This window comes from Neolewinella aquimaris (assembly GCF_014197245.1).
Lineage (GTDB): Bacteria > Bacteroidota > Bacteroidia > Chitinophagales > Saprospiraceae > Neolewinella > Neolewinella aquimaris.
Map to the genome: position 1 here is coordinate 173015 of NZ_JACIFF010000007.1, position 174901 is coordinate 347915.

Below are 174901 nucleotides of genomic sequence, written 5' to 3' on the forward strand. Positions count from 1 at the left end.
TAAGTGGAGACAGCTTTTCCGCACCGGCGGGTGGCACCCTGTTTGAATACGTAGCTTTCCTTCCCGGCGCTGCCCTGCTTACTCCGACGGCCATCGGTAGGGTAGAAAACCAAAACCTGCATGCGATCGACCGGGCCGATATGATCATCGTTGCGCACAAAGACTTTTTACCCCAGGCCGAAGTACTGGCGGAACACCGCCGGACGCACAATGGCTATACTACTCACCTGGTTACGACCCAACAGATTTACAATGAGTTCAGCAGCGGCCGTGATGATGCGGCGGCTATCCGAAATTTCGTGCGCATGGTGTATGAGCGCGATCCCGGACTTAAACATCTGCTGCTATTCGGAGACGGCAGTTTCGACCACCGCAACATCTACAAACTCGGCAGCAACTTCATTCCGGTGTACGAACACCAGGGTGCCTTTACCGAAGTCAAAAGCTTTCCGGCCGATGATTTTTTCGGGATCATGCTGCCCGCTGCCAGCGATCAACCCCTCGGGCCCGACCTGAGTGTCGCGGTGGGCCGCTTGCCGGTAAAGTCCGCCGATGAGGCGGGCCCTGTAGTGGACAAACTTATTCGCTACGACCAGGACCCCTCCGCCCTGGGAGATTGGCGGACCCGCATGGTGTTTGTCGGTGACGATGAGGACGACGGTAAGCACACGATAGATGTCAACCGGGTAGCCAACGCCGTAAAGGAAAGAAAGCCCGATCTGAATTTCGACAAGCTGTACTTCGATCTGTTCCCCCAGCAAAGCCTTTCCGCGGGCGACCGCTTTCCGGACATCACCGAAGGGCTGGACCGCGCCGTCTTCCGTGGTGCCCTGGCAGTGACCTACCTCGGGCACGGTGGCCCCCGTGGCTGGGCTCAGGAACGCGTACTCACCATCCCCCAGATTCGCAACTGGACCCGCCCCGTCAATTCGGTCGACCCCATCCAACCGCCCGTGTTCATCACCGCGACCTGCACCTTTAGTGATTATGACGACGCCTCTTTTGTGAGTGCCGGCGAGGAAGCCTTCCTGACCCCCCGCGGCGGGGTTATTGCGCTCATGACCACCACCAGACCGGTGTTCGCCACCCGCAACTACGAGCTCACTAACAATACGGTGCAGGCAATGCTGGACCGTCCCGATGGTTCCTGGCGCAGCCTGGGCGACATCATCCGCATCGCGAAGAATGAAACCACGCCCGTCGATCGGGGCTTCCTGTCCGGGGATACCGAAAACGCCCGCAAGTTTACTTTGCTAGGGGACCCGGCAACGGTGATCGCCTTTCCGCGCCACGGCGTCCGGACTACGATGATTGATTCCATGTCCACCGATACGGTACGTCTGGACACCGTGCGGGCACTACAGAAGATGCGGATCAGTGGAGAGATCATCGATGTAAACGGTAACCTATTGAGTGATTTTAATGGTCAGGTTTACCCAACCATTTATGATAAGGCACAGACCATCCCGACGCTTCAGCAGGATCCCAGCAGCCCGCTGATCGAGGTAGAAGTCCAACGCAACATCGTTTTCCGGGGCCGTGCCACGGTCACCGCCGGGAAGTTCTCCTTCGAGTTCGTCGTACCGAACGACATCGACTATACGTTCGGGGCCGGCAAGATCAGCTACTACGCTGCCGACAAGGACCAATTTACCGACGCAGCCGGCTATTATGACCGACTCATCATCGGGGGTACCGACGGGGGAGCTACGGCAAATGACGAAGGTCCCACCGTCGAGGTATATCTCGACAACACGGATTTCGTGGCCGGCGGTCAGGTAGCGGAAGATCCCGTACTGCTCCTACACCTTAGTGACGATCTGGGCATTAACGTGACCGGCAACAGCATCGGCCACGATCTGGAGGCCGTGTTGGATGAAGATACCCGCAATGCGATCGTGCTCAACGACTACTACGAGGCCGACGTGGATAATTTCCGTAGTGGTAAAGTTCGCTACCCCCTCTTCGACCTAACTCCCGGATTGCACAAAGTAACCGTACGGGCCTGGGACGTCGCCAACAACAGCACGGTAGCTACAACGGAATTCTTGGTTGCTACGGACATCGGGGACGCGCTGACGCGTGTGTTCAACTACCCCAATCCCTTTACCACGAACACCTGTTTTCAGTTTGACCATACCCTGATCGGCCAAAATGTAGAAGCGATCGTGCAGATCTTTACCGTTAACGGCCGATTGGTGAAGACCATCGAGCGACCCTTCCAGTTCAGTGACGGTTCGATCCGGCAGGACGACTGCATCGAGTGGGACGGCCTGGATGACTACGGCGATCAATTGGCCCGGGGCGTGTACCTCTACCAGATTCGACTACGTGGCGATGGAACGAACGTTGTCAATGGGGAACTGGAGAAGTTAGTGATCCTGCGGTAACAGCTTTCCGCTTGCAGTCATTCTACAGGTGCAAAAAAAGAGGGGAAGCCACGTGTGCTCCGACTGGAACACTTGTGACTTCCCCCCTCGAGAGGCAGTATTACCGCGTGAGCAGAATTAACGGCTAGTTATATCCGGGATTCTGCGGAAGGACCGCCGATCCCTGAAGGTCAATCTGACTCTGAGGAATGGGGTAGAAAAGATCCTGTGGCGTAGTGAAATCCGCGCCGCCGTAGGGGCCGGGCAGGAACTGCTTCTCAAAAGCGATGATGCGGTCCAGTTCTGACTCAGCCTTACCCCAGCGACGAAGATCGAAGAAGCGGTGTCCTTCTCCACTCAGTTCGAGTTTACGTTCGAAGTGAAGAGCGGTACGCGCCTCGTCCGCACTGGCGAAACTGGAGTACTGGGCAATGTTGTAGTTAGCGGCCTCAGAACCGTCATCCTTCTTCAGGATGCTTGCGCTATTGCCAGCGCGGGCGCGAACCTGGTTGATGAGTTCCAATCCGCCGGCGAGGTCACCTGTTTCAATTTTAGCTTCGGCGAGCATGAGCAACAGGTCAGAAAAGCGGATGATGTTGTAATTCATCGAGCCGTAGCCGCGAGTCCACGAGGTACCATCGGTGAAACTTCCTTCCTGACTAGCGTAGTAAACAAACTTCTTCGGCGAGTAAGGACCTCCATTGCTCTGGAGACGAATCCAAAACTTACCGGGGTGTGGGCCCCAACCGAGGTATGGAATACCACGACGACCTACACTGTGATCGAGGCGGGGATCTACCTCCTCATTGCCAGGAGTATATGCATCGCCACCTTCTACCCCGAAGTCAGTCTTGAGGCGGTTGGCCTCACTGTTGTAGCTGTTATCCAGAAAAGGAAGACCGCTATTCGTACGGAACGAATTAGCAATGTCGAAAGTAGGCTGGAAGAAACCACAGCAGTTACCGGGTCCGCTGGATCCCGTATTGTGGGGGAAGTTCAGTACGAAGTCCGGATTAGCTACGTTGGTAGTACCGCTATTAGCCGCTGCCTGGACGGCAAAAACAGATTCCTGGCTATTGTCGAATTCAGCATTGAAAGCGTCGGCGTAGTTGTCCAGTAGGCCATACTCCTGACCATTGGCCGTTTGGCCGTTGTCAACCACATTCTGCAGCAGAGCCTTGGCGGGCTCCCACTTGCCCTGATACAGCAACGTTTTGCCGAGGTAAGCACCGGCAGCCCACTTGTTGGCACGGCCGGCGTCGGCCATTACCTCGGGTAGGTTGTCGTAGGCGTACTGAAAGTCTGCCTCAATTTTATCCCAGTTTGAAGAGGAAACGACTTGCTGCTGCTCTTCCACCGTTAGACCGGGTGTCAGAAAAGGAGCTTGGTCAAAAGAGATTTGCAGCTGAAAGTAGTAGTGGGCACGTAGAAAACGAGCTTCGCCTTCCAGGCGGGTGGCATCGGATTCTCGCAGCAGGGGATCATCGACGGCGGCAGCTAGCAGCGTTAGTGCCTGGTTAGACCGGGCAACACCTTCGAATAGCCCGTTCCAGCGGTCACTCGGGATCCGGGAAGTGGGGTTAAGGCTGTAACGGACCAGGTCATTGATGTCTGAAAAGTCACCATCTTCCGTTCCTTTATTCGCATCGCCGCCCTGGATGGAGCCGTTGGCCCAGTTGGAAGCACCACCGAAGTAGTTGCCCCGTCCTCCCAGTTGGGCGTAGGCACCCAGAACTACACCCTCTACACCTGCCTTGGTGGCGAGTACGGAGGGAGCAAGTGCGCCGCGGGGCGCAACTTCCAAAAATTCATCTTTACAGGTGAACAGGAGACCTCCGAGGAGGAGAGCACCCAGCGCGATGCTGGGAAGTCTTTTATATAATCGCATGATATATGTTTTACTAGTTGTGATTAGAAGTCCACGCTTACCTGAAAGTTGTAGCTGCGGCTAACTGGGTAGTTGCCTACGTCAACTCCAAAGTCGGTATCTGCAGAGCCACCTACCGCAGGGTCAAGTCCGTCGTACCCGGTAATTGTAAAGAGGTTATTGCCGGAAACGGCGAAGCGCAGGTTAGAGAAGGCCCCACCCAGCGCACCGGCTGGCAAGGTGTAACCCAGGGTCAGGTTGGTCAGGCGCAGGTAAGAACCATCCTCAACGTAGTAGCTGGTAGACTGCTGCGAGGTACTTAGGTTGGATGCCGATTCGTAGATCGGCACATCTGTGTCGGTATTCTGTGGCGTCCAGCTGTCAAGTACCCGGGTCGAAACGGCGGCTCCGTTGAAGGTGCCGTAGAAGTCGGTGAACCACTTAGAGTTGTTGTAGATCTCGTTACCGAGGCTGGTGTAAAAGAAGGTCGTGAGATCAAAGCTCTTGTACATGAGCTTGAGGTTCAGGCCACCGGTGAAATCGGGCACCGCGCTTCCGAGGAAAGTACGGTCGGCTTCGTCAATAATCCCGTCGGGAATACCCGTCAGGTCACCATTCTCATCACGGCTGTTGTTATCCTCGAAGCGGAAGCGGCCGGGAGCGGCTCCGTCCTGGGTCGGCGCACTGCTGACTTCGGAGTCGGACTGGAACAAGCCAAGCACTTTGTAACCGAAGAAGGAAGAAAGCGGGCGACCTACTTCGTTCCGAACGATGGTACCGTTAATGCGGGTACCGCTACGATCGAAGAAGTCGGTATCGTCCGTGAACTTGGTAATTTCATTTTGGAGCAAGGCCCCGTTGAGGGTAAGCTCGAAACTGAAATCCTGGGCAAGTTTATCGCGGTAGATGATCTGAGCGTCAATACCCTGGTTGCGCATGCTGCCAATGTTAACGAATGGAGCCGTAGCTACGGGTCCGGTAACGGCGGGCAGGGGCAGACGGACCAGAAGGTCATTCGTGGTCTTGCGCCAGAAATCGACGACAAAGTCAATTTTGCCCCCGATAAAGGTAGCGTCGAAACCAATATTGGTCGTTTCACTGGATTCCCACTTTGCACGCTCGGTTCCGATACGGCTGAGGTAGAACCCGTTGCTGGCGTTAGAATTCGAACCAGTGATGGGGTAGCTGCCCTGGCCTACGCCCTGGGCAAACAAGTTGAAGCGGTTGTCCGCGTCTACGTTATTAGAGTTACCCATCTGTCCCCAACCACCACGGATTTTGAGGTCCGCCAGTAGGTTCTGGTTCTGCATGAAGGATTCTCCCGTTACGCGCCAGGCACCCGACACGGCCGGAAATACGCCGTAGCGGTTGTCGGAACCAAACTTGCTGGAGCCGTCGCGACGTAGTACACCCGTCAGGTAATAGCGATCGTTCCAGTTGTAGTTCAACTGTCCGAAGATGGAGAAAAACTTCTGAGGTACGTTGAAATTACTCGAGGGTGGATTGGTCGTTATCGTGCTCAGGTTAATGAAGTCTACCGTACGGCTGAAGGGATTGATACCGCTGGCACCACTCTGACGACCGTTGTTGGCGGAAAGGGATTCGATACCCAGCAGCACGTCGAAGTTGTTTGCCCCGATGCTCGTCTTGTAGTTGGCGGTGTTGGTCCAGGTCCAGTCGTAACCGTATCCCTGGTACTCGCCGTAGCCGAAACTGCCGTTGTTCTCGGCATTCTCGTAGGTCTGGCGGTTGTAGAAATTGCCGTTGTAGGCGTAGTAGTTACCGCCGATGCTGGAACGAAGGGTCAGCGCCTCGATGGGCTCGACTTCCACGTAAAAGTTACCGAAGGCGCCGGTGTTGAAGTTCTGGTTATTCGCTACTCCGTCACGTTCTGCAACCGGGTTACGGGGGTTACCGAAGCCGCGGGCAGCGGTACCGGCATACCCACCAAACTCATCGTAAACGGGGATGAGGGGGTTCAGGCGGAAGGCGGAGAGAATAGCGTTCTCATCACGTGCCACGTTCTGTCCACCGCCGCCACCGATGAATCCGCGTTGGGTGCTGTAGGTAAATTGGAGGTTTTCTCCAATCCGTACCTTGCTGCCGAGGTTAAATTCGGTGTTGGCCCGGAAGCTGTAGCGATCGGCGCCGTTGTTCTTCAGGATACCATCGATGGTTTGGATACCCATACCTACGTAGTACCGGGCGTCTTCCGTCGAACCCTGAAGACCTAAAGTGTGACGTTGCAGCACGCCGGTGCTGGTGATGGCATCGTACCAGTCGGTGCCCTCCTTGTTGGCGCGCACGACCTGGTAGAGCCCTCCGGCGTTGGCGTCGATGTTGTACAGTGCACGCTCCGCCTCGAGGTCTACCGAACCGACCACACCGTTGCGGTCACCAACCAGGATATAGTCGGGCAGAACGGGCTGCGCTCCGCTTCCGTATTGCGGGTGGGTAAAATTGGCGTCACCGGGAACCAGGCCGTCGTTGTAAAATGCCTCCCAGGTTTTGTCGGCATCCTGCTGTGGCGTGAGGATGGGTTGGCCTTCGCCCGGATCGGAAAAGCCGACGAGTCCGTCGTAGCTGATCTTCAGGGGAGAAGGAGTTTTGCTACCCCGCTTGGTCTGAATAACAACTACGCCACCGGAAGCCCGCGCTCCGTAGATCGAAGCGGAAGAGGCATCCTTCAGTACGGAAGTAGCTTCAATGTCGTCCGGCGAGAGGAAGCCAATGCCACCCACGGGGACTCCATCCACTACGTAAAGTGGCTGGTTACCTCCAAAAGAGCCGAAACCGCGGATCCGGATGATGGAGTTGGTACCCGGCTGGCCGTTGGTAATAACGGTTACGCCCGCGGCACGTCCCTGAAGCTGTTGCTCGACGTTGCCCGAGGGAACGGCCGACAGCTCCTCGGTAGAAACCGTAGAAATAGCCGCGGTTGTCTGCCGCTTGGTCGTGGTTGCGTAGCCCGTTACGACAATCTCGTCAAGCGCGATTCCTTCGCTCATGACCACATCGACAACCGTCTGTCCGCTGAGGATGACCGTCTGGGTCTCGTAACCGGTAAAGGAATACTCGAGCTCTACGACGTCCGCGGGAACGGTGAGTGAATAGTTGCCGTCTAAATCAGCGACGGTACCTACGGTAGTCCCCTTAGCGAGGATCGTAGCTCCGATCAATGGAAAGCCGTCGGAATCCATTATAGTACCACTTACCGTGGTTTGCCCGTAAATGGCCGCCGAACAAAGCAGCGCCATCAACAGGCTCAAGAGATGTTTCATGATCGAAATTATATTAGTGAGTTGTTTATAAAAAAATTGGCTGCCACCCGGGCAGCCAGATTAGTTGGTGTAAATCGGACGCTAACTTAGACAATATTAAATATACCTGGCACCGACCATTGGGTTGTGTAGCAGGCAAACTGCAAAACATCAATCAAACTGACCGGTGTAAGACCTTAATTTTCTGTCACGTCGGGACATTGTTATCTTGCCCTCATTCTTTTTCCAGCATGAAGACATTTCTCCCCACTTTCGTAATTCTCCCATTGCTTCTCCTCGTGAGTTGCCAATCGGAGTCGCCTACCCTCTTCCAACGTATAGAAGCGGATAAAAGCGGCCTCACCTTCGCCAATCGCATTACGGAAAACGACACCTTTAACATTCTTGCCTTCGAATACGTCTACAACGGCGGCGGCGTCGGCACCGCTGACTTCAACGGCGACGGGCTTACTGATCTGTACTTCTCCGGCAACACGGCCGATAACCGGCTCTACCTCAACCTCGGTGATTTTAAGTTTCTCGACGTTACCGAGCAGGCAGGGGTAAGCGGGCGGGGACGCTGGTGCAGTGGAATTGCCATAAGCGATGTCAACGGGGACGGCCGGCCCGATCTGTACGTCAGCGCCACGGTGAGGGAGCCCGGCCGGCACCGGGCCAACCTGCTGTACATTAATCAGGGCAACGAAGCCGGAGAAAACGGAACCCAAATTCCCCGCTTTACGGAAGTTGCCGGCACCTGCGGCATCGCCGACACCTCCCATACCACCCAGTCGGTTTTCTTCGACTACGACCGCGACGGTGACCTAGACCTCTACGTGCTGGTCAACGAAATGGACGATCGCACGATCCCCAATCGCTACCTGCCCAAGCTGATCGACGGTTCCGGCCGCAAGAACGACAAGCTTTACCGCAATGAGGGCAATGGTCCCGACGGCCTCCCCCGTTTCGTCGACGCAACCCGGGAAACCGGTATCCTCAAGGAAGGGTACGGACTCGGCGTCAGCGTATGTGACCTGAACCAGGACGGCTGGCCCGATCTCTACGTCACCAACGACTACGTCACCAACGACCTGTTGTGGATCAACAACCAGGACGGCACCTTCACGGACCGGGCAGCCGAGTACCTCAAACATACCAGCTACTCCGCCATGGGCACCGACGTCGCTGACCTGAACAACGACGGCCTGGACGATATCATCACCGTGGATATGTACCCGGAAGGCAACCTCCGACGTAAGGCCATGATGCCCCCCAATAACTACAACGGGTACCTCAACAACGAACGATTCGGTTACCAGCCTCAATTCACCCGCAACTCCCTGCAGATCAACCGCCAACTGAACGACTCAACCTTTCGCTTTACCGAAGTGGGGATGCAGGCAGGCGTTGCGGCTACCGACTGGAGCTGGAGCCCCCTGGCCGCCGATGTCGACAACGACGGCGACCGCGACCTGCTCATAACCAACGGCTTCCCCCGCGACGTTACAGACCGCGACTTCATGGACTACAATGTGGTGATGAGCAGACTAGCCAGTCGGGAGGTGCGCCTGGCCCAGATTCCCTCGGTAAAAATCGCCAATTACGCCTTCGAAAACGATGGACACGATATTCCCTCCTTCCGTAAGCGCACCGCAGAGTGGGGCTTCGAATACCCCTCCTTCAGTAACGGTGCCGCCTATGCCGATCTGGACAACGACGGCGACCTGGACTACGTCGTAAACAACATCAACGACAGTTGCTTCCTGTTTCGCAACAACCTGATTACCCCCGACCACCGCCCGGATGCCACCCACTGGCTAACCATAACTCTCAAAGGCCAGGGACAGAACACCGGTGCCCTCGGCGCCCGGGTGACCGTCGATGCGGGCAGCCGGACCATGTCGGCCTACAACCACCCCGGTCGCGGGTTTCTCTCCAGCGTCAGCGATGTCTTGCACTTCGGCTTCGCACCCGGCGATTCCCTCGTTGCGGTGACCGTTGCCTGGCCCGACGGGAACCGACGTATATATAAGGACGTAAAGTGGGATCAACGGGTAACGCTTTCGGCAATGGAAGGAGAACCGGATGCACCACGGGCGCAACCCACAGCCGCCCCTCTCTTCGTTGAGACAAGCGATCTGGTGCGGCAACTGCCGATGCACCGCGACTGCCTCTTCATCGACTTCAACGTACAACCCCTGCTGCCCCATAAGCTGTCGGAATACGGTCCTGCCCTGGCCGTGGCAGACGTGAACGGCGACGGACTCGACGACCTGTACCGATCGGGATCTCATTTTTACCGGGGGGACCTCCTACTTCAGGGCAGGGACGAAAACGGACGACCCACGTTTTCACCGGGCGGACTACTCGGTACGGAACCGGGACCGGAAGAACTCGGAAGCCTGTTCTTTGACGCAGACGGAGACGGGGATCAGGACCTTTACCTGGTCAGTGGCGGAAGCGAATACAGCCTCGACCGACCGGAACTGAGGGACCAACTCCTGCTGAACGACGGGGCCGGAAACTTCACGCTGAATACCGGGGCACTGCCCGATATCCAATCGAGTGGATCCTGCGTTCGGGCTGCGGACGTTGACCGGGACGGCGATCTCGACTTGTTTGTGGGCGGCAGATTGAACCCGGGCCGCTTTCCTGAGCCCGTTGACAGTTACCTGCTGATCAATGATGGTCGCGGTAACTTTGCTCCCGCGTCCCCGCCCGAATTTTCCGCTCTTGGCCTGGTCTGCGACGCCTTGTGGACCGATTACGACAACGACGGTTGGGTCGATCTCCTGATCGCCGGTCAGGGCATGGGGTTGCAGCTCTTCTCCAACCGGGACGGCACGTTGAGTGCATCCGCTTCGTCTTCGCTTTCCGGGCACACCGGCTGGTGGAACGGACTGAACGGGGCGGACTTTGATCTGGATGGGGACATCGATTACGTAGCTACCAATTTCGGCACCAACAACCTCTACGGACAGAGCGGCAAGGACTACGTAGGGCTGTACGGGGCGGACTTCGACGGCAACGGCGGCTACGACCTAATCGTTGGCAACTACGCGCTTGCCGAAGACGGCAGTTACCAGGAATTCCCCCACCACCAGCGGACGGATACGGAAAAGCAGCTGATCAGCGTCAAACAACGCTACGAAAGACACGATCAGTTCGGGCGCGCTACCATTGCGGATGTCGTGGGTGGATACCCGGAGGCAGAAGTCACCATCCTTCGCACCGACTACCTGCGCTCGGCGTGGATCGAAAATTTGGGTGGGGGGGAATTTAAATTTCACGAACTGCCGCGGGAGGCCCAGTCTTCGCCCCTATACGGCGTGCAGACCCTCGACGTAAACGGGGACGGGCACCCCGATCTGATCGCCATCGGCAACGATTATGGGGCGGAAACCGGCATGGGCACCCTCGACGCGCTCAACGGACTGGTGATGCTGTACGATCCGGAGGCGGGAGACTTCCGAACCGTAACCGATGCCGAGGCCTCCTTTTACGTTCCGGGCGACGGAAGAAGCCTGACGGTGCTGGAGGTCGACGGTTCCGCCAGATTGATTGCCTCGGAAAACAGCGGCACGACGCGGGCCTTCCGCCCAACCACCGGAACCGGCCGTTACCTCCCCGTACCGCCAGATGTGCAACGGGTCACTTACCGGATGGGTGAGAAGCAAACCGCCGAAGAGGTGTATTACGGAAGCGGCTACCTGAGTCAGCGCAGCAGGGGCGTGTGGTTACCGGCGGGGGCGGAAGATCTGAAAATGATCGGGTTCGACGGCGCAGCGCGGCCGGTGCCGTCCAAGTAGGTTACTTCATCGGCACTTCCATAGCGAGAATGCGGACTCCGGCGGGTCCGGCGGTTAGTTTAATGGTGGTGGCATCGATGATGCCAAGGCCGTCACGGTGCCCGACGTCCTGACCTTCGACCGTGGCACTGCCCTCCAGAATAAAGAAATAGACGCCATGGCCCGGCCGGTTGAGGGAATAGGTCGTGGCGGTATCGGAAGCAAAGCGGCCGATGCTGAAGTAGGCGTCTTGGTGAATCCAGACTGCCCCCTCCCCGGGTTCGGGACCCAGTACCCGGTTCCAGGCGTTCGCTTCCCGTTGCGAATCCATCGTGATTTGCTCGTAGCGCGGCCTTACGTCTCGGCGATTGGGGATAACCCAGATTTGCAGAAACTTGACGTCGCGGTCGCGGTTTCGATTCTTTTCGGAGTGCACTACTCCGGTACCGGCGCTCATAACCTGAATGTCGCCCGCGCGAATGACCGTTGTATTGCCCATGTTATCCTGGTGCTCCAGATCTCCCTCTAGTGGAATGGATATAATTTCCATGTTGTCGTGGGAGTGGGCACCGAATCCCCGACCGGCCGCAACCTCGTCGTCGTTCAGCACGCGCAATGCGCCAAAGTTCGTCCGGTCCGGATCGTAGTAGCCTGCGAAGCTGAACGAATGGTGGGTATTGAGCCAGCCGTGGTTGGCGTGGCCCCTTGATGCGGCGGAATGATGAATGATCTTCATGACCTAATTATTGTATCTACATTAGATACACTTGGAAACATTTGCTGCTGGTGAAAGTTTCGATCGGGGATGGGGAGGAAAAACTATACGTACCTACCTTCGCGCAATGGATCAACTTATCGTTCACCACATCATCGTTCACGAACTCAAGAAACAACCGGAAATGGCGGAGGCTGACCTGCTGCTGAGTAGTCAGGCGCTGCCGATCACCGAATTGGCGACCGATCTGATCGGCCGACTGGATCAAACGTTCGAGCGGAAATCGGACCTCCTGCAGGGATTCTTGCTCGAGCCGGACGAGGGGCTGTTTCCGGCCTACTACCAGAACTGGCTGGAAGACGGCCGCCGCCGGGAGTCGTTTGTAGATTTTAGCCGAAATTCCATGACTGCCCTGAAGGATAACCTGCAGGGCGTGGTGGGCGCCAAGGGCGGGTACCTACTGTTTGCCGACTACAGCATCGAAGAGCAGCGTATGCTGGGCATCTACATGATTCGCAATACGGAGGGGATGGTCTTTACCGATGATGAGGTGGATGAGTCCCTGCGGCTCCAAACAACTGCCTATCTCGACATACAGAATATGGCTATGGCCGCCAGGTTGCTGGCCGGTCCGGGAAGGAATGTACAAATGATCCGTCATGCGCGGACCCAGAGCAGCATCAGCCAGTACTTTACCGACTGGGTGGGCATCGATCGGGCCGAAACCAGTTCGGAACTCACCCACTCCTTCCTGGAAATGGTGGAAGAACTGCCCGTGCCCAAAGACCGGGAAACGGGTTTTGCCATGAACGAGGGCGACTTTGAGAAGGCGCTGGTAAAGTATGCCGCCAAAGCTCCCCAGCAGACGATCCGGGTACAGGATTTCGACCAGCACTTCTACGGCAACGACAAGCCGCTCCAGGACATGCTGGCCGAGCAGGAAAGTCCGATCGACCAGGGCTTCCGCGTCGATCGAAAGGCCCTGCGCAACCAGTTTTACCTCAGGGCCGGGGTCGGTGGCATCAGTATCACGTGTACCAAAGACCACTTCCGTAACGGGCAAATCCACATCGATGAGGCCAGTGGTAAGATCACGATCAACAGCGAGGAACTGGCTTCCCTACTGCTGGATCAGAACGGCGAGTGAGCGGGCTATTGTAATTCCTTAGCGAACATTTACCGCGTAAAACTGGGTTGTAGGGGTACTAACCTATCAATACAACAACTATGGCATCGACCGAGCAAACTACCGAAACAAACACCCCCAAGACCAACGGCGAAAACCTTCCCGCGAAAACCGACCTGCAGAACAAAAACGACCAGGCCGATAGCATCATCCGGCGCTACGCCCTGTTCGGCACCGCAACCGGACTGATCCCTACTTTCGGACTCGACGTTGCTGCACTGACGGGCGTACAGGTCAAAATGATCAAGGAGCTGGCACGGGTATACGAATACGACATCGACGACCAGATGGTGCGTATGACCATTACCACCGGCGTTACCTCACTGATCGGTCGCCTCATCACCGGTGTGGCCGCTTCGATCACGAAGGCCTTCTCACCCCTTAAGTTCCTTATCGGCGGCGCAACGCAGGCAGCCCTTAGTGGTTTCATGACCGCCGAGACCGGCAAGATCTACCAGGCGCGCTTGGCTAACGGAGAAAATCCCGCCGACATTACCGTCAGTGAGATCGTCAATCACGTTATCGCCCAGGTACAGGAGGGAAAGTGGAACCCTACCAAGGTAGCCGGCTTCCGCAACAACTTCAGCTACCTGCTCGGTAGCGAGAAGTCCTAACCTCGATCCTACCCGAAAGAGAATGCCCCGATTCGCTGTGCGAATCGGGGCATTCTCTTTAGAAGTTGTAGTTGAATCCGGTACGCAGTTCGTACGGGGCGTCGTTCAGGCGATCCGGTTGCGTAAGGCGGAAAAGCAGCAGGAGTTCGAATCCGGTGCTGCCGGGACCACCCCCCTGGTTGAAACCCGCCCCCAGGAACGGTATGGCACGAGTCACGCGCGCCTGTCCGCCGGCCAGAAGATATTCCATATCGCTGATCAGGCTGTACTCCCCGTGGGCGAAAAGTCCCCGGTAGATTTTGGCCCGGGCGAACACTCCCGCTGACCAGCTGAAGTACTTATCCTTAATCCCGTACAGATCGTCGCGGTAGCTGTTGTACGTCACACTGACGCGCGGGCCGGCACTCAGGAAGTTGTTGAGCTTGTACCCCACCATGGGAGATACGCCGATCTGGAAGAAACTGAAGTTGTTTCCGCCGCGAAAGCCAAGCTGGGCACCGGCACCGTACCAGAGCCCTCCGCTTTCGTTTACCATAGCCTGTCGGCCCCGGGAAGAGTAGTCGAGGTCGTCCCGTGCGGCATCTTCACGGGTTTGTGCGAAAATGAGGGTGGTAAAAAAGAGAAGAAAACAGAGGAGGAGACAGGACTTTCGCTTCATTGGATGGATTATTGGGGGCGCGCAAAGATAATATGGTCGCACCGGCTTTGTTCGTAGATTTCCTACTTTGGCGCAATGACCGACCGTATGAAGACGGGCAGGCGCGGAGAAGCGTTGGCACGGACCTATCTGCTGGACAAGGGCTACCTCGTCGAGGCCGTAAACTACCGCTACCGGCGTACCGAGATCGATATCGTGGCGAAACACGGCGATGTACTGGTATTCGTAGAGGTCAAGACCCGTACTTCCCTGGCGTTCGGTCATCCGAGTATCTTCTTTAAGCGGGAGCAGCAGCGCAGGATCAGCAGGGCCGCCTCGATGTACATGGAGGAAACCGGCTACGACTGGGAAATTCGCTTTGACCTGATCGCGATCTACCTGAAATCACCCGAAGCGTACCAACTCGATCATTACGAGGACGTTTTTTTTCCCGGTCTGCACTGAACGTCAGATCTGTGCCCGTCCCTTTAACTCCAGGTACTTTTCGATCACCTGACCGGTAAGCGCCTCGGGTCGGGTGAAGATCACTTGTACACCGTTTTGCCGCAGCCGCGCCGCCATCAACTGTCGCTCCTGTAGGTAACGGCGCACCGTATGCTTCTGGTAAACTGTCTTTACGTCGCTCGTAGGTGTTCGGAGCAGTTGCGTCACTTCGGTGTTTTCAAAGAGCACTACCACCAGGGTATGATCGCGCCCGATGCGCCGCAGTGCGGGTAGTACCCGATCGAGCGCGTAGTTGCTTTCAAAATTCGTGAACAACAACAGCAGACTCCGCCCCGGCAAAAAACGCCGGCTGGCGTAGTACAGCAATTCATAATCACTTTCTCCCTCCCGCTCACGCTGACGGTAGAGCGTATCGAGCACGGTACGCAACTGGTCGGAGCGGTTATCCGCCGGAAGGATGTCCCCAAGCTTATCCGAAAAAGTAAGAAGCCCTGCCCGATCGCCGCGCTGAAGAATGACGTTGGTCAGAGCCAATGAGGCGTTGATGGCATAATCTAGCAGGCTAAGACCGTTGAACGGCATCAGCATGGTACGGCCCTTGTCGATCACGGAGTAAATGCGTTGTGCCCGCTCGGTTTCGTACTGGTTCACCATCACCTCCCCCTTTCTGGCCGTTGCCTTCCAGTTGACGCTGCGCAGGTCGTCGCCCCGAACATACTCCTTAATGCTGTCGAATGCGTAGCTCCGGGATACCGGGCGTGGCCGACGACGCCCCTCGCTGGGTACCGAGGCACGGTGCCCCAGGCTGAACCGCTTCATCTGGATGATACTCGGGTAAACGGCCACCGACTGCCCGTGGGAAATTTCTCTCCTCCGCTCTACCAGGCCTAGTTTGCTGCGTACGAAGAGGTTGAGGTTGCCGAAGTCATAGCGCCCCCGGGACAGTGGACGCACCCCATATCCGACCGTTCGTTTCTGCCCCGCGGGCAGCATCAGCTGGATCCTGTGGTCCCGTACCTGGAGTTCCGCAGGCAGTTCGTCCGTAATGGTTAGGTCAAGATTTGCCGTACCCTCATTGTGGATCAACAGCAGCACCTGCATCTCGTCACCGAGGGAAAACACCTCGGGAGGGCGGCGCACCGCCGACACCCGACCGGATCGTCCGTAAAGCATCACCGTATCGACAACGGTCAGGATCAGCAGCACGGCAAGCGTGGCTACCGCCAGCCAGAAGGCGAGCGGCTTCCAGAATCCGGCAGCGGATAGTACCACCACCAAACCGAGCCCCACGAAGAACCGGTTGCCCAGGTAGATAAAGCGTAGGTGTGTCGCAATGGCGCGCATTCGCTCGTACATGGAGAGCAAGCTAAACTAAATTGGTAGAATAGCGCGTTCTTACGCCACAAACCTACCGCTTGCGACACCCCCTTCTCATCCTTCTTTTCTTAGCTGCCCTGTTATCGGGCTGTAGCTCGTTTCGTCCGGTGTCAACGGTGAGAAACCCATCGCGCGCATCGGGCACCACGGAGACGGTCGAAGCCCGTCCGCACAGGGAGAAGCCGGCCGCTAAGCCAGTCGCCCGTAAAGCGACGCCACCGGTGCTTACGGGGTCCACGGCGGCGGTCAGGGGTAAATTGATCACCGAAGCCGAACGGTTCATCGGCGTCCGTTACAAGTACGGAGGCAACAACCCGCGGGAAGGCTTCGACTGCTCCGGTTTCGTTAAGTACCTTTACAACGACCAGGGACTGGACATTCACCGCGTGTCCCGTGATCAGGCCCGCCAGGGTACCCAGATCAATGCCTCCGCGGCAAAGCCCGGCGACCTGGTGTTCTACCGCAGGGGAGCCAACCAACCCGTCTTTCACGTTTCCATGGTGGTAGCTACCGGCCCCGGTGAGATCTGGGTGATCCATCCTACCAGCAGCCGCGGCGTCATTCGCGAAAATATCCTGGCCTCCTCCTACTGGAAACCGAAGATTTACACGATCCGCACCCTTATTCAGTAGGCCTATCCCCCACCCTTCCGGGGCGGAATGTTCTTTCCTTTCTTACTGATCCGGCTTTCGTTCCCGTACCCCTGTTTCAGTTCGCGCTGTCGCATGGGCATTCCATCGATTAGTTCCAGTAGCACCGATACCGGGGTGATGGTATTTCTGGCACGGTACTTTTCGGTGCCATCCAGTCCGACCAGCACGAGTTCCAGTTGGTAGGGTGCCGCGCTGAAGTAGTCGTAGTAATGGGCGGAGGCGCTTTCCCCCAGGAACATGCCGGAATTTTCCCGCTCCCCGTTCGGCGTTGCCATCACGATCTGCACCTGTCGCTCGTCCAGCTCTTCTACCCTGGCCCGCAGTAGCTCGTACTGCTCCACGAAGAGGGGGTCGTCCATCGCGGGGGTGAACAGTACGACCACCCGCGATTTCCACCGGAAGTCTTCCGGGCTCTGGGCACCCGCAAGTTCGGGAAGGACCGTCAATAATATAAGGGGGAGTAACAGTTTCATGTTACTGAAACACAGCGGATTAATTCGATGTTCCGGCAACAGCGACCAGGAGACCGCGGAAGCTTTCGGGTGCTCCGTAGAGGGCATCCTGGTAGGTCGTCGCCCGCAACCGCAGGTTCCACGGCAGATCGTCGCGCAGCTCCAATTCTACCGTAATGTTCCCGAACTTTTGATCGAGTCCCCCCCGCTCTATCGTGCCGGAATGGCGCTGGTGACGGGTGCGCGGTTTGAGGTAGTGGCGCTCCTGGGTCTCCACCCAATCCGGGCGACTGAACACCCGGCGGTCGCTGATCTGGGTGCGGTAGTTCAACTCCAGTATGCGCTCCTTGAGGTAGTGAAAGAAGTGATGGATCTCCGCTTTACTGTAGTGCGTCTGGTGAAAATGTATCACAAACCCCTTGCTGCTGGGCGTATCGAGGAAGCTTACCGAATTATCGGTCCGGCCGGTGGTCCGGAACTGTGCGTACTGGTCGATCAGCCAGTCGAACAACCGACGACGGGCCAGCGTCTTTTTCCAGCGTTCGTAGCTTTCCAACTCTTCGGGGTCCCGCTCGATGACCTCGTGCACCACCGGATCCGTAGGACCGCTTTGCTCGGCGGCGTCGAATAGGGCGCTTATTTTTTGCCAGAAATTGGACATTTGAATCTATTTGAAGCGAGTGAGTTCACCGCGGTACCGCAACTCCCGCTCTTCGGTATAACCGAACTCGGCGTGGGGCAGCAGGCGGTTCAGGGTTTTGGTCACGAGCAACAGTTGGTCGGGATGGAGGCTGAAGTCGTTCATTTCACCGTTCGCCTCCACCAGATAAAGCGTGGCGCTGCGCATCAGGTTCAGGCCGAAGGGCATTCGTTCGGTCACCAGCCCGTACACCCACACGATCCGTGTGGGCTCCTCGCGCAGCAATTCACGCCAGGCCGCGGCGGGTTGCTCGCCCAACAGTCGGTACATCCAGTAAACACCCAGCGTAGCCACCAGCGCGCCGAGAAAGGGAAAGACCGCGGAATGGGGCAGGGACAACGCACTTACGGCCAGCCCGGCTACCACGGCACCAACCGCCAGCAGTTGCTTGGTGCGGTGTTCCCGCTCCATGCTTTCCCATAGCGGGACCAGGCCGGGATGCCGTATGATTCTATCGTCCGATTGCACATTGTCTATATCTAGAAAACGTGATTGTGGTTTAGGTCACGGGCTCATTTTTACATTCGCCATATAAACAAGAGGTTGGCACAATGCGCTTAACTGATAAGCTACCTGCCTCAGACCAAATGCCCGCCGATAATTTAATTCAGCCATACGCCCGTGTCGTCGTTGTGCATGCAACGACCCTCCACATTTGCGCGCACAGCAACAACCTTCCCAATCGTTGGGGCGGGGACGCGGGTGCAACGAAAAAAAAGGCAGCAGCAAACCTGTGGGTTGACCTTCCCGTCACCTCCCTCTTTTCCCAGGCTACGGTCGATCGCATCCGCGCAGTAGCGGATCTGCCGTACCCCCCTCCGATCAACTTAGGCCCCGACGACCCCCTGGGTCTGAGCAACCAGCAAATCCTGGTGTTTCGCACGAACGAACACCTTGTCCTGGAAATAGAGCCACGCCTACCGCCAAAGGACTGGCAGATGAGCCTACTCGAAACCACGGAATTGCTCAGCAGAACTGAATCCGTGGTGGACGTGCTGGCAGTTGGAAGTCGGGCGATTTATAAGACACTCGGCGTCGATCGCGTGCTCGCGTATCAGTTTGAGGAGGGTTCCGAAGATGGAGTCGTCAGACACACCCACGGCAACGGCAGCCTGCCCTCGCTACTCGGCATACGCTTCCGGTCGGATGATTTTCCCGAAGAAGCCTTTCGCCTGCACGCCCGGGAAACCGTCATGGCCTATACCACTTCCGATCGTGCGCCGGTAGGTTTTTGTGGCGATCTGGGAGATGCCGCCCACTGCATCAACTACGTACTGGGTTGTCGTACAATCTACCCGCCTGCGGAGAGTTTCGTACGAGAATCCGGCCTCTCTACCCAGATTTCCGTCATGCTTACCATTCACGGAAAGCCCTGGGGAGTATTCTCCTGCCAGGCACGGGATGCCGTATACCTCGATTACCAGCACCGCACCTTCGTCCACCTGCTGGGCAACCAGGTCAGCCGGGAACTGACCAGCCAGATACACGATCAGGCTCGCCAGCGCGTCCTGGACGCGGACCATCTGCGCGCCCGGATTCGCGACAACATTAGCCGCGCTCCGAACCTGGTCCGGGGCTTAACTCATTCGGAACCGTCGCTGCTTGAATACGTCCCGGACACGGGGGGCATTGCAATACTCATCGAAGATCGGATCATTCAACTCGGTCAGACTCCGGGGGAGCCACGCATCCGGCTGCTGATGGACTGGGCGGCCAGCAACCTGAAGGACTACGATGTTTTTTACACCGACCACCTCGCAGCACACTACGCTCCGGGCGAAGACTTCCGTGACTCCGCCTCCGGAGTATTCCTGGCTCCCCTCAACCAACGCCGCACGGAGTGGATGGTCTGGTTCCGTCCCGAACGGGTCGGAAAAGTAACCTACGGTAGCCGTGATCAAAAAGGACCAAAAAAGAAAGGGCAGTGGTTCAAAACTACCGTGGAGACCCGGACCGGATTCAGTTTGCCGTGGACGGAGGAACAGGTTGCCGACATTCGTGAGCTCCACGCCTTCATACGGGATGTCGTCATCGAGCGGTATTCAGAGCTGATGCGCATCAACCGTCAGCTGCAGGTGGCTTACGATGAGTTGGAAGCCTTCAGCTACACGGTCAGCCACGATCTCCGGGCTCCCTTACGGGGCATCGACGGGTTTGCCGAGATCCTCATGGAGGATTACGGACCGAAGCTGAAGGACGATGCCAAGGACCTCATCCAGACCATACAGCTCAATGCGGCCAGAATGAACCAGTTCATCTCCGATATTCTGGAACTGAGTCGGGTAGGACGGGCAAATCTGGTCGTGAACGACTGCGACGTAGCTCAACTCGTCCGTACGGCAATGCAGGAACTGAACCGGGAGTCAGGAAAGTCTGTCGATATTAAGCTGCACGAGCCCCTCCCCCCCATGCGCGGAGACCGCCAGCAGTTGGCGTTGGTATTCAAGCACCTTCTCAGCAATGCCTTCAAGTACAGTTCAAAGCAGGCCACCAGTACGGTAGAGGTCGGGTACAGTGCCAGCAATTCATTCGGCGACGGGGAGTTCTATATTTCGGATAACGGAATTGGGATCAACGAGGACCACCACCAGCGCGTATTTGGCATGTTCAACCGACTGGTTAGTGCAGAGGATTACTCCGGGAGTGGAGTGGGATTGGCGGTGGTGCGCCGAATCATCCGTCGGCACAACGGCGAGGTTAGAATTGAGAGTAAACCGGGAAGTGGAGCTACCTTTTTCTTCTACACCAACTTGCCGGCAGACAAGTCCGATCAAACATTCTGACCAATTTTGTCGTTTCCTAGGAAATTCTTTTTTGCACTGTCAATTTGTTTCCCTTTCCTACATTTACCGTTCTAATCCCTAACTACCATCATGTACGCTAACAAAATCCTACTTGCCGAGGATGATACGACCGATGCGGAATTCTTCCAACGCGCGCTTAGCCGTCTAGAATCCCCTCCGGAACTCATTTGGTGCAAGAGTGGTACGGAGGCATACCAGGGTCTGACGCAACACAGTGATCCGGCAACGCTCCCGCGATTGGCTATCCTGGACATCAAAATGCCCGGAATGAACGGCCTTGAGCTGTTGGAAAAAATCAAGTCCGACGAACGGACCAAGAATATGCCCGTCATCATTATGTCGAGCAGCGACGAGCCACAGGATATTTCCCGGGCCTACGATTGCGGTGCCAACGGATACCTGGTCAAACCAAACCGTTTTCAGGATTTGCGCGATCTGGTAGGATCCATACACCATTTTTGGATCAAAACCAATCGGTTAAAGCCCGTTCACGACTGATCTAGCGGGACCTTCATCTTATGCTGTACCTTGTACAGCTTCACAAACTAGTAGATGCATCTTCAAAACGACCCTGTAGCGAACTCGGTCAGGGAAGTTTACCCCTACAGGGTCGACCTGGAAAATTGTGAAAACGAACCGCTCCGCCACATTCGGGTAGTGCAATCATTTGCCTGTCTCATTGCCGTCGATTCCGATACTTTGATTGTGCGGCACGTGAGCGAAAACACGGACCGCTTTCTTGGTTTGCACTGGGAAGAAATCATAGATCGCCCCCTATCTTCCATTTTCAACCGCGACCTGACCGAGCAATTGTCGATAGGGTTGGGCCGTGAGAATGGGTTCGAATCGCTTAATCCCATTCAGACCCTATTTACGGTCAACGGTCAGCAGTTGCTGAAGAACGTTATCGTGCACCGCGAAGGCAACCGTCTTCTCCTTGAAATAGAAAATTCGGCAGACGACTTCAGAACCTCCGGCTATCAGCAAATTCTTGCCCGGGCTGTAGCGCGCATTCAGAATATAAATAACCACAACCGGCTGTTCACCGAAACGGCGGCGATCCTACGGCAGCTTACGGGTTACGACCGGGTGATGGTCTACCGCTTTGACAAGAACTACAATGGTGAGGTAATCGCCGAATCGCTTAATAAGGATAAGAACCTGGAGCCCTTTCACGGGCTGTTCTATCCCCATACTGATATTCCTAAGCAGGCCCGTGAACTGTACCTTAAGAATCGGGTACGCCTGATCTCGGATATTACCGTTCCCCCCTCCAACATCCGATCCAGTCCCCAGGCCGAGGAGAAGTACCTAGACCTTAGTATGGCGGGAAGCAGGGGCGTGTCTCCCATTCACCTCGAATACTTAGGCTATATGGGAGTCAATAACTCCCTCAGCGTGGCCATCATTTTGGGTGACAAGTTATGGGGCCTCTTCGCACTGCATCATTATTCACCCAAGACGGTCGACTACGGCCTGCGCAACCTGCTGCTCTTTCTCGGGCAGATCTTCAGTGGGCACCTGTCTATGCAGGCTGCCGGAAGCTACCGTGAAAAAACGCTTACCCGCAATCTGGTTCGCCTTGCCCTGGGTGAGCACATCTCGAAGACGCGGGATATTTTTACCGGCCTCACCGAAGGGAGCTACACCCTCATGAACATCTTTGCGGAAACCAGTGGTGCCGCCATCAGTTTCGAAGGGCGGGTCGAAACTATGGGAGAAACTCCTCCAACGGACGCAATTCAAAAACTGACCAACTGGGTCACCAATAACGGAGTTGACCACGACAGTTTAATCTATACCAGCGACTCAATCGGTAAGGAATACAAACCCTTTCAGTCTTACTGCGACTACGCCGCCGGCGTACTGATCATTTACCTGAATCCCGATCATGCAGACTGGATCTGCTGGTTCCGCCCGGGGCTGTCCCGCAAGATCACCTGGGGTGGTAAGCCGGAGAAAGAACTCATCGTATCGGAACAGGGTACCCGCCGGCTCGGTCCGCGCCGCAGCTTTGAGCGCTACGTCGAGACGGTGGACGGCTGTAGTGCACCCTGGGACCAGGGGGAGATCGACACGGCCTACACCCTCCGCATTACGATCATCAACAGCATGATCCAGCACTACTCGGAGGTGAAGCAGACCAACGAACGGTTAAAGAAGGCCTACGAGGACTTGGAGACCTTCAGCTACACAGTATCCCACGATTTACGGGCGCCGCTGCGCGCCATCAATGGGTACGCCGAAATCCTGGAGGAGGAATACGGCCAGCGTATGGACGACGAGGCCCGTACCCTAATCGGAGGAATTCAGCGGGGTGTAGACCAGATGAACACCTTCATTACCGACATTCTCGAGTTGAGCCGGGTAGGTACCGGAGGCCTCAAGTTATCGCCCGTGGACGTATCTCCCCTGGCGAATGAAATCGTCGCCGAATTGCGCCCACTGTATGCGCGTACGCCTGATTTGGAGATTCGGGTGGTTAAAGACCTTCCTCCGGTAGTAGCCGATCGTCGCCTGCTGCGGCAGCTCTACACTAACCTGGTCTCTAATGCCCTAAAGTATATGGAACCTACGGAAGATGGACGATTTGCCGTCGAGATAGGTTGTCGGCCACCGACTGGTTCCGGACCGTTAGTCTATACGGTCAGCAATTCCGGCTCCGGCATTGAAGAAGAGTACCTCGAAACGATCTTTCAAATGTTCAGCCGCCTGTCGTCCAATTCCCAAACCGAGGGTACGGGGGTAGGGCTGGCCATTGTGGAAAGGATCACAAGTCGCCATAACGGCAAGGTCTGGGTAACCAACGACGGCCTGGGGGTGACCTTCAATTTCTACCTTAGTCCGGAAAATGCCAATGATTACGTCACTTCAGGTAAAGACTGGCCTTTTCTGAAACCGGCTTAGTCGTCTAACATTCTGATGTCCACATTGTAGGGCCGGTAGCGGCTGATCTCCCTATATTTCGGGATGAATTCTTTGCTTCGAAAATTGCGCGCCGCTACCCGTCCACTGCACACGGAACTGGAAAACGTATCGTGGGGGGGCAAGATTATGGACGGCACCCTCACTGAACCGGAGTACGCCAAGCTGATCGACTGGCAACGGCGGGTCCACGAATCTCTCGAGCATCAGGTGATGGGATTTTCAGCCGGAGACTACCGATACCGCCCCCGATTTACATTATCTACTCCGAAGAGTGAGTCCACACCGGACCGAGCCACCGCTATAGGTATCCTATACGTTCTGGAGGGCGCCAGTCTGGGCGGCAGCGTCATCTACCGAAAATTGATCTCAAACCCTCGCCTCACGGCGTGCGCCCCCTTTGACTTTTACCGGGAGCAATCCGAATGGGGGTTAGCACAATGGCGCAAGTATCTCGCCAGCCTGGACGGCCTTCACCTTTCGGAAGGAGAAATCGATCGGGCCGTGGAGGCTGCGGTTGCCACTTTCCGGAAGTTCCTGGTTGAATGGCGTGCACAGTCGGTATAGTATCCTACTTTTGCCCCATGCCAACCATCTACCAGCTTAACACCTGCAATACCTGCCAGCGGATCATCGCTGAGTTGGGGGAGCAGGCGGACCTTGAGGTCGTCAACATCAAGGAACAGGCTCTCACACCAGCACAGCTGGACCGCCTGGCCGAACTAGCCGGAAGCTACGAAGCGCTCTTCAGCCGACGGGCCATGAAATACCGCAATATGGGGCTCGCCGATCGAAAACTAACCGAAGCTGATTACCGCAACCTTATCCTCCAGGAATACACATTTCTGAAACGCCCCGTCACGGTTGTAGACGATCGCATCTTCGTCGGTAGTGCCAAAAAGACCGTCGCGGCAGCAAAAGCAGCCCTGAATGCGTGATCCCGACAGAGAGGAAATAACCCGGTACTTCCGCAGTCTTCAGGATTCCATCTGTCAGCGTTTAGCGGCGGCCGACGGTGGAACGTTCACGGAAGACAGTTGGGACCGCCCCGGTGGCGGTGGCGGCCGGGCCCGGGTGCTGCTGGGCAACCACATCGAAAAGGGAGGGGTCAACTTCAGTGCGGTACACGGCGAGCTTCCGCCCGCCGCCGCGGCCAGCTTGCACACCGACCCGGAAGAAACCTCCTTCTACGCGACCGGCGTGAGTATCGTACTCCACCCCCGCAACGTGCACGTTCCCATCATTCACATGAACGTCCGCTACTTCGAACTCGACGGAGGTAGGTACTGGTTCGGTGGAGGCATAGACCTCACTCCCCACTACGTGGACCGCGACCAAGCCGGTTGGTTTCACCGCGAATTACGCAGCACCTGCGACCGCGCCGATCCCCACTACTACAGCCGGTTCAAAAAGTGGGCGGACGACTACTTCTTTATTCCGCACCGAGACGAGACGCGGGGTGTCGGTGGCATATTTTTCGACCGCCTGGAACCGGTGGCGGAAAAAAAGACCAAGCGGGAGCTCTTCGACTTTACTGCGTCGGTGGGGGAAACCTTCGCGCCGACCTACCTGGAACTGCTGGACCGAAACAAGGATAAGCCCTACACCGAAGCGCAAAGGCGCTGGCAGGAACTTCGTCGGGGAAGGTATGTGGAATTTAACCTGGTCTGGGACCGGGGCACCAAATTCGGCCTCACCACCAACGGCCGTACCGAGAGCATCCTGATGAGCCTCCCTCCGCTGGCCGGTTGGACGTACGACTACCAACCGCAGGCGGGAAGCGCCGAGGCGGAAACCCTGGGCTTACTGCGCAAAGGAATCGACTGGTGAGCACCTTTGACCCCTTCCGTAACCGTCTGCGAAAGATGGCGCGTCACTACGACAAGTGGGCGCGCAGGCAGCAGTTGGAGGCTTACCGCATTTACGACGCCGACCTGGACGAGTTTCCCGTCACAATCGACCGGTACGCCGACAAGCTATACGTGGCCATATACGATCGTGGCGAGCAGGACCTAACGGAACAGTACCGCGCGCACATCACGGAGGTGCTGGCCGTACCTCAGGAAGCGGTCTACTTTAGGATCAGGCAGCGGCAGTCCGGCAGCAACCAGTACGAAAAGCTGGCTACGGAGCGGACGGAGTTTCCCGTCGTGGAATACGGCCGGAAGTTCCTCGTTAACCTTAGCGATTATCTCGATACCGGTCTCTTTCTCGATCACCGGGCGACCCGTCGGATGGTCGGGGAGCAATCCGCCGGCAAACGGGTCCTCAACCTCTTTGCCTATACCTGTTCGTTTGGGGTGTACGCGGCTACGGCCGGGGCCAGTCGGGTCGATAACCTCGACCTTAGCAACACCTACCTCGACTGGGGGCGGCGGAACTTCGTGCTAAATGGCGTCGATCCGGACCGTCACGGATTCGTTCGCGCCGATGCCCTACAGTGGCTAGATCGGCCAGTGGTGGACCGCTACGACCTTATTGTCCTGGATCCACCGACCTTTTCCAACTCGAAAATGATGGTCGACGTACTCGATACCCAGCGCGACCACGTGCAGCTCATCGAGGGATGTCTGGCCCGACTACTTCCCGGAGGTCAGCTTTACTTCAGTACCAACTACCGCAAGTTTAAACTGCAGGAAGGGGAAATTTCCGCTGATGCCCGAGAAGTTACCGCCCAGACGCTCCCCCCGGACTTCAGGAAAAAGAACCTGCACCGGTGCTGGCGCTTCAGTAAGTGATCCCCTACTGGTAGTGGCTAAGGAACCACTCCTCATACCCCTCGAAGGAGCGGGCCTTGAGAATTTCGCGGTAATTGGTTTGGGATACGGGAAAGATCCGGTACACTTCCTCACTATCGGCCAGAAATTCAGCGGCGTTTTTTCGTGATATCTCGTAGTAATCCTGTGCTTCCCGGCCGGTCTTGAAGCGCCGCATGACCAGGACCGGCGTCTCGTTGTCGCGACCGATAAATATCGGTGTTGAGCGGAGGCGGTCGAGTTTGTTGTACTTCTGGTTGTATTCTTCAAGTTCCACCTTGAGTTGATTCAGTGGTGCACTGGGATTATCGAAAACGACAAGGACGTAGTGGATTTCGTCCATACTTTCCTTAAAACTGGAGGCACCGGCCGTCGGTACCCGTCCGGGCAGGCGGGCTCCCCCTTCTCCCAGCAGCCGGAGAATCTCGCGGGCGCGAATCTGCTCCGGTGTACCCTCGTGTTGGGCCACTACCTGTTGTAAAGCGGTCACGTAGGCGGCGCGGCCCTGGAGTTTGCCACTGGCCATTGCGCGCAGCAGTTCGTATCGGGCCCGGAGGGGATGGCTATCGGGCAGGCCGGGGAGTGCGGCCGCGATGAGTTGCTCGGTTCTCTGGTAATCTTGACGCTCAAATGCAGCATAGGCCGCTTCGTATGCGCGGGTGCGACGTCCCTCTTCCCCGACGAGTTCGGCGGCGTAATTGGGATCGTTGGCCAGACGGGCAAACTTGCTGCCCTGGTACTTGCGATTCAGCTCGCCGGCGTAGCGCTGGGCCTCCGAACCATTACCCGCCTGCTTATGGAGCAGGTAGAGGTAATACCAGCTTTCGGCTTCGTGTTCCGAACCGGGGTAGCGGGCGTTGAGCTGGGTAAAGGCCTCGATCGCACGCGGGTTGTTTTCGAGGCGATCGCGGTACTCCCGTCCCAGGGTAAAGTAGGCCCTTGCGAGATCGGCCCGCGTAGTAGTTTGCGACGGTTCGTCGAGGGGAATTCCCTCAAGTATGGCGTTGATCTCATCTTCGGTAGCCAACTGGACGTCGCGGCGACTCGGATCTCCCGGAGCCAGATTATCTCCTTCGGCGGTGAAAAGACTGGCATCGGTACGGTTGCTGCGGCGCCAGTTGTCCTCCAGCGCCCGGTCTCCCCAGCGGCGGGAAAAGTCACGCCCTCCCCTCCGGATCGCCTGATTGTCGTAGCCCCAGAAGCTACTGCCGGACATGGAAGTGGCGGCGGTGGCCGCATTGGCAACCGGTAGGCTGCCCTGGGTGGCGGGTGTGCTGAAGTTGGCGGCTGAGTTGGTAGCGCGCCGGAGTTCGAAGACCTCCTCCGCCCAACTGCGCCGTTCGGCTTCCGGTAGGGTGCCGATGCGGAGCAGGCTATCCTTCAGCGTGATTTCCTGGAGGCTACCGGCAACACCCGTAAGACGGTCCCGGCGATCCGTTGTTTCGACGAAGCGGCTATCGGCCGGTCCCATTACTTGTAGGGTACTGTCGTAGTAGAGTTTCGATCCGAGGTAGTCGCCTTCCTCGTACGCCAGGTCGCCCAGCAGCTGGTAGGCTTCCACCCGGGTGGCACCACCGCCGCTGGGACTATCGAGCGCGCGGCGCAGGTACTCGGCTCCGGCGGGTTGATCTCCATCCCGAAGAGCAATGCTCGCCATTGAGTAAAGGATCTGACTTTCGTAGTCGCGGTTCTTTTCCTCCCTGACCATACGCTCGAGTTCGCTTAGGGCGTCGGCCGAGCTACCACTACCGCTCAGGTAGGCGTTCTGGGCCATACTGATGCGGGCGCCGAGTTCGAATTCGTAGGCGGGTTTGCTGGCAACTACCTCGCGGAAGGCATCGAGGGCTGAACCGGGTTGGTTGAGTTCCTGGTACAGCTGACCGGCGATGTAGTAGTACCGGGCTTTCTCGTTGCGCTCTACGGCTACGTCGGCGGCGGCTTCGAGGTAGGGAATGGCTTCCTCCAGGCGTTCCTGTTCGAGGTAGAGGTAAGCCTGGACCGCAATGGCCTTACGGCGGACATCGGCATACGTACCGCGGTCGTTGCGCAGGTCTTCGAGAATGATCTGGGCGCGGTCGAAATTGTCCCGCTTGACGAGCGTCCAGGCCAGCCACAGGCGACTTTCCTGGTAGGCCGGCCGGTGTTTGAGGAGGTAACTCCCCGATTTTTTGCCGTACTCCCCTCCCGCCGCATCGGCCTCGTTGCGGTTGCTGAAGATGGAAATCATGCCGACCGGACCTTCCTCCATTTCCGGATCTACCGCATCGGCGATTTCTTCCGGCTCATTGTCGAGGCCTTCGATGCGGGCGGTATCGACGGTGGTTTTGGTGGGGAGGCGGATGCCCTTCTTGCGGGCACGAATTTTGGCTTTGCGTTCGCGGTCGCGTTCCTTTTGGGCGGCCTTGGCTTCCTTCTGTCGTTGTTTGATGGTCCGCTCGCGTTCCCGTTGGGCGTCGCGGCGTGCCTTCAGGCGGTCGCGGCGACTCTGGGTCTGACTGGTAGCTATTTCGCGGCGACTCTCGAATTCTTCCTCCGTTTCGTCGGCCTTGCCCTTCTTCCCCTTTTTGCGTTCGGGCCGTGGTCGAAACTCGTTGACGGTAAAATTGAGGGTACGCTCGGCGCCTTCGTAGTCCTGTTTGAGCAGCTGCGCCTGTCCTACCAGCAGGTAGCTGTCGTCGGTCCAGTTGCTATAGGGGTGCTTCTTGACTACGATGGCCACTTTTTCGATCGCCCGATCGAGCTCTTCGGCAACGACGCTGGGATTGTCTACGGCCAGGAAGGGAAACATCTCCAGGCGCTGGTTGTAATTGTCGGTGTGCTGCTCGTCGAGGACGACGAGGCTCTCGTCCATGATCTCACGGGCGTTGAAGTAGCCGTTGAAGTGAGCGTTCATGTTGTGCCACGCCCGGGCTACGATGCCCTGGTCTTCGCGGCTCTTCGTGGACGAACAGCCGGCGAGCACCAACTGCAGGGCCAATAATAGCAGGAAAAGCTGCGTTGTCTTCTTCAAAATCCGTTTGTTCTTTATGTCTGCCGTGTCTTCCCCGGCGATTTCGGGCCATCCCCGCCCGGTGTATCATTGCTTAGCACGAACGCCCTCCGACCGTCGGAAAGTGCCCGTACGCCTTGCTTTATTGTACATTACCTTGCACCCGCGTACCCGCCCAAACGAAACACTACATGCAGGAAACGAAGGCAAAACGGAACCGCTGGCGGAAACTGAAGGACAAAAGCCGGGCCGAGTTTCAGGTAGTGGTACGCAATGTACAGAACTACGAGGAGCTGGGAAGCTATAAGCTGACGCCCCTGAACCTCTACTTGCTGGTTTCCACGCTGCTGCTCGTCATTGCCGGGTTGGTGTACCTGTTGATCGCCTTCACACCGCTACGCGAGTACATTCCCGGTTACGGCAACGTGGTGGAACGGAAGGACCTCGACGAACTGCAAGTGACGGTCGGGGAACTGAGCGAACTGGTCGAAGCCCAGGATCTGTACATCAACAACCTCAAGCGAACGGTGCTGGGGGAAGCCATTACGGCGGACAGCATCGACCAGCGTGATGAGGTGGTGATTCGGGGGGAAGTGGACGCCCTGCCCCCTTCCGAAGCCGAAATCCGGTTGCGCCGCGAAATGGAAAGCGAACGCAACGGACAGGCGGGACAGGCATCCGCTGCCCCACCCCCTCTGCCCGCTACCGAAGCCGTCTCCCTGGCCCAGGTTTACTTCGTAGCTCCCGTGAACGGCGAGGTCAGTGCCTCCTTCAATCTTGCTACGGAGCACATGGGCGTGGACATTCTAGCTCCGCAGAACACGGCCATCAAGGCAGCCCGGGCGGGTATCGTGTTCATGTCTGAATTCACGAACGCCAACGGCAACGTCATCGGCATCCAGCACGACAACAACCTCATCAGCTTTTACAAGCACAACTCGCAGCTGCTGAAGCAGGTCGGGGATCGCGTAAAGGCGGGAGAGGCCATTGCCATCATCGGTAATTCCGGAACCCAGAGTACGGGGCCACACCTCCACTTCGAGCTCTGGCACGAGGGGCGGGCGGTGGATCCGGGGGAGTTTATTAGTTTTTAGTGATTGGGTTGGTGGGTTGTTGAGTTGGTGAGTTGGTGAGTTGTTGAGTTTGGGGATTTCTGGTTCTCGTTTTTTGGGGTAGGGAACGGTTGTGTAGGCCGGCTCCACTCTTTCCTTGCAGTGCTTCGTATAGCGGACATTGTAACGCCTATCACGCCTGCGTTGCCCATCACGCCTGCAACGCCTGCAATTCAACAACTCCCCAATGTAACAACCCACCAATCAACCCCTCAACTTAACAAATTATACAACACCTGCACCGCCAGGATCTTACCGATCAGCACCACGGGCAGCATGCGGGTATAGCCGATGGTAGGATACTTGTTGCCGGCCTGCTCGACGGCGAACTCGAGGACCGCCGGTTGGCTTCCCACCATGCCGCCGAGAAAACTGAAGGGGATGCGTAGAAGTCGGTAACCCACGATGATGGTGGCGGCGGTCGTGATGAGGGCGATGATGCCGCCGGCGAAGAAGAGTTTGGGTCCGAGGTCGGTCTGGAGGGTCTGGTAGAAGGTCTGACCGGAACGGATGCCGATGCCGGCGAGGAGGAAGATGAGGCCGAGTTGGCGCAGGGTGAGGTTGGCGCCGTAGGGAAGGGTCCACAGGATCGGGCCGGTACGCCGGAGCTTACCGAGCAACAGTGCTACGATGAGGGGTCCGCCGGCAAAGCCGAGACTAAAAGAATAGCCACCGGGCAGAGCGAAAGTGACCATGCCGAGCAGTAAACCGAGGGTGATTCCGAGCCCGAAGGAGAGCAAATTGACGCGGGAGAGGGCCTCGTAGCTGTTGCCGAACACCCGAAAGACCTCCGGCAGGTCGTTGCGGTGGGCGACGAGGAGAATGCGGTCGCCGAGCTCGAGTACGGTATCGCCGCTGGCGAGCAGGTCCATATCGCCCCGCTGCACCCGGGTGATGAGCACATTAAATTTTTCCTGGAGATTGAGAGAGGCGATGCTCTTACCGGCGATCTCGTCGTTGGAGACGAAAATGCGGCGCACGTCGAAAATGGAGCGGTCGTGGTTCAGTTGGCCCTCTACCGCAGGTCCGACGAACGCTGCGGTTTCCTCAATGGCATCTTTGGAGCCTACGAGGACGATGAGGTCACCCCGCTCCGGTCGGCTGTCCCAGGTAGTCAGGGTCGTCTGCCCCTCATGCATCATCCTGCCGAAGGCCACCTCCACCGAGTGCTGGCGGCGAAATTCCCGCAGGGTACGGCCCACCAGATCGGGGTGCTCGACGCGAAAGGTGCGGCTCACCAGTTCCTCCCCCATCGGGTATTCCCGCTGCAGGCTGCGAAACTCGGCACCGTAATCGATGCGATAAATGCGTTGAAGGATGAAGAGACCAAGCATCACTCCGAGTACCCCGAGGGGGTAGGCCAGCGAGTAGCCCACCACGGCCTGCTGTCCCATCACGTCCCTGCCGTCAAGGGGTGCATTTTTTTGGATGGCGTCAAGCAATCCGGCCAGGGCGGGCGTGTTCGTACTGGCGCCGGCGTAGAGTCCGCTGGTCGTAGCCGCATCAAAATCGAACCATACGCCGATGCCGTAGGCCAGCAGGGCGGAAAGGGCTACCGTACCCGTCGCGAAGTAGATGTCCCGGAAGCCATTTCGCTGAAAACTGGCAAAGAAGGCCGGTGCCGAGCTGAGTCCGACGGTATACACGAAGATCGCCAGCCCGAGAAAAACGATAAACTGGGGTACTTCCAGGTCAGGACTCAGGGCACCGAAGGCGAGCCCTACAAACAGTACGGCCGCTACGCCGAGCTTGAATCCCCGGATGCGCAATTCGCCCAGGCCGTAGCCGATTGCCATCACGGCAAAGAGCAGCAGGAGGGGATTACTGGCGAGGAGTTCGATCATGCGCTAGGTGAACATCTTTCCGACCCCATTAGTCAACAACCGCCGCAGGGCCGGCACCCCGGAGGTGAACCTCAGGTAGCCATAAAACAGCGCGCAAATCACCGTTCCCCGTACGATCACCTGCACGGATGTACGGGCATCCAGGGGTAAAAACCAGCCGGCCACTCCACAGACGGCCAGGGCAATAGTGGTGTATAACAGGCTCGTAGTCAGGGGATGTAGGCGCATTTTCCAGTACACGAAGCCGACCTTTAGCACGTTGTAAAGGAACAGGGAAACAAAGGTGGAGAGGGCCGCCCCCGTCATGCCGTAGCCCAGCACGGCAATGAAGAAATAATTCAGAAAAACATTGAATACCCCCAGTACGAGGATAAGCAGTACGTTCCACCGGTAGTAGTCCGTCATCCCGATCAGGTTGCCGTTGATGCTGGTCATCAGATCGAACAGCTGAGCACCCCCCAGGAACAACACCGACGCATACCCGATGCGGTAAGCCTCCAGCCCGTCGGTGAGCCCGTACACATAGGGCATACACACCACGGCCCCGACGTAGATCAGGCCACCGACCGCATACAGCACCATGGCCGTTTCCTTGTACAGAAATCCCAGGTGCGACATATCCCGATCCCGCCAGGCCTTAGCCACGATGGGGGAGGTGATCGCGTTGATGGCCACGGTGGGAATCACGATCACGTTCATCACGTACTTGGCAATGGCGTAAATACCAGTATCGACGTCGCCGAGCAGGGTATTGATGCTCACCGTATCCAGCTGGGCCGCCAGTCGGCCGCCGATCGCCCCGAACACGCTGAAGAGTGCCAGTCCGTAGAGCGACCGTACGCGCACCTCCCCTAGCCCGAGTCTTCCCCAAACCAGCCTGACGACCTTAAGCCGCCAGGCGTAGAGGATCAGGCCGACCGCCGCCGCCGCGTAGAGTAGGATCAGCCAGACATCTACCCCGGTTTGCGACAGGTAACCGTACACGGCCGCCAGCACCAGTATTGGTGCGCCCACCTTGATGAGCAAGTTATTGAACACCACCGGCAGGGCGATGCGCTGAAAATTAAGCAGGTGGGAGGTAAAGATCGCCGCGTACACCAGTGCGGCGGCAACACCGATGATTGTCCACCGGCTCCGATCCAGCACCCCCTGACCGACGGCCAGCCGGTCGCCGAGCAGGAAATTGAGTCCCGTTACCACCAGCAGGGCGATCGTGGCAACGACGAGGCTGCGGGTGAGGAGTTGTCCGGCGCCCCGCACCTCGTCTTCACCGGTCAGGTACGGCAGATAGCGCACCATCACGGCCGGCATACCGAGCAAGAGGAAAGGAACCAGCAGGGTGGCAAAACTCACGACGCCGTCGATGTGCCCCTTCAGGCCTACATCCAGCGGATAGATCAGCAGTTGACTCACCGCACCGATCCCGACCCCCAACAGGGAAACCGCATTGTTCTTGATCGTCTGCCGCTGGATGACTCCCATCGATCAGGATTTTTCCCGTAGGTGAGAGTAAAGCTTACCAAGCTCGGAAAGGCGCAGTCCGCGACCCGTAATCGTACGGTGGGTGCGGAGCCAGCGGGGCAGCTGGGGGAGGTAGCGGAGGAGGTTGAGGAGGGCGCGGGGGGTCAGGCGACGAATCTGCCGGCCGTCGATGAAGGCGGTTTTGGTATCCACAATCCGTGCGAAGGTATAGGGAATGCCAAAGTGACTCACGAAGTACCCGTACCGAAGTACGTTTTCGCGGGACTTGGCGGGCAGGGCCGGAGTGGTGAGCAACTCAAGCAGCTCCGAATAGTTCCGCGGTTCGTAAACGGCATCCTCCCCTTCGTAAAATGCCCTTCCGTAAAGTACGCTGGCCGTCCCCCAAAACGTGGCTTCCACGCCTACCGATGAAGCGAACGAGAGGGCCACGTCCGCCACCTCCAAAACGGCATACGTATCGAAGGCTTCTCCGGGTCCGATAACGGTTAGGTTGGCTTGCTCCATGCCGTAGAGCTCGCGGGTCTGCTGATTGTCTACCGGCCGTAGGTTAGGGTGCATGCGAATGTAGAGGTGTATGTCCGTTCGGTCGCGAAGGTCCGCCAGCAGCCGAAGAATCACTTCATTTTGCTGGCGAAACAGCGGCGTCACCCACTCCTTGATCGCCTGCATCTCGTCTTCGGAAGATACGAATATGGCAATGTTGTGCTTATCCGCGTCCCACTGCGCCGGTAGGGTACCGGCTTGCTGGTGGTCCAGGTAGCTACGGTCGTCGCGGTTCTGTCCGCGGCGCTTGGCCTCGTACCAATCGGTGGCGGCGGCCCTGGCCCGCGCCTCATCCGTACTTTCCCACAGTTCCCGCATCAGCCGCTGGCGGGTGGCGATGCTATGGGGCAGGCTGTCTTCGAAGAGTTGGTACAGCTGGTCGCTGCCGCCGCGTTCGTGGGTGGCAAAGGGGATTTGTTGTTGTCGGCACAGGCCCAGTAGGGGCCAGAGTTCGGAGTGGCGGCCGTTGAATACGATGACCCGTTCGGGTTTGACGGCAGCAAATACCTGTTGGTAGTTTCGCAGTGCTCCGATAGCATTGCGTAGCTGCAGCTCGACCAGTTCCCGGTGTTTCCCTGTCGGTTCCACTGCGTAATCGCGCAGGATGGAGACCGTAGACGAAGCCGCTCCCCTACCGATGTTTACCCCCTCGTACTCCACCTCCATCAGCTCGTCAAAGTCGCTGGGCATCTGACCGGAATACCGTTCCGGAAACAGGGATGTATCCAGCTGAAGCGCGGTAGCTCCAACCCGTGAGGCCGAGTAAGTAGCGCGAGCGTCACAAACCGCGCAACCTAAAATATTGTGGGTAGAGTTCAGGCTGCAGGTGAGCAGACAGGCATTGCAGTGCAGCAAGTATAGGCGGTCGCCACGCTCGGCGTGTGCGTGCATCAGCTCGGCTTCCGTCGCCTGGTGCATCGGGCTGATGCCCTGTAGGGATACGAACAGCGTACTCATTTGGGCGGGGACGCGGGTGCAATGAAACGGGCGACAATCTCCTCCCGTATGACGCGGACATTGTGCGCTACCGGTAAGCCGAGCACGGAATTGTCGTGGTAATAGCTGTCACAATTGGCCGGCAAAGCCCGGTCAACCAGGTCTCGCGTAAATGTTTCTGCATCCTGTTTCCTGTGTACCCCCTCCTGGATTTCCGCTGCCGCCCTGCAAGCATCCGCTACCGACTGAATAAAATAGACCCCCGGACCTCCTAGATAATACGTGTGGCCGAACGCCAGTACCGGTATCCCCTTCCACATCGATTCGAAGCCAACGGTGCCGGTTACCGTTGCCACGGCCAGCGCGCTACCCTGAAGGTCAGCACTGCTTACCTGGGTTGCAATGAAGTGGACCCGGGGGGATTTAGCAAGCAGGTCGTAATACTGCTCACCCCTCCCGATCAGCCGTTGGGCGGGATGCTCCTTCACATAAATCCGTACTTCGGGGGGGAAGGCGGCCAGCAGGACATCGACCATCAGATACTGATCGACAAACACACCGCCGAGGGGGGAAGTCGTTGCTTCCGGCTGGTAGTGCAACGCTAGGTAAATGTAGGGGGCGGTAAGATCGGGATTGGCTTCCGCGATCGAAGCGTACCTATCGACGTAGGCACGATCCTGGCGCGGCCGGAGGAACTTTTTGTCTACCAACAGAAACTTGGCGTAGTTCATTCCGGAGCGCGAGAACATTCGGCGCCAGTTTGTCAACACCTTATTGACCGCCCTGGTAGACCAGTGACGCTCCAGCTGCTGGCGCTGACGGCTGATGTTACCCGACTCCATGTAGAAGGGCCGGGCTGCCTCTATTCCCCTTTGCTGCTTCGCAATGCGCTCGTTAATACTGTCCAGTAAAGACCGATCCGTGGCGGTAAGCCGGGCTGCCGGCCGGGTGCTCTGGTCGCCTAACGTGTTGTAGCTCGTAAACGGCAGCAGTAAATCCGGCGTCCACTGGTAGAAAAATAGGGTTCTGATTCCTAGAACCTCGCAGATTTCTGCGATAACGTAGTCGACAACTTCGTGGGGAACATTCGACCCAATAAAGGCATCGATCCGGTATTCACTCAGAAAATTGAGCCAGTAGACAAACTGTTTCCGGAAAGTAGCCTCCCGCTGAGTATAACTCACTGCCGGCCCGTACCGCTCCAGCCGATCCTGCATTTTTAGGACCGTGGGCTTGATGGATGCGTACCGCGCGAGCAGCTCATCCGTCCAGTTGGCACCGTCCGTGACCGATGGTAGCGCATCGAGATCCTGAACCAGGGCGGCCTGGTGGTCGATGATGGTCAGCTGTGCGGTGGATTGTTTTTGCTCGTGTCCGAGATTATCCCGGATCCAGAAAGTACGTTCCGAGGATAATTCGGCCGACACATCCCCGACAAGGGACGCCAATGCCGGGTTATTGAATCCATACACTAGTAGCCGCATCTAAATGTAATCCAGGGAGAAGGGAGTGCCACGGGGAAGGTCTACCCTGACGGTTTTGCCGAGTACCCGTTCGTATTCTCGGGGATCCATTCCGTCTCCCGGACGAATGATGCGTAGGTTCTCATCGTTAAGTACATCGCCCGCCTTCAGGTCGGTTACGACGTAGACGGACCTACGGTAATTCAGGCTTTTCTTTTCCGCTGGTTGCACGTGCAATTGTACTTCACCAAGGGCCTGAAAAGCCGACCTGGATTCCTCTACGAGGGCCTTCATTTCTTTAGGCTCCATGGAAAATGCGCTATCGACACCCCCATCCGCCCGGCGCAGGGTGAAGTGCTTTTCGATTACGCGCGCGCCAAGGGCGACGGCAGCTACGGACGCTCCTATTCCCATTGTATGATCGGATAGGCCGATGACGCAATCCGGAAAGACTGACTCGAAAGTAGGTATCGTCCTAAGGTTCGTATTTGCCGGGCTTGCGGGATAGGTACTGGTACACTTCAGCACGACAATATCCTCGGCTCCATGCTCCCTAAGGTACTGTACACTGGCAATGATGTCGTCGAGGTCAGCGGCTCCGGACGAGATGATGACCGGCTTTCCGGTCCTGGCGACGTGCCTCAGCAGAGGGTAGTTCGTACTATCGAAGGAGGCTATTTTATGGGCCGGAACATCAAGGTCCTCCAGGAAATCAACCGAGGTAGAATCGCAGGGGGAAGAAAAGGCCAGCATGCCCAGTGACCGCGCGTATTCAAAGATTTCGCCGTGCCATTCCCAAGGAGTGTATGCTTCTTGATAGAGTTCGTACAACGAATATCCGTTCCACAGTGATCGGGGATCCGAAATCTCGAACAGACCACCCCGTTGATTGATCGTGATCAGATCGGCGGTGTACGTCTGTAGCTTGAGGGCGTAGGCCCCGGCGTCAGCTGCTGCCTTGGTAATTTCCAGTGCCCGCTCGAGGGATTGATTGTGATTGCCGGACAGTTCAGCGATAACGAACGGTGGATGATCGGGGCCAACCCAGCGGTCTCCAATCTTAAAGTTTCTGGACATGAGCTCCTGTTTAACAAACTACACGGACGATCGCGAAGCACTCGGCCAATGGCGCCCCGACAATCATCCCAGAATGGGCGGCAAAGATACGTAACGCTTCGGGCGAGCGGGGATGAGGAAACGCTCGCCTCTCGTACACGTAACTTTCCATCGCGCTGATCTTTGCCTCTATGTTTGACTCGCTTACCCTTACAAATAGGTTAGGGATAAAGTGCCGGGGGTCGGTGGAAGCTCTCCATTCGGTTCCCGAGGCGGTGGGAAAAGTAACAATTTGCCGCACCACCTGGTCCTGCATGGGCCTACAGGCCGTCATCACCGCTTCAAAGGTGCGCTGATGGTCGATGTTGAGGTCGCCGCCGTGGTGGGTGAAGATGGCTAGCGGTAAAAATTCCGCTACCTCCCGCTCGACTACCTTCACGATGTCCAGCAGATCGATGCCGTCAAATCGATTGTCGGCAAAGTCATAAGTCCGGGTTTCCTCGAATCCTATCCACTTGCGGGCGGACTCAATATTGGCTCGGTGCTCGGCCAACTCACGTTCCCACCGCGCCGGCTCACGTTCAGCCGATCGACTGGTAATCCCCTCCCCGAGAATGACTACGCGAACCCGCGCACCGAACTCAGTAATCAGCCGGTGCATAGTCGCACCCGGGCCGAGAATTTCGTCATCGGGGTGGGCGACGATCAAAAGAATGCGTCCATTTCTGAATTGCTCGAGCATGTTATTGGTGAATTAACCGGTAAGGTGATACGCGGGGGATAACGGGACAACTGGTTATTTCGTCCGTAGGTAAGGCATAAACGGTGCCGGTGGACGTATAAAACCGGTCGTTCGTGGTACAATACGCCGTCAATGGCTGCCGCCGTAGATAGGCCGCCGCGGTATCTATACCGATCTTGTACTCATCCCGGTAGGGGGAATAGAAGCCCGTATGGCCGAATACGGATTGCTTACACCCGAAGTACCGCCGAGTGGATTGGATGAACGGATAGCGGTTAAACAGAAAGGCCTCTTCCGGTATTTCCTCCAGTGTTCGATTGGCGTACGTACCATCTATTCCGGCGTGGGAGATAAAACATCCCTCAACAATGGCATAGTTGACCAGGCGGCGGAATAGGTTCTCCCCCGCCGCGCGCACGCTTTTGGCCGCGGTGGATATACTCTTCATGCCAAAGTCTTCGGCGGTAGTAAGACCACCGTATTTCCGGAGGTAGTCCCGCGCCTCCGCATTTCCGGTCAGGGCCCTTTCCCACATGTACTCGTGGTTGCCCCGCAAGAAGGTATGAGCCGGCTGGTCACGGGCGATTCGATCGACCAACTCCAGCACGGCCTTGCTGTCTTCCCCTTTATCCACGTAGTCCCCGATGAAGATGAATCGGGGAATGGTGTCCTCCCTCTGCAAAAACTCTAGCAGGTGGTAGAGTTTGGTAACTTCGCCGTGTATGTCTCCGATTACAAAATTCATAAACCTTTCTTACGATGCAAGACCAGCTCGGCCGTTCTATAACGCTTAACGACGGACATGAATTTCCGGTTGTCGGGCTTGGTGTGTGGCAGGCCAAAGGCAGGGAATTGGCGGTGGCCATTGAAACCGCGGTAGAAGCGGGGTACCGTCATATCGATTGTGCCACCCTTTACGGTAACGAAGCCGAAGTGGTCGAAACCCTACGAAAAATGGGTAAAAAAGTCGTGGAAGAGGTAACCGTCACCACGAAGGTCTGGAACGAAGCGGTACGTCGGGGAGAAGTCCTCGAATCAGTACACCACAGTCTGCGGACCATGAAAAAAGACCGGCTCGACGTGGTGTTAATCCACTGGCCGGCCGATGGATTCCTGCAAGCATGGGAAATACTGGAAAAGGCCAGGGACCAGGGGCTGGTCCGAACGATCGGAGTCAGCAACTTCATGCCGCAACACCTGGAGCAGATATTGTCTCTAGGGGGGACGGTTCCGAGCATCAATCAGTTTGAGCACCACCCGTATCTACCCCAGGAGGCCGCACGCGAACTGTCTCGGAAACATTCTATCTTTCCTGTGGCTCACACTCCCCTCATGCAGGGTAAGTTTTTCAACGAAACGACATTCTTACGGATCGCCGACGCTCACGGGGTAACTCCCGCCCAGGTAGTTTTACGGTGGAATATTCAACGGGGCGTCGGCATCATCCCGAAGAGTGTCAACCCGCAAAGAATTACGGAAAACGTAGATGTGTTCCGTTTCGAACTTACTCTTGAGGATATGCAGCGGATCGATGCACTGGCGCGGAACCAACGCTTTAGCGGCGACCCGTACCGGGTGGATTTTTAGTACTGCCGGTGTGCAGTAACCGTGCCAAGCCCTACAAGAAATTATTCTGCCAACTACGACGCAGTCCTAACCCCGCTCGTGGGCGCTGAATCGGTCCGTCGTAGTGGTCTGGATGATCCGTGTACAACTTCAATTCATCGATTTCCCCGGCATAACTCATGACGAGCGTGGTGGAAAATCGGGGATTTATCTCGAAAATCTTTACCTCCCCGTCCGGTGTAACGTACAGTTGAATATTATATGGACCGCAGGGCTTTAGCTCGCATTGAATAGAAGCTATTGTCTCTTCGAGCGTAGGATTGTTCTCCGTGATGGCCCTGACAGTAACTCCCTTCTTGCTCAATACTTTGCGGACACTTATACACATCACATCGTTGCCACGGTTGGTGAGCACACCAACGGTATACTCCTGTCCGTCGATAAATTCTTGAACGATCAGTTCGTGGGGTTGGTAGTCGTATAGTTCCAAATAAGCCCGATACTGACCTGGGCGTTCCAACTTAAACACCCCCCGACTTCCCCGGCCGAAAATTGGCTTTACAAATAAGGGATATTCAGCCGAACTTGGTACTCGATCCCCTCTCCAAGATCGAATAGTAGATATACCAAATTCCTCAAGCTTTTGCATCAGGTCTAGCTTGTTTAGGCACAGACGGCTGAACTCAACAGCAGGGGACACTAATCGGCACTGGGTATCCCGTACAATTTCGTTGGCAATTAGAATCTCTTCATCGATTAGGGGTACGTACCACTCGACCCCCTTTTCCCGAATCAACCGTTTAATAAAGTCAGGGTATTCAGGCGCGAGCACTAACGGGGCGGGGTGAAATTCAAGGTCCGGATACAGCTCCCGGAGTGAGGCATCAGCATCTACGTACAGTGGATCAAATCCTCCTACAATCCGATCGTGGAGATAGGGAAATAGAGAACCTCCTAAGCCGGAAAGTAGAATGGACGGACGCTTCATGTTATCAATTGTTTTTCGTAGGTAAGCAAACCAACCCGCGGATCTCGGTCGTTCACGATCCGGTATTCGTTGGTTTCTAACGCGCGCTGTGAAGCAGGGTTATCCGTTTTGACGACGGCAACAATACGGGACACGTCGGGGAATCGGGCGCGCAACTGCTGTTCGCCCAAACCCAGTATCCGAGCTCCAAATCCCCGGCCCCGCATCTGGTGGTCGATGCTGTAGTCCAGCAGGGCCTCCCGGCGATCGTTAAGGTCAAACCGTACTTGTCCGCAGGATTGTGATCGGTACTCGTAATACAGTAAAAGACTGTTGTCGCTACGAAGTTTTCCACGGAACCATTCAATGTGTTGGTCAAGTACCACCGGTGTTTGATCGATGGAATTCTGGCGAACGGCTGCTTCATTGACCCAATCGAAGTAGGTCACAGCGTCCCCATCGGTGGCCGGGCGCCCTACAAGAAGGTCATCATCTCCCAACAACTGATCGAACAGCGCCCTTAGGTTAAGGTCACTAAACCCATCGATTGCCGTTGTACGGACACTAGCAGTTGCTGCCCGCGACACGGTCTCCCGAAGTTTTCCGGTGTCCAGACTCGCTATTTCCTTCCAATCCCCGAGACCATAGGTCAACTCCCCGTCGACGAACCCCCGGTACAGTTCATGCTGGTTATCGACGTAGAAACCGGTAAGTGTTCGGGCTCCCGCGGCCATAGCCTCCACTAAGGTGGTACTAGCGGGCAAGAAGGCGAGTGCACACGAACGGTAGAACTTGATCATTTCGTCGTCATCCAGGGATTGATGAATAACCACGTTTCCTGGATACTGCGCCGCCGCCCGGCGTACCGCCTCGGTATGTTCGTTCGCCGCTCCCAACACAACGATTATTGGCCTGGAATACCCAGCTTCCGCTAATTTGAGAATCAATTGACTGGATACGTTATACACATCGGCCCCACCGAAGGCTATGTAGAAGGGAGCCTTCGGATCCAGCGATGAAGCTGCTGATTCCCTCGCAGCCCGCAGGAAAGAAGTCCGCAACAGGCTAAACGCCAGTCCGAAAGCAGTGCTGGTTTTTTGCGAAAGGTCGTACTTGCTGATTAGATTGCCGATCGGGGCGTGATTGATCACCAGATCGCTTACGAAGCTATAGGCATGAATGTCGTCGATACAGACCAGTCGGCTCCCCCGCCCCCCAATCCCCCGTTGGTAATCCGTATCGAAGCTATACCCGTCCAGCACGATCACCCCGGGAAGCTCCGCGCTTCCGACCGTGTTCAGTCGCTCGAACTCCTCTTCCCGGCTCATACCGGATAAATCCCACCAATCGTCGAAGCCGGAGTGCAGAATAGCGCGGACGGTAGTGGGACATTCACGACTAGCGAGTGCGCAGGCGTACTGCGGGCGCAACATGGCAGCCAGGGCGGTGCAACGGAACAGGTGTCCCAGGCCGATAGTGCTGCTACCATCCGCCCGAAAGACCACTCTGACCTTATTCGATGCCATGTAGTAGTCGGTATTTGAACTCGGCTACCCGCCAGTCGTCGACTGTGTCGATATCCTGTGCTGCCATTTCGCTAAGTACTAGGCACCCTGAATTGTCGGTCCACAACTTACCGGCCGGGAGCACTTTATTGGGTTTGTACCAGTAAAACATACCACAATCGTGGTAAGCCGGTTCCAGATCCTGGGACCGGCTATTCAGATGACGGGGCTGAAACATCAACATTTTTCCGTCCGCAGTCATCTTCAGCGCACGCTGAATGGGAAAACTATAAGGCAAAACGGGAAATACGGAATCGCGGCCGGATTCAAGGACGGCAAGTGTCCGGTGGAGCAGGTCCACCGAGATGAAAGGGGCAGTAGCGTAGATGCAGCAGGCTTCGCTAAAGGTCGTACTCTCGTACCGACCGTGAACTTCGCGCAGTACGTCGATGGTGCCGGCAAAATCGCCCGCCGTTTCCGGGCTACGCAGGAAGGGCACTTTCGCTCCGTACCGCCGGGCTACTTCGGCGATCTCCCCATCGTCCGTTGAAACCATCACTTCATCAAAGAGGTCACTTTCCAGTGCCGCCGCGATGGAGTACGCGATGATTGGTTTACCCAGGAAGGGTCGGACGTTCTTACGGGGTATACGCTTGCTGCCCCCGCGTGCTGGTATGATGGCAAGCCTATTCACTTTCGAATGCCTTTAACCGGACGATCAAGAAGTCTTGTCCTTTCCCCATTCGGAATGGATGCACTCGCTGGTAAGGGTACAATTCACGCTTCGGCGGTGCCTTGTCGGGGGAACCGGTTCCATCGGTGGTAAAGATGGAATTGTCGCCGAGGTAGATTTGCTCCATGAGCCGGCAAGTTAGCAAAATCCCTAGAGGACTAAATGGACGAGTCCCGACCGTTGGATTTCCGTTCCGTCGGACAGGCGAATAGCCAAGTGATACACGAAGACTTCGTTGTTCATCATTTCACTCTCCTCGGCCCCCGCCGCCTGGCCCCGCCAACCTACCGCCGGGTCATTCGCCGGAAATTCTTCGTCGTGGAAGACGTGATCACCCCAGCGGTCGTAAATATCAATGGATTTCACGGTGGTATTAGCCTTTCTGGAAAATACGGTGAAGGCGTCGTTCACCCCGTCGCCGTTGGGTGAGAAGGCATTAGGAATATAAATTACTTGGCTTGAAGTAATCAGGATACTGGTGGAATCCGTACTGAGGCACCCGGTTTCCATATCTACTACTTGCAAGTAGACTGGGCCCGATTGAGCTACGAACACACTGGGGTTAGCGCAGTCTTCGCAAAGGTCGAAATCTCCCGTCCAGCTAAAGTCAAACCGGGTAGAATCACTTATGCCGGTATTCAATTGTACTACAGTACATTCCGCAACGCTGAACGATTCTGGCAAGTCGATTACCGGGCTTTCGGCTAGGATGACTACGAAGCTATCCGTGGTGGTGCAACCGTTATCCGAGGTAAGGGTGAAGGGGTAAGTTCCGCTTTCTTCAACAACTCTGGCCCCGGCAGTTGCTATGTCCGCCCAGACGAGAGATGCCTGGGGTAAAGTTTGGGGTAATATGACCTCCGTTCCGCACACCAGGGTGTCTCCGCCTATAACCTGAGGGGGACTTTCGGCCGTTACTTCAATGTCTGCCGTTTCGCTCTGACAATCCCCCCGGCTTATCCGAAGTGTGTACGTACCGAATGTCGTCGTAGAAACCGGAGTTATCGTAACCCTTGGCGAACTGCTCGTAAATTCAGCGGGGCCGGTCCAGTAGAATACGGCCTGGGTATCTGCCGCCGGAGCGGATAGCTCGAGGGTGCTTCCGATGCAACTGCTTCCCGATCTGACAATTTCGGGAACGGCCAGGGTGTTCCCTTCCCCGATTACGAAGCTGCCATCAATGTCTCCGGAGCACCCGGTGTCCGCAGAAACCGATAGAAACTCGTAGTCCCCTGCATCTAGTCCGTCGATCCGGAGGGCTCGGCTGTTATTGACTTCGGCTTGTCGGGACCTTACCTGACCGTCAACCTGGTAACTAAACTGGTAAGAGCGGCCGGCCAAGAATGAAGGGTGGGTGATTATGAGGGCTCCGTCACTTACGTTGGTGCAAGCGGATTCATCCTGAACGGAAACGGCGAAGGATTGTGGGTCGATTTCTTCCGTTTGCTCGACAACTACGGTCACTACCTGAGCACAGCCGGTAATGTCGGTTACGGTTACCTGATGATTGCCTCCTGAAAGGCTGTCCGCCCGCTGCGTCCGCTCGCCGTTATCCCAGGCGAATGTGTAGGTAGATGGATCTCCACTCACCTCTGCCACTCCCTGGCCGTTTTCATCGGAGCACGTAGCGGCCCGCGTCTGCTGCCCCGTAACCGATTCGGGGAAGCTCCCGAAGGTAGGTAGTGCACCTAGTAGACTTGGCCGGCTGTTGGTCGGAAAAGTGTAGGCTTCATATTGTACCTCGCACCTGTCCGCCGTTTCATTCGGGGCATTGATCCTGGCCAACCCCGTTATGGGGCTTCTATTGAAATTTACGAATACGTTTGCCCAGTATATCTTACCGTCGGGGCCCAGTAGCAGTCCGCCGCTACGGCCGTTGTGGGGGGAGGTGGACACGGTGGCCAATTTGCCGGTAACAAAGTCAAACTGCCGAAGCCGCTTTTGAAAATAGTCGCTGTAGTATAATTTCGATCCATCCGGAGAAAAGGCTAGTCCGTAGGTCCATTCCATATCGTTACCGATCAGGGTCGGCACGGGATCTAGAAATTCGCCCGTGGAAGGTTTAAATCGAATGTATCCCATGGGACACTCCGAGCCATCTTCTTTATTGGCAACCGCGATGACCAGTCTTCCTTCTTGATCGTTGTCTTTGTAATAAGCAAACCTGGTTTTTGAAATGGGATCACCAGCTCTAAGGTTACCCGGAAAAAACTCGGCCAAGTCGTGGGTCGCAAACAGACTAACCCCTGCGGCCGTCACTTCGAACTGCAGTATTTTATTGCCGATTCGCTGGCCAACGAACAGCCAGCTCTCCTTGCTGATGTCATCCTTTGGCATGGCAAATATTCCCTCCGTTAAGTTTACATCCGTACCTACTAATTCAATATTCTTTTGGCCGACCACTACATCTCCCAAAGGTTCGGCGGCAGACCCATTCCCCGGGAGATCCAAATCGATCTTTGTGTAAAAAAGGGTGCGGGGCGGAGCTATCGTCTCATCTTCACCGTAAAACAGATAGTAAGATCTACACCCGGCGGGATCGTACACTACGGAAGTGCCGTACATGTTGGACGGCGTACCTCCTAAACCACTACCATTAGGCATGATGCGGTGGCTACCGTCTATTACACGTTGCCCATCGGAATAGAAGATCACATCACCCGTCGAACCCTCGGAAATGATAATGTTGTTTTCCTGCAGCTGAAGGGGAAAACGCACGTTGCTATAGTCCGAAGGTGTGTTATCACGCAAGTCAAATTGAATGCCCGTGCGTGCTCCATTATCCCCACCGCCTAGGAACCACGTGTGTTTCGAAAATTGCGCATCAAGGGAGGTAAAACTTCCGACACAGAGTAGAAGAATGACAGCGTATGGTAATTTCATCTAGTAAGGGATGAGTGAATCTAAAAGGAGCTATTCTAAAGAGAACGCGTAAAAACCAAGAGGCTAATGAAAGTTACCTTAGGTCTAAAGTCACTTTAACGAAGGGGTTAATGATTATTATGAACGACAATCAAAATTTAGTAACGCCGGTCGCTAGATTTCTTGAACGCTACACTTTGGTCTACATCGCGGCGTATAAAGTCCGTTAGAGGATTGATCCCAGGAATTGCGAATAGACCATGTACCATAGGGGCTGCTTTATGCAATAGCAAGGACTACCCCGTTATACCCCAAATCCGTATTCTCGGTTCTTAATCATTCCCTTACAAACTCCTTTACTTTCGCAATGACGAAATCCTGCTCCTCCTCCGTAAGGGTCGGATACATGGGCAGACTCAACCCCCGGGCGTAGTAAGCTTCCGACTTGCTGAGATCAGCCTCCCCGTAGCCGATGTCCTGGTAATAGGGCATGGTATGAACCGGCACGTAATGGACCTGGGCATAGATCCCGTGTTCCCGGAGGTAGTCGTACAACCCGCGCCGATCAGCTACTTCGATAACGTATAGATGGAAGGCATGGCGCACGTCAGAGCTTGGCACTCCGTGTACTTTCATTGTCCCGATAGCAATCGGGACGGCCCCGCCCACAAAGGCCTTGTCGTACCGCCGGGCGATCTCCTGCCGGCGTTGCATACCTTCTTCCGCCCGGGAGAGCTGGCTTATGCCGAGGGCGCAGAGGATGTCGGGAATGCGATAATTGTAGCCGAGTTGCTGCATCTCCATGTACCAGCCGCCGTGGTCGGGGTAGCGAAGGTTGCCACGGTCGCGGGTGATGCCGTGGGTACGCAGCACCTTTAGTCGTTCGTAGAGGGCCTCATCGTTGGTGGTGATCATACCGCCCTCCCCGCTGGCAATGTGTTTGACTGGGTGAAAGCTGAAGATGGCCAGTTCGGCGTAGGCGCCGTTGCCGCACCACTGCTGTACTCCCTGGCTATCGGTAAACCAGCCCCCGGGGGCGTGGCAGGCATCCTCAATAATCCAGAGGCCGTGCTCGTCGGCCAGCGCGCGGTAGGATTCCAGATCGACCGGATATCCAGCAAAGTCAACGGGAACGATGCCGTGGAAGAATCCCTTTGGCCGGCTTTCAATCAGCTCGCGGACCTTATTGATATCGAGCGTTAGCGTTTTGGGGTCAATGTCTGCGAACCACACCTCACCGCCGCAGTAGCGCACGCAGTTGGCGCTGGCGGCAAACGTAATGGGAGTGGTAATGACGCGGGTGCCTTCGTTTACGTCCAGGGCTAGTGCACAGAGGTGAAGCGCGGCCGTACCGTTTGCAACGGCAACGGCGTATTTGGATCCGATGTAGGCGGCGAACTTTTCCTCGAATTCATCGACCCGGGGGCCGGTGGTGAGGTAGTCCGACCGGAGGGCTTCGGTGACGGCGGCAATATCGGCCTCCGTGATGTTCTGGCGGCCGTAGGGGATGGAGTGGGACGTCATACCGCGAAATTAGGATCTACGTGGGCGGTGATGAATCTACGCAATTCCTCGACCGTGACCCACTCGGTATTGGTCCCGGAGTTGTAGCTAAATCCGTTCTCGACGAGTGTGGCACCAAATTCCCGCTTGAATTTCTCTAGGTCCCAGTTGGGTACCGACGGGATGATCGCATAATACTTACCCATATCGTAGGTGTAGAAGCTATCGCTGGGCGTGATCATCTCCTCGTGGATCTTTTCTCCCGGCCGAATGCCGACCACCCGCTGTTCCATATCCGGCGCAACTGCCGTTGCGACATCGGTGATCCGGTAGCTAGGAATTTTCGGAATGAAGATCTCCCCACCCCAGGCACTGGCCAGCGCGTGAAAGACCATATCCACTCCCCCATCGAGGCTGATGTTGAAGCGCGTCATGCGCGGGTCGGTGATGGGCAGGAAGCCCTCCCCTTTTTTCTTGATGAAAAAGGGAATGACCGAGCCGTTGGAACCCATCACGTTCCCGTACCGTACTACGGAGAAGCGGATGGGGTTCGTGCCGCGGATATTGTTGGCGGCAATGAAGAGCTTGTCGCTCGTCAGTTTCGTGGCACCGTATAGATTGATGGGCGCGCAGGCCTTATCGGTGCTCAAGGCAACGGCCCGCTGTACGCCGGTTTCGAGGCAGGCGTAGATGACGTTCTCCGCCCCGCCGACGTTGGTCTTGATGCACTCCGAGGGGTTGTACTCGGCCAGGTGCACGTGCTTCATTGCCGCAGCGTGGATCACGTAATCCACGTCCTGCATCGCCCGGACGAGGCGCTCCCGGTCACGAACATCCCCAATAAAGAAACGGATCGCAGGATACTGGCTATGGGGATATTCCTGCGCCATGACAAACTGCTTCTGTTCGTCGCGACTAAAGATCACCAACCGCCGCACGTCGGGCCACCGGGCGAATATGCGCCGGGTGAGGGCTTTGCCGAGAGAGCCGGTACCACCAGTAATGAGGATGGATTTGCCGCTGAGGTTAAGTTGTTCCATGAGCCAGCAAAGTTAGCCAAAATCCCTTCAGGACTAGATGCCTATGTCCCGACCGTTTGGTTTCGGTTTCATCAAATACGCGAATACCCAAATTGTACAAGTCGACTTGCCAATTCATTTTTGCACCGTTTGCAGCCAGCATTCACAATCCTTACCAACTAGCGGTCGGATTATTTGTAGAGAAAGCTTTATCGTGAGATAACTCGATGATAAAACTGCTCACTATAGAGCTCTTACAACCAATGCTTGTTTCTACCAGGAACTGACTATAATTGCCTGCTGCCAACTCGTCAATACGCAAGCTTCCATTCGTACTGACAGCGGTTTGCAGGGCAGAAAGCCCTCCTTTCCAATGTCAACTTTGAGCAAAGCGCATATCCCTCGGTAAATTTACATCGATACCTGCTAATCTAATTTTTTTGGCCAACATTACATCTCTTTGTGGCTCGGTAAACAAATCTATTATTTATGAAGCTTTAATTCTATTTAATATGGTATAGGGGACGTAGCAGAGCTATGGTTAGCTCTCACCCACAAAAGATGTAGTGATTCGCGCCCAGCAGGATCAAATGCTATAGCTGTGCCATATATTTTGGGTGGGGTCCTCCCAATGTCAGTGCCACTGTGCATAATACGGTGGATGTCGCACGATACGTTGGCCTTCGGATTGGAAGATGATTTCACCCTTCGAACCTTCGGAAGTGATGATGTTGTGTTCCTGTAATTACAACTTACATTGCTGTAACCGGTAGGCTTTCTATCGCATAGACCGAATCAGATGCCGACATAAAATCCTTCGACATCGCCACCCAGAGACCAAGTGTGATCGGAAAATCGGGTGTAGTCAATAAAAGAATACTGTGGGAGTGGACAAAGTGTCGTTCTCTGGCCCGTGTAAATACACTCTGGTTCTCCGATATATCCGCTCCAGCTACTCTCTACTACTTCACCCGAAATTTATCCAATCCTTCCAGCCAGCCCACCGAATCGATCCGTACTCCGTAAAATTTGGATCCGGCCAGAGTATGGTGACCAGAATCGTACAGGTATTTTTCGAGCTGGTCGTTGATCATGAAACACCTTTCTGCCAAAGAATCGCACATATACTCAAGACGGTTGACGATAAGGAGTTCAGTGTGATTAGCCTGTAGATCTTGTAGGCGCCGGTCAATTTCACGCTGCTGGTGGCTGTCCTGAACAAGTTCTTGGTAGTAGATACTGTCTACACGGTCAACTAAATCGGGAACATCCAGATTATCAAGATGGTCTTCACCAAATAAGGCTTCCTGAACGATGCGATCGGCCGCAGTTCTGAAGCCTACGTTGGTGAACTTAAACTCCCCGGTCATCAACACTGCGTTTTTGTTGTCCTGTTCGAGTTTATCCAGTATGATGGGCAAAGCATCCAAGTCCGCATCGTAAAACCAAGTAGCGATTAGAATGATATCGGCCTCCTTGTAATTGGGCGAACGATATATTTTGGCGTTTGGGGCGGTCATGTTTTTTATTTGGACCCCATACCGTGCCAGTTGAAACTGCTGGGCGATCCGTTTACTATGGCTTATATCATTAAACATGTCCTTAGAATAAGAATTACCAACTACAAGGATTTTTGGTCGCTGGTCCTTTAAGTCAAACCACAGGGTGTTGTCAAACGCATTGCCATCAACTCCGTAATCATCGTCATTTGCCAAGTTGATCAATCCTGACCAGCTCTCCTTTCGCAAGGCAGTATTGTCTGGTTGGTAGTTCCTAACAACTAACTTTTTTATCGAATCTCTTTGCTCGTAACCATTAGTCAGCATCCCCACCGTCCCAATAGTGAGAAACACAAGTGATCCAATCAGAGAATAGACGAATACAGCTTTTCTGTCAAACTTTTTTTTATTTCGAAAAGGATTTTCTACAAATCTCCAACTTAGGTACGATATCGGAAAGACCGCCACTGACAACAGTAAAAGCGTATTTGCGTCGGGGACGGTTACACTCTGATAGCGAAAGAAAGCAAATATTGGCTGGTGCCATAGATATGCACTGTAGCTTATTAAACCAATAGTGACCAAAGGTTTGATCCCCAAAAGCTTTCCAACCCAGGTCTCAGTCGAAGTGAATACCACTATAAGCGCGGTCCCAACTGTAGGCATAAGGGCATATACTCCTGGAAAAGGTACGGATTCGTCGTAGTAGAATACGGAGTATCCGATCATTAGTAGCCCTATCACCCCCATACCCTCGTTCGCCGTCTTACTGGACAACACATTTTTCATCAGCCTCTTATGATAACAAAATAGGAACGCTACAATAGCACCGATCGCTAACTCCCACCCCCTAGTCGGTAAGAGGTAAAAAGCTGCATCGGGATGTGCTATGCTTCCCCACTGTGCAACGACTAGACTAACGACCGTCAATCCTAGCAATAGAATAAAGATCCACAGCTTTTTAAAGCTCCATACGGCCATAAGGAAAAGTGGAAAGAACACATAGTATTGTTCTTCGACCGCAAGTGTCCAGGTATGCAACAGTGGCTTGAGCTCACTTAAAGTATCCCAGTAATCAACTTCTTTCCAGAAGAGTATATTTGACCAGTACGTAGAAACCGCTACCAAGCTCTCGGAATAATCTTTCATATCACTGGGCAGTAGCCATGTCCAGGCAAAGGGCAAAGTACAAGTCAAAATCAAAAAGAGCGCAGGAAGGATTCTTCTCGCCCTTCTTTCATAAAAATTGATGATCGAAAAGGTTCCTTTATCTAGCTCGGTAGCAATAATTGTCGTTATCAGGTATCCGCTAATGACGAAGAACATGTCTACCCCCACAAAGCCCCCACTACACACCATAAACCCAGCATGAAACAATATCACCGGGACCACTGCCAAGGCCCGTAAGCCGTCAATTTCAGGTCTATACTTCATTTACCAAACGATTATTACCCACTAACACGTGTGATTTAATAGACATCGCAAAAACAGAGAATCTATTTTTCTAACACCTGCGCCTGAGTGATCAGGTGATGTCAAACTTCAAGATGGAATCCTAGCAAGGAATCATTTACAAATTATAGATTTCAAATGCGACCGCACCGCCAAAGGTATCAATCCTGACTGAAAATTCAGTTTATCGGCCTGACTGAGGTAGACCCCCATCAACACCCACAACCCCCGAAAATTCATCACGTCCTTAAAGATGCTCGCGATCAGGAAGAGGAGGAGGAGGACGGCAACCGGGGTGAGCGCAGCCGGGCGGTAGTACCAGAACACGGCTACCAACATTAGTAATCCGAGGAGTCCGAACAGGCCGGTTTCGGCGAATGCGCCGGTCCAGGCGGAGTGGGGGTCGAAGCGGCCGAAGTTTTCGGGCAACTCGCCGGGATGCATCGCTTCGGTAGAGTGCCGGTATAGTTGTCCGGGACCTACGCCCAACCAGAAGTGTTGCAACCCTACGCGGATGGCAACGCGCTTGATGGGGGTGTACACGCTCTCCACGATCGTCCAATCACCGTACTGCAGCAGCGCTTGCCCGTTCGTGTAATTGTCCGCTTGCTGCGTACTTCGCTCGGAAAGCAGCAAGTAATGGGTGCCCAGCACTAAAACGGCGGTGAGTGCGGTGGCCACGGTGTACCGTAAGACTGCGGGTAGGTCAGTAAGCAGTACCGCTCCGGTAACGGCCAAGATAACCTCCTTACTTAGGGTGGGTAGCATGGCCAGTAGAAGCAAACCGACCGGCCACAGCGCCCCCCTTTGGTTTCGGTAATCGTCAAAGGCGAAAATGAATCCGGGAAGCAGAAGCATGACCCACATGCCGTAAGTGACTGCCGTTCCGCGCAGCCGGTGCACCCCGCCGAAGTAGGGATAGTCCGGGAAGGTAGCCACCCAGTTGAGGCGATCGGGAACACCCGAATAGATCAATCCGAGGTACAGTAGTCCAATACCGGCAACCGCTACCGTTCCCCACTTCCACCAGCCAAGCAGGCGTTCGCGCCCGAATTGGCGGAGGTACGCCAGGGTAAGTGCACCCAGAACTATCAAGTACCCCCGCGCTCCTGCCTCAAGCATTGCACCCGCGTTCCCCGCCCAAATGGCAGACGAGAAATTTGCCAGTAGGTAGAGGGCAGCCGCACCGAAGAAATAAGGGTACGCCCTGATTGTTTCCCCAACCTCGCGACGGAACAACCAAATCATCCAGACGAAGAGCACCTCCGTAAGTTGAACTTGCTGAAGGGGTACGGGCAGGGAGAGTAATCGGGGAAAGAGGGTAGCCACCGAGTAAAGCGGCAAGCTGTATCGCTTCAATCCACCGGAATTTTGCCACGATTGTTACCCACTGGTTTAGACTCCAGGTAGTGGGCCATACGCTGTAGATTGACCGACCAGGGTACCCGCCCACCACCGTTTCGCCACTGCTGGTAACAGCCGAGGATCCAATCCGCGGGCGACTCTCCGACGGCATACGTATGCCCCGCCCTGGTCCCTTCAACTATTTCCGTCAACTCAGGGTCGGGCGGGCCATTGACCAGCGCGAGTATCGGTCGGCCGGCGGCCAGGTAATCGTACAGCTTGGCGGTGAGGACGCCGTAGTAATTGTCCGCGGACCAGTTCAGTAGCAGCAACAATTGCGCTTCCTGTTGCAATTTTTGCGCGGACGCAGGAGCAATGTAGGAGCGTGTATTGCAGTGTATTTGGGGATGCAGCGCTTTTGTCCACTCATTCCACAGCAGATCATCCTTGCCGCGGTAGATCAACTCGACGGCATCCGGATCCACGGAACCGGCAGTTACCAGCGCATTCAGGGCCCGGACCAGGGGTCGGATCGATTGCAGGTCCTCGTATAGGCTGCCCGTATAGACTATGGTGAAGCGATCCGTAGTCGGGGAGGTGATGGCCGGGGGAAGTGCGAAAAGCCGGTTGCGACGAATGCTTGCGCCGGGGTGGAGTTCCCGTAGGTACTGGACCTGTCCGGCGGAGACGCCCCATACTTCATCGGCGGTGGCAATGATCCGCCGCGCCCACCAGCGCTGCAGGGCGGGCCACCAGACGTCCTTGCGTACGGGATCGGCGTGCAAGTCCCGGAAATCCGCAATCCAGTGGAGGTGGGGAAATTTCTTCTTCAGTCGACGAGCCACCAAATGGTCGCTCCAGGGTCGGAAGGAGGAAAAAATGGTGCGTATCCCCTCCGCTTCGATCAAGCGGACGGCCTCGCGGTAGGCGTCCCGGCGGTAGAGGGGACCCCCGTCGTCGGTCAGGTAGAGAAAGGGAAAGGACTGGCGGAGGCGGAGCAGGGGGCCCGAGAACTTGCGGCGGTAGCTGTCGTAGGGCAGGGTTCCGGCCGGTCCGGAACCTCCGATCAGGGAGCGTAGGTCTTTTGAGGGCAGCGGCACGACCGTCATACCCGGAAGATCTTCACCGGTAAATTTTCTGTCCCCGCGTATTACGAAGACGCGCTGGTAGTGCTGTTGTGCCCAGGTAGCTAAATGACCGAGCCGGCGACCGGCGACGGCCGGCCGGGGCGGAAAGTAATTTGTGAGAAAGAGGATCTTTTCCGCCGGCACGGTATGTATTGTGATTCTTACAAAGGTAAACGCAACTTCTACCTTTCCTTTACGGAGTGGACGGTAAACACCGGCACCTCCGGAAACGCCCGGTAGACCATATCTGAGTCGGGCTGTAGGATCACCCAGGCGGTCAGAAACAAAATCTTTAGATCCACCCAAAACGACTGGTTGGCCTGGTACCACTCTTCCACCCGGCCCTTGTGCGGGTAGATAACGTCGCGGTAGTACGCCCAAGTGTCTTCCCCACGGTCCCGTACCTCGGTGATCAATTGTTCTTCGTCCCGGAAAACGATGCTTCCGATCCCGGTTATCCCCGGGTGAACGTTGTAGATCACCGCCTGAACCGACTCAGGATACTGGTCGAAGCTCTTTTGCATCACGGGCCGTGGGCCGACAAAACTCATATCGCCGAACAACACGTTCAGTAGTTGGGGCAATTCGTTGATTTTGGACTTGCGCAGGAAACCACCCATCGGGGTGATTCGGGGATCCTTGGCCGTAGTGATGATTCCACCCTTCATATTGGGGCTGTCCTTCAACATCGTAGCAAACTTGTAGATGTTGAACAGCCGGTTGCGGTACCCTACCCGCTCCTGAAGATAAAATACGTGCCCTTCTCCGGTCAGCTTTAACCCGATGACGATCGGAATCAGTAGCGGACTTAGGATAATAAGGGCTAAAAGCGCAAAGAGAATATCGAAAAATCGCTTAATAACTGGGTACATGCCTACATTTTCTGATCGAGGGAGCGACCGGTTTCGATGTGCTCAAAGTTAGGCACGAAGTCGGCAATCAATTTGACGATTGCCGACTTATCTATTTCCATATCCTGGAACAAGGCCGCCAGTTTAGCAAACATCACCTCGATGTCTCCGGCCGATTTGCGGGGCGCATTACAAATCACGCCAAGCTGCTCGAAGCGGTCGCGGTCGATCTCCTCACCCTCCGTAAAGAACTCCTCGAATTGTTTCTCACCGGAAGTATTACTGGAGAAAAAGTAGACGGGGTAGGTCGTGCTGTCGGCAGTCAATTCCGAAGCCCGGTGGCGCGCTTCCTCCTCGGTGGCACAGAGGGCCGGTGTGTAATTTCCGTATTCCCGCAAAAAATCTTCCGCGATACTGGAAAAGGTCCGCATCTGCTCCTCCCTCAGGTTAGGGAAAATGATCTCACCGCTCTTTCCCAGGATGCACGCCAGCAAACAAAGCTGGCCGGATTCTTCGGGAGAGACAAAGTACCTTCTAACGTCACTGGGAGAACTCAGCGGCTGCTCCTTCATCATACGCTCCATGAAACCAAACAGGAGACTGCCGTTGGAGAACGCAACGTTGGCAAAGCGGGCCGTGGTGATTTTCAGTCGGTCGGAGTACGCCAGGATGACTTCCTCCATCATCTTTTTGCTGGCCCCCATCACGTTTACCGGGTTGGCGGCCTTGTCCGTCGAGACGCAGAAAAAGTGCTTCGGCGGATAGGCTAACAGCAACTCCAGTAAATGACGTGCCTTGAGCACGTTGTTGTCGATCATGGCCTCGATAGAGTAATGATCCTTCTCACTGCGGACGTGCTTGTGGGCGGCAAAGTTGGCCACGATATCGAAAGGGCCTTCGTTCGCCATTATTTTGGCAAAGACCGGGTCACCGAAATTGATGGGGTAGGGTTTGTAGTCATCCGGTACGTTCAGGTCGGCGGCGGAGCGCAGGTCCCGGGTCAATTCCGTAAGGCCGTTTTCATTGGTGTCAACCACGTAGAGACGTGCCGGTTTGAACAGGAGCAGTGCCCGAATAAAGGAAGCGCCGATGGTGCCGGCTCCTCCTATCACGAGGGCGGATTTACCATCAATCTCCCGGGCGAGTTCCCGGTCGTACTTCGCCAGATCAGCCGCAAAAAGACTTTCCTCTCGCTCAGTGACGTACTGCTTAATAAATCTATTCAGGCTAAAATGCTTCATACTTGAATTGGGGTGAGACTTAAGTCCGGTAAAATTCGCGGATGGTGGCGACAACCTCCTCGAGTTCGGCATCCGTTAGCCCACTAGAGCTGGGAATGCTGATGGCCGTAGCGTGTACCCGGGCCGCGTGATCTTCTTCGGTGTAGTAAGAAAGCGACCGGTACATCGGTAACTGGTTCATGGGAGTCCAAAACGGACGGGACTGTACCCCCCGCTCGTTCAGGTAGGTCAGCAGTTCCCGCATCCGCTGGGTACGGAAAGTGAATAGCCAGCAGTTGGGGTCGACGCCCTCGGTTACCCGCTGGAACGTGATGTCCCCTACCCCGCCGAGCCGTTCGCGGTAAAAGGCATCCATGTGTTTCTTACGCCGGATTAGCCCGGGCAATTGTTCCATTTGGGCTAGCCCAATGGCGGCAAGGACGTTGACCAGCCGGTAATTGTACCCTACTTCGTCGTGAAAATAATCCAGGGGGTCCGTCTTTGCGGTCGTGGTGAGGTGCTTGGCGTGGACGGCCAGATCTTCCTTTTGGGTGAAGATCATCCCGCCGCCTCCGGTAGTGATGATCTTGTTGCCGTTGAAACTGCTGGTTCCGAAGATGCCGAAGGTGCCGGCGTGCCGACCCCGAAAGGTCGATCCAAGGGCCTCTGTGCTGTCTTCGATGACCGGCAGGTGGTGTCGTTCGGACAGTGCCGCTAACCTGTCCATGTCACACATATTACCCAGCACGTGCACGGGCATGATCGCGGCAATTCGACGGTCGTCCGCCTTAAGGTAGCACGCAGCCTCCTTCACGTAAGTGTCCTCTTCCAGGAAGCGTTGCAATAGGTCGAGGTCCAATTGCCAATTGTCCGGATCGATGTCCAGCAACAGGGCTTCGGCTTTGGTGTAGGAGATCGCGTTCAGGGTAGCAACGAACGTCAGATTTGGCGCTAGTACGTAGTCGCCGGCTCCGATGCCGAGTAGATTCATCGCCGTGTGTAGCCCGGCAGTACCGTTCATGCACGAAATGGCGTACCGGCTGTCGGTGAATTTGGCGATCGCTTCCTCAAATTTTCCCACGTACGCTCCGGCGGTGGACACCCAACCCGTATCAAGGCACTCCTTAACGTATTCCCATTCGTTGCCGGCCAGGTGAGGGATGGAGAGTGGTATCATAGTTTTTCTTTAGCGGGGTTACCATAAACGGTGGCATACGCGGGGACATCGCGCAAAACTACGGCTCCGGCACCGATAACCGCCCCCTCTCCAATACGGATTCCCGGCAGTACGGTAGCACAGGCACCTACGAAGGCACCCTTGCCCACCCGCACGTTACCGGTAATCACGGCCCCGGGTGCGATGTGCGCAAATTGCTCGACCGTACACTCGTGTTCTACGGTAGCCCCCGTGTTGATGATTGCTCCATCCCCGACCACCGCCAGGGCATTCACAGTTGCAAACGGAGCGAGCAAGACCCCCCTTCCCAGGGTAGCGGACGGGGAAACGCGGCAACTCGGATCTACGGCGGCAAGCGCGGGAGAAAACTTATTTCTCAAGAGCGCCGCAGTTACGCGGGCTCGAATTCGGTTGTCCCCGATCCCACAAAAGAAGGTCGCGGATGTCAGGAGTTCCTTTGCACGTACGGAATCCTCCGAACCGAAATAAGTGAGCTTATGGGGATTGATTGTCTTGGCCTCCCTGTCGCAATATCCGAGGAGTCTGTGGCCGGAGGCAAGCAGGGTATCGGCTACGACGAACCCGTGTCCGGAGTAACCAACAATGATGACTTCAGTGTCGTCACTCATTCGGCCAGTAAACTACGGTACCGTTGCAGGATCAATTGATGGATTACCCGGCGGTCGAAGTTCGCCTCTACTTTGTGGCGGAGGGCACGGGCCATTTTCCGACCCTTATCTTGCTCGGTAAGTACCTCACGCAGCACCGCTTCTAGGGCAGCGGCCTGGCCAACCGGGAATGTCCGCCCCGTCTCACCATCCGTCACGATATCGATATTTCCGGGGATGTCCGAGCATACGATCGGACACTCCATGGCACCGGCCTGTAGGGGTACGTTCGGGAACCCCTCCCGGTAGGAGGCGTGCACCAGCACGTCGGCTACCTTCAGGAACGCCGCCACATCATCGGTCCAGGGAACGTGTACGATATGCGGGTCCGAGTCGATCTGGCTAATTGCTCCGGGCGGCAGGGTTTCTTCCGGTCGTTCCCGTTCGAGGGGGCCGACTAGAACCAGGTGCAATTCCGCGAAGTCTGTTTTGAGTCGGACAAAGGTTTCCAACAATTCCGCTATTCCCTTATCCTGGACAATGCGACCGATCGCCATGATGTAGGTCGCACCCGCTTTATACCCGATTTCACGGTGAACCGCAGCGATGGATTCCTCCGTTATCCGATCGGGTGTGAATACGTTCAGGTCGATGCCATTCGTAGAGCCCTCTCCAATTAGGGATAGCTTCCGTTCCGGGCAAAGGTCGTTTTCCCGCATGAAGTTCAGTATCCCGTGGCTGTTGGGCCACACGTGTTGGGCCGCGCTGTAGGTCAGCTTTTCCATCGCGATCAGCAGCTTGCGGCGGTTGCCCATTGCGGTCATGAAGGGTAGTCCGGCAATGGTATGTATGCGCACGGGCACCCCGGCAATCTTGGCGGCCATCATGCCGAGCAGTCCGGCCTTAGGGGTATGGGTATGAACGATGTCCGGCTTGATTTCCCGCATGAGCCGCACCAGCTGCGCCAGACATTTCAGGTCTTGCAGTGGTGTGATGGCTCGGGTAAAGGGGATGATGATGTGCGGACACTCTTCGCGCGCAACGACGAGGTCACGTTCCGGTCCGTCGGCGCTGCCCATGGTAACCTCGAACCCGTTCTCCGATATAAATCGGGACTGTCCGGTCAGTAGAAGGCGCAGGCTGATGGGGACCGTGGTGAGGCGAAGCAACCTAGGCATTATTGGAAGATCGAGGGACACTAAAATAAGACTGGGAATAATTCCTGAGAATAGGGAATAGGGCAAGCGCGATCCAAAATACCGTGAACCTGAGTCCCATATGGGTTACTCCGTAAGCAAATATGGGCAGGGAGTAGACGATCACCGCTACCTTCAGGCCGCTGAGCAGACTCACTATCAGAAGACCGAAGAGCACCGTACCAGGTATTCCGTAGCAGAAGATGATCGTACCGATCGAGGAGTGCATCTCGTGATTGTCAATATATGTATCGAACCGGTTGTAGGCTCCCTCCCCCGCTCCGAGAATCAAATAACCGGGATGATTAAAGATTCGGTCATAGCCACGGTACTCAAACTCAGAAACTCCGGCTTCTTCTCTCACCGAGGTATCCAACCGATACTGGTACCGTTCAATGGTAGTTTGCCCGAACGAAGTTGTCAACATCAGCACGACCCCAATTACGACCGTACTCAAAATGCCGAGTAGGCGCCGCAGGCTAAACAGTCCGCTTTCGAAAAAGTATATCCCGAACAAAATGGTTATCGAAAGCAGGGCAGCGTTGGAAATACTAACTGCGGCCATGTAGAGGCAGCTTAACATCAGCATAAGGACCGTCCACCGGGGAAGGTCGACTACCTTTTGCAAGAGTAGAATTATTGTGGTGCAAATAAGACTGAAGTAACCTAATTGATTTGAAGTCTTAAAGGTTAGGGATCCTCGAATATCATTGAATTCCGTGAAGAATTGCCCCAGACCAACTGCAATCACCACACTTGCGATAACTCCGAGTAGCGTAGCTTTAATAAATTGGTGTCGATACCGGACGTAAAGGCCGATGGCCAACCTGAACACAAAATAATTGTAACCGTAAAACATGGTTATTACGAACCACGGCAATCCCTTCGTCTCCAGTCCGAAGTTCGCAACGAAGACCGAGAAGTTCGCAACCGTAACGTAGCCTAGAAATGCAAGGAAGATCCCATTTACTCGGGAGAACGAGTCCGTTAACTTAAAACTGCCCGTATAGTAACCTATGGGTAGTAGCAGGGCCATGAAGATGTCGGCAAACTGCGGAGACCCCGAAGGGAAGTAGTAGATCGGGAACATTCCAAGATAGACAATCCAGGCCTTGAGCATTCCAGGATAGGAGGACCAGGAGAACAATTGCGTAGCATTGTTCAGCCCCATGGGAGTCTCGATCCGGTTCATTTGCACTTAGCTAGCTGGTCGGCAATGTGTTCGGCCGAGGTTCCGATGTTACCTATGCTGTTTTTCAGATAGGCGTGGGCATCCGGGGAAAGTGCCGTTTGCCTAATGAACTGATGCAACTTTTCCGCGAACTCGTCATCGTCCAAAACAAGCCCGGTTGCGCCGCCGCTTTGCACGTAATTAAATACGAAGCCATAATTCGGGAGGCTGAGCACTCCCAGCGGCTTACCCATGAGTAATGATTCAAGCCCAACCGTTGAAGCTAGCACAATAGATACGTCAACCACCTTTAGGACGGCAAAAATGTTTCCTTGGACCAGACTGACGGTCTGTTGCCAATTCCCGTTATTGATAATTTGTTGGACCGAGGCTGCGTCTTCCCGGGGATGAAGCTTGATCCAAATCCTTCCGTTCACTCGCTCGACTACGGGAACGGCTTTAGTCAAGAAGCGCCGAAGCAAGTCTTCTTTCTCCTCCGAAGTGCAAAATCCTTGGTCATCGATGGGATTAGAGAACAGCCCGAGTGTTATGTTTCCCTGCGGGTATTTATCCTTCAGGTCGTCGATTTCTGTAGCGAAAGACTGACCACGGATGACGTCGAATCTGGGGCAACCCGTCACGACTACTTTAAAATCCTTTCCGGATAATGTTTTCTCAAAGTAGGTTCTGCTTTCGGCTCCCCAGGCGAAGAGATATTTGCTTCCCATGCTCCCGTAACCTTTTCCTTGCTCGGCAGGCTCATTGGGCAGTGGAAAACGAATCCCCTCCTGTAGTAGGCAAAAGGGAATATTTTTACGGTGCAGGCTTTTTGTAATGAAGTTGTTTGGGTACGCAAAATCATTTAGCAACATCAACACCTGTGTTTGCCCATCTGCAAACGCCCTGTTCCAGGCACCGCGTACATAAGTGTACCAGACCATACGCTGTACCGCTGTCCGCTTAAAACTTGTACTACTTCCCAAAGATTTTTTACCCGCCGAGGTCTCCAGTCCGAGTCGTTTAAACCCCGGTAGGACGATTAAGTCCACCCCCTCCTCTGCAATACTCGCGCGGGGGGTCTCCATCCGACGAAACTCACACAGTGAGATCACCCGTAAAGTGTGCTCTCCCCGCTGCTTTAGCACCCTAATGATGGGTTTCACCATTTGCCAATGATGGTTGGGATTAGAGATGAGAAAATCGATTCGCTTGGTGTTCATCCTACAGGAATTCGAAATATGACCGGATGGCTTGATCCGTCTGATACCGCCGAACTGCAGCCGGTGCTGCTTCACGAAATTTATTCCTAAGCGCGGGATTTTCGAGCAGCATCTCCATGCGTTGTGCCAGTGCAGTGTGGTCTCCGACAGGAACGAGAAATCCGTCAATGCCATCAGTGATCAATTCACTTGGCCCGGTTCGGCAGTTCGTGCTTACACAGGCCGCACCACAGGCCATAGCCTGTACAAGAACACCAGGCAGACCTTCATGAAGGGATGATAGCACAAAAATGTCCGCTCGAGCCATGTACTTATAAGGGTTCTTTTGATACCCCATCAGGATTACGCTGTCCTGTGTTTTAGTTACGCGGATTAGATTTTTTATATCGTTCAACAATGGCCCATCACCCAAAATTAGCAACCGCAGATCATTGTACTTACCATTCTGAATGAGTTCAGAAAATGCGCGAATTAGCGTTGGATAGTCTTTTTGGGGAACAAATCTTCCTACTGCAACAATTGTACGATAGCTATCAATTTGGAACAATTGATCTATCAATTCCTCTTTTTGTTTCATTAATTGGCCATCAATGAGCGGATTACGAACCACTTTTAGGCGGGTTCGTGGAAGCGAAAGCTCCACTTCCAATTGGTCCAGAATACCGTGTGAAACGGCGGTCACCCACTTTGCCTTTTGGTAAAAGGTGCCCTTCAGCACCTTTAGCGTGGCTTTCTTCACAGCGCCCTTATGTGGTGGGAATAGACTACTTCGCTCAGAAAGAACGACTGCTGGGAGCCCCTTGCCAATCAATTGCTTTACCACGCCCGCCACGATGTTCGTTCCTCCACTCGTTGAATAGAGATAATCGTAGGCATACGTCTTTAAGTGCCTATATAGCGGCAGTACCATCCAGTAAAGCGACTTCGCACGAAAATTTATTACATCAACATCTTCCGGAATACCATCCATAAAGTCCCCTTCTGCCCGCATGACACCCAACGAAACTATGAACCTTTCCCGATCAAAAAATTTAAGTAATTGCCAAGTAACCCGATCTGCTCCACCTTTACCCATTGTTGGACGGATAAATAAAATCTTGATTTTGTTTTTCATTTGGAATTAGCATTGACAGGAGACAAAGCTTCAACCATTACGTTAAGATCCTGTACAGCAAGGACGTTTCCTTGTTTCCAAAAATCGTGCATATCCGGTGTATCGACGGCAACAAAAAAGAGGCCCGTTTCTACGGCGGCTTGGTAGTCCGTGACCGCATCGCCAACGAACATCATCTCATCCGAAGAATACCCATACTCACGCTGTATGCTTTGAACAATGCTCGCTTTGGTTTTCGGGCTTCCCTCTACTCCAATGAAGAAATCTTGAATATCCCGCCGGTTGACGATAATTTGAAGTTCGTCTTCGGGAGTTCCGGAAGCGACGAAGCTCTGGATATCGTGGCGTTGCAACTTCTGCAGTAACTCCGGTGCCCCAGGAACGAATGGAGCCTGTACTACTCGATCGAAAACCAGTTTACTAAACTCGGCACCTAGTTCGAGACTTTTGGCCTCGCACAGGGATTCCTGAAACAGATGCTCATAAATCCACTCAAACTTCGTGTACCGGGATATCCCCTGATTCTCCAGATGATGCTGAAGTATCTGTTCGGCAAACTCCGGTCGGTGGGAAAACAGGGCCGGAAAGGCTTCCGATTTGATTCCTGCCGAATCGAGGATGACCCCGTCGAAATCGAAAACTACCGCCCGGATCTGGTTGAAGGATAAGTTATTCATTTCTCCACGGTTGAGAGTAGTTTTTTGTCAATCGCCTTACCTACTCTCTCACTAAACGTTACTACGAAGTCGATTTCTTCTAGCGGAGTCGGTGACGGAGCCAGTCCCTGCAAGTATTCGTCGAATTGTAGAATGATACGGGTGTGAGGTGATACTCCCCGTGATTTATTTCTAAAGTAATGCACCCGGTCCTTGACCCCGGCGAACACCCGCTTCAACGAATCCATCCAAATGATTCCGACGGCCCGACGCCGTTTGGAATCTATTGAATCATCGACGAACAACATATCCCCGAGTACGTCGATCGTGATCATTCCCTTTGAACCGATGATTTCTATGTACCGCTTATTCATTTCGCAGTTGCTCGAATAGTGATAGGTGGAGAGAACGCCCTCGTTCTGGAGCGTGAAGAGTACCTCTTCCGCGGGGGCACCGGGAAGTGCCGTTTCTCCGTGATGCACCACCACATTCGTCAGCTCAGACCACCCCGCAAAGAAGTGGGTGATGTAAAGTTCGTGGGGCATGGTTTCGTACCAACGTCCACCGGGAAGCTTATGGGACCAGTGCGAGTTCCCCACCAGCATCCGGTCACTATTGGGATGGGTGAGAAAATAGCGGTTGATACGGAGAAGCTTTCCAATCCGGCCGGAATCAACGACTGCTTTAGCTTGCTGTATAGCCAGCGAGTACTTAAGGTTATGTAGCACGGAAATCTTTGATGGGCTGTCCTTCAGCGCGGCCTTAATCTTTTCCCACTGATCGATATCCGTAACCAGGGGCTTTTCTACAATGAGATGCTTTCCCGATGCGATGATTTTCATCACGATATCGAAGTGAGTCTGTGGCGGAGTGCACACATCCAAAACATCACATGCCGTAATAATTTCCTCAATATCGGTATACACCTCAGGGATCCCGTACTTGGCCGCTTTCGCTTCGGCAGCTTCCCGTGAAATATCAAACACTGCGTAAGGGGTGCTGTGCTTGGCCTTCTGCCAGGATTTAATGTGGGTATCTGAAATATGGCCACAGCCAATAATTCCAACCTTGTTGTTAGTACTCATTTTCGTCGATTTACGTAGTTCTTAGTTTCGCGCTACCCTTAGGATGCGCATTATTTTTGTTGATTCTGTATGTCAGCGATTAGCTCAATCAGGCCCTGGCCCATGTCGACGTACTCATTCGTGACCATTTTTCGACCCAGCTTAGGGGTGTAGGAGTAGGGGGTTATGCTATAGTGCCCACTGGTTTGCTCCCGATCGCCGACAAAATCGAGGGTGACCTTACGGTCTAGTATTTCTCCGAACATTTTGAACAGGTCTGAGATTGCCAGGTGATCATTGCCCGTGATCACGTAGGTTTTATTGGTCGTTTCCTCCCGGCGATCGATCACTTGTGCGCTGAGCTTAGCGGCATCAAGCACGTGAATGTACTCCCGACGATCGCTCGAGGTGCCGGGGTAGGACATTTCGGTTTCGTTCATGTACCGATAAAGCAACCGGTAAACCCCATTAGCCATATCCGTCCGTGTACCGTACAGACTCCCGTAGCGCAAAATGGTATAGTCGAGACCGTAGCGATTCTGAAATTCCTCGACGTAGGATTCACAAGCCTGCTTGCTGCAGCGATAAAAGCCTCCCTCACGGCTGAACACGTACACACTGCTACCAAACATGAACTGTTTTACTCCGGCGTCCACACAGGCCTTGAGCAAATTCACCGTACCCAGTACATTGATTTCTACCGTATCGACGGGGCGGGTTTTTGCAGCATTAAGGTCGGCCAAGGCGGCAAGGTGATACACGTACTCCTGTCCGGCAACGGCTTTCTCTACCGAGGCCTTATCCGTTATGTCACCAAGTATCATTTGCTGATCATCCCGAAGATAGGGTGAAGGCACCCGGTCGAATAAACTGACCTGATGACCTTGCATAGAAAGTGCATCGGCGATGTGGCTACCGAGAAAACCGGAGGCACCGGTGACGAGTACGTGAGCCATAATTATTTTTTGTAACGATCAAGGGATTCCGGTAACACCGGCTTAGACTTACTCAGGCGATCGGCAACCTCCTCCGGGTGCTTGACCCACCATTCGGCGACTCCCATATCAAATAAGGTGTGAACGTCTCTCCCGGTAACCCAGGGTCGGATGATCGGTGCAGATTTTTTTCCCATCCACCACCAGGGATTAGGGCCGTCCTGCGCGTTCACCGTGTACTTTCGGTACACCCACACTCCCTGATCGTAGTAGTATGCTTTTTGGTAGGATTGTCTTTCCGTCGAAACCTTACGCTCCTTATCCCCGTATGGCTCCAATAGCCCATCCTGGGTGATTTCCATAGCCCGCAGTGGGTGGTCGTCGGCAGCTTCCCACACCGTCATGCACGAGTCCAATTCTGGATGGTCATCCAGCAACTGCAGTGCAGTGTCGATGGTGGGGCCGTCGATCATAACGGTATTTCCAAGAAGAAGAACGACGTTTTCCAGGTTTTCAACATTGGCATCGACCCATTGGGTGGCGTGCTTAATGACATCACCATGATTGATGTGATCTCCTCCCAGTTCATCAGGTCGTTCTATCACCGTTGCCCCCAACGCACGCGACGCTTCAGCAATCTCCTTGCCGTCCGTAGATACGAACACCGCATCGATTTTTATAGCATCCTGGGCTGCCTTGATGGGATAGTACACCATTGGCTTACCCAATACGTCGTACACATTCTTGTTCAATATAGATTTGGATCCCGCACGGGCGGTCACAATGGCAACATTCATAATAAAAACTTTATGTGAACAAATTGATAATGATTCATACTCTAATAAAGTCTTTGACAGAATAGACTATGTACATGCCTTAAAAGTTGGAGAGTGAATTATTGAGTAGTTTACTGGCACACACATACATTTTAATTAGGGGGTATATCAGATGTAAGGCTAAAAGCCCAAGTTAGCAGTGTATTAGAAGTAATGGTAGAGTTCTTTAAACTATGAGTATTTGCTAAGGGTTCAACGTCGGGCACCATTACTTGTGATACACCGCCGCCCAAGTTGAACTGCCAGAAGAAGTAGCCGATTGCGGCCTCGTGCTTCTCCCATTTCCTTGAAAATGATAGGGATCGTCGGACCAACCTACTGACCCTCGCCCGAAAGGTGGCGAAGATTCCTTCAATGTTCTGGGTATGAGCCTTACCTACCACATGCCGATCCGGCGGAATGATGGATCGGTAGGCTTCCCAGTAGTCGGTAGCAAAGGTGCAGTACTGGCGGTAGCGTGCCGGAATCTTGGTCCAGAGCGCCGCAGCAGCATCTTTGCCCCGGCCACCGATATGGAAGCAGATTACCTGCGGGTCCAACGGATCGTAACCCACCCAGATCCATGCCTTGGCCTGCTTCGTGCCCACAAACGACCACATTTCATCCGCCTGGAAGCCCAGTATCTTTAGCGTTTGCCCACCCTTGAGGTGGTACAGCTGGCGAGCGTCCAGGTCCTGCGATGTCTCGGCCCAGATGCTGACAGCGAAGTTGAGCATCCACACGATGCTAATACCTAACACCCGACAGATACCTCTCAGACTGATGCGTTCGCTCAGCAGTCGACGGGTAACTTCGCGAAGACCATCTCCAATCGTGTGCTGGTTGTCCAGCACAAACTGACGCCGACAGTCTTTGCACTTATGGTTTTGCTTACCGTAGTGGGTAAAGCCATTTTTCTTTACCTTCGAAGAGTGGCGGTTTGGGCAAATGATCATCTTTAACAGCTTGGTCGCTTTAAAAATAATCAAATCCTAAGCTGCCACTTTCTTATACCCCTGAACCTTACATTTTATACATTGCCTTTAATTAGTGTAATGGCAAGTGAAACATTAATGATATAGTGTGACACTAAATCATAGCTCCATATCTCAAAACAATTTAGCATAGTTACTTGCGAATTAAATGCCACGATTGAGGTGGCGTATATCCGAGACTAACTAAACCCTCAACTTCTTTCCGATACATATCTTGAAGATACTGCTTCACCTCACTAGATACATTGGGTGAATAAGGGGGAAGAATCATGTTGAGCTTTTTGTTCAAGGGCTTTAGTAAGGGGAAGTAGTAATTCAGCAGAAGAGTTAGCTTTGCGTTACTGTGATAGTTTTTCCGTTCATTCATTTTTGGAAATTCAACATCACCGTTTATATCAAGAAAATTACATACTTTCTTCAGTCCGTTAGTATAATTAAGTTTAACATCATCTTCATAAAAGAGACACAATAGCTGTTCTTTTGGAAAAACATCTAAGTATTTTAATATATTTGAATAATACTTTCCCCCATTGAAAACACCAAAAGACTCAGCTCGCCACACTGAATCGCCGAGGACAAGTTGGTCAATTGAAACACTAGGAGAGACTCTTCGAGATCTGTACATATGTTGAATTGCTGACAGTGCACGATCCACTGGATTCCGCATTATAAGAATCAATTTTATATCTGAATTGTATTGAAAAATTCTTTCGTGTGTAAGTTTCGATGTTTTAGAATTTTTATCACTAATTACGTCGAGATATTCAGGAGTTTTTTCTCCAATTATTCTCCCCCCCTCCTTGCAGCTTACGAGCTGATCGTGATACCACTCAACTCCCTTTGTGAAATTTTCATCAGAACTAAAAAAGTGTAGTTCTTTAGATGGTAAACACAATTCTGGGTGATTTTGCAGATTGTATAGCAACCAAGTTGTCCCGGCCTTTTGCGCTCCAATAATTAGAAATTCAGCTTTCATTGTGTAAGTTTGATTTGATTAGTAGAAGTTAGGTTAACGAAGGGTTGTTACAAATATATGTACCGCTTGAAATTCAAGTTTTTCCTAAAAATTTATTTTACTGCCTAACTAAAATTCACATTAATCGATGGGTTCAATATAACTAACTAGAGGCAGTGTTATATTTAGAAGACAGACACTTATAACAACACACCCCCTTTTGAACTTAATTGCACGCGTGTCATATGCTTCATTTCAATTGTTCGTCGAATAACCACTATATCTAATGTGGTACATGACTTACGAAAAAAACAGTGAAAATACTTTTTCAGCTCTTTTGTCCCATGTATATTTCTCGTTAAATGTCTTTAATGCGTTATCAGCTAGTTGTTTTCGATTGATAGGATACAATGCTAGTTGCTCAATTGCAGACTTCCATTGATCTATGTCATCAGGATTTATTAGTAGTCCATCAAATTCATGGGTTAGTATACAAGAAATTACCGGTAAATCAGAAGCTATAATTGCAGTCTGGCTCGACATATATTCAAATATTTTAATTGGGGACATGAAATCTACAATATTTTCTCCACTATTAACTGTTATTGTACGCTGGTAAGGCGCTAATAGAACATCACACTGTGCCCGAAGAGAATATGTATATCGATGTTCAATATGGCCGTAGGATATAAAGTTATCAGGGACTTCACCTAATGCTTCAATTGTTTTATCATTTCCGCCGGCGACATGAAAGGTATACTGTGGCAGTTGTTTCGCTAAGTTCAGTACGAAGTCACCTCCTTTTCCTTTATACAGCGAACCAATATATCCAATGTTTAAATTAGGGCCAGATTTAAACGGCGCAAAATTTGGGAATTCACAAGGAACTGAAGCTCCATTCTGCGCGCTTAAAAGCACACGATCAGCAAATCTTTCCTTTGCAAAATCATTCAGCAATTGTGTTTGCATTCCTGGGGAATTGAATGTTAAGACTTTTAAAGCTTTCCAGCGTAACAGCTTATCAAACATTATTCTCCCGGCAATTGACTTTTCCCAAATTTTACCATGAATATCAATTCCAGAATTGTTCTTAAGGTTGCTGAAAGACAGAAAACTAAAGCATCTTAGGGAACGGCCGTAAAATATGTCTTTAGGATTGGCAACCGCTATTAAATATAAAACGACCTTTAGTGCATATAGGTAGAGAGACCCTGCGGATGCTGGTACCTGAATCTGCTTAATAGCAAAATTACCAGCTACTGAGTAAAATTCAAATATTTCTTGAGAAGATGCAGCTACTCTTCCAAAAACGGGTACAATCAACTCGACATCAGATCCTAATCCTGCAAGTGCTTGACACATTTTCACAGTATTTACCGAGTTAGCTGCACTTGATGGTAAAGAAGTATCTGCCAAGTAGTAGATCTTTGAATTGAGAGTCATATTACTAGGATTTTACGATAGAGTATTGTCGAAGCCAATAACATCAACATTTGCGTAAAGCAATTAAGCACCAGAAAAAATAATTAGAATCACTCCTCTTGAAGTTATTGTAAACAATATTGATGCTCATGATGGCTTGCAAAGTTTGACACCAAAACTAAATTAAATACACTGTTATTTTACAAACATTCACGTACTATATTAGCACTACAAGCGTAGGTAGGTATAATTACTTTATTGAATTACAATAAAACTATCTAAATAAGCTAGATTAAACGAAACAATACCAAAAAGAGATGTAGATGTAAATGATAATTCCTCTTATAGTGAGGAAACTATAGTTTAAACTTTATAATTTATTTTTTAGAAATTATAGATATAGAGTATTTGGACAATATTTTCAATTCGTCCTTCACACTGGTAGTAATATTGAAAAACAAGAGCATGGTACCATGTGTACCCATACATCTATGTTTGCGAATTAATCGAAAAACTTTTTCATTTTTAGCCTAGCACTCTGTGAAGCAAAATTATACAGCTCCCCTCCATTTTTTCCTATGAAAAAGCTGGGGGCTATGTAAGCACTGACACTTACACATAAAACCACTAGCGCACTGGTTATTCCCATTACGACAATTGAATTGGAAAACATAGCATAAGCAATATTAGAAGATATGTAAGCAGTCAAAGCAACCAAAATAAAAATTGGAAGAGAAGAGATAGTTCTAAGACACACTTGATGAAAGGAGAAAACTTTTTCTTTAATGAGCCAACCTGTCATTATCAGAAAGTTTGTAATTATTGCAAACGTCGTTCCAACGGCGACTCCAGTTATTCCATATTTAGAGCCTATCACCGAACCGACGGTAACTAAAGAAAAATAAATTCCTTGAGTGATCGCTAAATATTTTGTTTTGCCAGTAGACTTCAAATATACGTCTCCTATTTTGTACCCAATACGAAACACCATGCTCAACAGTAGTATCCTCAAAGGATTGGTTGCCTCTAACCATTTATCTCCAAGGAGAACTGAAATAATTTCTGGCGCCATAACGAAACAGAAACCTGCGAGGGGTAGCACAGTAAGGAAAACCAGTTCATAGCTCTTATCTAGAGCTGTAGACATCCTATTTTCATCATTTTGTATGCTAGACAAACTTGCAAAAAGCACTTTATTCATAACTGTTCCTGCCACGTTATTGGGTGCATTCATTAAAGCATACGCTCTGCTATATAATCCTAAACTATCTCCTCCCAACATTCTTCCAACGATTACATAATCTATTTTTCTAGCACCGAAATTGAGTAAGGCAGCTAAAGTAAAACTACCTCCATAACTTAGTAATTGCCGTAATGCTAACAGATCGATTGACAATCTTCGTACTGGTGGTTTTATCGAAACTAAAAGCAAACAATAAATAGCTGCCTCAATTACTGTTGCCCAAACTAAAGCCCAAACGCCGAATCCTCCCACTGCTAGGGCGATTCCAGCTATGCCATAACCGATGAAATAGGAAACTAAATCAAGACCAGCTAGCTTTTTAAACTTCAGAGATCGTTGTAACAAGCTGTAAGATATCTGGGAAAACGTTCGCAATGGGAAAATCCATACTAAAGCATTTAAGACCATAGTAAGATCAGCTAAACCGTAAAATCTAGCGATGTATGGGTTTATGTAGTAGAACAGTGCGACCAACACTAATCCCAAACACACCGAGAATGTGAGTGCTGTTTGCTCGTGTCTGGGTTGTAAATCCTTCATCTGAATTAGGGCTGGCCCGACGCCCATCTCGTAAATCATCTCGGTAAAAAGGATAACTACCATTGCGGCGGCCACTAAACCAAAATCGCTGGGATTTAGTAATCTGGCTAGTACAGCTACTACCGCAATCTGGATTACGGCTTTAATGCCCGAGCTGCCGCCAAGCCACATAAAGCCGCTGAGAGTTTTTCCGGTCAATCCTTCTTGTTGCTTCATTCTACTGGTTGACCATTTTTACCTCAATGTCAGTTTGAGGTCCTTTTCGAATCAACCTCAAAACTGAAGCTTCATCTAAACCTTCAAATTTCCAAGATCCACGTTCCTTTACGCTTACGCCAATTGTATTAGGTATAACCCCAAATCGATCGTCAAAATCGCAGAATATAAAACTCACATTGACCTTTTGATCAATTGCTCTTGAGTATTCACTTGAAATTAGTTGCCCTTTTAAAAATGTTCCATGGGCCAGAAATTTATTATTTATAAATGTCGCTGTAAAGTTTTCTCCATATTGCGGGGTGGGTCGAATTCCTCTGATACGTCCTTCCTTGTCGGGTGAAAAAATCCAGGTTACATCGTCAAAAATCATTTCTTTAAGCCGGAACAATCGAGGGTCTCCGACCTTATTAAAGGTACAATGAGTAAACTGCCCCTGCATTTGGTAGAGCGCTACATTTTCCTTCACTTGAACATTCTCACCCTGGATGACGGTCGAGTAACCTTTAGCTGCCATATCCAGAATTGCGACTTCACTATCATATACCGTCCAGATGGATAGCTGGGATTCTGGCTGGTGACGGGGAGCATTCGCGTAGTTTTCCTGTGTTGATTCCTCCAACTCTAGACGGTGCAGGGAACAATTTGAAATCTCTACGCGCTCCGCGGGACTACTAAAGGTAATCGATCCCCTTTTGGTACTTACCCGGTTCACTGTTGTCACCTTGTCAAAATGGATCGACGCGATATTTGGCTGGAAGTAACCCCGGGATATCCAGATACCATCAGCGTAGCCCTCATTTCTAATAGCTACATTTCTTACGGTGACATTTTCAAATGCAACGTAGACTCGACGTCCAGCGAAGCGCCCTTCCAGCAATTCTCGGCTACCGGCAAAACCAAGCATTGCGCTGTGTTCGACCTTATCGCCCGGCTGAATGGATTGTGCTTGCATGTTACAGTCGATCGTGAGATTCTCAATAGTGAGATTTCCCTTGATCAAGACTGTGTACAGAAAAGTCGATCCGTCTTTATCCACCCATTCTTTCCATTCGCTCGAATTCAGTTCGGCGTCGGTTGGCATGGCGGGCTCAAAAAAAGCACCGAAGTAGAAATCTTTCCCACTTCCAGTGCCTAAGCTATTTTCCGGCCGGCGGATGATTGTAGAGTCGATACCCTTACCGCTGATAGTAAGCCGATCGCCGGCAATTGCCATACGGTGGTTTTTCTTCCCATCCGTAAGCCACACTCCCGTACCCAATTTCAACGACTTCTCGCCTTTCCCTACGGCACGAATAACTTCATCATTGAAGGTCACACCTAGTGAATCAGAAACGGGCGCGGCAGTAGTCCGGCACGCCATCATTGATAGAACGTTCACCAGCAGCACCAGACCAAATAGTCGACTCATTCCCTTCCGTAAAATTTACGGAGATGGGTAATGGCACTCATGCCCATCGCTTCCACTGCCTCAATAGCGTTGCCGCCAATATGGGGAGTATTCATCAAATTTGGCACCTGCAACAGATTTGGGTTTTCGGGTGGCTCCTCTATATAAGTATCGAGCGCAGCTCCTCCAAGTTGACCGCTTTCCAGGGCAGCAATAAGATCCTTCTGGTGGACAATGCCCCCCCGCGCGGTGTTAATTACAATTGCCCCCTGCTTCATCCGTGAAAATGCCTCTGCATCCAGAAGATTGCTAGTTTCGGGGGTCAGTGGCGTATGTACTGTAACGAAATCCGCCTCGGCGTAGAGTTTATCCAGGGATACTTGGCGTACACCCTGCATTTCGCAGAAATCCCCTAGGTCAAGGATATCATTCACCAGAATTGTACACTTAAATGGTTTGAGCAGTTCCACCAAGTCCTTACCAATGTATCCGCATCCGATAATTCCTATAGTTTTACCGGTGAGCTGAAAACCACCATTTTTACGCCACTTGCCTTGTTTTAGCAAATTGCTGGTTACGTAAAGGTTTCTTCCAAGCGACAACATAAATCCGAGTACCATTTCTGAAACGGAGCGGCGGTTGACACCGCCCGTCCAACCAATCTTTATTCCCTTTCTTTTGCAGTGGTCCAAATCGATGTTGTTAAGGCCAACACCATATTTGGCGATGATCTTCAGATCGCGGCAGGCATCGATAGTACAAGCATCCATTTGCTCCAGTCCAATGACCAGCGCTTCGGCATCCTGAATATAATCGATAAGTTCTTGACCAACGAACCGAGTACCGTCTAAATTTAATTTAGCCCCAGGAAATGACTTGAGGATTTCCTTCTGTAGCACCGGATGGGTTGAAAATGATGGCGAGGTAACCGCCAATTTGAGGTCATTCATTTATTTACCTGTTTGATTTAATAACTGGCTTGGTAACCAATCAATTCAACTGTAATATCCCCCATAGCCGTAGCCATATCCGTACCCATAGCCGTAGCTGTTACCATAACCTACTCCCATCTTCAGGCCGTTAAGGACCAAGCCGGGATTTGGAAGTTTGTTGTTACGCTTTATGTCATCAATAATCTGCAACTGATCAATTTTCGTTACGCCGAATCGAGCAACAAAGATCGATATATCAACGTGGTCCCTTAACAACAGTGAGTCTGCGACCAAGCCTACCGGGGGCGTGTCAATTATGATGTAGTCGAACTGCTCCCTTAACTGCGAAATCATATCTTTGGCACGTGGAAGAAGAATTAACTCCGCTGGATTTGGAGGGATGACGCCACTTCCAATATAGAATAGATTATCAGTAGACTCCGCAGGATGTATGATTTCGTCCAATGTCGCGTTGCTCGTGAGGTAATTGGAAACACCCTTATTGTTTTGATCCCAGTTGGGGTTCAGGTATGATGCAAGTTTAGGTTTCCGCATATCCATTCCAACGAGCAGTACCCGGTTCCCAGAAATGGCTAGGGCAGCTCCAAGATTGCAACAAATGTAAGTTTTTCCTTCTCCGCTCATGCTGGAGGTGACCATTATGACTCTATTCGTCCCCCCCTGCATTAAAAACTGCAGATTGGTTCTCAACATTCGGAACATCTCGGCACTGGCTGATCTGGTATCTTTTGAGATTACTACCTGCTCCGTTCCCTTATTATCCATAATTTGACCCAAGAAAGGGACCGAAGTGAATTCCTTTATTTGAGCTGCTGACTTTACGGTGTTGTCCAATACTTCGGTTGCCGCGGCAATACCGAAGGGAAGAATTATCCCTAGGATCAGAGAGAGTCCATAAACTTGAATGGGCCCGAAGGAAGTGGATTGATGAAGCATAGGCTCCTCTAGTACCCGGATATTGGATATCGCTGCCGCGCTGGAGAGTGCACTTTCTTCCCGGCGCTGTAACAGGAAAAGATAGAGTTGCTCACGGATTTCCTGTTGTCGCTCTATTGCCATCAGGCCCCGTTCCTTACTTGGTATAGTCCGAATTTCCTGAAATAATTTTTCATTTTTCCGGGTAAGTTCCCTAATGCTTCCCTCGATTTCGCTTCTGGCTTTCGAAATGGCAGTAAGCATAACATTACGAAGTTCCCTAATCTTGTCCTCTACCGATATTAGCACCGGATTGTTAGGGCGGGCGGATAATAATAACTTATCCTGCTCCACCAGCAACTGATTATACTGGTCGATAAGGGGTGTCAGACTAAGGTTGTTGACGCTCAGGCTGTAAGGAATGTACCTTAGACTATCACCCGTTTCCTGCTCAACGGACTGACGGATTTGATCTACGGCAACGAGTTCGATCTGGAGATTGGCTAGGGCTTTGTCGTTTTCTTGAATCCGAGTAAAGTACCCTTCCAGTTCCCTTGCCGTGCCGCCTACAATATCGTTGGCAATTACGTAAGATTCAGCAGCGGCTTCCACTTCGTCTAGTTCCTGACCCAAATAATTTAGGCGGTCATTAACAAAATTGGTCGTTTTACGGGCAACCTCATTCTTTTCGGTGATGGTCATTTGATCATACCGACTAATCACCCCGTTTATAATGTCGATCGCGCGATCCGGCACCGGATTCATCATTGATAACTCCAGCAATTCCGACTTATTCACTGTCGATATCAGTAGGTTACTACTGTATTTTCGGGCGGTAAGGACGGGGTCATGAATGGTGACCGTAACTTCATTCTTGAAACTCGAATTATCGGGTACCGCATCGAGTGTTATGCTCCCGTAAGGTAAAAACAGTTTTTCACCTAATTTCCCGCTTGTCTCAAATTCATCGCCGGATCGAAGCGTGAAGGAGTTTCCATCATCTGCGAGTGAAACAATAAGTTCACGATTGTAAAGCTTGTTGTCCGGCCCCTTTTCGTATTCGACTACATCAAACGGTCGCTCGCTCGGATGGTATAATTCATCATTGCGAATATTTCCTTTGACCACGTACTCAATCTCTAGGTTTGCCGAATCGACAACCGATTTCATGATCGCATACGACCCTAATATCTCGATTTGGTTAGACATATTCATCGAGTTACTAGAGACGAGATTACCCTGTATCCCGGTGGTGATGTCGGCAACGGCCTGATCTTCCGGACTTTCTTTGATGTAAATAACGCTCTTTACCTGATAGGTCGGCACATAGTACCTCAGGTAGAGATAACCTAGAAACAGGGTAGAGGCAGGGACCAAAATAAACAGGTACCATAGCCGAAGTGATCTCGCCCATACAGATTGGAAACCGATGGACTGCTGAAAGGAAGCCCCAGCCTCGGCAGCTTCAGAATTACCGGTATGTAGTTTTTCCAAAATGAAGTTTCGTATTAATACGGTTAACGAGTGGCGGCAAGGATGATCGCCACGAAAGACAGCGCTGCGGTTCCGTATGAAATTAAGCGGCTTGCGGGATCGGCAATGGTTGCCACCCGCGATTCTAGCGGTTTGACGTAGATTACGTCATTCTGCTGCAGGTAGTAATAAGGAGAGGAGAAGATTTCGTCGTCCTGAAGATTGAGTTTTCCGTAGGTACGTACTCCGTCCTGCTCCCGGATGACTAGCACCTCGCTACGATCGGCGTACAGGGTTAAATCGCCAGCGTTGCCAATGGCCTCCAGAATTGAAATACGCTTGTTGGTCAACCTCAAACTGCCGGGCAGATTGACTTCCCCCAGGACCGTGACTTTAAAGTTCAAAAAACGGATATTCACGACGGGATCCGCCAAGAAGCCTTCTAACTCTTCTAAAATTTGTCCCTTAATCTCCTCCAGCGTTTTTCCCACGACGTAGAGCTTACCCAGCCCCGGAAAATCAATATTCCCTTCTTGGTCGACGAAATATCCGGTGGAGAGCTCGAGTTGCTCCGGACTCTGGCTGGCCCCACCGGTCTGGCCACCACTCCTTGACTGATCTACATTGAAGGGCGCTGCGGCTTCCATATTCAGGCTGGTCACCGTGATTCGCAATAAATCCTCAGGTTGAACCTTAAGGTTCATTGAGTTCTCGATGTTCTGTGGGCTTAGTTGGGAAAGGTCCGCCTCATCAAAGCTTACCAATTCCCCGTACGAAACGCAGGAGGAAACCGTGAGCGCGGCAACGATAAGACTTGACTTCAATAGGTTAGCTAGCATCGATAATCTTTTGTTTCTATAAAGTGCGGTTGCCCCACTGAGTCGAAGTCAGTATTCGAGACGCTTTTCTATTAATGGTCATTGACCGAATATTCTCTAGGTGATCCATATTGTGGGCATCCGTACCCGCATAAGCAATTAAACCTGCCTTGATCAAGTCCTTCGCGGCCCGCTGCACCCGACTCCCGTACATTCCTGAAAGGGAGCCCAAATTGATCTGTAGCTTTATTCCTTTACCGACGAGATCCGCCAGTTCCTGCTGATTCTGGTGGTAGTAATAATACCTTTCCGGGTGAGCAAGTACTATTTTGTAGCCCTTTGCCTGCAGCACAAAAAGAATGTCGTCACGTTGGGGTGGTGGGGCTACAAAGGAATACTCGATCAACACTTGATTTCCAGGAAGCGTCAACAAGTCATTCGTTTCAATGAGGGAGCCAAAATTCTCGTCGACTAAGTATTCCGCCGCTGCGTCAAGTTCAATAGGTATACCGCGACGCTGAACTTCTTCACGTACACGGCCGAGAACTGTCCGAATTTCTGCGGAAGTATTAGGGTATAGATCACTCATCACATGGGGGGTCGCGATGAGCTTTTTGTACCCAAGTAGTTTGAGCCGCTCAATCATTTCAATACTTTCCTCCAGCGAAGAAGCGCCATCATCGATGCCGGGCAGCCAGTGGGCATGCATATCGACGCGTAAAAAACCGAAGTCCCCTACGGTTTTACCTTTTCGCTGAAAGAAGCCAAACACTACTGCTTTTTTTGATCGGTGATTGCACCTGCGTCCGCGCCCTGATCCGTTACGTAGCCATAGTACTCGCGGTACCAGTCCAGGAAATTGCGGATTCCGTGCCGGATGTGGGTTTCGGGCTTGTAGCCAAGATCGTCCATTAGGTCCTGCACGTCGGCGTAAGTGGCGGGTACGTCACCAGGCTGTAGATCCATCATGTTCTTCTCCGCCTTTTGACCCAGTTCCTCTTCAATGGCCAAGATGAAGTCCATCAGTGTCACCGGATCGTTATTGCCGATGTTGTATACCTTATAGGGTGCCTTAGAGGTCGAGGGATCGGGAGATTCACCCGTCCATTCGGGGTTGCCTTTCGGCGGATTCTCAATGACTCGTTTAATCCCCTCCACTATGTCGTCCACGTAGGTGAAGTCACGCACCATATTCCCGTGGTTGAATACCTTAATGGGTTCTCCCTTAAGGATGGCTTCCGTAAAGAGGAAGAGGGCCATATCTGGACGTCCCCAAGGGCCATACACCGTAAAGAAGCGCAAACCGGTGGTGGCCAGCCCGAAGAGATGACTGTAGGTGTGCGCCATGAGCTCGTTGCTTTTCTTGCTGGCGGCGTAGAGCGAAATGGGGTGGTCGACGTTATCACCCGTCGACAGCGGCATTTTCTCGTTCAGTCCGTACACACTCGAACTGGACGCATACGCCAAGTGCTTCACGACATGGTGGCGGCAAGCCTCCAGAATATTCGTGAAGCCGATAATGTTGCTATCGATGTATGCCTGGGGGTTGATCAGGCTGTAGCGGACGCCGGCCTGAGCCGCTAGGTTAACAACGGTTGCGAATTTTTCGGCTTCGAAGAGCTGGTTCAAACTTTCCCGATCGGTGAGATCAAGCTTAATAAAACGATATCCCGGTTGAGTGGTACTCTGAACGAGTTTACCGTACTCAATCTCATTTTTATCGATGCCGGCCTCGGCTAGGCGGCTGTACTTTACATTAATATCGTAATAATCATTGATCACATCTAGTCCAACGACTTCCTCGCCATCCCGAAGCAAACGCTGAGACAGGTGAAAGCCGATAAAGCCCGCAGTTCCGGTAATGAGTATCATAAATTGGTATTGGGTGAGGAATGAATATTAAGCGATCGTACGAATGGCAACTGGTGGGGCGACCGATGGATCAGAGCCGCCAGATCTCCTCGCCGTCCTGCAGTTCCGCACGATCGTAAAGACCCTTCAGGTCAAACAACAACAGGTTATCCCGGCTCAACTCGCGGAATTTGTCGAGGGTAAAGGACTTAAATTTGTCGTGGGAGACCGCCACTACGATCGCGTCGTACTGCTTCCCAACCTCCTCGACCATCGTAAGGCCGTACTCGTGGGCGATCTCGTTGGGGCTGGCGTAAGGGTCGTGGAGTTGGACGTTGACGCCAAAGTCCATGAGTTCCCGAACGACGTCGACCACCTTCGAATTCCGAATATCCGCTACGTTCTCCTTGAAGGTGACGCCGAGCACCAGCACCTTGGCTTGCTTCGGGTTCTTGTTTGCCTTAAGGAGTGCCTGCACCAGTTCCTTGGCAATGAAGGCGGGCATGCGGTCGTTGATGCGGCGACCGCTGGCGATAACCAAGGGATCGTAACCCATCTTCACGCTCTTGTGTAGCAGGTAGTAGGGGTCGACGCTGATGCAGTGCCCACCGACCAAGCCGGGACGGAAGGGCAAAAAGTTCCACTTCGTACCGGCGGCTTCCAACACATCCTGGGTATCAATACCCATCTGACGAAAGATGATGCTCAGTTCGTTGACGAAACTGATGTTGACGTCGCGCTGGCTGTTCTCAATCACTTTGGCGGCTTCGGCCACCTTGATACTCGCGGCTTCGTAAATGCCCGCAGTGATGATGTCGCCGTAAATACCGGAAACCACCTTAAGGGTCTCGGGGTCGCTGCCGCTGACGATTTTGAGGATTTTGTCAACGGTGTGTTCCTTGTCGCCCGGATTGATTCGCTCCGGCGAATAGCCTACGGTGAAGTCTTCCAGGTAGGTCAGTCCGCTCTCCTCCTCCAGGAGGGGCACACAGTCCTCCTCCGTGCAGCCGGGGTAAACGGTTGATTCGAAAACAACGATGTCACCGGCACTCAGGGCTTTTCCTACGGAACGCGATGCGCCGAGGAGGGGCCTTAAGTTGGGTGTGCGACTCTCGTCAACGGGGGTAGGAACGGCCACGATGTGGAAGGAGGCTTTTGCGAGGTCTACCGGATCGGAAGAGAAAGTGATGTCCTTGTCGTCAAAGGCGGAGGCCTCTAACTCCTCGCTGGGATCCTGTCCGTTGCGCATCATCTCTACGCGCGGAGCGCTGATGTCGAAGCCGATGACCCGGAACTTCTTCGCAAGCTCTAGGGCCAGGGGAAGACCTACGTATCCGAGTCCGACTACGGAGATGGACTTTTCTTTACTGCGGTACGCATTGAGTTCCCGCTGGGCGTTGATCTGGGTAGTGGTTCCGTTCAAAGTAGACATTGTAAGATGAGGGTTGACGAAGATGAGGCTTCCGGGGAAATTTGTTTAAACGGCCTGGAGGGCGACCATCTTGCGAAAGTCACCCGAACTTTTCAGCAAATTGGCAAAGGTATCGACTTCGTGGTCCCCGCCCACCCGCAGAAAGACAATCTTGTCGACTTTTCTCAGGGTAGATAGGCGGTGAGCGATTACGATCAGGGTAAGGGTCCCAGCCAGGTGATCGATATTGTCCTGAATCAGTTTTTCACTCTGACTGTCGAGGGCGGAGGTAGCCTCGTCCAGAATAAGTATATCGACCTTTCTGTACAATTCGCGGGCAATTGCTATCCGCTGACGCTGTCCGCCGCTTAAGTTGATGCCATTGATGCCGATCCGGGTGCTGATTCCATCCGGCAGGGATCGTACGAATTCGGCAGCGTGAGCCAATCGAAGTGCTTCCCAAACAGGCTCATCGTTTTTGTCACTGCCGTCCCACAGCGCAACGTTATCGTGGATGGTGCCGCTGAATACCTGAGCCTCCTGCGTTACGTAGCCTATGCGCCGACGATAATCCTCCTTGACTATTTCGGTCACGTCTACCCCGTCGACCCGAATCATCCCCGCGGCGGGCTGTAGCAGGGCGGTAACTAAGTTGACCAGTGTGGTTTTTCCACTACCGCTTTCTCCGGCGATACCAATGGTGTCGTACTTATTGATTTGTACGGATAAGTCTTTCAGTACCTGCTTGTCGCGGTAGCGAAAATCAAGATGACTCACCTCGATCCGATCCCGCAGCCCCGTGAACGGCTTTGAGCCGGGGGGCTCCTGCCCCCCCTTCATCTCTTCGGTGAAGGCGATGAGGTTGCCGATCGATCCGGAGTACCCTAAAAACTGGTTGTAGCAGCTCTGTACCGCCGTGATGGACGTGAGTGCCCGGTAGAAAAAGAGTAAACTCAGAATGATCAATCCGATACCCTCTCCGAACACCATCAACTGCACGAATATGGCGGTCACAACCACGAGAACGATTAGGGGTTCGCGAACGGCGTAAGTGACGGCATTCATCAGTCCGATCCGTCGTTGCTGCGCTTCCGCTTCTCGTATGGTGGTGCTCACCTTCCTGCTGAATCGTTCAAGCAATCCGGTAGCCTTGAGGTACTTGAAGGACGCCACACTCTCGATCAGTAGCCCCTGATAAACGTTCATACCCCGGCTGATCGCACTGGATGCCGCTCTCGTGGTTCGGTTGATCCACTTGAACGCCACGTTGGACAACAGCCCTCCTACCACGACGATGGCGGCAAACCTGGGGTTCGCCAAATAAGCCAGCACGGCGTACACGATCGTCATGACCAGGTACTGCAACAGCTGAAAGTAGTTGAGGTAGGCCTGATTCACACGGACCACCTCACTACTGAGGGTGTTCTGAATGGTGCCGGAGTGTGCGTCCGCGAATTTGCCGTAACTGGCACCTACCAGCAGGTTTAGATTTCGCAATCGCAGTGCATTAGCAAAGCGCTGTTGAAGGATAACCCGGTAATAATCCAGTCCGAACCTGGCGACTCCCTTCAAAGTGAAGAACATGAGCAGAAAAAGCAGCACCGTAGTCAAATCCGGTCGGAACCCGATCGCCTCGATGTGTTCCAGGATGAAGCCCATTTCCCCGGTTCGTTCCCCCGTGGCCATCGAACCGTTGCTCACCAATTGCAGGAGTGGTAAAAACATCGCCAAACCGAATCCATCCATGATGGCTACCAACAAGCTCATCACCAGTGAGTAGATGACGTGATGACCGAGATAGCCATAAAAGAAACCGAAATAGTTGTGAAATTTTTGCCCCGGTTTCACCTTGCTTACTGTCGCCTAATCAGGGTTTCCAGGTACAGGCCGTACCCACTCTTTCGGAGTGGGGCCGCAATGTCCGCGAGCTGCGCCGTATCGATATATCCCATCCGCCACGCCACTTCCTCGATACAGCCGATCTTTTCGTCCTGCCGTTTTTCGATTACCCGCACGAATTCCGCCGCGTCGTGGAGGCTTTCGAACGTACCGGTATCCAACCAGGCCGTACCCCGCCCCATTACCCCGACGTCAAGCGTTCCTTCCTGTAGATACGTACGGTTCACGTCGGTGATTTCGTACTCACCGCGTGCACTCGGCATTACCTGTTTAGCAATTTCGACAACCCGCTTATCGTAAAAGTAAAGGCCGGGCACGGCATACTTGCTCTTGGGTACGGAGGGCTTTTCTTCGATTGAGATCACCTTATGGTCCGCCGCAAATTCCACTACCCCGTAGCGCTCGGGATCGTGCACCGGATAGGCAAACACGCGGGCACCTGAAGTCAGTTTCGCGCTCTCCTGCAGCAATTGGGTCAGCCCCGCACCGTGGAAGATGTTATCGCCGAGAATCAGCGCGCAAGTGTCGCCATCAATAAATTCCTCCCCAATCACGAAAGCCTGTGCCAGTCCGTTTGGAACTTCCTGGACGGCGTATTCAAACCGACAACCCAGTTCACTTCCGTCACCGAGCAAATTGCGAAAGGCTTCTCTATCGTTAGGGGTAGTGATGATCAGTACCTCTCTGATTCCGGCCAGCATGAGGATGGACAGCGGATAGTAGATCATCGGCTTGTCGTACACCGGCATCAACTGCTTACAGACCGCCTGGGTAATGGGATACAGTCGGGTTCCGGAACCACCGGCAAGAATTATTCCTTTCATGCGGGTAGCTTATCGATTCTGGTACATGGTTTCGTAATAATCCTGGTACGCACCACTGGTCACGTTGCGCATCCATTCCTCGTTTTCCAAGTACCAATCAACGGTCTTGGAAATCCCCTCCTCGAACTGCAGACTCGGCGTCCAACCCAGCTCCTTCTGCAGCTTGGAGGCATCGATCGCGTAGCGCATATCGTGGCCCGCCCGGTCGGTAACATAGGTGATCAGTTTTTCGCTGCTCCCGCGTTCCCGCCCCAGCTTTTCGTCCATCGTACGGCAGATCACCTTAATCAGGTCGATGTTTTTCCACTCGTTGTGGCCGCCGATGTTGTAGGTCTCCCCGTGCTTTCCCTCGTGCAAAATAAGGTCGATGGCCCGGGCGTGATCGACCACGTAGAGCCAGTCGCGGACGTTTACGCCCTTCCCATAAACGGGCAGCGGTTTCTCCTGGCGAATGTTGTTGATAAACAGCGGAATAAGTTTCTCCGGAAACTGATACGGTCCGTAGTTATTCGAGCAGTTGCTGATCACCACCGGCATGCCGTAGGTGTGGTGCCAGGCGCGTACGAGGTGATCGCTACCCGCCTTAGTAGAAGAATAGGGACTCCGTGGGTCATAGTTGGTATCCTCCGTGAAGAATCCCGTTTCTCCCAGCGAGCCGTAGACCTCGTCGGTCGAGACGTGGTAGAAAAGCTTGCCGGAAAAACCCTCCTTCCAGGCCTCGCGAGCCGCCTGAAGCAGGGTCGCAGTGCCCACCAGATTGGTTCGTACGAAGACCAGCGGATCCTCGATACTCCGGTCTACGTGACTTTCCGCCGCAAGATGGATGACCGTATCGATGGGGTATACCGCAAAAATCTTCCGAATCGCGTCCAGGTCGGTGATATCCGCCTTTACAAAACTATAATTTCCGCTTTCCGCTACGTCGGCCACGTTTGCCAGATTGCCGGCGTACGTCAGCTTATCGAGGTTGATGATGTTGTATTCGGGATACTTATTCACCAACAGGCGCACGACATGGGAACCGATAAATCCAGCTCCTCCGGTAACCAAAATGGTTCTGTTTTTCATATGGCAATTTCATCAAGCCAGCCCGCCAGTTTACTCACCAGCACGGGGTGGCTGAATTCGGTAATGGGTTGACCATCTACCGAAGTATCAACTCCTTTCGTAAAGGCTTGGTATAATTCAAGCAGATTTTGGGCGGGAAGCGCGGGAGCTGTGTCGTAGGGGAAAGAGCGACCCCTTCCGGTATTTTCCAAAATGATTGCCACATCGCTATCGGCCGGACCCAGGTTCAGGATCGGCCTCCCGACGGCCAGGTATTCAAACAATTTCCCGGGGATCCGGCCGGAGGCATTTTCCTGCTGGTTGAGCAGGAGCAGCAGCACCTGACTATTGAGCATCTCCTGCAGGGCCTCTCCCCGACTCACCGAGCCGGCGAAGTTGGACTGCTCCAGCAAGCCATAGTGTTCGATGCGTTGGCGGACGCGGTGATCGACCTGACCGTACAGGCGCAACTCGAAATCCTCCGCAAACCCCGGCACCTCTTGTTTCAACTGGTTGATGGCCTGAAATAGAACCTCGGGGTTGCGATCGTGCCCCATAATGCCGAGGTGGGTCAGCGTGAATTTTTGGTGCGGCTTGCGCACTAGTCCCCTGAAGTCGTCCGGATCGTATCCCCAGTACAGGACCCGTACGTTTTTGGCTCCGATGCCCTCGAGATCCCGCTTCCAACTCGGACTTACGATGGTGGTCATGGTGGCCTGTGCGAAAGCTTCCTGCTCCAACCGCTCGTGCTTTCTTCTCCCCCAGGGGGCGAGCTTCAGCATCTGGTAGTAATCGACCTGGGTCCACGGATCCTGGAAGTCGGCTAACCAAGGGATTCCGGTTTGCTTACTCACCAGGGTTGCGATCCGGGTATTGCTGTGGGGCGGGCCATCGGATAGGATGGCGTCTACCGGGTTTTCATTTAGATAATTGACCAGCCGTTTGACGGATCCCCTGATCCACAGGGCGCGGGCGTCGGGAATAAAGAAGTTGCTCCTGATCCAGACGGCCAGTTCGTGCTTCCAGCCGCCACTGGTTTCGTCCGTATAGAAAACGTTGTTGACGTTCTCGTCGGCCGGTTTGCCCATGAACCTTTTGTACCAGGCGTAAGGTTCGACAATTGGTTGGCGAATTACCTCCAGGTCGGGAGGCAAGTCACGGTTGTTGCTGCTGTCAATGGTCGGATAGTGCGCTCCCGCGGCGGTGAAGATGACCGGCTCCCACCCGAAGGTGCGTAGATATTTGGCAAACTTCAGGCAGCGGAGCACCGCGATTCCACCCGACGGCGGCCAGTAATAGGAGATAATCAGTACCCGCTTTAACGCGGCTCCGCCGTCCATGTGTCGAGAGCACTATGTCCAAACCGCGCCTGCGGCAATTGAGCTTCCTTTGTACAAAACACTACCAAAGTTTCTTTTTTCCCTCCTGAGGATCCTGCTTCTCGTCGGTGCTGCCGTTATCGAGCGGAATCACGTCATCGGGAGACACCTCGCAAGTCATCAGGCGAGCGTCAAGTCCGTCAAACGATATGATAAACCTTTTCTTGCTTTTGGCCTGGATGTAGTGGCCCCGTACTCCCGCGAGGGGACCACGGCAAATTTCGACCAGGCAGCCGGGGTTCAGGACATCGGCCTTCTCCTCCACCGCCCATTCCAGCGTATCATCGGATGAAAGCCGTTTGAGTAAATCAATCTCCTTCTGGGTTACCTGACGGCGATCCGGCCCGGTCTTTACGAATCCGAACACGAAGTTCACGCGCTGCACCGTAAGTGCCTCGCGGGCAATGATTCGGACGAAGATGTATCCTCCCAATAAGGGAATCTGCCTTACACCCGTTTTTGATTTGTAGTTGAAGGGGCGGTCCCTGAGCGGAAGGAAGCACTCAATGCCCACTCGCTCAAGCTGCTTGATGATCACCTTTTCCTTACGGTGCCCTACCCGCACCGCAAACCACCGAGGCTCCACTTGGTGCAGATCGTCCGTGTAACCGGAATTTTCGGGCTTAAAGGGGTTTAAGTTCGCAGTTATCAGCACTAAGGACACCAATTTAAAGTAGGCTTCTATAGCTAAGAGAGCGCAAAGATAAACCTTTCCGGTACAAATAACGACCGCTCCGGATTCTTACGGTCCGAAGCGGTCGCTCATGTTCACAAAACTCCTCGCTTTTTACCTGGCGAGCACGAATCGCGTGGTTTGCACGGCGTCCCCTCCAATCAATTGTAGAGTATAGGTACCCGTAGGCAGGCCGGAAAGGTCGATCCGGAGCCGTTCCGCCGTAGTCCTAGCTTCCCGGATGACGCGGCCCTCGCTCGTAATAATTCGCAGGGAGGCCCCGCTGTGGAATTGAGCGGGAATAAGCGCCGTGACGTAGTTTTCAACCACGGGATTGGGGAATACGGTCAACTGATCACTGGGAAGAGCTTCGCCGGGGCCAGCTACGGGGCGGGTAGCGGGTCCGGGTCCACAGGCGGAACGACGTTCGTAGGCGCCGATGTCGCGGCTGTCACCGAATACGCGCCGCCCCGTCTGATCCACTAGTCGATCATCAGGGTCGCCCATGTCGATTACGGGACTAGGGCACTGTGGGGCGTGGGTCAGGGTCGGGCCGCCGTTATCGGCAAGCGGACCGAAGTTTGCGGACATCCCCTCCTTGTCGGTCGATTCGGCCGGGAACTGGTTGTCGAAATTGTCGCTGATGAGGTTGTATCCGTCGGAGCGAACCGATCCCATCGTGGCACCGAAGTCGGGATATATCACGGCAACGTTGCTACTGATCGCCGTTCCGGTGATCGTAAGGCTCGCCCCGGCAGTGGTCTGCATGTATCCTCCCCCGGTAGCGGCGCTGTTCATCGCGATGGTTACCTTGTTGATTTCGGCGGAGCCGGTATTTGCTAAACCACCGCCCCACCCTTCGGTGAAGTTGCTCGATACAGTAGACAGGGTAAGCGTCAGGTCACCTCCGGTGGCGTTCGTTATGCCGCCGCCCGTGGTTTTAGACCCGCCGGTTGCCGTATTGCCGGCAATGGTGGTAAAGCTGACGTCCAGCTTGCCGCCGTTGTTGTAAACGCCGCCCCCACTTACGCCCTGGCTTGAGCCGGTCACCGAGTTGCGCAGAATGTTCATTCCGGTGATGGTCATGGCGGTGCCGGACTGGTTCCAGATGCCTCCACCCTCATGGGTCGCCTGGTTACCGATGACGGTACCTCCGACAAAATTCACCATTGCGTTCATTCCCGTTACGTGGAAAGCACCTCCGTTTCCGGGTGCGCTGCCGGTCGAGTTGTTCAGGTAGTGAGATTTCAGGGATGAAAAGCTGCCATCAATCACCTCGACCGCGCCCCCGGCACGATTGGAAGTATTACCGGAAAACAGTACGCCGGCCACCACCACGTCACCGCCGGTGCTCAGGAGACCACCACCCGATCCGGAAGTACCGGTAGCCCGATTATCCGTGACTTCCGTAAGTACGCCTACGAGCATGCTTCCTCCGTTGTTGTACAGTCCGCCGCCGCCCTGGTCGGCGTCGTTGCCCTGCGACCAGTTGCCGTGAACCTTGGTACCGATGACGGTCATCAATCCGATGTTATTCCACAGTCCGCCGCCTTCGGCACCGGCGCAGTTACCACTCACCGAGCCGCCGAGCATACTGAAATCGCCATCGCCGCCAATGTGGATTCCTCCTCCGTTACCGGGACGCGTACCGACCACGTTGCTATCGATCGCCGAATACGTGACGTAGAATTTGCTGCCGGAACCCGAGGCATCCTCGATGCCCCCACCCGCACGATTGGCGTAGTTGCCCTTGATAAGCGCATCGTTCACGCGTAGGGTACCACCGACCGCATTCAGGATACCGCCCCCGCTTCCGGAGGCTCCGGTCGCGCGGTTGTTGAGGATCACGGTTTCGTAGCCGATGGCCATTGTGCCACCGTCGTTGTACAGTCCGCCGCCGCCCTGGTCGGCATTGTTACCTAATGCGCTATTCGCGCTAACCAGTGTGTTGCGAACGGTCATCTTTCCACCGCTGTTCCACAGTCCGCCACCCTCGGCGCCGGCCATGTTACCGCTTACGGAGCCGCCGAGCATGCTGAAATCGCCGCCGCTACCTACGTGTACGCCTCCCCCGTTTCCGGGATTGTAGAATACCTGGTTGCCGTCGATCATGGCGTCTACGGCGTAGGCCCGACTGGAGGGACCCGAAGCGTCCTCGATGCCGCCACCCGCACGGTTAGCCATATTGTGAGACACGGTAGCTTCCAGTACGGCCAGAGATCCGCCGGTAGCATTGAAAATACCGCCGCCGCTACCGAGCATTCCGGTGGCACGGTTGTTCGTAACGAAAGTTTCGGGACCGACGTACATCTCGCCCCCGTCGTTGTACAGGCCGCCGCCACCCTGGTCGGCTGCGTCGCCCTTGGCGACGTTGTTATCTACCATCGTCGACATGATCCGGAGTTTGCCCGTTCCGAGCCAGATGCCGCCGCCCTCGGCGCCCGCGATGTTTCCGTGAACCTTGCTGTCGTCGATGTTCAGCACGCCATCTCCGCCGATGTGAATACCCCCGCCGTTGCCGGGAGCGTTGAAGACGACGTTTTCATTTATGTGTGACCGCGAGATTAGCAAGTCCGTTCCCCCACCGGAGGCATCCTCGATACCGCCGCCGGCCCGGTTGGCTTTGTTCTCCGCAATCATGCACGAGACGAGTTCCATAGTGCCCCCCGGTCCGTTCAGGATCGCGCCGCCGGATCCGCCCGTTCCGATGGCGGAGTTGCGGGTCAGCATCACTTCACGCAGGTACATTTTGCCGGTATTGTGAATAGCACCCCCGCCCTGGCTGGGCATGTTGCCCCGCGCGATGCTGTTCTTGATGAATACCTGACGGAGGTAAACGGTACCATCGATGTTCTGCAGTGCTCCCCCGCTCTCCTTGCTCGAGCCGTTTATCATCCGAAGCTGAGCGAGGATCACCCGTGCGCCTCCCATGATGTTAAACACCCGGTTGGTTTGATTGCCGGTGAGGAAGGTGCGGTTCAATCCGTTGCCCCGAATAGTGAGGTCCTTGGCGATCTTGATCTCCGACTTGAAGTGGAAGGCTTTGCCGTTGGTAGCAGCAATGAAGGTGATCTCATCCCCCGGCATGGCATCGGCTACGGCCTGCCGTAGTGTTCCGGGACCCGTATCGGCAGTGGAGGTTACAACGATGTTTGCCGCAAGAAGTAAGGAAAGCGAGCAGAGACCCAACAGGAAGGTCATCACCAATCGCTTGGAGTAAAAATTGTCCATAGGTAGCTAGTTTGTTAATAAAGTGTAGTCATAGTCAGCCGGCTGCGCGAAGCAACCAGACCGTGAGCTGAAACTACGTAATTATTCGGCTACCCGGTTTTGTATTTTCTCAGGAAAACGAAATATTTAGCTACAAAACTCTCATTACTGAAATTTTTGTTGCATTTATCGCTCCAGTACAAATATTGTGTCAGTATCCGCCAGCCCAACGGCGCATTCCCCATTCCGCGGCAAATAGCGCGAGGAGCAGGAAAAAGATTCCCTTCAGGTTAACGACCGAACGGGTGTTGATCGTTTCGAACAGGATGGGCTTGACCGAGCCGTCGGCCTCCAGTCGTGCCGGTAGTTCAGTCAGTTGTCCCGGAAAAAGTAGCGCCCCCCCGTAGCGGTCGCTGAGCTGCCGGAGCAGTCCGTGGTCGGCTTCCAAAGCGAATCGTTCCAACTCGACGGACTGTACACTAAAACGGCCCTCACTCACCAGATTCTCCGTTCCATCGTTCACCGTGCCGCGGTAGCGATAGTTGCCTACCGGCAACCGTCCCGCGTTGAGGGAGTAGGCCGTAGCCGTCCGGGTAAACGCGTAATTGTATTCGCGCCCCTCGGGCCCCGTCACGACCAGGGTGGCCTCCGGGCCGTTGACGAGTTCGTAGCTGCTGTTGTACAGTTCGGCGTCGAACTGTACCGGCTCGTTCTCGTCAAAAATATTCTCCGCTACGCTCACCCTAAATCGCCGTTTATCTTCCTGGACGGTGAGGTACTGGGTAAGTTGGCCTACAAATTCGTCAAAGCGGGAGTGGTTCCCGTTTTCGAGGTAGTCGAATAAGCGCCACTGCCACAAACCGGACCCAAGCAGCACACCAGTGCGGCGGCCGCGGCTCTCCCCGACCACCAACAGAGGAAACTCCGTATCCACCCGGCCGATTCGTTGGCGCAGCACCACGCTGGCCGCCGGTGAGGGTACAAAGCGGCCAAAGGGTACGGAAAGCGGAGGAAACAACGGCAGCCCCCGCCGGAGTTCTTCGCTCAGGGTAAAGGAATTGAAGGTCGGATTGAAGATGGCCGTTGCCTCATTTCCCTGCACCTGCGCGCCGCCGCCCTGCACGTTGACCAGGTCCTGCGCGGCGTTGAGAATGGGAGAAGGAAGGGAAGGGCCGGTGATGAAGAGCGTAGGCACCTTCTCCTCCTCCGTACCGGCCAGCAGGGAGGATAGGCGGGTAACGGCCGTGGGAAGTTGGTGGATTACAACTAGGTCAAAATCCGCCACTCTACCCGTAAAGCGGTTGCCGTAGGCAATTTCCACCTCGTTGTTCTGTCCGGAAGCGAGCGACTGCCGGAGGGCGGAAAGGTCCGGATGCGGCGCGGCGGCCAGCAATAGTATCTTCTGGCGGGCGTCCAGTACGTCGACAAAGATGTCGCGCTGGTTGTTGGCGGCGCTCACCTCGTTCCCGATCGACGAGACGGCAATGCGGTACCGTTGCATGCCCGGGCGGTCGGCGTCGAGAATGATCTCACGGGTGGTGAAAAAGTCGGGGCCGTCGATGTTCACCCGCTCGGTATGCAACACGGTATTGCCGCTCTCCCCCACCCGACTCACGGTAAGGGTAGTACCGGCGGCAGCGGCATTGCGGGCGCTGAGGTCCACCTGAATGGAGAAGCGATCGTTGAGGTAGGCGATCCGGTTGTGAAAGACCCGGCTGACCAGCAGATCGCGGCGGCGGGTGGTATCGCCGAGCCCCACCGTGTAGACGGGGGCCCGCAGGGGGTAATTGCGGTAGGCGGGGTTGCTGCCCTCGTTGTAGATGCCATCACTCGCCAGTACGACCGCCCCTAGGTTCTGGGTTCCATACAGATCCCCGACCTCGGTGAGTACGGCATCGAGGTTTGTCTTCTTATCGCCGAAGGTGAGCGGGCCGGCTTCCCGCACCGTAGCGCCGAAGGTGTAGTCCACCACCCGGTACCGTTGGGCCAATTGGTCGCGGAGCGCCGTCCACTCGGCGGCATAGGCGGTTGTATCGGTTTCGAGCCCAACAGATTCGCTGACGTCCTGTACCATCACGATGACGGGTTCCTCCCGGTCGGTGCGTACAAAGCGGAGCAGGGGAGCCAGCAGGAGGGCGGCAAGCAGGCTATAGCCCAGAAACCGCAGGAAGGCCATTCCCCACACCAGCGGACGGGGGCCCGGCGTCGGTGCGCGGTAGTAAAGCAGCAGGGATACCGCCAGACCGGACAAACCGCAGAGGGCGAGGTACCAAATGGGGTATTCGAAGGTAAGGTCTTGCATGCGGGGGCGGGGACGCGGGAGCGGTGATTATTCTACAAACTTATACCCAACGCCGCGGACACTCAGGAAATGAGCCGGGTTTTTGGGGTCCTGTTCGAAATACTTACGGAAGGAAAGGATGAAGTTATCGATCGTGCGGGTGCTGGGATACACGTCGTAGCCCCATACCGACTGCAGGATCTGCTGGCGGCTGACCACCTCGCCCCGTCGTTCGGTCAATAACTTGAGCAGCATCGCCTCTTTTTTGGTGAGGGTGAAGGTACCCTGGTTTCCCCGGGCCTCGTAGGTGGCGAAGTTGACCTGGTTGGAGCCGAAGCGAAAAAGATCCGGTTGTACTTCCGGAGATTTACTGGTCCGCTCGATGAGTCGGTTGACCCGTAGGAGCAGTTCTTCGAAAACGAAGGGCTTGGTGAGGTAATCGTCGGCTCCTTTCTTCAGTCCCTGGATGCGGTCCTGTGCCTGGTCCTTCGCGGTGAGAAAAATGATGGGGGTATCACGGTTGGTGAGGCGAATTTGCTCAACGACCTGAAATCCGCTGATTTCCGGAAGCATCACGTCTACGATCATTACGTCGAAGTGCTGTTCGCCGGCGTGCTTGAGGGCGCGGCGGCCGTCTTCGGCGGTGACGACCTCGAAATTCTCCATTTCGAAGTTGAGTTTTACGGTTTCACGAATGTTCTCTTCGTCTTCGACCAAAAGGATGCGTAGCATGGATGGGGATTTGCTGATTCTTACAATCCGCCGTCCTTAATGGTTGCGGGCTTTGGAAGGCCCGTGGCGCGTCCTAACTAATTTATGTCGTTCTTTGTCTCTCCCTCGACGACCGAAATTCTATGAATAACTGGACCTTCTTTCGGGAAGCCCTGAAAAATTTTCGCTCCACCGGAGCCATCGCGCGGGCTTCCCCCGCCCTGGTCAAGCGACTCATCAACTCCATTCCGTCGAACGTCCCCCTTCGCGTTGTAGAGCTCGGTCCCGGGGAGGGGTGCATCACCCGTGCCCTGCTGGATAAGATGAGCCCGGACAGTCGGCTGACCGTATTCGAGATCAACCCGGCCTTCGTGGGAAGGCTGCGCACCATCGATGATCCGCGACTGGTGGTGGAACCCGTAGGTGCCGAACGCCTCACGGAGCATTTTGCAAAGGGCAGCGTGGATTATGTTGTGTCCAGTCTGCCGCTCAGCATGATCGAGCAATCGGTTAAGGAGGAGATCATCCGGCAGTCGCAGGAAATTCTTCGTCCCGGTGGTCAGTTTCTACAGTACCAGTACGCTCTTCAGGATTACGGCTTACTGAAGGACAATTTCAATAGTGTCTCCGTCAGTTTCACGATCGCTAATCTACCGCCGGCCTTTGTGTACAGCTGTTCGTTGGGGATGCTGTAGCTGGAGTGGTTCGTGGCGTCTCGCCGCGGTTGTCGCTTAACGCAGATTCCGCGGATTGATCGCAGAGTTAGTCCGTGACGTTGCACGCCGAGCTTTTCCACCACGGATGACCACCGATTAGATACGGATCAAGACGGCAGGCTAACTAGCGTCAATCAACGCGCGAAGGCCGTGGAGTTGCACGCCGAGCGAGGCTCGCCCGTCAGGCTGCCGGGCCCCGGCAGCCCCACCTACTTTATGATCACCTTTTCGATTACCACATCCTCCAGGGGGCGGGCGTACTGACCGGTTTCCACTTCGGCGATGGCCTCCGCTACGTCCATGCCGGTGACGACCTCACCGAAGACGGTGTAATCCTGGTCGAGGTCAGGACGGCCACCCACGGTTTTGTAGGCCTCGCGCTGGGCCTCACTGTATGTGATGCCTTTGATGCGCTCAATCTGGTCGAGGGAGTTATCGGTTTGCAGCTCACCGGTCACGATATAAAACTGGGAGCCGCTGCTGCGCTTTTCGGGATTCGGGGTGCGGGCGGCGGCCAGAGCACCGTGAAGGTGGGGCGCGCCGATCTCGTGGTCTATTTCGTAGCCCGGGCCTCCCATACCGAGGGTTTTATCCATGGCAGCTCCCTTGCTTGTGGGATCGCCTCCCTGAATCATGAATCCGGGAACAACGCGATGAAAGAGAGTACCGTCGAAGAATCCTTCATTGGCCAATTTGATGAAGTTGGCGGCGTGGCGCTCGGTTTCGGGGTAGAGCATTACCTCGATATCGCCCCGGTTGGTTTGAATGACGGCGTGGGTGGGGCCGGCGGGTTGGCAGTGCATCAGAAGTACGAGTAACAGGCAACAGAATATCGCGCGCATGGGGATGTCAGTTAAGTAAATGACCCGGTTGGGTGCTCAAATGTAGCTGAATGGTATCAAGTAGGGCTTCATTGAACTTCCTGACTCCGGATTTATTAAAATGGTGATGATCGTAATAATCTATTGAATCATTGAGATTCAAGTCAATGTCATTAAAATTATAATAGGTCGCTAAAGAGTCCATAACACTGCTAAAGGAATCTATGCCTTTTAAAGTTCTATAATAGTTTTTTGTAACTGGGGCAAACACCAGTATTGTCTCTATTTTACGATCCTTGAGGATTTGAATCATTTGTTTAAAGGCTTCCAACTGGTCCTCGCGAAAGAAAATTTCGTTAGGTGGGAATTCTTCCTCAGATGCGTTTGTGCGAATGGTTTCAACATAACCACCACTCCAGTATTTATCATCACCGGTTTCACTAGGCTCTGTTTCTTTGGTTTCACCCAGGATATTTCGCTCTATAATGCCGTAGGTTAGGGTATTCCATACTATTGGATTCCAGTATGTAAGCGCGAGCTCAATGGTGGACTCATCTAATTCGCCATTGGCAATTACATCCAACATGGATTCGACCCCGTCAATAGCAAAGATTACGGGGTAGACCTCATAAACTACCAATTTGGGGTTAAACCTATTCAAATATTTCTCGAGTAACAACTTTCCCTGCAGCGGCGTCTGACCCTTTGACCCTAGCACGAATGACTTGTATCCTTTCTCGTGAAAATACTGTGTATTGAAACCCCTATAGGCGTGAGAAGATCCCATAAACAAAATATCTACATTCGTAACCGTGTCCGCTTCCACCAGACGAGAGTATAGATATCCGGTGGTAGCTGGCCGCCATCTTATATTAGGCTTTAAATAATCAGGTGCCAAACTTTCCCACACCAAGATTCCGATTGGATAGCACAGCAATGCAAACAAACAGAAGCTCAATGTTCTTACAACAAATTTTCTCCCTGGAGTCATCTGTTAGAATTGAAAATAAATGAAAGGTGTCTCGTGTGTTGGTATAAAAATCAAGATACACATCAAGATAAATGCGTAAAAGCTCCATCTAAATACCCAATGCCATTCCAGACCTAAGCGTTCCAAAGCGTGCAGTCCAAATCTCCCAAACCACTCAATTACCAGCATGAGTACAATCAGGGTAATGGTGTATGCAGCCTGACCGATATCTATGGCCGATGGAAAACTGAGCAGGGTGAAATTCAGCATCCCGCCTAAATATTGTATGGCATCTCCCACCGTTGGCGAGCGGAAAAAGATCCAGGCTACCACGGTTAGGCCGAAAGTGACTGCAATCTGAGTCAATTCCTTAAAGGACGGCAAAACTCTCCCCTCCGCAATTTCTCCCTGATGTTGCCTATTTTTCTTCGCTAGTAACAAGGGGAGAAAATACAAGGCGTTCAGCGCGCCCCATACGATGAAGGTCCAGTTAGCGCCGTGCCAAAATCCGGAGACCAGGAAAATGATGAAGACATTTCTTATGGTCACCCATTTACCCGCGCGGCTTCCCCCAAGTGGGATATAAACATAGTCCCGAAACCAAGTAGTAAGAGAAATGTGCCACCGCCGCCAAAACTCGGCAATGTCCCGGGAGAAGTACGGAAAGGCAAAGTTTTGCATTAGATCGAAACCCAAGAGCCTTGCCGTGCCGATGGCTATATCGGAGTAACCCGAAAAATCTCCGTAGATCTGAAAGGTGAAGAACAGCGCACCAAGCAGCAGGGTGCTTCCGTCGTGGGCTTCATAATTATTGAAAATCTCATTGGCCAGCTCGCCGCAATTATCAGCAATTACAACCTTCTTAAAAAAACCCCACAGTATTTGCCTCATGCCATCAACAGCCAAGGGATAGCTGAAGGTTCGTCGGCGCAGAAACTGGGGCAGCAGATGGGTGGCACGTTCGATCGGGCCGGCGACAAGCTGGGGAAAAAAGCTGACGAATGCCGAAAAAGCAAGAAAGTTGTTGCTTGGCTCCAAACGCTTCTGGTAAACATCTATTGAATAGCTCAGCGTCTGAAAGGTATAAAAGCTAATGCCTACGGGCAGGACTATTGATAAAGTATAGGGATCGAAGGGGTACCCAAAAATTGTGAAGGCTTCAGTGAAACTTTCAACAAAGAAATTGTAATACTTAAAAAACCCGAGCAGGCCCAGATTTATAAAAAGACTAAAGAATAGAAGTATTTTCCTTGCGTCGGGTGCCGCCGTATCCCCCAGCCTTCTTCCTACGCTGTAATCCACGACGGTGCTGAAAAAAATCAAAAAGAGGAACCGCCAATCCCACCACCCGTAAAAGACATAACTGGCCAGTACGATCAATGCGTTCTGCATCCATAGGGCTTTTCGGTTAAGCAGCCAGTATAGCACTAGTACTAAGGGGAGGAAAATGGCAAAATCCAAGGAGTTGAAGAGCATAGCTGTAAAATCTCCGCAAAAGTATACATTTCTGTTGTGCAAACTGGCCTGAGCCTACTTGCCTTGGCTTTGTGACCGAACCGCACGATTGGATCATCCCCTCGTTTTACCCCAGCATCCCCTCCTCCGTCTCCAGCTCCTCGAAGTAGGCAATGATTCGTTGCTTGAGCAGTTGCTCCTGCCCCTGGAGGTCGGTCGGCGGGATCTTTGCGGTGAGTTCGTAGTGGGGCCAGCCGTCGTCGTCGCGACCCACGAAGCGGTAGTGTCCTTCATCGGCCAGCAGGCGGCAGACAGCAATGTGCATGAGGTCGCGCTTCTCCTCCTTGGTGAAATCGGCCTGCCAACGCCCAAACTCCTGTACGCCGATGAGGAAGAGCAGGGCGTTGAGGTCCGGCAGGGCGTCGCGGTTGAAGCGGTCCTTGATGAGGTGGCGGACGCGTTGGTAGGCGAAGTCTTGTTCCCAGTCGGTCATGGGGGGGATAGGGATTGAGGGATAGAAGGGATTGAGGGATAGAAGGATTGAGGAGAATACTGCTACCTTGGCCGGAGGTGAATCCGCTGATCTGTTCTAACGATGAAAGGGGTGTTGCCGGTTGAATCTATTTTACAAAAAGTGGAACGAACACTATGCCGTTTAAGACTACCCCCCTGGAAGGGCTTCTTATATTTGAGCCGCGCGTTTTCGAGGATTCGCGTGGATACTTTTACGAATCTTACAACACCAAGACGTTCCGCGAGGCCGGTATTGAGACCACCTTCGTACAGGACAATCAGGCGGCGAGCACCAAGGGCGTTCTGCGGGGCCTTCACCAACAGACCGGCCACGCTTCCCAAACAAAGCTGGTAAGGGTAATTTCCGGAGAGGTCTTCGATGTAACCGTGGATTTGCGTCCGGATTCTCCTACTTACCACCAGTGGTACGGCATTTACCTGAGCGGGGAGAACCACCGACAACTGTACATCCCCCGTGGCTTCGCGCATGGCTACCTGGTCACTTCGGAGGAGGCCACCTTTGTCTATAAGTGCGACAACTTTTACGCTCCGGAAACCGAGCAGGGCTTCCGCTACGACGACCCTGCCTTCGGGGTGGAATGGCCGAAAATGGAAGGAGGATACACCGTGGCGGACAGGGATCATACCTGGCCCCTTGCTAACCTGAACCCCTGAATAGCTGTTAAGGGAATCATGGAACCATCTCACCCCATCCTCTTTTTCGACGGCGTTTGCAACCTCTGTAATGGAGCGGTACAGTTCATCCTCAAGCACGACCGCCGGGGCGTGCTGCGCTTTGCTAGTCTGCAGTCCGATCTCGCGGCCGAGCTGCTTCCTCAGTACGGGGTCGATCCCGGTGCGCTGAGCTCCGTGGTCCTTTACGAGAACGGCAAGGTGTATACCCACAGCGACGGCGTGCTCCGGACGCTTAAATTGATGGGCGGCCCCCTATCTTATTTGTCCTATCTGGGAATCGTGCCCCCCTCGCTCCGCGACATCGTTTACGACCTGATCGGGTACAATCGGTACAGCCTGTTCGGCAAGCGGGAACAGTGTATGCTGCCCCGACCCGAGTGGAAGTCGCGGTTCGTTGCCAGTTAAGCCGGCTATTTAGCTGAATTCTTTGGACCTGCGACCCCGCCCGCTGTAAATTCCCCGCATGAAAGTACAGTTCTGCGGCGCTGCCCGCGAAGTGACGGGTTCGGCCCACCTGATTACCCTCGACGACGGATACCGCATCCTGCTCGATTGCGGCCTCTACCAGGGGCGCAACGAGGAAATGGAGAACTTCAACCAGCACTTCCCCTTCGACCCCGCCAGCATCGACGCGCTCGTCCTGTCTCACGCCCACATCGACCACAGCGGACGGATACCGAAACTCGTGCGCGACGGCTTTCGGGGCAGCATCTACGCCACCCACGCAACCCGAAGCCTGTGCGCCATCCTGCTGCTCGACTCCGCCTTCATCCAGGAGAAGGACGCCGAATACTACAACCGAAAGAACAACGATCGCCGTGAACCGCTGTACGTGCGCGCCGACGTAAAACCCACCATGGAGCGCTTCGTTGGGCTACCCTACGGCGAGTGGATGGAGCTGAAGTCGGGGGTGGAACTACAGTTCCGCGATGCGGGCCACATTCTCGGCAGCGCCAGCGTGACGCTGCGCGTGAAGCGTAGCGACGGACGAACGACCACCCTGGGCTTTACCGGCGACGTGGGGCGTCCCGACCGGCCAATCCTGCGCGACCCCCATAAACTGCCCGATTGCGACTACATTATCTCCGAATCTACCTACGGCGACCGCGAGCACGAGTCTCCGCCCAACGAACTGAGCCGCTTCCTGGGCATCATCCGGAGTACCTGCGTAAAGAAGCGGGGCAAGCTGCTTATCCCGGCCTTCAGCGTGGGCCGTACCCAGGAGATCGTGTACATGCTCGATCAGCTGGAGAGCAGTGGAAAACTGCCGCGGATACCGGTGTTCGTGGATAGTCCGCTGGCCGTAAACGCTACTACCGTATTCGGCTCCCACCCGGAGTGCTACGACGCCGACTTGCAGACCTACATGCTTACGGACGACAATCCCTTCGGCTTCAACGACCTGACCTACACCCAGAGCGTAGAGGAAAGCAAGGCCCTGAACTACTTGGACGGGCCGGCCATCATCATCAGCGCCAGCGGCATGATGAACGCGGGTCGCAGCAAGCACCACCTGGCAAACACCATGGGCGATCCGAAGAACACCATCTTCATCGTCGGCTACTGCGCGCCCGGTACGCCGGGGGGTAAACTACGCGACGGGGTGGAGGGCATGAAGCTCTACGGACAGTACCATACCCTGAGGGCCGACGTGGTGATTATGGACTCGTTCAGTGCCCACGCCGACCGATCGGAGCTCATCAACTTTTTGAACGGGCAGCAGGATAGTTGTAAGAAGATCTTCCTAGTCCACGGCACGCTGGATCGGATGGAGGCATTCGGGGAGGGACTGACGCGTGCGGGTTTCCGGAAGGTGACTGCTCCGAAGTTGGGGGACGAGGTGGAGTTGTAGTGGGTTTGACCGGAGATTATTCAACACGGATTTGGACAGATTTAGGGCACAGATTTTCACGGATTCGCCTCGCTGCCGTCGTGCTTCTTTTTCTAGCCGGTTGCGGGGAAGCACCGCCGACCGCCCCGCCGCAGTACGCCTTTTATCACTGGGAGACCAGGCTTGATCCGCACCCGGGGCGAGTGGCGGAATACGGTGCGGACCGGCTGTACATTAAGGTCTTTGATGTGAGCTGGACGGACGGACGCGCGGAGCCTTCCGCGCTGTTGGAGGTTACGGATAGCCTAAAAATGGCCGCCGTACCCGTCGTTTTTATCACCAATGAAGTGTTTACGCACTCCGGTCCTGATCTGGCCGCAAGGATTGCAGGGCTTATTGAGCAACGGTTTCCCTTCCCATTTGGCGAGGTGCAGATCGACTGCGACTGGACGGCCGGGACGCGGGAGGCCTACTTTGCCTTTCTACGGCGGCTCGGTGAGCTTTTACCCGACAAGCAAGTCAGCTGCACCGTTCGCTTGCACCAGTACCGAGATCGGGATGCACAGGGCATTCCACCCGTTGACCGGGCCGTACTGATGGCCTATAACACCGGCGATCTGGGCAGCTGGGAAACCGAGAACTCCATTGTGGACACGGTGGTTATCGGCCGCTACACCGCTGGGCAGCCCCCCTACCCGCTTCCCCTCGATCTGGCCGTTGCCGTGTACGACTGGGCGGCCGTCTACCGCCAGGGCGCGCTCGCCTACCTCATCAACGAACCGGATCTGACGGAACTGGCGGATAGTAGTCGGTTCGCCGCCCTTGCGCCACTGCGGTATCGTGTAGACCGCTCCACATACTTCGCCGGCCTGTACCTCTACCGCAATGACCTGATCCGGCGGGAGGTTGCCGACCGCCGGGGGGCGCTCCGGTTGGCCGCTTCCCTCTGGCCCCAGATTGCTAACCGGGGCAGTGAACGGGTCATCTTTTACCGCATCGGCAGCCGGCAGTGGCGGGATTAGCGTCGCCTGAGCCGTCGGGCAATGGCGTGCTTGCGGAGTCGCGTAGCTTCGGCACCTACGTACAGGAATCGCTCGTCGAAGATTGCCACGGCCTCGTGTTGGGTAGGGATAGCCCAGGCAATACCACGGCGTCGGACCCGACCACTGAGGAAGCGGTCATCGGGGTAATCGGTGAGCGTTATGAGGGAGGCCGAGCTGCTGGGGAGAAAGCCGAGGAGTCGGCGGAAATTATAGGCTACCAGGTAGAGTTCGCCCGTTTTTGGATCGAGGGCGGCTCCGGTGACCACGCGGCGGGGGAGGTACAGGCTGTCGACAAGCTCGGCCACGTAGGTGCCGGGCCGGGCCGGGAGGCGGTAGTGTCTGACGTAAAAGGGGCGGTCGCCAAAAAGGATATCTTTGGTGAAGAGGTGAAGATTGCCGTTGGCCGCTACCATTGCTTCGCAGTCGTAATTGCCGGCGGCCAGGCGACCTTCCCCGCTTTGTCCGGGGTAGATAAACACGATGGAGTCGGTCTGCGAAGTACTGCGATCGTAGCGGTAGATCACCCCGTGGGTCCGCCGGCCGGTATTGTTACCGAAGTCGCCGACGTACAGCAGGCCCTGCGTATCTACGGCAATGTCTTCGTAATCTAGCGCACCCGCATCCAGCGTATCCATCTTCAGCAGTTTGCCCCGGAGATCGGTGGTGTAGAGGTAGGGGCCGTCGCCGCTGTCGTTGTGCCAAATCATTCGTTCGGCCTCAATGACCAGTCCGGAAGCTTCGTTTATCACGGGCGCCAGCCGAATCTTGCGGGGAGGCTTAGTGGCACTACAACCAAGCAGCAGTAGGGCGGGGACGCAGGAGCAGAGTAAACTCAGTTTCATCGGGGGGTGAAGGTAGCCGTTTGACCACGTCCGTGGCGTTTGCCGTACCGAAATGCTTTTTGGCCGGGAACCCAACGAATGAGGCGTCGGTTACGCTATATGTAGATTGCCCCAGCATAAACCAACCCATGCCCCGACGTACCCTTAAGCTGATCACCACCACCGACGACGACCGGCCGGTCTACGTAGCCGGATCGTTCAACAACTGGCAGGCCGCCGACGAGGCCTACCGCATGCAACCCGACGGGAAGCCCGGCAGTTACCGCCAGACCTTTCACTTCAGTCCCGAGGATCACCGCATCGAGTACAAGTACACCCGCGGCGGCTGGGAGGGCGTCGAACTGGGCCACCACGGAGAGAACGCGCCCAATCACCAGCGCTCAACCGACACCCGCTGGACCCTGCCCGATCAGGTGTACAACTGGGCGAGTCCGGGACTGGAGTACCGCGATGAATACCTGCCCCAAATCGAGGTCATCCACGAGCACTTCGAGATTCCGACGCTTATCCGGACCCGGCGGGTAGCGGCCCTGCTTCCCCACGACTACCACGAGACCGATAAGCGCTACCCCGTGCTCTACCTCCAGGACGGGCAGAACCTGTTCGACGACTACGCGCCCTACGGCAGTTGGGGGGTGGACAAGCGACTGGCGAAGCTGGCCGAGGAGGGAATGGGAGACCTCATCGTGATTGCCATCGACCACGCCGACACGGAGCGGGTGAGTGAATTCACTCCTTCCTTCCGCACCAAACTGGGTAAGGGAGACGGCAGGCACTACGTACGCTTCCTGGCCGAACAGCTCAAGCCCTACGTGGACGCGCATTTCCGCACCCGGCCGGAACCCGAGAGTACCGGCATCGGGGGTAGCTCGCTCGGTGGGCTTATCAGCATCTACGCCGGCATTCTGTACCCCCAGGTGTACGATCGCCTGATGGTGTTCAGTCCCAGCCTCTGGGTAACGCCCGAGATTCCCTTCAACCTAATGAAGCTGACCCACAAGTACCGGGGCCGCATCTACCTCTACGGTGGCGAAGCGGAAAGTCAGACCATGGTGCCGAATATGGAGCGATTCCAGGAGCAGATCCTTGCCCAGACCGGCACCACCCGATTGGAGATTAAGCTTGCCGTCGATCCCTTCGGACAACACAACGAGGCGCGCTGGGGGAAGGAGTTCCCCAAGGCAATTCAGTGGCTATTTTTTAGCTGACGGTTGCTATATTCGGATTTCCTATCTTTGGCAACATCGTCGCTTAACCTTCATACACTTTCCACTTGCCTTACTGTTTGCGGATATTCTTCCTACTCCTTCTCTGTTTTCCGTTACGGATCAGTGCACTGGATTCCGCCGACGCCGAGCGGCAGGCACGGATCGTGATGGAACTAAGTCGGGAAGAAGTCGAAGCGCGTCTTTCCGCATTCGATCAATCGCTCGTCGACTACCAGGTGGACGACGCGGTGTACCGTCGGGTGGTAAATTACCTGAGGCACTGGCCGATCTCGAGCGGTCGCATGCTGGCGCGGTCGGCTCGTTTCTACCCCATTTTTGAGGAACAATTGGTCGCGGCCGGCCTGCCCCTGGAGCTCAAACACCTGAGCATCGTGGAGAGCGCACTGCGTTCGTGGGCGGTCAGCCCCGTCGGTGCCGGAGGGCTCTGGCAGTTGATGCCGGGCACGGCGCGGGAGCTGGGACTTACCGTTAACGACGAGCTCGACGAGCGACTGGACCCCACCCTCGGCTGCGCGGCCGGGCTGGAATACCTCCGTATCCAGTACGAACGCTACGGCGACTGGGCCCTGGCCCTCGCGGCCTACAACTCCGGCCCCGGAAACGTCAACCGCGCGATACGCCGGTCGGGAAGTCGCAACTACTGGAAGCTGCGCCGCTTCCTTCCCCGCGAAACCCGCGACTACGTACCCAACTTCATCGCGGCGATCTTCCTGATGAGTTACCATCACCATTACGGGCTGCCGGCGACCCAGATATCGCTCGACGGACAACTGACCGAAAGAATCCCCGTCGAACGCCGCCTGAGTCTCTACCGGGTGGCTCAGGTAACCGGCTTGCGCCCGGACGTCGTAATAGAATTGAATCCGCAGTACCTGAGGGGATACCTGCCGGGCCTGCGGGGTGGACACTACCTCCAACTTCCCCGCCGGGTAGTACCGGCCATGCTGGAATATCTAGCACTACACCCGAGTAACGAAAGAGAGGATGCGATCGCCCTACCCTGGTCCGACCCTCTCCTGGCCGCAGGCGAAATAAATGCGGATCGCTACTACCAGCGGTACGAGATCGTAGTGGAGGTCGGGGACACCACTGCCCGACAGGTTGCCGATCGCCATGAACTGCCCGTTGATCGATTACTCGTTTGGAGCGACCGTGGCGAAGTCGACACCCTCTCCGCCGGTGAGTTACTATACTATTACGACGTCGACGTTTACCATCCGTATGACCCCCGGACCCGGGAGCCCGGTCCGCCCGCCCCGCAGCTCGCCGTGCACGCCCCTCCCGGGATACACAAGTCGTTGCGCACCTACTTTGCTCCGCTGCCGGACCCCACCATTCGCCTGCACCGCGAACCCGCGAAAAAGTGGTGGCAACTGCTGTTTAAATAGCTGATCGGCCTCCGTTGCATTGCACCCGCGTACCCGCCCAAGTTTGGAACACTTTCCTGCTTGTAAGCTGGTTGACGGGGAAAAGATGGCATGTATGGCGCTATTGCCGGAACATTGTTGTTAATTTACGGCCCCCATGGGGAAGATAAAAACGATCATATGAAATTCAATTCTCAGGGTGACGAGGAAGTCACCTACGACGCTATCGTCGTTGGCACCGGCATCAGCGGAGGCTGGGCCGCCAAGGAGTTGTGCGAGAAGGGCCTTAAGACCCTGGTACTGGAAAAAGGCCGCATGGTCAAGCACGGCGATTACCCTACCGCTAATCTCGATACCTGGGATATGGAACTGAACAACAACGTTCCGGCCGAGGAAATCAAGGAGCACTACCAAAAGCAAAACCGTACCGGCTATACCGTAAAACCCCAGAGCAAGCACTGGTTCGTCAAGGATGATGAGCATCCATATGGTGAAAAGGAGCGCTTTGACTGGATGCGTGGCTACCACGTGGGCGGCCGCTCGATCATGTGGGGACGGCACAGCTACCGCTGGAGCGACCTCGACTTCAAGGCCAACGCCAAGGACGGAATCGCCACCCCCTGGCCCGTCGGTTACTCCGACATCTCGCCCTGGTACGACTACGTGGAATCCTTTGCCGGAATCAGTGGCGAGCTCCTCGGACTTTCGCAGCTGCCCGACGGCAAGTTCCTGCCCATGATGCCCCTGAACTGCGTGGAAGACAAGTTCCGCAAGGGAGTGGCCGAGAACATGAACGGTCGCGTGGTCACCGCGGGTCGCGTAGCTCACCTGACTGCCTACGATCCCGCCATTCACAAGGGTACGCGTGGTGCCTGTCAGTTCCGCAACCGCTGTATCCGGGGCTGTCCTTACGGGGGCTACTTCAGCAGCGTCTCTTCTACCATTCCGGTCGCTCAGGAGACCGGCAACATGACCCTGCGCCCCAATAGCTCGGTCTACAGCCTGATCTACGACAAGGAGAACAAGCGCGCCAAGGGCGTCCGTTTCCGCGATTCCGAGACCGGAGAAGACCACGAGGCTTACGCCAAGGTCGTTTTCCTCTGCGCTTCGGCGATCCCGAGCTCCTACATCGTCATGAATACGGAACACGAGGAGGGCGTAACGCTCGACACCAGTGGAGAACTGGGCGGCAATGTTATGGACCACCACTTCCGGGTGGGGGCCTCCGGCAGCACCGAAGAATTCGGCGATCGGATCGAGAAGGGACGCAAGCCCAACGGGGTCTACATTCCCCGCTACCAGAACCTCGGCGACCGCGCCAGCAAGAAGGATTACCTGCGCGGTTGGGGATACCAGGGAGGTGCCGGACGTGGCGGATGGGGCCATACCGTCCGTGAAATGAACGTGAAAATAGGCCCGGAACTGAAGGACGCGCTGATCCGCCCGGGAGAGTGGACCATGGGCCTGACCGCCTTTGCCGAGACCCTGCCGGACACGAACAATCGCATGACCATCGATCGCGACACCCTAGACAAGGACGGTCTGCCCACCCTCGTCTTCGACGCTAAGTGGGGAGAGAACGAGTACGCCATGGTCGACGAAATGATGAACGACGCCGCCGAAATGCTGGAATCTGCCGGCATGAAGAACGTGCGGACATACAACGCGCACTCCTACCCCGGCCTGGGCATCCATGAGATGGGCATGGCCCGCATGGGCAGCAGTCCGAACAATAGCGTAGTCGATAAGCACAACCGCCTGTGGGCGGCGCCCAACGTCTACATGACCGACGGTGCCTTCATGACCTCCGCGGCCTGTGTGAACCCTTCCTTAACTTACATGGCCTTTACGGCACGCGCTGCGGATCACGCCGTCAGTGAACTCAAAAAAATGAACATCTAAAAAGATGAAAAGAAGAGACCTACTGCGGTACACCGCATACATCACGGGCGTCGCCGTCAGCGGCCCCGTAGCCTCCGCCCTACTGTCCGGCTGCAAGCGTGACGAAGCCGTAGCTGCCGGTGAGGCCGTCTACAAGCCCGGCTTCTTTAACGACGACGAGTACGAATACATCAGCAAACTCGCCGATACTATGATCCCCACTACCGACACGCCCGGTGCGCTCGACGTAGGAGTCCCCGAAATGGTGGACAAGATGGTCGGACAGGTATACGACGAGGAGGCCCGCGACAAGTTCCGCACCGGCCTGAAGGAGCTCATGCGCAAAATGGACGCCGACAACGCCGATGCCGGTTTCCGCGAACTGGATACCGAGAAGGCGCTGGTCTACCTACAGGATCAGGACCTGCACTACAAGAACCCCGATACCGAGTGGGATACCCTTCCCGAGGTGGAGGGAGGTGCCCGCAACGTGTACTTCGACCTCAAGTCACAGATCGTGGGAGCCTGGTTCAACAGTGAGCCCATCGGTACCGAAGTGCTGAAGTACGATCCCGTACCGGGTGAATACATTCCCTGTGGCGACCTGCAGGAACTGACGGGTGGTAGAGCCTGGGCTATTTAATTGGTGAGTTGGTGGGTTGTTGAGTTGTTGGGGTGGCGGCATGGTTCGCTGTACTCACTCGGCCGCATTATGTGGTAACAGCTTCTCCTTTCCTACCCCCCTTACAACGAAGGCCACACAACAACCCACCAACTCCCCCCCCTCAACAACTAATCCATGAATTTCAATTCTCAGGGTAAGCAGGAAGTCACCTACGACGCCATCGTCATCGGCTCCGGCATTAGCGGCGGGTATGCGGCGATGGAACTCTGCACCAAGGGCTATAAAGTACTGATGCTCGAGCGGGGCCGGATGGTCAAGCACGGAGAGTATCCGACGGCCAATCTGGACAGCTGGGACCTTGAGTTTCAGGGTCGGGTGCCCCGGGAGGAGATCGCGGCTCACTACTACAAGCAGAATCGGCTTTCGTGGTGGGTCAATCAGGACAACAAGCCCTGGATCGTCAAGGACGATGAGTACGACTATGAGGAGAAGCAACGCTTCGACTGGATTCGCGGCCACCACGTCGGCGGACGGTCCATCATGTGGGGGCGGCACTGTTACCGCTGGAGCGATCTGGACTTCGAGGCAAACCTGAAGGAAGGTATCGCGATCGACTGGCCGATTCGTTACGCCGACATCGAGCCTTGGTACACTTACGTGGAAAAGTTTGTGGGCGTACAGGGAAAAAAGGAAGGCCTGGCCCACCTCCCGGACGGAGAATTTCTCCCCCCCTTCGACCTCAACTGCGCCGAGGATCACTTTAAGCAGTCGGTGGAAAAGGCCTTTCCGGAGCGGATCATAACCCCCGGACGCACGGCAAACCTAACAAAGTACATCCCTGAGCTGCACCACGGAACGCGGGGTCAGTGTCAGGCGCGAAATCGTTGCTGGCGGGGCTGTCCGTACGGTGGTTACTTCAGCAGCCTTTCCTCCACCATTCCGGTAGCCAACGACACGGGTAACCTGACCCTGATGGCTAACAGTATCGTGCATTCGCTCATCTTTGACGATGCTACCCAACGGGTGACCGGCGTGAACGTCATTGACGCGGAAACAAAGGAAACGACCGAGTACTTTAGCTCCGTCGTCTTTTGCAACGCCAGCACGATCGGGTCTACCGCCATCCTGCTTAACAGTAAATCGGAGCGTTTTCCGGACGGCCTTGGTAACGACAGCGGGGAACTCGGCCACAACATGATGGACCACCATTACGGAATGGGAGGGACGGCCGTATTCGACGGGATGATGGACAAATATTATAGTGGGCGCAAGCCCAACGGCGGATTTTACATTCCCCGTTTCCGGAACATCAACGATGCGACAAACCGTAAGGATTACATTCGGGGATTCGGCTACCAGGGAGGTCTGAGTCGGGCAACCAACGTAGGCGCACCCTTTGGCCCCGGCTTCAAGGAGGCCATTACGAGCCCAGGTGAGTGGCGCTTTTCGGCAACCTGCTTCGGAGAGCTGCTCCCGTACCACGAAAATAAGATGATGCTTAGTGCGGATAAGACCGACCAGTACGGTATCCCGACCCTCGTCTTCGATGCCGGCCTTAAGGAGAACGAGACGAAACTGCGGGAAGATGGCGTCAACTGCCTACAGGAAATGATGGACGCCGCCGGCTTTAAGAACACCAGCGTGCACAACAACCCGACCGCCGTTGGTGCCGCTATCCACGAAATGGGTACCGCCCGCATGGGCCGCGATCCGAAGACCAGTGTACTCAACAAATGGAATCAAGTGCATGCCGTACCTAATGTATTCGTTACCGACGGGAGTTTCATGGTCAGTTCGGGCACTCAGAACCCTTCCATAACTTATATGGCCATGACGGCTCGCGCGGTAGACTACATGGATAAAATGGTAAAGAAGGACGGCACCCTCTAGTACGATGCGGTCTGAGACCGCGATGTTCGATGCTGCCTCCGGCAGCGCTAGACAGCCTTTGCAAGATCATATTCACCACGGATCGACTTCGTCTAAGCACGGATTCGCTGCGCTTAGGCACGGATTCACCCCGATTAGCTGCTACTGCGACAGTGTACTATGCACATCCGTCCGCGAAGCCCGGTGCGCCGGTATCGCAGCAGCGATCACCCCCACTACCCCCGCGCCCAGCAGCAACCACCATTCTTGCGGCAAAAAGACCAGCGCCCTGAAATCGTAGCGATAGGTCTCTGAGAAGTACCGGGCGATGACCGCTATCCCGAGGTGGCTGACCATTAATCCGAGCAGGGCACCGGCGATTGCGGTGAGGGTGCCTTCTAGCATCAGTAGACCGAACAACTTAGGCGGACCGGCACCCAGGCTGCGCAGTAGGGCCAGTTCACCCCGCCGCTGGTCCAGCGAGTTATAGAGGCCGATGAAGATGCTCAGTACGCTGACGGCTACCACTACGTAGCCCAGTTGCCGCAGCACTTTTTCCCCCTGCCCGACCGTCGCGAAGAGTTCCGCTAGCTGGATTGTTGGCGTGACGGCCTGCATCTCCGTGTTCTCATTGATGCTGCGCTGCATGTTGAGGGCGGTGACGCTATTGCCACGGAAGCGGATCAGAACGGAGGTAATGGAACGGTCGGTGTAAGCACTGAGCGGGCCGGTAACATTATAGTGCGTGCCTTCAGCGTGGCTCTCCTCAGCGTGATCATGGGTATCGTGGACCGCCCAGAGGCTTTCGGCTGGAGTGATCAGAATCAGATCGGCTACGGTGCCGGTGGGGGCCAGAATGCCCGTGATGCGAAATTCCGGTGCGTCCCGGTGGGTTAGGTCGTCGTCTTCGATCAGGCCGTGACTGCTCTGAAAGGTGTCTCCTATCGCGAGGCCGAGCTCACGGGCAGCGGTGGCTCCGGCGACCACGTCCATTGGCTTTGTCCACATATTTCCTTTCCCCAGCTCAGCGCCGTACAGGTCGAAGAAAGCGGGCCGGGTGCCGACGATGCGTCGCCCCCGGTAGCTGTCGCCCAGCGCGAGGGGCACACCTAGTTCAATGTAGGGATGTTCGGGATTCAGGAAGGGCTTCACTCCGTCGAGCGGCACATTACCCGTGGGCGAACTGATGTGATACATGCTTGACATCATGAGCTGCAGGGGGCTGCCCTTAGCTCCAACCACGAGGTCGATGCCGGCCAGGTTGCGGTCGAATTGCTGCTCCAGTTGCCAGTTGAGCAGGAGAATCAGGCTAATCAGGCCCGTACCCAGTGCAGCCAGGATGAGGCTCAGGGCCGTTACCCAGGGGCGATGGAGCAGATTGCGGAGGGCTAAGGAAAAGATCGACACCTCCTAGTAGTTTTCTTGGTGAGTTGATGGGCGCAATTCGACGACGGCGTCGAACTGATCCTTCAAACGCTGATCGTGGGTCACTACCACCAGCGCGGCACCCAGATCCGCAGCACGCTGGCGTAGTAGATCGCTTACCCGGGCGGCGTTGCGGTTGTCGAGGGCGCTGGTGGGCTCGTCGGCTAGGATGAGTTGGGGTCGATTGACCAGCGCGCGGGCAATGGTAACTCGTTGCTGCTCTCCCACGCTCAGGCGGCCCGGGCGTACGTCGGCGTGGTGAGCAATGCCCAACTGCTCGAGTACGTGCAGGGCGCCCGCTTTATCGGGGGCAAGGCCCGCACTGCGCCGGGCGATGAGCAGGTTTTCCTTCACCGTCAGCGCCTGCAGAAAGTACGGACGTTGGAGGACCAGTCCGATGTTTCTTCCCCGGAAGCGGTCTAATGCACCGCCCGAAAGCCTTGCGTAATCGGTACCCGCCAAAACAGTGCTGCCCGCTACCGGAGTGAGAAGGCCAGCCAGTAGGTGCAGCCAGGTAGACTTACCCGCCCCGCTCGGACCGAGCAGCAGACAGGCCTCCGCCGGCGCTACCGACAAATCCGGAAAGCGGAACGACGGTCCGTTACCGGCGTAGGTATAGGTAAGGTCATGGGTTTTGAGCACGACCCAAAAGTACGGCTTGCCTTTGGGTAGTTCATTGCGCTCCCGATAGCTATCGCGACCCCCGCCCTAATCCTGCCGTTCACAACCGCCCCACCGCCCCGCGCGTTTACCCCCACAGAGGCTATGCAAGATAAAACTGTACTCATCACGGGCGCCAATGACGGCATCGGTCGGGCGACGGCCGAGCGACTAGCGCGCAAGGGGGCCCATCTTGTTTTAGCCTGCCGCAGCGAAACCAAGGCCCAGCGCACTGCCGACCAGATCGTGGAGGCTACCGGAAACGAGCGCATCGATACCCTGCCGCTCGATCTGGCCGATTTGAGCAGCGTCCGGGCAGCCAGCGAGCTATTCCTGGCCGAGCATCCGCGGCTCGACGTACTCATCAACAACGCCGGCGTCTACTGCGAGAAATTGGAGCTTACCACGGACGGCTACGAATTACAGTTCGGCGTCAATCACCTCGGTCATTTCCTGCTGACCCTTAACCTCATTCCGGCTATGCAGTGCACCAAAATCTGCGGCCGGGTCATCAATGTTTCCAGCGCCATGCACAGTAAGGGCGGCATTGACTTCGGCAACCTACGGGGTGAGCGCGGCCCCAAAGCTTACAACGGAACCCGGGCCTACGCCCAGAGTAAACTGGCCAACGTCCTGTTTACTAAAGAACTCGATCGCCGCCACGGATCCGAGCTAACCACCAACTGCCTGCACCCCGGCGTGGTGGGTACCCAACTTGCTAATAAGAAGGGCAAGCTCTTCACTAAGACCATTTGGTCGTTGTACAAGCCCTTTGCCCGCTCACCCGAATCGGGGGCCGACACCAGCGTCTATCTGGCGAGTAGTCCGGAAGTCCGTGAGGTGTCCGGACGTTACTTCAATCCGACGCAGTGCCTCATCAAGCCATCCCCTACCGCGCGCAACGAGCAACTTGCCCGGCGGCTGTGGGATTACAGCGAGGCGGCCGTCAGTGATTTCCTTCTCTAAATATCACTAGGTACCTTCGCGCTTATGCCACTCGACCAACAGGACGTAGACACTTGGGAATATGATGCGGACGGCAAGCCCGTACCGGCAGCGGACAAGGAGATGTCGTTCATCGACCACCTCGAAGAACTGCGCTGGCACGTCATGCGTGCCCTCATCGCCATTTGCGTGGCGGGCATCCTGCTGTTTATCTTCAACGATTACTACTTCCGCTACGTGCTCTTCGGGCCGTTGCGGGAAGATTTCGTCAGCTACCGGATGTTTTGTCGGCTTTCTGACTGGCTCGGTACCGGCGGGGCACTGTGCTTCCACCCGCCCCATGTGTTGGTGCAGGCCACCGAGTTTGGCGAGCAGTTCATTACGGCCGTCAAGATGGCCTTCGTCGGGGGATTCGTGCTGGGTTTTCCCTACGTCTTCTACGAGATTTGGTCGTTCGTGCGCCCTGGGCTGTATCCCGCCGAACAGAAGGCTACGCGGTGGGTGATCGTTATTTGCTCCTTGCTTTTCTTTACCGGAGTAGCCTTTGGATTCTTCATCGTGGCGCCCTTTGGCACCAATTTCCTCATGGGCTTCGAGGTAGGCGGGGCGGTCAACCAGCCCAAGATGGACTCGGTGATCAGCTATATGATCATGTTCACCCTTCCGGCGGCCCTTATCTTTGAGTTGCCGGTCCTCGTTTACTTTCTGGCTAAGTTCGGGCTGGTCACTGCGGAGTCCATGCGCCAGTACCGCCGCCATAGCCTCATCGGCATCCTTGTTTTATCGGCGCTGCTTACGCCTCCGGACGTTGTGACCCAAATCCTCATCGCCGTTCCCCTTTACACCCTCTACGAAATCTCGATCTTTGTGGCGAAAAACGCGCAGAAGCAGTACGAGGCATCACTCAAATAAGCCATTTGTCGGGGCCGCGGGTGCCGGCAAATTAAGTTAATAGCTATGTTTATCATACCAACCTACATCCGTTTTGCCCTGATCGCCGCCGGCGTACTGGGAGGAATTGCTCTCTGGATCGCCTTCGGCTTCTGGTACGGTTTCCCCTTTCTGCTGGCCGGGCTCATCCTCTTCGCGGGCTACGTCTTCCTCGGAACGGTCGGCCCCGCCGCCAAGGCCGTACAGGTACAGGACTTTGATCGCGGCGAGAAGCTCCTCAACCTGACCCTGAAGCCAAACTGGCTATACAGCGCCAACCGGGCCTTCTACTACATGATGCGCGGCACCATCGCCCTCAGTCGCAAGGACCTCAATGCTGCCGAAGGCTGGCTCAAGCAGGCCGATGCCATCGACGTGCCCACCGCAAACGAAAAGGCCATGCTGAAGCTTCAGCTCGCTCAAATCGAAGCCAACCGCAAGAACTTCCCCGCCGCCAAGAAGTACCTCAAGGCCGCCAAGGAAACCAACGTCAAGCTCCCCCAGATCGTCGAGCAGATCAACATGCTGGACAACGCACTGAAGCAGTCGGGCCAGGTCAAAGCCGCCCAACGCATGGGCAAGCAGGGCCACCAGATGATGAGCAGGGGCGGAAAACGGCGGCGGCCGAAGGGAAAGTAGGATTTACCATTTACAATTTTTGGATTTACAATTTCAAATTTGCGGGGATGCTCGCTGACGCTCGTGGATCGGACAGTAAACGCAGATTACGCGGAGTAAAGCGCAGATTTTTACGCAGATGCAGAATAACCCCTACTCGTCGGACGAGCCTCGTACCTCGGTCGGCCGACGAGATCTAGCACCGAACGCAGCGAGCAAGTAACAGCGGCAGCCAAATTGTAAATGGTACACGGTAAATGGTAAATGGTATATGGTAAATCCTACTACCCGAGCGAAGCGAGCTACCACGCAAATTTTAAATCTCAAATTTTACATCCTAAATCTCCCCTCACTCGTCGGACGAGCATCGTACCTCGGTCGGCCAACGAGCTCCAAAAACGAGCGGAGCGAGCAAGAAACAGCGGCAGCCAAATTGTAAATGGTGCACGGTAAATGGTAAATCCTACTACCCGAGCAAAGCGAGCTGCCACGCAAATTTCAAATCTCCCCTCACTCGGCGGACGAGCCTCGTACCTCGGTCGGCCGACGAGATCTAGCACCGAGCGAAGCGAGCACGAAACAGCGGCAGCCAAATTAAAAATGGTACACGGTACATCGTAAATGGTAAATCCTACTACCCGAGCGAAGCGAACCGCCACGCAAATTTCAAATCTCAAATTTTACATTCTAAATCCACTCTCACTCGGCGGACGAGCCTCGTACCTCAGTCGGCCGACGAGCCCCGACAACGAGCGAAGCGAGCAAGTAACAGCGGCAGGCAAATTAACAATGGTACACGGTAAATGGGATATGGTAAATCCTCCTACCCGAGCGAAGCAAGCTGCCACGTAAATTTCAAATCTCAAATTTTACATTCCAAATCTCCCCTCTTCTGCTCTACCTCCACATCCCATTCTGCAAACAGGCCTGTAGCTACTGCAACTTTCACTTCAGCACCAACCTGAAGCAGCGGGATGCCGTAGTCGCGGGGATGTTACGGGAACTTGCGGTGCGGCGGGAAGAATTGCCCGGAGGATCGGTGCCGACCATTTACTTTGGAGGAGGCACTCCCTCGCTGCTGACGTCGACTGAACTCGAAGGTCTATTCGCTGAAATTCGGCGGGCGGGCTACTGGCGGGGGGAACTGGAGACGGAAATAACCTTCGAGGCAAACCCCGACGACCTGACGGCAGATGTCATCAGGATGCTTGCCGATAGCCCGGTGAACCGACTGAGCATCGGAATACAGAGCTTTAACGAGGAGGATCTGCGATTCATGAACCGGGCACACGACGCTCGGCAGGCGCTAACGGCCGTAGAAAAGGTACGGGAGGTCGGCTTCGATAACCTGAGCATCGATTTGATTTACGGTGCCCAGACGACCAGTGACCTAACCTGGCAACAGAATCTAGAGTTCGCTACCGAATTGGAAGTGGATCACATTGCGGCCTACGCGCTGACTGTAGAACCCAAAACAGCGCTCGGACACCGGGTGGCCACTGGTGCCGTACCAGACACGAGTGATGAGCGCTTCGCAACTCACTTCGGGATGCTGATCGATCACCTGACCGCAACCGGGTACGAGCAGTACGAAATCAGCAACTTCGCCCGGCCCGGCCACCGTAGTCGGCACAACAGCGGGTACTGGACGGGACAGCCGTACCTAGGCATAGGTCCCGGGGCACACAGCTTTGATGGCAAGAACCGGCGGCGGTGGAACGTGAGCAACAACAACCGCTACGCCAAAGTATGGCCGGAGGTAGGTGACTACTCAGCTTATTTGGATGTCGGCCCCCTACTCTTCGAGGAAGAAAACCTTAGCCTTAAGGACCGATACAACGAGTACGTGATGACGGGACTACGGCGGATTGAGGGAATAACACCCGGCGAAATAAGCCGGAAGTTCGGAGCTGACCTGGCACAGTATTTTGAGTCGGAGATGGCAGCTCACCTTGCGAACGGTAACCTTCGACCACTCACGGCGGAGAATATCTACCGACTTAGTCGCCGGGGACTCGAAGTAGCGGATGGTGTAGCGGCGGATGCCTTTTACTGACGCCCCAGCGTGTAGCGTGCTGCCAGAGCACCGTAGCCTCCTCCGAAGGAATTGAAGGCGCCGTAGCGGGAGTCTCCGATGAAGAAGGTGGGTACCCAATCAATGGAGACTGACACAGGTGCTTCCTCAAAGGTGTACTGCAGGCCCAGGTAGCCCGATACGCTGAAGGTCGTAGAGCCGGACTCCGCAAAGTCATAGCTCCAGAACTGCGCTCCGGCTCCGGCGCCGTAGTACCACTCTAATCCGTCGATCGCATCGATATCACTGTGGATCTGGTAGGCGCCATTGATACTGATCCAGTTGGCTACTCCGCTGTATCCCCGGAATCCCACGTATCCTTCGAGGGCGTGGGATTCACTGATAAAGGTTTTGTAGCTGATGGAAAAGGGGTAGCCAAAACGGACCCCAATGGCTGAGTTGAAGTTTTGCGCGGCGAGTTGAACGCTAAAGCCCCAGAATGCAGCCAGGATGAAAAAGTACTTGATTTTGTTCATAGTGAGAAAGTGTTTTGTAAGCGTTGGTACTAAGTTATGACATACTTTATAATACTTCATATACACGAAGAAGAATATATATAACCATTATAAATCCTACGGCCGTTGCAATACGTCTGATGCGTCGGTTAGTGATGACTTCCATCTGATACTGATCTTTGAGCCGTTTGCTGGTTGCATCGAGAATATTATGATTGGCGGTAGCGGCCCCTCCGAAGAACATGACTATTTAATTTGGCTACTCGAAAATTAGGCACATACGGGTGACGGCGGAACTAGCGACCGACCGGTGCTAACATTATTTCGACCAGTACACCCTAATGCCTCTTTCAAGCGGTGTTGTTACACCTTCCCCATTTATATCATTCAGGGATAAGAGGTACCTCATACTATCCGGAAAACCTGGTAAGTAGGACCTTACTTATGGCACTGACCCGGGTGAACGGATCCGTTTTTGTGACATGTGCTATCTTGACGGAGTCAATCATCCAACGTGAACAGAGTATTTTTTATCTGCCTGCTGCTGGCAATCTGTAGCTGCCAACCTGACCCGCCCACCGCACAACTATCCGTAGCGCCCGGTAGCACCATCGTACTCATCGGCAACAACCTATGCAGTCGTATGGCCTACTTCGGTCATTTTGAAGCGGCCGTACACCAGAGTTATCCCGGGGCTAAACTGACCGTTCGCAACCTGTGTGATCCGGGCAATACCGCCGGGTTCAGACCCCACGCCAGCCGAGATTCCCCCTGGGCTTTTCCGGGGGCAGAAGACTACAACCCGGACGTAAGTCAGGATAGCCGGAGCAAGGGCCATTTCCCCACGGAAGACCAATGGCTGGATACACTGAACGCGGATATCATCTTAGCTTTTTTCGGCCTCAACGAGAGCTATGCCGGTCCGGCCGGCATGACCAACTTCGCCCTGGAGCTCGACAGTTTCATTCGCTACACCCGGGCGCAACGCTATAACGATACTACCGCCCCGCAACTCGTTTTGCTCTCTCCGCTTGCCTACGAAGACTCCGGTGCCCTGGGTTTGCCCGATGGTAAAGTGGAAAATGAACACATCGAAAGGTACACCCAGGTGATGCGGGACATGGCGTCCGATAACGGAGTCCCCTTCGTCGATCTTTACACCCCCTCTTTAGCGTGGATGGAGGAGGAACGACTCACGACGGATGGCATCAGCCTGAACGATAGGGGCTACCGTGTCCTTAGTGACTACTTAACGGAGCATCTTCTTGGCAAGGCACCGCCCGCAAGCGATCCCGAACTCCTGGCCGCCGTAAACGAGAAAAATCATTTCTGGCTGCTCGACTTTAAGATGCCGAACGGAGTCCACGCTTACGGTCGCCGCTACAACCCCTACGGACCGGACAACTACCCCTACGAAATAACGAAGGTGCGGCAGATGACGCACAACCGCGACGAAGCCATCTGGGCGCAGCTGGCCGGAGAAAGCTACGACGTCGCGGAGGCCGACCGGCAGACCCTTCCCCTGCCACCCGTGAAGACAAATTACGAACTGGAAGCGCCCGAGGACGTCCGCTATCTCTATGAGGAAGAGGCCTTGGCAAGCTTTACCACCGCTCCCGGCTATAAGATCGAACTCTTCGCCTCCGAAGAGGACTTCCCGGAGCTCGCCAACCCGACCCAGATGAACTGGGACGACCAGGGTCGCCTCTGGGTGAGTCTTATGCCGAGTTATCCCCACTACCGCCCCGGAGATCCCCTTCCGAATGACAAATTGGTAATCCTGGAGGATACCGATAAGGACGGCCGCGCCGACGTGTTGACCATATGGGCCGACAGCCTGCACCTGCCCGTCGGCTTCGAATTTGCCGAGGGTGGCGTCTATGTATCCCAGGGAACGAACCTGATCTTTCTGAAGGATACCAACGGCGACGACATCGCGGACTACCGGGAGATCATCATGAGTGGATTCGACGACCACGATACCCACCATAACATCAGTGCCTACGAGGCCGACCCCGGTGGCGGAATCTACATGGGAGAAGGACTTTTTCTGCACACCAATGTGGAAACTCCCTACGGGCCGGTCCGTGCAACCAATGGTGGCTTTTATCGCTTCGAACCCCGGCACCGACGACTGGAACGCACCGCGCAGATTCCGATCCCGAACCCCTGGGGCATCATCTTCGATGAGTGGGGTCAGCCCATCTTCGCCCACACCAGCGGGCCACGGGTACAGTGGATGTTGCCCTCCACGATCCGTAATGTATACGGAGTCCACAATCCCATGGCTGACGACCTCATCGAGGAGGCCCACCGGGTACGGCCGACCTCCGGACTCGAGATCGTATCCAGTCGCCACTTCCCCCCCGAGGTACAGGGCGACCTGTTAATCAATAACACCATCGGCTTCCTGGGCATGAAGCAGCACCGGCTGTACGACGACGGGACCGGCTTCGCCACCCGGTGGCGGCAGGATCTGGTCACTAGTACCGACCAAAATTTCCGGCCCGTAGACATGGAATTCGCGCCCGACGGTAGTCTGTACCTCGTAGATTGGCACAACGTTCTGGTGGGACACATGCAACATAACGCCCGCGATCCCCTGCGGGACCATGCCCACGGTCGCATTTACCGCATCACCTACCCCAGCCGACCCCTGGTGGAAGAACCCCGAGTGGCGGGTGCATCGATTTTGGAGCTCCTGGACAACCTAAAGCTTCCCGAGTACCGGACGCGCTACCGCAGTCGGCGGGTACTGCGTGGTCATCCTGCAGAGGAAGTAATGGAGGCTGTAAGGGAGTGGGTGGCCGATCTCAATCCGCAAGATTCAAAATACGAGGAGTATCTCCGTGAGGCCCTGTTCGTCAGTTGGGGAGCCGGGGTTCCGGATAAAGACATTCTCGATGCTGCGAGTAAGGCTGGCAATTACCGACTACGTGCCGCCGCCGCCCGGGTGGTACGCTACCTGGACCACCGCCTGGACGATGCTCCCGATCGCCTGGCGCAATTTGCCGCCGATCCACACGCGCGGGTAAGAATGGAAGCTATGGTTGCTGCATCCTGGCTCGATCCTGACGAGGGGGAACGCATACTGGATATTGCCGGCCGGCAGGAACTGGACGACATCGGTCGTCAGGTGCTGCTGAATGCCCGCGCGCACATGAAGGGGGAAGCCTATTCCCCCCCGGCGGCGGAAGTCGTAGAGGATCCCGACAGTCCCATTGCCCGGGCGTACGCGCTGGGCGAAGAGATTTACTCGCGCGAAGGATACTGTGCCACCTGTCACCAGGAGAACGGCAAGGGATTATCCGCCACCGGCTATCCCCCGCTGGCCGGCTCACCCTGGGTCACCGGATCTCCGGATCGACTCATTAAACTGGTGATGCACGGTATGTACGGCCCCATCGAGGTACTGGGTAAACAGTACGCCGGGCAAGTACCCATGACCGCTTACGGCGGACTGATGACCGACGAGGAAATGGCCGCGGTGCTAACCTATGTACGCAACTCCTTCGGCAACCAGGCAGGCCTGATCAAACCCGAGCAGATCGACGTAATTCGTACCATGACCGCCGGCCGCGAGGGAATGTATCGTGCGGAAGAGCTACTCGAAGAGCACCCCCTGAAAGTCAAATAGTAAGCCCCACTATGCCATACCTACTTAGCCTGCTTTTCCTTCTCCTACTCTGCGCCTGCGGCCCCGCCCCCGATGCTACGAACGAAATGAACGACCGAAATGAAGCTCCGGACCGGCCGAAAATCGTGTTCGTCACCGGCGACGAAGAGTACCGCTCCGAAGAGTCGATGCCCATGCTGGCGAAAATGCTGGAGCGGAACCTCGGTGCGGAGACCGTGGTAGGCTATTCTCTCGACTCCACCGGCACGATCGATCCCAATAACGTGTACCACATCAGCCGGCTGGACGAACTTGCCGATGCCGACCTGATGGTGGTATTCGCCCGCTACCGGCAACTTCCGGCCGACCAGGCCCAACTGATTACCGACTATGCCGAAAGTGGCCGGCCCATCGTCGGTTTTCGGACCGCAACCCACACCTTTAAATATGTGGAGCCAAGGGATAGTGCCCTGATGCCGCTGAATGACGCATGGCCGGCGAAGGTATTCGGGCAGCAGTGGATCACCCACCACGGGCACTTTGACGACGGTAGCGGGAAGCTGACATCGGTAAATTTAGCGGAAGGGCAGACAGACCATCCCATCCTGCGCGGCGTCGAACCCTTTGAAGCGTACTCCTGGCTGTACCACGTCGATGGCGGCGACTGGAAGCTAAGCGGCGACAGTGCACCGTTGCTCGTGGGCCACAGCCTACGCTCCAACCACGAGGAAAAGGGGCAGCTCGACAAATTTCCGCTCGACAATCCGGTTGCGTGGACGAAAACCTACACGGGCAGCAGCGGGAAAACGGCGCGGGTGTTCTTTACCACGCTGGGTCATCCATTTGATTTTCGGGAGGAATCGATGCGGAAGTTGGCCCTGAACGGAATTTACTGGGCACTGGGGCGGGAAGGCGAGATCCCTGAGGGGGGCGCGGAGGCAGACTTTGTGGACGAGTATGCGCCGAATAATTCGGGGTTTGGGGAGAAGTTTAAGAAGGGAGTGAGACCTGATGGGCGGTAGGCGGATGGGGTAGGCATCCGACGGCTTTACCCGTCGGACCGCTTAAGCGGTCCGACCGTTTTTTCACCGACGGGGTGACCCCGTCCGCCTGATTATTTACCGGACGGGGTGCTGAATTAAAAAATCCATACTTAATCTGATGACAAATCCGCTTCAGGCACTGCACGCCCTACTCGACCCCGCCGAACGGTGGACGGGTCCGATCGATCTGAAGCGCGGAGAGCCACTGGTCCTCCCCGGCACCGTTGATCGCAATTTGTACCGCGTGGAGGAGGGAACGCTCATGGCCTGTCTGGATGTTGAAGGTGAACAGCAATGCACCCGCTTCGGCTATGCGGGCGAATACGTACTGGTACTGGACAGCTACCTCTCCGGTGGACCGACCGCCTATAGCCTGATCGCATTGCGTCGGACCCGTCTGTCAGCATTGAGCTATGCCGCCCAGTACGAATGGTTGGGCATAGACGACAGCCACCGCAAAGCGTGGGAGGAATCGAAGGAGTGGCTGATTGCCGGATTACTCGAGCGAGAAGTAGACCTGCTTACCGCATCGCCCGAAGCCCGCTACCGCAGGGTACTGGCCCGCAGCCCACGCCTCTTCCAGGAGGTGCCCGCCAAGTACATTGCCAATTACCTGCGAATGAGTCCGGAGACACTTTCTCGGCTCAAGAAATCTTGATTCCCGTCAAGATTGGTCGAAGCGGTTGGACCTAATTTTGGAATATGAAATCCCGCTCCACCCCCGACTTACTAAATACCCTGGACGCTCGCGTCCGGCAAAACCTCGAACTTCTCGAACGGCTGCGGCAGCTCCCGGACGAAGCACTCCAACGACGCCCCGGCCCCGAGGCCTGGACCGCGCTCGAAGCCCTGGAACACCTAAACGTCTTCAACGGGGCCTACCTGCCCCGTACGCGGCGGGCAATTGAGCGGGGAAAAACTATGTCTCCCTCTCCTACTTTCACGAGCAGCTGGCTGGGGAATGTGGTGGCCTCCTGGGCGCAGCCCGGCGCTAAAACAATCAAGCTACCTACTCTGAGGAAAATGAATCCGAAGCGTAAAATCCTGGACCGCACCGCACTCGACAACTGCCTCGCCAACGAGCGTGAACTCCAGGCGATGATCGCCGACGCCCGCGGACTGGACCTAACCGGGCTTAAAATCAAGACCATCGAAAGTTCGCTCGTTAAACTTCGCCTGGGGGACGTGTTGCGCATGCTGGTCAACCACGACTGGCGGCACATCGAGCAGGCCGAGCGTGCGACGCGGGGGGAAGCGGGGATTCGGAGGAGATAACCCGTTGGACGGGGTACCCCCGTCCAACCGCTATGCCACCACTGGCCAAACTTTTCCGCCGAGTGCTTGCAAGATCGAACCGCTTTTAATTACCTTTGCGTCCGCTTTAATCGGGAACGCCCGAGAATACAGCATACGGTGCGGTAGCTCAGTTGGTAGAGCAATGGACTGAAAATCCATGTGTCGGCGGTTCGATTCCGCCCCACACCACATGATTATTGGAGTACACCATCATCACTTTACTGCGTCTTGCCCCGTCGGCGAGTAATAGTTTAGTGCGATAACCAACCCACTCCACAAACGTATTGCTCAGAGGTCCGCCGGAAATAACCGGTGGGCCTTTTTGCATTTTAGCTTATCCCCGAATGCCAGCTACCCCCGCCCCCCTCAGAATCGCCGTCCAGAAATCAGGTCGCCTGCTCGATGAATCTATCGAGCTGCTCAAAGAGTGCGGCATCAAGATCGACAACGGCCGCGACCAACTCAAGGCCCCCGCCCGCAACTTCAACGCCGAAGTGCTCTACCTGCGCAACAGCGACATTCCCCAGTACATCCAGGACGGCGTCGCCGACATCGGCATCATCGGTGAGAACACGCTGATTGAAAAGGAAAAGGACGCCGAAGTAGTTCTCAAACTCGGCTTTTCGAAGTGCCGCCTCAGCCTGGCCACGCCCCGCGGTACCAAGTACGAAGGGGTTCAGGCACTAAACGGTCAGCGCATCGCCACCAGCTACCCCAACAGCCTGCGCGGCTTCCTGAAGAAGAAAGGTATCGAAGCCGAAATCCACGAGATCAGCGGCTCGGTCGAGATCGCCCCCAACATCGGACTGGCCGACGCCATCTGCGACCTGGTCAGCACCGGCAGCACGCTATTCAAGAACGGCCTGGAGGAGCAGGACATCATCCTAAAGTCCGAAGCCGTCATTGCCGCCAGCCCCAAAATCGACGACGCGCGCCGGGCCATTCTCGACCAGCTTGTTTTCCGCATCAAATCCGTGCTGGCCGCCCGCAACCAGAAGTACGTCCTGATGAACGTCCCCAACGACCGCATCCAGGAAGTAACCGCGCTGCTTCCCGGCATGCGTTCCCCCACCGTGCTTCCCCTGGCCGAGGCGGGTTGGTCGAGCGTGCATACCGTTATCACGGAAGATCGCTTCTGGGACATCATCGACCGCCTACGTGCCACCGGAGCGGAAGGAATCCTGGTCGTACCCATCGCCAAAATGATCGTCTGATGAAGATCTTCGTCGAGCCCAACCGCGGCGAATGGGAAGCCCTCACCCGCCGTCCCGCTAACAAGTTAGATAACCTACAGTCCACCGTACGCGAGGTCATGCACCGCGTGCGGGACGAAGGCGACGCCGCCCTACGCGATTACACCGCCCGCTTCGACAAGGTCGAACTACAGGATTTCGCGGTATCCGAAGAAACGCTCGCCGCCGCCACCGAGCAGGTACCCGAAACGCTTCGGCAAGCCATCCAGACCGCCAAACGAAACATCGAAACCTTCCACCGCAGCCAGCAGATTCAGGTGGAGGAAATCGAAACCATGCCCGGCGTCCGCTGCTGGCGCGAAAGTCGGGCCATCGACAAGGTAGGCCTGTACATCCCTGGCGGCACCGCTCCCCTCTTCAGCACGGTACTGATGCTGGCCGCTCCCGCCCAAATCGCCGGCTGTAAGGAGATCGTCCTTTGCTCCCCACCCGATCGCGGAGGCAACATTCACCCCGCCATCCTCTACGCGGCCAAGCTGTGCGGCGTGACCAAGGTCTTCCGCCTCGGAGGCTCCCAGGCGATCGCGGCCATGACCTTCGGTACCGAATCCGTCCCCCGCGTTTACAAGATTTTCGGTCCCGGCAACGCCTTCGTCACCGTAGCCAAACAGCTCGCCCAGCTCGAAGGACTCGCCATCGACATGCCCGCAGGACCATCGGAAGTACTGGTTTGCGCGGACGCAGGTGCAAGGTCAAGCCACGTTGCCGCCGACCTCCTCAGTCAGGCCGAGCATGGTCACGATAGCCAGGTCGTCCTCGTCACCGACAGCGAGGCAAAAGCAAAGGACGTCTGGCTGCAGGTCGAAGCCCAACTGGCCCAGCTCCCCCGCAAAGAGCTCGCCGCCCAGAGCATCACCAATAGCCTCTCGCTCGTCTTCAACGACTGGGAGGAAGCCGCCGAATACGTCAACCTCTACGCCCCCGAGCACCTGATCCTGAGTATGGAGAACGCCCGCACCTTCGCCGGAAAGATCCGCAACGCTGGCTCTATTTTCCTCGGCTACCACACCCCGGAAAGCGTGGGCGACTACGCCAGCGGCACCAACCACACCCTCCCCACCTACGGCTATGCCCGTCAGTACAGCGGCGTCAGCCTCGATAGCTTCACCAAAAAAATAACCTTCCAGGAACTCACCGCAGCCGGACTACGCACCCTCGGCCCCACCGTCGAGATTTTAGCCGAAGCCGAACACCTGCAAGCCCACCGAAATGCCGTTAGTTTAAGACTAGCTGATTTGGAATAGGGTTGGTGGGTTGTTGAGTTGGTGATTTGTTGAGTGGGCGCAAACGCAACAACTCAACAACTCACCAACTCACCAACTCACCAACCCAATAACTGAAAACCATGACCCCTACCACCACCACTGACGTTCGCTCATTAGTCCGCCCTAACATCCTTACCCTCATTCCCTACTCCAGTGCACGCGGGGAGTTTAAGGGGAACGCCGACATTTTGCTCGATGCCAATGAGAGCCCCTTCGACAACGGCCACAACCGCTACCCGGAGCCGCTCTCGACCGACATCCGGATGGCATTGGCGGAAATAAAAAACATCGATCCCGATCAGATCTTCATCGGCAACGGCTCGGACGAGATCGTGGATCAGGTCACGCGCATCTTCTGCAACCCGGGCAAGGACTCTGTAGTAGCCCTGCCCCCGACTTTCGGGATGTACAAGGTGGCTGCCGGCATCAACGATGCGGAGTTTCGCGCGGTAAACCTGCTGCCGGACTTTTCCATCCCGGTGAGTGAGCTGAAATCCAGCTGGGACGAGACCTCCAAAATTCTCTGGCTCTGCAGCCCTAACAACCCGAGCGGAAACTTAATGGAAGCCGACGTGGTGGAGGACCTTATCCGCAGCTTCCCCGGTATCGTGGTGCTCGATGAGGCCTACATCGACTTCGTTCCCGAAGCCAGTTTCCTGCCACGCATTGATGAGTTTCCCAACCTGATCATCACCCAGACGCTGTCGAAGGGCTGGGGAATGGCCGGTGTCCGGCTAGGCGCGGCGTATGCCTCCAAGTTCATCGTCACGATGCTCCGGGCGATCAAGATGCCGTACAACATCAACGTGCTTACGCAGGGAGTAGCCCTTGCCGCCCTCAAGCAACCGGAGGTAATGCGGGAACGGGTTGCTATTCTCATCTCCGAGCGGAAGCGACTGGAGCGGGAGCTGCCTAAATTTCCCTTCGTGGACCACATCTTTCCTTCGGTTACCAACTTCCTCCTGGTGCGCTTTGTCGATTCGGATAAAGTCTACCGACACCTGCTCGAAAACGGCATCGTAGTGCGTAACCAGAGCTACCAACCCAACGCGAAGAACTGCCTGCGAATCACGGCGGGTCTGCCGGAGGAGAACGATCGGTTGCTGGAGGCGCTGCGGGTTCTTTAGTAACCGCAGATTTAAGACAGATTAAATTCGCAGATTCACGCAGATTTTAACATGTACTGAAACGAATCTGCGGAAATTCGCGAAAAAAATCCGCGTGCAATCTGCGGTAAAAAAATATGTCCCAGAAAATACTCTTCCTCGACCGCGACGGCACCCTCATCCTCGAGCCCACAGACTACCAGGTCGACTCCATCGATAAGCTGAACTTCTACCCCGGCGTCTTCCGCTGGCTGGGACGTATCGTGCGGGAACTGGACTATAAGCTCGTCATGGTCACCAACCAAGATGGCCTGGGTACCGAGGGCTACCCGGAAGACACCTTCTGGCCCACCCACGAAGCAATGCGCCGCGCCCTGGCCGCCGAGGGAATCGAATTCATTGAAGAACTGATCGACCGCACCTACGCTAAAGACAACGCACTTACCCGTAAGCCGAACACCGGCCTACTCACCGAATACCTGAACGGCGACTACGACCTCGCCAACAGCTACGTCATCGGCGACCGGCTGACCGACATCCAACTGGCTAAGAACATCGGCGCGAAGGGAATCTGGATCGCGACCGATCCCGAACTCGGCAACGAGGAACTCGTAGACGGTCAGGAAAAGGAGCAGGACGTGGCCTCGCTTCTGGCCCCGACCATTGCCCTCCGCACTACCAGTTGGGAAGAAATTTACCACTTCCTGCGGCTGGAAAATCGCACGGCGACCGTCCGCCGCACCACCAAGGAAACCGACATTCTAATCGAACTCGATCTTGACGGTACCGGCCGAACTGACATCGACACCGGACTCGGCTTCTACGACCACATGCTCGACCAGCTCGGCCGCCACTCCGGCTGCGACCTGACCGTGAGGGTGAAGGGCGACCTGCACATCGACGAGCACCATACCGTGGAGGATACCGCCATTGCCCTTGGAGAGGCCTTCGCAAAGGCCCTGGGCGACAAACTCGGCATCGAGCGCTACGGCTTTTACCTGCCCATGGACGATGCGCTGGCGCAGGTCGGCATCGACTTCGGGGGGCGGCCCTGGCTGGTGTGGGACTGCGAGTACCGGCGGGAAAAGATCGGCGACGTGCCCACGGAAATGTTTTACCACTTCTTCAAGTCCTTCACCGACGGAGCCCGCTGCAACCTCAACGTGAAAGTGGAGGGCGACAACGAACACCACAAGATCGAAGCCACCTTTAAGGCCTTCGCCAAGAGCATCCGAATGGCCAAACGGCGGGATGTGGACAATATGCGGCTGCCGAGCACGAAGGGGATGTTGTAGGAAGGCAGGTCGTTGGTTCGCTGGAATTTCAGTTCTTTAGGTCGGATGCGTGCCGCTGTGGGAGACCACCCCCGATCATCAGACTACCAGACACATTTGCTGCGTTACCCACGAGTGATCCCAAAATCGTTGTGGCTGGTCCTCTGCCTGCTCGGGACCGGTATGTTATCGGGCCAGGGATCGGAGTTGTCGAACGTACGGGAGCGGATCATTGCCGTAAACCCGGCGGGCCAGCTGGTGGATTCGCTCACCATCGCACCGGGGAGCCTGGAAATCATTGCTCTTGACGGGCGACGAATCCCCGAAAGTGACTACCTCCTGAGCGGACGTTTTTTGCGCTGGATGAGCACCGATCTTCCCGATTCATTGCACCTGCGCTACCGCGCCCTACCCTTTGCGCTGGACGAACGGATGCGACTCATCGACTCGACGCAACTGCGGCGGGAGGAAGCCGGCCTCGTGATCGGCGCCTACGACCCCTACGTGCGCTCCGGCCTGCTCGACAACGACACGAAAGTGCAAACGCGCGGCAGCTTTAGTCGGGCCATCAGCTTCGGCAATCGGCAGGACCTGGTCCTCAACTCCGCCTTCAACCTGCAACTCAACGGCGAGCTCGGCAACGGCATCCAGGTGGCGGCCGCCATCACCGACGAGAACCTGCCCGTGCAACCCGAGGGGACCACCCAGCAACTGCGGGAATTCGACCGCATCTTCATTCAACTGCGCAAGGACCGCACCCAGCTTACTGCCGGCGACTACGAGCTCCGCAACCCGGAGGGCTACTTCATGCGGTACTACAAAAAGCTGGAGGGGGCCACCTTTACGACCATAACGGGAGAGGGCGGGGACGCAGGAGCATGGCAAAACAGTGCGAGCGTAGCCGTTGCCCGCGGTCAATTCATTCGCCAGAACATTACACCGGGTGAGGGCAACCAGGGGCCGTATAAATTGACGGGCGACGGGGAGCAACGTTTTCTGATCGTACTGGCGGGTACCGAACGCATCTACCTCGACGGTATGCTGCTGCAGCGGGGACTGGACGCCGACTACGTGATTGACTACAACCTGGCCGAACTCACCTTCACCACCCGCCGGCTCATCACCCGCGACGTACGCATCACCGCCGAATACGAATACGCCGACCAGCGCTACCTGCGCACCCTGACGGCCGGCAGCAGCCGCTACGAGAGGGGGAGAATGACGGCCTACGTTAACCTGTATTCTCAGCAAGACAGCAAGAATGCGACCGGCGACCTCGAACTCACCCCCGCGCAGCGGGAAGCCCTGAGCCTGGAGGGCGACACCCCGGGCGGCGTTGCCGTGACTAGCATCGACACCCTGAACGGAAGGGAAGAACTGCGGGCCACCTACGAATTGCGCGATACCACCATCGGGTGCGCGGTCGATCAATTCTACCTATTGAACAGCAACGACCCCGTGCGCGGCCGCTACGTTGCCACCTTTACCGATCGCGGTCCGGGCGGCGGTCCCTACCGGCTCGATCCGGAGCGGCCGGCCAACGAGCGCATTTACCTCTTCGTGGGCTACGACGAAAATTGCCGCCCCCTGGGAAGATTCGCGCCCGAGATCGATCTGGTCGCGCCCCAGCAGCAGCAACTGTTCTCCGCCGGCGGGGCCTACCGCCTGGGGGAAGAGGGGGCCATTCGGGTCGAGGGCAGCCGCAGCAAACTGGACCTGAATCGCTTCAGTCGCCTCAACAGCGGGGACGACGTTGGCCATGCCCTGCGGATAGATGCGGACCGTACTCTCCGCATCGGGAGCGACAGCAGCGGATGGGCGATTGCGGGGCGGGGGCGTTATGAATTCGTCGAGAAGACCTTCAACTTCATCAATCCCTACCGCTCTCCCGAATTTTACCGCAATTGGAACCTCAGCAACCGACTGAGCACGATCCGACCCGAAGCGGCAACCGAGCAACTGGCGGGCGGGGGCATCGGGCTACTCCGGGAGGGCATCGGGCGGATCGACTACGACTACGAGCAGTTCACGCGTGGGGACTCTTACGGGGGACGGCGGCACGAGGCACTCCTGCAGCTCGCTCTGGCGGGATGGGAGGTAGCGGGGACCATCAGTCAGCTAAACAACGAAGACACGGAGAGCCGGGGAAACTTTCGTCGGCCGAGTCTCCGGGTGAGCAAGGAATTTACCGCCCTCGGGGGGTGGGAACTTAGCGCCACCTACGGCGGGGAAAGGAGCGTGCGTCGATCGATCGCCACCGATAGCCTTTCGGCCCTTTCCTTCGAGTACGACAAGTACGTAGTGGGCATCGAAGCCCCGGCCACGGATCGCTTTTCCTTTCTGCTCAGTGCCAGCCAGCGCGACGACAAGCTGCCGGACGCCACCGAACTGCGGCGGAGTACTTCGGCCCGGGAGGTCAGTGCCGAGGGTAAGTTCCAGGCTGCGAAGAATCTGCAGGTCGGGGGAAACTTCACCTACCGCGCACTCGAAGTGCCCGGGCAGGACCTGGTGGAGGATCGCCCGAGCAGCACCTTTCTCGGTCGTCTCGACGTGCGGGCCGAAGCCCTGAAGCGGTCGTTTACCAGTCAGACCACTTACCAGGTTGGCAGCGGACAGGAACCCCGGATCGAGTTTCAGTACCTCTACGTGGGCCCCGGGCTCGGACAGTACATCTGGCAGGACAGCCTCTACAACAACGACGGACGCATTCAGCCCAACGAGATCGAACTGTCCCCCTTCCCGGATATTGCCGATTACATTCGGGTCAGTGTATTCAACAACAACTTTATTCGCACCGACAACGCCGGCATCAACCAGCGCTTCAACTGGGATCCCGACCGGCTGTGGCGTGGTACCACCGGCATCCGCAGTTTCCTGCGCCGCATCGCGCTCAATACGGCCATCAACATCGACCGGAAAACGCAGCAGGCCGACGACATTCAGCCCTGGAACCCCTTTCAGCTGGCCGTAGCGGATAGTAATCTCGTTGCTCTAAACGTACGGCGGCGCCACGGGCTTTTCTTCAACCGGGCCAATCCCCGCTACGACATTCAGCTCAGCAACGACGAGCAGCGCAACCGCCGCGTACTTACCACTGGTTACGAAAGCAGTCGGCGCGAGGAATGGGAACTTCGCTTCCGCTACCGCCCCAACGACCAGCTTAGCCTCGAAACCGCCGGCATTACCGGTCGCCGGGAATCCGACTCCGAGCGCTTCAACGAAAAGGACTACAAGCTCGTCTTCCACCGCCTCGAACCCAGCGTCAACTGGCAACCGGGAGAATTCAGCTTTAACACTACCCTGACCGTAGGCCGCGAGGAAAACACCCTGCCCGAGATCGACGGCGAGTTCACCCTCCGCCGCGAAGCCAAATTCGAGGGCAACTACCGCAATTGGATCAACGCCAGCCTAAACTGGATTCAGATCGACTACGAAAACGGCAGTCCGAGCAGCCCGGTAGGATTCGCGCTCCTCCAGGGCCTACAACCCGGTCGCAACCTCCTCTGGAACGCCAGCCTCACCCAGCAACTCGGCGAGTACCTCCAGCTCAACCTTATCTACGACGGAAGGCAAACGGGGGAAGCCGCAGTCGTACACGTGGGGAGGGCACAGGTGACGGCTCAGTTTTGAAGCTTGGGTTTGTGAATTGTTGAGTTGTTGGGTTGAGGCATTCCGCGATCACCAAGGATCTCCCCGTCGCCAATGCGGAAGCGGGTGTAGGTGATGGTCTTTCCCAGCTTGCGGTGCATCTTTTCGTAGTAGGTGCGGGTGGCGAGCTCCGGCAGCGGGTAGGGACGGGCATCGATGTCGTGGTCGTGGTAGAGGATCTCGACGGCGGGTTGGTTCGCGAAGGTTTCGAGGGTCCAGTCGTAGAGCTCGCGGCTGTCGGTTTTGAGGTGGACTAGTCCTCCCGGCGCGAGAATGGTACGGTATTGGCGGAGAAACTGGGCGGAGGTGAGGCGGCGGTTTTCCTTGCCTTTCTTCAGGAAGGGGTCGGGGAAGGTGATCCAGATTTCGTTTACTTCGCCGGGGGCAAAAAAGTGGCTGATCACCTCAATGCGGGTGCGGAGGAAGGCGGCGTTTTCCAGTCCTTCGGCGAGGGCGGTGCGGGCTCCTTTCCAGATGCGGGCGCCCTTTACATCGACGCCAATGAAGTTGCGTTCCGGGTACTGCCGGGCCAGATCGAGGGTGTATTCCCCCCGTCCGCACGCCAGTTCCAGGGTGATGGGCCGATCGTTGTTGAAGTGCTCGCGGGCCCAGTTGCCGCGTAGGTCCACTACCGCTCCGTTGAGCCCCGTGAGTTCGGGTTTTGTGGGTTCGAAGCTCTCGTAGACGTTGGGAAAGGTGAGATTCTCGGCGAATTTTTGTAATTTGTTGCGGCCGGCCATCTAAATTATCGGTTAGTGGGCGGCAAAGATAGCCCTGACCCGTTTGGCGATTGGCAATACCAGCTTGTAGTCTCCCGCAGTTTGTTCGAATTTATTTGAAACAGAATTAATATTTGGTAGAATATCTGAAAAAAAAACTGCAAATTTGCTTTACTGGAATTACCGAAATTTATAGTACGCTTTCACACCTTCCGTTTTGAACCCAGAAACAAACCTCCAACGACTGCGGCTCCAATTTATGGAGTCCCGGCGCGCATCCAGCGAAAATACCATGCTTTCCCCGGCCTATCGGCGGAAGAAGTATGCCCTATTCCTCATGCGTGCCATCTGCCTAGCCTCCCTCTACTTTCTGCTGTGGGATTACACCTGGCTACGCTGGACCTTGATCGTAGCTCTACCCATCCTCGGGTTTCAGTTCTTCTCCCTCGTGGGGTGGCGCTACTTCCTGGAGCGTAAGCTGCAACGCATGCAAGAAGGCGTTTCGTAGCAACACGGTATAGGGCGGCGGCGCGCGGGTGCAAGGTGGGTCACTTAATGCGCGAAGAATTCAGGTCCACATCCGCCGTGGCCCAGGCACCTTCCAGTCGGTCGGCAACGGTAGCTTCCATTTTTTCATCGCTTAATCCCTTGTAGGCAGCGCGCAAACCGTGCAATGCCCATCCATTTTTGGGATAGGTAAGCAGATCTTCCTCGTACACCGGTATGGCTTCCGCAAAGCGGCCGGATTCCAACAGTACCGCGCCCAGGTGGTGGCGGACCGAGAAAAACCAGTCGGGGGGCTCCATATAGGCGAGTGCATCTTCCACCTCGATGGCGTCCTGCAGCAGCCGGATGGCGTCATCGTAGCGCCCCTCACTGGCGGCGATCTCTCCGGCCAGGACATCCTCGGCAATGTCACAGACCGATCGGGCCATATTCACGCCGATAGCTAGGCTATCGAGGCTCGGATCCGCCGCGAAGCTGCGCAACTGAAGCAGTTCCTCACGTGCCCGATCGATATCCTGCTTACCCAGATGGGCCATTCCCCGGGCGTAACTCCGGATCACCTTCGGATAGGTGAGGTCGCGGCGACCGTCGAGGGCATTGAGAATTTCGTCCCAGCGGCCGAATTTAACCAGTACGTAATCGGGAATGGTATAGAAATGCTGGAGCAGGCCCAGAGCCGGTACTCCGATCAGATCGTTGTCCGCGTGGCGGGCGATGCGCTTGGCCGCATCGATGGCCCACTCACTCTTTCCCTCCAGGGTGGCGGTGGCGGCCAGGAAGTGATAGTTGTGCGGATGGTAGATGAGCGGATAGGCACCCTGGGCCCGGCACGCGGTGATGTAGCTGCTATCCACCTTCACCGCCGCGATGTTGGCCAGGGAGCCGGCGTGGTAGTCGCCGGTACGGATATAGATGTGGGAAGGCATGTGCACCAGGTGACCGGCACCGGGAACCAGCCCTTCGTCCAGCCGACGTGCGCTAGGCAGCCCCTTTTCCGGGGTGTGGGACGCCTCAATGGCGTGGATATAAAGGTGGTGGGCTCCGGCGTGATCGGGATCCATAGCCAGGATTTTGTCCAGATTGGTGATGATCTCCGGGGTCCAGGGGCGGGTTTGCCCTTCCTTGTCCCAGAGGTCCCATGGGTGCAAGTCCATCAGGGACTCAACGAAGAGGGTACCGACATCGGCGTTGTCCGGGTGATCGGCGTAGGCTTCCCGCATCGCTTCGGCGTAATCCTGGTCGAGGGCACTACGGTCTTCCGGAGCCTGTGCCGCGTAGCGTTTGGAGAGGGCGGTGATCAGCGACTTTTCCCACGGGGCCACCCCGTTTTCGGCGAGTGCCAGCGCCTTCTGCGCGGCCTCATACGCACGGGGGTAATTATCCGGCTCCATTCCGGCATTGTAGTTCGGGCCCAGGACGTAGGCGTAACCCCAGTGCGCCATCGCGCAATCGGGTTCAAGTTGGGTGGCGTGGTAGAATGAGCGGGCCGCTTCGGCGTGGTTGAATCCGTAGGCCAGTACCAGTCCCTGGGTCACGTACCGACGGGTCAGTGGATTTTTGGAGGTAATGGGAAACTGTAGATTGCCCATATCCTCGAAGAGCGGGGCTTTTTGCCCCGAGGTATACCAGTCGAGGTCATTGGTCGCCGGGGTACAATTGCTGGTAGATACCCTCGCGGCGGTGTAGGCCGGCGGCCGCTCGGAGCGAGAATTGCAAGTAGTCAGGAGCACCCCGCCCAGCGCGATGAGGAGTGTGAGATAGAGTGAACGCATAGTGATAAGTGTTGAGGACGGTAACCAGAGCCGATTGCGATTCCTACTTACTTCGCTCCCGCGCGCCGCCGCCTGCGAATTAGATAAGTACACTTAAAATAGGGTTAAACGCACCTAATTATCAAGTTTGAACGCATTATTGTGGGGTCAACCGTGGCTTTTCGATACGGCGTGGGCCAAATCAGCGGTAATCCCTAAATTACCTGACCACCCTTTCTTACACTCATCTACCCATGCAAACCCAAGATTACGAGCAGGCCGTTTTTGACATTCTGGAAGACCTGCGGGAATACCGCAACAAGTGCGGCGATCGCTTTCGTTTTTCCGACATCCTCCAGGAGACTGAAGTAGATGGAGAACCGACTACCCTACAGTACGTAAACCTGGTACAGGAGGGCGGGGGCGTACTCGGCATCGCCCTGGTGGGCTTCACCTACGTGCTGGAGGAGATGGGCATCCGATTTCTGAGCCTCGGCGGCACCAGTGCCGGATCGATCAACACCCTGCTGATGGCGGACGCCGGCGCCCCGGAAGAAAAGAAGAGCCGGCACATCCTGGACCGAATCGCCAGTAAGCGATTTAGTGATTTTGTCGATGGCGGTAGCGATGCGCGCAGGCTTACCGAGCTGATCCAGTCGGGCGTAAAGTTTGGAAGTGCCGCCAATATGGCATCGAATATGCCCTCCTTACTGCTGGCCTGCGGCAACCTCCCCGAGGTATTCAACGACTTCGGCATCAACCCCGGTGATCATTTTGAAGACTGGCTTTCCCAACTCCTGAACAACAAAAGCTGGCAAGCCCTGAGCGACAACCTGAGGAACCTGCCGGAAAACCTGATGCACGTATCCGACTTCGGCAATAAGAAGCACCCCATCGGAGTGGATGAGCTGGAACCTAAGATCGCCATCGTAGCCGCCGACATCACGACCCAGACCAAGGTGGAATTTCCCCGCATGGCCGGCCTGTACTACGAGCGCCCGGAAAACCAGGATCCGGCCTGCTTCGTACGGGCCTCGATGTCCATTCCCTTCTTCTTCACGCCGAAACGCGTATCGCTGAGCTGGACCGAGGGCCGGGAAAACGAAATACGCCGACGGTGGCGCAAGCTCGCGGGCTACTCCGGAGAGCTGCCCGAGGAGATCCTGTTCGTCGACGGCGGGGTAATGTCAAACTTCCCCATTGATCTGTTCCATCAGGCGGACACCGTACCCCAGCGCCCCACTATCGGCGTAAAGCTCGGCGTCGACCGCAAGCACGCCAGTAAGATCACCTCCCTGGGTCAGTTTTTGGGCAGCATGCAGGAGGGGGTCAGGAACCTGCGTGACCTGGAGTTCATCCGCAACAACCCCGAGTACAAGGACCTGGTGGAGTACATCGACGTGGAGGGGTTCAGCTGGATCAACTTTAATATCTCCGATGCCGAAAAGATGCGGCTGTTCCGGCGGGGTGCCGAGGCGGCCAGCAACTTCCTGCGGCGATTCAACTGGTTGGAGTACAAGTCTAACATCAAGACCAATCTCCTGCAGCGCATCAAACCCGTACTCTGGGAACTCAGCAACATTAAGGACCTGGACCACACCCTGGAGGCCTTCGGCATCCGCGACAACGAAGACGTCAAAAACAAGATCGCGTACCTGAAGGAGCGGGAAAAGCCCTACAACGTCCTCTGGATCGACGATAAACTCACCTACCCCCTGCCCATGGCCATCCTCGATCGCCTGCATACTTACTGCTACACGATGCGGACGAGCGACGAGGCCCAGCAACTCCTGATCCACAACAACCGGGTGAGCGACGACCCCAACGACTGGATCGACCTGATCATCAGCGACGTTACCCGCGACGAATCGGAGGGCGACGAGCATACGCGGGGCATCGGCTTTGCCGCCATGCTCGCCCATGACCCGGTACTGAAGGACATTCCGGTACTGTTCTACGCCCACCGACGGAGCGAACTGGAGGAACGCTACGGTCAGGAATTACCGAAAAATGTAGTCAACCACGAAGACCGCTACACCATCATGCACGGCGATTTCATCGCGGAGGTAGTCGATGCGATCTACGCCCGGGCCAGGGCACACCGATCGGAGCTAGCGACGCAACACGCGCCGGACGGCACCGTCGACTCGCAGTAGATACATGCCTCCGGGGAGATGGCCGACCGCCACCACTGCCGATCCCGCAGATACCGGCACCAACTGCCGCAGCAACGGCCGACCGGTAAGATCGTACAGCTCGATGCTGATGTCGCGGTTGCCCACCGCCGACCAGCGCAGTTGAACGTCTCCGGCGGTAGGATTGGGAAACACGTCCAGCGTAGCCTCGAGCGGGCTGACGTAGCGTACCGGACTGATCGCATCGGACGTGATAAGTACATCGTGGTAGGTGACGGGCAGGTATCCCCCGCCGGCGGTGGTGACCACGAAGCCGAAATCATCGGTTCGGGAAGTACTGTCGGTGTTTTCGTAGACGAGTCGCCCGGCGTTGATGTCGGCCTGGGTAAAGGTGTCACCGGCCATCATGGTTAGTCCGCGGAGTTCGAGTCGGCCCAGGGCAGGCAGTTGAGTGAGGATGTAGTACGTTCGTCCGGCATCGTCGCCCTCGCTATCCACTTCGAGTTCGCTGCGCAGCACGGCGTTACGGCCCAGGGGTTGTACTTCGGTGGCATCGTTGACCAGGGTGCGGGGCTGAACTACGGCGGCGTCGGCGCAGAATTCCACGTTCCATCCGACAATTTGTCCCACGGCGCCGTTGGTTTCGCTTACGGATACGGTCAGTATCCATTCTCCGTAAGTGTCCTCGCCGTTGAAGGCTTCCAGTTTTCCTTCCGGCCGGAAGACGCGCTTATCGTCCGGTGGGCAGGCGACTTCCTCGGGGGCGTCGTCATCGAATCCCAGGTTGATGGAATTGGTGCTGAAGCACTTTTCGGAATAGAGCTTTACGACGGTACCGGCGGGGCTCGTGAGGCTGATCGACACCTTCGAGGCAAACTGATAATTGACCGTGACGTTCGGCAAGTTGAGGTCATTGATGCTGCCGCGGCGTTCGATAAACAGCTTCGACTCCCGGGTGAATGTCCCGCCCGATCCAGGCAGTCCGATCGGCGTGTCGGTGCTGCTCACGACATCACACTTGCTGCTGACGGTGTGGAAGGAGGTTGTTTCCGTCCAGGGGCCCGGCCCGCAGGCGTTAACCGGTCGTACGCGCCAGAAGTAGAGGGTGTTGGGACTAAAAAAGTTATCGGGCGTATACACTGTTTCCGTCAGTCCCGTAGCGGCGGCAAAAAGATCGCGTTGAGAGAAAGAGGGCGAGGTGGCAATCTGTATCTCGTATTCCTGGGCATTGACCGATGGTGTCCAGTCGAATTCGGTGGTGAGCACGATCCCCTCGGTACCTTCGGCGGGGCCGGCCAGCAGCAGGTCGCTGAAATCATTGGCAACTACGTCGAGGACGATCTCGCGGCGGCTGCTGTCGCGCCCCGGAGCGGCGACGACGATGGGTACGGTAAGTCGGCCGCTGGTGACGATTCCCCCCAGGTCGAGGGTGAGGGTGGTGGTTTGGCCGGGCAGCAACTGGGTGCGGGCGAAGGAGACCAGCAGTCCTGCGGGAAGGGCGGCGGTATCCAGCGATACGGTAACGGGTTCGCTGTAGCCGAGCACGCTGCCCGCGGTGAGCGTGGCCGTTACGGTTTCGGGGAGGCAGACGCTGCGGTAATTGAGGTCGGATTCGAGGGTGTAGGTCGCGAATTCAGCGGCGGCGATGGAAAAATCCTCGTCGTTCATGTTGAAGAAAATATTGTCGGCTGCTTCGACGATCACCCGCATGGCGGTACCGGTGGTATCGGGGACGGTGACGAATGCGCTTCCGGTATTCGCGACGTTGGCAGCGAGGACCCGCTCGAAGGTGATCCCGCCGTCGCCGGACAGCAGGATGTTTACACTTTTGGCGAAGATGGGGAAGCCATCCGTGCCCGCTACGTCCCAGGTCACTTCGCGGTATTCCCCGACGCGCCACGGCTCGTTGTTCACGAGTTCGGGGTTCAGGACGGTGAGGGGACCGACGTCGGCCACTTCGAAGCGAACGGTGGCCCAGTCTACCCCACCGGCGGCCTCGTTGTTGTCGCGGGCGGTGAGCCGGAAAGTCATATCTCGGGCGTAATCGGGCAGTACCTCATCGTTGGAGCTGATGTTATTGGCTACGCGGTCGATGCGGGGAAAGTAGCGGGTGAAGCCCTCCGACGAGGGGGCCACCGACCGAAACAGGGGTGCCGTACCCTCCGGATCGTTGATGTCGGAGGCCGGGCCGAGGTCGTACTGTTCCCAGTTGTAGGTAAGCTGTTCGGGGGGGTCGTTCGCGTCGGTGGCCGTACCGGTGAGCCGGAAAGGGGTACTGCGCGGGATGAAGAAGCCATCTTCGTAGTCGATCCGTACTTCGGGAGTGACATTATCGGTTTCGATGATGGTCGCGCAGCCGCTTGCCGCTCCCTCGCGGGTATAGGTAATGAACTGCTCGAGGCTGGCGGTGTGGTAGTAGGCTTCTTCGGGCCCGATGTTTTGGTCGCCGCAGGCGCCCGCATACGACATGATGGTGGTGCCCGAGCCCGGCTCGTAGGCCGTATTGCCGGCGCGCTGATCCTGGGCCGGCGGACAATTGTTGAAGGTGTGGGATACCGTAAACTGGTGGGCGATCTCGTGGGCCATTACCCGCTCGGCGGTGCGGGCCACGTTGGTACCCTGCAGGCAGGTCACGCCGCGGGTCTTGCTGCCGCTACAGGCCAGACCGCTCACGACGCCGCCGACGTCGATACAGCTGGAGGTGAAGATGTGGCCGATATCGTAGGCGGTAGTGGGGACATTGGCGATATTGAAGGCTTCGATCACCTGATCGAGTAATCCGCTGCCCTCATCTGAATCGGTAAAGGGGTCCGTTTTGGCATCGAGGTAGATCAGGTCTTCCGACACCGCGAGGAGGTTCATCCGTACGCCGACCTCCCGCTCGAAGATGACGTTGATGGTGCTGACGGCGGTGTTGAAGGCGGCCAGCACGTCTTCCTTTTTGCCGCCCACGCGCTGGGCAAACTCACCGGTATTGGTCAGGGCCAGGTCGTACTGACGAAGCTCGCGGGCAGCGGCCTTGCTCTTGGGGGTAAACGCGGCACCCGCGGCCCCGCCCGACTTATCGTTCTGCACGGAATTTAGCGGGTCGGCAGGGTCGTAGCCGCAGGCGAGGGGGAGGTTATTTTCCGGGTCCGTATACTGATCGGAATAGAAAACGAGGTGGCGTCCGTCGTTTTCCCCGGCCGGCTGGATGGCAAAAGTGCCCGCCGGACCGCGCAGCAGTGCGTCTACCCCGCGGTGAGAAATGGCAATGCGGCCGGCTCCCCATTCCCCCTCTACCCGGTAGCTGCCGATGTCGGGATACTTCGCGGCGAGCCTGGGCTCGAATACCGGATCGCTGACCGCGATAAAGCTGGCGTGGGTGCCGTCGGGCAGGGGAAGTTCGATGGTCCTGCCCTTCGCGAAGAGTTGCTGACGGAACTGCTCCAGATCCAGGCTGGTTTCCAGGTGGTTCCCGCTGATTTCCTGATTCGTGTTGGCGTAAGCGGTAAACTGGAAGGCAGACTGGGCGGGAAGGGCGGCCCCCGTCAGGAGTAGGCAGAGGAGTAAAAATCTGGGCATGTAGGGTCTTTAAGGGGGAATAAAGGTAAAGCCGGCGGCCCGCGCAAAATGTCGGGTAGCTAGTACCGTGCCGGTTTTTCGCCGGGCAGAGCACTGCGGATAAACTCCCGCAGATCTTCGTTGGCGGCTTCCAGGTCGGGCCGGCGCAGGTACATCATGTGGCCGCTGAAGTAGCCCTTGAAACTCAGGCGATCGCGCATACGGCCGCTGGGGTCGAGGTGCCAGAGGCTGTACTTGGCGTCGTAATAGTTGGTCGCCCCGTCGAAGTAACCCGACTGCACCATCACGTTGAGGTAGGGGTTCTGGGCCATGGCCTGGCGGAGGTTGGGGCCGGTGCGGTCGCCGGAGCGGTCCCAGGGATGGACGGGGCCGAACATGTTGTACTGCAGGTCGGTGCGGAAGCCCAGCTCCTCACGCAGGTAGTGATTGATGGCCGGGGTGAAGGAGTGGAGCCAGCTGGTGAGCTCGCTGTTGTAGTCGGGTGACTCCCCGGCGGCCATGGCGTCGATGCCCCGGTAGCGGCTGTCGAGGCGGCCGACCGTGTAGTTGCCGGCTTCTTCCCCCCGCAGCAGGTTTTTCCAGAAGTAGCTGGTGGAGATCATCAGGTTGTTGTCGATCCATTCCTGGGGGTCGAGGCCGGAATAGCGGGTGAGGGTGTAGGCGATTTCGCTTTTCCTTTCCGCATCGAGGCTCATGCCGGCGGCCAGGGCGGGCAGCAGTTCGTCGCGGGTATAGGTTTCTACTTCTTCCAGCAGCGTTTCCAGCTCCTGTTCCTGCTGGGCGGGGGGGAGGCGCTTGTGGTACCAGGCCGCGGCGGCGAAGTAGGGCAGGCGGTTGGCGGCCTCCACGATGCCGTCGCGGGGGATGCCGATCTCGGTGGGGGAAACCAGGACGACCCCGTTGAGGTACATCCAGCGGACGTTCTGCAGTTCGAGGGCCAGGCCGGAGACGCGGGTGGTGCCGTAGCTCTCGCCAATCAGGAATTTGGGGGAGCGCCAGCGGTCGTGGCGGCTGACCCAGTTGCTCACCCAGTCGGCCAGGTAAGTGATGTCCTGGTTGACGCCGAAGAACTGCTCCCGGTCCGCCCCTTCGGCCATGCGACTGAAGCCGGTGTTGACGGGATTGACAAAGACAATGTCCGTCACGTCGAGTACCGAGTAGGGGTTGTCGCTGATGCCGTAGGGTTGTACGGGGTAGCCCTCTTCGTCGATGTTCAGGACCTTGGGGCCGGTGTAGGCCAGGTGCATCCACACCGAGGCCGAGCCGGGGCCGCCGTTGAAGCTGATGAGCAGGGGACGGTTGGGATCGTCTACGTCGCTGCGGCGGTAGTAGGTGTAGTGCAGTCCGGCGGTCACCTTTCCGCCGTCGTCGTATACGGGTTGCACGCCGGTCTCCACACGGTAGGGGACAGGTTTCCCCTTGATGGTGATGGTGTTAGTGGAGATGATCGCCGTGTCCATCGGCAGTTTCCGGCTGTGTTCCTGGGCAAACAGCGGTAGGGCGAAGAAAAGGCAGAGCAGGGCGAGCGGGTGGCGGATCATTTAATTTAGCTTTGTGGTCAGGTATCCAAAGTGCTAAAAGTATCGAAAAATTGAAAGGCACCCTGCGGCAGTGGGCGGAGTTCTTCTCCAGCAACCCCTACCAGCATTTGTTAAGCACTTCCTGGCACTACGCCCGGGGCATGCGGGGGCGCTACGTCCTCATCTACGTGATGTTCACCTGCGTGAACCTGATCGTGTCCGTACAGCCCATCATTTTTGGCTACTTCATCAATTACCTGCAGGAGGGCAGGGGTGACCTGACCGCGGCGGCGTGGATCTACGGTGGGGCATACATGGCTACCATTCTGGGCTTCTGGGCCTTCCAGTGGCCCGCCCGTTTGATGGAGCGGCGGATGGCCTACGAGATCAGTCGGCGGCTGCTCATGGAAACCTACGACCGGGTGGTCCACCTGCCCCTTGAGTGGCACCGGCGGCACCACAGCGGAGATACCATTAACCGCACACGCAAGGCGTACGAGGCACTCAAAGCGTTCTTTGACGACGGTTTCGTGTACTTCCAGACGCTGGTGCGTATGCTGTTTTCCATTGCGGCCATCATTTACTTCAGCGCAATTTTTGGCGGGGTCGCGGGTGCAACGGGAATTCTAATCGTGCTGGCCGTACTGGCATTCGACCGACCGATCATCGCGGTAACCAAAGAAACCAACGAGCGGGAAAACGACCTGCTGGCCGGGCTCACCGACAACCTCGGCAACATCATTACCGTCACCACCCTGCGGCTCGGCAAGCAGACCCTGAAGCGGATCGACAAGCGGATCTCCGCCGTTTGGCCCCCCTTTCTACGTAATACACAACTCAACGAGCAGAAATGGTTCACCACCGGCGTGCTCATCGGGCTGATGTACGCGATTATCGTGATTGGCTACGTACACCAAAATTACGTGCCGGGGGAGGTGTTTTTGGTAGGGGGGCTCGTAACGCTGATCGGCTACGTCAATCAGTTCACCAACATGTTCAATGCCCTGACCGGACAGTACAACACCGTGATCCGGCTACGCGCCGACCTGGCCGCCATCGACCCGATCACCGAGGCCTACCGAAAGCGGGCCCGGCCCGAACTACCGCCCGGCAGCAAGGTGGTGAAGGACTGGCGGGAAATCAACGTCGACGGGCTGCACTTTACCTACGATCGGGAGAATGAGGAATCGCGGGGCCTTACCGACGTGAGCCTCACCCTTGGCCGCGGACAGCGCATCGCCTTTATCGGACCCAGCGGAAGCGGGAAGACTACCCTCTTGTATAACCTGCGCGGCCTGTACCCCCCCGACGCGATCACCGTGCGCTTCGACGGACGGCAGGCCGACTCCCCCGCTCAGTTGTACGAACAGACGACGCTGATTCCGCAGAGTCCGGAAATCTTCGAGGACACCATTCTGCAGAACCTCACCATGGGCCTCCCCCGCAAACCCGCCGCCATCGAAAGGGCCCTGCACCTCGCCGCCATGGAGGACGTGATCGCCAACGCCGAGAACGGCCTCGAAACCCACCTTTCCGAGGGCGGCGCCAACCTGAGTGGTGGGCAGCGGCAACGCCTCAGCATCGCCCGCGGCCTGCTCGCCGCCGACACCTCTACCCTACTGCTGCTCGACGAGCCCACCAGCAGCCTCGATCCCCGTTCGGAAACCCTGGTGTACCAGCGCCTCTTCGCCGCCTTCCCGGACAAGACCATCGTTTCCACCCTGCACCGCCTGCATCTGTTGCGGGAATTCGACTACATCTACTACCTGGAAGGTGGAAGGGTCGTGCACGAGGGCACCCTGGAGGAGCTGCTGGAGGCAAGTGAGCTGTTTCGGATGTTGTGGGAGCAGCAGGCCGCCGGGTAGCGTCGACTTCAGTCGACAAGCTGCCTATACTTTCAGCATGACGGCTGAAGCCGTCGCTACTCATGCTTTAGCAATCATCGTCATCGTCCTGCGAGTAGCGTCGACTTCAGTCGACAAGCTGCCTATACCTTCAGCGTGACGGCTGAAGCCGTCGCTACATATCTTTGGCCCATGCCCCAACCCCGCCCCTGGTACGCCAGTATTCCCCCACCTCTCGTCATGCTTTTTGTGATCATCGTTGCCGTGACGGTAATGACCTACCTGCTTCCGGCCGGCCTGTACGAGCGGGTGGAAATCGACGGTCGCTTACGGGTGGTGCCGGACAGCTACGGTGAGGTTCCCGCTACCCCGGTGGGATTTTTTGAAATGTTCCGGGCCTTCCCGGAGGGTTACCGGCTGGCGACTCCGGTGATCTTCATCTGCCTGGCCAGCGCACTCATGTTTTCGGTGCTCGAGCGGACCCAGACCATCGAGAATGCCGTCGGGCGACTCGTGTACCGAATGGGGACCCAGCGAGCGGAGCTGTTGCTCATCTTGCTCACCCTGGTTTATGGACTGCTGGGCGTACTGGTCGGCTACGAGAACAACATCGCTACCGTACCAATTGCCGTGGTGGTCGTGCTCGCGCTGGGGGGTGATCTGGTGCTGGCTGCCGGCGTGAGCCTGGGGGGTATGACGGTAGCCTTCGGGCTCTCGCCGATCAATCCGTATACGGTGGGGATCGGGCACGAGATCGCCGGGCTCCCCCTGTTTAGCGGGTGGTGGCTGCGGAGCGTACTGTGCTTCGGGGCACTGGGCATCACGGCCTACTATAATGTGCGATACTACCGACGGCTACTGGCCAACCCGGAATCGGGGATCGGGCGCGGGTTGGATACTTCCGGACTGGCGCTTTCTCGGCCGCTGGCCGACTACCGAATCAGCCGACGTAACTGGTGGTTGCTGGCTGTGTTTCTATCCGGACTCGGCGTCGTGCTTTACGGAGTTTTCCAGTGGGGCTTCGGGATCAATGAGATTTCGGCCGTTTTTCTAATCGTTACGGTCGTTTGCACCCTTACCAGCGGACTTACCGCACGATCCTTTACGGATGCGGCGATGCGCTCGGTGGCGGAAATGGCGCCGGCTACCTTCATCATCGGTATGGCGGCAACGGTGAAGGTGATCATGGAGCAGGGGCAAATCCAGGATACCATCAGCTACGGTCTTGCGCTGGCGCTGGATGGGCTGCCCACTTATGCTTCGGCCGTAGGGATGTCGATCGGTCAGAGCGGCATCAATCTGCTCATCCCCAGCGGTAGCGGTCAGGCCCTGGCTACCCTGCCGGTGATGATTCCGTTGGGGCGGGCGCTTGACTTGAGTCCGCAGATCGCCATCCTGGCCTTCCAAATCGGGGATGGGGTGACGAATCTGTTCAATCCTTCCCTGGGCGGACTGGTCGCCATGCTCGGCATATGCCGGGTGCCGTTTGACCGCTGGCTGAGGTTTGTTTTGCCGCTCACCGGGATTTTGTTGGTTTGGGCATGGATCGGGCTGCTGATCGCAGTGGCGATTGGCTACAGTTAGGGGATGAATTTCTTTAACTTAATTTTATTAACACCCAAATAAGCCAAAAGAAGCGGGCGTTCAGGAGAGGAATGGCGCTGCGCGGGTTACCCCGATCGGAACTTTTGCTCTGATCGATTTCATGCTTTTGCATGGCCGGGGATCCCGCTACGATGCCTTCACCCCCTCCTTCCGACTATTTTTTGTCAGAAGGTGTCTCATTTCTTTAGCAACCCGACATCCCGCTTTGGGATTACAGCGGATCGCCTCATCCCGTGGTATTCACGGGATATGATCAGTATTGTCTCTCGCTTCATTAAACCACTGTTTACCTAATCATTGTTATGAGAAATTTCTCCCTGCGAGCAGCCGCCCTGCTGCCCCTTTCTCTTCTTGTTTTCTCGTGTGAGCAAGAACCCGTCGTCGAAGTAATGGAGGTCGCCACCACTGCTCCACGCTTCATGGACTTTCCTACCGCTAAGGGCGGTTCGGCCACTCTCGGAAAGAATGCCGACGGACCGGCCGTGACCGTAGCTATGGCCGAGTACATTACCGGCGCCGACAGCGACGAGATGGGTAATACTATTCTCTTCAACAACCGCGGAAACAAGCAGCTCGACTTCGACTTCGTGCCCGGCCAGTCCCTCGACGGTTCCGACGCCATTTCTTACTACATCGATGAGAGCCGCCCTTCCGACGACGTACCCGTAGAGGTCAGCACGGATGCCATCGTTCGTTCGATGGATACCTGGGACAATGTCGATTGCTCCGACCTCGACCTGTTCCGTGTTCCGACCGACGGTCGCGCTACCGGATTCTACGCCGCCGCCTACGGCTTCGGTGGTAGCTTCAACTACGTTGCTGATGTCGTTCACAACGGTTGGCTGCCCGCCGCCTTCTTCGATCGCCTTGCCCCCAACGGCAGCCGTTCGATTCTGGGTGTGACCTTCACCCTCGTGTTCATCAACCCCGACGGCTCCTTCCAGGATGCGGACAACGACGGCAAGGGAGACGTCGCCTGGCGCGAAATTTACTACAACGACCGCTTCAACTGGAGCAACGGTAGCGGCATCGACATCGAGACCGTATCCCTCCACGAAGCCGGCCACGGTCTGAGCCAGGCACACTTCGGCAAGGGCTTCCGCAAGAAGGACGGCTCGGTTCAGTTCTCTCCCCGCGCCGTCATGAACGCTACTTACTCCGGTCTCCAGACCGAAGTCGACGGCACCGACAACGCAGGCCACTGCAGCAACTGGGCAAACTGGCCCAACAACTAAGCGATACACTACACAGACCCCATTTTAAAGGAGAGACTCCGTCCGTAAGGGCGGGGTCTTTTCCTGTTTAGAATAGGTTTGGCGGGGACGCGGGAGCAGTGAATTTTAGGATGAGCCAGCGATGGGTGGCGCTCTAGGCGACCAAAGGTTGTGTTTCTAACACTTCAGTACTCCTACTGAAATGGTTCTCTAAGAACGTCTTGCCGTTGTTGTACATCAAATCCCTTACCTGCGCTTCGACATCGTAAATGTGATATGTATTATCGAATTTATTGTCGTTTTGCCGCAACGCTTCTATCATTTCCACTATACCGGTTTCCAGCTGCCTATACTCAGTTACGTTCCGACAACCTTTGATGGTATTGATCAGTCCATCACAGTCTGACCCGATACAGATGTGGTGCCAGGCTTTCGGGCCTCCTACCTTTACGATGTGGAGTATGTTGTTGCATAGGTGCAACAGGTGCTCGCGCTCCTTCTCCTTACGCCTTATCTCCCGTAGTTTGGGAGCCAATTCTTCCACGCTGGAAGTTGCTACAAAAACACGTGATCGCTCCTCGTGCGTCATGCTGGCAACTGCTTGCGCCAGTGTCTCGGTAAACTCCTCCTCTTGCTCATCCCTTATTTCCTCCTGGTGTAGCTGTTCGAAGAAGCGTTCCTCGTCAGTTACCTCCTCAATTTCATCCATCTCTCTTCCGTTGTTCAGAGATGGGGCAGCGCTAACCTCCACTGCGAGAGCATCATTTAGCGGGTCATCCGTGTTCATGAGTTTTTTGAATTCATTGCCGTCAAAGTATTCGCGCAGCTTCTTTTTACATCCCAACTGTCGCTCATCCAGGATAAGTCCGATTAAACCACCCGATGCGACGATTTCCACGATGTCTTCATCGTAGAGATTTATTGAGGTGGGATTAAAATGCGAAACCAGTTGACCGAGTCGCAAACCTTCCGGCCGTGAGTATTTGACACTATAGTTGTGCTCCTTACCCAGGTAATGTGTCTTCTCGTGGTACCGTTTCCGCACTTCATGATCCCAACTTATACCACATATTGCTACGTGGGAGGCGATGATCGGAACGGAGGCAGCTCCCATTTCGTCACGCAGCTGATAAAAATGCCTTCTTGACATGAGACTCATGTGCTTGACGTCGATGAGAATATTATTTCCGGCACCGGGGGAAGTATCGTAGCATCTAAGAATTACTTCTCTTCCCACTTCGGTAATGCCCATGCCCTGGGGCAAGAACTCCGTCATCCTTTTGGCATTCACAAATTTCAGGGAGTGTGCGTGCGTGCATAGCGCGTTCCTGGTAAAATGGCAAAGGGTGAGGTATAGGATTCGATGTCTAAAGTGCTTTAGTTTATCTACATAGAAGATTGGGTCAGCGGATTTGGTCGGTTTTAAAATGTGCCCCCCCTCGATGGCTAGCACCAGATTAGTCTTACGTTGGGTGAGGTCTTGCGCATCCGAGACGATCTTAAATTGCTTGGCCGAATTTTGCAGATCATGACTTTTTTCCAGGTGGACCACCTCTTCCTCAAAGCTGGTGAAATAATTCTTGGTCCGGACCCTTCTTAACATTCTTCGATCTAGGGGAGAAATTGCCGGCAGCAGGGTTTTTACCAAGCCTGTTTTACCTAGCCCTTTCTCCATTACATATATCGTGGCTACGGATACTTCTACATCGCCGTCCTGAATCTGCTGAAGACTGGATTGTGAATCGATGATGCTCCCGAATAGCTTGTCGATAAAGTTATTGTACGTCTTCCAGCAATCGTCCCTACCATCCGGAGTAGAGTGGCTCAGGTATGACTTAAAGGAAGGGTGGTTGTGCAGATCGAAATACATGAATGACGGGTTGAGTGAAACAGCGAGAGGCATCCGCTAGTCAGGATGATTTGGCTTGCAAGCCATCGCAATCCATGGATCCAGTCGTGCAAATATTCATCCTACGGCCACTATTGAAGTAACCCGGATGACTCTACCGTTTTATTACCTTATGTACATACCGCTGCCGATCAATATCCAAGTAGAACAGGTACATGCCGGCTGCCAAGTCCGTAATGTCTACCGACTGTTTGGTGAGGTTGGCGAGGGGGACCGTCCATCCGTCGCGGGTGCTCGTAATGGCCCCGCAGGTATGTTGTTACGATGACCGCAAAACGGGAGTTTGCCGTAAGCCGCCCATCGAAGCTAAGTCTGGAGGTGTTCTCATAAGTGGTGAGCTTTCAATATATAGACACTGTGGTGTTTACCGCATGTTTAAACTTTGTTGCGGGAGCTTGCCGGCCCAAAATCATTAGTTATGGGGAGAAGAAACTTTCGGGCGTTGCTGGAGTGGGATGCCACATTTTGTCCGCACTGAGTCAGCGTAGGGTGAAACCCCATGCTGCCCTATCTTCGCCCCATGCCCAATCCTGCTACCGACAAACGCCTTTTTCTGCTCGACGGCCACGCCCTGGTGTACCGTGCGCACTTTGCCTTCATCAACCGCCCGTTGATCAACTCGAAGGGGGTGAACACCTCGGCAATGCACGGATTCACCCGGACGCTGTGGGACCTGATGAAGAACCAGCAACCCACCCACCTGGCGGTCGTTTTCGACCCGGAGGGACCCACCTTCCGGAATGAGCTGGCGGCCGACTACAAGGCCAACCGGGAGGAACAGCCCGAGGACATCGGCATCGCCTTTCCGTACATCCATCAGATCCTGCAGGCGTTTAAGATCCCGATCATCATCGTGCCCAACTTCGAGGCGGACGACGTGATCGGCACCCTGTCCAAGCAGGCGGCCCGGCAGGGGTACGAGGTGTACATGGTGACGCCGGACAAGGACTACGGCCAGCTGGTTGAGGAGAAGATCTACATGTACAAGCCCAGCCGTATGGGCAACGGCATCGAGATCCTGGGCGTGAAGGAGATCATCGAAAAATGGGGCATCACCCATCCCCTGCAGGTGATCGATATGCTCGGATTGATGGGCGACTCGGTCGACAACATCCCCGGTGTGCCCGGCATCGGCCCCAAAACCGCCCAGAAATTTATCGAGCAGTACGGCAGCATGGAAGCATTGCTGGAGAACACCGACAAGATTCGCGGCAAAAACCAGGAACGCCTGCGGGAATTCCGCGATCAGGCGATCCTGAGCAAGCGACTGGCGACGATCGACATCGAAGTGCCGATCCAGTTCGATCCGGACGCTTACATTATTGAAGATTTCGACCGGGATTACCTGACCGACGTCTTCCGCGAACTGGAATTCCGCAGCATCGCCAACGAAATCTTGGGGATGGAAGAGGAAATCAAACCCCCGTCGGCTCAGGGGGATCTCTTTGCTCCTTCGAGTGGCACGGCACCTGCGTCCCCGCCCCGCCGAAGCTCCTACAAGGAACCGCCCGCCCACACCGTGGCGGACGAAAACATCGGCAACACCGAGCAGAATTACCATAAGGCCGAAACGGCCGCCGAGCGCGCCGCCCTGCTCGATCAGCTGACCCAACAGGAACTGATCGCCTTCGACACCGAAACGACGAGCGTCGACCCAACCTCCGCCGAACTGGTGGGCCTCTCCTTTGCCTGGAAAAGCGGAGAAGCCTACTACGTGCCCGTACCCGCCGACCGCACGGAAGCCGAAGCCATTGTGGCCGAATTCGCCCCCCTGCTGGCCGATGAAAACGTCAACAAAGTGGGCCAGAACCTGAAATACGACATGATCGTGCTCGAACGCTACGGCGCCACCGTGAAGGGCAAGCTCCTGGATACCATGGTGATGCACTACCTGCTGCACCCCGACAAGCGGCACAAAATGGACCTGCTCAGCGAGGAGTACCTGAACTATAAGCCCGTGCCCATCGAAGCACTCATCGGGAAGGGAAAGAAGCAGCTCACGATGCGCGACGTGCCGGTAGAAAAGGTGGTCGACTACGCCTGCGAAGACGCCGACATTACCCTACGCCTCTACCACGCACTGTGGCCGGAACTGGAAGAGGAAGGACTGGTGGAACTGTACGAAACGGTGGAAGCCCCGCTCATTCCGGTACTGCGCGACATCGAACTGGCCGGCATCAACGTCGACGGCGAGTTTTTGAACGCTTACAGTAAGGTGCTGACGGAGGAACTGCAGTCGATCGAGCGCGAAATCTATGCGGCGGCCGGCTCCGAGTTCAACATCGGCTCGCCGAAACAGATCGGGGAGATCCTCTTTGGGCGCATGGGCGTTCCCTACAAAGGAAGCAAAACCAAGACCGGACAGTACAAGACCGACGAAGCTACCCTGGCGGAAGTGAGCGTTGATTTTCCGATCGTGAAACTCATCCTGCGCCACCGCAGCCTGAGCAAGCTACTGGGTACTTACGTCGATGCCCTGCCTCTGCTGATGAACCCCGAGGACGGGCGCATCCACTCCAGCTTCAATCAGACCATCGCCGCTACGGGCCGCCTGAGCAGCAACAATCCCAACTTGCAAAACATCCCCGTGCGTACGCCGGAGGGAGCCGAGATCCGGAAAGCTTTCATCCCGCGCGACGAGAACCACATTCTGCTGGCTTCCGACTACTCCCAGATCGAGTTGCGACTGGTTGCCGCCCTGAGTCAGGATGAGGGTATGCTCGATGCCTTTAAGACGGGCAAGGACATTCATACGGCCACCGCCGCGCTGATCTTCGACGTCCCCTACGAGGAAGTCACCCGCATCCAACGCTACCAGGCCAAGACGATCAACTTCGCGATCCTGTACGGTGCCGGTGCCCAGCGGTTGACGCAGGAGCTGGAGATCAGTCGGGCCGAAGCGAGCAAGCTCATCTCCAACTACTACGAGCGCTTTACGGGTCTGAAGCAGTTTATGAGCGGTACGGTCGAGCAAGCAAAGGAAGAGGGCTACGTCACTACCCTGCTGGGGCGGAAGCGCAGCCTGCGCGACATCAACAGCCGGAGCAGCCTGGCCCGCGCCAATGCCGAACGGATGGCGATGAACACCCCCATTCAGGGCACGGCGGCCGACATGATCAAGCTGGCCATGATTCGGATCCATAAGGCCCTGCGGGAACAGGGATTCAAGACGCGGATGATCCTGCAGGTACACGACGAACTGGTGTTTGATGCGCCGAAGGACGAGGTGGAAAAAGTGACGCCGCTGATCGAGGAACTGATGCGGGAGGCCATTCCAAACCTGGACGTGCCGATCGTCGTCGAAACCGGAACGGGGGAAAATTGGTTGGAAGCGCACTAACCGGGGCACCGCGCCCTAATTTTTGCGCCTATGCCAAGAAAGGGGAAGAACTATACGGAGCGAATGTCGGGGCCGGTGGGCGAGTGCGAACTTTGTGGACGTACGAAGCCGCTGACGGAACACCATTTGATTCCGCGGGCGGTACACCGGAAGACGTACTTTCAGAAGCGGTTTACGAAAGAGGAGATGACGCACCGGAGATTGCTCCTCTGCCGGCAGTGCCACAAGGGGATTCACCGGATCGTGCCGGACGAGAAGGAGCTGGCGCGTGAGTTCAATACCCGCGAAAAATTGCTGGGGGACGAGCGGATTCGGCGGCACGTCGAATGGGTGGCAAAACAGCGGTGACGGGTGGGAAATAAAAAAGGCAAGCCGGATTGCACCAGCTTGCCCGAACATTAACCAAAAACCCAGCAAAAGACATGACCTTAAATTTTGCGGTATAGCCGAATAGAGGGGATTCGACAACCGCGATAAGGGCAGGACATGCAGGAAACCGCCGCTACGCTGAGCAACGATCCCGGTTTGTGGGACGGTTAAGTTCAGCGGAACCTCGAATGCTTCCCCGCGGGTCAATTTGGTCAAACGCAGTGCGTTATTTCCGTGACGCACTACGCATATTTGAAGTGAATTTTGGTCGAAATGTTCGGTGTTTATCCCATTTATATAGATAAAAGCAATGTTTCAACCGCGTAGAATCGGGCAAACAAGCGCCCCCCGCATCCGTTGCAATGATTGCTACGCACGGACCGGCGCAATCACGTGAACCAAACCGTTCGGGCAACAAACCGAAAATCTATACTACATGCAGCTTACCAAAGAGCAGGCCGAAACCAAAAAGGCCGTTGCCGCCCGACTACTGACCATCAAGGAGAACTCCTACAAGAACATGATGTCGATGCAGAGCGCCGACCTGCAGGAGGCGGAGGAGACTAATGAGAACGAGCAGAATATGTTTGAGGACGGTAAGGTCGACCAGTCGATCAACCGTGTCGAGGCCCGCGCTTCCGTTGTGGAGGCCCTTCAACACGACATTAACGTGCTATCCAACATCGAAGAAATCGAACCCACCGAGGAAATTCAGCTGGGCGATATTATCGAAACCGACCGGGGCAACTTCTTCGTCGGTGCGGCCAGCGATGAGTTTGAGGTAAACGGTAAGAAGTACCGGGGCATCTCCACCAAAAGCCCCCTTTACCTCGCGCTGCGGGGCAAGCACAACGGCGACTCGGTCGAAGTGAACGGCATGTCCTTCAAACTTAAAAACTCCTTCTAACCCCCCATCGCTACGATTCTACGAACAGGGTGCTGCACGTTCAGCGCCCTGTTCGTTTACTTTCCCCCTCCCCCATGACCATACAGGAAGCCCAGCGGACCGTAGACGAGTGGATCAACACCATCGGGGTGCGCTACTACGGCGAGCTCACCAATACGGCGATCCTGATGGAGGAGACCGGAGAGGTAGCCCGGCTTATGGCACGCTTGTACGGCGAACAGTCCTTCAAGAACCCGGATGATGCCGCCACCGCTCCCGCCAAGCTCGCCGATGAGATGGCTGACGTGCTCTTCGTATTGATCTGCCTGGCCAACCAAACCGGGGTCGACCTGACCGAAGCGCTACGGCAGAACCTCCTCAAAAAGACCCACCGGGATGCTACTCGTCACCGTAACAACCACAAATTGCAGGAGGGCGGCGGCGCGCAGGAGCAGCGAACTTAATTTCAAACAAATTTCGTAATCATTTAGCTTACACATCGTCGTTTGTATGCAATTAGCGAACTTTTATTCGGCTATAAAGGCCTAAAAGCTTGCGTGGTACGAACAACGTGTTTATATTTGTAGCGTCGCAAAACAAAAGCAGTTTCAAACAAACAGGATAATGGCAGATAACAACAAAGACACCGCCGCAAAGCTGAAGGCCCTCCAGATGACGATCGACCGTCTGGACAAAGCCTACGGTAAGGGCACCATCATGCGCCTTGGCGAGAGTCAGGCCGCCAACGTAGAAGCGATCCCCACCGGCTCCCTGGGCCTGGACGTGGCGGTCGGCATCGGCGGCTTCCCCAAGGGTCGGATCATTGAGATCTACGGCCCCGAATCATCCGGTAAGACGACCCTGGCCATCCACGCCATCGCCGAATGCCAGAAGCGCGGCGGCATCGCCGCGATCGTCGATGCGGAGCACGCCTTCGACCGTTTCTACGCCCAGAGCCTGGGTGTTGACACCGACAACCTCCTCATTTCCCAGCCCGACAACGGCGAACAGGCCCTCGAGATCGCTGAGAACCTCATCCGTTCCGGTGCCGTCGACATCCTGGTTGTCGACTCCGTAGCCGCACTCGTGCCCCGTGCCGAGATCGAAGGCGAAATGGGCGATAGCAAAATGGGCCTTCAGGCTCGTCTGATGTCCCAGGCCATGCGCAAGCTTACCGGTACGATCGGCAAGACGGGCTGCTGCTGCATCTTCATCAACCAGCTGCGCGAGAAGATCGGCGTGATGTTTGGCAATCCCGAGACCACGACCGGCGGCAACGCCCTGAAGTTCTACGCCTCGATGCGCATCGACATCCGTCGCACGGGTGCCGCCATTAAGGACAAGGAGGGCAACGTTGTCGGCAACCACGTGAAGGTGAAGGTCGCGAAGAACAAGCTCGCTCCACCCTTCCGCATTGCGGAGTTCGACATCATGTACGGCGAAGGCATTTCCAAGGTTGGTGAGATCGTCGACCTCGGGGTAGATCAGGACATCATTCAGAAGTCCGGTGCCTGGTATGCCTACGACGAAGCCAAGATCGCCCAGGGCCGGGAAGCCGCCAAGCAGTTCATGCTCGACAATCCCGAAGTAGCCGATGAGATCGAACTGAAGATCAAGACCAAGCTGATGGGCATCGAGGAAGAAGCCCGCGCCAGCCGCAACGGCCGCGGAAAAACCGCCGACGCCGAAGCAGCGGAGGCCTAAGGTAAAACGGTCTTATAACGAGCGCCCGTTCCGATACTGTCGGGGCGGGCGTTTGTATTGGGAAAATCTACCACAAGTCCACTCCGGCCCGCCGAAAGCCGTAACTTTGGCCCTTCAAAAAATTTCACCCCATGAACCGTGATACCGCTGTATTCGACCGCATCGACCGCGAACTCGAACGCCAACGCTACGGAATCGAGCTCATCGCCTCCGAAAACTTCACCAGCGCCGCCGTCATGGAAGCCGTCGGCAGCTGCCTCACCAATAAGTACGCCGAAGGCTACCCCGGAAAGCGCTATTACGGAGGCTGTGAAGTAGTAGACGAGATCGAGCAACTGGCCATCGACCGGCTGTGTGAACTGTTCGGCGCGGAATACGCCAATGTGCAGCCGCACTCCGGAGCCCAGGCCAATGCGGCGGTGTTCCTGGCCTGTCTGAAGCCGGGCGACAAAACCCTCGGTTTTAGTCTCGCCCACGGCGGTCACCTCAGCCACGGTCATCCGGCCAACTTCAGCGGTAAGCACTTCGAGGCGCACTTCTACGGAGTAGAGGAAGAGACGGGCTTGGTGGACATGGATAAGGTTGCCGAGAAAGCCCGCGAGGTGCAACCGAAGATGATCATTTGCGGCGCTTCCGCCTACAGCCGCGACTGGGATTACGCCCGCTTCCGCGAAATCGCCGACGAAGTAGGTGCCCTGTTACTGGCCGATATCGCCCACCCAGCCGGTCTGATCGCCGCCGGACTACTCAACGATCCGATGCCCCACTGCCACATCGTCACCAGCACGACCCACAAGACCCTGCGCGGACCCCGCGGCGGACTCATCATGATGGGAAAGGACTTCGGCAACCCCTGGGGCCGAACCACCAAGAAGGGCAACACGATCAAAATGAGCAGCATCCTCAATAGCGCGGTGTTCCCGGGCATGCAGGGTGGCCCGCTGGAGCACGTGATCGCCGGCAAGGCGGTCGCCTTCGGAGAGTGCCTTAGCGAGGATTGGAAGGCGTACGGCAAGCAGGTCATCGCTAATGCCCGCGCCATGGCCGAGGCCCTCAACGAGCGGGGGTATCACATTATCAGCGGCGGCACCGACAACCACAGCATGCTGATCGACCTGAGCAACAAAGACATCACCGGCCGGGACGCCGAAACGGCACTGGGCAAGGCGGAGATCACCCTGAACAAGAACATGGTACCCTTCGACAAAAAATCAGCGGTGGTCACCAGTGGAATCCGGATCGGTACCGCAGCCATCACGACCCGGGGCTTCAAGGAGGCCGACTGCCGGCAAACCGTAGCCTGGATCGACCAAGTGATCAACAATCCCGGCGACGATCAGCTCCTCGAACGCGTCCGTAAGGAGGTTCACGCTCACATGGAGCGGTTCCCCCTCTACGAAGGGCAAATGGTCGGCTAGGAAGGCCACTGCATTTTACCGAATTTTTAATTGCAAGACCGTATAGTAAGCGTATATTAATCTCGTTAGGATAAAGCTGGCCCGTCACCTATCTTGCTGGCAGCCACTTCATCCAGCTTACTATCCCCAGTCTTATGATTCTGTTCCGTTTTTGCCTTCTTGCTGTCCTACTGTATCCCACTAACACCGCCTACTCGCAAAACATTTACAACGGAGACCTCTCCCGACTAAATTCCGAGGAACGGCACTGGGTAGATTCCGTCTACGCGGCCATGTCGGAAGACGAGCGCCTGGGGCAGCTGTTCATGATTCGCGCCCACAGCGATTTGGGTGCCGACCACGTGGCGAGTGTGGAAAAGCAGATCAGGGAGTACCACGTCGGCGGAGTGTGTTTCTTCCAGGGTACGCCCGAAAAGCAACTGGAGCTCACGAATCGCTACCAGGGCTTAAGCAAGCTTCCCATGATGGTGAGCATGGACGCCGAGTGGGGACTGGGTATGCGCCTGCCCGACCAGACCATCAGCTATCCCAAGCAGCTCGCCCTGGGGGCAATACGCAATAATCAGCTCATCTACGATATGGGTGCCGAGATCGCCCGGCAGATGCACCGACTGGGAGTGAACGTAAGTTTCAGCCCCGTACTGGACGTAAATAACAACCCTAATAATCCGGTAATCGCTACCCGCTCCTTCGGGGAAGACCGGTACAATGTGACCGCCAAGGGCTACATGTACATGAAGGGCCTGCAGGACAATGGTATCCTGGCCAGCGCCAAGCACTTTCCCGGCCACGGGGATACGGATGTAGACAGTCACTACGATCTACCGGTGATCAACCACAGCCGCGCCCGCTTAGATAGCATCGAACTGTACCCCTTCCGCGCCCTCATTCGCTATGGCATCGGTAGTATGATGGCCGCACACCTACAGATCCCGGCCCTGGATCCGCGCCCCAACCGCCCTTCCTCCCTGAGTAAGCCCATCGTAACCGACCTACTTCGTAAGGAATTAGGCTTCACGGGACTGATCTTTACGGACGGCCTGGAAATGAAGGGAGTCACCAAGCATTACGGAGAGGGCGAAGTAGAGGCTGAAGCCATTGCCGCCGGTTCCGACATCCTGTTGCTGCCGGAGGATATTTCCGCTTCCTTCACGGCCATCAAACGGTACCTGGAAGAAGGTAAGATCAGCCCGGAAGGACTGGAGGAGAAGGTCCGCCGGATCCTGCTGTCGAAGTATCGCCTCGGGCTGACCCGCCCGACCTTCCCCGCCGCCAAGAATTTACGCTCGGAGTTGAATACGGCCAGGGCCATTACGCTTAAGCAGGAGCTTTTTGAGGCAGCAATGACGCTCGTCCGGGACACCGAAGGGCTGGTGCCCATCCAGACGCCGGAAAAAGGAAAGATCGTATCCCTGCGAATCGGAGCGGCTAAGCCAACGGCCTTCACCACCCGCCTCGACGATTACGGTCAGATAACCCACCTGACCACCGCCAGTGACCCCAGTGCAGCGGAAAGAAAACAGATTCTGGATCGCGTCCGCGACAACGACATTGTGATCGTGAGCCTCTACAGCGACGGCAGCCGGTTCATCGAGAAGGTCAAGATATCGTCCCAATTGATCGAATTACTGAGCGCCATCGACCAGAAGGGGCGCCTCGTCCTTACGGTATTTGGCAACCCCTATAGCCTATCGGCCCTCGACGAGTATGGCACCATCCTGGAGGCATACACCCGTGATGAGGTGGCCCAGGATGCAGCGGCTCAGGCCCTGTTCGGCGCCAATCGGATCACCGGCCGCCTGCCCGTCACCGCAAGTGCCAAGGCCCCGTATAATGCCGGTCTCGAGACCACCGCCAATTACCGGATGGGATACAGCACCCCGGAAAGCGTGGACATCGACGGTGAAAAGTTGGCGGCGCGGGTAGATGCGCTGGCCCGGGAAGCCATCAGTCAGCGGGCAACGCCCGGCATGGTCGTGCTGGTTGCCCGTCACGGAAAGATCGTCTTTGAAAAGGCCTACGGTCACCAAACCTACAGCAAGGAGCGGCCCGTGGTGACCAATGATGTGTACGACCTTGCCTCGGTCACCAAGGTGGCCGCTACGACACTGTGCGTAATGAAGTTGGTCGACGAGGGCCGGATCGATCTGGATAAACCCCTGAGTCACTACTTGCCGGAGCTCGTGGGTACAAACAAGGAGTCCCTCACCATCCGACCGATTCTGGCACACCGTGCCGGTCTCCACAGTTGGATCCCCTTTTACCGCTATACACTCGGTCCCGGCAGGAATGCCCAGCCCAGCTCGCAGTTTTACCGGACCGCCCAGACGGGCAACTTTGTCATACCGGTAACGGACAAGCTGTACATGAATAAATCGTACGTCGACTCAATTTGGCAGCAGATCTACGACAGCCCCCTCCCGAACGTGGGCCGTTACCGGTACAGCGATCTCGGTTTTTACCTCATGGCCAAATTGGTGGACCGGGTAAGCGGACTTACGGTCGATGAGTTCGCGGCCCGCAACTTCTACCGACCGATGGGCCTGGAATCACTGACCTTCAACCCGCTACGCTCCATCTCGCGGGATCGCATTCCCCCGACGGAGGTAGACAATTACTTCAGAATGTGTCCGATTCAGGGATACGTACACGACATGGGAGCCGGTATGATGGGAGGTGTGAGTGGTCATGCCGGACTGTTCGGTTCGGCCCACGACGTTGCCGCACTGTTTCAAATGCTTCTACAGGAAGGAACCTACGGGGGCCGGCGCTACCTAAGCGCGGAAACCATTCACCTCTTTACGAATCGCTTTCCCGGCGACCTGCGCCGCGGACTGGGTTTCGACATGAAGCAACTCGATACGGATCGCAGTTTAAACGTCTCGGTCAAGGTGTCTTCGCGTACGTTCGGTCACCTTGGCTTCACCGGTACCGCCGTGTGGGCTGATCCGGTGGAAGATCTGGTGTACGTTTTCCTGTCTAATCGGACCTACCCGAACATGGAAAACAACAAGCTCAGTAAGCTCGATACGCGCAACAGCGTGCAGACGGCGGCCTATGAGGCCATTATTCGTGATACGAAAAAGAGCAGCAGCTCGGCGACTACCGCAGGAATCGGCAAGAAGCCCTAGCGCCCCGCCCCGCCGCTGATGGCCTTGATGAGGTAGCCTGCGGGCAGCTGATCGTTCAGTTCCATCCCGTTCAGTACGGCAAATTCATTAAGACGGGTCTGGGGAATTCCTGCATCGAGTAGCGCCTGCTGTAAGGTTGTCGCACGGCTCACCGTTACGATCTTGATGCGTTCCGGCTTACGGTTCAGTTTGCTCTGATCGCGAAGTTCTGCAAAGCTGCGAATGCTTCCCTCCATGTCCCGTGCGTACTTATTGAAATTCTGGGCGGTCGACAAGCCAGCCATCATATACACATTTCCTCCGAAGGAAATAAAGCTGGTGATGGTGCGCAGCTTTTGGGTCTGTCCGCTCTGTTGGTCCTGTTGCACGATGTCTCCGACGATGGTGGTGGCCGGCAATCCATTAATGGCTTGGTCGCTGGTATTCGTGACCTGCACCTTGTTTTTTTCTACGAACTGCTGGGCCGCGGCACGGGTATCGGTACCCTCGGCCAGTCGCATTTGCATCAGGGCGTTCTGATCGGAACTGACCATCTGTACCATAGTGGGAGAATTGATCAGTTGCCAGTTGTTGGGGATGCCGAAGGTGAAGCGAAGAGCGGGATGGTAAAAGGCGCCGCTTTCGACGTACCCCTGGTTCGGGTCTTCGCCGTACAGCAGGCCATCGATCCGACGCAGGTAGCCGTCGCGGTCTACTTCGTATTCGGTGCGGGGGTTGGCGGCCTGGGCTTCCGCAGTAAGCTTGAGCACCTCGGCTTCCCGGTTGAGGGGGTCGGGGTGGGTACTCAGGAAGCTGGGGGCCCGGTTTTCCGAACCGCCGCTGAGCTTGTCGAGGGTATTGAAGAAGCCGGCCATTTCGTGGGAATCGTAACCGATGGCGGTCGAATATTTTACGCCCAGTTGGTCGGATTGGCTCTCGGCATCGCGGCCGAATTTCAGGAACAGCAACTGCATGCCCTGCATCAGGCTTTGTCCCTGGCTGGCGAGCTCGGGTGAAAGGATCATACCACCGATGAGCCCGATCTGGGCGAGCTGTTGCTTGCTCTGCTGGGCAACGGTGTGCCGAGCGGTGACGTGGCCGATCTCGTGACCGAGTACGCCCGCAAACTGAGCTTCGTTGTTAAAATGGGCCATGATGCCCCGGGTGAAGTAGACGAATCCGCCGGGCACGGCGAAGGCGTTGACCACGTCGGAATCCACCAACCGGAAGGTCCAGGGTAAGTTTGGGCGTTCGGAGATCGCGGCCATCGCGTTCCCTTTTTCGGTGAGGAACGCCTGCAATTTTGCGTCGTCGTAGAGGCCGAATTCGGCGACGACCTGTGGGTCGTACTGTTGGCCCATGGCAATTTCCTGCTCCTCCGAGATAAAGGAGATCTGCTTTTTACCGGTCACCGGGTTGGTGGCACAGCCTGCTAGTACCAAGGCTAGTGCCAGCAAGAGGGGAAAGAAGAAACTTCTGGATTGGGAGAGGGACATGTGTTGTTGCTGGATGAGTTACCCTGCTAGAAGTCGACAGTTGCCCAATAAGTTTGCTCCTTAAGCTTTGCTTAGCACCTGCGCGCCCGCCCTAAGACTTAAGTAACGCCCCCGTCCCCGGCCGGTCCGGATAAATAGCGAATCCGGTTTCCGGGTCAAACGTCACGCCCCGCGCGGGATCCTCGGCGAGCAACATGGCACCGTCTAGATCAGCGTAATCGAGCTCCGGCAGCAACTGGGCGATGGCACTGATGCCCACGCTACTTTCGGTCATACAGCCGGCCATCACGCTCAGCCCCAACGAGCGGGCCCGGGTGATCATGCGCCGCGCCGGAAGCAGGCCGCCACACTTGACGACCTTAATGTTGATGCCGGAGAACAGCTCGGCGCACCTATCCACGTCCTCCTCCGTCTGACAGCTTTCGTCGGCCAGCACCGGAAGTTGGGAGTGCAGGTGCACCTCTGCTTGCCCCGCCAGATCCCCCGGCTTCAGCGGCTGCTCGATAAACACGACCCCCAGCTCCGCCAGCGGCCCCGAAAATTCAATGGTTTGCCGCGCGGTCCAGCCGGTATTTGCGTCCACGTAAAAAGGAGCATCCGTATGCTCCCGCAGCGCCCGAATGATGGCCACGTCATCGTCTCCCCGTCCCAGCTTGATCTTGTACACCGGCCAGGGAAACGCCTTCAACTTCCGCACCATCTCCTCCACCGACGCCAGTCCGATGGTATAGCAGGTCGGCGTATTCCTCCCCCGATCCTGCTCCCACAGCAACCCCAACCGCTTCCCCACCGACTTCGCCCACAAATCATGCAGCGCCACATCGATCGCGCACCGCAAAAAAGGACTCAACCCATCCGGCAAGTTGTCGAGGATGCCCTTCAATCCCTCACTCCCTCTCCCCTTCAATCCCTCTCTCCCTCTCTCCTTCAATCCCTGAATAGAAAAAGGCGCAAACGCAGGAGCAATCCCCTCCAACACAGCCGTGCAGGTTTGGCTATCCAATCCGTAATAGCGGGTCATCGGAGCTTCTCCCAGGCCGCTGAGGTCGCCGTCGCGGAGTTCGACGATGAGGGTGGGTTGCTCGGTGCGGCTTTCGTGGGCGATGCGGAAGGGGTCGCGGAGGGGGAGGGAGAAGGGGTGGACGGTGAGGGTCAATAGAATTTACAATTTACAATATTCAATATATAATTTTGCTGCCGCACGTGGCTGATTTCCCAGATCACAAAGTCGTCGGCCGACCGAGGCACGAGGCTCGTCCGCCGACTAAACCGGAAAGCCTGAGAAACCATTGTTGATCTCCCATATCACGACTCCGCTGACGAGTTGAGGCTCGGCTGACGACTTTCGGGGAAAGTACAGCCTTCTCTGGTGGCAAGGCGCAGGAGCAATTTAAGCCCGGCTCACTCGGCGGACGAGCTGAGGCTCGTCCGCCAACTGGAGAGAGATTCCCTCGGCGACCATCCGTTCGACGGTGAGTTTCATGGCGCGCTGCAGGTCTTCCCTCCGGAACGGCTTGGGAATGAAGGCGTAGGGCCGGGCCGCAACGATCGATTCCCAGCAGCGTTGGTCGGAACTGCCGCTCAGCATGACGAGCGGAATCCTCATTTGCTGGGTGATGAGCGCGGAGAGTCGTTCTCCCCCCGCCCGGCTTCCCACCTTGCCACCCAAAATTACGATATCCGGGCGGTGCCTAGTCAGGTATTCGAGGGCTTCCTCCGGTTGCGTACCGATACCGATCACCTCATATCTCCACCGGGTGAGTTGAAGCGCTATATCCGCCGCGACGATCAGTTGACTTTCAATGATCAATACTCTGGGTAGTCCGGTAATCTGCATGGGGGTGGGTTCAGGCGGAAAGAATGGGGGCAGGTCCGGTATATCTGGAATTTCAGCCCACGACTAAAGTAGGGGAATTACCGAAGCGATCAGCCGGTACCTTTCCAACGGCGGGATTTACCTTCCCGGCGGTCCCACCAGTTTGGTGGTGTATTGCCCGTTCCCAAATCCGTGATCGGAACTAGCTTAAAGCGAACGGCCGTTCTAAATCATCCTTAGGCGTTTGGCCACTTCATCCCGCGAGCGCCGCGCGATGGGTATGCGGCTGTCCTGTATGGTCACGTACTCGTGGTATTCGCTGATGGATTCAATTTTTCGCAGATTGACCACGAAGGACCGATGGACACGAACGAACTGCTCGGCCGGCAGCTGCGCCGTGAAATTGCTTAGCGGAACGGACAAGAAGTGGGTATGCTTCTCGGTATACACCTTGCAGTAGTTTCGGTCGGCTTCCACGTACAGTATCTCCGATAGAAGCACCTTGACCAATTGATCCTTCAACCGGATGAAGAGCCGGTCGTCCATATTGGACACATGATCGGTAGCTTCGGCGGGGTCGGGGCGTGCCATCCCTTCTACGGCGATGCGCTGCAGGGCCACCTTCAGCGTCCGCTCGAGATCCGATTTCTGGAAAGGCTTTGCGATGAAGGCATAGGGGCGGGCGGAGATGGCTTGCTGGAAGGTTGCATCGTCGGAATTGGAGGTGAGGAAAATCACCGGTACCTGGTATTTTTCCAGCACGATCCGCGCGGCCTCGATGCCGTTCATTTTACCCGTCAGCACGATATCCATCAGGATAATATCCGGACGGTTTTCCGCAAGGTAGGCCAGGGCATCTTCCGCCCGGGTATTGATCCCGACCACTTCGTAGCCCAGTTTGGTCAGCTGCAGGGAGATATCCGCGGCGATGATCATATCGTCTTCGACCATTAAAATCTTCGGCGTTCCGGTCATCTTCATGTTGCTATGCGGTTAAGCCGCCGATTTTACCTGCAGCGGGAAACGGATTACCGTGGAAGTCCCCCCGACGGTTTCTCTTTCCAGTTTACCCCCGAGTTGGGTGGTGAGCAGGCGGACCAGCAAGGTACCAAAACCTCCCCCCTGCTTGCTGGGGTAGTCCGAAGGGGCAAAAGTGCCGTTATCGGCGACGTTTAGGGTGAGCAAACCATCCGTTTCCTGCCCCAGGGTGATCACTATTTCTCCCTTCTGGTTGCGTGCAAAAGCATGCTTGATGGAGTTGGTCACCAGCTCGTTCGTGATCAGGCCCACCGGGACGGCGGTATCTATGTCCAATTCCACGTCGTTCATCTCCACCCGCAGGGAAATATCCTTCGCCCGTTCTCCGAAGCTGGCAATGATCGCCTTCCCGATGGTTTCGAAATAATCCCGCATTTCAACGGCGGCGAGGCTTTCGCCCTGGTATAGTTTCTGGTGCAGCAGGGCCATCGACAACACACGGTTTTTGCTTTCCTGCACCGCATCGAGCGCCTGCTTATCGGAGATACTTTCGGATTGCAGGCTGAGCAAACTGGATACCGTCTGCAGATTGTTCTTTACCCGGTGGTGAATTTCCTTCAGCAGGAGTTCGTTCTCCGCATTCTTCGCCCGTAGCGCGGTGGAGGTCCGCTTATTGCGTTGGAGCGTGTAGAACAGGGATCCCAGAAATAGCAGCAATAAACTGATCAGGCCGATGCCGAGGAGCTGTATCCGGTCCTTTTGCGCAATCAGGGTGGCCTGCTCTTCAATTGCCTGGTCCTTTTTGCCCGATTCGTACTTGACGAGGGCCTCCGACTGCAGATTGGTCACCTTGTTCTGCATCATAGTGTCGAATACGCCGTAGGCCCGGCCCTGGCTGAGGTACGCTTGATGATAATTCCCGACCTGGAAGTAGCAGTCCGCCACTTCGTTATAGATCTTTTCCATCTTCAGTTGACTCCCCTGCCCCATCTCTACGTATCCCTCGATCGCTGCTTCGTAGTGGGGAATGGCCTCCGCGTAGTTTTCCATCAAGTAATGGGCCCGCCCGATCCCCGAGCGGTAGGTTTTAGCGGCCGGCCGGGCGGCTCCGATCTTCGCTTCCACGATGGCGTACGAATTCACGTTATCCTCCAGGGACTGCGCGTAGTTCTCGAGCATGGCGTGGGCATCGCCCCGGTAGCCGTAGGCGCGGGCCAGATTGAAGTCGTCATCCAGGCCGTGGAGGTCGATGGTTTCAATACACTTATCTCCGGCGTGGATCGCCTTTTGCCACTGTTCCGCTTCGGTGTAGGCCAGTAGAAGGACCAGCCAGGTCTCGGAAACGTTCTGGTAGTCCTGTGCTTCCCCGGAGATGTCCAGGGCCTGCAATCCGTACTTGATGGACAATTCCGGTTCCCCCTGCGCCAGGAAGATGCTCGACAACTGTTCGTAAGCATTACCCAGGCCCTGCCGATTTTCCAAGTCCTCATAAATTTTAATCGCGTCGAAAACTAGCGCTTCGGCGCGTTCCTGCTGGTTGGCGTCTACGTATTCGAAAGCCAGCTGACCACTGGTGGCCGCTAAACGCTCCTGGTCGTCGACTTGCTTGAAGAGGCGAATGGCTATTTCCCCGTGGTGGTAGATGGAATCGATCGTAAACGGCACGTGGTAGGCATGCCAACGCATCAGCACCCGGTGAGCTTCCGCCGTAAGTTGCGCATCTCCGGTTCGGTAAGCGCGGTCCAGGGTGAGCAACGCCTTTTCGTGAAAACCTTTCGGATTTTCGACGTGATTTTCCTCCAGCCATACCAGGGCTTCCCCAACCGGCAAGGTCGCGAAGGAACCGACCGCGGCAGTAGCGATGAGCTCCGACTGGGCGCGAGCATACGGGGTGGCTAACCAGAAAACGCACGCGAGCAGCATGAACCGCAAAGTGCCGAAAGACACCCCCTTCCCCCGTCGAGTACTAGCCCTACCGCCGGTAAAGCTCACGCCAGCCAGGCAAAGAATTATGCCCCGCCGGGAAGCGTCGGAGCCCATAACCTCACTTTTCGGGGGAGCCCACAGGGCTGACAATAACGGTAATACCGCGGCACGAAACGTCCCCGGTTGCAGCCTCAAGTCTTCTTTTTCCATAAGTAGGTAGCCTAACTCTTACTTCGATCCATCGCCCCGGGTAGTGTCCGTAAATTCCTGATTAATATAGGCAAACCCCGGCCTACCGCCTACCCGGACCGGATCGCGGGGCAAAACTTCCACCACGCCCCCACGGACTGACGCTTCGTACCCCAAATTCTTCTCGCTTTCCGTCAACCGAAGCGCCCCCGCCGGGGGTCGGCAGTCCGGACAAGCTTTCCCCCGAAGGACCCAAACGGAAGGATTCGGGCGGGGACGCGGGGGCAATGAAAAGTGGTAAAAAGCCGCCACGGTCTCATCCTAGCTGTCCCTATGACTACCACTGGGATGGCGCTCGCTACCGCTCGGAAAGCCAGGCTGACCGCTGGGAGAAAGGAAATGTTCCTACGCAATAAAAAGGTGAGATTGAGAAAGTCACCAAGGGCCTCAGCCGCCAAATACGCTGGCGGTCGAACCACGGTGGGCACACTATGCACACACTCTTTTATTGACACGCTTACTTGACCCTTTCCCTTTGCCGTAGCACAACGACCGCGGCGGGGAAAGGGATTTCGTCACACATCTATATTCTACACTAATGAACAATCTGCTAAAGACCACCCTGTGTTTGCTGGCGCTGCTATGCCTTTTTGCCGTTAGCTCACCTTCCACCGTTAAAGAACTAACCAACGATGCTGGAGAGATCTTTACCAGAGTAAACGAATGGATGTTTCCCACGGTAGCAGTCCACCCACCCAACGGAAGTCGAATCAGGGAATCTACTACCTTTACCGCTTCCACCAAAACCAGTGATTATTACATCGATCTGGGTGTCAGTAACCTGGCGCCCTATCAGGGCGTTTGTCCCTGTGAGGAGAACCTGGAGATCATTGTAGGAAATGGAAGCTTTATTACTAACAATAATTATGCTCGTTTCTTGCTGGGTCCAACTGATCGGGCCGATGGTATACTTCGGGTGGGCGTAGGGCCTAAGGTGGTACGCGACCTTTACCCCCGGGCACTTTACAGAGGCACCTACCCTATAACGCTAAGCTGTGATCAAGGAGGGTGGATTGCAGGCACTTGCTACGAAGAAACGCGGGATGCAAGTGATGATGCCAACAACCCCGGACAGGGGGCGGTCACCGGCTCGACGGACGATTTGTACCCACCCAGAAATGTTAAGGCTACCACTGACAAGCCTAACGAAATTTTGATCACCTGGGAAAAAGGAACCGATACTCCCGACGACCTGTATTCGCACCAAATCAGACAGGATGGGAGACTTATCCGAACGCAAATAGGTTTCGTTCGGTCTTGTCTTATTGCCGGTCTAAACCCCAACGAGAAGCACACCTACACGGTAAGTACCTACTATAACCGAGGCGGCAACGAATACACCGCACCTTCCAATCCCGTTCAGGGAGCAACGTTCAGCCCGACATTTACGGCCAGTGACGGAACGAATTATAACGCGACCGTACTGAAGTGGAACAATATGGCGGGGATAGCACAAGAATTACTTGTAGAGCGGGCTACGCCCGGTGGCCAACGGGAAGAACTGGCAGTCCTCAGTAGCATTTCCCAGGGTTATACCGACACTGAGGGTGTTCCCGGCTATGAGTATATGTATTATCTGACGCCGATCGGCAGTACCTTCGGTGAACAATCCGATGCGGGGTACAGCCGCCCCAACGGGGTCATAAAGGGGTACGTCCGTTCCAGCTTAGGCACGGGGGTGCCGGGGGTTACGGTGAAGGTCGACGTAGATGGCGCGCTCACCCCGAGCGGTGCGACCTTGCCCCCTGGCTGTCCAGGCCCCACGGCGTATTGTGCCACCACGGATATAACCGGATATTATGAAGTCAGGGACATCTACTATCACGAGGAAGCAAGTTTCACCATTACACCCGAAAAGCTCGCTACGACGCCCCACCGCTTTGCTCCAGCCACCTCCAGGCGCACTCTTGACGTGACGGCCAATATCGCGCCCGGCGTGGACTTTAATGACCTATCCGTTTTTACAATCCAGGGCAGGGTTCACTATCCCATCGTTACTGCCGGAGACACTTGTGGCATCAGCGACGTCAAAATTCTGGTCGATGATAACGATGTAGGGATTCGCACCAACGGCAACGGCTATTGGTCGCATGTCCTCCAGGATATTGATGATTACTCCTTCACACCGGAATTTTCGCACCATACTTTTATCGCCACCGACGGTCGCTTTGACCCGTCTCAGGTGCAAGTATCCGATCACGTATCAGACCTCAACTTTACCGACACGACCACCGATTCGCTGCGCATCGTGGTGCAAGGGGGGTGCGGCGTGTCTTTGGGAGACAGTATTGAAGTCGAGATTAGGACCAGCAACAACTGTTACCAGGAAACGGTAGTACTGGATGAATCCGGTGTCGGTGTTATTTCCGACTTGCCGGCCCGGGAATACCAGGTCAAGGTCGCGGACATCTTCGGGGTGGTGGCCGGATTTCAGAAATTCGACATTCTGGATCAGATCGGCGTAGAGCGGATCACGGTGGATTTGACCGTGCGGGATACCGCTGATGTCATTACCGTATACGACTCCATGATCATTACCCCCCAGGTAACCACCCTTGCACCGAATAATACGATTATCGAAGTCACTCCCGCCGATACCATTTTTGCCGGTACGCTCGATACGGTGCGCCGGAGCGTCGATCCCGAGGCACGGTTTATCTACCGTTCTCCCCTCATTATCTCCACGGATTTTGCCCAGGCGGGAGCTACTATCGTCAATTGTACAAATACCGGCGACGTAATTGTTATGGAACAGGGTTTAAGCTACACGATTCAGATCGATGTTGCCGAGACACTGGGCAGTGACTGCCCCATCAATACCGGATCGCTGAAAATCTATGATTTCATCTCCGACCGTGGCGCAAAGCCCACCATTTTACCTATTCGCAACGGTATCGTAAACTATACGATCAATGCTGGTGCGCCCAACCTGGCGACCTCCGCGGATCACAGCTACGAGAAACTGCTCTTCATAATCCCCGAAGTGGACCAACTGAGCCCGGAACCCGTATCATACTGGGCGGTCGTCGAGGGAGTGAAGACCCCTAAAGGCAGTCTCATCTCCCGTACCCCGGAGATCCCCATGTTGATCCTGCACGACCCTCCGGGGGATAATAGCTACAGCTACGTAGAGGCGGGAACCTCATTCACCAATTTCACCCGGACCGAAATGTTGACGGGTAGTGACGAAGGCTTCTACACGAATACCGTAGTCGGAACGGCAGCAAAAATTTTCATGGTGGAATTTGCCGCTGGGGTGCAATTACAACTTGACATTCAGACGGGTCGCGACGAGTTCAATCGCACGGGAACGGAGGCCACCGTGACCTTCCTGGATCGCTTCTCCACGTCAGATCTGGACAATTTAACCGGTGGCGACGGCGACGTATATATCGGTGCGGCATACAATCAGGAATATTCGATCGCGCAGGAACTCAAATTCAAGAACTGTGCGGGGCAAATCACTGATGTTCCTGCAATTAATGTGGAAAGTTTTGCGACCACCTTCGTCTATACGGAGTTGCACATAAAAAATGTGCTCCTTCCCACCCTGGGGAGGTTGCGTGCCGGCATTATCAATAACCGGATTCCGTCCGATATGACGGAAGATGAAAAGATTGAAGCCAACCTACTATTAGCTGACAGCCTAAGCTGGGAAAATATTCTCGCCAAAAACGATACGGCACGGACCGAAGGAGTATTCGTAGAAAATGTCACCTTTAGTGCCGGAGCAAGCGTATCCCGGGAAAAGACGGAAAGCAATTCCGCTTCGACGTCCTACGAGTACAATGCCTTTATGAATACGGACTTCGCCGTAGGAATCAAGGGGCAATTCAAAGGCCTCGGACTCTGGATTGAAACGGAAACCGGAGGTTTCGGAAGCTTTCGGTCTTACACTAGCGTAGACGAAGGGGCGAGCAACGATACCACCCGCACCGTAGGCTATGTATTCGATGACGGTGACATCGGTGACTTCTTTAGCGTAGATATTCTCACCGACGAGAGCTACGACGTACCCGCCTTCCGGCTCAGGGCCGGCACTTCTTCCTGCCCCCAGGAAGTCAATACCCAGGCCCGGGATCGTCCAAAAATTGGCATTACCCCTCCGAAAAAAATTTCTGGTATCCCCGCTGACGGGACGGCAACCTTCGTCTGCAGCGTCACCAATAACAGCGAAAGTGGAGAAACGCGGGAGTACCACGTGCGTACCGTTTCCACGACCAACCCCGATGGCGCCCAGTTAATCCTGGGGGGGCAACGCATCAACAACGGTCCCGCTACCTTCTTTCTGCCCGCCGGTGAAACCATTGAGTTGACCCTTGCCGTCAAACGGGGCCCGCTGGCCAGCAATTACCAGGATATTGGCGTCATGGTGTACCCGCCCTGCGAGTATGAGCTCTGGCAAGACAACGGCAGCCTCGTGAACGCCGATACCGCCTATATCACACAGCTGAACTTTGCCACCGAATGTTCGGACGTTACCCTGCGCGAGCCCTTCAACGGGTGGATCATCAACCGCAACTCCGGCGACTCGCTTTCTACCACCTTCTCCGGTTACGACCGCAACAACGACTCCCTCGAGAACCTCGTCATTGAGCTTAAACCGGAAGGAAAGGGGTACCGCGAGATCTATGTCGTACCCGCGGCAGACCTTACCAGCGCTAACTACAGTTTTGATCTAAACCTACGTAAATTCCCGGACGGTGCCTACACCCTACGTGCGGTGGCCTCCTGCGGACGAAACGGAGTAACGTACTCCTCGGAAAAGCACGGGATCATCGACCGGCGTAGCCTGGCCCCGTTTGGCTACCCCAGTCCGAGCGACGGCTTCTTACGGCCGGGGCAGGACATATCGGTATCCTTCGACAAGACCATCAACTGCACCTTCCCCACCGGTGACTACCAACCGGAATACTCCCTTACCCGCAGCGACACGGATACCGAGATTGCGGTCACCCTCGAGTGCAGCGGCCAAACCATCATTCTCCGGCCGGATACCCCCCTGACGGACATGCCGGATCTTGCGGGCGTTGAAGTGACCGCGCGCCTCAATAAGCTGCGTGACCCCAGCGGAAACGAACAGAAGTATGCGACCGTCTGGAGTTTTAGGGTGAATACCGTACCCGTCTTCTGGGAACCCAGCCCGATCTACTACAGCGGTTTCGCAGGTCTCGAGCACGTAGTTACCGGAGTATTAAAGAATGACTCCGATCTAAGCAAACCGTACAGCTTTGACCTGCAGGACGTTTCCGGCCTTGTTTCCTATCCGGACTGGTTAACTCCCCTGCAGATAAACGGTACCATCCTGGCCAACAATACGGAAGAGGTTTCCTTCGCGGTTGATCCCGAACTCACCCCCGGCATCTACTCCGGGACGATTGACGCCCTGGTAGACGGCGAGGTAGTAAGCACGGATGTCACCGTGGAACTACTCGCGATTCCGGTCAACTGGCCCTTCTCCCCCGACAATTATGAGTACGACATGACCATCGTGGCCCAGTTCAGCCTGGATGGTAGCGATACCCTGCTGTCCACCGATGACCGCGACCTGGTCGGTGCCTTCGTCAACGGAGAGATCCGCGGCGTGGCCCAGGTGGAATACATTCCTTCCAGCAATTCTTACGCCGCCTACCTCAAGGTGTACAGCAACACCCTCGGGGGCGGACAGGCGGATGAGATCACCTTCCGCTTCTGGCACGCCCTCAACGGCGTGGAATACGGCGCAATGGAGAGCCTTACCTTCCGGGCCGACGACCACGTCGGATCAGCGAGTCAGCCCTATATTCTGCACCCCGAAGGGATCTTCCAGGTCATCCCCCTCAACCAGGGGTGGAACTGGATCTCACTAAACGTGGCGTCAGCGGATATGTCCCGTGAATCCGTCTTCGAGAGCATCCTGGGCAGTACCGCCGGAAACGACATTATCGTGAAGACGCAGTCCCAATCCGCCCAGTACAGCCCCGGCTCCGGATGGAGTAGCAACCTGCGGGACATCGAACTCGGGCAGGGCTATCTCCTTCACCTTTCCATCGCACCCGACACCCTGAAGGTGGTAGGTTTGCCCAGTCCCACCCCGGTAGCCTTCGGTATCGAAAACCGCTGGAACTGGATCGGCTATCCCCGCATAAATCCCGAACCCGTCAACGACGTGCTCCAGGACCTACTTCCGGGCGACGGCGATATCCTGAAGGGCAAGTCGGGTTTTTCCCTCTTCGAAGCCGCAAGCGGTGAATGGACGGGCAACCTGACCCAGTTTATGCCCGGTGCAGGCTACAAACTGCAGTCCTCCAGAAAGGGAACGATTACTCACCCGGCGCAGAAAACCTTCGGGTACGAGGTAGAGCGCGGCCGTTTCGAGCAGAACATGAACGTCACCGGCGTTTTCGACGCTGAGCTGCTCGGAGAAACGGATTACACCCAGCTGGAAGTGATCGCGCTGGTCAACGGCGAGTGCCGGGGCATCGGTCAGCTCGAATACTGTTCCTCCGAAGCGGACTACCGGGCCTTCGTCCTCGTGTCGGGGAACGTGGCAGACTACGGCCAGCCCCTGGAGTTCCGTATCCTGAATAAGGAAACCGGCACGGAATACCCCACCAACGGAGAAGAACAGGCGTTCGGTGCCGACTACATCGTCGGATCGGTGTCCAACCCCTATGCGTTTCTCCAGAACACTACTCCCGTGGTAGGTTCCAGTCTCTATGCATATGTTCTGGGTGCCAACCGGCCTAATCCCGCCACCGGTCGGACGCTCATCCCGTTCAGTATACCGCAAGAGCAGGCGGTCCTGCTCGAAATCTACGATGTCAACGGTCGCCTGATCCGTACCCTGGCCGATCGGTCCTTCATGGCCGGCGATCACCTGGTACCGGTCGAACTGACCGGTCTTTCGGCGGGCGTCTACCTCTACCGCATGCAGACCGATGGCTTCGAGCAGTCCCGCAGGATGATCGTCCGTTGATCCGGTACTCGTCCCAAAATTAAGGGGGAGGTCACTACAGTAGTGACCTCCCCCTTCTACGTTGGTTATCCGTAGTCTATCGACCCGCTGCGCTCGTCTGTACGGCACGGCTCGGCTGCCAAATTAGCCTGCACCTGCGTCCCCGCCGCATCCCGTCACGCCTCCAACGACGGCCCTTCAACAACCAAAAAACTCAACAACCCCACAACCCTCTCCCCTACTTCTGCCGGAAAAAGATCGTGATCGGCACCCCCGTAAAGTCGAAGTGCTGGCGAAGCTGGTTTTCCAGGTAGTTCTTGTAGCTGTCCTTCACGTGCTGGGGGTGATTGCAGAAGAAGGCGAAGGCCGGATAGGCCAGGGGGAGCTGGGAGACGAACTTGATGCTGATGACACGGCCGCGGGAGCTCGGAGGCGCGAAGCGCTCGATGGCGGGTAGCATCACGTCGTTGAGCTGGGAGGTGGGGATGCGGCGGGTGCGGTTGGCGTAAACCTGTTCGGCGGCCTCGATGGTCTTCATGATGCGTTGCTTTTCGGTCACGCTCATGAAGATGATGGGGAGATCGTTGAAGGGGGCGAAGCGGCGGCGCACTTCGGCTTCGTAGTCGCGGGCGGTGTTGGTCTCCTTGTTTTCGACGAGGTCCCACTTGTTGATGGCGATGACGATGCCCTTGTTGTTTTTCTGGGCGAGGCGGAAGATGGCGAGGTCCTGGGCTTCCACCTTGTCGGTGGCGTCAATCATCAGGACGCAGACGTCGGCCTTCTCGATGGCGCGGATGGCCCGCATCACGGAGTAGTACTCCAGGTTTTCGTGCACCTTGGCCTTCTTGCGGATGCCGGCCGTGTCGATGAGGGTAAATTCCTTGCCGAACTTATTGTAGTGGCTGTTGATGCTGTCGCGGGTAGTGCCGGCAATGTCGGTGACGATGTTGCGCTCCTCGCCGAGCAAGGCGTTGATGAAACTCGACTTTCCGGCGTTGGGCTGACCGACAATGGCGAGCTGCATGAACTCCGACTTCTCTTCCTCGTGGTTGGTCACGTACTCGACGGTGGCGTCGAGGAGCTCTCCGGTGCCGCTGCCGGTTACGGACGAGAGGAAGAAGGTTTCCTCGAAGCCGAGCGACCAAAATTCGTTGGCTTCGAGCTGACGGCGGTTGTTGTCGACCTTGTTTACGGCCAGCAGGACGGGCTTTTCGGCGCGGCGGAGCATTTGGGTGATCTCCTCGTCGAGGTCGGTGATGCCCGTGGTGACGTCGACCATGAAGATGATGACGGCAGCTTCCTCGATGGCGATGACGACCTGGTCGCGGATGGCGGCTTCGAATACGTCGTCGCTGTTGCGGACGAATCCACCGGTGTCCACCACCGCAAATTCCTTGCCGTTCCACTCGCTCTGACCGTACTGCCGGTCGCGGGTCACGCCGCTCTGGTTGTCGACGATGCTTTGCCGTTCCCCGATGAGGCGATTGAAGAGGGTTGATTTTCCGACGTTCGGGCGGCCGACGATGGCGACGATATCCATGGGATGGGTGGTGATGTGGCAGGCTGAGTATGTAGCGGAGTGGCAAGTCGTGCTTCCCTACGCTACCAGGCTGCCTTACTTGAAAAGGGAGTATTGTTTTCCTCCGGGCAGTAAGGTAAAACTCTTTCGGTGGTGGATAGTTGCTCCGTGGGTTTCGATTGCCGTACGGTGCGCCCGGGTGGGGTATCCGCGGTTGGTGTGCCAGCTGAACTGGGGATACTTCCGGTGAAGCTCCAACATGTGCGCGTCGCGGTGGGTCTTGGCCAGGATGCCGGCGGCGGCGATGGACTGGTACTTGCCGTCGCCCTTGATCACGCAGAGGTGGTCGGTGCCGGGGTAGGTAATGAAGAACTTGCCGTCGATCAGGAGGAAGTCGGGGCGGGTGGCGAGCCGGTCAAGGGCCCGGTGCATCGCGCGGTAGCTGGACTGAAAGATGTTGTGGCGGTCGATCTCGTCGACGGAGAAGCTGGCGACGGACCAGGCGAGGGCGTCTGCTTCAATCTCCACGCGCAGTGATTCGCGGGTAGCTCCGTCCAGCTTTTTGCTGTCGTTCAGCCGTGGATTGTCGTAGCCCGGGGGCAGGATCACCGCGGCCGCGAAGACCGGTCCGGCGAGGCAGCCGCGGCCGGCTTCGTCGCAGCCGGCTTCGTGGCGGTGGGGGGTGTGGTAGGGGAGGAGCACGGGGGCGGGAAGGTAAGGCAGCTCCCGAGAAAGATGCACTTCTTGAACCAGACTTTGGGTGAGTCAAGGCCATTCTTACTCGGCGGCATCAATTGTGTATAATTAGCACGAATTGACCTACCGAATTTGTAAGTAATAAACTAAATGGCAAATAAAGGAGCTAGTGAAAATAAAAATAAATCGGAGCACAATTACATAATTGCGCAATAACCAATCGTTGGATTAGCTGTATCCGAATATATATGTTCCAACAAATGACGGGAATACATACTGTGCATTATAAATACGATCCTTATTTGTACTACCACTATTAGTGAATTATATTCTCATTGATTGAAGATGAGAACACAAAAATTCACACCATGGAATTCACTCAGAAAGCCATATCACTAGTTTTAAGTATTGCATTATACCGTACGATTACCGTTTCGCTGCTGGCATTACTTGCAATTCCGGTTCACGCACAGCTAAACGGTAGCTATACGATCGGTGGATCAAGTCCTGACTATCCTAGCTTCAGCGCGGCCACTACGGCCTTACAAAGCTCAGGGGTCAGTGGTCCGGTGGTCTTCGTTGTCGCTACCGGCGATTACAACGAGCAGGTCACACTAGAAGCCGTAACCGGAGCCTCGGCCACCAACACTATAACGTTTGAGTCAGCCAGTGGGGTGAGTACCGATGTGAACGTGTACTTCGCGGCAACTTCGAGTTCGAACAACTACGTTATTCGTCTAAGCGATGCCGCACACTACCGGCTCCGAAATATTACGGTAACGGCCACCGGTACTATCTACTCCCGGGCGGTCCACGGCCAGAACGGACTCCAGGACCTGCTCATCGAGGGCTGCCGCCTTACCTCCTCGGCAACGAGTACGGGCTCAACCTCCGCCGGTATTTACCTGGAGCCCATACTGTCCGAAAGCGTGCGCATCCACGACAGCTACTTCTCCGGCGGTGCCTACGCCCTCTACTACAAAAATGGTAACGGAGCGGTAAGTGGTACGGAGTTTACCGACAACGTGGTCGAGGATTCCTACAACGGTGTTCACCTGGAAGACCTGGCGGATGTACTCGTTACCGGAAATCGCATCACCAACCCCGCACGGACGGATGCTCAAAGGGCTCTATACTTAAACAATTGCGATGCCGCTGCCGCCTCGCCCAGCTTGGTAGCCAACAACTTCCTGACCGCCACCAGCGGCAATCGAGTACTCTTTGCCGCCAACAGCGACAACCTGCGCCTCTACCACAACAGCCTCAACCAGCGGGGAACGGGCACAGCACTTTTTTTATTAAGCAATCCAGATGTAGAGGTGAAGAGCAACATCCTCCACGCCACCAGCGGCTACGCGGCAGACGTAAGCAGTAACCCTAACCTAGACATGGACTACAACGACCTGTACACCACGGGCACCTACCTGACGCGCTACAACGGTACGCCCCTGACCGACCTGGCCGCCTGGCAGTCCGCCTCCGAACAGGGCGACAACTCCCTCAGTTTCGCCCCCCAGTACCTCTCCGAGACCGACCTGCACGCCCAGGCCCCGGCCCTGGCCACCGCCGGGGTGTTCCAGGCCGCCGTCCCCGACGACATCGACGGCGAGGTCCGCGGCGATCCCCCCAGCATCGGTGCCGATGAATATTCCGCCGCACCACTGCAACCGCTTGCGGG

129 protein-coding genes and 1 tRNA gene (1 of these 130 only partly in view) are annotated in these 174901 nt (G+C 55.7%); 53 read left to right on the forward strand and 77 right to left on the reverse strand.

Annotated features, from left to right (window positions below; translation table 11 throughout):
• Positions 1–2390, forward strand: partial view of a type IX secretion system sortase PorU gene (gene porU, locus GGR28_RS13910; RefSeq protein ID WP_183496413.1) — the 3' portion only. Its footprint begins 1492 nt before the window's first position; the window shows 2390 of its 3882 coding nt (coding positions 1493–3882); its start codon lies off the left edge, out of view; it ends in the stop codon at positions 2388–2390.
• A gap of 124 nt (positions 2391–2514) precedes the next feature.
• On the opposite strand, the gene GGR28_RS13915 is transcribed toward porU, so the two are convergent.
• On the reverse strand, positions 2515–4257 hold the full coding sequence (locus GGR28_RS13915; protein ID WP_183496414.1) for a RagB/SusD family nutrient uptake outer membrane protein: 1743 nt from the start codon (positions 4255–4257) through the stop codon (positions 2515–2517).
• A gap of 23 nt (positions 4258–4280) precedes the next feature.
• Positions 4281–7517 carry a SusC/RagA family TonB-linked outer membrane protein gene (locus tag GGR28_RS13920; RefSeq protein ID WP_183496415.1) on the reverse strand — a complete coding sequence of 1079 codons (3237 nt, stop codon included), beginning with the start codon at positions 7515–7517 and terminating at the stop codon, positions 4281–4283.
• Between the two features lie 230 nt (positions 7518–7747).
• Here GGR28_RS13920 and GGR28_RS13925 point away from each other — a divergent pair, with 230 nt between their 5' ends.
• On the forward strand, positions 7748–11305 hold the full coding sequence (locus GGR28_RS13925) for a VCBS repeat-containing protein (protein ID WP_183496416.1): 3558 nt from the start codon (positions 7748–7750) through the stop codon (positions 11303–11305).
• A 1-nt stretch (position 11306) separates the two neighbouring features.
• Here GGR28_RS13925 and GGR28_RS13930 read toward each other — a convergent pair whose 3' ends face one another.
• Complete coding sequence (locus tag GGR28_RS13930) at positions 11307–12020, reverse strand: pirin family protein (RefSeq protein WP_183496417.1); 714 nt, start codon at positions 12018–12020, stop codon at positions 11307–11309.
• A gap of 106 nt (positions 12021–12126) precedes the next feature.
• On the opposite strand from GGR28_RS13930, the gene GGR28_RS13935 reads away from it, so the two are divergent.
• Both GGR28_RS13935 and GGR28_RS13940 read left to right on the forward strand, forming a co-directional pair.
• Positions 12127–13146, forward strand: coding sequence for a nucleoid-associated protein (locus GGR28_RS13935; protein WP_183496418.1), 1020 nt, complete (start codon positions 12127–12129; stop codon positions 13144–13146).
• An 80-nt stretch (positions 13147–13226) separates the two neighbouring features.
• Positions 13227–13799 (forward strand): DUF697 domain-containing protein, encoded by a 573-nt coding sequence (locus tag GGR28_RS13940; RefSeq protein ID WP_183496419.1) that lies wholly within the window; start codon positions 13227–13229, stop codon positions 13797–13799.
• A gap of 58 nt (positions 13800–13857) precedes the next feature.
• On the opposite strand, the gene GGR28_RS13945 is transcribed toward GGR28_RS13940, so the two are convergent.
• Complete coding sequence (locus GGR28_RS13945) at positions 13858–14457, reverse strand: hypothetical protein (RefSeq protein WP_183496420.1); 600 nt, start codon at positions 14455–14457, stop codon at positions 13858–13860.
• A 75-nt stretch (positions 14458–14532) separates the two neighbouring features.
• On the opposite strand from GGR28_RS13945, the gene GGR28_RS13950 reads away from it, so the two are divergent.
• Complete coding sequence (locus GGR28_RS13950; RefSeq protein ID WP_183496421.1) at positions 14533–14901, forward strand: YraN family protein; 369 nt, start codon at positions 14533–14535, stop codon at positions 14899–14901.
• A 3-nt stretch (positions 14902–14904) separates the two neighbouring features.
• On the opposite strand, the gene GGR28_RS13955 is transcribed toward GGR28_RS13950, so the two are convergent.
• Complete coding sequence (locus GGR28_RS13955) at positions 14905–16257, reverse strand: DUF58 domain-containing protein (protein ID WP_183496422.1); 1353 nt, start codon at positions 16255–16257, stop codon at positions 14905–14907.
• Between the two features lie 59 nt (positions 16258–16316).
• Here GGR28_RS13955 and GGR28_RS13960 point away from each other — a divergent pair, with 59 nt between their 5' ends.
• The gene (locus tag GGR28_RS13960; RefSeq protein ID WP_183496423.1) at positions 16317–16910 is read left to right on the forward strand and encodes a C40 family peptidase; all 594 of its coding nucleotides are present in this window, start codon (positions 16317–16319) and stop codon (positions 16908–16910) included.
• A gap of 2 nt (positions 16911–16912) precedes the next feature.
• Here the strand turns inward: GGR28_RS13960 and GGR28_RS13965 are convergent, their stop codons facing one another.
• Genes GGR28_RS13965 through GGR28_RS13975 form a run of 3 tightly spaced genes read right to left on the reverse strand, consistent with a single transcriptional unit; the run spans position 16913 to position 18551 of the window.
• Positions 16913–17404, reverse strand: a complete 492-nt coding sequence (locus GGR28_RS13965; RefSeq protein ID WP_183496424.1) for a DUF4174 domain-containing protein — start codon at positions 17402–17404, stop codon at positions 16913–16915.
• Between the two features lie 19 nt (positions 17405–17423).
• Positions 17424–18044, reverse strand: a complete 621-nt coding sequence (locus tag GGR28_RS13970; RefSeq protein WP_183496425.1) for a hypothetical protein — start codon at positions 18042–18044, stop codon at positions 17424–17426.
• 6 nt (positions 18045–18050) lie between these two features.
• Positions 18051–18551: a hypothetical protein gene (locus GGR28_RS13975; RefSeq protein ID WP_183496426.1), complete on the reverse strand. Its 501-nt coding sequence runs from the start codon at positions 18549–18551 to the stop codon at positions 18051–18053.
• 119 nt (positions 18552–18670) lie between these two features.
• Between GGR28_RS13975 and GGR28_RS13980 the strand changes: the two genes are divergently transcribed.
• The 7 genes from GGR28_RS13980 (at position 18671) to GGR28_RS14010 (ending at position 26550) form a co-directional block, all read left to right on the forward strand.
• Positions 18671–20866, forward strand: coding sequence for a sensor histidine kinase (locus GGR28_RS13980; RefSeq protein ID WP_246416750.1), 2196 nt, complete (start codon positions 18671–18673; stop codon positions 20864–20866).
• A 90-nt stretch (positions 20867–20956) separates the two neighbouring features.
• A complete protein-coding gene (locus GGR28_RS13985) occupies positions 20957–21385 on the forward strand; it encodes a response regulator (RefSeq protein ID WP_183496428.1) in 429 nt (142 codons plus the stop codon).
• A gap of 54 nt (positions 21386–21439) precedes the next feature.
• On the forward strand, positions 21440–23794 hold the full coding sequence (locus GGR28_RS13990) for an ATP-binding protein (RefSeq protein WP_183496429.1): 2355 nt from the start codon (positions 21440–21442) through the stop codon (positions 23792–23794).
• Between the two features lie 63 nt (positions 23795–23857).
• A complete protein-coding gene (locus GGR28_RS13995) occupies positions 23858–24379 on the forward strand; it encodes a biliverdin-producing heme oxygenase (protein ID WP_183496430.1) in 522 nt (173 codons plus the stop codon).
• Between the two features lie 17 nt (positions 24380–24396).
• Entirely contained in the window at positions 24397–24750 is a 354-nt protein-coding gene (locus tag GGR28_RS14000; RefSeq protein WP_183496431.1) for an arsenate reductase family protein, read from the forward strand.
• The gene (gene hemF, locus GGR28_RS14005) at positions 24743–25642 is read left to right on the forward strand and encodes an oxygen-dependent coproporphyrinogen oxidase (protein WP_183496432.1); all 900 of its coding nucleotides are present in this window, start codon (positions 24743–24745) and stop codon (positions 25640–25642) included. Before GGR28_RS14000 ends, hemF begins: the two co-directional genes overlap by 8 nt.
• A gap of 35 nt (positions 25643–25677) precedes the next feature.
• Complete coding sequence (locus GGR28_RS14010; protein WP_221233897.1) at positions 25678–26550, forward strand: class I SAM-dependent methyltransferase; 873 nt, start codon at positions 25678–25680, stop codon at positions 26548–26550.
• 4 nt (positions 26551–26554) lie between these two features.
• Here GGR28_RS14010 and porW read toward each other — a convergent pair whose 3' ends face one another.
• Entirely contained in the window at positions 26555–29578 is a 3024-nt protein-coding gene (gene porW, locus GGR28_RS14015) for a type IX secretion system periplasmic lipoprotein PorW/SprE (protein WP_183496434.1), read from the reverse strand.
• A 170-nt stretch (positions 29579–29748) separates the two neighbouring features.
• Here porW and GGR28_RS14020 point away from each other — a divergent pair, with 170 nt between their 5' ends.
• Positions 29749–30651 carry a M23 family metallopeptidase gene (locus GGR28_RS14020; RefSeq protein ID WP_183496435.1) on the forward strand — a complete coding sequence of 301 codons (903 nt, stop codon included), beginning with the start codon at positions 29749–29751 and terminating at the stop codon, positions 30649–30651.
• Between the two features lie 230 nt (positions 30652–30881).
• On the opposite strand, the gene GGR28_RS14025 is transcribed toward GGR28_RS14020, so the two are convergent.
• From GGR28_RS14025 to GGR28_RS14055, 7 genes are read right to left on the reverse strand one after another with little or no spacing between them, the layout of a single operon-like run.
• Entirely contained in the window at positions 30882–32513 is a 1632-nt protein-coding gene (locus GGR28_RS14025; RefSeq protein WP_183496436.1) for an aspartate:alanine exchanger family transporter, read from the reverse strand.
• Positions 32514–32516: 3 nt separating this feature from the next.
• Entirely contained in the window at positions 32517–33995 is a 1479-nt protein-coding gene (locus GGR28_RS14030; protein ID WP_183496437.1) for a lipopolysaccharide biosynthesis protein, read from the reverse strand.
• Positions 33996–33998: 3 nt separating this feature from the next.
• Positions 33999–35495, reverse strand: a complete 1497-nt coding sequence (locus GGR28_RS14035; RefSeq protein ID WP_183496438.1) for a hypothetical protein — start codon at positions 35493–35495, stop codon at positions 33999–34001.
• Complete coding sequence (locus tag GGR28_RS14040; RefSeq protein WP_183496439.1) at positions 35492–36922, reverse strand: capsular polysaccharide export protein, LipB/KpsS family; 1431 nt, start codon at positions 36920–36922, stop codon at positions 35492–35494. The genes GGR28_RS14035 and GGR28_RS14040 overlap by 4 nt, the downstream gene beginning before the upstream one ends.
• Before the next feature lie 36 nt (positions 36923–36958).
• Positions 36959–38014 (reverse strand): pseudaminic acid synthase, encoded by a 1056-nt coding sequence (gene pseI, locus GGR28_RS14045; protein WP_183496440.1) that lies wholly within the window; start codon positions 38012–38014, stop codon positions 36959–36961.
• A 10-nt stretch (positions 38015–38024) separates the two neighbouring features.
• Complete coding sequence (locus tag GGR28_RS14050) at positions 38025–38735, reverse strand: PIG-L deacetylase family protein (protein WP_183496441.1); 711 nt, start codon at positions 38733–38735, stop codon at positions 38025–38027.
• Between the two features lies 1 nt (position 38736).
• On the reverse strand, positions 38737–39480 hold the full coding sequence (locus tag GGR28_RS14055) for a metallophosphoesterase (RefSeq protein ID WP_183496442.1): 744 nt from the start codon (positions 39478–39480) through the stop codon (positions 38737–38739).
• Positions 39481–39494: 14 nt separating this feature from the next.
• Here GGR28_RS14055 and GGR28_RS14060 point away from each other — a divergent pair, with 14 nt between their 5' ends.
• Positions 39495–40322: an aldo/keto reductase gene (locus GGR28_RS14060; protein WP_183496443.1), complete on the forward strand. Its 828-nt coding sequence runs from the start codon at positions 39495–39497 to the stop codon at positions 40320–40322.
• Positions 40323–40353: 31 nt separating this feature from the next.
• Here the strand turns inward: GGR28_RS14060 and GGR28_RS14065 are convergent, their stop codons facing one another.
• The 41 genes from GGR28_RS14065 to GGR28_RS14265 form a co-directional block, all read right to left on the reverse strand.
• Complete coding sequence (locus GGR28_RS14065; protein ID WP_183496444.1) at positions 40354–41289, reverse strand: ATP-grasp domain-containing protein; 936 nt, start codon at positions 41287–41289, stop codon at positions 40354–40356.
• Positions 41286–42794 carry a bifunctional UDP-2,4-diacetamido-2,4,6-trideoxy-beta-L-altropyranose hydrolase/GNAT family N-acetyltransferase gene (locus GGR28_RS14070; RefSeq protein WP_183496445.1) on the reverse strand — a complete coding sequence of 503 codons (1509 nt, stop codon included), beginning with the start codon at positions 42792–42794 and terminating at the stop codon, positions 41286–41288. Before GGR28_RS14070 ends, GGR28_RS14065 begins: the two co-directional genes overlap by 4 nt.
• The gene (gene pseF / locus GGR28_RS14075) at positions 42781–43467 is read right to left on the reverse strand and encodes a pseudaminic acid cytidylyltransferase (RefSeq protein ID WP_183496446.1); all 687 of its coding nucleotides are present in this window, start codon (positions 43465–43467) and stop codon (positions 42781–42783) included. The genes GGR28_RS14070 and pseF overlap by 14 nt, the downstream gene beginning before the upstream one ends.
• On the reverse strand, positions 43460–43633 hold the full coding sequence (locus GGR28_RS14080; RefSeq protein WP_183496447.1) for a hypothetical protein: 174 nt from the start codon (positions 43631–43633) through the stop codon (positions 43460–43462). Before GGR28_RS14080 ends, pseF begins: the two co-directional genes overlap by 8 nt.
• Before the next feature lie 23 nt (positions 43634–43656).
• On the reverse strand, positions 43657–46224 hold the full coding sequence (locus GGR28_RS19370; RefSeq protein ID WP_183496448.1) for a T9SS type B sorting domain-containing protein: 2568 nt from the start codon (positions 46222–46224) through the stop codon (positions 43657–43659).
• 480 nt (positions 46225–46704) lie between these two features.
• A complete protein-coding gene (gene pseC / locus GGR28_RS14090) occupies positions 46705–47892 on the reverse strand; it encodes a UDP-4-amino-4,6-dideoxy-N-acetyl-beta-L-altrosamine transaminase (protein ID WP_183496449.1) in 1188 nt (395 codons plus the stop codon).
• Positions 47889–48911 (reverse strand): UDP-N-acetylglucosamine 4,6-dehydratase (inverting), encoded by a 1023-nt coding sequence (gene pseB / locus GGR28_RS14095; protein WP_183496450.1) that lies wholly within the window; start codon positions 48909–48911, stop codon positions 47889–47891. The genes pseC and pseB overlap by 4 nt, the downstream gene beginning before the upstream one ends.
• A gap of 941 nt (positions 48912–49852) precedes the next feature.
• Positions 49853–51823 (reverse strand): acyltransferase family protein, encoded by a 1971-nt coding sequence (locus tag GGR28_RS14100; RefSeq protein ID WP_183496451.1) that lies wholly within the window; start codon positions 51821–51823, stop codon positions 49853–49855.
• 132 nt (positions 51824–51955) lie between these two features.
• The gene (locus GGR28_RS14105) at positions 51956–53200 is read right to left on the reverse strand and encodes an EamA family transporter (RefSeq protein WP_183496452.1); all 1245 of its coding nucleotides are present in this window, start codon (positions 53198–53200) and stop codon (positions 51956–51958) included.
• The gene (locus GGR28_RS14110) at positions 53197–54456 is read right to left on the reverse strand and encodes a glycosyltransferase family protein (RefSeq protein WP_183496453.1); all 1260 of its coding nucleotides are present in this window, start codon (positions 54454–54456) and stop codon (positions 53197–53199) included. Before GGR28_RS14110 ends, GGR28_RS14105 begins: the two co-directional genes overlap by 4 nt.
• 38 nt (positions 54457–54494) lie before the next feature.
• Positions 54495–55184, reverse strand: a complete 690-nt coding sequence (locus tag GGR28_RS14115) for a sugar transferase (protein ID WP_183496454.1) — start codon at positions 55182–55184, stop codon at positions 54495–54497.
• A gap of 2 nt (positions 55185–55186) precedes the next feature.
• A complete protein-coding gene (locus GGR28_RS14120) occupies positions 55187–56404 on the reverse strand; it encodes a polysaccharide biosynthesis protein (RefSeq protein ID WP_183496455.1) in 1218 nt (405 codons plus the stop codon).
• A gap of 19 nt (positions 56405–56423) precedes the next feature.
• Complete coding sequence (locus GGR28_RS14125; RefSeq protein WP_183496456.1) at positions 56424–57560, reverse strand: LegC family aminotransferase; 1137 nt, start codon at positions 57558–57560, stop codon at positions 56424–56426.
• Positions 57557–58189, reverse strand: a complete 633-nt coding sequence (locus GGR28_RS14130) for an acetyltransferase (RefSeq protein ID WP_183496457.1) — start codon at positions 58187–58189, stop codon at positions 57557–57559. The genes GGR28_RS14125 and GGR28_RS14130 overlap by 4 nt, the downstream gene beginning before the upstream one ends.
• Positions 58186–59346, reverse strand: a complete 1161-nt coding sequence (locus GGR28_RS14135; protein ID WP_183496458.1) for a glycosyltransferase family 4 protein — start codon at positions 59344–59346, stop codon at positions 58186–58188. The genes GGR28_RS14130 and GGR28_RS14135 overlap by 4 nt, the downstream gene beginning before the upstream one ends.
• Positions 59339–60556, reverse strand: coding sequence for a hypothetical protein (locus GGR28_RS14140; protein WP_183496459.1), 1218 nt, complete (start codon positions 60554–60556; stop codon positions 59339–59341). Before GGR28_RS14140 ends, GGR28_RS14135 begins: the two co-directional genes overlap by 8 nt.
• The gene (locus tag GGR28_RS14145; RefSeq protein ID WP_183496460.1) at positions 60553–61755 is read right to left on the reverse strand and encodes a capsular polysaccharide export protein, LipB/KpsS family; all 1203 of its coding nucleotides are present in this window, start codon (positions 61753–61755) and stop codon (positions 60553–60555) included. Before GGR28_RS14145 ends, GGR28_RS14140 begins: the two co-directional genes overlap by 4 nt.
• 1 nt (position 61756) lies before the next feature.
• Positions 61757–62869 (reverse strand): glycosyltransferase, encoded by a 1113-nt coding sequence (locus GGR28_RS14150; protein ID WP_183496461.1) that lies wholly within the window; start codon positions 62867–62869, stop codon positions 61757–61759.
• Complete coding sequence (locus GGR28_RS14155; RefSeq protein ID WP_183496462.1) at positions 62866–63546, reverse strand: HAD family hydrolase; 681 nt, start codon at positions 63544–63546, stop codon at positions 62866–62868. The genes GGR28_RS14150 and GGR28_RS14155 overlap by 4 nt, the downstream gene beginning before the upstream one ends.
• Positions 63543–64610: a Gfo/Idh/MocA family protein gene (locus GGR28_RS14160; RefSeq protein ID WP_183496463.1), complete on the reverse strand. Its 1068-nt coding sequence runs from the start codon at positions 64608–64610 to the stop codon at positions 63543–63545. The genes GGR28_RS14155 and GGR28_RS14160 overlap by 4 nt, the downstream gene beginning before the upstream one ends.
• A 50-nt stretch (positions 64611–64660) precedes the next feature.
• Positions 64661–65545 carry an NAD-dependent epimerase/dehydratase family protein gene (locus GGR28_RS14165; protein ID WP_183496464.1) on the reverse strand — a complete coding sequence of 295 codons (885 nt, stop codon included), beginning with the start codon at positions 65543–65545 and terminating at the stop codon, positions 64661–64663.
• 2 nt (positions 65546–65547) lie between these two features.
• The gene (locus tag GGR28_RS14170) at positions 65548–66321 is read right to left on the reverse strand and encodes an acylneuraminate cytidylyltransferase family protein (RefSeq protein ID WP_183496465.1); all 774 of its coding nucleotides are present in this window, start codon (positions 66319–66321) and stop codon (positions 65548–65550) included.
• 131 nt (positions 66322–66452) lie between these two features.
• Positions 66453–67328, reverse strand: a complete 876-nt coding sequence (locus tag GGR28_RS14175; protein WP_183496466.1) for an IS1 family transposase — start codon at positions 67326–67328, stop codon at positions 66453–66455.
• Between the two features lie 139 nt (positions 67329–67467).
• Entirely contained in the window at positions 67468–68310 is an 843-nt protein-coding gene (locus tag GGR28_RS14180) for a sulfotransferase family protein (protein WP_183496467.1), read from the reverse strand.
• Positions 68311–68589: 279 nt separating this feature from the next.
• Positions 68590–69705: a glycosyltransferase family 4 protein gene (locus tag GGR28_RS14185; protein WP_183496468.1), complete on the reverse strand. Its 1116-nt coding sequence runs from the start codon at positions 69703–69705 to the stop codon at positions 68590–68592.
• Between the two features lie 508 nt (positions 69706–70213).
• Positions 70214–71710, reverse strand: a complete 1497-nt coding sequence (locus GGR28_RS14190; protein WP_183496469.1) for a lipopolysaccharide biosynthesis protein — start codon at positions 71708–71710, stop codon at positions 70214–70216.
• Position 71711: 1 nt separating this feature from the next.
• The gene (locus GGR28_RS14195; RefSeq protein WP_183496470.1) at positions 71712–73121 is read right to left on the reverse strand and encodes a hypothetical protein; all 1410 of its coding nucleotides are present in this window, start codon (positions 73119–73121) and stop codon (positions 71712–71714) included.
• A complete protein-coding gene (locus tag GGR28_RS14200; RefSeq protein WP_183496471.1) occupies positions 73118–74050 on the reverse strand; it encodes a phosphoglycerate dehydrogenase in 933 nt (310 codons plus the stop codon). Before GGR28_RS14200 ends, GGR28_RS14195 begins: the two co-directional genes overlap by 4 nt.
• 45 nt (positions 74051–74095) lie before the next feature.
• The gene (locus GGR28_RS14205) at positions 74096–76462 is read right to left on the reverse strand and encodes a GumC family protein (protein WP_183496472.1); all 2367 of its coding nucleotides are present in this window, start codon (positions 76460–76462) and stop codon (positions 74096–74098) included.
• 23 nt (positions 76463–76485) lie between these two features.
• Positions 76486–77280: a polysaccharide biosynthesis/export family protein gene (locus GGR28_RS14210; RefSeq protein ID WP_183496473.1), complete on the reverse strand. Its 795-nt coding sequence runs from the start codon at positions 77278–77280 to the stop codon at positions 76486–76488.
• Positions 77281–77296: 16 nt separating this feature from the next.
• Positions 77297–78031: a tyrosine-protein phosphatase gene (locus GGR28_RS14215; RefSeq protein ID WP_183496474.1), complete on the reverse strand. Its 735-nt coding sequence runs from the start codon at positions 78029–78031 to the stop codon at positions 77297–77299.
• Positions 78031–79131 (reverse strand): NAD-dependent epimerase, encoded by a 1101-nt coding sequence (locus tag GGR28_RS14220; RefSeq protein ID WP_183496475.1) that lies wholly within the window; start codon positions 79129–79131, stop codon positions 78031–78033. The genes GGR28_RS14215 and GGR28_RS14220 overlap by 1 nt, the downstream gene beginning before the upstream one ends.
• A gap of 70 nt (positions 79132–79201) precedes the next feature.
• The gene (locus GGR28_RS14225; RefSeq protein WP_183496476.1) at positions 79202–80542 is read right to left on the reverse strand and encodes a nucleotide sugar dehydrogenase; all 1341 of its coding nucleotides are present in this window, start codon (positions 80540–80542) and stop codon (positions 79202–79204) included.
• A 45-nt stretch (positions 80543–80587) separates the two neighbouring features.
• Complete coding sequence (locus GGR28_RS14230) at positions 80588–82288, reverse strand: ABC transporter ATP-binding protein (RefSeq protein ID WP_183496477.1); 1701 nt, start codon at positions 82286–82288, stop codon at positions 80588–80590.
• Positions 82289–82374: 86 nt separating this feature from the next.
• On the reverse strand, positions 82375–83244 hold the full coding sequence (gene rfbA / locus GGR28_RS14235) for a glucose-1-phosphate thymidylyltransferase RfbA (protein ID WP_183496478.1): 870 nt from the start codon (positions 83242–83244) through the stop codon (positions 82375–82377).
• Positions 83245–83253: 9 nt separating this feature from the next.
• A complete protein-coding gene (rfbB, locus tag GGR28_RS14240; protein WP_183496479.1) occupies positions 83254–84312 on the reverse strand; it encodes a dTDP-glucose 4,6-dehydratase in 1059 nt (352 codons plus the stop codon).
• Positions 84309–85631 carry a glycosyltransferase family protein gene (locus tag GGR28_RS14245; protein WP_183496480.1) on the reverse strand — a complete coding sequence of 441 codons (1323 nt, stop codon included), beginning with the start codon at positions 85629–85631 and terminating at the stop codon, positions 84309–84311. Before GGR28_RS14245 ends, rfbB begins: the two co-directional genes overlap by 4 nt.
• A gap of 61 nt (positions 85632–85692) precedes the next feature.
• A complete protein-coding gene (locus GGR28_RS14250) occupies positions 85693–86325 on the reverse strand; it encodes a transcription termination/antitermination NusG family protein (RefSeq protein ID WP_183496481.1) in 633 nt (210 codons plus the stop codon).
• 132 nt (positions 86326–86457) lie between these two features.
• On the reverse strand, positions 86458–89574 hold the full coding sequence (locus GGR28_RS14255; RefSeq protein ID WP_183496482.1) for a T9SS type A sorting domain-containing protein: 3117 nt from the start codon (positions 89572–89574) through the stop codon (positions 86458–86460).
• Positions 89575–89764: 190 nt separating this feature from the next.
• Positions 89765–91855 carry a hypothetical protein gene (locus GGR28_RS14260; RefSeq protein ID WP_183496483.1) on the reverse strand — a complete coding sequence of 697 codons (2091 nt, stop codon included), beginning with the start codon at positions 91853–91855 and terminating at the stop codon, positions 89765–89767.
• A gap of 27 nt (positions 91856–91882) precedes the next feature.
• A complete protein-coding gene (locus GGR28_RS14265; RefSeq protein WP_183496484.1) occupies positions 91883–92566 on the reverse strand; it encodes a response regulator transcription factor in 684 nt (227 codons plus the stop codon).
• A gap of 122 nt (positions 92567–92688) precedes the next feature.
• Here GGR28_RS14265 and GGR28_RS14270 point away from each other — a divergent pair, with 122 nt between their 5' ends.
• On the forward strand, positions 92689–93240 hold the full coding sequence (locus GGR28_RS14270) for a class I SAM-dependent methyltransferase (RefSeq protein WP_183496485.1): 552 nt from the start codon (positions 92689–92691) through the stop codon (positions 93238–93240).
• Positions 93241–93470: 230 nt separating this feature from the next.
• Here GGR28_RS14270 and GGR28_RS14275 read toward each other — a convergent pair whose 3' ends face one another.
• The 4 genes from GGR28_RS14275 to GGR28_RS14290 all read right to left on the reverse strand — a co-directional run bounded on the left by GGR28_RS14275 (position 93471) and on the right by GGR28_RS14290 (position 97000).
• Positions 93471–94103 (reverse strand): peptidylprolyl isomerase, encoded by a 633-nt coding sequence (locus GGR28_RS14275; protein WP_183496486.1) that lies wholly within the window; start codon positions 94101–94103, stop codon positions 93471–93473.
• Positions 94104–94110: 7 nt separating this feature from the next.
• On the reverse strand, positions 94111–95028 hold the full coding sequence (locus GGR28_RS14280; protein WP_183496487.1) for a hypothetical protein: 918 nt from the start codon (positions 95026–95028) through the stop codon (positions 94111–94113).
• Between the two features lie 48 nt (positions 95029–95076).
• Complete coding sequence (locus GGR28_RS14285; RefSeq protein ID WP_183496488.1) at positions 95077–96528, reverse strand: MBOAT family O-acyltransferase; 1452 nt, start codon at positions 96526–96528, stop codon at positions 95077–95079.
• A gap of 106 nt (positions 96529–96634) precedes the next feature.
• Positions 96635–97000, reverse strand: a complete 366-nt coding sequence (locus GGR28_RS14290) for a hypothetical protein (protein WP_183496489.1) — start codon at positions 96998–97000, stop codon at positions 96635–96637.
• 155 nt (positions 97001–97155) lie between these two features.
• On the opposite strand from GGR28_RS14290, the gene rfbC reads away from it, so the two are divergent.
• The 4 genes from rfbC (at position 97156) to GGR28_RS14310 (ending at position 100569) form a co-directional block, all read left to right on the forward strand.
• Positions 97156–97695, forward strand: coding sequence for a dTDP-4-dehydrorhamnose 3,5-epimerase (gene rfbC, locus GGR28_RS14295; protein ID WP_183496490.1), 540 nt, complete (start codon positions 97156–97158; stop codon positions 97693–97695).
• A gap of 18 nt (positions 97696–97713) precedes the next feature.
• Positions 97714–98121 carry a thiol-disulfide oxidoreductase DCC family protein gene (locus GGR28_RS14300; protein ID WP_183496491.1) on the forward strand — a complete coding sequence of 136 codons (408 nt, stop codon included), beginning with the start codon at positions 97714–97716 and terminating at the stop codon, positions 98119–98121.
• 58 nt (positions 98122–98179) lie between these two features.
• Complete coding sequence (locus GGR28_RS14305) at positions 98180–99568, forward strand: MBL fold metallo-hydrolase RNA specificity domain-containing protein (RefSeq protein ID WP_183496492.1); 1389 nt, start codon at positions 98180–98182, stop codon at positions 99566–99568.
• Between the two features lie 80 nt (positions 99569–99648).
• Positions 99649–100569 carry a hypothetical protein gene (locus GGR28_RS14310; protein ID WP_183496493.1) on the forward strand — a complete coding sequence of 307 codons (921 nt, stop codon included), beginning with the start codon at positions 99649–99651 and terminating at the stop codon, positions 100567–100569.
• Here GGR28_RS14310 and GGR28_RS14315 read toward each other — a convergent pair.
• A complete protein-coding gene (locus GGR28_RS14315; protein WP_183496494.1) occupies positions 100566–101432 on the reverse strand; it encodes a hypothetical protein in 867 nt (288 codons plus the stop codon). The genes GGR28_RS14310 and GGR28_RS14315 overlap by 4 nt on opposite strands.
• Before the next feature lie 128 nt (positions 101433–101560).
• On the opposite strand from GGR28_RS14315, the gene GGR28_RS14320 reads away from it, so the two are divergent.
• The 5 genes from GGR28_RS14320 to GGR28_RS14340 all read left to right on the forward strand — a co-directional run bounded on the left by GGR28_RS14320 (position 101561) and on the right by GGR28_RS14340 (position 108424).
• Positions 101561–102640: an alpha/beta hydrolase-fold protein gene (locus GGR28_RS14320; RefSeq protein ID WP_183496495.1), complete on the forward strand. Its 1080-nt coding sequence runs from the start codon at positions 101561–101563 to the stop codon at positions 102638–102640.
• A gap of 65 nt (positions 102641–102705) precedes the next feature.
• On the forward strand, positions 102706–104049 hold the full coding sequence (locus GGR28_RS14325) for a lytic transglycosylase domain-containing protein (protein WP_183496496.1): 1344 nt from the start codon (positions 102706–102708) through the stop codon (positions 104047–104049).
• Positions 104050–104208: 159 nt separating this feature from the next.
• Positions 104209–105930 (forward strand): GMC oxidoreductase, encoded by a 1722-nt coding sequence (locus GGR28_RS14330; RefSeq protein WP_183496497.1) that lies wholly within the window; start codon positions 104209–104211, stop codon positions 105928–105930.
• 4 nt (positions 105931–105934) lie between these two features.
• Positions 105935–106552, forward strand: a complete 618-nt coding sequence (locus tag GGR28_RS14335) for a gluconate 2-dehydrogenase subunit 3 family protein (protein WP_183496498.1) — start codon at positions 105935–105937, stop codon at positions 106550–106552.
• A gap of 156 nt (positions 106553–106708) precedes the next feature.
• Positions 106709–108424, forward strand: a complete 1716-nt coding sequence (locus GGR28_RS14340) for a GMC oxidoreductase (protein WP_183496499.1) — start codon at positions 106709–106711, stop codon at positions 108422–108424.
• 141 nt (positions 108425–108565) lie between these two features.
• Here GGR28_RS14340 and GGR28_RS14345 read toward each other — a convergent pair whose 3' ends face one another.
• Positions 108566–109810: an ABC transporter permease gene (locus GGR28_RS14345; RefSeq protein WP_183496500.1), complete on the reverse strand. Its 1245-nt coding sequence runs from the start codon at positions 109808–109810 to the stop codon at positions 108566–108568.
• A 3-nt stretch (positions 109811–109813) separates the two neighbouring features.
• The gene (locus GGR28_RS14350; RefSeq protein WP_183496501.1) at positions 109814–110470 is read right to left on the reverse strand and encodes an ABC transporter ATP-binding protein; all 657 of its coding nucleotides are present in this window, start codon (positions 110468–110470) and stop codon (positions 109814–109816) included.
• 123 nt (positions 110471–110593) lie between these two features.
• Here GGR28_RS14350 and GGR28_RS14355 point away from each other — a divergent pair, with 123 nt between their 5' ends.
• The 4 genes from GGR28_RS14355 (at position 110594) to hemW (ending at position 115037) form a co-directional block, all read left to right on the forward strand.
• Entirely contained in the window at positions 110594–111454 is an 861-nt protein-coding gene (locus tag GGR28_RS14355; protein WP_183496502.1) for an SDR family oxidoreductase, read from the forward strand.
• Between the two features lie 24 nt (positions 111455–111478).
• Complete coding sequence (gene tatC / locus GGR28_RS14360; protein WP_183496503.1) at positions 111479–112345, forward strand: twin-arginine translocase subunit TatC; 867 nt, start codon at positions 111479–111481, stop codon at positions 112343–112345.
• A 45-nt stretch (positions 112346–112390) separates the two neighbouring features.
• Entirely contained in the window at positions 112391–113002 is a 612-nt protein-coding gene (locus GGR28_RS14365) for a hypothetical protein (protein WP_183496504.1), read from the forward strand.
• Between the two features lie 871 nt (positions 113003–113873).
• Positions 113874–115037 (forward strand): radical SAM family heme chaperone HemW, encoded by a 1164-nt coding sequence (gene hemW, locus GGR28_RS14370; RefSeq protein ID WP_246416754.1) that lies wholly within the window; start codon positions 113874–113876, stop codon positions 115035–115037.
• Here the strand turns inward: hemW and GGR28_RS14375 are convergent.
• Positions 115031–115531, reverse strand: a complete 501-nt coding sequence (locus tag GGR28_RS14375; protein WP_183496505.1) for a hypothetical protein — start codon at positions 115529–115531, stop codon at positions 115031–115033. The genes hemW and GGR28_RS14375 overlap by 7 nt on opposite strands.
• Before the next feature lie 493 nt (positions 115532–116024).
• Between GGR28_RS14375 and GGR28_RS14380 the strand changes: the two genes are divergently transcribed.
• The 10 genes from GGR28_RS14380 (at position 116025) to GGR28_RS14425 (ending at position 129993) form a co-directional block, all read left to right on the forward strand.
• Positions 116025–119147 carry a PVC-type heme-binding CxxCH protein gene (locus tag GGR28_RS14380; RefSeq protein WP_183496506.1) on the forward strand — a complete coding sequence of 1041 codons (3123 nt, stop codon included), beginning with the start codon at positions 116025–116027 and terminating at the stop codon, positions 119145–119147.
• 11 nt (positions 119148–119158) lie between these two features.
• Positions 119159–120148, forward strand: a complete 990-nt coding sequence (locus GGR28_RS14385) for a ThuA domain-containing protein (RefSeq protein ID WP_183496507.1) — start codon at positions 119159–119161, stop codon at positions 120146–120148.
• A 139-nt stretch (positions 120149–120287) separates the two neighbouring features.
• Positions 120288–120827 (forward strand): Crp/Fnr family transcriptional regulator, encoded by a 540-nt coding sequence (locus GGR28_RS14390; protein ID WP_183496508.1) that lies wholly within the window; start codon positions 120288–120290, stop codon positions 120825–120827.
• Between the two features lie 44 nt (positions 120828–120871).
• Positions 120872–121444 (forward strand): DinB family protein, encoded by a 573-nt coding sequence (locus tag GGR28_RS14395; RefSeq protein ID WP_183496509.1) that lies wholly within the window; start codon positions 120872–120874, stop codon positions 121442–121444.
• A gap of 137 nt (positions 121445–121581) precedes the next feature.
• A tRNA-Phe gene (locus GGR28_RS14400) sits at positions 121582–121654 on the forward strand.
• A 155-nt stretch (positions 121655–121809) separates the two neighbouring features.
• Complete coding sequence (gene hisG, locus GGR28_RS14405) at positions 121810–122679, forward strand: ATP phosphoribosyltransferase (protein WP_183496510.1); 870 nt, start codon at positions 121810–121812, stop codon at positions 122677–122679.
• The gene (hisD, locus tag GGR28_RS14410) at positions 122679–123962 is read left to right on the forward strand and encodes a histidinol dehydrogenase (RefSeq protein WP_183496511.1); all 1284 of its coding nucleotides are present in this window, start codon (positions 122679–122681) and stop codon (positions 123960–123962) included. The genes hisG and hisD overlap by 1 nt, the downstream gene beginning before the upstream one ends.
• A 101-nt stretch (positions 123963–124063) precedes the next feature.
• Positions 124064–125110, forward strand: coding sequence for a histidinol-phosphate transaminase (gene hisC / locus GGR28_RS14415; protein ID WP_183496512.1), 1047 nt, complete (start codon positions 124064–124066; stop codon positions 125108–125110).
• 116 nt (positions 125111–125226) lie between these two features.
• Positions 125227–126384, forward strand: coding sequence for a bifunctional histidinol-phosphatase/imidazoleglycerol-phosphate dehydratase HisB (gene hisB / locus GGR28_RS14420; protein WP_183496513.1), 1158 nt, complete (start codon positions 125227–125229; stop codon positions 126382–126384).
• Between the two features lie 96 nt (positions 126385–126480).
• Entirely contained in the window at positions 126481–129993 is a 3513-nt protein-coding gene (locus tag GGR28_RS14425) for a hypothetical protein (protein ID WP_183496514.1), read from the forward strand.
• Here GGR28_RS14425 and trmB read toward each other — a convergent pair.
• Positions 129984–130751 carry a tRNA (guanosine(46)-N7)-methyltransferase TrmB gene (gene trmB / locus GGR28_RS14430; protein WP_183496515.1) on the reverse strand — a complete coding sequence of 256 codons (768 nt, stop codon included), beginning with the start codon at positions 130749–130751 and terminating at the stop codon, positions 129984–129986. The two genes, GGR28_RS14425 and trmB, sit on opposite strands and share 10 nt — an antisense overlap.
• A 238-nt stretch (positions 130752–130989) precedes the next feature.
• Here trmB and GGR28_RS14435 point away from each other — a divergent pair, with 238 nt between their 5' ends.
• Positions 130990–131238 carry a hypothetical protein gene (locus GGR28_RS14435; protein WP_183496516.1) on the forward strand — a complete coding sequence of 83 codons (249 nt, stop codon included), beginning with the start codon at positions 130990–130992 and terminating at the stop codon, positions 131236–131238.
• 40 nt (positions 131239–131278) lie between these two features.
• Here the strand turns inward: GGR28_RS14435 and GGR28_RS14440 are convergent, their stop codons facing one another.
• Positions 131279–133009, reverse strand: coding sequence for a tetratricopeptide repeat protein (locus GGR28_RS14440; RefSeq protein WP_221233898.1), 1731 nt, complete (start codon positions 133007–133009; stop codon positions 131279–131281).
• Positions 133010–133242: 233 nt separating this feature from the next.
• On the opposite strand from GGR28_RS14440, the gene GGR28_RS14445 reads away from it, so the two are divergent.
• Positions 133243–135144, forward strand: coding sequence for a patatin-like phospholipase family protein (locus GGR28_RS14445; protein ID WP_183496517.1), 1902 nt, complete (start codon positions 133243–133245; stop codon positions 135142–135144).
• Here GGR28_RS14445 and GGR28_RS14450 read toward each other — a convergent pair.
• Both GGR28_RS14450 and GGR28_RS14455 read right to left on the reverse strand, forming a co-directional pair.
• Positions 135100–138687 (reverse strand): reprolysin-like metallopeptidase, encoded by a 3588-nt coding sequence (locus GGR28_RS14450; protein ID WP_183496518.1) that lies wholly within the window; start codon positions 138685–138687, stop codon positions 135100–135102. The two genes, GGR28_RS14445 and GGR28_RS14450, sit on opposite strands and share 45 nt — an antisense overlap.
• A 59-nt stretch (positions 138688–138746) precedes the next feature.
• Positions 138747–140228 carry a S10 family peptidase gene (locus GGR28_RS14455; protein ID WP_183496519.1) on the reverse strand — a complete coding sequence of 494 codons (1482 nt, stop codon included), beginning with the start codon at positions 140226–140228 and terminating at the stop codon, positions 138747–138749.
• 50 nt (positions 140229–140278) lie between these two features.
• Here GGR28_RS14455 and GGR28_RS14460 point away from each other — a divergent pair, with 50 nt between their 5' ends.
• The 3 genes from GGR28_RS14460 (at position 140279) to GGR28_RS14470 (ending at position 144891) form a co-directional block, all read left to right on the forward strand.
• Positions 140279–142072 carry an ABC transporter ATP-binding protein gene (locus GGR28_RS14460; RefSeq protein ID WP_183496520.1) on the forward strand — a complete coding sequence of 598 codons (1794 nt, stop codon included), beginning with the start codon at positions 140279–140281 and terminating at the stop codon, positions 142070–142072.
• Between the two features lie 171 nt (positions 142073–142243).
• A complete protein-coding gene (locus GGR28_RS14465) occupies positions 142244–143635 on the forward strand; it encodes a YfcC family protein (RefSeq protein ID WP_183496521.1) in 1392 nt (463 codons plus the stop codon).
• 323 nt (positions 143636–143958) lie between these two features.
• The gene (locus GGR28_RS14470; protein ID WP_183496522.1) at positions 143959–144891 is read left to right on the forward strand and encodes a hypothetical protein; all 933 of its coding nucleotides are present in this window, start codon (positions 143959–143961) and stop codon (positions 144889–144891) included.
• A gap of 133 nt (positions 144892–145024) precedes the next feature.
• Here GGR28_RS14470 and GGR28_RS14475 read toward each other — a convergent pair whose 3' ends face one another.
• Positions 145025–146740, reverse strand: coding sequence for a membrane dipeptidase (locus GGR28_RS14475; protein WP_183496523.1), 1716 nt, complete (start codon positions 146738–146740; stop codon positions 145025–145027).
• A 559-nt stretch (positions 146741–147299) separates the two neighbouring features.
• Here GGR28_RS14475 and polA point away from each other — a divergent pair.
• The 7 genes from polA (at position 147300) to GGR28_RS14510 (ending at position 157627) form a co-directional block, all read left to right on the forward strand.
• On the forward strand, positions 147300–150119 hold the full coding sequence (gene polA / locus GGR28_RS14480; RefSeq protein WP_183496524.1) for a DNA polymerase I: 2820 nt from the start codon (positions 147300–147302) through the stop codon (positions 150117–150119).
• A gap of 30 nt (positions 150120–150149) precedes the next feature.
• A complete protein-coding gene (locus tag GGR28_RS14485) occupies positions 150150–150467 on the forward strand; it encodes a hypothetical protein (protein WP_221233899.1) in 318 nt (105 codons plus the stop codon).
• A gap of 457 nt (positions 150468–150924) precedes the next feature.
• Complete coding sequence (locus tag GGR28_RS14490; RefSeq protein ID WP_183496525.1) at positions 150925–151395, forward strand: hypothetical protein; 471 nt, start codon at positions 150925–150927, stop codon at positions 151393–151395.
• Positions 151396–151469: 74 nt separating this feature from the next.
• Positions 151470–151838 carry a nucleotide pyrophosphohydrolase gene (locus tag GGR28_RS14495; protein ID WP_183496526.1) on the forward strand — a complete coding sequence of 123 codons (369 nt, stop codon included), beginning with the start codon at positions 151470–151472 and terminating at the stop codon, positions 151836–151838.
• Positions 151839–151998: 160 nt separating this feature from the next.
• The gene (gene recA, locus GGR28_RS14500; protein WP_183496527.1) at positions 151999–153078 is read left to right on the forward strand and encodes a recombinase RecA; all 1080 of its coding nucleotides are present in this window, start codon (positions 151999–152001) and stop codon (positions 153076–153078) included.
• A 131-nt stretch (positions 153079–153209) separates the two neighbouring features.
• Positions 153210–154496: a serine hydroxymethyltransferase gene (gene glyA / locus GGR28_RS14505; RefSeq protein WP_183496528.1), complete on the forward strand. Its 1287-nt coding sequence runs from the start codon at positions 153210–153212 to the stop codon at positions 154494–154496.
• 134 nt (positions 154497–154630) lie between these two features.
• A complete protein-coding gene (locus tag GGR28_RS14510) occupies positions 154631–157627 on the forward strand; it encodes a glycoside hydrolase family 3 N-terminal domain-containing protein (protein WP_183496529.1) in 2997 nt (998 codons plus the stop codon).
• Here GGR28_RS14510 and GGR28_RS14515 read toward each other — a convergent pair.
• The 5 genes from GGR28_RS14515 to GGR28_RS14535 form a co-directional block, all read right to left on the reverse strand.
• Positions 157624–159102, reverse strand: coding sequence for a M48 family metalloprotease (locus tag GGR28_RS14515; RefSeq protein ID WP_183496530.1), 1479 nt, complete (start codon positions 159100–159102; stop codon positions 157624–157626). The genes GGR28_RS14510 and GGR28_RS14515 overlap by 4 nt on opposite strands.
• A 91-nt stretch (positions 159103–159193) precedes the next feature.
• The gene (locus GGR28_RS14520; RefSeq protein WP_183496531.1) at positions 159194–160258 is read right to left on the reverse strand and encodes a dipeptide epimerase; all 1065 of its coding nucleotides are present in this window, start codon (positions 160256–160258) and stop codon (positions 159194–159196) included.
• A gap of 234 nt (positions 160259–160492) precedes the next feature.
• Positions 160493–160939 carry a response regulator gene (locus tag GGR28_RS14525; RefSeq protein WP_183496532.1) on the reverse strand — a complete coding sequence of 149 codons (447 nt, stop codon included), beginning with the start codon at positions 160937–160939 and terminating at the stop codon, positions 160493–160495.
• A gap of 204 nt (positions 160940–161143) precedes the next feature.
• A complete protein-coding gene (locus GGR28_RS14530) occupies positions 161144–161899 on the reverse strand; it encodes a LytR/AlgR family response regulator transcription factor (protein WP_183496533.1) in 756 nt (251 codons plus the stop codon).
• Between the two features lie 12 nt (positions 161900–161911).
• Positions 161912–163819, reverse strand: a complete 1908-nt coding sequence (locus tag GGR28_RS14535; protein WP_183496534.1) for a tetratricopeptide repeat-containing sensor histidine kinase — start codon at positions 163817–163819, stop codon at positions 161912–161914.
• 1405 nt (positions 163820–165224) lie between these two features.
• On the opposite strand from GGR28_RS14535, the gene GGR28_RS14540 reads away from it, so the two are divergent.
• Complete coding sequence (locus GGR28_RS14540; protein ID WP_183496535.1) at positions 165225–171029, forward strand: T9SS type A sorting domain-containing protein; 5805 nt, start codon at positions 165225–165227, stop codon at positions 171027–171029.
• Between the two features lie 217 nt (positions 171030–171246).
• Here the strand turns inward: GGR28_RS14540 and der are convergent, their stop codons facing one another.
• A complete protein-coding gene (gene der / locus GGR28_RS14545; RefSeq protein ID WP_183496536.1) occupies positions 171247–172548 on the reverse strand; it encodes a ribosome biogenesis GTPase Der in 1302 nt (433 codons plus the stop codon).
• Positions 172549–172623: 75 nt separating this feature from the next.
• A complete protein-coding gene (locus GGR28_RS14550; protein ID WP_183496537.1) occupies positions 172624–173229 on the reverse strand; it encodes a ribonuclease HII in 606 nt (201 codons plus the stop codon).
• A gap of 563 nt (positions 173230–173792) precedes the next feature.
• Between GGR28_RS14550 and GGR28_RS14555 the strand changes: the two genes are divergently transcribed.
• The coding region (locus tag GGR28_RS14555) for a right-handed parallel beta-helix repeat-containing protein (RefSeq protein WP_183496538.1) at positions 173793–174901 on the forward strand (1109 nt) is incomplete at its 3' end.

Excerpts from the sequence above, each read along its gene's own strand:
- GGR28_RS13915 (WP_183496414.1), bottom strand. The coding sequence starts at position 4,257 with ATGCGATTATATAAAAGACTTCCCAGCATCGCGCTGGGTGCTCTCCTC.
- GGR28_RS13920 (WP_183496415.1), bottom strand. The coding sequence starts at position 7,517 with ATGAAACATCTCTTGAGCCTGTTGATGGCGCTGCTTTGTTCGGCGGCC.
- GGR28_RS13925 (WP_183496416.1), top strand. The coding sequence starts at position 7,748 with ATGAAGACATTTCTCCCCACTTTCGTAATTCTCCCATTGCTTCTCCTC.
- GGR28_RS13930 (WP_183496417.1), bottom strand. The coding sequence starts at position 12,020 with ATGAAGATCATTCATCATTCCGCCGCATCAAGGGGCCACGCCAACCAC.
- GGR28_RS13935 (WP_183496418.1), top strand. The coding sequence starts at position 12,127 with ATGGATCAACTTATCGTTCACCACATCATCGTTCACGAACTCAAGAAA.
- GGR28_RS13940 (WP_183496419.1), top strand. The coding sequence starts at position 13,227 with ATGGCATCGACCGAGCAAACTACCGAAACAAACACCCCCAAGACCAAC.
- GGR28_RS13945 (WP_183496420.1), bottom strand. The coding sequence starts at position 14,457 with ATGAAGCGAAAGTCCTGTCTCCTCCTCTGTTTTCTTCTCTTTTTTACC.
- GGR28_RS13950 (WP_183496421.1), top strand. The coding sequence starts at position 14,533 with ATGACCGACCGTATGAAGACGGGCAGGCGCGGAGAAGCGTTGGCACGG.
- GGR28_RS13955 (WP_183496422.1), bottom strand. The coding sequence starts at position 16,257 with ATGTACGAGCGAATGCGCGCCATTGCGACACACCTACGCTTTATCTAC.
- GGR28_RS13965 (WP_183496424.1), bottom strand. The coding sequence starts at position 17,404 with ATGAAACTGTTACTCCCCCTTATATTATTGACGGTCCTTCCCGAACTT.
- GGR28_RS13970 (WP_183496425.1), bottom strand. The coding sequence starts at position 18,044 with ATGTCCAATTTCTGGCAAAAAATAAGCGCCCTATTCGACGCCGCCGAG.
- GGR28_RS13980 (WP_246416750.1), top strand. The coding sequence starts at position 18,671 with ATGCCCGCCGATAATTTAATTCAGCCATACGCCCGTGTCGTCGTTGTG.
- GGR28_RS13985 (WP_183496428.1), top strand. The coding sequence starts at position 20,957 with ATGTACGCTAACAAAATCCTACTTGCCGAGGATGATACGACCGATGCG.
- GGR28_RS13990 (WP_183496429.1), top strand. The coding sequence starts at position 21,440 with ATGCATCTTCAAAACGACCCTGTAGCGAACTCGGTCAGGGAAGTTTAC.
- GGR28_RS13995 (WP_183496430.1), top strand. The coding sequence starts at position 23,858 with ATGAATTCTTTGCTTCGAAAATTGCGCGCCGCTACCCGTCCACTGCAC.
- GGR28_RS14000 (WP_183496431.1), top strand. The coding sequence starts at position 24,397 with ATGCCAACCATCTACCAGCTTAACACCTGCAATACCTGCCAGCGGATC.
- hemF (WP_183496432.1), top strand. The coding sequence starts at position 24,743 with ATGCGTGATCCCGACAGAGAGGAAATAACCCGGTACTTCCGCAGTCTT.
- GGR28_RS14010 (WP_221233897.1), top strand. The coding sequence starts at position 25,678 with ATGGCGCGTCACTACGACAAGTGGGCGCGCAGGCAGCAGTTGGAGGCT.
- GGR28_RS14020 (WP_183496435.1), top strand. The coding sequence starts at position 29,749 with ATGCAGGAAACGAAGGCAAAACGGAACCGCTGGCGGAAACTGAAGGAC.
- GGR28_RS14025 (WP_183496436.1), bottom strand. The coding sequence starts at position 32,513 with ATGATCGAACTCCTCGCCAGTAATCCCCTCCTGCTGCTCTTTGCCGTG.
- GGR28_RS14030 (WP_183496437.1), bottom strand. The coding sequence starts at position 33,995 with ATGGGAGTCATCCAGCGGCAGACGATCAAGAACAATGCGGTTTCCCTG.
- GGR28_RS14035 (WP_183496438.1), bottom strand. The coding sequence starts at position 35,495 with ATGAGTACGCTGTTCGTATCCCTACAGGGCATCAGCCCGATGCACCAG.
- pseI (WP_183496440.1), bottom strand. The coding sequence starts at position 38,014 with ATGTCCAGAAACTTTAAGATTGGAGACCGCTGGGTTGGCCCCGATCAT.
- GGR28_RS14050 (WP_183496441.1), bottom strand. The coding sequence starts at position 38,735 with ATGCTCGAGCAATTCAGAAATGGACGCATTCTTTTGATCGTCGCCCAC.
- GGR28_RS14055 (WP_183496442.1), bottom strand. The coding sequence starts at position 39,480 with ATGAATTTTGTAATCGGAGACATACACGGCGAAGTTACCAAACTCTAC.
- GGR28_RS14060 (WP_183496443.1), top strand. The coding sequence starts at position 39,495 with ATGCAAGACCAGCTCGGCCGTTCTATAACGCTTAACGACGGACATGAA.
- GGR28_RS14065 (WP_183496444.1), bottom strand. The coding sequence starts at position 41,289 with ATGAAGCGTCCGTCCATTCTACTTTCCGGCTTAGGAGGTTCTCTATTT.
- GGR28_RS14070 (WP_183496445.1), bottom strand. The coding sequence starts at position 42,794 with ATGGCATCGAATAAGGTCAGAGTGGTCTTTCGGGCGGATGGTAGCAGC.
- GGR28_RS14080 (WP_183496447.1), bottom strand. The coding sequence starts at position 43,633 with ATGGAGCAAATCTACCTCGGCGACAATTCCATCTTTACCACCGATGGA.
- pseC (WP_183496449.1), bottom strand. The coding sequence starts at position 47,892 with ATGACGTCCCACTCCATCCCCTACGGCCGCCAGAACATCACGGAGGCC.
- pseB (WP_183496450.1), bottom strand. The coding sequence starts at position 48,911 with ATGGAACAACTTAACCTCAGCGGCAAATCCATCCTCATTACTGGTGGT.
- GGR28_RS14100 (WP_183496451.1), bottom strand. The coding sequence starts at position 51,823 with ATGAAGTATAGACCTGAAATTGACGGCTTACGGGCCTTGGCAGTGGTC.
- GGR28_RS14115 (WP_183496454.1), bottom strand. The coding sequence starts at position 55,184 with ATGTACCCAGTTATTAAGCGATTTTTCGATATTCTCTTTGCGCTTTTA.
- GGR28_RS14120 (WP_183496455.1), bottom strand. The coding sequence starts at position 56,404 with ATGAAGCATTTTAGCCTGAATAGATTTATTAAGCAGTACGTCACTGAG.
- GGR28_RS14125 (WP_183496456.1), bottom strand. The coding sequence starts at position 57,560 with ATGATACCACTCTCCATCCCTCACCTGGCCGGCAACGAATGGGAATAC.
- GGR28_RS14130 (WP_183496457.1), bottom strand. The coding sequence starts at position 58,189 with ATGAGTGACGACACTGAAGTCATCATTGTTGGTTACTCCGGACACGGG.
- GGR28_RS14135 (WP_183496458.1), bottom strand. The coding sequence starts at position 59,346 with ATGCCTAGGTTGCTTCGCCTCACCACGGTCCCCATCAGCCTGCGCCTT.
- GGR28_RS14140 (WP_183496459.1), bottom strand. The coding sequence starts at position 60,556 with ATGAACCGGATCGAGACTCCCATGGGGCTGAACAATGCTACGCAATTG.
- GGR28_RS14145 (WP_183496460.1), bottom strand. The coding sequence starts at position 61,755 with ATGAACACCAAGCGAATCGATTTTCTCATCTCTAATCCCAACCATCAT.
- GGR28_RS14150 (WP_183496461.1), bottom strand. The coding sequence starts at position 62,869 with ATGAAAAACAAAATCAAGATTTTATTTATCCGTCCAACAATGGGTAAA.
- GGR28_RS14155 (WP_183496462.1), bottom strand. The coding sequence starts at position 63,546 with ATGAATAACTTATCCTTCAACCAGATCCGGGCGGTAGTTTTCGATTTC.
- GGR28_RS14160 (WP_183496463.1), bottom strand. The coding sequence starts at position 64,610 with ATGAGTACTAACAACAAGGTTGGAATTATTGGCTGTGGCCATATTTCA.
- GGR28_RS14165 (WP_183496464.1), bottom strand. The coding sequence starts at position 65,545 with ATGGCTCACGTACTCGTCACCGGTGCCTCCGGTTTTCTCGGTAGCCAC.
- GGR28_RS14170 (WP_183496465.1), bottom strand. The coding sequence starts at position 66,321 with ATGAATGTTGCCATTGTGACCGCCCGTGCGGGATCCAAATCTATATTG.
- GGR28_RS14180 (WP_183496467.1), bottom strand. The coding sequence starts at position 68,310 with ATGAAAGCTGAATTTCTAATTATTGGAGCGCAAAAGGCCGGGACAACT.
- GGR28_RS14190 (WP_183496469.1), bottom strand. The coding sequence starts at position 71,710 with ATGAAGCAACAAGAAGGATTGACCGGAAAAACTCTCAGCGGCTTTATG.
- GGR28_RS14195 (WP_183496470.1), bottom strand. The coding sequence starts at position 73,121 with ATGAGTCGACTATTTGGTCTGGTGCTGCTGGTGAACGTTCTATCAATG.
- GGR28_RS14200 (WP_183496471.1), bottom strand. The coding sequence starts at position 74,050 with ATGAATGACCTCAAATTGGCGGTTACCTCGCCATCATTTTCAACCCAT.
- GGR28_RS14210 (WP_183496473.1), bottom strand. The coding sequence starts at position 77,280 with ATGCTAGCTAACCTATTGAAGTCAAGTCTTATCGTTGCCGCGCTCACG.
- GGR28_RS14220 (WP_183496475.1), bottom strand. The coding sequence starts at position 79,131 with ATGATACTCATTACCGGAACTGCGGGCTTTATCGGCTTTCACCTGTCT.
- GGR28_RS14225 (WP_183496476.1), bottom strand. The coding sequence starts at position 80,542 with ATGTCTACTTTGAACGGAACCACTACCCAGATCAACGCCCAGCGGGAA.
- GGR28_RS14230 (WP_183496477.1), bottom strand. The coding sequence starts at position 82,288 with ATGAGCTTGTTGGTAGCCATCATGGATGGATTCGGTTTGGCGATGTTT.
- rfbA (WP_183496478.1), bottom strand. The coding sequence starts at position 83,244 with ATGAAAGGAATAATTCTTGCCGGTGGTTCCGGAACCCGACTGTATCCC.
- rfbB (WP_183496479.1), bottom strand. The coding sequence starts at position 84,312 with ATGAAAAACAGAACCATTTTGGTTACCGGAGGAGCTGGATTTATCGGT.
- GGR28_RS14245 (WP_183496480.1), bottom strand. The coding sequence starts at position 85,631 with ATGGACGGCGGAGCCGCGTTAAAGCGGGTACTGATTATCTCCTATTAC.
- GGR28_RS14255 (WP_183496482.1), bottom strand. The coding sequence starts at position 89,574 with ATGGACAATTTTTACTCCAAGCGATTGGTGATGACCTTCCTGTTGGGT.
- GGR28_RS14260 (WP_183496483.1), bottom strand. The coding sequence starts at position 91,855 with ATGCAAGACCTTACCTTCGAATACCCCATTTGGTACCTCGCCCTCTGC.
- GGR28_RS14265 (WP_183496484.1), bottom strand. The coding sequence starts at position 92,566 with ATGCTACGCATCCTTTTGGTCGAAGACGAAGAGAACATTCGTGAAACC.
- GGR28_RS14270 (WP_183496485.1), top strand. The coding sequence starts at position 92,689 with ATGAATAACTGGACCTTCTTTCGGGAAGCCCTGAAAAATTTTCGCTCC.
- GGR28_RS14275 (WP_183496486.1), bottom strand. The coding sequence starts at position 94,103 with ATGCGCGCGATATTCTGTTGCCTGTTACTCGTACTTCTGATGCACTGC.
- GGR28_RS14285 (WP_183496488.1), bottom strand. The coding sequence starts at position 96,528 with ATGCTCTTCAACTCCTTGGATTTTGCCATTTTCCTCCCCTTAGTACTA.
- GGR28_RS14290 (WP_183496489.1), bottom strand. The coding sequence starts at position 97,000 with ATGACCGACTGGGAACAAGACTTCGCCTACCAACGCGTCCGCCACCTC.
- rfbC (WP_183496490.1), top strand. The coding sequence starts at position 97,156 with ATGCCGTTTAAGACTACCCCCCTGGAAGGGCTTCTTATATTTGAGCCG.
- GGR28_RS14300 (WP_183496491.1), top strand. The coding sequence starts at position 97,714 with ATGGAACCATCTCACCCCATCCTCTTTTTCGACGGCGTTTGCAACCTC.
- GGR28_RS14305 (WP_183496492.1), top strand. The coding sequence starts at position 98,180 with ATGAAAGTACAGTTCTGCGGCGCTGCCCGCGAAGTGACGGGTTCGGCC.
- GGR28_RS14315 (WP_183496494.1), bottom strand. The coding sequence starts at position 101,432 with ATGAAACTGAGTTTACTCTGCTCCTGCGTCCCCGCCCTACTGCTGCTT.
- GGR28_RS14320 (WP_183496495.1), top strand. The coding sequence starts at position 101,561 with ATGCCCCGACGTACCCTTAAGCTGATCACCACCACCGACGACGACCGG.
- GGR28_RS14330 (WP_183496497.1), top strand. The coding sequence starts at position 104,209 with ATGAAATTCAATTCTCAGGGTGACGAGGAAGTCACCTACGACGCTATC.
- GGR28_RS14335 (WP_183496498.1), top strand. The coding sequence starts at position 105,935 with ATGAAAAGAAGAGACCTACTGCGGTACACCGCATACATCACGGGCGTC.
- GGR28_RS14340 (WP_183496499.1), top strand. The coding sequence starts at position 106,709 with ATGAATTTCAATTCTCAGGGTAAGCAGGAAGTCACCTACGACGCCATC.
- GGR28_RS14355 (WP_183496502.1), top strand. The coding sequence starts at position 110,594 with ATGCAAGATAAAACTGTACTCATCACGGGCGCCAATGACGGCATCGGT.
- tatC (WP_183496503.1), top strand. The coding sequence starts at position 111,479 with ATGCCACTCGACCAACAGGACGTAGACACTTGGGAATATGATGCGGAC.
- GGR28_RS14365 (WP_183496504.1), top strand. The coding sequence starts at position 112,391 with ATGTTTATCATACCAACCTACATCCGTTTTGCCCTGATCGCCGCCGGC.
- GGR28_RS14375 (WP_183496505.1), bottom strand. The coding sequence starts at position 115,531 with ATGAACAAAATCAAGTACTTTTTCATCCTGGCTGCATTCTGGGGCTTT.
- GGR28_RS14385 (WP_183496507.1), top strand. The coding sequence starts at position 119,159 with ATGCCATACCTACTTAGCCTGCTTTTCCTTCTCCTACTCTGCGCCTGC.
- GGR28_RS14390 (WP_183496508.1), top strand. The coding sequence starts at position 120,288 with ATGACAAATCCGCTTCAGGCACTGCACGCCCTACTCGACCCCGCCGAA.
- GGR28_RS14395 (WP_183496509.1), top strand. The coding sequence starts at position 120,872 with ATGAAATCCCGCTCCACCCCCGACTTACTAAATACCCTGGACGCTCGC.
- hisG (WP_183496510.1), top strand. The coding sequence starts at position 121,810 with ATGCCAGCTACCCCCGCCCCCCTCAGAATCGCCGTCCAGAAATCAGGT.
- hisD (WP_183496511.1), top strand. The coding sequence starts at position 122,679 with ATGAAGATCTTCGTCGAGCCCAACCGCGGCGAATGGGAAGCCCTCACC.
- hisC (WP_183496512.1), top strand. The coding sequence starts at position 124,064 with ATGACCCCTACCACCACCACTGACGTTCGCTCATTAGTCCGCCCTAAC.
- hisB (WP_183496513.1), top strand. The coding sequence starts at position 125,227 with ATGTCCCAGAAAATACTCTTCCTCGACCGCGACGGCACCCTCATCCTC.
- trmB (WP_183496515.1), bottom strand. The coding sequence starts at position 130,751 with ATGGCCGGCCGCAACAAATTACAAAAATTCGCCGAGAATCTCACCTTT.
- GGR28_RS14435 (WP_183496516.1), top strand. The coding sequence starts at position 130,990 with ATGGAGTCCCGGCGCGCATCCAGCGAAAATACCATGCTTTCCCCGGCC.
- GGR28_RS14440 (WP_221233898.1), bottom strand. The coding sequence starts at position 133,009 with ATGCGTTCACTCTATCTCACACTCCTCATCGCGCTGGGCGGGGTGCTC.
- GGR28_RS14445 (WP_183496517.1), top strand. The coding sequence starts at position 133,243 with ATGCAAACCCAAGATTACGAGCAGGCCGTTTTTGACATTCTGGAAGAC.
- GGR28_RS14450 (WP_183496518.1), bottom strand. The coding sequence starts at position 138,687 with ATGCCCAGATTTTTACTCCTCTGCCTACTCCTGACGGGGGCCGCCCTT.
- GGR28_RS14455 (WP_183496519.1), bottom strand. The coding sequence starts at position 140,228 with ATGATCCGCCACCCGCTCGCCCTGCTCTGCCTTTTCTTCGCCCTACCG.
- GGR28_RS14465 (WP_183496521.1), top strand. The coding sequence starts at position 142,244 with ATGCCCCAACCCCGCCCCTGGTACGCCAGTATTCCCCCACCTCTCGTC.
- GGR28_RS14470 (WP_183496522.1), top strand. The coding sequence starts at position 143,959 with ATGAGAAATTTCTCCCTGCGAGCAGCCGCCCTGCTGCCCCTTTCTCTT.
- GGR28_RS14475 (WP_183496523.1), bottom strand. The coding sequence starts at position 146,740 with ATGTATTTCGATCTGCACAACCACCCTTCCTTTAAGTCATACCTGAGC.
- polA (WP_183496524.1), top strand. The coding sequence starts at position 147,300 with ATGCCCAATCCTGCTACCGACAAACGCCTTTTTCTGCTCGACGGCCAC.
- GGR28_RS14485 (WP_221233899.1), top strand. The coding sequence starts at position 150,150 with ATGCCAAGAAAGGGGAAGAACTATACGGAGCGAATGTCGGGGCCGGTG.
- GGR28_RS14490 (WP_183496525.1), top strand. The coding sequence starts at position 150,925 with ATGCAGCTTACCAAAGAGCAGGCCGAAACCAAAAAGGCCGTTGCCGCC.
- GGR28_RS14495 (WP_183496526.1), top strand. The coding sequence starts at position 151,470 with ATGACCATACAGGAAGCCCAGCGGACCGTAGACGAGTGGATCAACACC.
- recA (WP_183496527.1), top strand. The coding sequence starts at position 151,999 with ATGGCAGATAACAACAAAGACACCGCCGCAAAGCTGAAGGCCCTCCAG.
- glyA (WP_183496528.1), top strand. The coding sequence starts at position 153,210 with ATGAACCGTGATACCGCTGTATTCGACCGCATCGACCGCGAACTCGAA.
- GGR28_RS14510 (WP_183496529.1), top strand. The coding sequence starts at position 154,631 with ATGATTCTGTTCCGTTTTTGCCTTCTTGCTGTCCTACTGTATCCCACT.
- GGR28_RS14515 (WP_183496530.1), bottom strand. The coding sequence starts at position 159,102 with ATGTCCCTCTCCCAATCCAGAAGTTTCTTCTTTCCCCTCTTGCTGGCA.
- GGR28_RS14525 (WP_183496532.1), bottom strand. The coding sequence starts at position 160,939 with ATGCAGATTACCGGACTACCCAGAGTATTGATCATTGAAAGTCAACTG.
- GGR28_RS14530 (WP_183496533.1), bottom strand. The coding sequence starts at position 161,899 with ATGAAGATGACCGGAACGCCGAAGATTTTAATGGTCGAAGACGATATG.
- GGR28_RS14535 (WP_183496534.1), bottom strand. The coding sequence starts at position 163,819 with ATGCTGCTCGCGTGCGTTTTCTGGTTAGCCACCCCGTATGCTCGCGCC.
- der (WP_183496536.1), bottom strand. The coding sequence starts at position 172,548 with ATGGATATCGTCGCCATCGTCGGCCGCCCGAACGTCGGAAAATCAACC.